This is a genomic window from Antiquaquibacter soli (assembly GCF_030580675.1).
Taxonomy (GTDB): domain Bacteria; phylum Actinomycetota; class Actinomycetes; order Actinomycetales; family Microbacteriaceae; genus Rhodoglobus; species Rhodoglobus soli.
Genome location: NZ_JAUQUB010000001.1, coordinates 842,344 through 1,068,419, shown reverse-complemented (window position 1 = coordinate 1,068,419; position 226,076 = coordinate 842,344). Strand labels below are relative to the sequence as shown.

Genomic DNA, 226,076 nt, shown 5'->3' with positions numbered 1-226,076 from the left:
CCGTTCAGTGCGGACGTGACCGGCGCGGGCGACGCCCGCGAGATCTGGGGTCGCGGCACGATCGACGACAAGGGCTCGCTCGTCGCGATCCTCGAGGCGGTCGAGTCGCAGGTCGAGTCCGGATTCGAACCCGCCCACGACGTGTACCTCGTCTTCGGTCACGACGAAGAGACCCACGGCAGCGGCGCCGCCGCCGCCGCCGCCGTGCTCGAGGAGCGGGGCATCCGGCCGTCGCTGGTGCTGGACGAGGGCGGCGCCGTCGCGGACGACGCGTTCCCCGGGGTGAGCGAGCCGCTCGCCGTGATCGGCGTCGCCGAGAAGGGACCGACGCTCGTGCGCCTCGTCGTCGACCAGAAGGGCGGCCACGCGTCCACTCCCCCGCGGCTGAGCGCGACGGCGCGACTCGCGCGGGCGATCGTGCGGCTCAACTCGACTCCGTTCCCGGCGGGCTTCAACCCGGCGGTGCTCGAGATGCTCCGCACCCTCGCACCGCACGCGACGGGCACGGTCGGTCGCGCGCTGCGATCGCTCGCCGTGACGAAACCGCTACTGCTGCGGGTGTTCTCGAGGTCGGATGAGACGCGCGCGATGACCCAGACCACCCAGGCCGTGACGCAGCTGTCCGCCGGCCACGCCGCCAACGCCCTGCCGGAGCGCGCCGAGGCGATGGTCAACATCCGCGTCGCCGTCGGATCGAGCGTCGCCGAGGCAGTGAAGCACGTGCGCAAGGCGATCCGGGATGACGCGGTCGCGATCGAGATGGTGCAGGCCACCGAGCCCTCGCCGATCTCCCCCACGAGCGGCCAGGCGTGGGACACGATCGCGGCGACCGTCGCGACGTCGCACCCCGAGGCGATCGTCACCCCGTATGTGCAGACCGGCGCGACAGACAGCCGGTCGTTCACCGGCATCTCGAGCGGCGTCTACCGCTTCACGCCCTTCGTGCTGAGCCGCGCCGAGAGGGACACCCTGCACGCCAAGAACGAGCGGATGCGCGTGGCGAGCTGGGAGCGCGGCATCGGCTTCTACCGGGATCTGCTCGCGCGGCTATAGCCTCCGGCGCGACATCGTCGAATCACACAGCCGCGAGACCTGCTGTCACGCCCACATCGACGCGGAGGAACCCAGTTCTCTCGTCTCCGTGCTCGTCAGGCGAATACGCTCAGCCCAGGGCGTTCCCCAGTAGTCACAGTGCCCTCCGGCTGGACCGTTGAAGTGCGGTCTGCTATCTGCACTATTGCTCGCTGCGGCTGCTGCGGGCCTCCCTGAGCGACTCCGCGGTGGCAGGAATCGTAGAGAGAGCCTTGACGCGCGGCCACTCGGCTCGAAAGAAGCGGGCTGCACCCTCGAATCCTGTCTGGTCGACCTGAAGTCCTGACACAGTGGCCCACTCGAACGCCCCGAACTCTTCGCCCGCCGCAACGGGCGGACCGACGAGCAACTCCCAGCCCTCGGGCCCGATCCTCATTGAGACCCGCATGCCGTCTGCACGATAGAACCTGGTCGCAGGGTCTTCCCCAGCTTCCGGGGCCGGCGAGAATCCCCGTCGTGCCAGCCATTGCATGAACGAGGCGACCGCGGTCGGAACGGGCCCGTTCGCCAGCCTTCGTAAACCTTCTTCGGACAGCGAGTGGTGGGATACTGTCGCCCGGCGCCGTTCGATCTCGGCACGAATCGGTCCATATGTGGGTATGCGTTTCCACCACCAGCGATCGTCGCGGGCATCCCACTCGAGGAAATGCAACGAATCGATCGGCTCGGAGACGTTCTCGAACAAGTCGTCCGCCACACGGACGACAGCTGGCGCAGCATTGCCCTCCCACACCTGCTCGATGGCGGCCTCTAGACGATCTCGCACGAACAGCGCAGCGACGAAGTCGTCCGCGCCCCACCGAGCAGGATCGTCCTCATGCATGTCACGTTCGCGCGCCAAACGACTGACGTGTGCTGCCCAGGATTGCACGCGGGCTCCGAACGTGTCGGACGCGTCTCTTCCCACCTGACTACCCCATTGGGCCGCGCTCACTTCTACCGTTGTTGACATCAAGCCTCCCCGTCAGGGCGATCCAATCCAGTATGTGGTGCTTCGCCATGGTTGGGCCTCATTGATGATGACGCGGACATTGCCATAGTCGAACCGAACTCCTTGACTGCCTTCCACTGTGTACCTAGTGCCGTTCTCCAATGCATTTAGTGCATCCTCGAAGCTTGGACGACCCTCTCCGCCATGTCGAGTCGCAAGCTGCGCTAGCTCGTCTACCGAGTAGCGACCTGCCTCGCCCCCGACCTGGTCGAATCCGTCGTCGCTGTCCTCGTGGTCGGGGCCACCCAGCGCGGGCGGGATTACTGGTGGTGAGCCGCCGTTGCTTCCCCCGCCGGTCTGGGTCTGGGGCTTCGGCGCGGGGGGTGCGGCGATTTGTCGGTCCTCGGTGAGCTTGTCGATCTCTCGCAGGACTCGCTCGATGATGGCGATCAGGGCGAGAATCGCAGCCGTTGCGAGACCGATTGCAACGAGGGTTCGGAGTGCTGAGAGCAGCACGGCCAGGGCCCCGCCGGCTATCAGAGGTATCGCACCGACGTTGGTTCCGCACGGCCCAGCCAGAGCGCATGGCGGCGCGTGTCGTGCAGTCCCGCGCTCGACATAGTCGTCCGGGGAAGTCGCATCCGGTTTCGGCGGTGGGCCGCCCTTCGCCCGCGGTCCTGACGGACCCGTCGAGGCACCCTGCCGTGTCTCGAGCTGTACGCGGGAGGTCGCATACCCGTAGTAGTCCTGCAACGTCGCCGGGTTGCCCTCGGCGTAGGCGTAGCGGTTGAGGGTGCCCGGGGCATCCAGAGTTCCCCGGTAGGGGTCCGCCTGCAACCACGACGCCGACCACGGATCGTAGGCGCGAGCGAAATACTCACTCAACCCCGTGATGCTGTCGCCCAGCTCGCCGGTGAAACCAGCAGCGGAGTTGTAGCCGAGGGTCTGGAAGGTGGGGATGCCCCAATCCGAGTACGACACCACCTGCGACACCCGCGACCCCGACGCCTGGCCGATCGTGGAACCCAAACGGTCCGTCAAACCCCACCGGTCACCACCGGAGAGCAGCCCCTCGGCGGTTTGGATGGCCACCTCACCGGTGACGTCACGCACCAGGTTCGAGACACCCGTGAGGGCGGCATCCTGTTGCACCACCTCCAGGCCATCCCACACCTGCGTGCTCGTCTGCCCCAGCACCAGCAGCGACCTTGTTGTGGAGGTCAGGGCGCGGCCGAGACCGTCGTAGCCGGTCGTGACCGTGCGGCCGGCCTCGGAGATCTTCGACAGCTTGTCGTCGTCGGTGTAGGAGTAGGTCGTGGACGCCAGCCCGGTCTGCTCCTTGGTGCGGTTACCGTTCGCGTCGTAGGAGTACGACGTCGATACCGTGGAGCTTCCCAGCAGACCCGGACGCTTCTTGGCTTCCGAGGTCAGCTGGCCCGCCGCGTTGTAGGCGGCGGTGACGGTCAACGGGGTGCCTGTGTCGGGCGCCTTCGTCGTGCCGCGTCGAGGTCGCACGATAAGGGCCGCCCCGAGCACGCCGACGGCTCGGTCGCGGCGACTCGGACGGAGTTGTCGGCGACTGCCGCGCTCGCGCCGCCATTACCGAGTATCCCCGCCGCGAGTGCGACCCCCGCCGCGACCGCGCGCCACCAGGTACCCATGCCCACCCTCTCGTGAGCACCATCGGTACCCTCGTTAGGGGGGAGACAGGTCTGTCTGTTTTATGACGACAGCGAGCGAATGAGGGTCAGCCCGAGTGCCTCCAGCGGTCGAGCTCGCCCGGGGTGTCGGTGATGATGCCGTCGACGCCGAGCTCGATCGCCTCCATCCAGGCGTCCGAATCGTTGACCGTGTAGACCATCACGCCCAGCTCTGCCGCGTGGATCCGGTCGACGAGCTCGGGGCGGGCGAGCACGAACGCCTTGCTCACGATGATCGCGATCGCGCCGCACTCCGCCGCAAGGTCGGCAGGCTCTCCGTTGACCTCGCGCGAGATGATCGCACGCTGCACACCGGGGGCGACGAGCTGGGCGGCTCGCAGCGTCATGATGTCGAAGCTCGCGAACACGACCTGGTCGGCGACGCCGTACTCGGTGACGAGTCGCTGGACGATCTCGACGTCGTGGGGCGTCCACGACCCCTTCAGCTCGACGATCGCGTGCGTCGGCGAGGGGGCGAGGATCGCGAGGAACTCCTCGAAGAGCGGCACCCGCGTGCCCCGGTAGTCCGCGTCGTACCAGGAGCCCGCGTCCAGCCTGCTGATCTGCTCCCACGTCGCCGCCCACACCGGACCGGTGCCGTCGGTGGTGCGGTCGAGCGTCCAGTCGTGCATGAGGATGGGGACGCCGTCGGCGGTGAGCTGCACGTCTGTCTCCACGAACTCGGCACCGCTGTCGATCACTCCGGCGAGCGCCGGGAGGGTGTTCTCCGGCCCCGCATCCGAGTCGCCGCGGTGCCCGGCGACGAAGCCCATCTCCCCGGGCGAGCGCAGGCTCGAGAAGGGATTGGCCGCCGCGGTGCCCACGGTATCGGGGCTCAGCACGATGGCGAGCACGAGCGCGAGAGCCGCCGCCGCTGCAAGCAGGGAGGTGCGCGCATCGGGCTGTCGCGCTGTCGCCATTGACACGCTCTCTTCGAGTCTCGGGTGGCCCGCACCGTCGCGGGTCCTGACACTCTAGCGCGCTTCGTTACCTCGTCGTTACCTTTTTGTAGCCTTTTCGTTACTCGGCGAGTGCGGCATCGATGGCCGCCCGGTGCGGGATCGACGGCACCGCGCCGTGCTCCTGCACGGACAGGGATGCCGCCGTCACCGCGAATCGCACCGCGTCGCCGGCCTCGGCTCCCTCGGCGAGGGCGGCAGCGAAGGCGCCGCAGAACGTGTCGCCCGCGCCCGTGGCGTCCACCGCCGTCACCCGCGGAGCCGGCACGCGCACGACGTCGCCCCCGCGGCGATGCAGCTCCGCGCCCTCGGCGCCCAGAGTGACGACGACGGTGGGAACGAGTTCCGTGAGTTCCGCGGCACCGGAGCTCGAGCGCAAGTGCGCCGCCTCGTGCTCGTTGACGACGAGCACGTCGAGATTCGCGAGCAGGGCATCCGGGAGCTCCGCGATCGGAGCGGCGTTCAGCAGGGCGGTCGTGCCGCCCGCGCGCGCGGCGGCCGCGGCCTCCGCCACGGTCTCCAGCGGGATCTCGAGCTGCATCACGAGCACGGAGGCGGCGGCGATGACGGATCGGTCGGCCTCGTCGAGCGGCGCCAGCCGGCCGTTCGCCCCCGCCTCCACGATGATCGTGTTCTCGCCCCGCGGATCGACCGCGATGAGCGCGGTTCCGGTGGGACCGTCGAGGGTGCGCAGGCGCGACGAGTCGATGCCGTCCTCCGCGAGGCCCTCCGCGGTGAGCCGGCCGAATCCGTCGTCGCCGATCGCGGCGATGAAGGCGGTGGATGCCCCGGCCCGCGCCGCCGCGACCGCCTGGTTCTGCCCCTTGCCGCCGCGGGCGTTCGCGAACCCCGTCGAGAGCACCGTCTCCCCCGGCTCGGGGATGCGGTCGACGCGGAACACCTGGTCGACGTTCGCACTGCCGACCACGACGACCGCGGCCATCAGATGAGCGACTTCGTGTGCCAGACCGTCTTCGTCTCGGTGAACGCGACGATGCGGTCGAGGGATGGCGACGGGATGCCGACGACCGGGGGCAGCACTCGCTTGAGAGTGTCTGCCGCCGAGATCTGCAGGTCGACCCAGTCGAGCGCCTCGGCACCCGCGAGGTCGAGGGCGTTGACGTCGGCGTGACCGGCGAGCCACGGCGCGATCTCCTTCGGCGAGCCGGTCAGCACGTTGACGACTCCCCCGGGCACATCGCTCGTCGCGAGCACCTCGCTGAGCGTGATGGCGCTGAGCGGCGCGGACTCGCTCGCGATGACGACGACGGTGTTGCCGCTCACGATCACCGGTGCGAGAACGCTCACGAGGCCCAGCAGGGAACCGCCCGACTGAGGGGCGACCACTGCGACGACTCCCGTCGGCTCCGGGGTCGAGAGATTGAAGTAGGGGCCGCTCACGGGGTTGCCGTTGCCCGCCGCCTGCACGTACTTGTCCGCCCAGCCGGCGTACCAGACCCACGCGTCGATCGCCGTGTCGACCTGCTTCGTCGCGGAGGGTCGGGATGCTCCCTCCGTCGCCACCACCTCGTCGATGAACTGGTCGCGCCGCCCCTCGAGGAGCTCGGCGATCCGGTACAGCACCTGGCCGCGGTTGTACGCGGTCGCCCCGGACCAGCCAGCGAACGCGCCGCGGGCCGCGACGACGGCGTCGCGGGCATCCTTGCGACTCGCGAGGGCGGCGTTCGCGAGGAACGCGCCCTTCGTCGAGACGACCTCGTAGGTACGGCCGCTCTCGCTGCGCGGGAACTTTCCGCCGATGTAGAGCTTGTACGTCTTCGGAACTGCGAGCCGGCTCACCAGGATCCTCCCTCGAGGTACGCGGCGAGGCCGTGGCGGCCCCCCTCGCGGCCGTAGCCCGACTCCTTGTAGCCGCCGAAGGGCGACGCGGGGTCGAAGCGGTTGAACGTGTTGGCCCAGATGACGCCGGCGCGCAACTGGTCGGCGACCGCGAGGATCTTGGAGCCCTTGTCGCTCCAGATCCCGGCGGAGAGCCCGTACGGGGTGTTGTTGGCCTTGGCGATCGCCTCGGCGGGAGTGCGGAAGGTCAGCACGCTCAGCACCGGCCCGAAGATCTCCTCGCGCGCGATGCGGCTCGACGTCGAGACGTTCGTGAAGATCGTCGGGGCGAACCAGAACCCCTTCGCGGGGATCTCGCACGGGGCGCTCCACCGCTCGGCGCCCTCGGCCTCCCCGATGTCGCTGAGCTCGCGGATGCGCTCGAGCTGCTCCTTCGAGTTGATCGCGCCGATGTCGGTGTTCTTGTCGAGCGGATCCCCCAGTCGCAGCGTCGACATTCGCGTCTTCAAGCGGTCGATGACCTCGTCGTGGATGCTCTCCTGCACGAGGAGCCGGGAGCCCGCGCAGCACACGTGCCCCTGGTTGAAGAAGATGCCGTTGACGATCCCCTCGACCGCCTGGTCGATCGGCGCGTCGTCGAAGACGATGTTGGCCGCCTTGCCGCCGAGCTCGAGCGTGACCTTCTTGCCCGTGCCGGCGACCGACTTGGCGATCGCGCGACCCACGGCCGTCGACCCCGTGAAGGCGACCTTGTTGACGTCCGGGTGGTTCACGAGTGCCTCACCGGTGTCCCCGGCCCCCGTGATGATGTTGACCACGCCCGCGGGCAGGTCCGCCTGCTGGAGGATCTCCGCGAAAAGCAGAGCGGTCAGCGGGGTCGTCTCGGCGGGCTTGAGCACGACCGTGTTGCCCGCCGCGAGCGCCGGGGCGATCTTCCACGCGAGCATGAGCAGCGGGAAGTTCCACGGGATGACCTGCGCCGCCACTCCGAGGGCCCGCGGATTCGGGCCGAGGCCGGCGTAGTCGAGCTTGTCGGCCCACCCCGCGTAGTAGAAGAACCACGCGGCGACGAGCGGGACATCGACATCCCGAGACTCCTTGATGGGCTTGCCGTTGTCGAGGCTCTCGGCGACCGCGAGCTCGCGAGCGCGCTCCTGGACGAGCCGGGCGATGCGGAAGAGGTACTTGCCGCGGTCGGCTCCCGAGAGCTTCGACCACGTGCGGTCGTAGGCCCGACGGGCGGCGGCAACGGCGGTGTCGACGTCCTTCGCGTTCGCATTCGCGATCTCCGCGATGCGCTCCTCCGTCGAGGGCGAGATCGTCAGGAACGGTGAGCCGTGGCCCTTGACGAACTGCCCGTCGATGAAGAGCCCGTAGCTCTTCTTCAGGTGCAGGATGCTCGTGGACTCGGGTGCCGGGGCGTAGTCGAGGAAGCTCATGGGTCAGTCAACCGTCACGTAGTCGGGGCCGGAGTACCGGCCGGTGGAGAGCTTCTGTCGCTGCAGGAGCACGTCGTTCAGGAGGCTCGAGGCGCCGAAGCGGAACAGGTGGGGCACGAGCCACTCCTCGCCCACGGTCTCGGCGACCGTGACGAGGTACTTGATCGCATCCTTGGAGGCACGGATGCCGCCCGCGGGCTTCACGCCGATCCTCTCGCCCGTGAGGCGGTGCCAATCGCGCACGACCTCGAGCATGAGCAGGGTCACGGGGAGCGTCGCCGCGGGCGAGACCTTGCCCGTCGAGGTCTTGATGAAGTCGCCCCCGGCGAGGATCGACAGCCACGACGCCTTGCGCACGTTGTCGTAGGTGTTCAGCTCGCCCGTCTCGAGGATGACCTTGAGGTGCGCGTAGCTGCCGTCGTCGCGACGGCAGGCCTCCTTGACGGCCACGATCTGGTCGAAGACCAGTCCGTAGTTGCCGGCGAGGAACGCGCCGCGGTCGATGACCATGTCGATCTCGTCGGCGCCCGCCGCGACGGCGTCCGCGGTGTCCGCGAGCTTGACGGCCAGGGATGCCCGACCGCTCGGGAACGCGGTCGCGACGGCCGCGACCGAGATGCCGCCCGCGTCCGGATCGCCGTGGGCGGAGCCGAGTGCCTCGACGGCCGACGGCACCATGTCGCCGTACACGCACACGGCCGCGACGCGGGGCGTGGAGGCGTCCTGCGGGTCGGGGGTGAGCGCCTTCGCGACGAGGGAGCGCACCTTGCCGGGGGTGTCGGCGCCCTCGAGAGTGGTGAGGTCGATGAGCCGGATGATCGTGTCGAGCGCCCACGCCTTGGAGGTCGTCTTGATCGAGCGAGTGCCGAGGGACGCGGCGCGCTGCTCGAGGCCGACGGCGTCGACGCCCGAGAGACCCTCCAGGTGCAGTCGGAGGGACTTCTCCGTCAGATCGGAGCCGATCAGTTCGATCGCCCTGTGCGCCGGGGCGAGTGCGGATGGTCCGCTGGAATTCATGGGAGCTCCTCTAACAGGGCCGAGGCGGTCGACTCATCGGTGATGAGGACCGTGCACAACCCGCTGGTCACGATGGCGCGGGCGACATCGTGCTTACTCTCGCCGGAGAGGACGAGGACGGTGTTCTTCGACGACCTGAGCTTGTCGAGGCTCAGTCCCATCGTCCGCTCGTCGAGTCCGGGGTCAACGATATTCCCGTTGGCGTCGATGTAGCGACCGACGACGTCCCCCACCGCGCCCTTGCGACGCAGTTCGGCCACGTCGGCCGAGGTGAGGTACCCGTTGTCGACGAGGATCGACGTGGCATCCGCCACTCCCGCGCTGAACAGGTACATCGAGGCCGCTTCGGCGAGCTCGATGACGCCGGCGACGGTGCGATCGGACTCGATCGCGCGCTTGGTCTCGAGCCGTTCGAGGATGGCGGGGCTCGGTAGCAGAACCGATTGACCGGCCGCCTTCTGCGCGATCGTGGTCGCTGTGTGCGCTGCCGTACCCGGTCGGCGACTCAGACTGACACCGCCGTTGATCTGCACGACGGTCACCGACGTCGCCCACCCCGTCGGCAGGCGCTCCGCGATCGCATCGAGGGTGCGACCCCAGCTCACGCCGAGCGTGCGCGGGACCGGGCGGACCGCCGTCAGGAAGTCCGCCGCCGCCTGGGCCACGCGTGCCGAGAGCTCAGGCTCATCGGTCGCGGGCACGACGACCGCGTCGTCGAGCCCGAAGCGCTCACGCAGCTGCCGCTCGACGCCGAGCCGGCGGGCGCGCGGATGCACGATCTCGATCGACACGATGCCCTGCTCCCGAGCCTGGCTGAGCAGCCGGCCCACCTTCCAGCGCGTAATACCGAGGAGGCCCCCGATCTCGTCCTGGGACTTGTTCTCCTCGTAGTAGAGCTCGGCGACCCGCACCGCGAGCAGCTCTGTCGTCTCGTTCACGTCACCTCCCTCGACCTCTCCACTGTAGACAGCGTTAGCGGGCTTAGCTGCATATGTAGCTCAAACTGCTCATATGCGCACTAGCGTGACCCTGCCGCCAGCAATCGCTTGTACGACTCGAAGAACCCGGTCGCATCGACGTCGTCGATGACCGTCGCGTTCGGCGCGTTGCGTTCGGGACGGTCGTCGAAAAGCGAATAGCCGCGCGTCAGCTCGCTGTGGTGCTCGATCGCGACGAACTTACGGCTCGACGCAGCGATCAGGGACGGCTCGACCAGCAGCATCGCCGTGAGCGAGTCGGGGTGAGTGCTGCCCTGGATCGCGACCCCCTCGTTGAACTCCAGGTTCGGGGTGTCCAAGATCGTGAAGTAGCGCGCCAGATCGGTGTCGATCGCCGCGATCTCCGCGAGCTGATCACGGTCCCAGAGTGCTCGCTTCAGCGTGAGCGTCCACGTCACCACGGTGACATCGAAGCCCGCGCGGAACACGATGTCCGCCGCCTCCGGGTCCACGAAGAAGTTGTACTCCGCCGCCGCCGACACGTTGCCGACCGAGTTGTCGCAGCCTCCCATGACCCAGAGCTGGCGTACCTTCGAGGCAAAATCACGGTCCAGCAGCACCGCCGTCGCAATGTTCGTCAAGGGCCCGATCGCCACGATGTCGATCTCGCCGGGGTTCTCGTTCACCAGTCGCACGAGCGCGGAGGCGGCGGGCTCATCGCTCGGCGCCTGCTCCGGCACGGGGAAATCGTGGTTGCCCTTGCCGTCGCCGTGCGCGCTCGCCGCATACCAGGGCCGAGCCATGGGCACCTCGGCGCCGAGGTGCACGGGCACCTCTCCGCCGCGACCCGCCGCCTCGATCGTGATGAGCGCGTTCTGCACCTGCTGCGCGAAGTCGACGTTGCCCGAGACGATCGTGACCGCCTCCAGGCTCGCCTCGGGGTGCAGGAGGCCGACGAGAAGCGCGAAGCTGTCGTCCGCCGCCGTATCGGTATCGATGATCATGCGTCTCATGGTTGGACTCCCGGTAGGCCGACGGTTTCCACGGTCTCGAGCGCGACCGACCTCGGCTCGTGCATCCGCAGGGCGAGGACGACGCCGACGACTGCGACGCACGCCGCGACGATGAAGACGACCTCATAGCTCGCACTGAGGGCGAGGACACCGGCCAGCAACGGGCCGGCGATGAAGAACGGCGCCAGCAGCGTCGACGTCGTGCCGAGGTAGATGCTCGTGCTCTTGGTGGGCGCGAGCTCGATCGACAGGTTCGGGTCGGCGATGATCGTCATGGCGTTCGCTCCCCCGAGCGCGATGAACGTCACGATGTAGACGGGCAGCGCTCCGCCGATCACCGCCCCGACCATTCCCCCGACGATGAGCACTCCGCCGATGATCACCACGACCTTGAAGCCGACGTAGTTCCCGATCGCCGCGAGGGCGAAACCCAGCAACGCTTGCGACAGGATGAAGACCGCGGCGAGGAGCGCGGCATCCGAAGGCCGGAGGACCCCCTGCGCGAGGCCGTCGACGACCACGAAGCCGATGCCCAGCGTCGAGAACGCGAGCACGCAGCGAGCCACGAGGAACCGCGCGTACGAGCGGTCGCCCCGGATCACCCCCGGGATCTCCGCCACCGTCGCGCGAAGACTCGTGCGGGGCTCGGGGTGCGGATACGGCTCCTCCTTCAGGCCCGCCACGAAGAAGATCGACAGGAACGACAGGCCGAAGCAGATCCAGAAGCAGAGCTGGATGCCCTGCGGGAACTCGCTCGTGCGGATGATGTTCTCCGCCACGAGCGCCGCAGTGAACCCCAGCACCCCGCCGAGGAGCTGCACGATCGCGTAGTACCACCCGCGATTGCGGGTGATCGCCTTCGCGAGGAAGTCGCCGTACACGGGCCCGATGAGACCCGTCGTAATCGCATACCCGCCGAAGGCGATGAAGAACACCACGAGGATCGTGGTCGAATCGAGCACCCCGATCAGTTGCGCGGTGATCGCGATGGCGAGGATGCCCACGCGCTCCGCGATGACGATCGCCAGCAGCAGGGGCTTGCGTCGCGATCTCCCGCGCAGCAGGTGCGCGCCCACGAGCTGGGGCAGGTACTTGCCCACCGCGTACACCGCCGCGACCATCCCGACGAGCACCGCTCCCCCGCCGAGCGACTGGACGAACGCGGGGATGATGGTCGTCTCGCTCAAGAGGGTGATCGCGAACGAGAAGGTCGCTCCGTCGAGGACGAGGAAGAGGAAGTTGCGCCGCTGGTGCGCGGACATGAGCCTCGCGTACTCCGGCGCCTCCGCCTGAAGCCGCGCGGCATCGGCCCCTACGGCCACTGTGCACCCGCCCGATCGCGGGCGATGAGCACGCGCAGCGCCTCAACCGAGGTCTCGAGCATCCGCTGACGGTCGCGCTCCATGTCGCCGCCCTCGGACCACATGTGCATGATCCCGCCGGCGCGCGCGCGATGGATCGAGCTGATCACGAAGATCGCCGCGGCCTCCATCTCCGAGCAGATCGCGCCGCCCGCGATCCACGCGTTCCAGCGGTCCTGCAGGTGCTCGGCCATCGGCATGCGTTCGGGCTCGACCTCGCCGTAGAACGAATCCTTCGACTGCGAGACGCCCACGCGGTACGACGCGCCCACGGTCCGGGCCGCCTCCACGAGCGCGTCGACCACGCCGGGGTCGGCGATCGCCGGGAACTCGATCGGCAGGTAGTGGCTCGAGGTGCCCTCGTCACGGATCGCCGCGCTCACGATCGCGAGCTGGCCCGACGGGGTCCCCGGCTGGATGGCGCCCGACGTGCCCACGCGGATGAAGGTGTCGGCGCCCAGCCTGAGGAGCTCCTCCACCGCGATCGCCGCGGACGGGCATCCGATCCCCGTGGAGACGACGCTGACCTTCTCACCGTCGAGCGTTCCCGTCCACGTCGTGTACTCGCGGTGCGACGCGACGTGCGCCGGCGAGTCGAAGAGCGCGGCGATCGGCTCGCAGCGGCCGGGGTCGCCCGGAAGCAGCACGTACCGGCCCACGTCTCCGGGGCGCAGCTGCAGGTGGTACTGGACGCCCCCCTCCACGGCGCTCACGCGCGACCCGCCGCACGGTCCTGGGCGATGAGCTCGCGAAGGCCGGCCACCGCCTGCGGCAGCAGGTTGTCGAGCGAACCGCGGGAGATCTCCTCGTCGGTCATGGGCGACTGGTCCCAGTGGCCCATGATCATCATGATTCCGCCCGCGCGCACGCCCAGGGTCGCCGCGACGATGTAGAGCGCGGCGGCCTCCATCTCGGAGCAGATCGCCCCGCCGGCCATCCACGCCGACCAGCGGTCCTGGAGGCGCTTGGCCACGGGCATCCGGCCCGGCTCGTGCTGGCCGTAGAAGGAGTCCTTCGACTGGGAGATTCCCACGTGCACGTTCGCGCCGAGGCTGCGCGCCCCGATCGCCAGCGCTCGCGTGACGTCGATGTCCGCCACCGCGGGGAACTCGATCGGCAGGTAGTGGCTCGACGTGCCCTCGTCGCGGATCGCGCCGCTGATCACGCCCAGGTCGCCCGGGGGGATGCTCGGCTGCATGCTCCCCGACGTGCCCACCCGGATGAACGTGTCCGCGCCGACCTTGACGAGCTCCTCCATGGCGATGGCGGCGGACGGGCATCCGATCCCCGTCGACGTCACGGAGACCTTCTCGCCGTCGAGGTACCCGGTCCACGTCTCGTACTCGCGGTTCTTCGCCACGAGCACGGGGTCGTCGAACAGTTGGGCGATGGGCTCGCAGCGGCCGGGGTCGCCGGGGAGGAAGACGTACTTGCCGACTTCGCCCTCGGCCACCTGGATGTGGTGCTGGCGGTCGGTGGGGAGGCTGGAGGACATGGGAGACGGATCGCTTTCTTGATGGGCCGGCGCAGCCGGACTACTTCTTGAGGGAGAGGAACACGGCGAAGAGCACGACGCCGAAGAAGAGGGTCGCGGAGATCACGAAGGTGACGACCACGAACAGGGGCGAGAACACGATGTCGGAGGAGATGTTCCACGTGCCCCGCCAGATCGAGTAGGCCGAGAGCCCGCCGAGGGCGAGGGCGCCGACGATCCCGATCACCCAGTCGCTCGGGCGGCCCCGGACCTGCCGGTAGCTCGTCTTGATGCCGTTGGAGCCGAACCCGCGCGACTCGAGCGAGATGGACAACTGCTGCACCCTCTCGATCGCGCCGACGAACACCGGCACGAAGCTCGGGAGCACGGCGGAGAAGCCCTTGCCCTTCATTCCCCGCGACTTCTGAGCGCTCATGATGATGCCCACCTCGCGCTGGAACACCGGGATGAGCTGGAGGGTCATCGCGAGCATGAAGTTCAGGGTGTACGGCACCTTGAGCTTCGACAACGACGTGAACAGGTCGCTCGGGTGCGTCGTCATCACCATGACGAGCGCGAGGAGCAGGGATGCCACGATCCGACCGAGCAGCACGAAGCCGTAGTAGATCCCGTCCCCGTAGAGGGTGAGCGGTCCGATCTCGCCGACGGGCGTCCACGGTCGCTCGACCGCCGGCGCGATGATCTGCAGCGCTAGCAGGGACGATCCGACCGGCACGAGGATGAGGGCGCCCTTGAGCAGCGGCTTCGTGATGCCGGCGATCGGAGCGAGCAGCAGGGCGAAGAGCGCCATCGAGTACAGGACGACGATGTTCTGCGTGGAGAACGCGAGCACCACGTATCCGACGACCCAGACGAGCTTGGCGATCGGGTTGATGCGGTGGATGATCGAGTTGCCCGGGATCATCGCCACGGGCAGCGCGGCTTGCATTGACATGGTTGAGGTCCTCTAGGGTCAGCCGACGGCGTCGGTGCGGGCGGCGGCCGGGCGACCGGTCCGCATCGCGATGTCGGCGGCCAGCTCGGCCGGGGTGAGTGCGACGGGTCCGCCGAGCGGTACGACCGTCTGGAGGGCGATCTCGGTCACCTGAGGTGCCTGAAGATTCGTGCGCGCCATGAGGGTCTTGTCGGCGAACACCTCACGGGGGCTCGCGTCGGCGATGATCTCCGTGCTCTTCATGACGATCACGCGCTCGACGACGTCCGCGAGCAGCGGCATGTCGTGCGAGACGCACACCACGGTGGTCCCCTGGTCGCGCAGCCGACGCATCAGTCCGTTGATCACGTGGGTGGTGTTGTGGTCCTGACCGGTCGACGGCTCGTCGAGGATCAGGATCGGCGGGCGCATGGCGACGATGGAGGCGATGCCCACGAGCTTGCGGATCGGGAAGCTCACGCGATACGGGTGCTCCTCGATGTAGTCCTGCAGCCCGAAGAACTCGACCGCCTCGGCCACGCGGACCGCGATCTCCTCCTCGCTCAGGCCGATGTTGCGCGGACCGAACTCGAGCTCCATCTGGACGGTACGGGCGAAGAGCTGGTGGTTGGGGTTCTGGAAGACGTAGCCCACATGAGGCGCCATCTCCTGGACCGACTTCTTCGCCGTGTCCACTCCGTCGACGATGACGGTGCCCGCGGTCGGCTTGAGCAGTCCGTTGAGCAGCTTCGTCAGGGTGGTCTTGCCGGAGCCGTTCTGGCCGATGATGCCGATGATCTCGCCGGGCTTCACCTGCAGGTCGACCCCGCCGAGGGCGGTCACGTTGCCGGTCGGGTAGACGTAGCGCGCTCCGCGGACGTCGATCGCGAGCGGGCTCAGGGCGGACGGGGTGGCGTCAGTCACGGGTGGCTCCCAGGAGGTCGTTGACGGCGGCGACGGCCGGCTCGGTCGTGATGGGCACCGGTCCGTCCCAGTCGCCGTATTCGGTGCGGAGGATCGTCGCGAGCTCGGCGGCCTCGGGGACCCGCAGCTTCAGTGCGGCGAGCTCCTCGACGCGGCTGAAGATCTCCTGCGGCGTGCCGTTCATGATGACGCGACCGCCGTCGAGGACGATCACGCGGTCCGCGTAGCGCGCCATGACCTCGACTTCGTGCTCGATGACGATGACGGTCATCCCCCGCTCGCTGTTGAGTCGGGCGGCCATGTCGAACACCTCTTGCTTGCCGATCGGGTCGAGGTTCGATGTGGGCTCGTCCATGATGAGGATCTGCGGCTTCATCGCGAGCACGGCTGCGATGGCCAGGCGCTGCTGCTGCCCGCCGGAGAGGCCGAGCGGCGAGCGCTCTTCGAAGCCGGCCAGTCCGACGAGCTCGAGGGTATCGGGGATGATCCGCTTCATCTCCTCGTAAGGCACGCCCGCGTTCTCGAGGCCCAGCGCGACCTCCTCCGCCACCGACATCTGGCTCATCTGGAACTCGGGGTTGTCGAAGACGACGCCGACGAGCTTGGACATCTCACGGACCGGGTACTCGGAGACGTCGAGGCCGCCGACCGTGACGGTGCCCTCCAGCTCGCCGCCGAGCATGGTAGGGATGACGCCGTTGACGCACAGGCCCAGGGTGGTCTTCCCGGCCCCGTTGAGACCGAGGATGGCGACGTACTCGCCGGGCTGGATCTCGAAGGAGATCTCGTGGAGGGCGGGCTCGTCGGTGCCCGCGTAGGTGTAGGTGACCGCGTCGAACGCGATGATGGGTTCAGGCATGAGGTCTCTTTCGGGGACCCGGGGCGCCGCCTGGCGCAGCGCCCCGGGAACTGGTGTCGATCAGGCGGAGGCGCCCGCGTTGATGGCGAGGAACACGACGATGATCAGCACGCCGACCACCACACCGGCGACGGCGAGCAGGATGCCCTTGAGGGGCGTCGCCTTGACGATGTCGATATCGGCGGTCAGCGACTTCGGTAGCGCCTCGATGATGGCGAGGGCGACGAAGCCGCCGATGATCTTGTCGGCGAGCGAGGTCAGGATGTTCGACGAGAACACCGACCCCACGAGGTTCTGCCCGACGGCGAGGAACGTGCCCGTCAGCGCGTCAGCGCCGTTGCCGGTCGCACCGCCGAACACGAGCACAATGATCGGCGCCGCGACGATGGTGCACGCGACCGCGACGATGACGTTGAGCAGGAAGAACCGCGGGATCGTGCGGCCGAGCTTCCACGAACGCACGCCGTAGCCCCAGATCAGCGCGCCCACGATGTTGACGAGCGCGAAGGGCAGGCTGACCGGGCCGCTGATGAGCGCTGAGCCGCCGTTCGTGAGAACGCCGACGAGCGCGCCCCACCACGGGCCGAGCACGATCGCCGAGATGGCGGTTCCGATCATGTCGAGGTAGACGGGCAGTCGCAGGGCGGAGGCGATGTAGCCGCCGACGATGTTCAGGGCCACGCACACGGGGATGAGCGTGACGATGAGCGTCGTCGGAATGTTGTTGCGGTTGAGTCGGCTGCCCTTCTTCGGAGCGGACGCGACGGGAGCTGTAGTCATGCGTAGTGCCTTTCGGATGGTGTTACTGGATGCCCGGCGACACTGCCGGGACGGGTGAGGACTGGGGCGCGTCCTGATCGGACGGCTGTCGGGCGGTGCTCTCGTGGAGCGGATCGGCGGCGGAGCTGCCCCGGTGCACGTACAGGTTCATGACGTCGCTGCGGATCGACACGATCGAGTACATGACGGGGATGCCGCCGTCGAGGTCGTGCACTTGGGAGAGCACGAGGATGGGGTGGCCCACCGGAACGCCGAGGCGCTCGGCGGTGGGCAGCTCGGCCGTGGCGGCCTGGATCATGGCCGTGCCGCTCGAGACTGGACGGCGGTGAACCTCTTCGAGGAGCTCGTACACCGACTGCTCGTAGGAGCCCGGGTCGGTCGGGAGGCTGGGGACCTCGAGGAGGTGGTCGATGCTGTCGGTCACGGCGACGCCGTCGGCGGTGCGCGTGCGGCGCACGACGATGCAGTGCGACCCTGCGGGCAGGCGCAGGGCCGCGAGCACGGCCGCGGGAGCAAGCTCCCGGTGAACGCTCAGCCCGGTCGTGCCGGGCTCGCGCCCGGACTCCCGGATGACGGTCGAGATCGACAGGTTGGTCTCGAGCGTCATGCTCACGCTCACCCGGCCGGTGCCCCGGACGAACGTGCCGCGACCCTGCTCCCTGCTGACGAGTCCCCGCGCCTGCAGGTCCGCGACCGCTCCCCGAATCGTCGTGCGGCTCACAGCGAACTCGGTCGCGAGCTCGGGCTCCGCCGGCAGGCGGCTGCCCTCGGCGTAGACGCCGTCGACGACGCGCCGCTCGAGCTCTTGAGCGACCGACTGAACTCTCAGCATTGAGCCTTCATTCGTGGAGGAGTACGGATCAGGGACAGGTTGGCGGGGGCGCGATCATCCGGTCAAGGCGTGAACGCATCTGTGAGGAATCGCATGAAGATGTGCGCATCCGCGCACTTCGCTACTCGTGCGTTGCGCCGATCGGTCGACCAGCCGCGGTCGTCGGCGAGCATCGCGCCGAGCGTGCGCTCCCCCGTTGTCTCCACGTGGACGGCGTAGTCGCCCACGTCGGAGACCACGTCGGGGTGCACGAGCACGGCCACGCACAAGGCGTCGTGCACGGGCGCGGTCAGCTTCTCGGCGTCCGGGGCGTCGGGGTAGAAGCCGATGCGGTGGCGCACGAGCATGCTCGTTCCGGTGGCCCCGGGCGAGCCGATGGCGTCGAGCGCGTCGCAATCGGCCAGGCTCAGCGGAGCGGCGTGCGTCGCATCCAGCGGGAGGATCAGGACATCACGGATGCCCGCGCTCAGTACCGCCTCCGCCGCCTCGGGGTCCACCCAGAAGTTGAACTCCGCGGCCGCCGTCACGTTGCCCCAGCCGATCGATCCGCCCATGATGACCAGTCGCGGGATGCGCTCGGCGAGGCGCGGCTCTGCCGCGAGCGCGAGAGCGACGTTCGTGAGCGGGCCGACCGCGACGAGCACGACGTCGGAATTGGCATCGTCGAGGTAGGTGTCGATGAGGAACTGGACAGCGTTGCCCTCCCGGACGGGAGTGCGCGACGGCGGGAAGTCGAGGTCGAGCTTCTGGAACTCCGGATTGTTGCCGTTGAGGATGTGGCGCGGAATCGGGAAGTCGGGGCGGACGATGGGCCGGGGAGCGCCCGCGTACACCGGCACATCGGCTCCGACATGGTCGAGGACGCGCAGCGAGTTCTCGGTGGTGTTGACGAGCGGCACGTTGCCGTTGACCGTCGTCACCGCCACGAGCTCGAGATCGGGGTGCAGAGCGGCGGCCATGATCGCGACGGCATCATCGGATCCGGTATCGCAGTCGATGATGAGGCGGGTGGTCATTCGGGAGCGGTCCTTCCGGGGTCAGTAGCTGGTGGTGTTCGAGTCGGCGGCGTCGGTGACGATCGCGATGCCCGCGCTCGAGCCGACGAGGGAGGCGCCGGCCTCGATGAGCGAGAGCACCTGAGCGAGGGACTTGATCGAGCCGGAGGCCTTGACGAGCGCGCGGCCGGCAGCGCGCTCCACGAGCCACGACACGCTCTCCGGCGACGCGGTCTCGATCGCGCCGCTGCTCGCGTTCTTGAGATAGGCAGCGCCCGCCTCGAGGGAGAGGTCCACCGCCGCCTCGCGCTCCTCAGGGGTCAGCAGCGGGAGCTCGAGCATCACCTTGATCGGCACACCGGCGGCCCTCACCACCCCCGCGATGTCCTCGCGGAACTCGGCGTGCATCCCGCTCTTGAGCCACCCGATCTGCACGCCGATATCGATCTGCTCGGCCCCGAGCCGGACGAGCTCCGCGGCCTCGGCGGCCTTGCCGGCTGACGTCATCGTCCCGACGATCGGGAAGTCGAGCGCGGAGGCCACGAGCACGCCGGTGCCCCGAAGCTCGCTCGACACGAGAGGCACCCAGGAGCCGGGCACCATGGCGGCGCTGAACCCCCACTCCACGCACTCGCGCGCGTGCCGGATCATCCGATCGCGCGTCGCGTCCGCCTCGATCAGGGTGTGCTGGATGTAGCGCGCGATGGACGTCGCAACGGGTGCGCTCACTCGGTCTCTCTCTCGGTCGTGCGGGGAATCGGTCCGAGGTCGGACCGACGGGGAAGGGCCGGGACGACCTCCGCCACGGACACCGCGTGCGCCCCGGCCTCGGCCGCCCAGCGCGCCGCATCGGCGAGGTCGGCTCCCTCGACGAGCGCGACGGCGAGCGCGGCGGTGAACGCGTCGCCCGCGCCCGTCGTGTCGACGATCGCTCGAGGCAGGACGGCGGGGACGCGCTGGAGGCGGCCCGTCTCGACGACGAGTGCACCGCGCGAGCCGAGGGTGAGGACGACGTCGCACTCGAACCGAGCGGCAAGACTCCGGGCGAGCTCCTCGTCGTCGGAGTCGTCGTCTGCGGAGAGGCCCAGCAGTACACGCGCCTCGGTCGAGTTGGGGGTGAGGACGTCGGCCACCCGCGGCGGGGCCGCGAAATCTCCCGCGGGGGCGGGATTGAGCACGGACCGGGTGCCTGAGGCGCGCGCTACCCCGAGGGCGGCGATCGCAACCCCGTGCGGGATCTCGAGCGAGACGACGAGCAGGTCTGCGGCGGCGATGGTGTCCCGGAACGAATCGACGTGCTCAGCCGTGAGCTCGTCAAGGGCGCCAGGCGCGATCGCGATCCGGTTCTCCCCGCCCGAATCGACGAGGATGAACCCCGTCATCGTCGCGGATGCGGCGGTGACGACCCCGCGGGCATCCACCGATTCCGCCGCCCACAGCGCGCGGGCGTCGGCGGCGGCGGCGTCCGGTCCGACCGCCGTGAGCAGGGCCGCAGTGTGCCCGAGGCGGCTGATCCCGATGGCCTGGTTGGAGCCCTTGCCGCCGGGGCCGGCGCTCAGGATGCCCCCGCTGACGGTCTCGCCCGCGCTCGGCGAACGATCGAGCCGCATGGTCAGGCCGACGCCGAACCCACCGATTACCGCGATCACCGTTGACCACCTGAAGTGCGAAACGAACAAGTGCTGCGACCATAACGAGTCGTAGGTCGTCACACCAATGTCTCTGCTCACATGCGCACTTCGGAGTTCCTCGGTGCACACCCGCGCATCCCGGTGTGTCGGTGTCGCCTCCTGCGGGGACGTGGCCGAGGTCCTCGCGCCCTAAGCTGGCGGGATGACGAGTGCGGCCTCTTCACCCCGAACCCCGCGCCCCGTGGCGCTCGTGGTCATCGACATCGTTGCGAGCATCCTGCTGCTGTTCTTCGCAGCATCCCTCGCTCTCGTGGTCATCACGACGGCGACCGCCTACCAGGGGCTCACCGCCGAGTGCGGCTCGGGGCCCTTCGAGGGCATCACGTGCAACGGCACGGTGCTCGGCATCGTGACCATCGGCATGATCGTGATCGCCGTACTCGCGACCTTCCTCGCCGTCGGCTTCGTCATCGTCAACCTGATCCGCCGTCGGTACACGTTCTACTGGCCGGTCGGCGCCATCGTCATCATGATCGTCGCGACCTGGATCGGGTCGTGGATCGCCGGGATGATCGCCCCGTGACCGCGTGGGTCCTCGCCGTCGACCTCGGCGGCACGAAGATCGAATCCGCCCTCGTCGACGCGGAGGGGCGACTGCTGCCCGGCTCGCGCTTCCGTGCACCGACCGGCGGGCGCTCGAGCTCGCAGCAGCTCGAGACGAGCGCGGTGTCCGTCATCCAGCAGGCGCTCGGCGCCCTGCCCGAGGGCGACGAGGTCATCGGCGTCGGCATCGGCTCCGCCGGCCCGATCACCGTCGCAGAGGGGCTCGTCTCGCCGCTCAACCTCCCGGCCTGGCGGGACTACCCGCTAAAGGCGCTCGCCGAACGACTCGTGCCCGGTGTGCCGGCCGTACTGCGGATGGACGGCGAGTGCATCACGCTCGCCGAGCACTGGATCGGCGCCGCGCCCGGCGAGGACAACCTCATGGGCATGGTCGTCTCGACCGGGATCGGCGGCGGCCTCATCCTCGGCGGCCGCGCGGTCGCCGGTCCGACGGGGAACGCGGGCCACATCGGCCACGTCGAGGTCGGCGGGTTCGACGACCCCTGCCTGTGCGGCGGCACCGGCTGCGTCGAGGCGATCGCCTCGGGACCGCACACGACCCGCTGGGCGCAGCGCCAGGGCTGGTCCGGCGAGTCGGGCGAGGACCTCGCAGCGTCGTACGCGGCCGGCGACCCGATCGCCATCGCCGCGGTTCGCCGCTCGGGCACTGCGATCGGCCAGGCCATCGCGTCGGCCACGGCGCTCGTCGACCTCGATGTCGTCGCGATCGGCGGTGGGTTCTCGCACGTCACCCCCGACCTCTTCGACATCGTCCGGGAGGCGATCGCGAAGAGAGCGCCCTTCCCGTTCGTCGCGAAGGTCCGCGTCGTCCCGTCCGGCCTCTCGGGCGAGGGACCGCTCGTCGGCGCGGCGGCGCTCATCCACCGCGCCGGGTACCGCTCCTAGCCGTCGCTCGCGCCCTCGAGGTCGTCTTCGACGAACCGCGGGCGAGCGAGGGTCACCGCGGACACGATCGACAGCAGCGTGGACCCGGCGAGCAGCAGCAGCGGCACCGTCCAGCCCCCGCCGCTCACGTCGTGCAGGAGCGCGACGACGAGGGGACCGAACGCCGCCGCGCTGTAGCCGATGCTCTGAACGAATCCGCTCAGGGCGACGGACGCCTCGGGCGAGCGAGTGCGCAGGTTGATGAGGGCCAGGCACAGCTGGAACATGAGCGGCCCGCTGCCCGCGAGCGCCACCCAGAGCCACGGGGCCGCCGCGGGAGCCAGCAGCAGCCCGGCGTATCCGCCGAGGAAGAACAGCAGTCCCGCGTAGATGATGACGGAGACGTTGCGCAACCGGGACGCGAGGATGGGAACGAGAAGAGACGCCGGCAGGCCCATGAGTCCGAACAGTCCGAGGAGCGCGCCCGCCTGAACCTCGTCGACGCCCGCGGTGTCACGAAGCAGCTCGGGCAGCCAGGCGAACATCGCGTAGACGTTGAACCCGGGGATCGCGAAGGCGAGGGTGATCGCCCACGCGACGCGGGAGCGCCAGATGCGCCCCTCGAAACGACCCCGAACCGCAAGGACGTCGCCCGACTCCCGGATGCGTCGCGCGTGGGCGACGGACTGGAGCCACACCACGATCCACGGCACGAGAGCGCCCGCCGCGATCACGCCCCACAGCGCGAGGGACGCACGCCAGCCCGCGGTACCGGCGACGGGGGCCGCGATGAGCGGCGGGATCGCGGTGCTCAGGGCCATGAGCGTCGCGTATGACGACGTGACGAGCCCGATGCGGTCGGGGAAGTACTTCTTGACGGCGGGCGGCAGCAGGATGTTGCCGAAGCCCATTCCCGCGAGGGCCAGAACGGTGCCCGCGAGGAGAACCGCGTAGTCGCCCGCGACGGCGCGCACGAGCGGGCCCGCGACCATCGCCGCGCACGCGACCGCGATCGACAGCTCGAGACCGATGCGGCGGGCCACCCAGGGCGCGACGATGCCGGACGCGGCGAACGCGATGGGCGGGAGCATCCCGAGAACACCGAGCCCGACCACGTCGAGCGGGATGTCGTCGTCGACGAAGGAGACGATGGGCGAGAACGCGACGACCGCGGTCCTGAGGTTGGCCGCGAGCAGCAGGATGCCCAGCAGCACCATCGAGCGCCCGGCCCACAGCGGCCGGGTCGCCAGAACTGCGGTCACTCGCCGGCCCGGGGCGGCAGGCCCAGGATGTCGCGGATCCGCAGCTCGTCCCGCCGCATCTGCGCGGCGAGCTCGTCCGCGCCGCCGAACTTGCGCATTCCGCGGATGAACTCGACGAACCGCACCTCGACGGTGCGGCCGTACAGGTCGAACGCCTGGTCGAACGCGTGCGCCTCGACCTGCTTCTCCGGGACTCCCTCGAAGGTCGGGTTGTTGCCGATGGACACCGCGGCGCCGTAGGGCACGCCGTCGACGACGAGCCACGACGCGTACACGCCGTCGGCGGGGATGAAGCCCTCGACGGTCGGCGACAGGTTCGCGGTCGGGTACCCGAGGGTACGGCCGCGCTGGGCGCCGTGCACGACCTCGGCGCGGATGGCCGGGAGCTCGCCGAGCAGTTCGGCGGCGGTGCGGACATCCCCCGCGGAGAGCAGCTCGCGGATCCACGTGGAGGACACCCGGCGGTCGCCGGAGGACGCGACGTCGTCGATCTCGATCACCTCGAAGCCGGACTCGGCAGCCATCGCGCGCAGGAGGGCGACGTCGCCCGCCCCGCGCGCGCCGAACCGGAAGTCCGCCCCCACGAGGACGGCGGTCGCGTGGAGCGCTCCGACGAGGATGCCCGAGACGAAGTCCTCCGGCGCCATGGAGCGGAACTCCTCGTCGAAGGTCACCATGAGCGTCGCTCCGACCCCGGCCTCCTCGAGGAGCTCGCGCTTCTGCTCGTTGCTCACGAGCGGGTCGGGGCAGGCCTCCGGGCGGACGACGCTGAGAGGGTTGCGGTCGAACGTGACGACGGTCGGGACGAGCCCGCGCTCGTCCGCGACGGCCACGAGCCGGTCGATGACCGCGCGATGACCGGCGTGCACCCCGTCGAACTTGCCGACGGTGACGGCGCTCGGACCGAAGTCGGCGGGGACGAGGGAGGCGTCGGTCCAGAACTCCATCACGCCGCCTCGACGTCGGCCCGAGTGCGGCGCAGCCAGAGGATGCCGAGCACGGGGAGAACGAGCGGGATGAAGAGGTAGCCGATGCCGAAGTACGACCACACCGCGGGGTGGGCGAACAGCGCAGGAACGAGGAGGCTCAGGAGCCCCACCACGAGCACTCCGGCGAGCTCGAGCACGATCGCGGCCCAGGCCACGAAGTACCAGGCGCGGCCCCGACCGAGGAGGGCGACGGTCGCGACGATGTAGACGACGCCGGCGAGGAGCGAGAGCGAGTAGGCGACGGGCGCCTCGTCGAACTTCGTCGCGATCTGGAAGAGGGAGCGCGCGGTGGCAGCGAGGGCGAGCACCGCGTACACGGCGATGAGCACGCGGCCTACTCCGACCGCCCGGGATGATTGCTGGGACATCGGCATCAACTCTACTGACGTGGGGGCGGGCATCCGTCGAGCCCCGCTAGACGCCCTGGACGAACCAGATCGCGTTCATCCGGTACAGCATGACGGCGATCGCGAGGCACGCCACCCCGATGACGACGGTGCTCCACCGTCCTCGATCGATGAGTCCCCAGAACACTGCCGCCGGCGGGAGCAGCGCGGCCGACACGAGATAGATCCAGAACTCGAGACCGCTCCCCGACGGTACGTTGCCCGCGGCCGGCGCGGCGATCGCGACGACGATCTGGGCGACCAGCAGAAGCTCGACGAGCGCGGCTGCGGCCACCACGAGGTCGTTGGGCGAGCGCCCCGCGAGCCCGAGGGCGAGACAGAGCAGCCCCGCGGCGATCGCGACGACGAGCTGGACGACGGTGAACCACTCGATCATGACGAGGCCTCCGGTGGGAAGTTGACGAGGACGCGGGCGACGCCTCCCGACAGGTCGACGAGCCCGAGGAGGCGGCCGTCGGGGCTGAGCGCGCCGACGGGCGCCCCGTCCGCGGCGTCGATCCGCACTCGCTTGCCGTGGGCGAGGTCGCGAGTCTGGTCGGCGTCGAGGACGACGACGGGGAACAATCGGGATGCTGCGGCCGCGGCATCCATCAGGGCGGCGGGCAGGTCGTCCTCCAGCCGCACGGCTCCCGCCACCTCGAACGGGCCGATCCGGGTGCGGCGCAGCGCGGTGAGGTGGCCGCCCACGCCGAGTGCCTCGCCGAGGTCGCGGGCGAGCGCGCGGATGTACGTGCCTGACGAGCACTCGACGACGGCGCGCACGTCGGTCGCGCGGGACCCGCGCTCGATTCCGAGGACCTCGAACCTCGAGACCGTGACCGACCGGGGCTCGAGCACGACATCCTCGCCCTCGCGCACCCGCGCATAGGCGCGCTTGCCGTCGACCTTGATCGCGCTCACCGAGCTCGGGCGCTGGAGCAGCTCTCCCGTGAGCGCGGCGACGCCCGCGCTGATGCGCTCGTCCGTGGCCTCGCCGAGCGCCGTCGCGGATGCCTCGGGCCCGAGCTGCCCCTCGGCGTCGTCGGTGCTCGACGCGGCGCCCAACCGGATGGTCGCCTCGTAGGTCTTGTCGGCGCCCACGATCCAGGTCAGCAGGCGGGTGGATGCCCCGACACCGAGGATGAGCAATCCCGTCGCCATCGGGTCGAGGGTTCCGGCGTGCCCGACCTTGCGCGTGCCGAGGGCACGGCGGGCCCGCGACACCACGTCGTGGCTCGTGATCCCGCCCGGCTTGTCGACGAGCAGGATGCCCGAGGGCGGCGTGTGGGCGGCGGCCTGCGCTCGATCCCGCCCGGCCTCCATGCCACCGATCCTACTCGGCGGCCCGCTCCCGCCGGTCAGTAGGATCAGTGGCATGCGGGTAGGCGTCATCGGTGCGGGAGCGGTCGGCGGCGTCATCGCCGCACTGCTCGACCGTGCCGGCCACGACGTCGAGGTCACCGCTCGGGGTGCGCACCTCGAGGCGATCGGCGAGTCGGGCCTCCGGCTCTCCGGCGGTTGGGGCGAGCACGTCGCCGTCGTCGAGGCGGGCGACGTGCTGACGCGCGCCCCCGAGCTCGCCGTGGTCGCCACGAAGGCGCAGGACGCGCCCGCCGCCATCCGCGAGAACATCCGGCTGTTGCGCGGAATCCCGGTGCTCGTCGTCCAGAACGGCCTCGACGGGGTGGCGGCTGCGGCGGCCGCATCGCCGCGCTCCGACATCGTCGGCGGCCTCGCGACCTTCGCGGCGAGCTATCTCTCCCCCGGCGAGGTGAGCGTCACGACGCCGGGGCCGACCTACGTGGGGGTGCTCGGCGACGACGACGTGCCCGCCCGGTACGTCGCACGCATCCTCGGCGAGGTGATGCCGATGGTCGTCCTCACCAACTTCGCCGGCGCCCAGTGGACCAAGCTCATCATCAACCAGGTCAACGCGCTGCCCGCGATCACCGGTCTCAGCGTCCAGGAGGTCGTGGCCCACCGCGGCTTGCGTCGACTGATGACGGCGAGCATCCGCGAGGCGGTGCGCGTGGGCCGCGCCTCGCGCGTGCGCTTCGAGAAGCTCCAGGGTCTCGGCCGCCGAGCGCTGTGGTGGTTCTCCATCGCGCCGCTGTGGGCGGGAGAGGTGCTGCCGCGGCTCATGGCACGACGCATGGGCCGAGTGCCGAATCCGGGATCGACGCTGCAGAGCATCCGGCGCGGGCAGGCGACCGAGATCGATCACCTCAATGGGGCCGTGGTCCGCGCCGCGGAGGCGCTCGGACGACCGGCACCCGTGAATGCGCTGCTCGTGCAGCTCGTGCACGAGGTCGAGGAGTCGGGGCGATTCTTCACCCCCGACGAGGTGGTCAGCAGGAGTCGGCGAACACCCTGACCGGGAGCTCCGGGTCGGAGTTGTCGACGATCGCCGTCGCGCGCGCCCGGGGGTTCGCCTCGGCGAGGTAGAGCTTCTGTCCACCGGGATAGCGCGGGCTCTGCCCCGCGGGGCCGTCGAGCTCGAGCAGCCGGGCCCACGCCGCGTCGGCGTCGGCCTCGAGCCAGATCGAGTAGTTCCAGAGGCCGCGCAACTCGGGCCGGTTGAGGAAGGCGCCGTCGACGACGAGGGTCGCGTCCTGCGGGCCCGTCTGCCACTGCATCTCGATCGGCACGTCGCGCTCCACGTCGAACGCCGCGGTGACGAAGCCCGCGCTGCCGCCCAGCCGGAACGGCTCGATGAGCACGCGACGGAACAGCTCGTAGTCGAAGGAGTCGTAGTAGTAGCCCTCGGCCGAGTCCACGCCGCGGGCGTAGCGCTCCGCGCGCGGTCGGTGGAAGCGGTCGACGGATGCCCGGAACACCGCGTGCCCGCCGCGACCCAGTCGCTCGGCCAGGGCATCCGCGAACGGGCGCTTGCCGGCCCCGTCGATGCCGTCCACGGCGAGGAGGGTGCGGCCCTTGCCGTAATTGGCGAGGAATTCGTCGGCGAGCGCGTCGAAGGCGGCGCGCCTCTCGGCAGTCCAGTGCGGCATAGCGCCCAGTTTAGGGTGGTGCGGTGAGCATCGCTGAGGCCGTCGGCGCCTGGTTCCTGCAGAACCGGCGCGACCTCCCGTGGCGCCGCGAGGGGTTCGGAGCGTGGGGCATCCTCGTGAGCGAGATCATGCTCCAGCAGACGCCCGTGGTGCGCGTCATCCCGCGACTGGAGCAGTGGCTCGAGCGCTGGCCGACCCCCGCCGACCTCGCCGCCTCTCCCCCCGGCGACGCCGTTCGCGCGTGGGAGCGGCTCGGCTACCCGCGCCGCGCGCTCAACCTCCACGCGGCCGCGACGGTGATCGCCGAGCGCCACGGCAACGTGGTGCCCTCCGACGTCGGCGACCTCCTGACCCTCCCCGGGATCGGCGACTACACGGCTCGCGCGGTCGCGTCGTTCGCCTACGGGATGCGGCACCCCGTCGTCGACACGAACGTGCGGCGAGTGCTCGCTCGCGCCGTGGCAGGGCGGGGTGAGGCCGGTCCGCCGTCGACCCGGCGCGATCTCGCGGCGATGGAAGCCGTGCTGCCGATCGACCCGGCCGCCGCCCAGCTGACGAACGCGGCCGTCATGGAGCTCGGGGCGGTGGTCTGCACGGCGCGCGCACCGCGCTGCGACGCGTGCCCGCTCGTGGACTCGTGCGCGTGGCGCGCCGCGGGGTACCCGCCGTACGAGGGACCGAAAGCGGCAGCGCAGAAGAGGTTCGAGGGCAGCGACCGCCAGGTGCGCGGCCTCATCATGGCGGAGCTGAGGGGCAGCGACATCCCCGTCACCGCTCTCGAGATCGAGCAGCTGTGGCCGGATGCCGCGCAGCGCGACCGCGCTCTCGCGGGACTGATCGCCGACGGCCTCGTCGTTGCGGGGGACGACGGATTCGAGCTGCCCTAGCGGGGCCTGCGCGACAGCACGACGTGAACGACCCCGGAGGGGGACGCGGTCGACTCGATGTCGAAGCGCTCCTCGAGGCCCTCGAGCCCGTCCCAGAGCCGCTCGCCCCGGCCGAGGACGATCGGGACGACAACGAGGTGCAGGTGGTCGACGAGGTCGGCCTCCAAGAACTCGCGCACGACCGTCGGTCCACCCCCGAGCCGCACATCGAGGCCGCCGGCGAGCTCGGTCGCGAGGGCGAGCGCGTCCGCCGGAGTCAGGGAGCGGAAGAAGAACGTCGTGTCCCCGAGCACGAGGTCGGGCCGCTCGTGATGGGTGAGCACGACGACGGGCGAGTGGAACGGGGGCTCCGGACCCCACCAGCCCTCCCACTCGTGATCCTGCCACGGGCCGCGCTGGGGCCCGAACTTGTTGCGCCCCATGATCTCCGCGCCGATCCCGTGGCCCCAGCGAGAGGCGAACTCGTCGTCGAGACCGGTCGTGCCCGTCCCGACCGCTTCGGACTCGTGCCCCGACATCGACACGAACGTGCGGGTCGGGAAGAACCACTCCATGAGTCGGCCGTCGGCGTGCCCGAACGGCGCCTCGAGCGATTGGCCCTCCCCCGTCGCGAATCCGTCGAGGGAGATGGCCAGGTTGTGCACTCGCAGTCTGCTCACGCTGGCATTCTGTCATCCGACTGGCGCACACTGGAGTCGTGCCCGAGCTGCCCGAAGTCCACGCCCTCGTCACCGACTTGCGCGCGCGGCTCATCGGTCGCACGGTGAAGCGGCTCGAGATCGTGGCGTTCTCGGCCCTCAAGACCTTCGACCCGCCGGTCTCCGCCCTCGAGGGGCAGGTCGTGCGCGGGGTCGACCGGCACGGCAAGTACCTCGACCTCGAGATCGGCGACCTCCACGTGCTCATCCACCTCGCTCGAGCCGGCTGGCTGCGCTGGCGGGAGTCGGCGCCGCAGTCCTCCGGCCGGCCGAACCGCGGCCCGCTCGCCGCGCGGCTCGTGCTCGCCGACGACGACTCGGCCGTATCGACGGGCAGCGGCTTCGACCTCACCGAGGCAGGGACGAAGAAGAGCCTCGCCATCCACGTGGTGCGCTCGCCGATGGACGTGGATCGCGTGCGGACGCTCGGCCCCGACCCCCTCTCACCACGGTTCACCGTGGAGGCGTTCCGCGCCATCCTGGCCGCCGCCGGCCGGTCGCAGATCAAGGGGGTACTGCGCAATCAGGCGCTCATCGCCGGCATCGGCAACGCCTACTCCGACGAGATCCTGCACGTGGCCAGGATGTCCCCGTTCAAGCCGGCCGACATGGCCGAGGAGGAGTCTGCCCGGCTCTACGACGCGATCCACGAGACCCTGCAGGCGGCGATCGACCGCGCCGACGGACTCGCCGCCTCGGAGCTCAAGGCGGAGAAGAAGACCAACCTGCGGGTCCACGGCCGCACGGGAGAGGCATGCCCCGTGTGCGGCGACACGATTCGACAGGTCACCTACTCCGATTCGTCGCTGCAGTACTGCCCGACGTGCCAGACGGGCGGCAAGCCGCTCGCAGACCGAGTGCTCTCGAGGCTCCTCAAGTGAGCGCGCTGGAGAGGATGCTCCAGCGCGCCGTGGAGCGACTCGAGTCCGGCGGCGTTCCGGACGAGGCGCTCGCCGTGCTCCGACCCGCGAAGCGCATCGGCCCGGTCGTTCGGGGGCCTCGCTTCACCGCGAAGGGCCGGGCCTGGCGGCTCGGCGCCCTTCTCGTCAGCCGCGACGGCGCCCTGTACTCCACCGGCACGGTGACCCGCGCGATCGTTCCGAAGGACTTCGCGGCGAACAAAAGCCCCGCCGAGGCGGCGCGCCGCGAGCTGCAGCGCGCCGCCGCCCGCGGTCCGTTCGCCCCCGGGGAGTCGGTGAACCACGGCTATCGTCCCGCACTCGGCGACAGCGTGGTCGACCGCGATGGCGTCCCGGTGCTACGACTCCCCGACGCGGACGTTCCGCTCGAGGCGTACCTCGACGACCGGATCCGCACCGCGCTCGAACCGCGCGGCGTGTAGCGCCGGGCGCTAGGCTCGCCGCCATGACGGATGCTCCCGCTCGCGGAACCCTGGTCCCCCGCACGATCGCCCTCGTCGGCCTCCCCGCGATGATCGTCCTCGCCGGGTTCGCCTTCGCCGGCTTCACGTACGAGTCGGGGGACCGGGTCTACCGGTTCTTCCTCGCCGAGGCGATCGTCGGCGCGGTGACGACTGCGGCGGCGATCTGGTGGGTGGCGCGGGCGCGACCGAAGGGCGGGGCCATCGCGGTGCTCGTGGTGAGCATCCTGATCAACCCGATCTGGTTCATGCTGCTGATCAGGATGCTCGGCTGAGCCGTGGCGTTGACGCTCAGTCCTCGTCCTCGTCGTCGATCACCCGCGGCTTGACGTACGGGTCCTCGTCACCGGCATAGGTCGCCGAGCGCGCGAGCGACTCCACCTCCGCGTCGCGCGCGGCCGCTTCGCTCAGGAGCGAGTCGATGATCCGCGCGTTCTCGGGAATGGCGTCGGCCACGAACTCGAGCGACGGGGTGAGCCGCGCGGTGAGGTTCTTGCCGACCTCGCTGCGCAGCATCCCCGTCGCCGACTTGAGGGCCGCTGCCGTGTCGGCGCGCTCCTCGTCGGAGCCGTACACCGTGTAGAAGACGGTCGCGTGCTGGAGGTCGCCGGTGACGCGGACATCGGTGATCGTGACGAACCCGAGGCGGGGATCTTTGATCCCGCGCTCGAGGGTCTTCGCCACGATGACCTTGATCCGGTCGGCCATCTTCGCCGCCCGTGCTGCGTCAGCCATGCGTCCTCCAGCCCGCGAGCCTCGCGTCAGACGCGGGGCTTCTCCTTCATCTCGATGGTCTCGATCTCGTCGCCGATCTGGATGTCGTTGAACTTGCCGAGGCCGATTCCGCACTCGAAGCCCTCGCGGACCTCGGTCACGTCGTCCTTGAAGCGGCGCAGCGAGTCGATCGCCAGGTTGTCGCCGACGACGACGCCATCGCGGATGACGCGCGCCTTCGCATTCCTCGTGATCGTGCCCGAGCGCACCAGCACACCGGCGATGTTGCCGACCTTCGACGAGCGGAAGATCTCCCGGATCTCCGCGAGGCCCGACTGGACCTCCTCGTACTCCGGCTTGAGCATGCCCTTGAGCGAGTTCTCGATGTCCTCGAGCGCCGAGTAGATGACCGAGTAGAACCGGATGTCGATCCCCTCGCGCGCGGCGCGCTCGCGGGCCTTGACGTCCGGGCGGACGTTGAAGCCGATGACGATCGCGTTGTCGATCGTCGCGAGGTCCACGTCGGACTCCGTGACCGCACCGACGCCGCGGTGCAGGATGCGCAGCTGGACGCTGTCGTCGACCTCGATCTTGAGCAGCGCCTCCTCGAGCGCCTCGACGGCACCGGAGACGTCACCCTTGATGATGAGGTTGAGCGAGTCGACCTTGCCCTCGGCGAGCGAGCGCGTGAAGTCCTCGAGCGAGATGCGCTTGCGGGCCTTGGCCAGCTGGGCGTTGCGCTCGACGGCCTCGCGCTTCTCCGCGATCTGGCGGGCCGTGCGGTCCTCCTCGGTCACGATGAACGTGTCGCCGGCGCGAGGCACGGTCGACAGACCCTGCACCTGCACGGGACGCGAGGGGTAGGCCTCCTCGACCGGGTCGCCGTTCTCGTCCATCATCGCGCGGACGCGGCCGTAGGCCGTTCCCGCGACGATCGCGTCGCCGACGCGCAGCGTTCCCGACTGGATGAGCACGGTCGCCACGGCGCCGCGCCCCTTGTCGAGCTTCGCCTCGATGGCGACGCCGCGCGCGTCCTTGTTGGGGTTCGAGCGCAGGTCGAGACCGGCGTCCGCGGTGAGGAGCACCGCGTCGAGCAGGTCGTCGATGCCGAGCTTGTTGAGGGCCGAGACATCCACGAACATCGTGTCGCCGCCGTACTCCTCGGCGACGAGGCCGAACTCGGTGAGCTGCTGGCGCACCTTGGCGGGGTTGGCCCCCTCCTTGTCGACCTTGTTGACTGCGACGACGATCGGCACACCGGCCGCCTGGGCGTGGTTGAGCGCCTCCACCGTCTGCGGCATGATGCCGTCGTCGGCCGCGACCACGAGGATGGCGAGGTCGGTGACCTGGGCGCCGCGGGCACGCATGGCGGTGAACGCCTCGTGACCCGGGGTGTCGATGAAGGTGATGGCACGCTCGATGCCCTCGTGCTCCGTCCAGACCTGGTAGGCACCGATGTGCTGGGTGATGCCGCCGGCCTCACCCGCGACGACGTTCGCCTGGCGGATCGCGTCGAGCAGCTTCGTCTTACCGTGGTCGACGTGACCCATGACGGTCACGACGGGGGGACGGATCTCGAGGTCCTCGTCGGTCTCGTCCTCGAGCTCCTGCTCGAGGTCGAGGTCGAAGCCCGCGAGGAGCTCCTTGTCCTCGTCCTCCGGGGAGACGACCTGGATGCGGTAGCCGAACTCCTCGCCGAGGATCGTGAACGTCGCCTCGTCGAGGGACTCGGTCGCCGTCGCCATCTCACCGAGGTGGAAGAGCGCGGTCACGAGGCTGCCGGGCTGGACGGTGATGTTGGTCAGCGTCTCGATCTTGTCGGCGAGGTCGGTGATCGACGCGCCTCGACGGAGCCGGATGACCGTGGTGCCGTCACCGCGGGGAACGGTCACGCCGCCGAGCGACGGAGCCTCCCGCATCTCGAACTCGGCGCGCTTCGTCCGCTTCGACTTGCGGGCCTTGGACTTGCCGCCGCCACGGCCGAACGCGCCAGCCGTGCCGCCGCCCGGACCGCGACCACGACCGCCGCCGCCTGCCGGGGGACGGTTCGGGCCGAAGTTGTTGCCCCCGGCGCCACCTGCTCCACCGGGGCGGAAGCCGCCGCCGGCGCCCGCGGGGCGCGGGCCGCCGGGACGCTGCTGGAAGTTGCCGCCCGGACCACCGGGGCGCTGCTGGAAGTTGCCGGGACGCGGGCTGCCGGGGCGAGGAGCCTGCGGGCGCGGACCGGGCTGGCCGGGACGCGCCATGCCCTGGTTCGACGAGAACGGGTTGTTGCCGGGGCGCGGACCGCCGGGGCGCGGCATGCCCTGGTTCGACGAGAACGGGTTGTTGCCGGGGCGCGGGATGCCGGGGCGCGGGATGGCGCTCGGGCGCGGCGCGTCGGAGGGCGCGGGGGTCGCGGCCGCGGCCGCCTCGGCCTGAGCCTGGCGCTCGGCGACCGTGAGGGGCGCTGCCGGCGCGGGGGCGGCGGGCGCATCCTCGACGACCTCGTCGGCGGGAGCCGGCTTGGGCGCGGCGGGCTTGGGCGCCTTCGGCGCGGCGGCCGGCTTCGCGGCGGCCGGGGCCGGCTTGATGCCGTCGGCCTCGAGGGAGGCCTTCACTCGCCGCGCGACGGGCGGGGCGATGCTGGAGGACGGTCCCTTGACGAACTCGCCCATCTCCTTGAGCTTCTCAAGGACGATCTTCGATTCGATGCCGAGCTCGGAAGCGATCTCGTGCACGCGTGGGTTAGCCACATTTCTCCTGTCTGAGCCTGCGCCCAGGACAGGGGCAGGCGATTAGTGGACGGGTCTCATTTCGAGCCGCTCATTAGTTGTCCATAGGTCAATCAGCCTGTTCTTCCGGATGGCCCGACGGGCAATCGACTGCTGCACTCACGAGCTCCGCGTCGAGAGCCGCCGCCGACCTCAGCGCGCGGGACCAGGCCCGGCGCTTCGAGGCGGCATCGACGCACTCCGCAGTGGGGTGCACCCACGCTCCCCTGCCGGCGAGGCTCCCGGACGGATCCGGGACCACTCGTCCCTCGCGCTCCACGACCCGCAGTAGAGCGGACCGGTCATCGCGAGAACGGCAGCCGAGGCACGTTCGTGCAGGAACCATCTTACCCCTTCGGCAGCTCCCGATCGGGCCTAGCCCTCGAGGATGCTGTCGGGCTGGATGTCGATGCGGGCGCCCGTGAGCTTCGCGGCGAGGCGCGCGTTCTGCCCCTCCTTGCCGATCGCGAGCGACAACTGGTAGTCGGGCACGAGAGCGCGGACGGCCTTCGTGGACTCGTCGATGACGAACGAGCTCGACACCTTGGCGGGCGAGAGGGCGTTCGCCACGAAGGTCGCGAGGTTGTCGGAGTAGTCGACGATGTCGATCTTCTCGTTGTTGAGCTCCGCGGTCACAGCCCGCACGCGCTGCCCGAGCTCGCCGATGCACGCCCCCTTGGCGTTGACCCCGGGCTCGGTGGCGCGGACCGCCATCTTCGTGCGGTGCCCGGCCTCTCGGGCCAGTGACGTGATCTCGACGATGCCGCTCGCGATCTCGGGAACCTCGAGGGCGAAGAGCTTGCGCACGAGAGCGGGATGGGTGCGGCTCACGGTCACCTGCGGTCCCTTGAGCCCCTTGCTGACGGACGTGACGTAGACGCGGATGCGCGAGCCGTGGGCGTACTCCTCGCCCGGCACCTGCTCCTCGGGCGGCAGGATCGCCTCGACGGTACCGAGGTCGACGTGGATCATGCGGGGGTTCGGCCCCTGCTGGATGATTCCGGCGACGATGTCGCCCTCCCGGCTCTTGAACTCCCCGAGCACCTGGTCGTCCGCGATGTCGCGCAAGCGCTGGTTGATGACCTGCTTCGCCGCGAACGCGGCGATCCGGCCGAAGTCGCTCGGGCTGTCCTCGGCCTCGCCGATGACCGCGCCCTCGTCGTCGAGCTCCGGCACCCACACGCTCACGTGCCCGGTCTTGCGGTCGAGAACGACGCGCGCACCGCTGGCCTCCGTCTCGCCGACGTGCTTGAGGTAGGCCGTGAGGATGGCCTGCTCGATGATCTGGACGAGTTCCTCGAAGGGGATCTCGCGCTCGCGCTCCATGAGGCGCAGCACGCTCAGGTCAATGTCCACCGAGGGCCTCCGCAGTATTCAGGTGTGGGCAGTACCCGCACAGTCTACCGGAGGGCCGGCTCGGGCATCCCTGCGTCTCGCGGTCGTCGCGCCCCTACGCTAGGCACATGCGCACCCGAATCGCCATCGCCGTCGCCGCCGTGCTCTTCCTGCTCGTCGGCGGAGGGGCCGTCGCGATCGCGCTCATCACGGAGTCCCCCTCCCTCCACGCCGGCGAGGGACGGTCGATCGTCGAGGAGGACGACGACTTCGGCACCGTCGAGGTGTACACGGTGCTCGACGACGGCTCGCTCGACCCCGAAGCCGACGGGCTCACCGCGGAGGTCTGGGAGACCTTCGTGCGCGTGGCGACGCTCGATTTCGCCGCGGAGGTGATGGCCGAGTACCGGGCCGGGGACGCGCCCGACAGCGACACGCTCGCCTACGTGTACCAGACCGACGACCCCGACTACTGGGTGCTCGCGGCGAACCTCGCGACGAGCTCGGACAGCCAGCAGCTCATCGCGACCCTGATCCACGAGTACGCCCACATCATCACCCTCGACACGACGCAGATCGGCGAGCAGACCTCGACGTGCGAGACCTTCCAGCTGAGCGAGGGATGCCCGGAGCCCGACTCGCTCCTCGTCGCGTTCGAGGAGCGCTTCTGGTCGCCCTACGGCGACGCCGCACCCGACGCGGACAACGACGACGCGGACGCCGCGTGGGATTTCTACCTCGAGCACGAGGAGGACTTCGTGAGCGACTACGCCGCCACGAACGTCGTCGAGGACATCGCGGAGTCGTTCATGACCTTCGTGCTCGAGGACGAGCCCGAGGGCGACAGCGTCGCCGCCCAGAAACTCGCGTTCTTCTGGAATGAGCCCGACCTGGTCGCGATCCGCGAGCGCATCCGCACCGAGTTCGGCGACGACCTCGGGCTCGCCGACTGACCTACTGCGCGAGCAGCGCCGCCCCCACCTCGTCGAGACCCACGCTCGACCGCTCGCCCGTCGCGCGGTTCCACAGCTCGACGCGGCCCTCGGCGGCATCCCGGCCCACGATGACGATGAGCGGCACCCCGAGCAGTTCGGCATCGCCGAACTTCACGCCCGGCGAGACCTTGGGCCGGTCGTCGAAGAGCACGTCGAAGCCGCTCTCCTCGAGCGAGTCGACGAGCGCCTCGGCCGTCGCGAAGACGACCTCCTCACGGCCCGCCGCGATCACGTGGACGTCGAAGGGCGCGACGTTCTTGGGCCAGATGAGCCCCTTGCCGTCGTTGTTCGTCTCGGCGATGACCGCCATGATGCGCGTGACGCCGATGCCATAGGAGCCCATCGTCACGGTCACGAGCTTCCCGTTCTCGTCGAGCACCTTGAGGCCGAGCGCCTCCGCGTACTTGCGGCCGAGCTGGAACACGTGACCGATCTCCATGCCGCGCGCGAGTTCGACGGGGCCGGAGCCATCCGGGGCCTCGTCGCCGGCACGGACGTCGGCGATCTCGACGACGCCGTCAGCGACGAAGTCGCGGCCCGCGACGAGGCCGTAGACGTGCTTCTCGTGCTGGTTGGCGCCCGTCACCCACGAGGTGCCGTCGACGACCCGCGGATCGAGGAAGTACCGGATGCCCGTCGCCGACGTCTCGCCGAGCACCGGCGCCTCGGCGAACCCGGGGCCGATGTAGCCCTTCACGAGACCGGGGTGCTTCGCGAAGTCGGCTTCGGTCGCCGCCTCCACCTCGGCGGGCGCGAAGGCGACCTCGGCGCGCTTCATGTCCACGTCGCGGTCGCCGGGGATCCCGACGATGACGAGCTCGCGCGACCCGTCGAGGTGGGTGAGGGCGAGCACGACGTTCTTGAGCGTGTCACCGGCCTCCCACGGCCGGTCCTCGCGCGGGAACTGGGCGTTCGACAGGTCCACGAGGGTCTGGATCGTCGGCGTGTTCGGGGAGTCGTGGACGATCGCCGTGGGAAGCCCGTCGATCGGCAGCGGCGCGGGCGGCAGCGTGCGGAAGGCCTCGACATTGGCCGCGTAGCCGCCGGCGCTGCGCACGAACGTGTCCTCGCCGATCGGCGTCGGGTGGAGGAACTCCTCGCTCTTGGACCCGCCCATCGCACCGGCGTCCGCCTTGACGATGGCGTACTCGAGTCCGAGGCGCTGGAAGATCCGCTCGTAGGCGTCTCGGTGGGCCTGGTACGAGGCATCCAGTCCCTCGTCGGTGTAGTCGAACGAGTAGCTGTCCTTCATCGAGAACTCGCGACCGCGCAGCAGCCCGGCGCGGGGCCGGGCCTCGTCGCGGTACTTGTCCTGGATCTGATAGATCGACAGCGGCAGGTCCTTGTAGCTCGAGTAGAGGTCCTTCACGAGGAGCGTGAAGACCTCCTCGTGGGTCGGGGCGAGCAGGTAGTCGGCATCCTTGCGGTCCTTGAGCCGGAACAGCGCGTCACCGTACTCGGTCCATCGGCCGGTGAGCTCGTAGGGCTCGCGCGGAAGAAGCGCCGGGAAGTGCACCTCCTGGGCGCCGAACGCCTCGAGCTCCTCGCGGATGATCCCCTCGATCTTGCGCCGGACCTTGAGTCCGAGAGGCAGCCACGCGAAGATGCCGGGGGCCTGGCGGCGGATGTAGCCGGCGCGCACGAGCAGCTTGTGGCTCGCGACCTCGGCGTCGACCGGGTCCTCGCGAAGGGTGCGGACGAAGAGCTGGGAGAGGCGTGTGGACACGGCCTCCATGCTACTTCTAGCCCACGGGGCCGTTTGACCCCACCGTGGAGCGAGCGAGGTCGATCGCGACACCGCCGGAGGTGACCCCGAGCGTCACCAGGCGCAGAGCGGCGACCGAGTACTGCCCGGTGCGGTACGGGCGGGTCGACGGCGCGGCGACACCGCTCCAGCCCGGCGGGGTGCCCGCGGGCGAGCTCGCCTGCGCCGGATCGGGCGAGTTCTGAGCGTTGACGACGAGGGAGACCAGCGCGCTCGGTCCGAACAGGGCGGACAGCGCGGTGGAGAGGAAGGAGGCGAGCGCGTTGGCGTCAGAGGTGAGCGCGGTCACGAGCGCCGAGAGCCCGGGTACCGGGGTCACCGCCGTTCTGATCAGGCCGCCCACGACCGGCCCGAACGTGCCGTTCAGAGAGAGGCTGGACACCGCTGACGTGAGCCCGGTCAACAGCGGATTCACGACGCCGCAGATGATGCCGCCGGTGATGCCGGCGCAGCTCGGCGGCGACAACTGGGTCGTCACCGAGATCGGTGCGGTCCCCGCGATGAGCTGGTCGAGCCGAACGTGGCTCGCAGAGACCGTGACGGTGCCGACCGGCACCGTGATCCCGAGAGCCGCGACTGCCACCGAGATCGGGAGGACCACCTTCAGATCGACATCGAGGATGCCCGCCGCCGTGTTCACCGTCGTACTCACTCCCGTGATCCACGACGTGAGCGCGCTGCTCACCGCCGTCGTGAGAGCCGACATCGCCGTCGAGTTCAGCAGGAGCTGCGTGTTCGGCGCGAGCCCGTTCAGTCCGACCGAGTTCTGGTAGGCGGGACCGAGCAGTCGGGCCAGATCCACGGTGACGGTTCCGGCACCGAGATCGATCGAGGCGATCCCCCCGGCGTCGCTGATCGGCGTGGCGAGGTTCGTTGCGAGCCCCGACAGGGAGATGTCGAGCGCGAGCGTCGTCGTCGGAGTGCCGACGACGAAGCCGGACAGAGTCGACGACAGCGCGCTGAGCGTCGCGGTGGAGATGGAGTTGATCAGCCCGCTCTGACCCGCGACCGCCGCGACCGACGACCGGATCGAGGCGGCACCCGAGTTCGTCGTCGTGACGATGCTCGACACCCGGGGCGACGTGAGGGTCGCACCGAGCCCGGCGACGAGGTACTGCCGCACGAGGGCGGAGTACACCGAGCCCGACCAGTCGGCGGCGCAGCCGTCGAGCGTGGCGTAGCTCGCGAGGGCCCCGATCGTGAGCCGGGCATCCGAGAGCCCGCTGATTCCGCCGCCGAGACCGCCGCCCACGAGCTGATTGAGCACGGAGCCCAGCTGGACGGTCGCGAAGCGCGGCACGGTGCCGCCCGCCGCCGGGGCGACGAGCGAGATCGCGCCGGAGTCGCTCACGCCTCCCGCGGACCCGGCGGAGTACCCCGTGGGACGGGCCTCGGCGAACTGCTGCAGCACTCCGGCCTGCGCCCCGGTGTCGAGGGCGAGGACTCCCCCGAGCTGAGTGTTGATGGAGCCGAGCGCCGACACCGACAGCGGGTTGGCCGACGACACCGCGGCACCCGAGCCGGGACTCGATGCGGTGGCGCCGTTCACCGACGCGATGGACGACAGCGTCGTCGAGAGGATGCTCCCGCTCAGCACCTGGCCGCTCGCGCTCGAGACGTGCCCCGTCGAGCACGACGCCGAGGCCAGCGAACCGCGATCGAACTCCCGGTCGTGCCACGACGCTGCCGATGGAGTGGCGAGGAGGGGCAGGACGAGGGCGCCCAGAGCCGCCATCGTCGCGCCGAACCACGCCCGATCCGCCCTCATCACCGTGCCTCCCGCCGGAGGACGCGATGACGAGCGAGGCTCAGGCCGACGAGCACCACGCCCGCACCGATCGCGAGCGGCGCCAGTCGGTTCGCGCCGGTGTTCGGCAGCCCCCCGGGCACCGTGACGGTCGCCGTATCTCCGGAGGCGGTGAACCCGAGCGCGATCGTGGCCTCGGCGCCCTGCAGCTCGACCGGCATCGTGTCCGGTATAGACAGCTCGGCGAGGAAGAACGGGCCGCCCCCTGGTTCGATCTCCCCGAGGTCGACCACGGAGCCGCTCTCGATGTCGGCGAAACGGCCCTCGACGACCGTTACCGCACCCGTCGGGCATTCATCGGCGATCCACTCGCTCCCGCACTCGCGCAGCGTCAACCGGAGGCCCTGGGGATCGTCAGCGAGAGAGCCCGAATGACGCACCTCCACGGAGAGCTCCCCCGGCCCTGACACCTCGAGCATCGCGGAGATCGGCCAGAGCACGGAGTCGCCGGGCTGCATCTGCTGCGACCACTCGGGCAGGTCGGATGCCTGGAGCGAGAGCATCCCCGGAGCACCGTCGTCGATGTGGGCGTCCGCCGCCGCGCCAGCGGAGACCCCGAGCGCTCCGAGCACGACGAGAAGGCCGCCTGCGGCGTACCCGGCGGCAGCAGCCGTCCTCCCCCGCCGCATCTGACTACTCCTGCTTCGGCCACCAGGTCCAGAGCACGAGCAGGCCGATCGCGATCGACGCCCCGACGATGACCCACGGCGAGCGCATCGCGAAGACGAGCTGACCGCCCCACGGCACGGCAAGCGCGGCGATGCCCACCCGGTCGACGACGTACGGCTCGGGATCCGGGCTGGAGTTGCCATCGCCCTGCATCGTGACGGTGCGAGCGGACGAACCCGTCGACACCGGCTCGAGGGCGATCACCCGGTGGGTCACGGGCGGAGCGGAATCCCGGTACACGGTGACGATGTCGCCGATGGCGATCTCCGAGGCGGGGGCGTCGCGGGCGACGACGAGCGAGCCCGCCGGGAGCCCCGGTGACATCGAGCCCGTCGTGAGCACGATGAGCCGGAAGCCGAGGAGGGGCAGCGCCGCGAGCACGAGGCACGCGAGCCCCACCACGCCGAGCACCACCACGAGGGCGGCCCGCGTGGTGGCGAGGGGTGAACCCCCGCCCCCGCTTCCCGAGCTGTCGTGGATCCGTTTCACGACAGTTCGGTGGCGGGGGCGGGAGACTGTGGCGGTCATCGCCGCTAGCTCGATTCGGCCTCGAAGTACCACTCGGGGGTCGTGGTGAGGCCCTGCAGGGTCGACGGCGACCCGGCGGGAAGGGTGACCGCGAAGCACACGATGCGCTCGGCGCTCGAATCCGCGGCGATCGAGAACGTCGGCGCGACATCGGCCGACAGGGCTGTATCGAAGGGCACGAGCCCGTCGTCTCCGGCGCCGAACTGGGCCGCTGAGCACTCCGCCGTCGAGGCGACGATGCCCGCGCCGTAGCGCAGGGCGCCGTACAGCGAGTTCGCGCCCGCGAGCGCCGATTCGTTGAGGGTGACGGTGCCGGCGAGCGAGTCATCCACCGTCCGGAGGCGGACGAAGCCGTACGCCGTGTCGCCGGGGGTCAGTCCGCTCGCGTCGACGAACGCGATGACGCCACCGGGCGAGTCAGGCTCGTCGACCCAGCCGGTCGAGCCCGTGGTCGTGTTCTGCTGGATGCGGAACACGCTCGTCGAGATGCCCGGGTCGGTTCCGACACCGCCCTGAACCCACTCCGTGTCGGTCCAGGCGGCGAGCGATGCGACGCCAGCGCCCGACAGGAGGACGATCCCGAAAGCCGCGATCGCGGCGACCTTCTGCGCCCGATATCCAGTTGTTCTCCTGCGGTTTCCAGCCATGCCCAACTCCCCACAAGTTGGTCACTGCGTCAACCCTGCTACTCGCGTGGCAGGCTACGGATCCAGGCCCAGCGACTACGACGTCTTCGTCGTTGCCATCATGATACTCATTCAATACTGATCTGTTCACCCTCTTTTCACGGGGCGCAAAATCAGCTAGTGACGACCTGCGGCGATCCCACTGCGCCGGCCGGCATCTCGGCGGCGAGCCGGTTGGCCTCCTCGATGAGGGTCGCCACGATGTCGGCCTCGGGCACGGTCTTGATGACCTCGCCCTTGACGAAGATCTGGCCCTTTCCGTTGCCGCTCGCCACGCCCAGGTCGGCTTCGCGCGCCTCCCCCGGGCCGTTGACGACACAGCCCATGACGGCGACGCGAAGGGGCACGGTCATGCCCTCGAGGCCCGCGGTCACGTCGTTCGCGAGGGTGTAGACATCCACCTGGGCACGACCGCAGCTCGGGCAGGAGACGATCTCGAGCTTGCGCTCGCGGAGGTTGAGCGACTGCAGGATCTGCAGGCCCACCTTCACCTCCTGCGCGGGAGGCGCCGAGAGCGAGACGCGGATCGTGTCGCCGATCCCCTCCGACAGCAGGATGCCGAAGGCGGTGGCCGACTTGATCGTGCCCTGGAACTCCGGGCCGGCCTCCGTGACGCCGAGGTGAAGCGGCCAATCGCCCTGCTCGGCGAGGAGTCGGTACGCCTTGACCATGACGATCGGGTCGTTGTGCTTGACCGAGATCTTGAAGTCGTGGAAGTCGTGCTCCTCGAAGAGGCTCGCCTCCCACACGGCGCTCTCGACGAGCGCCTCGGGCGTCGCCTTCCCGTACTTCTGCAGGAGGCTCGGCTCGAGCGATCCCGCGTTGACGCCGATGCGGATGCTCACGCCGGCCGCCTTGGCCGCCGCCGCGATCGCCCCCACCTGGTCGTCGAACTTCTTGATGTTGCCCGGGTTGACGCGCACGGCACCGACGCCGGCGTCGATCGCGGTGAATACGTAGCGCGGCTGGAAGTGGATGTCGGCGATCACCGGGATCTGGCTCTTCGCCGCGATGATCTTGAGCGCGTCGGCGTCGTCCTGGTGCGGCACCGCGACGCGCACGATGTCGCACCCGGTGGCCGTGAGCTCGGCGATCTGCTGGAGTGTCGCGTTGATGTTGGTCGTCTGCGTCGTCGTCATGGACTGGACGCTCACCGGGAAGTCGCTGCCGACGCCGACCTTGCCGACGTGGATCTGGCGGGTCTTGCGGCGGGGGCTCAAGGTTTCGGGGACCTTCGGCATACCGAGATTGACTGCTGGCACCCCACCAGCCTACGGCTTAGAGGATGGAGATCGGCTTGACGATGTCCGCGTAGATCAGCAGGAGCGTCATCGCGCCCAGCACCACCGAGACGGCGAGCGTGATCGGGATGAACCGCGCCGCATCCACCGGCCCGGGATCGGGCTTTCCGCGCAGCTTGGCGACACCGCGCCGGATGGCCTCCCAGACCGCCCCCGCGACGTGCCCGCCGTCGAGCGGCATGAGCGGGATGAGGTTGAAGACGAAGAGGGCGACGTTGAGCGACGCGAGGATCTGGATGAGGGATGCCGCGCGGTCCGCGACCGCGATCGAGTTGAGGCTCGTGATCTCCCCCGCGATCCGGCCGATGCCCACGACCCCGATCGGGCCGTTCGGGTCGCGCTCCTCGGGGCCGAAGGCGGCCTCCGCGACGTCGATGAGACGCTGAGGGAGGGTGATCACGATGCCGACCACGCGCGCGATATTGTCGCCGACGGCGGGCAGCACGGCAGTCACCGGTTGCCGCACGTTCTCGAGGGCTGCTCCGATCCCCAGGAAGCCGACCTCTTGCGTGATGGGGTCGCCGTTCTCGTCCTCGGCGATCGCCCCGTTCTCGTCGAGCGCGTAGCGCTCCGAAAGCAGCGGAGTCGCCGTCAGCGACACCTCGCTGCCGTTCCTGTCCACGACGATCGCGAGCTGCTCGCCCGGGGACTCCCGGATGATCTGCGTGGCCTGATCCCACGACTCGATCGCGGTGCCGTTCATGGAGACGATGCGGTCTCCGGGCTCGAGGCCCGCCTCGAGGCCGGGCGCGGCCGGGTCATCCGCTCCGCACTCCTGGTTCTCGCTCGTCGCGGGGATGACGCACTCGTTGACGCTGCCGATCGTCGTCGAGAGCTGGGGCAGGCCGAACCCGCAGAGCACGATCGCGTAGAACAGGATGCCGAGCAGAAGGTTCATCGTCGGACCACCGAGCATGATGACGATGCGCTTGAGCACCGGCAGTCGGTAGAACGCCCGGCTCTCGTCCACGTCGACGAGGGTCTCGGCGCTCGCCGAGCGGGCATCCTGCACGAGCGTGTCGAAGAGGCCCGTAGTGGCGGTGCGGGACCGGCCTCCGGGGCGGGTGGGAGGGAACATCCCGGCCATGGAGATGTAGCCGCCGAGCGGAAGCGCCTTGATGCCGTACTCGGTCTCGCCGCGTCGCCAGGAGAAGAGCGTCGGCCCGAAGCCGATCATGTACTGGCTGACCCGCACGCCGAACTTCTTCGCCGGCAGCAGGTGGCCGACCTCGTGCAGACCGATCGAGATCGCCAGGCCCACGAGGATGATCAGGATGCCCAGGATGTAGAGCAGAACGGTGTCCACGGCGGTCAGACTATCCGGCGCTCGCTGACAACAGGCTGTCCGCTGCCCGGCGGGCCCACCGCTCCGCCTCGAGCACCCCCTCGAGCGTCAGCTCGCCGCCGTCGTGCGAGTCGACGACTCGCTCGACGGTGTCGAGGATGCCGAGGTAGCCGACCCTGCCCTCGTGGAAGGCGAGCACGGCCTGCTCGTTCGCGGCGTTGAACACCGCGGGGTAGGTGCCGCCCGCCTCCCCCACTCGCTTGGCGAGGGCGACGGCGGGGAAGGCCGCCTCGTCGAGGGGCTCGAAGGTCCACTGACTCGCCGTGGACCAGTCGAGGGGCGCGCCGACTCCGGCGACGCGGTTCGGCCAGTCGAGGCCGAGCGAGATCGGCAGCCGCATGTCGGGCGGGCTCGCCTGGGCGATCGTCGACCCGTCGACGAACTCGACCATCGAGTGCACGATCGACTGGGGGTGCACCGTCACGTCGATGCGGTCGTAGGGGACGTCGAACAACAAGTGCGCCTCGATGACTTCGAGCCCCTTGTTGACGAGCGTGGAGGAGTTGGTCGTCACGACGAGGCCCATGTCCCACGTCGGGTGGGCGAGCGCCTCCCGAGGGGTGACCGAGGCGAGCGAGTCCCGCGACCTTCCGCGGAACGGGCCGCCGGACGCCGTGAGGACGAGCCGCCGGACCTCCTCGGGCGTCCCCGACCGCAGTGCCTGCGCGATCGCCGAGTGCTCGGAGTCGACCGGAACGATCTGACCAGGCGCGGCGGCGGCGGTCACGAGCTCCCCGCCGACGATGAGGCTCTCCTTGTTGGCGAGGGCGAGGGTCGCTCCCGACTCGAGCGCGGCGAGGGTGGGGCCGAGGCCGACCGACCCCGTGATCCCGTTGAGCACGACGTCCGCGCGAACGTCGCGGACGAGCGCGGCGGACTCCTCCGCACCGAACGCGGTGTGCTCGACCCGGAATGCGGCCGCCTGCTCGGCGACCGCCGCCCGGTTCGAGCCCGCCGCGAGCCCGACCACCCGGAAGCGGTCGGGGTTCGCGGCGATCACGTCCAGCGCCTGGACGCCGATCGACCCGGTGGACCCGAGGATGATGACGTCGCGCACGGAGGGCCTAGGCGATGCCGAGGATGTCGATCACGAACACGATCGTGTCGGTGCCGCCGATCTTGTCCCCGCTGCCCGCCGCGCCGTAGCCGTAGTCCGGCGGGATGATGACGATGACCTGCGAGCCGACGGTCTGGCCGACGAGCGCCTTCGTGAAGCCCTCGATCACTTGGGCGGTGTTGAACGTCGCGGGCTCGCCGCGGGCCCAGCTCTCGTCGAACACGACGCCCGTGTTCCAGTTCATGCCCACGTAGTGCACCGTGACGTCGTCGCCGTCGGCGACGACCGCGCCATCGCCCTTCTTGAGCACGGCGATCTGCAGGTCCGTCGGCGGCGCCGTCGGCGGGATCGTGATCGTCGGGCGGCCATCGGCGTCGAGCACTACCGTGGGGAAGCCCTCCGTGGGCGGCTGGTCCTCGCCGTCGGCGCGCGGCAGGGCCGGCTCGACCGGCGGGGCGATCGCGATGATGTCGGCGACGAAGACGATGTCCTCTCCGGCGGCGACCCCGAGCTGCTCGGAGCCCGCGTCGCCGAACGAGTCGATCGCCGGGATGACGCCGACGACTCGCGACCCGACCGTGGAGCACTCGAGCGTCTTGACGATGCCCGGCAGGAGCTGGGCCTCGTCGACGGGGAACTCGGTCGGGGTTCCCGCGTACTCCGTGGACGACAGCTCCACCCCTGTCTCACCGTTGAAGAGAGTGAACTCGATCTCGACGGTGTCGCCGTTCTCGACGGTTTCGCCGTCGCCCGGGATGAGCACGCTGCGCTGTGTGGAGTCCACGGACGTCGGGAAGGGCACATCCACGTCCGGCTTGGAGCCGAAGTCGCCCGAGGCCTTCACCCCGCTCGAGCTCGAGCCGGACGGCGCGGGCGTGCAGCCCGAGGCATCCGTCGTCGTCGCCGGCGAGCATGCGGCGAGGCTCACCACCAGTCCGGCGGAGAGGAAGAGGGGCAATGCTGCGCGCACGAGGAGCCTTTCGTCGGTGTCGCTGGGGGCGGGTGCGGAATGTCTCCCCCATCTTTCCCTACTCCGGCTGGGGGTAGCGTGAGCGTCAGCTCTCAATGACCTCGATCACGGGTTCGTGCGCGATGGGGAACGCCACCGATGCGGCGATGAAGCACAAGCGGCCCGCGGCCTCGTGGAGCGCGAGCGCGGCATCCGGGTCGCCCGCGGAGATCCGCACGACGGGACGCAGCGTCGCGCCGGTGATGTGCCCCGAGCCGTCGGGCGATGTCTCGAGCGTCGCGGTCGGAGCGTCGCGGTAGGACTCCACGACGACGCCCTCCCTCGTCGCGACATAGAGGTAGCTCAGCAGGTGGCACTGGGCGAGCGAGGCGAGAAGGAGGAGCTCCGGATTCCAGCGGTCCGCGTCCCCGTGGAAGGGGCGGTCCGCGGACGCCAGGATGCCCGGCACGCCCTCCGCCGTGATGACGGTATCGCGCCCGAACGCCCGAGCGCCCGCCGTGCCCGACCCGCGATTGCCGGTCCACTCCACGCCAATGCGGTACTCGTGGTCCGATCTCACGTCGCCGCCCTCTCGGTCGGGCCCGAAGGCGAATAAACTGGGCTTCATTATGACTGACACCCTCGAGACCACCGCAGCGTCCGTGCCCCAGGAACGACGGGTGGTCACGGCCATCCCGGGCCCGAAGTCCCAGGCCATCCACGAGCGTCGCCTCAAGGTCGTCCCGCCCGGTGTCACCGCCGCGCTGCCCGTGTACATCGAGCGAGCGCACGGCGCGATCCTCGTGGACGTCGACGGCAACCAGTTCATCGATCTCGGCGCCGGCATCGGGGTCACGACCATCGGCCACACGGACGACGCCGTCGTCGCCGCCGTGCAGGAGCAGGTCGCCGAGCTCACCCACACGCTCTTCACCATCACGCCCTACGAGGGCTACGTTCGCGTCGCCGAGCTCCTCGCGGAGCACACGCCCGGCGACTTCGAGAAGCGCTCCGTGCTCGTCAACTCGGGCGCCGAGGCGGTTGAGAACGGCGTCAAGATCGCACGCAAGTACACCGGTCGCAACGGCGTCGCGGTGCTCGACCACGCGTACCACGGCCGCACGAACCTCACAATGGCCATGAACTTCAAGGCCGCTCCCTACGCGACCGGCTACGGACCGCTCGCGGGCGACGTCTACCGCGCGCCGAGCTCCTACCCGTTCCACGACGGACTGTCGGGGGCGGAGGCCGCGAAGCGCACGATCTCCTACCTCGAGAAGACGGTCGGGGCCGCGGACCTCGCGTGCCTCGTCGTCGAGCCCATCCAGGGCGAGGGGGGCTTCATGGTGCCGGCGGACGGCTACCTGCCGGCGCTGCAGGAGTGGTGCACCGCTAACGGCGTCGTCATGATCGCCGACGAGATCCAGGCGGGGATGGCCCGAACCGGCGCCTACTTCGCGGCCGAGCACTTCGGCTGGGTGCCGGACCTCGTGCTGAGCGCGAAGGGCATCGCGGGCGGGCTGCCGCTCGCCGCGGTCACCGGTCGCGCCGAGATCATGGATGCCTCGCAGCCCGGCGGCCTCGGCGGCACCTTCGGCGGCAACCCGGTCTCGTGCGCCGCGGCGATCGCGGTCTTCGACCAGATCGAGTCGAACGGACTCCTCGCCGAGGGCAAGCGCATCGAGTCGGTCCTCACGGCGGGACTGACCGAGCTCCAGTCGAAGTACCCGGTGATCGGCGACGTGCGCGGCATCGGCGCGATGATCGCGATCGAGCTCGTCCAGCCGGGAACGCACGAGCCGAACGCGGCCGCGGTGACCTCGATCGCGGCGTTCGCCGCCCAGAAGGGCGTGCTGCTGCTGACGGCGGGCACCTACGGCAACGTGCTGCGCTTCCTGCCGAGCCTCGCGATCAGCGACGAGCTGCTCGCCGACGCCCTCGGCGTCATCGACGAGGCGTTCGCCGCTCTGTGACGCGAGGTCTTTCCGGGGAGCTGCGGCCCGCCGGGGCCGTGGAGCTCGCCGTCGTCGAGCGATCGGGACTGCGGGAGTCGAGCCACAGCGGCGCCGCCGTCGTTCTCGACCCCGGTGGCGAAGTGCTCGCCGAGCACGGCGACATCGACGCGCTGCTCTACCCCCGATCGACTCTCAAGCTCATGCAGGCGGTCGCCGTCCGGCGGGCGGGCGCTCGCCTCGAGGACGAGGAGCTCGTGCTGTCGGCGGCGAGCCACGTCGGCACCTCCGAGCACGTGCGCGTCGTGCGGAGCATCCTGGACCGAGCGGGCCTGACCGAGAGCGCCCTGCAGTGCCCCGCCGACTGGCCGTCGGATCCGGCCGCCCGCCGCGCGGCCGACAGGCCCGAGCGCGTCTTCATGGGCTGCTCGGGGAAGCACGCCGCGTTCCTTCTCGCGTGCTCGGTGAACGGCTGGAGCACGGAGGACTACCTCGACCCCGGGCATCCACTGCAACTGCTCATCCGGCGCACGGTCGAGGACTTCACCGGCGAGACGGTGCTGCACACCGGCGTCGACGGCTGCGGCGCGCCCGTTCACGCCGTGACGCTGCGCGGCCTCGCGCGAGGGATAGGCCGGGTCGTGCGCGGGGCCGACGACGACAGCGCGCGGCTCGCGGAGGCGATCCGCCGATTCCCGTGGGCGCTCGACAACCGCACGGTGCGCACGGTGATCGAGGAGCTGGGGATCGTGGCGAAGAGCGGTGCCGAGGGCGTGTTCGTCGCGGGCGAGGAGGACGGCACCGCCGTCGCGATCCGCGTTCTCGACGGCTCTCAGCGGCCGCTCGCCCCCGTCGCGCTGTCCCTCCTCGCGCAGTACGGCACCGTGCATCCGGCCGATGCCGAGCGCGTGCGACTCGCCGTCACCGAGCCCGTGCTCGGCGGTGGCGTACCGGTCGGAGAGCTGTTCCCGGTCGTCTAGCTGCTACGTCGTCTCGATCACAGCGACGTCGGAGCCGGTCGTGACCTCGGCGTCGACGGCGACCAGCTGGCTCACGAGCGTGCCCGCGACCGTGCTCGGCACATCGACGATCGCCTTGTCGGTCTCGACCCGCAGCAGCACCTGCTCGGCGGCGACGGGCTCGCCCTCCGCGACAAGCCACTCGACGACGTAGAACTCGTCGATCGTCTCGGACACGCGCGGCATGGTCACTCGCGACTCGCTCATCGTGCTGCTCCTTCTCCGGGGGTCCAGATGTTGTCGAACATGGTGGCGAGCGCCGGCTCCGGTAGCTCGCGAACGGTCTCGATCGTCTCGTCGAGGGCGGCGCCCACGCGCGACTCGAGGTCGGCGATCGCCGCTGCGTCGAGGATGCCCTCCGCCTCGAGGGCGCGTCGGGCGAGCAGCACCGGGTCCCGCTGCTGCCAGTGCTCGAGCTCGCCCGCGGGGCGGTACGGCGCCGTGTCGGCCCGCGAGTGACCCGCGAAGCGATAGGTCTTGGCCTCGATGAACGTCGGACCGCCGCCGGAGCGGGCGCGCTCGACGGCCTCGGCGACCGCGGTGCGGACCGCCGGGACATCCATGCCGTCGACGACCGCGGACGGCATCGCGTACGACGCGGCGCGGAGGTGGAGGTCCTCGATCGGCGTCGTGAGGTTGATGCGGCTGTACTCGCCGTAGACGTTGTTGTCGCACACGAAGACGACCGGCAGCTTCCAGATGGCGGCGAGGTTCATCGACTCGTGGAATGCGCCGATGTTGGTCGAGCCGTCGCCGAAGAGGGCGACCGAGACGTGGCGCTCCTGGCGGTACTGGAACGCGAGCCCGGCGCCCACCGAGACCGGGAGCCCCGCGCCGACGATCGCGAACGTCGGGAGGAGCCCGATGGCCATGTCGCACAGGTGCATGGACCCGCCGAGACCGCCGGTCGGCGCCTCCGCCTTGCCCATGATCTCGGAGAGCACGGCGCGCGGAGACATGCCGAGCGCGAGCGCGAGGGCGTGCCCGCGGTAGGTGCCGGTCACGAGGTCGGTGGGCTCGAGCTCGGTCGCGAGCCCGACGGCGAGCGCCTCCTGCCCGAGAGCGAGGTGGGTAGTGCCGTGGATCGCGCCGCTCGCGAAGAGCACGTTGAGGCGCTCCTCGAAGCCGCGGATCTCGACGATCCGCTCGAACCGCTGCACGGCGCCCGCGCGCAGATCGGCGCGGCGCTCGACGGAGGAGGCCGAGGTGGCGAGGGTGGCCTCAGTCATGGTGGATCCCTTCGGCGACCCACCAGGGGGCGGGTACGGAGTCGGTGGCGAGGTAGGAGGTGAGCTGGCGCGCGATCTCGGAGGGCTGCGGAAGGAACCGGGCCTCGAGCTCGCGGTTATAGGGCACTGGCGCGTTCGGCGCGGTGATGCGGAACGGTGCCGCGGCGAGGCTCGAGAAGAGCTCGCGAGTGACGGCGGCGACGATCTCGCTCCCCCACCCGCCGGACTCCGGCGCCTCCTCGACGACGACGAGACGCCCGGTGCGGGCGACCGACTCGAGCACCGTCTCGCGGTCCCAGGGGGCGAGCGTGAGCAGATCGATGACTTCGGCGTCGATGCCGGACTGCTCGACCGCCGCGAGGCTCGTCGTCACGGTCTGGCCCATCGCGACGATCGTGAGTGCGGAGCCGGGCCGGGCGATGAGCGCCTTGCCGAGACGCAGGATGCCCGACTCCCCCCGCTCGACGGGCCCGCGCACCGCATACAGGGCGCGCGGCTCGAGCACGATCGTGGGTCCGGGGTCGCGGACGGCGGCGCGCATGATGCCGTACGCGGTCTGCGGGGTGCTCACGGTCGCGACCGTGAGGCCCGGCGTCGACGTGACCCAGTTCTCGAGGGTCTGGCTGTGCTGCGAGCCGAAGCCGGAGCCGCTGCCGACGGACGCCCGCACGACGAGCGGCACGGACACCTGGCCCTTGCTGAGGTAGCGCATCTTCGCGGCGCCGGTCACGAGCTGGTCGAGGGCGACGCCCAGGAACTCCATGAACATGATCTCGACGACGGGCTTGAGCCCGGCGATCGCAGCGCCCACGCCGGCACCAGTGAAGGCCATCTCGGAGATGGGCGTGTCTCGCACGCGGTTCGGCCCGAACTCCTCGAGAAGTCCCTCGGAGGTCTTGAAGGGGCCTCCCGCGACGGCGACATCCTCGCCCATGATCATGACGCTCGGGTCGGAGCGCATCTCGTCCTGCAGGGCGGCGACGATCGCCTGCCTCAACCGCATCTGGGTCACGACGCTGGGTCCCTTCGTTCCTGGAATCGTTTCGAGAATAGGGCGGAGGCGCTCGCTCGTCAACGCCATTGACCGTCGGCGGCGCGTCGCCCTAGAGTTTCTGGAAACGATTCGGGAGCGCCGCTGCTTCCGCGGACAGGACAATCGCCGTGATCCACGTCGCCATCGCCGGAGACGGACAGCTCGGTCGAGGCGTCGCCGACGCGCTCTCCGTGCGGGCCGACGTGCGCCTGACCGGCCCGGTCGGATCCGACCGCCTCCCCGTCGCCCTCGATAGCGGCGCCGACGTCGTCATCGTCGCGACGACGACGCGGCTCGTGGACGTCGCCCCCGCTATCCGCGCCGCGGTCGGGGCCGGGTCGAACGTGCTCGTCTCGGCCGAGGAATGCGCCCACCCGTGGAGCGTCGACGCCGGCCTCGCCGACGAGCTCGACTCGCTCGCCCGCGAGCGCGGGGTGAGCATCCTCGGAGCCGGGCTCAACCCCGGCTTCGTCTTCGACGCGCTCGTTCTGACGCTCCTCGGAGCGGCGGGGGCGGTATCGCGGATCGAGGTGGAGCGCCGGGTCGAGCTCGGCGGTTTCGGCCCGGCAGTGGCCGGTCGACTCGGACTCGGCGTGACCGAGCGGCAGTTCCGCGAGCGCCTCGCCGACGGGCGAATCCTCGGCCACGCGGGCTTCCCGCAGTCGATCGCGGTGGTCGCGGCGGCGACGGGCAGGCTGGTGGACGACGTGGAGGCGAGGCTCGAGCCCGTCGTGGGCCCCGACGGGCTGACGACCGGCATCGACCAGCACTACATCGCCCGCGGTCCCGACGGCGCCGAGTGGTACTCCGCCCACTTCGTCGGGCGAGTGGACCTCGCGGCCCACGGCATCCCGAGCGGCGACCGCATCCGCCTCGAGCGCGTCGGCGACGGCGACCTCGACTGCTCCCTCTCCCCCGGGCTCGGCTCCCAGGCCGGCTCGCGGGCCCTCATCTCCAACTCGGTCGACCGCGTGGTGGCGGCTCGGCCGGGTTGGGTCACCGTGGCCGACCTGCCGCCGGCCTTCCCCGCACCCGCCCTCGTCCCGCAAGGAGCCCCATGAGCACGACCATCTCGTCGATCGACACCTTCGCCGTCCAGTACCCCGAGCCGAACGACTCGATGGGCCTGCGCTGCCTCGTCTTCGTGCGCATCCGGTCGAGCGACGGCGCCGAGGGCTGGGGCGAGGCGATCACCATGTTCCCCGCGGCCAGTCGCGCGACCGTCGAACTCATCGAGGGGATGCGGGAGCTGCTTGTCGGCCGGGACCCGCTCGCCAACGTCGCACTCTGGCGCGACCTCGTCGACGAGGGCTGGTGGTTCGGGCACCGCGGCGGCATCTACTCCTTCGCCCTCTCCGCTGTCGACATCGCGCTGTGGGACCTCAAGGGGAAGCTCCTCGGGGTGAGCCTCGTCGACCTTCTCGGAGGCGCGCGCCGCGACAGCATCCCCGCGATCGCATCGACGCACGCGTTCGACGCCGACCTCCAGTTCGAGGCCGAGCGGCACGGCCGCTTCGTGACCGAGCAGGGGTTCCGCGGCTTCAAGATCGGCATGGGCAAGCGCGGGGATGCCCGACTCGGCTACGACGTCGACCGCGACATCGACTTCGTGCGGCGGCTGCGCGAGCAGGCGGGCCCGGACGCGATGATCATGATGGACCGCGGCAAGAAGCTCACGTGGACGCTCGAGGAAGCCATCCGCCGCGTGCAGGGCTTCGAGGAGTTCGGCCTCACGTGGATCGAGGAGCCGTTCGAGCCCGACCACTCCGAGGAGCTCACGACACTGCGCCAGCACACGACGTGCCTCTTCGCCGGGGGCGAGCGGGAGTGGGACGTGCACGGCTACGAGGGGGTGCTCGCGGACGGCCTCGTCGACGTCGTCGGCTGCGACGTGGGCCGCGTCGGCGGCGTCACCGGAGCGCTGCAGGTGATCTCGCTCGTCGAGCGCGAGCGCCGCTGGTTCAACTCGCACGCGTGGTCGAGCGCCGTGAACACGGCGGTCTCGCTCGCCCTCTCGGCCTCCACCGACCGCACGCTGCTGCAGGAGCTCAAGCCCGAACCGAACCCCATGCAGGACGAGCTCGTGGCCACGCCCATCCGCCAGGCGGACGGCCTCGTCGCCGTGCCCACGTCGCCCGGGATCGGCGTCGAGCCGATTGTCGAGGTGCTCGAGCACTACCGACTGCCGTGACCGGGCCCGCTCTGGGCGCAGGGCTCGACGGGCGCTCGGTGCTCGTCACCGGCGCGGCCGGCGGCATCGGCCGCGCCGTGGCGGTGGCGATCGCGGCGAGCGGCGCGAGAGTCGTGGCATCCGACCATCCCGCCGCCGATCTCGCCGGCGTGCTCGCGGCGCTGCCGGGCGACGGCCACCGTGCCCTGCCCCTCGACCTCGCGGATCCGGCCGCGATCGGGACGGCGGTCGGCGCTGCGGCGGACGACGGATTCCTCGGGCTCGTCCACGCCGGCGCCCTGCTGCGGCGCGAGCCGGTCGCGGCGGTGACGCCCGAGAGCTGGGATGCCCAGCACGAGGTCAATCTGCGCGGCACGTTCTTCCTCGTCCGGTCGGTGGGCGAGGCGCTCGAGGCGAGGGGGCGTGGCGGACGGATCGTCACGTTCTCGTCGATCGCGTGGCAGTCCGGCCCCATCCTCGGCAGCGACGCGTACGTCGCCTCGAAGGCAGGCGTCGTCGCTCTGACGCGGGGTTTCGCCCGCTCGCTCGGCCCCGCCGGCGTCACCGTCAACTGCATCGCGCCGGGTCAGATCGACACGCCGATGCAGTCCCGCGGCAATACGGACGAGACGATGGCGGCGACGGCGGCGGCGTGCCCTCTCGGCCGGATGGGCTCGCCGGAGGAGGTGGCGGCGGTGGCCGTGTTCCTTGTCTCGGATCACGCCTCATTCGTCTCCGGTGCGACGGTGAACGTCAGCGGCGGCCTGCTCATGTACTGATCTCGGCAGAAAAACTAGAATCCTTTCCAGAACCCATTGCAGCTAATTGGTCCCAGACGCTAGGGTCGCACCATGACAGAAACGATGGGGTTCTCTGACATCCTCGGCCGCCGGGTTCGACTCGGCAGCTGGGAGGACCAGAAGGTCTCGACCTACCGCCGCATCATCGAGTGCAGCGAAGCAGGAGACTGGGACGGGGCGCGCGATCTCGCCGCCTACTTCGTCGACGAGGCGGCCGTGTGCTGGAAGCTCTACCGGCAGTGGCTCGCCGACCTGGAGGGCTTCCTCCGCGACGAAGGCACGAGCGAGACCGACCTCGATGCGATCCGGGCGCGGCTCGACGAGCTCACCGTGATGCCCGACGGGAGTGCGTTCGACACCCACGCCGAGTGGGAGCGGTTCAACGCCCTCATCGGAGAGGTGATCGCCGCCGTCGACGCCCGCGACGCGAGCTCCGTTCGCGAGCGGCTCGACGAGGCCAAGGAGGTCTGGCGCCGCACCCACGATCGCGACGTCGACAAGACCTACTGCTACATGAGCGAGACCGCGGCCCGGTACGGCGATGACGCCATCCCTCGGATGTACGAGCGAGTGCTGCTGCCGCTCTTCGCCTGGCGCTACGAAAAGTTCGACATCGACAAGCACCCGTGGGACGAGGGCCTCGAAACGCTGCTCTACGTCTCGTGCGAGGCGATGCGCGGCCACCTCGTCGGCCCGGAGCGCACCGGCGACTTCGAGCTCGCCGAGTACGCCGACCGCTTCGAGCTCGAGTTCGATCCGTGCGGATCGGGCGGTCGGACGCTGCGGGGCGACCCCATCGAGGGGACCCCGGCCCGCATGGAACCCCCCTACGAGTGGCGCGTGTCCGAGGAGGAGCGCGACTGGAACCACTACCAGAAGGGCGTCTGCCTCTACTGCTCGCACTGCATCATCCTCATGGAGCACATGCCCATGGACCGCTTCGGATACCCCGTTCGCGTCGTCGACCCGCCCGTGTATGGCGCGGTGGACGACAGCGGCGCTCCCCCGAAGTGCAAGTGGACGATGTACAAGGACCCGACCGCCGCCCCCGAGGAGGCGTACACGCGCAGCGGGCGCACCAAGCCGAGCGAGTTCGGCTCGCGCGCCCACGGAGCCGTGGACCTGCCCGACCCGACCGTCTTCCGCATGCCGGGATCCGGATGACGCCGCTCCCGTCGAGCGGCCTCGCCCTCGTCATGCGCCCCGACCGTGCGCGTCTCGACCCCGTCGAGCTCGAAGTCCGGGCCCCTGCGGCGGGTGAGGCACTCGTTCGCGTCGAGGCGTGCGGCGTGTGCGGCTCGGACGTCTTCCTCCAGGAGGGCGGCTTCGGCGACAAGCTCCCCGTCGTGCCGGGGCACGAGGCGGCCGGCCGTGTGATCGCCGTCGGCGACCCCGGCGACGAGAGCTGGGTGGGCCGCCAGGTGGCCCTGTACTACATCGACGGAGCACAGCAGCCGTGGACGGATCGCGGCCGGGAGAACCTCGGCCCCGGCATCCGGCGCATGGGCGTGGACGTCGACGGGGCGTTCGCCGAGTACGTGACTCGGCCGCTGAGCACGCTCGTGCCGGTGGAGCCGGAGCTCGACCCCGCCGTCGTCGCGGTCGCCACCGACGCTCTCGCCACGCCGTGGCACGCACTCACCCGCATCGCCCGCCTGCAGCCCGGCGAGACGCTCGCCGTGGTCGGGGTCGGCGGCATCGGCAGCAACGCCGTTCAGATCGGCCGGCACCTCGGTGCCCACGTCGTCGCCGTCGGCAGGAGCGCCGCGAAGCTCGAGCAGGCGCGCGACCTCGGCGCCGCGGTCACGATCGACTCGGCGTCGGGTGCGGGCGCCGTCGTCGACGCGGCGGGCGGGCCGATCGATGTCGTGCTGCAATGCGTCGGGGAGAACCCGGCCATGGACAGGCTCGCGATCGACATCGCCGGACCCGGCGGGCGAGTGGTCTTCGTCGGGGTATCGCAGGAGCCTTTCGCGGTCGCCGCCACCGAGCTCATCTGGCGCGAGCTGGCGCTGCTCGGCAGTCGCGGCTTCACCCGCGACGACATCGCCGAGGTGCTCGACCTCGTGCGGGCGGGGGCGCTGCGCACCGATCATCTGACCCGGTCGAGACGGCCGCTGCGCGAGGCTGACGCGGCGCTCGACGACCTGAGGGCCGGCCGGGTGCTGCGCACGGTGCTCGTCATCGGAGACGAGACGACCGAGAGAGAAGGGGAGAGCCATGGACTGGAGAAGTGATTCGGGACTCGCGGGACGCAGCGTCGTCGTGACGGGCGCGGCCGGCGGGATCGGGCGGTCCGTCGCCCGGGCGTTCGCCGAGGCGGGCTCCCACGTCGTGGCGGTCGACGTTCCCGGCTCGCCGGTCGCATCGGTCGTGGAGGGCCTTCCGGGCGGGCCGCACCGCGCCCTCGAGCTCGATCTGCTCGACCTCGACGCGCACGCCGGGGTCTTCGCGGCCGCGAACGAGCTCGCGCCGTTCCGGGCGCTCGCCCACCTCGCCGCCGTCCTACGCCGGAACTCGAGCATCGACGACGTGACGGAAGAGGACTGGGATGCCCAGCTCGACGTCAATCTCAAGGCGACGTTCTTCCTCGCCCGCGCCGCGAGCCGCGCGCTGCGCGACGCCGATACCCCGGGTGCCATCGTCACGTTCTCGTCGCAGGGCTGGTGGACGGGCGGGTTCGGCGGTTCGGTCGTCTACAACGCGAGCAAGGGCGGCGTCGCGACGCTCACCAAGGGCCTCGCGAGATCACTCGCGCCGCACGGCATCCGGGTCAACGCGGTCGCGCCGGGCGGCGTCGACACCGCGATGATGCGCGAGGGGATGTCCGAGGAGGCGATGGCCTCCTTCCTGTCGATGATCCCGCTCGGGCGGCTCGCCCGAACCGACGAGCTCGCGGGCGCGGTGCTCTTCCTTGCCTCCGACGCGTCGTCGTTCGTCACCGGGTCGATCATCAACGTGTCCGGCGGACAGCTCATGTACTAGGGCCCGGCCGAAGACGGCGGGCGGAACCACAAGAAAGGAAGGACCTGCGGTGGAGCTAGACGGATTCGACGGCCGCGTCGCGATCGTGACGGGTGGCGCGGGCGGGATCGGCCGGCGCACGGCGGAGACACTGCTCGGGCTCGGCGCGCGCGTCGCCGTGGTCGACGTGCGCGAGCCGGACGTTCCCGGGTGCCTCGGCGTGCAGATGGACGTCACCGACCCCGGCAGCGTTCGCGCGGGAGTCGAGCGTGTGCACACCGAGCTCGGGGTGCCGGCCGTCCTGGTTCAGGCCGCGGGCATCTTCCGCATCGAGCCGTTCGAGCAGACCTCGCTCGAGTCGTGGAACCTCAGCATCGGGGTCAATCTCACGGGAGCGTTCCTCGTCGCGCAAGCCGTGCTCCCCCTCATGCGGGAGGCCGGCTACGGCCGCGTGGTGACCCTGGGCTCGAGCGCGGGCATCACCGGCGGTACGAAGTCGGCCGCCGCGTACGGCGCCTCGAAGGCGGGCGTGATGGCGCTCGCCAAGGCGATCGCGACGGAGTACGCGCCGTTCGGGATCACTTCGAACGCTCTCGCGCCGAGTCTCATCGAGACGGACATGGTCGGCGGGATCGCCGACCTCGTCGGCCGCATCCCCGTGGGTCGACTCGGTCAGCCGCGCGATGTCGCGGACCTCATCGCCTTCCTCTGCTCGGAGCACTCGGGGTTCATCACCGGTGCCGTGGTGGACATCAACGGCGGGTTCCTCATCCACTGAGTCTTGACATCGTCGAGTTCAGCCGGTCAGAATAAAAACGTTTCCAGAAACGAAACTAGGAGTCGCAATGACGCAGGATTCGGGGGCACTCTCCCTGCCCGACCTCACGATCGAACGCATCGAGACGGTCGCCGTCCGAGTCCCGCTCGACCGGGTCTACAAGGGCAGCCACTACCGCATGACCCACCGGTCGACGATCATCACTCGCATCCACACCGCGAGCGGGATCATCGGTGAGGCCTACGCGGGAGACGAGGACGCCGGGCTCGCGGACATCAATGCGATCATCCTCAACGAGATCGCTCCCGTCCTCGTCGGTGAGGACGCCTTCGCGACGGAGCGCTGCTGGCAGCTCGCCCGCCCGGCGACGTGGGACATCCTGCGCGACCGCCGCCTCGGCCTCGTCGCCACCGCGTGCGTCGACGTCGCCATCTGGGACGCGGTGGGCAAGGCGCTGAACATGCCGCTGCACAAGCTGTGGGGCGGCTACCGCACCGAGGTTCCCGTCATCACGATCGGCGGCTACTACGCCGAGGACGCCGACATCGCCGCGGAAGTCAGCGGACTCGTCGAGGCGCAGTTCGCCGGCATGAAGTTCAAGATCGGCGGATTGAGCCCCGAGGAGGATGCGGCACGCTTCCGCGAAGCACGCGCCGCCGCCGGTCCCGACTTCAAGCTCGCAGTCGACGCGAACCAGGGCTGGACTCCCGCGCAGGCGATCCGGTTCGCCCAGCTCGTCGAGGACTGCGACATCATGTGGTTCGAGGAGCCGTGCGTCTGGCAGAACGACCGGCGCGCGATGCGCGACGTGCGGCTGCAGGGCGGTGTGCCGGTGTGCGCCGGCCAGAGCGAGTTCTCCGCCGCGGGCTGCCGCGACCTCATGGAGACCGGATCGATCGACTTCTGCAACTTCGACTCCTCGTGGTCCGGCGGGCCGACGGAGTGGCGCCGGGCGGCAGCGATCGCGAGCGTCTACGACGTGCGGATGGCCCACCACGAGGAGCCCCAGGTCGCCTCGCACCTCCTCGCGAGCATCCCCCACGGCACGTTCCTCGAGTACTTCCACCCGCAGCGCGACCCGATCTGGCACAACATCATCGCGAACAAGCCCGAACTCAAGAACGGGCACATCCAGCTGCCCACCGGTCCCGGCCTCGGGTGGGAGCTGGACCTCGACTACATCGAGCGCTACCGCACCGAGCTTCCCCTGGAGCCGGCCCCGGCCCACTGATCGACCGACAACGACGAAAGGACGCCCCGATGACGCGGCACCCCATCATCGACACCCATGTCCACTTCTGGGACATGGCCACCCCCGACCTCGGAATGAAGTGGGTGTGGCTCGAGAAGGAGTTCGTCCACCCGATCCTCGGCGACATCGACGCGATGAAGTCGGTCAAGTACACCATCGAGTCGGTGTTCGCCGAGTCGCGCTTCGCGGACGTGAGCGGATTCGTGCACGTCCAGGCGGCCCTGGGGTCCGCCGACCCCGTCGACGAGACCCGCTGGCTCACGCGCATGCGCGAATCCGCTCCCGTGCCCTTCACGATCGTCGCCCACGCCGACCTCGGCACCGAGCACGCGATCGCCCAGCTCGACGGACACGCCGAGTCCCCCTACTTCGTGGGAGTCCGGGACTTCGCCGCGGAGCCGATGCTCGCCGCCGGTGAGATCAACCCGGTGTACGAGGCATCCCTCCGCGTCCTCGCCGAGCGCGGCCTCGTCTACGACCTGGACTGCGAGTGGATGAACATGCCGGCCGGCACCGAGCTCGCCCGGCGCCATCCCGACCTCTCCGTAGTGCTCGAGCACATCGGCTTCCCGAGGTCGCGCGACGACGAGTACTTCGAGAACTGGAAGCGATCGCTCACGGAGCTCGCATCGGCCCCCAATGTCACGTGCAAGATCTCGGGGCTCGCGATGACCGATCCCCGGTTCACGCGCGATTCGCTGCGGCGCTGGGTGGACGCGTGCGTCGAGGCGTTCGGACCCGATCGCTGCGTGCTCGGCTCCAACTGGCCCGTCGACCGCCTCTACTCGAGCTACGACGTCATCATGGACCTGTACCGCGAGTACATCGCCGAGCTCTCCGACTCGGAGCAGTCGAAGATCCTGAGCGAGAACGCCGCCCGGCTCTATCGGCTGTGAGCGGCACCGTCCGCACCGTGCGCGGCGACATCCCGGCCGCAGCGCTCGGCACGACCCTCGTGCACGAGCACATCCGCATGGACTGCTCCCCGCTGCTCGCCGCGCACGGCTACTCCCCCTCCGAGGGCCTCGGCGAGTTCGATGCCGCGATCGCGGCGGAGTGCCGGTGGAATCCCGGCGCGCATCCCGACAACTACCGCTTCACGGAGGACGAGCCGGTCCTCGACGACCTCCTCGATTTCGCCGCTCTCGGCGGCGGGGCCGTCGTGGATGCCACTCCCCTCGACCTCGGTCGCGACCCGGGCGCCCTCGAGCGCATGTCGACCGACAGCGGCCTCCACGTGGTGATGGGAACCGGCTACTACCTGGAGGCGACCCACCGCTCCCACCTGCCGCCGGGCGACGAGGAGCGCGCCGCGTTCGAGGCGATCGTCGCCGACGCAGCGCGCTCCGGACCTCGGCCCGGGATGATCGGCGAGATCGGCACCTCCGATCCGCCGACCGCGAGCGAGCTCGCTGTCGTGCGCGGTGCCGCGCGCGCGGCGCTCGAGACGGGTCTGCCGCTGTCCATCCACCTGCACCCCTGGAGTGACACCGCCGAGCGGGTGATGGCGGTCGTGGCCGGTACCGGGCTCGCTCCGGAGCGCGTCCTGCTCAACCACATGACGACGGCACTCGCTCGGCCCGGCCAGGTCGAGCGGGCGCTCGCGACGGGCGCGCACATCTCGTTCGACCTGTGCGGCTTCGACCACTCGCTGCTCGGCGCGGGGCGCTGGCCGGCGAGCGATGACGAGGTCATGGCCGAGACGGTCCGGCTGCTGCACGGCCGGGCCGCCGACCGGGTGATGATCTCGCAGGACATCGGCGTGCGCACCCGGCTGCGCCGGTACGGGGGGTGGGGGTACGGCCACCTCCTCCGGCACCTCGTGCCGGTCCTGCGGTCGCACGGCGCGACCGACGACGACCTCGACCGCCTCCTCGTGCGCACCCCCGCGCGGTGGCTCTCGCTCGGCTGAGCGGGAGATCACCACATCACGAGGCCGCCGGTGAAGTTGAGCGCCTGACCGGTCATGTAGCCGGCCTCGTCGGAGAGCAGGAACCAGATCGCGCCCGCGCACTCCTCGGCGCTCGAGCCACGGCCGAGCGGAACCGACTTCGCACGTTCCGCGGAGAGCTGCTCGAGGGTCATGCCGCGCGACGCGGCGACCTCGGCGAGCACCTTGTCCTGCATGGGAGTGTCGACGATGCCCGGGCAGATCGCGTTGACCCGCACGTTGCTCGGGGCGAAGGCGTAGGCGAAGGACCGGGTGATCGAGAGCACGGCGGCCTTGGACGACGCGTAGGCCGCCGCCTCGACGGTCGAGGCGAGCTTCGCCGAGCTCGACGACAGATTGACGATCGCAGCCCCGGACGGCATCGTGCGACCGATGCGGGAGGTGAGATCCCAGACCGCGTCGACGTTGACGCGGTAGATGCGCTGAAGATCGTCGACCGTGAGGTCGAGGATGGGCTTGAGGATATTGATGCCTGCGGAGTTCACGAGCGCGCGGCATCCCTCTCCGGCGGCGACGACGGCGTCGCGGCCGTCCTCGGTCGACAGGTCGGCCGCGAGGATGGTCATGCCGTCGGCCTCGAGCGGCGCGAGCCCCGCGGGGTCCCGGTCGACGGCGATGACGTCGAGTCCCTCGCTCTGGAGCCGATAGGCGACGGCGCGGCCGATGCCGCTCGCCGCGCCCGTTACGACGGCTGTCCCGGTCATGTCACGCCTTCCGCTCGAACAGTTCGACGGGGTATCCGTCGGGGTCTCTCATGTAGATGCTGCGGGCCCCCTCGTTGGGGCCGCTCGTGATGTCGACAACTCCCGCGGAGCGGGCCGATCCCCCGACGGCTCGGAGGCGCTCGACGAGCTCGTCGATGCCCTCGACGTAGAGGCAGAGATGGCCGGCGCCGAAGTCGTTGGGGCGCGAGGCGGCCGAGAGGCGCTCGATTCCGCGGTACTCGAGCAGCTCGACGAAACCTCCGCCGGGTATCGTCAAGTACACCGCTCGGATGGACTCGAAGTCGAGCGCGAGCACGGTGCGCAGGTAGTCGGCGTCGAGCACGCGGTCGAGGTGCACGTCGAGGCCGAGACCGTCGCGATAGAAGCCCAGCGAGGCCTCCATGTCGCGGACGGTGACTCCCGCGTGGAAGAAGCCGGTGACAGCGGGCACTGCCCCTCCGTTTCGTCGTCGAAAGGTGGAATCGTTTCCGAGAGTAGTGTCGTGGCGGGGCGCCGTCAAGCGTTCAGCGCAGCACCGGGGCGAACGCGCGGCCCGTCGGAGTGTCGGATCGGGCGCGGTCGACGAACCGCCGGGCGATGAGGTCGTACCCGCGCTGGTCCGGGTGCAGTCCGTCCCACAGGAGCGCGGCGTCGTCGAGGCCGAAGAGCTCGAGCCCGTCGTCGTAGTAGAGCGCCGAGTCATCCCGCGCCTCGACGACCGAGCGGACGAGGTGCCGCACGACGCTCAGCGTGAGCGTGCCGTCGCCCGGCACGACCAGGCGGTCGGTGCCCCGGTACCGGCCGTCCGGTCCCTTTGCGGTCGGTCCGGGAGTCTCCTCGATGGCCGGGCAGGCGATCGGCGAGCACACGAGGATGGGGATTCCCGGATGCCCGTCGCGCACGATGTCGAGGAACCCGTGCAACGCCGGCACGAACGCCCGCGCCCGCATCGTGTCGCCGTTGACGACGTTGACACCGAGCTTGAGCGAGACCACGTCGGCCGGGATCGAGGCGAGGGTCCGCGCGACGAACGGGTCGAGCTGGGCGTTGCCCGCGATCGCGAGGTCGACGATGTCGAGCCCGAGCGATCGCGCGGCCTGCTGCGGCCACGGCCCGAGCGGTCCGTCGGCCTCGATGCCGTGGCTGACCGAGCTCCCGTGGTGCAGCCAGACCCGCCGGCCGGTGAGCCGCGGCGGGTCCAGCGGCGCATCGGAGCGGACCGCGTGGATGACGGCGCGAGCGTTGTGCGGAAGCCAGACGACGACGTCCCGCTCCCCCGCCGCCGCACCGAGGTCGAGGCGCACGGTGACGGCCGGGCCGGCGATGAACTCGGCGGTGCGATCGGAGAGCGTGCGCACGACCGGGCCCTCGTCGATGGCGACCCGGTCGACGACGACGCCGTCGACTTCGGCCACGATCGCGGCGGGGAAGAGTGATTGCGACTCCCCGGGCGGGAGGATGCGAGTCGCCTCGATGTCGAGCTCGACCACGCTGGCCGCCGACCGCGTCGAGAGGTGCACGCCGAGCGATTGCGCCGACCAGCGCTCGATCCACGGATCGAACTGCTGGCTCCGTGTCCACTCGGGCAGGCGCAGCGGGGCGACCGAGGCGACCCCGGATTCGAATCCGACCGCCCCGCGCACCAGATCGCGGACGCGGTCGAGCGGGGTCTCGAGCACTGCCTAGACCGAGACCGGTCGCGAGGTCTCGCGGACCTCGTACGCCGTCGGGAGGGTCACCGACCGGGGCTCCCCGCCCTTGATGAGCTCGAGGGCTAGCCCGGCGGCCTGACGACCCATCTCCTCGGCGTCGCGCGTGACGACGCTCAAGCGCGGGCGCATGACCCGCAACCACGGCAAGTCGTCGCACACGACGAGCGAGACGTCGTCGCCGGGGCGCAGGCCGAGCTCCGAGAAGGCCTCCAGGACCCCGATCGTCGTCTGCACGCCGCCGGCGACGATCGCCGTCGGCCGCTCCGCGGGAGGGAGGGCCAGGAGCCGCTCCGTCGTCTCTCGCGCAAAGGCCGCCGAGAAGGCACCGGGCGCCTGCAGCGCCTCGTCGATCGGGATGCCCGCCGCCTCGAACGCCTCCGTGTAGCCGCGAAGACGCTCGCGAGTCGGTCGAATCGCCGTCGACCCGGTGATCATGGCGATGCGGCGGTGCCCGAGCGCGATGAGGTCGGCCGTGGCATCCCGCACCCCCTGGGCGTGGTCGAGGAGCACGCTCCCGGCCTTGAGCTTTCGCGGGTCGCGGTCGATGAGCACGACGGGCCGCGTGAAGCCCGCTACCGCCTTGCTCGTGCGCGTCGAGGCCTCCGAGATCGAGGAGAGCAGGAGCGCGTCGACCTTGCGCTGCCGCAGCAGGGTGAGCCGATCGACCTCGCGGCCCGGGTCCCCGCTGCTGTTCGTCACGAGGAGCGTGTAGCCCGCGTCGTTGAGGGCCTCTTCGACGCCGTGGATGATGTCGCCGAAGAACGGGTTCGCGAAGTCGCGGACCACGAAGCCGATCGTCCGCGTGAACCCGCTGCGGAGGCTCTGAGCGCCGGGGTCCGGCGTGTAGCCGAGCTCCTCCGCGGCGGCGAACACCTTCGCCTTCATGGCGGGGCTGACATCGGGGTGGGAGCTCAGCGCCCGGGACACCGAGGAGACGGCGACCCCCGCGCGCGTCGCGACGTCGTGAATCGTGACGGCCCGTGGTTCTTCCATGTCGTTGCCTCCCCTGTCTGACGGTGCTCCTGAATCAGGATGGACTAATCGAGGTGCCACACCTCGGTGAATCGCAGCATCTGCCCGTGGTTGTCGGCCTGGTTGACGATGAGGTCGCGGAACCATTCCGACCACTTCGAGTTGTACTCGCTTTCGCCGACCTTCGCGAACGCGGTCGCTGCATCGGGGTGGGCTTCGACGTAGCCGATGACGAGAGTGCCTCTCCGGAAGAGGCTGTAGTTCTTGAGACCGGCTGACTGGATCACCTCCACGAGTTCCGGCCAGATCTCGTCATGGCGCTTCTTGTACTCGTCCTCGGCGCCCTCGAAGAGCTCGAAACTGAAACAGACCCGCTCCATTGCGTTCCTTTCGATCGGTCCGGTGCCGCCACCGGTGGTGACAAGTATGGTGCAATCGCGCAAGAATGGAATCATTTCCACCCGAGCTCCGCAAGGACGCGGCGCGCCCCGTCTCGCGAGGAATCGATTGGCTCCCCGCTATTGACAAAGCCGTCAAGACCGCGCATAGACTCTGGGTGTCTGGAAAGGGTTCCAGAATCAGTTCAGAGAGGAACGATTCATGCGTGCACAGCGAAAGGAGGGCCTCGGCTTTCTCGTTGCCGCCGCCCTCGCCACAGCACTCGTCTTGACCGGCTGTTCCCCCAGTTCGACCGACAACGGCAACGATGCCGGTGACGGAGCGAGCCTCAAGGTCGGCTACATCTCCCTCGGGGACTCCGTCCCCTTCGTGAAGCTCGTCTCCGACAGCATCAAGGCCGAGGCCGAGGCCGCCGGTGTCGAGCTCCTGTTCTGCGACTCCCAGCTCGACGCCGCCAAGGCGCTCGCGTGCGCGCAGAACTTCAAGACGCAGGGCGTCGACGGCATCATCAACTTCCAGGTTGACGAGACGGCGGCCGAGTCCATCTGCGCCGCCGGCCCCGACGTTCCGGTGGTCGCGATCGACATCCACCAGCGCCCGTGCGAGAAGGTCTTCGTCGGGGCTGACAACTACACCGCCGGGTTCATCGCGGGCGAGGCGCTCGGCACCTACTTCCAGGAGAACTTCGACTGCGAGTACGACGCCTTCGTGTCGATGGAGCAGCCGGCGGCGGGCCAGGTCAACCTCGACCGCACCGGCGGTGCGATCGAGGGCTTCGAGTCCGTCTGCGGCGCCCTGGATGACTCGAAGTACCGCAGCGTCGACGGCGGAGGCACTATCGACGGCGGCAACACGACCTTCGGCGACACCCTCACCGCCCTCACCGGCGCGCAGCGCGTCGCGGTCGTGAGCCTCAACGACGACATGCTCCTCGGTGCCTTCGCGGCGGCCCGGGCGCAGGGCCGCGAGGGAGCGGTCTACGGCGTGGCGCAGGGTGCCGACCCGAGCTCGTTCGATGACATCCAGAACAACCCGAACTGGATCGGCGACACGGCGTACTTCCCGGAGCGCTACGGCGAGCTGGCGATCCCGTCGATCATCAGCCTCATCAACGGCGAGACCGTCCCCGAGAACGTGTTCACCGAGCACGTCTTCATCGACGCGTCGAACTTCGCCGAGTTCTACTGATAGGAGCCCCGTGACGCAGCTCACTCTGAGCCTGCGAGACATCTCCAAGTCGTTCGGCGGCGTCGAGGTTCTCCACCAGGTGAACCTCGACGCCGTCGGCGGCGAAGTCCTCGCCCTCCTCGGCGAGAACGGCGCCGGCAAGTCGACACTGGTGAAGATCCTCGCGGGCGACTACACGCCCGACGGCGGCACCATCGTCGTCGACGGCGCCGAGAGCGCCGAGCTCAACCCCCGCAGTGCCCGCCGGCTGGGCATCCGGATGATCCACCAGGAGTTCCAGGATGCCGGCGCCCTCACCGTCGCGGAGAACATCAGTCTCGGCCGGTGGCCGGGTCGCGGCGGCGTCATCTCGTGGTCGCGGCTCCGCCGACGCGCCGAGGACGTGCTCGGCCAGATGGGCGTCGACATCGACCCCGGCGCGACCGTCGGCAGCCTTCGCGTCGGCGAGCGCCAGATCGTCGAGATCGCCCGCGCCCTCGCGGACGACGCCCAGCTCCTCATCCTCGACGAGCCCACCGCGGCACTCTCCCAGCAGGAGGTCGACCGACTCTTCGAGTGGGTGCGCCGACTGCGCGACCGCGGCGTGTGCATCGTCTACATCACCCACCGGCTCGACGAGGTGTTCGAGCTCGCCGACCGCGTGCAGGTGCTGCGCAACGGCGATGTCGCGCTCGTCTCCGCAACCTCGGACGTGACCCGGCGCGAGCTCGTCGAGGCCATGGTGGGTCGCGACATCGGCGAGGTCTCCCGACCCGCCGACCTCGGGGCACCGACCCTCGGCGAGCCCCTGATCAGCATCCGCGACCTGGAGGTCGACGACCAGGTCGCCGGCCTGTCGCTCGACGTGAGCCCCGGCGAAGTCGTCTGCCTCTACGGCAAGCTGGGCAGCGGCACGACCCAGGTCGCCGAGGCGTGCTTCGGCATCCGGCGCCCCACCCGCGGGCAGCTGCGCATCGGCGGTGTCGAGGGATTCCCGTCGAGCCCGGTCGACGCCATCCGCCGCGGTGTCGGGTACCTTCCCCCGGACCGCAAGCGCGAGGGCGCCTTCATGAACCGCACCGTGGTCGAGAACCTCGCGGCGGCGTCATGGTCGCGGCTCTCCTCCCTCGGGGTGATCCTCGCCCGGCGCGAGCGATCGGCCTACGACCGCTGGTCGGGCAAGCTCGGCATCAAGTCGGCCGACCCGACCGTGCAAGCGATCGCCAACCTCTCGGGCGGCAACCAGCAGAAGGTGCTCCTCGCCCGATGGCTCGAGCGCGGCTCGAACCCCCTCGTGCTCGTGGAGCCCACCCGCGGCGTCGACGTCGGCGCCCGCCAGGAGATCTACTCCGCCATTCGCGCGCTGTCGCGCGAAGGCCAGGCGGTGCTCGTCGTGACGAGCGACTACGAAGAGGCGGTGCAGCTAGCCGACCGGGTGGTCGTCATGCAGCGCGGCCGCCAGGCAGCAGAATTCGCCGGTGACGACGTCACCGCCCAGAACCTCACCATCGCAGCAGGAGGATGACGTGACCACTCAGCTCGACTCGACCGCCACCGAGCCGGTACGACCGGCCCGACGACGCCGTCGCCTGCCCGATACGGCCGCCCTCGCGGTGGTGCTCGTCGCCCTGGCGATCTTCTTCTCCACGCAGTCGCCGTTCTACCTGACGCCGAACAACCTGCTCAACATCCTCGTGAACGCCGCGGTGATCGGCATCATCGCCGCCCCCGGCACGCTCCTGCTCGTCGCCGGCCAGTTCGACCTCTCGGTGGGCTCCGGCGCAGCGTTCATCGGCGTCGTCATGGCCTGGAGCGCGACCCAGTGGGGCATTCCCACCGCCGTGCTGCTGGCCCTCGCGGCCGGCCTCGTCATCGGCATGGTCAACGGCTTCGCCGTGACCGTGCTGGGGATCAACGCCCTCATCACGACCCTCGCGACGCTCGCAATCCTCCGGGGGCTCGGACAGGTCATCGCGGGCGGCCAGACCCTGCTGCTCTCGGGCTTCGGCGACCTCGGCAATGCGCGCCCGTTCCTCGACATCCCGGTGCCGGTGCTCATCCTCGTCGCCGTCGTCGTCGTCATGGCGCTCGTGATGCGCTTCACGGTGTTCGGCCGGTCGATGTACGCCATCGGCGCCAACCCGGTCGCGGCCCGGCTCGCGGGCATCCGCACCCGGACGATGATCTTCGGCGGATTCCTCCTCTCCGGTCTCGCGGTCTCGGTGGGCGGGCTCATCCTCGTCTCCCAGCTCGGCGCGGCCTCGCCCAACGCGGCGATGGGCCTCGAGCTCTCCGTCGTGACCGCCGTCATCCTCGGCGGCGCGAGTCTCGCGGGCGGCCGGGGAACGATCCTCGGCACAGTGCTCGGCGTCCTCATCCTCGGCACGCTCAACAACGGTCTCACGCTCATGAACATCGACTCGTTCTGGCAGGACGTCGCCCGCGGCGTGCTCCTGCTCGCGGCGGTCGGGTTCGACCAGCTGCGACTGCGCTTCCTGTCCGACAAGTAACGCGAAACGAAAGACGGATCATGGCACCAATCAGGGTCGGAGTCATCGGTGCGGGCAGCTGGACAGTCGCCTCGCACCTGCCCAACCTCGCCCGGCACGACGACGTGGAGTTCGTCGGCGTCGCGCGCAAGGGACCGGAGCTGCTCGCGAAGATCGCCGACCAGTACGGCTTCGAGGTCGCATCCGAGGACTACCGCGACGTGCTCGACGCCGGAGTCGACGTCGCGATCGTCGCGAGCCCCTCGGGGTTCCACGCGGAGCACGCCCTCGCCGCGCTCGAGTCGGGAGCGCACGTGATGTGCGAGAAACCCGTCACGATCGACCCGGAGAGCGCGTGGATGCTCACCGAAAGGGCCGCGCAGCTGGGCAAGGAGTTCGTCGTGTCCTTCGGGTGGAACTACAAGCCGATGGTGCAGCGGGCGAAAGCGATCCTCGACGAGGCCGGCATCGGCTCGCTCGAGCACATGACCGTGCACATGTCGTCGGTGACACGCGAGCTCCTCTCGAACACCGGCGCCTACCCCGGCTCGGCCCCCGAGACCGTGCCGGAGCAGCGCACGTGGACCGATCCGCGCCTCTCGGGCGGCGGCTACGGCCAGGCCCAGCTCACGCACGCTCTCGGTCTCGCGTTCTGGCTCACCGGGGCCCGAGCGACATCCGGTTTCGCGACGATGGCCTCCCCCCTCGGCGCTCCCGTCGAGCTGCACGACGCGATCGTCTACAACTACGACGGCGGCGGCATCGGCGTGCTCTCGGGCGGCTCGGCGCACCTCGGCGCCAACGACAACAAGCACGCGCTCGAGGTCCGGGCGATCGGGTCTACCGGCCAGTTCCTGGTCGACGTCGAGCGCGAGGCGGTGTGGATCTTCCGGGAGGGCCAGGAGGAGATCCACCTCGATCTGACGGCGGGTGAGGGCGCCTACGACTGCATCGGCCCCATCGACACCGTGCTCGCCGCGGCTCGCGGCAGCGAGTACATCAATCAGTCGCCCGCCGAGCTCGGAGCCCGCGTCGTCGAGGCACTCGACATCGCCTACCGCAGCGCGGCCTCCGGTCAGGTCGAGCGCCGCGCGGGATAGCGGAATGACCCCCCGTACGCTGCGATCCCACCTCTACCTCCCGGCCGACAACGAGCGGTTCCTCGCCAAGGCGCCCGACTCCGGCGCGGACGCCGTGATCCTCGACCTCGAGGACGCGGTCGCCCCCGACCGCAAGGCGGCCGCTCTCGCGGGGGCGCTGCGGTACCTCGAGGATGCCGCCCCCGGGCCCGAGCGCTGGGTGCGCGTCAACGGCGGAGACCGGGGGCTCGCCGAGATCGAGGCCGTCGCGTCCGCACATCCCGACGGGGTGTGGCTGCCCAAGGCGGAGCCCGGGGAGTGGATCGGCACCGCGGTCGCGGCTCTCGGTGCTGCGGGCATCCGGCCGGGCATCCTCATCGAGTCCGCGGCGGGACTCGTCGGCCTGCCGAACCTACCTCCCCTGCCGGGCGACGCCCTCACGCAGCTCGGCGAGGTCGACATGGCCGCCGACCTGCGGATGCGCGACCGCTCGGAGGAGGCGATGGTGCCGTTCCGCGCGAGGATCGTGCTCGAGACCGCGATCCGTCGGCTCCCCCAGCCCGTCGCGCCCGTCGACGACCGCCTCGGGGACGCCGCCGCCTTCCGGGCCGGCAGCGTGCTCCTGCGAGACCGCGGGTTCGGCTCGCGCGCGTGCATCCACCCCTCGCAGGTCCCGATCGTGAACGAGGTGTTCGGTATCGACCCCGACGAGCTCGAGCGCGCCCGGCGGGTGCTCGAGCAGCACGCGGAGCGATCGGGCGACGGGCTCGGGGCGTACCGCGACGAGGACGGCCGGATGGCAGACCTCGCGACGATACGCTGGGCCCGCGATCTCGTCGGCCGGGCGGAAGGAGAGCAGGGATGACCGCTCCCCCGTTCGCCGAGGACCTCGTGCTCGGCCGCCCGCTCGCCGCAGCACCGGACGTCACGATCGACGCCGGCATCGCCGCGGTGTACGCGTCGATCACGGGGGACGGCTTGCGGCCCGCCCTCAGTGCGACCGCTGCTCGCGCCCTCACGGGCCGGGCCGAGCCGCTCGTCAACCCGGCACTCGTGCTCGCGGTGTCGATCGGCCAGTCGACGGTCGCGACCCGGCGCGTGATCGCGAACCTCCAGTACCGCGGCGTCGTGCTCGCCGAGCCCGTCCACCACGGTGACACGCTCCGAACGGTCGTCACGCCGCTCGCCGCCGACTGGACCCGGTCGGGTCGCGACCGCGCGAAAGTCCTCCTCGGGATGCACCTGACTCGCGGCGACGACGTCATCGCGGAGTACGAGCGGCTCGCGCTGCTCCCCGTCGCCGAGCCGGATCGGCTGGAGCCGACGGGTATCCCCGACGCGGAAGCCGATCGCCCCCTCGCGGGATTCGCTGACGCCGTCCCCCTGGGCTGGTCGAGCCCGCTCGGCACCGCGTCGATCGCCGCCGGCGACGAGTGGGAGGACCCCCTCTCCGACACCGTGTCCTCAGCGCGAGAGCTCGTGCGCCTCACCCACAACCTGGCGGCCGCCCACCGCGACGACCGAGCGGGACTCGACGGTCGGCGACTGGTGTACGGCGGTCACACGATCGGCCTGGCCCAGGCATCGCTGTCGCGCACGATCCCCGACCTGCTGTCCGTGCCGGGGTGGCGCTCGTGCGACCACCTCGCTCCCGTCTTCGAGGACGACCTGCTGAGCGTGCGCACGAGCATCCGCGATGTCCTGGAGGTGCGCGGTTTCCGGATCGTCGACGCGACAGTCGGCGTGACCGCGCATCGTCCGGGCCAGGAGCCCGTCGCCGTCCTGGACTGGCGGCCCGTGCTCGTCCTCTCGGGAGCCCCGTCGTGAGCAACCCCATCCGGCTCCTCGAGGGCATCCGCGTCGTCTCGCTCGAGCAGTACATCGGAGCTCCCTATTGCACCGGTCTGCTCGCGGATGCCGGTGCCGAGGTCATCAAGGTCGAGGCGCCCGGTGCGGGCGACCCCCGGCGGAGTTACGACCCCCTCCGCCGGGACGCCGAGGGCACTCTCAGCGGGGGGTTCGCGTCGTACAACCGCGGGAAGCGCTCGGTCGAGCTCGACCTCAAGACCGACGAGGGGCGGGCCGGTCTCGACCGGTTGCTCGAGACCGCGGACGTTCTCGTCTCGAACCTCCGCCCCGGATCGTTGCCGCGGTTCGGGCTCGGTCGCGACGAGGTGCGCGAGCGGTTCCCTCGACTCGTCGTGTGCGAGCTCTCCGGCTTCGGACAGACCGGCCCCTACGCGGCGTGGCCCGCGTTCGATTCCGTCATCCAGGCGATGAGCGGGCTCAGCAGCATGCTCGGAGAGAGCCCCGAGTCGCCCCCCGGGCTGGCTCCGATGGCGACGATGGACCTGCTCGGCGGCGTGTACGCCGCGTTGGGCATCCTCGCGGCTCTCGTCGGCCGCCAGCGCACCGGCGTCGGAGTCCACATCGACGCGTCCATGTACGACATCGGAGCGGCGTTCCTCGAGCGGCCACTCACGCTGCACGAATTCACCGGCGACGTGCCCACGCGCGGCCGCGACCGGTTCAGCCCGGTCGGGAGCTTCCGCGCCAGGGACGGCTGGGTCGCGCTCGTCATCCCCACCGACGAGATGTGGCGGCGCTGCTGCGAGGCGATCGGTCGGCCCGAGCTCGCGACGGATCCCCGACTCGACACGGTGCTCAAGCGCGCGGAGCGGATGCCCGACCTCGTGACCGACGTCCTCGAAGAGTGGGCCGCCGACCTCACCAAGGAGGAGGCCGCGCGCATTCTCCGGGACGGCGGCCAGCCCGCCGGCGTCGTGCAGTCGATCGCCGAGGTGCGGGCCGATCCGCACCTCGCGGCTCGAGGACTGTTCCAGCCCGTCGACGACCCTCGGGCGGTCAATCCTGACGGGACGACGCTCTCGCTGCCGCGGCTGCCGCTGCTCTTCGATGGCACCGCCCCCGTGCCCGGCCCCATTCCCGCGCTCGGCGCGGACACCGACGACCTGCTCGGAGAGGAGCGATCGTGACACAGCGGCGAGTGGGGGTCATCCACCCGTACTGGAGCTTCTGGGAGTCGGCAGTCGGCCCCGGCTTCCCCGATGATCGTGCTGCGCTCGGCGCTCGGGCGGTCTCCACGATCGAACGGTTCGTCGACGTCGCGTGGAGCGAGACGGTGCAGCCGGGCGACGACATCGCCGCCCTGTCGTCCCGCCTCGATCCCGAGGTCGACGCGATCGTGGTCGCCGGCACCATGGCCTCCGCGCCGGGCGCTGTCATCCAGCTACTCGACGCGTTCCCGGCAGCGGCCCTCGTGCTGTGGGCGGCCCACGAGGGGGCGGGTGTGCATCCCGACCTCTCCCACTCGGGAATCACCGAGCGCGGCGGGACCGTGGGCATCCCGATGATCGGGGCCCACCTGACGCGCACCGGTCGGCCGTTCGACGTCGTGGCGGGCGAGATCGCCGACGGCGGGTCGATCGGCCCGGCCGTCGTCGCCGCCGCGGCGGCCGGAGCCGTGCGGCGATCCCGGCTCGGAGTCGTCGGTACGCCGATCCCCGGCTACGAGTGGGCCCGCGTGCCGAACGCGACGCTCGAGGCGGTCGGGGTGACCGTCGTCGAGCGCACCGCCGAGGAGCTCGCCTCGCGCATCGGGCCTCCCGCCACCCGCGGCGCGCTCGCCGGGTTCGAGATCGAGGGCGACGTGACCGACCCCGACGTCGACCGCGCGCTCGCCTACTCCGCGGCGCTCGACTCGCTCGTCGCCGACGACCGCCTGGATGCCGGGACCCTCAATTGCCACGTGCCCGCGCTCCGGCTCGGCATCGGCTCGGCCCCCTGCCTCGCGCTCGGCCTCTGCACCTCTCGAGGGACGCCGTGGACCTGCACCGGAGACGTCGCGACAGCACTCGCCATGCTCATGGTCGCGAGCCTCGGCGCCCCGACGCTGTATCACGAGATCGAGGCTCTCGACGAGGTGAGCGGCGAGGCCATCCTCGCGAACTCGGGCGAGCATGACGACCGGTTCGGAACGGTCGACGGCGCGCGGCTCATCGTCAACCCGTGGTTCGACCGCGATCGCGCGACGGCCTCGGCCGAGTTCACCATCGCTCCAGGCCCGGCGAGCCTGGTCGGCATCGTCTCGAAACCGGATGGCTCGCTCGGCGCCGTCGTCGCGACCGGTCGGTTCACGGCGCGCACGTCGCACTCCTCAGGCACCGCGAACGCCGCCTTCGTCTTCGACTCCGGCCCCATCACGGAGGCGTGGCGTCGCTGGAGCCTCGCCGGAGTCGGCCACCACTCGTGCGCCACCGATCGCGACGTCTCCCGCGAGATCGAGGCGATGTGCCGCCACCTCGGGATGGGCTTCGAGCGGGTCTAGGTCAGTCGGCGGTGTAGCCGGCCTGCATGCCGTCGATGTACTCCTTGATCGTGGGCACGGCCACGAGCCGGTCCCGGAAGAACGTGTTGATGAGATTGACGACGCGCGCCTGGGCGGCCTCGACCGCGTCGGTGCGCTCCTGACCCGCCTCCTGGCCGTCGAGAGTGCGGCGCAATGTCAGAAGCGCGGCGACGATCTCCGTCTCCTCGTCGCCCTCGAGTGCGCGCGTCACCGAGAGGATGAGCTCGTCGGCCTGGGCCTGGACCGCGTCGATCGGGATGCCCGACCCCGGCTGCGTCGCATTCTGGAGGGTCACGATGAGCGACCACACCTGGTAGAGGATCGTCGCCGGCTCGTCGAAGAGCTCGCGCACGAAGGCCGCATCGACATGGCGGCCCGAGAGACGGAAGACGTTGTACATGCGCTTGGCGGCCTTGCCGTAGTTGAGGTGCTTGGTGAGGTACTTGCGCACCTCGCCCTCGAGCTTCTCGACGTACTCGTCGAGCGCGTCATCCGAGACGAACTTCGCGACCTTCGCGAAGACGGGCACGGAGTCGGCGTCGAGGTACACCTCCTGGAAGTACGCGTCGAGGTACCCGTCGAGCGGCACGATCTCGCCGTCCGGCCCCTCCCAGGTGACATCGATGACGTTGCTCGCGTTCGAGAGCTGCTTGCGCGCCGGGTCGGTGACGACCCAGTCGAGCTTGCACCAGCCCGGGTCTCGGGCGACCTCGTCCCAGAGCAGGATCGCCGTCGAGCCATCCGCCTTCTCCACCTCGAGCCGTCCCGCCTCGATGTCGGCGGCCGTCCACGTGATCGGGCTGCCGGCGTGGTTCGACCAGCCGTGCGCGGTGCAGTCGAACTCGTACGTGCCGAGCTTCGCCTCGAGGAACTGATAGGTGTCGCCGCTGAGAGTGGCGAGCACCTTCTCGCGCATCAGACGGGCGAGGATGCCGCACGCCTCGTCCCGCGTCGGGGCGATGATGTTGAGGCGCTGGAAGTAGTCGCAGTCGCCCGGGAAGCTCTGGATCTTCGACTGAGCGGCCGAGCCGGACAGGGCGAGCGCGCTCTCGGCGACCCCCTCGGGACCTGTCACCTCGACGATGGCGCCGATGCGCCGGAACCGCTCGAGGTCGCGCGGGCTGAAGTCGAGCATCGAGACCTTGTGACCGAACGTGCCGCTCTCGGCGTCGACGAGCACGACGTCGTCATCGGCCTGCGCGGCCGCGATCGCCGCGAGCCACTGCGTCGTGGCCTCCTCGTCGAGTTCGACCCCGAGCCGGCGGGCCGACTCGACAATGCGCTGGATGTCGTCCGTCGCCCCCGCGGGAGAAGCGTCGTTCATGGGCGGTCTGCCTCTCAGGTCTCGTCGCTGATCGCGGTCGTGTCGGCGAGGATCGCGCGGAACAGGGCGGCCTGATCGCGAGCGTCGCCGAGGGCGTTGTGGGACAGCCTAGACCCGCCGAGATAGCGCGGCGAGAGGTGCTTCATGCTCGTCTCCTGCCAGCTCGACCCCGTCTTGCCCATGAAATACGCCTTGATGTCGAGAGCGGAGTGGCCGAAGGGGTTGCGGCCGAGGAAGCGCTCGAAGTAGTCCGCGACGAACATCCAATCGAAGGAGGCGTTGAAGCCCACGAACACCGGTAGCTCGCCCGCGGGCGTGACCTCCGCGATCCACGCCGCGAACTCGCGCATGGCCGTCTCGGGGGCCTCCCCGTCCTCGGCGAGCTGCTCCATCGACAGCCCGGTGATCTCGAGCGCTCCCGGGGCGACGGCCTCGTGCTCGGGCATGAGCTCCACGTAGAAGCCGAGCTCGGGTCGGTCGATCGGGCACGCGCCGATCGAGAGCAGGGCGAAGCGGCTCGGCACCGGCCCCGCGGTCTCGACGTCGACGGAGATCAGGTACTCGCGGGGCATGGCACCACGCTAGCCGTACAGGCTGACGACGGCTTCGCGGAACGCCACCGTGTGTCGCTCGACGTCGGCCGCGGTCGTCGCCGGGCTCATGAGCGCCATGTTGTGGAAGGGGGTCATGAGCAGTCCCCGGTTGAGGGCGTGCAGGTGGAGGTACTGCTGCAGCTCGAAGTCGTCCGCGTCCGCCGCCTCGCGCCCCGTGCGCGGGGCGGTGGCCCGGAAGCTGTATTCGCTGCGCGCCCCGAGCTGGGTGACCTGCCACGGCACCTCGAACTCGTCGATCGCGGCCTGGACCCCGGCGGTCCACTCGGTGCTGCGGTCGATCATCCCCGTGAACGCGGCGGGGGTGAGCACCTCCGAGAGCGTCGCCCGGATTCCGGCGAGGGACAGAGCGTTGCCCGCGAGCGTGCCGCCCACTCCCCCGACGTCGATGTCCTCGAGATCGAGCGAGTCGCGCACACGGTCGGCGAACTCGCGCGTCATCCCGTACGCGCCGGCGGGGATGCCCCCGCCGATGCTCTTGCCGAGCACGACCGCATCCGGCTCGAGCCCGAGCTCGGCGATCATTCCGCCGGGTCCCGCGCTGAACGTGTGCGTCTCGTCGATGATGAGGATCGTGCCGTACCGGGAGCAGAGCTCCCGCACGGCCTCGTGGTAGCCCGGCTCCGGGAGCACGATTCCGATGTTGGTGAGGGCGGGCTCGATGAGCACGGCCGCGATCTCGCGGGTCGCGAGCGCGCGCTCGAGTGCGTCGACGTCGTTGAACTGAACGACCGAGGTCGTCTGGTCGAGCGGCACGGGGGCGCCGATGTTGCCGCGGCGCGCCACCACGTTGCCGTGCTCGTCGAGGGTCGCATAGGCCTCGTCGACCGTGCCGTGGTAGCTGTAGTCGTGCACGAGGATGCGCGGTCGGCGCGTCACCTGCCGGGCGTACCGGATGAGGCTGCGATTGGCATCCGTGGCGGAGAGCGAGAACTGCCACACGGGCACCCGGAAGCGCGAGCTCATGATCTCGGCGACGGCCGCGGCATCCTCGGTGGGCAGCATGAAGGTCGACCCGCGCGCGAGCTGGGCACTGATCGCGGCGACGGATGCTGCGGGAGCGTGTCCGCACATCGCCCCGGTGTCGCCGAGGCAGAGGTCGACGTGGTCGATGCCGTCGACGCACGTGAAGTGCGCCCCCGACGCCGACTCGACGTACACCGGCCACGGGCCGGGCCACTTCGCCATCCAGAGCATGGGCACGCCGTCGGGCATGTGGCGCTCGGCGCGCTCCCACTCGGCGTGCGACGCCGGTCGGGCTGCGCGGAATACGTCGAGTTCGGTCTCCCAGAGGGCGGCGAGCCGCCCGCGGTCCTCGTACATGGTGGTGCCTAACTGAGCTTGGCGAGCCTCTTGCGACGGGCCGCCTGGGTGGTCTGCGAGACGACGACGAGGATGATCGCGAGGAGGAACACGGCCGAGGCGATGACATTCGCCTCCGCGGGCACCCCGCGGGCGGCGGCCGTGTAGACGTACACCGGGAACGTCGTCACGGCGCCGTTGTTGAACCGCGTGATGATGAAGTCGTCGAAGCTCAGCGCGAACGAGAGCAGAGCGGCCGCGGTGATGCCCGGCAGCAGGAGCGGGAAGGTGATGCGCCAGAATACCTGGGCGCTCGAGCCGTAGAGATCGCGACCGGCCTCCTCGAGGGCCGGGTCCAGGCTCGCGACGCGGGCCTTGACCGTCACCACGACGAAGCTCAAGCAGAACAGGGTATGGGCGATGACGATCGTCACGAAGCCCTTGGGAACCCCGGCGGACAGGAACTGCGCCGCGAGCCCCGCACCGAGGACGATCTCGGGCGTCGCCATCGGCAGGAACAGCAGCAGGCTCACCGCCGAGCGGGCGCGGAACTTGTAGCGGGACAGCGCGAGCGCCATGAGCGTGCCGAGCGCGGTCGCTGCGACGGTCGCAGTGACGCCGACCAGGATGCTCGTGCCGAACGCCCCGCACACGCTCGCGTCCGCGCACACGTTGAGCCAGTTGTCCCACGTGAAGCCGACCCACACGATGTTCGACTTCACGGACGCGTTGAACGAGAACACGAACGTGTAGACGATCGGGACCAGGAGGAAGATGAGCGCGAGAGCGCTGTAGAGCGGCAGCAGCCATTTGCCGAGCGAGAACCGGGTCACAGCAGGTCCTCCGTTCCACTGCGCTTCACATAGATGCCGACGATGACGAGGATGAGGGCCATGAGGATGACCGACATCGCCGAAGCCGCCGGGTAGTTGAGCAGGTTGAGGAAGTTCGCCTCGATCGCGTTGCCGACCATCTGGGTCTGCGCCGAGCCGAGGAAGGTCGAGCTCGCGTTGATGAAGTCTCCGGATGCGGGAATGAACGTCAGCAGCGTGCCCGAGACGATGCCGGGCATCGACAGCGGCACCGTCACTTTCCAGAACGTCGTCGAGGGCTTCGCGTAGAGGTCCGCCCCCGCCTCCAGGTACCGGGTGTCGAGTCGCTCCAGGTTGGTGTAGATCGGGAGCGTCATGAAGGGGATGAAGTTGTACGTGAGACCGAAGATCACCGAGAACGCGGTGCCCGTGAGGTGTCCGTCGGGAGGCAGGATCGACAGCGCCTTGAGGGCGTGCACGAGGGGCGTGTCATCCGACATCAGCTGCTTCCAGGCGAGGGTGCGCAGCAGGAAGGAGATGAAGAACGGAGCGATCACGAGCGTCAGCATGAGGGCCTGCAGGAGAGGCCACTTCCGCGCGGTCACTCCGATGAAGTAGGCCAGCGGATAGCTGATGACGAGGGCGAAGAACGTCGCGACGAGCGCGTAGCCGAAGGCGCGCAGGAAGTGCGGCCAGTACTGCTCGATGACGGTCGCGTAGTTCTCGATCTTGAACGCCGTCTGGTACTGGCCCACGTCGCCGAACTCGACGGGGGCTTGCAGCGACGTCAGGATGAGCGAGACGAACGGGGTGAGGAAGAACAGCGCGAGGTAGGCGAGACCGGGCGCGAGGAGAACCCACGCGATCCAGCTCTTCTTGCGCGGAGCCTGCTCGACGGGGGCCGCGGACGACCCGAAGGCGGCGAATGCCATCGCTACGCCTCCTCGATCTCCGCGAGGAGCTCGTCCCGGGTCTGCACCGCGATCGTGCGCGTGTCCGTGTCGGACGCGAACTTCGGGCCGGGCTCGGGCTCGTCGAGCAGTCCGAAGCCGTGATCGACCGTCCAGGTCACCCACACCTCGGCACCCTCGTTGACGACCGGGCCGAAGACCATGTTCTGGGCGAACACCGACACGGGGCCGACGCCCGGGATGACGACCTGGTACTGGGTGCTCACGCCGCTGAACGAGACATCCGTGACGCGCCCCGGACCCAGGATGTTGAGCCCAGCGGCCTTCTTCGGGGCGGTCGTGTGGAGCAGGAGCTTCTCGGGGCGCACTCCGATCGTGACCTCGCCGGCGTGGCGCTGAGCGCGTTCCTTCGGCACCTCGAGCTTGACCCCCGCGACCTCGACGACGATCGTCGCTCCGCTCGACGAGGTCACCGTGCCGGTGAACAGGTTCGACTGGCCGAGGAAGTTCGCCACGAACGCCGTCTTCGGCAGCTCGTAGAGCTCCTCGGGGGCGCCCATCTGCTCGATCTCGCCCCTGTTCATGACCGCGACGGTGTCGGCCATCGTCATGGCCTCCTCCTGGTCGTGGGTGACGTGCAGGAACGTGAGGCCGACCTCGTTCTGGATGGTCTTGAGCTCGAGCTGCATCTGGCGGCGCAGCTTGAGGTCGAGTGCTCCGAGGGGCTCGTCGAGCAGAAGCAGAGCGGGCCGGTTCACGACCGCGCGGGCTAGGGCGACGCGCTGCTGCTGTCCGCCCGAGAGCTGCTGGGGCTTGCGCGAGGCGAGGTGGTCGAGCTCCACGAGCCGCAGCGCCTCGTGGGCCTTGCCCAGCGGGTCGCCGATGCGGCGGCGACGAAGTCCGAACGCGACGTTCTCGAGCACGGTCATGTGCGGGAAGAGGGCGTAGGACTGGAACACGGTGTTCACGGGACGCTTGAACGGCTTGACGTTCGTGACATCCTTGCCGCCGATCAGGATGCGACCGGCGGTCGGCTGCTCGAGTCCCGCGACGAGGCGCAACGTCGTCGTCTTCCCGCAGCCGGACGGGCCAAGGAGGGCGAAGAACGAGCCCGCCGGGATGGTGAGGTCGAGGTCCTCGATCGCCGTGAACCCGGGGAACCGCTTGGTGATCCCGACGAGCTCGAGATCGGCGCCGGCCTCGGCGAACGTGCCAGCGGCCATCAGGCCCCCAGCTCGACGCGCTGGAACTCCGCGTTGAAGGCCTGGTCGTCGGCCGAGCTGAGCGTCCGGAAGATGTGCGCGTTCGACAGCGTCTCCTCGTTCGGGAAGATCAGCTGGTTGTCGGCGAGCTCCGGGTAGACCTCGGCGGCGACCTCGGCGGCACCGACGACGGGGGTGATGTAGTTCACCCACGCCGCGACCTCCGCCGCGACCTCGGGCTCGTAGTAGTAGTTCATGAGGGTCTCGGCGTTCGTCTTGCGCGTCGAGCCCATCGGAACGACGAACGTGTCGCCCCACAGGGTGCCGCCGGAGTCGGGGAGCGCGAACTTGAAGCGCTCGTAGCCGACCTCTGCGTTGAGGACGGTGATGTCGCCCGACCAGCAGATACCGGCGACCGCGTCGCCGGCGATGAAGTCCTGCATGTACTCGTTGCCCTTGATGCCGAAGATCTGGCCGCTCGTGACGTGCTCCTCGAGAGTCGCGATCGCCTCCGAGTACTCGTCCATGCCCCAGTCCTCGGAGGAGATGTCGACGCCCTGGGCGAGCAGCAGGATGCCCATGGTGTCGCGCAGCTCGCTGAGCACGGTGACCTTGCCCTTGAGGTCGGCCTGCCAGAGGTCCTCGACCGACTCGAGTCCCTTCGGGAACGCCTCGGTGTCCCACGCGAGTCCGGCGAAGCCGTTCTGCCACGGGAGGGAGAGCTTGCGACCCGGGTCGAAGTCCGGGTTGAGGAGCGCCGGCGCGAGGTTGGCCTTGTTGGGGATGTTCGCCTCGTCGAGCTCCTGGACGTAGCCGAAGCGGATGAGTCGCGCGACCATCCACTCGGTGAGGCAGAAGGTGTCGTACCCGGGGTACTGGCCGAGGGCGAGCTGGTCCTTGATCGTGCCGTAGAACGTGTTGTTGTCGTCGACGTCGACGCGGTACTCGACGGCGATGCCCGACTGCTCCTCGAAGCGCTGGAGGGTCGGGTAGCCGCCCGCGTCGTCCTCGTCGAGGTACGCGGGCCAGTTGCCCCAGACGAGCGAGGGGTCGTTGGCGGAGTTGTCCTCGGCCGGGGTCGGCGCGGTCGAGCCTGCCGGGGCGCACGCGGCGAGCGCGAGGGCGCCCGCGCCGATCGCTCCGCCTTGGAGGAGATGCCGACGGCTGAGCTGCATCCGACGTGCCTGGAGCACGAGGTCGCGGATGATCGGGTCCTGGGGAAGTTGTCGAGACATGAGGGCAGCTCCTTCGGTTTCACGCGTTGTCGAAATCCTGGCACAGGAGCTCCGGCGGTCATACCCTTCACGGCCAAAAGGCACCGTTTGTAACAAGAATTTCACTGATTCAGTGCCTCGGCGGCGCAAATCGCTGCGGAATCCATGGTCTTGCGCGCGGTGCTCTCACGCGCGCCCTCGCCGCGGCAGAATCGCTCGACCGACCGATCCGTCGGGTCGCAGGCGCCAGCACGCACCGGGTTCCGCCGGAAGGGGTGGGGGCAGAGCTCGCGACCGGGTGAGGGCGCGCACGTCGGCGGGAGCGCAGCCCTCGAGAAGGATCTCGCTCGACGACCGGAGGGCACCGAGCGCGCCCCAGCGGGACTGCCACTCGTCGAGGTCGCCGACCACGGCGGTCCCCGCGAGGGGGCCGCCGTGCGCCGGAAGCCCGTCGACGCCGATCACGTGGAATCCTCCCGCGGCGAGTGAGGCGGCGACCGCGGCCGCTCGACCCGTCGCCACCGCGATCGGGCGCCCCGGGTCGAGTCGGTCCCACTCGACCGACCCGAGTACCGGGGCGGGCTCGGAGTGGACGACCTGGATGCGCTCCCCCCGGAACCGGCCGCGCCCGGGCGGACCCTCGAGGACGGCCGTCGACGTCTCGCCGCCGGCGAGCAGCCAGTCCTGCTTCGACGAGTGCCGCAGGAGCAGCCGCGACGGCACGAGCGCCGCCACGGACGCGAGCTCGCCGACGAGCCGCTGCGCAGCCACGACGACGGTGATTCCGTGCGCCGCCCCCTCCCGGAGGACGCGCGACAGCAGGTCCACCCACGCGAGGCGGTGCTCCCCCGAGAATCTCGGCACGAGGGCGTCGATGTCGTCGATCGCGAGGACCACGGGACCGCTCAGCCGCCCGGCGTCCATGTCGGCCACGAGTTGACAGACGGCGTCCCACGCTCCGGCCGGTTCGCTCGGCACCACCGCCTCCGCGACCGCGGAGAGCGCGGTGGACCGCCCGCTGCGGGGCGCCCCCAGGATGAGGAGGTGGCCGTCAGTGCGCGGATCGAAGGCGGCGGCAGCGCGCCGCTGCTCCTCCGGCAGGTCGAGGAGTCCGAGCGGGATGCCTGCAACCGGCCCGAGCTCGGAGGCGAGGACGCGCGCCGGGAGCGGGTCGCACCACGGCCGTCGAGGCGGCGGCGACCCCGCCCACCGGTCGACGACGGCGCGGGCATCCTCGACCGCGGCGATCGCGACCTGGACGGTGCGCGGCTCCCCGCCGGCCGTGATGATCGCCCGCCCCCGCGCCTCGGGCGCGAGCTCGGACGCGGCGGGCGACCCGACGACGGCCGTGCTGTCGGCCGCATTGTTCACCCGCAGGGAGATGCGCAGGTCCGCATTGGCGAGGACGCCGTCGCGAACCGCCGAGGCGGGGCGCTGCGTGCACAGTACGAGGTGGACGCCGAGGGACCGACCGCGCGCGGCGATATCGCCGAACAAGGCGTGCAGGTCGGGATGCTCGGCGAGCATCGCCGCGAACTCGTCGACGACGATGACGAGTCGGGGCAGCGCCGTGTCCTCGATCGAGCGGCCGCCGGCGAGCGCGATCTCGCGCTCGCGGTAGCGCAACTCCGCCCGCAGGCTCGCAAGCGCTCGCTCGGCCTGCGCCGCGTCGAGGTCCGTGATGATTCCGACGGTGTGCGGAAGGCCGGCGAGGGGCGCGAACGCCGATCCGCCCTTGAAGTCGACGAGCAGCACGCTCACGCGCTCGGGTGAATGGGCGGCCGCCATCGCGATCACCCAGGACACCAAGAGCTCGCTCTTGCCACTGCCCGTCGTGCCCCCGACGACCGCGTGCGGCCCGTCGGCCACGAGGTCGACGGCGACAGGACCCTCGGCGCCGACACCGATGACGCAGCGCAGCGACGGGAACGCGGTCGGCTCGGGCGGCCCGAGCAGACCCGAGAGAGCCACCGCGTCCGGCAGCGCGCTCTCGACGGGGGCGAGGCCCGCCGCGCGGGCGTCGAAGGCCGCGGCCCGCGCCCACTCCGCCGCATCCAGTCTCGACAGGAACGCGGGGACGACCTCGCGCCGGTGGGACCGGTGGGGGTGGGCGACGAGCCGCCCCGGCGACCCGCTCGAGACAGCCAGCACGACGCGGCACGAGGGAGGCAGCTGCGCCTCCGTCGCCGCCGCGGCGATCACCACCACCGGGACCGGGGAGCCCCGGCGCCCGAACTCCACGGTGAACCCCGTCGCCGTACCGCTCCGGAGCGAGTGCGGCAGCGCGTCGAGCCACGAGGACTCCTCCCCGGGCCGGGACACCCTGACCCACCATTCCTGGGGCGGCAGCGCTCGGGCGCACTGGACGATCAGTCCGCGCACCGCGCTCATCACCGACCGACGGGGACCGCACACCCCGATGCCGAGCAGAGCGTCGACGATGACCGGTCCCTCGAACGCCGCAGCCGACTCGACCAGCTCACGCAGTCGCGAGAGCACCGACTCGTCCCCCTCGCGCGGTACTGGATCGAGCTCGAGCGCGCTCGGCACGCGGCCGACGCCGACCGAGACGCCGAGAGGGCCGTCGGCGTACCGCCACCGGCCCCGATCGGTCGACGGGGCAGCGACGAGGAGGGCCCCGTGGGGCGCCGCCTCCTCGAGCGCCGCGCGTTCCTGGGCGTGCGCGGAGGAGATCTCCCGCGCGAGGCGCTCGCCGTCACGACGGAAGCGGTCGAGCTCGCGGGACCGCGAGCGGCGGCCCGACCACCTCTGATCGACGAGGGTCGCGACGGCTGTCACCGGTCCGAGTGCCGCGAACACGAGGGCGAATACCGACCCGGTGAGGGCCCAGATGGCGACGGAGACGACGACGGGGGCGATGACGGCGACGACGGGGAACCGCCACGGCGGCGGCGGGCTCGGCGGGACGGGGAGGGCGAGGCGATCGGCGGGCACGCAATCAGCCTGATCCGCCGCGCTGCGGCAGCCGGAGCATCCGGCCATCTCGGTGGAGTGCGCGCGGACGGCGCGAGGTGGGGAGGAGTCAGCTCACGACGAAGAACTGCTCGCCGATGTCGACGCGGGTTCCGCGGGCGATCCGGTAGCGCTTGCCCGGTTCGCAGCGTCTGCTCGGGCGATCCGGCTCGCGCACGATGGTGCCGTTCCCCGAGTAGCGATCGCTCACCCAGAAGGATCCGCCGTCCTGCCCGAACTCCAAGTGGGTCTTCGAGACGGACTTTCCGGGGTCGGAGATCGTGACGAGAGCGTCGAAGTACTCCCCCGGCTCGGGCATCGGGTTGCGACCGAGGAGACCCGCTCCGGTGACCGTCACGCTCTCGCCGGTCGAGAACTGCAGCACGAACCTGTCGGCGCGAGCGCCGGGCGCGACGAGTCGCGTGTCGTCGTCGAGGTCCGGATGCTCAGCCGCCGGGGCCGGCTCGGGCGACGGAACCTGCTCGACGCGGGGCGCCGACGGTGCGACCGGCTCGGGCGCCACGGGCCGCGGCGCGACCGCCGGCGCGCTCCCCCACGGGAACGGATCAAGCACCGCCGTGTCGCGGGGCCGCGAAGCGGGGCTGCGCACGAAGCCGCACTCGCCGCAGAAGATGTCGGACGCCGACAGCAGCGCGCCGCACTGCGCGCACCAGCCGGCGCCTCGACCCTGAGCCTCGGCTGCGTCGGCGTACGGGTCCGGCTCGGCGGGAGCGGGAGGAGGAGCAGGAGCGGCGGTCGGAGGAGGAGTGGAGGGCTCGAGGGGAGCGGGAGCATCGGCCGGGTCATCCAGTCGAGCCGCCGGGGCGGCGACCACGGCGGGGAGCGAGGAGTCCGAGTCGGCACCGAGGTCGTCCCACTCCGCCGTGACCGTGAGCGGCTCGCGCGCGGTCGGGATCGGGGCGACGAGCTCCTCGGCGGCAGTCTCGGATGCCGCCTCACGACCGGTCTGCTCCGCCCCCCGCGGCTCCGGTGGAGCGCTCGTCGAGACCGGCGGGGCCGGACGCGCGGAGACGGGCCGACCGCACTCGCCGCAGAACAGTGCACCGGCGGGCAGCTCCGTCGCGCAGTTCGAGCAGATCACGAGGTCCTTCTATCGCCGGAAGAGCTTGCTGACACTATAACCACCGAGCGAACGCAGCGAGATGCGGGCCTTCACACGCTGCCAGCGCGTGCGCCCGGCATCGAGAGACCCGCGCAGCTCGTCGACGGCGCGCCACACGCTGTCCGCGTCGCTCGGCGCCGGGTCGTCGGGCGAGAACATCGCGCGGTCGGCGACGGCGGCGAGCACGGCTGCCTGCACTCCCCCGGCGATCGATGCGACCTCGCTGCGCGTGGCCGTCGCGGATGGACTGAGGCCGTGGTCGACGACCGAGTCCTCGAACTCCTGCCATCCGCCGTGGATGCGCTCGAGTGCGGTCGGGGCCCGGCGGCGCAGCCTGCGCCGCCGCAGCTTCGCCGCGACGATCACGAGGAACGGCGCCAGCAGGATCGCGATCACCACGAGCGACCACCCGATGACGCGCAGCACGGCGAGGAGTACCTGGAGCACCGGGTTGAGGTCCGGCGGGAGTTCCTGCTCCGAATCAGGCGTCGACTGCCGGTCCAGGTTCTCGGATTCGACGACCGGCGGCGGCACGATGGTGGGGGGCCGGGCGACCTGCGAGTTCTCCTCCGGGAGCTCCTCCGGGATCTCGCGGAACGGCGGGTTGGGGTCGACCGCCACCCAGCCGTACTGGGCGGTGTTGACCTCGATCCACGCGACGACGTCCGAACCGGTGATCTCGGCGTCGTCGCTCTCGAACCCGACGACGACCCGCGACGGGAAGCCGAGCTCGCGGGCCATGAGCGCCGCCGCGACCGCGTACTGCTCGCCGTCGCCGATCATGCGCGGGCCGCTCACGAGCTCGGCGATACGGTCGGCGGCGTGGCCGGAGCGGCTCGGCGGCTCGTCCTCGCCGACTCCGTGGCTGATGTATCCCTCCGCCGCGAGTCCCTGCAGCATGGCGACGAGCCGCGCTCCCGCGCCCTCGACGCCCGTGACATAGCCGTCGAGGGTCGCCTGAAGCTCCTCCGGCACCGATTGCGCCGCGGGGACGTCGGCGGTACCGGGCGAGACGGACTCGAGCTGGGACTCGGCGGGCTCGACCGGTTCGATGGCCGAGATGCGGTAGGAGTCGCCCGGGTGGAGTCCGCCGAGTATCGCGGCCGTGCCTGTGGTGGCGTTGAAGTAGAACGCGTTGCGGCGGTCCGTCGCGGTCGCGCCGTCGAACTGGACCGATTCGAGGGCGCCGAGGGTCGGCATCCACACCCCCGCGTAGTCGCCGACCGACACGGCGAGCTCGACGGGGTCCCCGTCGACGCCCGACTGGTCCACGGTCGAGGGCACCCTCGTGAACGAGCCCGACTCGCTCGAGACCTCAGCCGATCCGACCGAGAAGACGACGCCGTCGTACGTGTCCATCGTCGCGAGCCGGATGCGCTCGCCCACCCCCGACTGCGACACGGTGAAGAGCACCGCATCGAGCGTGGGCTCCCGCCAGTAGCCTCGGAATCCGGCGAGCGGGCTCACATACGCGCGCGGATCGAACGGCTGCTCGACAGCGCTGCGCAGCACCGTGCGGTCCTGCACGGGGGGAACGGCGTTGGCCGCGACGACGGCCGCCCCCGCGGAGAGGGCGAGGATGAGCACGGCGCCGATCGCCGTGCGAAGGCCCGCCGCCGAGTCGCGACCAGGCCGCGGCTCCGCGGTCGGCGAGAGGAGGAGCCGGATGGCCGCCCGGCGGCGGCGCCAGCGGAACCAGACGAGCCAGAGCAGCACGGAGACGAGGAGCGCGATCGGAGTCACGATCGCGCGGACCGGCTCGTCCGGACCGAGCGCGAGCGCGACGAGGTAGAGCACGACCGGCGAGAGCACGGCGAGTTCGGGGATCCGGCTGCGCAGCGCGATCGACAGCCCGACGACGGTCAGGACGAGTACGAGCACGAGTGCCGGCACGAGCAAGGCCTCGTAGTCCCCGACGGGGAGCGAGATGGTGAGCAGCTGCTTCCAGCCCAGCGCGACTCCGGCGACGAGGTCCTGAAGCCCCTGCACCGTGGGCAGCACGCCCCACTGCGCTTCCGAGGGAACGGCGGCCGGCACCCCGACGATCCCGAAGACGACGGTCGTGGCGATCATGACCGCCCACGCGGGCCAGCGCCACGCCGCCCCCGCGATCGCGACGGCCGAGCCCGCCACGAGACCGACCGCGATCACGATGAGGATGCCCGTGCCCTCATAGATCGGCCAGAGCGCGAGGGACGCGATCGCCATCGTGACCCAGAGGAACGCCGTCGCGACGACCGTCGTCGCGACCGAGGGACGCGGGCTCACGAGCTCGCCGATCGCGCCAAGGCCTTCTGGAGGTCGTCGAGGTAGCCGATCGTGAGGACGCTGAGCCCCGCGACGCGGCGCAGACCCGGCGTGGTCTCCGGATCGCACACGACGGCGACGACCTCGACCCCCGCCGGGAACTTCGTCGACGCCGCCCGCAGCTCCTGAGGGGTCACGCCCGACCCGCACACGAGGAAGGCGACGGATGCCCCGGCCGCCTGCTCGCCCGTGACCCGGGCGACGTCGGTGATGGCGAGCGCCGACTCGGCGCGGTCCACCACGGCGAGGTCGTCGAGCAGTCGGGCGCGGGACAGGGTGGAGAGCACGCGCACGGCGAACAGCTTCCGCTTGGCGAACTGCGGCGTGGCCTCGCCGACGACGACGGTGAGGCTGCGGGCATCCTTGATGGCGCGGCTGCCGAGGGAGCCTGCGACGCTCACTGCGAGCTCGAACTCCGCGTCGTCGGCGTAGTCGCCCGCGGCGAGGCTCAGGGCGATCACGAGGTGGCTGCGCCGGGTCTCCTCGAACTGGCGCACCATGTAGGTGCCCGTGCGGGCGCTCGACTTCCAGTGGATGTACCGGCGGTCGTCGCCGGGCACGTACTCGCGCAACGCGTGGAACGAGACGTCGTTCGTCGAGAGATCCCTCGTCGGATTGCCCTCGAGGTCGCGGATGAGACCGGTGCTCATGCTCGGGATGCCGATCGTCACGGGGTGCACGACGAGCTCGAGAGCGCCGGGCCACGTGATCTCGCGCCGCACGAGACCGACGGGATCGGCTCGGACGGCCCGCACCGGCCCGACCGGCACGATGCCGCGCCTCGCGCTGGGGATGGCGAAGGACCGGGCATCCGTCGCCCCCGCGCCGAGCCCCGGCACCACGAGCTCGACGATGCCGGCGCCGACGGGGACCTCGACGGTCGCACCGAGCGAGCGGCGGCGCGCGGGGTTGACGGCGACGATCTCGCCCTCGGCCTCCTCCCCCACGACCACGCGGTTGTGCGGGAGGGCGAGCCGGATCTGCAGCGGCGAGCGCCCGACGAGGTAGACGACTGCGATCAGCAGGAGCGCGAGGAGGGCCCAGCCCGCGACGACGAGCTCGAGGATGCCCAGCCCGTAGCCGAATCCGAGGGAGACAGGCACCGCGATCACTGCCGTCCAGCCGAGCGGGGTGACAACGGCGGCGACGCGGCCGAACACTCGCGACAGCACCGCGCGGACCGCCGTGGCGAGCCGCACGAGAGCGATGATCGCATCCGCGAGGAACCCGGTGCGGTCGCCCACGATGCGGGTGCGGGCGTTGGTGAGCCCTCGTGAGCCGGTCGTGAACTGGGTGTCGAACCTCGCGCTGACGGTCGTTTGCGAGCGCGCCACCGGCCGCGTCGACCCGGTGGGTCGCGCGGGGGGCGGAGTGCTCGCAGTCGCCACCGCTACTGCACCGCTTGGCGCTCGCTCGGCGGCGGGGTCTCGATGAGGATCTGGCTCATGATGCTCGATGCGGTGACCCCGTCGAACTCGGCCTCCGGGTCGATGATGAGGCGGTGGGCGAGCACGGGCTCGGCGAGCGCCTTCACGTCGTCCGGGATGACGTAGTGGCGTCCGCTCGCCGCGGCGAGCGTCTTCGCGGTGCGGATGAGCGCGAGGGCGCCGCGCACGCTCGCCCCGAGCCGGACCTCGCCGGCCGTGCGGGTCGACTCGACGAGCCGGCTGACGTAGTCGTGGATGGTCGGGTCGACGTGCACGGTGCGGGCGAGCTGCGCCATCTCCACGACGACGTCCGCGGTCACGATCGGGGGCAGCACGTGCTCGTGCGACCGCACGGCGGAGCCCTCGAGAATGCGCAGGGTCGACGCGTGATCGGGATACCCGATCGACGCCTTCATTATGAAGCGGTCGAGCTGCGCCTCGGGCAGCCGGTACGTGCCCGCCTGCTCGATCGGGTTCTGGGTGGCGATGACCATGAACGGCTCGGCGACCTCGTGGCTCACGCCGTCGACGGTCACATGGTTCTCCTCCATGACCTCGAGAAGAGCCGACTGGGTCTTGGGGCTCGCTCGGTTGATCTCGTCGGCGAGCACGATGTTCGCGAAGACGGGACCTCGGTGGAACTCGAACTCGGCCTTGCCCTGGTCGTAGATGCTCACGCCCGTGATGTCGCCGGGCAGGAGGTCGGGAGTGAACTGGATGCGCGTGGTCGTGCCCGCGACGGACTGCGCCATCGCGCGCGCGAAGGACGTCTTGCCGGTGCCCGGGTAGTCCTCGAGCAGCAGGTGGCCCTCGCTCAGCAGCGCGGTGAACCCGAGCCGGATGACGAAGGTCTTGCCCAGGAGTACCTGGTCGACGTTCGCCACGAGGCGGTTGAAGATGTCGGAGAACCAGGTGGCCTGTTCCGCGGTCATGGTCATGGTGTTCCCCTAGTCGTAGTCGAATCCGTTGTAGCTGACGTCGTAGACCTGCCCGCCGTTCGCGATCACGCGGATCGTCAGGTAGGGGGTCTGCGAGGGCACCGCGTCGACGTGGCACGTCGGACTCGGTCCCGTGATAGTCGTGAAGCTCCCCGCGCCCGGCGCAGTGCCGCACGCGACCTGCACGTCCTGGTACTCCCCCGTCGGCCAGCCGCTGAAGGAGAAGGTACCGGAGTTGAAGGGGTCATCGGGATCGTCCTGCACGAAGAGGATTCCCGAGGCCCGAGGATCGACCGGCACGCCGAGCGTGAACGGCGCCGACGCGGTGTCCTGGCAGAGCTCCTGTCCCGAGTACGTGCGGCACGCGCGAACGGTGACCGAGATCGTCGTCCCGTACTGGAGCTGCTCGGCCGCGAGGAACCCGCCGAGCGACACCGGTCCCTGCTCGCTTCCGCCGTTGACGCGGTAGTAGAGGAAGAAGTCCGCCGTGAAGGGCGTGCCGCCCATGTCGGCGCTCGCGAGGGTGAAGTCGTACACCTCGCCGTTCGCGCTCGGCGGGTTGGCGCTCAGCGCTGTGATCACGCCGGGCTTGGTCTGGGCGAGCACGGAGGGGCTCGCCGTGCAGCCCTGCGAGTTCACCGCGAACACGACGAAGGAGTACTCGGCGTTCGCGGCGAGCCCGGAGAACGTCGCCGACGTCGCGGTGCCGGTGTTCTGGATGGTGGCTCCCCCGCCGGAGACCGTGCCATCCGGAGCGCACGTCGGCACGCTCCCGGTGTAGGCGGCGGCGGAGTAGGCGGTGATCGGCCGGCCGTTGTCGGAGAACGCCCCCGGCCAGGAGAGCGAGATCTGCGTATCGCTGAGCGCCGTCGCGAGGGGGGCCGAGGCCGCGATCGGCGGTCCAGCGGGGGTCGCCTGCCCACTGGAGGAGTTCCACGTCGCGAGCGGTCCGTAGGCCTCGTTCCGGGCGCTCACGCTGTAGTTCGTGGCCACCCCGTTCGCGAGGGAGCCGTCGACGATATCGGTGGAGCAGACCGCCGCCGAGCATCCGACGCTCGCACTCACGCCGCCCGCGGTCACGACGTACGACGACACCCCCGACCCGTTCGTCGGGGTGGGGACGCGATCCCACGAGATGCGCAGTCCGTGGTCGAGGGGCTGGGCGCTGAGCCCCGTCGGGGCGGCGGGGATGACATCCGACCAGATCTGCTCGCCGAAGGTCACCGGGTCCGATTCGCCGATCGCGTTGATGGCGACCACGGTCACCCGCACCGCGTTGCCGGAGCCGTTGCCGGGGGTCGGGATGGTGCACGTCGTGCCGGGGCACAGGGTCGACCCGGTGGTAGCGCCCGCGGCGGTCGTCGTCACTCGGTAGCCGGTGATGGGCGAGTTGTTGAACTGTCCGGCGTTCCAGCGCATCGTGAGCTGCTGATCGCCGAAGCCCGAGGGCGACAGGTTGGTGATCGGATCGGGCCGGTCCTGCACGGAGATGGTGATCGTCCCCCAGGCGAACCGCGCCGGATCATCCGTGGCGTCGGCGACCTGGTACTGGAAGCGGACGTCCCCGGGAGAGGCCGTCGTCGCGACGGTGACGGCGAGGCTCGAGTTGTCAGCACTCGGCTCGACAGAGATGCCGGGGGGCAGGCTCGCACCGTCGATGCCCCGGATGTCGACGACCCGCAATGGCTGGCCCGGGAACGGGTTGGTCGCGAGGTCGTTGGCGAGCACGTCGACGGTCGTACTGGCGCCGCGGCGTGCGACGGCGGTGTCCGCAGCGGGGCGGACGAGAGGGCGAGTGGATGACACGATCCGCAACTCGATCCGCCCCGCCTTGCCCTCCACGAGGTCGTCGCGCACCCCCAGGGTCATCGACGTCGTCGATCCCTTCACCGAGCTCTCGTCGGCGCGCAGGGTGAGCGTGCTGCCGTTGAGGGCGTACGTGAACCCCGTCGGGAGCGGAGTGAGGACCGAGTAGGCGAGTTCGTCGAGATCGTCCGGATAGGGGTAGTTCGTGAGTCGGAGGAGGTCGATGACCTTCTCCTGGCCCGGCTCGAAGTCGAGCACGGCGCCGCCGAATGCGGGCGGCTGGTTGTCGCGCGGGAGCACTGTGATCGGCAGCACGAGGGTCGCCGTGCGTCCCTCGGGGTCGCTCGCGGACACCCCGTCGGTCACCTCGAACGAGATCGACGCGGGCCCGAAGTACTTCTCCGCCGACGTGAACACGAGCGTCTCGGAGTCGAGAACGAGGTCGGCGCCATTGGCATGCGTCGCCTGCACGGTGCTCGAGTCGGTGAGCTGGACACGCTTGCCGCCGACGGCGATCACGTAGTCGTTGAGGTCGATGACGAGCTCGTCCTCGCTCGTCACGCGCAGCGCGGGCGCTCGGCGGTCGAGCTGCGGGAGCGCGTCGTCGAACCCGGGAACGCGGATGAACCCGTAGCTGAACACCGAGGAGTCCTCCGGGTGCGTCACCTTGAAGGGGATGATCTGGCTCCGGTCGGCGATCGTGACCTCGATGCGCTTGTTCGAGGTGACCCGGGCGGCGTCGCCGTACCCCGGATAGACGGACAGGCCGAGGGTGCGCGGGTCACCGTCGGCGAAGAACACGTTCGCGAGCACGTCGACGACGACCGTGTCACGATCGAGGATGTCGGAGAGCGTGAGCACGCTGTCCGAGGCGATCGGGTACGCGAGCGGGGCATCCTCGCTCACCGTCACCCGGATGAAGTTCTGGCTCGACCCGCCCGAGTCGTTCTCGATCGAGTAGATGACCCCGTAGTTGCCCGGCTCGCGCGGCGGCGTGACGCGCACGACGTCGCCCACGATCTCGGCTGTCGTCTCCGTGTCGTTCGGCTCGGCGGAGACGATCGTGAGGGGGCTGCCGTCCGGGTCGGAGTCGTTGGCGAGCACCTGCACCGAGACCGTCACCCCGGGACGCACCGTGACCTCGTCGACGATCGCGACCGGGTTGCGGGCTCCATCGAGCCGGGGGCTGATCCCCACTCGGATCGTTCCGGTGGCGCGGGCGCCGAGCGAGTCGATGACGGTGTAGCTGAACGTGTCCGTGCCGGCGGAGTAGTCGCCCGCCTGGTAGACGATGGTGTCGGCGGTGGTCTCGACGACCGCGCCCTTGTCGGGATTGCTCGACTGGCCGAGCAACTGCACCGAGTCCCCGTCGGGATCGATGCCGGTGAGCGGGATGCGGATGCGCACGGTCTCGCCCGCGAGTACCCGCGCGGTCACCGTGCTCGGCACCGGCGGATTGTTCGTGGCCGCGTCGGCCTCCCGCACGGCGATGCGGACGAGGGCAGTCGCCGCCTGACCGTCCGGCCCCGTCACCTGGTAGGCGGCGGTGAAGTTGCCCGTGCGATTCGGCGCGAGGTAGCGCAACTGCGCGCCTGAGGCGAACAGCAGGCCCGAGTCATCCGGGAGCTCCTGGGCGAGCGCGGGCTGCAGGGTCAGCGCGAGCCCGTCGGGATGCTCGTCGTTGCGCAGCACCGGGATGTCGATCGCCTCGCCCACGCGCACGGTCACGGAGTCGTCCTCGGCGATGGGCGGCTGGATGCGGGAGGGGGTGGGGATCTCGATGACGGTGATGACGCCCTCGGCCTCGGCCAGCCCGTTGCTGATGCGGTAGTTGAACGTCACGGGCCCGTTGTCGAGCGGGGCCTCGAGGCTCACGCGCACGAGGCGCTGCTCGAGCACCTCCGCGCGCACGCCCGAGCCCTCGGGGAGGTTCATGATTCCCGTGACGAGGAGCACCCCTCCGGCGGGATCGACGTCCGTGCCCGCGACGTCGATCCGCTCGTTGCGGAGCGTCTGCACGAAGACCGTCTTGGGCACCGTGATCGGTTTCGTGTTCGCGTCCGGCGGCGCAGAGACGTCGATGCGGACGACACCCGTCGCGGTCTGCGTCCCGTCCGTGACGACGTACTCGAGATAGTGGCTGCGCACCTCGTCGCTCACGAAGCGGAACGTGCCGGCCTCGTAGCTCGGCGTGACCGTGAAACCGGCGCGCGACGGAACGCTGTTGAGACGGACGCTGCCCGATCCCCCGCGCACGTGCTCGAGCGGCGAGACGGTGATCTCCTCGCCCGCGTAGGCCTGCAGGACGAAGGGATCCGGGATGATCGGCACGTCGCCGACCCCGCGCACCGTCACCGAGAGCGTCCCGGACGCCTGCGCCGTCCCGTCCGAGACGACGAGCGTGACGAGCTTGAGATCGCCGCCCTCCCCGGAGTCGGAGAACACGACCGTGCCGCCGGGCTTGTAGGTGACGGAGTCGGGGGCGGCGATCGTCGCGCTCGTCAGGTAGAACGCGTCACCGTCGGGGTCCACCCAGTCCCCGAGGACGTCGGTGGAGACGCGGCCGCCGGTCTGCACGGTGGCCGTCGTGGTGCGGACCTGCTCCGGTGGTCCGTTCTGGTCGGCGGTGCGGATGCTCACCGTCACCGTCGCGGACGCGGAGCCTCCTCGACCGTCCGTGATCGTGTAGCCGAAGCTCACTTGGCCGCTGGCCTGCGGCGACAGCGTGAGCTGGATCTGCTGGCGCTGCGTGATGAGATCGATCCGGCCGATCGACTCGTCGAGCGGGGTGAGGGAGTCGATCACGAGCACGTCCCCGTTGGGGTCGTAGTCGTTGAGGAGCACCGGCAGCACGGTCGATCGCCCCGGCCGGGCACCGAACGCGTCGTCGACGGCGACGGGGGGCTGCTGCACCTTCTCGACCTCGGTGGGGACGTCCTCCTCGGGCTGCTCGTCGGGGGCGTCCTCGTCGTCGGGCGCGATGAGGTCGTCCCAGTTGTCGATGAGCTCGCCCTCGCGCTGCACGGCCCAGGTCTCGCCGGAGCGCGAATCGTTGAGCACGGCCCGCGAGCCGTTGGAGACGAAGGCGAGGCTCGCGGTCGCCCCGACGGAGTCGAGCGCGAGGGTCGTGCCGTCGGACGGATCCCCCGCGCAGCGGCGCCACGACTGCCCCGAGGTCCACGCGGCGTACTCGCAGCCCTCGAGCACGAGAGGCGCCGCCGCCAGACCGGACGTGCCCGTCGCGAGTTCGACGGGCGAGCCGCCGTCCAGCGGGATGCCGAGGAGACCGCCGGAGTAGCCGAGGAGCACGCGCGAGCCGTCCGTGCTGGGCTGCTGGAGCCGGGCATCCGCCCCGGTTGCAATCGTGCCGCTCAGGTCGGTCGCGCCGCCTTCGGTATAGAGAACGCGCTCCACGGGGTCGAAGACGACCCAGCGCCCGCCCACCGAGGTGATCGACAGGCCGACGCCGTCGCCCGCGAAGGACACTGCGGAACTCGAGGGGGCGGACGCCGGGCTCCGGGTGTCGAGTCGGTAGAGCAGGCCGGCGGTCGGCGCGAAGGCCACGAGCAGTCCGGACGGGTCGACGCTCACCACAGCATCGCTTCCGAGGCTCAGGGTGGACGGCGACTGGGAATCGAACGACTCGAGCTCGGAGACCGGGATGACCCAGAGCTCCCCCGTGCCCGCCTCGAACACGACGACCGTGTCACCGGCGAGCCGCACCTCGGGCTGGTTGGGCGGCAGGGCCACGGACTCGAGGGACTCCGACTTCGCCGGATCGATGATCTCGATGCGCGCCTCGGTCCGGTCGACGAGGAGCACGGATGCGCCCTCCTGGAGCACCTCGAGGTCGTTCCCCGTCGTCGGCACGACCGAGTTGAGCTCGAGCACCTCGGTGTTGGCGCGGCCGATCGCCTGCTGGCCGTTGTTGGCGACCCACACCGATCCGTCGCCGAGGTCGAGTCGCTGAGCGGTGTAGCCCGTCGACGCGATCGCGACGCCGGCGATGAGCGCAGCGATGACCGTGCCGCTCGTCGCGCTCGCAACGAGGGATCGGTGGGCCGACAGCCACTGCCGGATCATCGCGTCGCCATCACTCGGGGACGTCCGCGCACTTCTCGGCGCTGCGCTCGCCTACCCGGCCCTCTCGGTTGACGGCGACCGAGATGCACACCCGGTCGCCGGGCTCCGCGTCGACCACGAAGCTCGCCTCGCGCTGCTGGACCGCGGGCGAGCCGTCGCTCGGCGACACCTGGTACGTGTCGCCCGCGCCGAGGCCGGGGTCGTTCCACGTGAATTCGACGGTGTCGTCCACCACTCGAGCAGCGATGTCGGAGACGGTGGGGATGTCGGTGGACCCCGCCCGGATGAGGACGAGCGTCGCGAGGGCCCCGAGGGCGACGACGAGCACCGCGGCCCCGACGACCGCCCACGCGAGCAGCCGCATCCCCCGCCCCGGACCGCGAGGCTGGGTCTGCGCGCTTCGCGACCCGACGGGGTCCTCCTTGACGATGGTGCCCACCGAGCTGTAGCCCTGATCTGCTCCGCGACGACGCCGACGCCGCTGCGAGACGGACCCGCGCGAGCTCGACCCCCCGCGGATCACCGTCCGGTCCTCGAGGTCGGCCACCGTGGCCGCCGCCCACTCGTCGACCGCGATCTCGACGGGGGTCTGAGGCACGCCGATCTCGCTCTCGACCGACTGGAGCTCGTGGACCAGCTCGAGGACGCTCGACTGGCGGCTCTCGGGGCGGCGGGACATCGACCGCTGGAGGATGCGCTCGAGGCTAGCCGGCACGTCGCTGCGGTCGATCGGCTGCGGCTTGGCCCGGTTGATCCGTGAGATGAGGTCGGTCGAGGTGTTGGACTGGCCGGGCACCTCGAACGGCGAGCGACCGGCGAGGAGCGAGTAGACGGTCGCCCCGAATGCCCACACCTCGGAGGCGATCGTGCCGGCGGTCTCGTCCATGAGGACCTCGGGAGCCGACCACGGGATCGACATTCCGACCGCCTCGCGGTCGCCGGTCTCGCTGAGCGTCGCGGCGATGCCGAAGTCCGACAGCACCGGGTGGCCGTAGGCCGTCAGCAGGATGTTGGACGGCTTGATGTCGCGGTGCAGCACTCCCGCGCGGTGGGCGGTCTCGATCGCGCTGCCGATCTTCACCGCGATGCGCAGCACCTCGGCGACCGGGATGCGCTCGCTGCGGTAGCGCTGGCTGAGGGCGGCGGAGCACAGCTCCATCACGAGGTAGGGTCGGCCGTCCGACGAGACGCTCGCCTGGTAGACCGTGAGGATCGAGGGATGGGCGCTGAGCTGCGCCATGAGGTTCGCCTCGGCCTGGAACATCTGCCGCACCTGGTCGTTGACGACCTCGCTGAGCATCACCTTGACGGCGACCTGGCGCCTCGGCATGTTCTGCTCGTAGAGGAAGACGTCCGCGAACCCGCCCGACCCGAGGATGTGGACGTGCGAGAACCCGGCCAGGGTCGGCGGCGGAGAAGGTAGCCTGCGCGCCACGAACACCCCCTCGGTCTCTCGACGTTTCCGATCATTGTAGGCGGGCAAACTGAGCGGGGCAGGGCGGCGTCCCCCCTCGCCGACCCCCAGTTGTGGGCGAGCGTTCAGCGGGCGTTCAGCGAGCGCCGCGCGGTTCCGTGTCCTCGATCTCCAGGGCGGCCGGAGCGTCGACGACATCGACGACGACGGTCGTGACATTGTCCCGACCACCCGCGGCGAGCGCGGCGTCGACGAGCGCGCCCGCGGTCTCCGCGCTCGACAACCCGGCAGCGAGGTGCAGGCGGAGGCGATCCTCGCCGACCTCCTTCGTGAGGCCGTCGGAGCAGATGAGCAACCGCACCCCCGCTCGCACCGGCACCATCCGGTAGTCGGCGATGGGGACAGCACCGAACCCGACGGCGCGGGTGATGATGTTGCTGTCCGGGTGGTGCTCGGCCTCCTCCTTGGTGAGGGCGCCGGCATCCACGAGCTCCTGCACGACCGAGTGGTCGGTGGTCACTTGAACGAGCTCGTTCCGCTCGAACGCGTACACGCGGCTGTCCCCGACGTTGAACACCGCGAAGTAGGGGTCGTCGTCGACGAGGACGAGCACGGCGCCCGTGACGGTCGTGCCGACGCCGAGCTCGCTGTCCCCGGCGATCTCGACGATGTCCTCGGTCGCGGCGGCGAGCCCGCGCTCGAGCTGCGTGATCGTGCCGAAATCGCCCGTGACCGACTCGGCGAGCCGCTCGACGACGGCGGCGCTCGCCAGGTCGCCGGCGGAGTGCCCGCCCATCCCGTCCGCGACCGCGAAGAGGGGCGGCGCGACCACGTAGCTGTCCTCGTTGCCCGCTCGCCGACGACCGCGGTCGGTGAGGGCCGCCCACGACAGCACGACGTCTCCGTCGCGCCCGGGGACCGGGATCCGATGCGTGAGGCCGTCTCGGCCGAGTTCGCTCACGGCTGCCTTCCAGATGAGTGCATGGGCAGGATCTGCAGGATGGTGTCGTCGCCGATGTCGACGAGCGTGCCGGGCGACACTACCATCGACTCCCCCTGGCGCAATGCGACCGGCGCGCGACCGGGAACCATCACGAGGGAGCCGTTCGTCGAGCGCAGGTCGGTGACGATGACAGACGCCCCGAGCTGACGCACCTCGAGGTGGGTCGCGGAGACCTCGCGCCCGGGCGAGGCGACGCGGACGAGCCGCGGCACGTCGCCTCTGACCACGCGCGGCGGCGTCGGGTTGCGCCCGACGAGCACGGGGGCGTCGAGCGCGATCGGGTCGGACTGCAGCCCGACCCGCAGCGAGTAGGTGCCTCGCGGCGGGGGCGCCGGGTCGACGGGATCCGCGGGCGCGCGGTCCTCGGCCGACACATCGTGGGGATGCGACGGCCGCGGTGTGATGACGGTGTCCTCGGTGTCGGGGAGCGCCGCGGTGGGGGCCGGCCGCGGGGGGACTCGAACCGTGTCGTCGAGGTCCGCACCCATAGTCTTAAGCATATGGACAACGACACCGCCGAGACCCGCCCCGCGTGGAAGCGAGACGTGGCGCTGTTCCTCTCCGGGCAGACCGTCTCGCTGTTCGGCTCGATGCTCGTGCAGTACGCCGTCATGTGGCACATCACCCTCGAGACGAAATCGGGGGTCGCACTCGCCCTCGCGGCCGTCTTCGGCTTCCTCCCGCAGGCCCTCGTCTCGATCTTCGGCGGGGTGTGGGCGGATCGCCTGAACCGCAAGGCCCTCATCATCGCAGCGGATGCCACGATCGCGGCGTCGACCCTCGCGCTCGCGCTGCTCATGCTCGCCGGCGCCAGCGACCTGTGGCTCATCTTCCTCACGCTCGCGATTCGCTCGACGGGTGCCGGCATCCAGATGCCCGCCGTGTCGGCGCTCATCCCGCAGATCACTCCGACCGAGCACCTCATGAGGGTCAACGGCATCAACGGATCGATCCAATCGGCGATGGCACTGCTGGCCCCCGCCGCGGCCGGCGCCCTCTACGCCACGGCCTCGCTCACGGCGATCTTCTTCATCGACGTCGTCACCGCGGTGGTCGGCATCGGCTTCCTCCTGCTCATCGCCGTTCCGACGGTGCGCAACGCGACGGCCGAGGGCGCGGGCTACTTCACCGACCTCGTCGAAGGCGTGCGCTACATCGCCCACCACGCGTTCGTACGGTGGCTCCTCGTCCTGTTCGGCGTCGTCTTCCTGCTCACCGTGGCGCCCTCATACCTGACACCGCTCATGGTGGCCCGCACCTTCGGCGACGAGGTCTGGAAGCTCACCGTGCTCGAGATCTCCTTCAGCGTGGGGATGGTGCTCGGCGGGCTCGTCATCGCCGTCTGGGGCGGCACGAGGAACAAGATCGTCATGATCGTGGCGTCGTCGGTGCTGTTCGGCGCGCTGTCGGTCGCCCTCGGCCTGTCGACGAACCTCTGGGTGTTCTTCGCCTTCATGTTCGTCGTCGGCCTCGCTGTGCCCTTCTTCTCGACGCCCTCGATGACGCTCCTGCAGGAGACCGTCGAGCCAGAGCGCCAGGGCCGCGTGTTCGGCTTCGTCGGGATCGTGATGGCCGTGGCGATGCCGATCGGCATGGTCGTGTTCGGCCCCCTCGCCGACCAGTTCACGGTCGAGAGCCTTCTCGTCGCGGCGGGCATCCTGATGTTCGTCGTCATCGCCGTCGCGACGCTCGTGCCTGCCGGGAGGCGGGCGATGCGCGCGGCTCACGCCGCGACGCACCCCGACGAGGCCGTGGCTACTGACCGATGAACGACATCACGTGCTTGATGCGCGTGTAGTCCTCGAAGCCGTAGCTCGACAGGTCCTTGCCGTAGCCCGAGTGCTTGAAGCCGCCGTGCGGCATCTCGGCGACGAGAGGGATGTGGGTGTTGATCCACACGCAGCCGAAGTCCAGGTGCTTGGCGAAGCGCATCGCGCGCGCGTGGTCCTTCGTCCAGACACTCGACGAGAGCCCGTAGCTGACACCGTTCGCCCACTCGAGGGCCTGCTTCTCGTCGGTGAACTTCTGGACGGTGATGACCGGGCCGAAGATCTCGTTCTGGATGGCGTCATCCGTCTGCTTGAGACCGGACACGACGGTCGCCTCGATGAAGTAGCCCTTGTCGCCCTGGCGCTTGCCGCCGAGCTCGATGGTCGCGTTCGAGGGGAGCGAGTCGATGATGCCGGAGACGCGCTCGAACTGATTCGCGTTGTTGACCGGACCGAAGAGGACGCCGTCCTCGTCGGGCGCGCCCGTCTTCGCGTTCTCCTTCGCCCACGCCGTGATCGCGGCGACGAACTCGTCGTGCACGCGCTCGTGGACGAGCACTCGGGTCGCCGCGGTGCAGTCCTGGCCCGCGTTGAAGTACCCGGCGATGCCGATGCCTTCGACTGCGGCCTCGATGTCGGCGTCGTCGAAGACGATGACAGGTGCCTTGCCGCCGAGCTCGAGGTGGACCCGCTTGAGGTCGCTCGAGGCCGCCTTCGCCACCTCCATGCCCGCACGGACAGAGCCGGTGATGGAGACCATCTGGGGGGTCTTGTGCTCGATCATCCGAGCACCCGTCGTGCGGTCTCCGGTGATGACGTTGAGAACGCCCGCGGGGAGGAACTCGGCCGCGATCTCGGCGAGCAGGAGCGTCGAGGAGGGCGTCGTGTCGCTCGGCTTGAGCACGGTCGTGTTGCCCGCGGCGATCGCCGGCGCGAACTTCCAGACGGCCATGTTGAGGGGATAGTTCCACGGTGTGACCTGCCCGATCACCCCGATCGGCTCGCGCCGGATGCTCGAGGTGTGGTCCTTCATGTACTCGCCCGTGGCCATGCCGCTCAGGTGACGGGCTTCGCCCGCGAAGAAGCGGATCTGGTCGACGGAGAGCATGATCTCGTCGTCGACGAGGGATGCCCGGGGCTTGCCGGTGTCCTTGGACTCGAGATCGGCGAACTCCTCGGCCCGAGCCTCCATCGCATCGGCGATGCGGAACAGCGCGAGCTGGCGCTCGGCCGGAGTGGTCTCGCCCCACTCCTCGAAGGCCGCGGCGGCGGCCGCGAACGCGTCATCCACGTCGGCCTGGCCGGAGACCGGAGACGTCGCGTACGTCTCCTCTGTGGCGGGATCGATGACCGCGAAACTGTCGTCGCCCTTCGCGTCGACGTACCGGCCATTGATGAAGTTCTTGATCTCCGAAGCGCTCATGGCACTAACTTAGCCGCCCGCCGCGGGGTCTTCCACCCTCCCGGCTGTCGATTTCGTCAGTCCAGGGTGCTCGGAAGTGCGGATTCGCTTGTGAGCGGTCTCATCGACTGACAGAATCGAGCTATGAGTCCCTCCGCTCGCCAGCCCGGAGCCAAGCCGGTGCAGCTCGACGACGTCTCGAAAGCCATCATCGAGCAGCTCCAAGGCGACGGGCGGCGATCGTACGCCGAGATCGGCAAGGCCGTGGGCTTGAGCGAGGCGGCCGTACGGCAGCGGGTGCAGAAGCTCACCGACTCGGGCGTGATGCAGGTCGTCGCGGTGACCGACCCCATGCAGCTCGGCTTCTACCGCCAGGCGATGATCGGCGTTCGTGTCGCCGGCGACACGACCGTCGTCGCGGAGCGTCTCGGCCGCATCCCCGCCGTCGACTACGTGGTGCTCACGGCGGGCAGCTTCGACATCCTCGCAGAGGTGGTCTGCGAGAACGACGACGACCTGATCGACTTGCTCAACAAGCAGATCAGGGCCATCGAGGGCGTGCAGTCGACGGAGACCTTCGTCTACCTGCGCCTTCACAAGCAGTTCTACAACTGGGGAACTCGCTAAACCAAGGAAGAGTGATAGACCGTGTCCGAATTCATCGAGGCAGACCTCCAGCAGAAGGCCAAGGACCATCTGTGGATGCACTTCGCCCGCCAATCTGTGATGGAGGATGGCCACGGCGTGCCCATCATCGTCAAGGGCGAGGGCCACCACATCTGGGACTCGACGGGCAAGAAGTACATCGACGGCCTGAGCGGCCTGTTCGTCGTCAACGCCGGCCACGGCCGCAAGCGCCTCGCCGAGGTCGCGGCCAAGCAGGCGGAGGAGCTCGCGTTCTTCCCCATCTGGTCGTACGCGCACCCGAACGCCATCGAGCTCGCCGACCGGCTCGCCGACTACGCCCCCGGCGACCTCAACCGCGTGTTCTTCTCCACCGGCGGCGGGGAGGCCGTCGAGACCGCCTTCAAGCTCGCGAAGTACTACTGGAAGCTGCAGGGCAAGCCCACGAAGCACAAGGTCATCTCCCGCGCGATCGCGTACCACGGCACTCCGCAGGGGGCGCTGGCGATCACCGGCATCCCGGCGATGAAGCAGATGTTCGAGCCCCTCACCCCGGGCGGCTTCCGCGTGCCGAACACCAACTATTACCGCGCCGAGGAGATGGGCTTCACCGGCACCGAGGAGGAGTTCGGCCTCTGGGCGGCGAACCGCATCGAGGAGATGATCCTGTTCGAAGGCCCCGACACCGTCGCGGCCGTCTTCCTCGAGCCCGTGCAGAACTCCGGCGGCTGCTTCCCGCCGCCTCCTGGCTACTTCCAGCGGGTGCGCGAGATCTGCGACCAGTACGACGTGCTCCTCGTCAGCGACGAGGTCATCTGCGCCTTCGGCCGAATCGGGAACATGTTCGCGTGCGACACGTACGGCTACGAGCCGGACATGATCACGTGCGCGAAGGGCATGACGAGCGGCTACTCCCCCATCGGCGCGACGATCGTCTCCGAGAAGGTCTACGAGCCGTTCAAGCACGGTCAGACGTCGTTCTACCACGGCTACACGTTCGGCGGTCACCCCGTGTCATCCGCTGTCGCGCTCGCCAACCTGGACATCTTCGAGGAGGAGGGGCTCAACGCGCGGGTCCGCGAGAACTCGCCGCTGTTCCGCCAGACGCTCGAGCGGCTGAACGACCTCCCGATCGTCGGCAACGTCCGCGGCGACGGCTACTTCTTCGGCATCGAGCTCGTGAAGGACAAGGCGACGAAGGAGACCTTCGACGACGACGAGTCCGAGCGGCTGCTGCGCGGCTTCCTCTCCAAGGCGCTCTACGACGCGGGGCTGTACTGCCGTGCCGATGACCGTGGCGACCCCGTCATCCAACTCGCTCCGCCGCTGACGATCGGCCAGAGCGAGTTCGACGAGATCGAGTCGATCCTCCGCGGAGTGCTCACCGAGGCATGGTCGCGGCTGTAGCGGACTATCGCGGGCTCTCGTTCTGGCACGACACCGTCGCTGACGACCTGAGCCCGCGAGCCGCCCTCCCCGGAGACCGCGATGCGGACGTCGCGATCGTCGGAGGTGGCCTCACGGGGCTGTGGACCGCCTGGTACCTCCTGGATCGCGACCCGGCGCTGCGCATCGTCGTACTCGAGAAGGACATCGCCGGCTTCGGCGCCTCCGGGCGCAACGGGGGCTGGTGCAGTGCGCTGTTCCCGCGATCGACCGCCTCGCTCGAGCGGGCCCACGGTCGGGATGCCGCGCTCGCCCTCCGACGGGCCATGATCGGCACCGTCGACGAGGTCGGCCGCGCCGCCGACGCCGCGGGCCTCGACATCCACTACCGCAAGGGCGGAACTGTCGCGTTCGCTCGATCCGAGGTGCAGCTGCGCTCGGCGCGCGCCGACGTCGCGGACGCCGAGCGGTACGGCGTCGACGAGCTCGAGCTGTGGGGCGCGGAGCGGGTCCGGGCGGCGGGAGCGCTCGGGGCGAGCTTCGACCCCGCGTGCGCTCGCATCCACCCCGCCCGGCTCGTCCGCGGGCTAGCGCGGGCGCTCGAGTCGCGCGGGGTGCTGATCTACGAGGGCACGGAGGTGCTGTCGTTCGAATCCGGCCGGGTGCGCACAGCCCTCGGGGAGGTGCGGGCTCCGATCGTGGTGTCGGCTCTCGAGGGCTACGGTGCCGCGCTCCCGCAGCTGCGCCGCCGCATCCTGCCGCTCTACTCGCTCATGATCGCGACCGAGCCGCTCCCGGCCGAGGTCTGGGACGAGATCGGCCTCGAGCACGGCCAGACCTTCACCGACTACCGCCACCTGCTGATCTACGGCCAACGCACGGCTGACGACCGGTTCGCGTTCGGCGGCCGGGGTGCCCGCTATCACTGGGGCAGCGCGATCCGGCCGGAGTACGACCGCGTCCCCGCGGTCTTCGACCACCTGCGCCGCACGCTCGGCGAGCTCTTCCCCGTGATCGGGGATGCCGCCGTGACGCACCGCTGGGGCGGGCCGCTGGGCGTGCCGCGTGATTGGCACGCGAGCGTGTCGTTCGACCCCCGCTCGGGGCTCGCGAGCGCGGGCGGATACGTCGGCGACGGCCTCAGCACCACCAACCTCGCCGGTCGCACGATCGCCGACCTCGTCACCGGCACGGACTCCGATCTCGTCCGGCTGCCTTGGGTGAACCACCGCTCTCCCGACTGGGAGCCGGAGCCGCTCCGATTCGTCGGATCGAACGCGGGCCTGCTCGCGATGAGCGCGGCGGACCTCGAGGAGCGAGTCACCGGCCGGGCGTCCCTCGCGGCGCGCGTGATGGGCCCGCTCGTGGGCCACTAGCACCGCGGCTGGGCTAGGTTCGACGTCGTGCGGATGCTGCGGAGGGCGGGGATGACCGCCCTCGCGATCATCGGAGTGCTCGTCGCGATCTGGGCCGTGTCGAACACGAACCGCATCATGGACCAGGTCGCCGTCTGGCAGTACTCGCCGTCGCCGACCATCGAGGGCTATGCGGAGGCCACGACCATGACCGAGGAGGGCCGGTTCCTGTTCTTCGCGAGCCGCCCCATGATCGCCGACGCCGCCGAGTTCGACGCCCAGTGCGGGATCGAGCAGTCCGTCGGGGCGATCGGCTGCTACCGCCCGGACTTCCGCACGATATTCCTGTACGACCTGGGCCCTGGATTCGAGAACGTCGAGCAGGTCACCGCTGCCCACGAGCTTCTGCACGCGGTGTGGGACCGCCTGAGCGACGCAGAGCAGAATGCCCTCGAGCCGCTCCTCGAGGCCGAGGCCGCGAAGCGGGCCGACGATCCCGAGTGGATCGCACTCATGGCGCAGTACGCCCAGATCGAGCCGGGCGAGCGGACGAACGAGCTGCATTCGTTCGTGGGCAGTGAGTTCTCGCAAATCTCCCCCGAGCTCGAGGCGCACTACGCACGCTACTTCGAGGACCGCGAGGCGCTCGTCGCGCTCTCATCGGGAGTCGTCGATCTCGGCGGAATGTAACGGGCTCGTAAATTTAGGTGACAAGTCCACTAAATCCGGAATGATCTCGAGCTCGATGCGCTTGCATGGAGTTATGACTACATCGACCAGCATCCACCCGGACTACATCGTCGGCACCTGGAAGCTCGACCCCACGCACTCCGAGGTCTCCTTCACCGTGAAGCACCTCATGATCAGCAAGGTGCGCGGCACCTTCGAGACTTTCGACGTGACGATCGTCACCGCCGAGGACCCGCACGACTCCACGATCGAGGCCTCGATCGACGTCTCCTCCGTCAACACCGGCGTCGAGGCGCGCGACCAGCACCTGCGCACGAGCGACTTCTTCCTCGTCGACGAGCACCCGACGATGACGTTCCGCTCCACGTCGTTCGACGGCGAGCCGGACGACTTCAGCGTCACCGGCGACCTCACCATGCGCGGGGTGACGAAGAGCGTCGTGCTGAAGGGCGAGTTCGGCGGCCTGATCGTCGACGGCTACGGCAACACGCGCGCCGGAGCGACGGCGACCACCAAGATCAACCGCCACGACTTCGGGGTGAGCTGGAACAACGCCCTTGAGGCCGGCGGCATGACGCTCGGCGACGACGTGACGATCACGCTCGACCTGCAGGTCGTGCTCCAGAAGTAGAACCACCGAACGGCGGGGTCGGGATGCCCGACCCCGCCGTCGCCCGTCTCACTCCTCGATCGCCGCCGCGAACTGCGCCGTGTAGAGCTCGAAGTAGGCGCCGCGCGCCGCGAGCAGCTCCTCGTGCGTGCCTTTCTCCACGATCCTCCCCGCCTCCATCACGAGGATGAGGTCGGCGTCACGAATGGTGGAGAGCCGGTGTGCGATCACGAAGCTCGTTCGATCGGCGCGCAGCGCGGTCATCGCCTGCTGCACGAGCACCTCGGTGCGCGTGTCCACCGAGCTCGTCGCCTCGTCGAGGATGAGCACGCTCGGCTTCGCGAGGAAGGCCCGCGCGATCGTGAGGAGCTGCTTCTCCCCCGCGCTCACGTTGGCGCCCTCGTCGTCGAGGAGGGTGTCGTACCCGTCGGGCAGGGAGTGCACGAAGCGGTCGACGTAGGTCGCCCGCGCAGCCTCGAGGATCTCCTCCTCCGAGGCATCCGGTCGGCCGTACGCGATGTTGTCGCGGATGGTGCCGGCGAACAGCCAGGTGTCCTGGAGCACCATTCCCATCCTCGAGCGCAAGTCGTCGCGAGTCATTCCCGCGACGTCGACGCCGTCGAGCGTGATGCGTCCGCTGTCGAGCTCGTAGAACCGCATCATGAGGTTCACGAGCGTCGTCTTGCCGGCGCCCGTCGGGCCCACGATGGCAACCGTCTGACCCGGCTCGGCCACGAGCGACAGCGAGTCGATGAGCGGCTTCTCCTCCTCGTAGCGGAACGAGACGTCCTCGAACGCGATGCGCCCCGTCACCGACTCCGGGCTGACGGCCGGGCTCGGGTCGGGAGACTGCTCCGGCGCATCCAAGAGCTCGAACACGCGCTCCGCGGAGGCGACGCCCGATTGCAGGAGGTTCGCCATCGATCCGAGCTGGCTGAGCGGCTGCGTGAACTGGCGGGAGTACTGGATGAACGCCTGAACGGCGCCGAGGGTCATCCCGCCGCCCGCGACGAGCAGCCCGCCGACGACCGCGATCGCCACATAGACGAGATTGCCGACGAACATCATGGCCGGCATGATGATGCCGCTCACGAACTGGGCGCCGAAGCTCGCCCGGAACAGCTCCTCGTTCTTCTCCGCGAATCGCTCCTCCACCTCCCGGTGCCGCCCGAACACCTTGACGAGGGCGTGCCCCGAGTAGGCCTCCTCGATCTGCGCGTTCAGTTGGCCGGTGTGGGTCCACTGCGCGATGAAGAGCTTCTGGGAGCGCTTGGCGATGAGCGTCGTGATGACGAGAGTGAGCGGGATCGTGATGAGTGCGATGACAGCCAGGAGGGGCGAGAGCCAGAACATCATGGCGAGCACGCCCACGACGGTCAGCAGCGAGGTCACGAGCTGGCTCAGCGTCTGCTGCATGCTCTGGCCGATGTTGTCGACGTCGTTCGTGACCCGGCTCAGCAGCTCACCGCGCGGCATGCGGTCGAAGTAGCTGAGCGGCAGCGCGTTGATCTTGTCCTCGACCTCGGCGCGCAGTCGGTAGACCGTCCGCTGCACGATGCCGTTGAGCACGAACCCCTGCAGCCAGCCGAAGACCGACGCGAGCACATAGAGAACGAGGACGACCCCGAGCACGAGCTGGAGCGCGTCGAAGTCGATCCCCGCGCCCGGCGTGAACTGCATGCCGCTCAGGAGGTCCGCTCGCGCGGTGTCGCCGGATGCCCGGAGCTGGTCGATCACTTGCTCACGGGTCAGCCCGGCCGGGAGCTGCTTCGAGATGACACCAGAGAAGATGATGTTCGTGGCATCCCCGAGCAGCCGCGGACCGATCACCGAGAACACGACGCTCAGGACCGACAGCACGAGGGTGCCGATCACGCCGGCCCGGTAGGGCCGCAGTCGGCCGAGCAGCCGCTTGGCGGAGGGCAGGAAGTTCATCGACTTGTCGCCGGGCATGCCCATGCCACCCATGGGGCCGCCGCCCATGGGCCCCCGACGGACCGGCGGGCGCGGAGCGCTCTGCGTCTGGCTCATGCTGCCTCCTCCGCTCGGAGCTGACTGGTGACGATCTCGGCGTACGTCTCGTTGGAAGCGAGGAGCTCGTCGTGCGTGCCCCGTCCCACGATCTCGCCGTCCTCGAGCACGAGGATCTGATCGGCATCGACGATCGTCGAGACGCGCTGAGCGACGATGATCATGGTCGTGGCGCGCTCCGCCTTGGCGAGCGCGGCGCGCAATCGGGAGTCGGTGGCCGTGTCCAGGGCAGAGAACGAGTCGTCGAAGACCAGGATCTCGCTTCGCTTGACGAGCGCGCGGGCGATGGCGAGCCGCTGCCGCTGGCCCCCGGAGACGTTCGTACCGCCCTGGGCGATCGGCGCGTCGAGCCCCTCGGGCATCGCCTCGACGAAGTCCTTGGCCTGGGCGATCTCGAGCGCCCGCCACAGCTCCTCGTCGGTCGCGTCGGGCTTGCCGTAGCGGAGGTTGCTCGCGACCGTGCCCGAGAAGAGGTAGGCGCGTTGCGGGACGAGGCCGATGCGGCCCCACAACGAATCGGGGTCGAGCTCGCGCACGTCGACCCCGTCGATGAGGACCCGGCCGGCAGTGGCGTCGAACAGCCGCGGAAGCAGGTTGACGAGCGTCGTCTTGCCCGCTCCCGTGCTGCCGATGATCGCGGTCGTCTGGCCGGGTCGGGCGGTGAAGGAGATGGCGCGTAGTACCGGCTGCTCGGCTCCGGGGTAGCTGAAGCTCACGGCATCCAGCTCGACGACGCCGAGCGACGACGCGGCCGCGACGGGCTCGGCGGGCGGGGCGACGGAGCTCGCCGTGCCGAGCACCTCTCCGATCCGGTCGGCCGACACGGCAGCGCGCGGGATCATCACCGCCATGAACGTAGCCATCATGACGGCCATCAGGATCTGGATGAGGTAGGTGAGGAACGCGGTGAGCGCGCCGATCTGCATCGACCCGTCCTCGATGCGGAAGGCGCCGAACCACAGCACCGCGACGCTCGTCACGTTCATGATGAGCATGACGACGGGGAACACGAGCGCGAACAGCCGGCCCGCTTCGAGGGCTGTCTTCGTGACATCCGCGTTCGCCCGCTCGAACCGCGCGGTCTCGAGCCCCTCCCGCACGAAGGCGCGAACGACCCGGATGCCCGTGAGCTGCTCCCGGAGCACCCGGTTAACCGTGTCGATGCGGGCCTGCATGAGCCGGAAGAGCGGCACCATGCGCAGGATGATCGCCCCGATCGCCACAAGCAGCACGGGCACCGCGACGACCATGAGCCACGAGAGCTCGAGGTCCTGCTGCAGGGCCATGATGATGCCGCCGATGGCCAGGATCGGCGCCGACACGAGCAGCGTCGACGTCATGAGCACGAGCATCTGCACCTGCTGGACGTCGTTCGTCGTCCGGGTGATGAGCGACGGGGCGCCGAAGCGCGAGACCTCCTGCTCGGAGAACTCCCCCACCCGCCGGAAGACGGCGGTGCGCAGGTCGCGGCCGACCGCCATCGCGGCCTTCGCGCCGAAGTAGACCGCCGTGATCGCGGCGGCGATCTGCACGAGGGTGATGCCCAGCATGAGCACTCCGACCTGCAGGATGTAGCCGGTGTCGCCCGTCGCGATGCCGTTGTCGATGATGTCGGCGTTGAGCGCCGGGAGGTAGAGCGAGGCGATCGACTGGGCCAGCTGGAAGACGATGACCGCAGCGATGAGCGGCCAGTGCGGCCGGATGAACCGGCCGATGAGAGGCAGGAGCACGTCAGTCCTTTCCGGGGGTGAGGCGCGGGGCGGCGCGGCGTGCGCCGTCGAGAACGAGTCGGACGAGGCTGTCGTCGTCGAAGCGGGTGCCGGGCATCGTCGTGCCGATCGCGACGACCCGCAGGTAGGCGCCGAAATCGTCGATGTCGAGGGCGAGCTCGTGCGCGTGCGGCCCGAACACCTCGCGCAGCCGCCACTGGAACAGGGTGCTCTGCGTCGGGGTGGGCGTACTCGGTCGTCGACCGGTGACCGCGGTCATCCGCATCACGTCGCGCACCCGCGAACGCATGGCGGCGAGGAAGCCGGCGACCTTCTCTTCGAGCGGGAGGGCGGGGTCGGGCAGCGGCCCTTCCGCCTCGAGGGCGCCCGACATGAACGCGTCGTACGCCGCATCGATGAGGGAATCCTTGTCGCCGAACGCGCGGAACACCGTCCCTTCCGCCACTCCTGCGGCCTCGGATATCTGCCGGGAGGTCACCCCGGTTCCGTGCTCCAGTAGCAGCGGTATCACCGCGGCGATGATCGACGCGCGGCGGTCCTCAACCGAGAGGGGGCGGGCGCGAGTGGCGTTAGTCACTCCGCGAGTATAACTGAGTGAGCACTCACTCCGTCACGTGAAGATTCGCGAAACCTCGTCGAGGTCTGTCGGCGTTGGTCGCCACGCGACCGACGCCGCCGCATTGGCACGCACCTGCTCCGGGCTCGTCGCTCCGGCGATCACGCTCGACAGAGCGGGCTGGGCGAGCATCCAGCCGAAGGTCGCGGCGAGCATCGAGATCCCTCGCGCCTCCGCGAAGGCTCGGAACGCCTCGATCTTCTCCCACGGGGCACCCTCGAGCACGTGGCGCTTCTGGCGCGCGATGCGCGAGTCGGCGGGATGCTCATCCCGCGAGAACTTTCCCGTGAGCAGTCCGTTCGCGAGCGGGAAGAAGGGCAGGAACCCGACGCCGAGCTCGGCCGCCGTCGGCAGCAGCTCGGCCTCGGCCGCGCGCTGCAGGAGGTTGTACTCGTTCTGGGTCGAGACGAAGCGCGCGAGCCCCTCGCGAGCGGCGACCTCCTCCGCTTCGCGCACCTGGGCGGCGTCGAACTGCGAGGATCCGGAGAACCGGATCTTGCCCTCGTCCGCGAGCTCGTCGAGCGCGCCGAGCGTCTCCTCGATCGGAGTGTGCGGGTCGGGGGTGTGCAGCTGGTAGAGGTCGACGTAATCGGTCTGCAAGCGCTCGAGCGAGGCGTCGATCGCGGCCCTGACGTAGCGGCGCGATCCGCGCGGCACGCCCGGCAGGAGCCCCGTGTCGAACTCCTGGTGGCCGAACTTCGTCGCGAGCACGACCCGATCGCGGCGACCGCGCAGCGCGACCCCCATGAGCGTTTCGCTGAGTCCGTGGCCGCCGTAGATGTCCGCCGTGTCGAGGAGTGTCACGCCCGCATCGATGGCGGCGTCGATCACCGCGGTCGTCCCCTCCTGCGATTCGGTGCGCGTCCCGGAGCGACCGAAGTTGTTGCAGCCGAGGCCGACGGCGGAGACCAGGATGTCGTCGGTTCCGAGCGGCCGGGCGTCGAGAGTCGTCATGGTCCTATCCTCCCCCGGTGGCGCATGGGGCGAGCAATCCCCCGTGTCCGAAAAGCGCCAGTGGAGCGTCGGATGCCGCGGCTACAGTCGGACCATGCAGACAGTCACTCCCCCCGTCGTCGGCCCCGCCTACCTTATCCGCACCGACTCGCCGCTCGGTCGGCTCGAGATCACCGCGGACGACGAGGCCATCACGACGCTCGCCATCGAGCGCGAGGGACGTCTCCCCTGGGAGCACCTCCCCGAGCGATCGTCGACCCTTCTCGAGTCCGCCCGCTCGCAGCTCGCGGAGTACTTCGCGGGGGAACGCCGGGACTTCGACCTCCCGGTGCGGCTCGGCGGCACGGAGTTCCAGCGCAGCGTCTGGGCCGAGCTCAGCGCCCTGCCGTTCGGCGGCGTGCTCTCCTACGGCGAGATCGGGCTCGCGACCGGCCGCCCGACGGCCGGGCGCGCCGTCGGCGGGGCGGTCGGGGCGAACCCCGTTCCGATCATCGTGCCGTGCCACCGCGTGCTCGGCGCCGACAAGCGCATCACCGGGTACAGCGCCGGCGCGGGCATCCCGACGAAGACCTGGCTGCTCGATCACGAGGGGATCGCGCACCGGTGACCATCCGAATCGGCGACGACGGACTCGCCCGCTGCGGTTGGGTGGGCGCGGACAGCGAGTACGTCCGCTACCACGACGAAGAGTGGGGCCGACCGCTCCACGGCGACCGCCCCCTCTTCGAGAAGATCGCGCTCGAAGGATTCCAGGCCGGGCTGTCGTGGATCACGATCCTGCGTCGACGACCTACCTTCCGCACGGCGTTCGCGGGCTTCGACCCCGAGCTCGTCGCCCGCTTCGACGAGGGAGACGTCGATCGCCTCATGCAGGACACCGGCATCATCCGCAACCGCGCGAAGATCGAGGCCACCATCAGCAACGCTCGCGCGGTTCTCGAGCTGACGGCGGACTCCCCCGGCGCTCTCGACGAGCTCGTCTGGAGCTTCGTGCCGGAGCAACCGCGACCGCGGCCGCGAAGCTTCGCCGATCTCCCGGCGGAGACCCCCGAGTCGAAGGCGTTGAGCAAGGCGCTCCGCGCGCGCGGCTTCCGCTTCGTCGGCCCCACGACGATGTACGCGCTCATGCAATCAGCGGGCCTCGTCGACGACCACCTCGAGGGGTGCTTCCGCGCGGGCTAACCCACGATCAGGTCGAGCTCCCCCGGCGCGCCCGGTTCGAGTCGGATGCCCGCCGTCTCCGCCCAGTCGAGCAGCGACGAGGCGTCGGGATGCTCGACCCCCGCGGCGACGATCGCGCGAGCGAACTCGCCCTTCGCCTTCTTGTTGAAGTGACTGAGGGCCACGCGGCGACCGCTCGCACTCTCGGTGACCACCCGGATGTAGTGGGCGCCGTCCGGGGCGGGCCCGAGAGCGGCGTACGCCTCGGACCGCAGGTCGAGCACGAGACCATCGTGGGCCGCGAGCTCCGCGCTCACCGCTGACCTCCAGTGCTTCTTCAGCGGCATCCCCGGCAGCCGCGAGTCGTGCGAGAGCCGATACGCAGGGATCAGGTCACCCGCCCCCACGACACCGAAGAGCGCCGAATGGACCGCGACATGATCGTGGGCGAACTCCCGCGCAGCAGCCGACAGCGAGTCCACGTCCAGCCCGTCGTAGAGGACTCCCGTGTACCGCTCGATCGCCGGCATCACCGGGGAGGAGCGCAGCAGGCGGTTCCGCTCGATCTCGAAGCGCTGGGTGGGGCCGAGCCCCAGGGCCTGGGATGCTCCGCTCACCGTCCTCGAGACGCGACTGAGCGCGGCCAGGGCGTCGCGTCGCAGCGGGGTGAGCGCGGGAAAGGACAGTGCGGCGAGATCGAGCGCCGAGCCATCCCGACCGCCGTCCCGCTTCGTCTCCGACGGGGGAAGGACGAGGAGCACTATCCGGCGAGGAAGGCGACCGCGCGCTCGACGTTGACGCCGAGGGGCTCCACCGAGTCGAGAGTGATCCGCGCCACGGCGGCGCTGTCGCCCGACCACTCGGAGTACTCCTCGAGGCTCTGCTCGACCGCGTTCCAGGTCAGCTGGATGTGCGGCATGCTGCGCCGCCAGCCCTCGATGCGGCTGCGGTGCAGCTCGGGGTCCGAGCAGATCACCTCGATGAACCGGATGGGCTCGCCGAGCCGGTTGGCGAGGTTGACCCACTGCTCCCGAGCCGGCGCAACCGCGTTGACGGCGTCGACCAGGACACCGGAGCCCGCGGTGATGACCCGCTCGGCGAGGGTCTCCGCGACCAGGTAGGCCGCGAGCCCGGTCGGCTGGTCTGTAGCGATCCCCGCCTGGAGGATGGCGGTCTCGATGGGGTCGACCGGTACCACGGGGAGGCCGAGACGACTGGCCACGACCTGGCCGATCGTGGACTTGCCCGTACCGGGGAGGCCCGCCATCGCGACGAGCATGGTCAGCCCTGAGCGGCGAGCTCGGCGTTGCGGGCGACTACCGTGACGGTGTCGTGCTCCACCGAGAGGAAGCCGTCATCGGCGCTCGCCGTGACGACCTGGCCGTCGACCGTCGTCACCCGGACGTCGCCGGTGCCGAGGATAGCGAGGATCGGCTCGTGCCCGGGCAGGATGCCGATCTCGCCCTCCGTCGTGCGGGCGATGATCTGCTTCGCCTTGCCCGACCACACCTCGTGGTCGGCCGAGACGACGCTCACCGAGAGCTCGGCCATGATCAGCCGTTCTCCTTCTGGAGCTGAGCCCAGCGCTCCTCGACGTCCGAGATCGCACCGACGTTGAAGAAGGCCTGCTCGGCGACGTGGTCGAACTCGCCCTTCACGATCGCGTCGAACGACTCGATCGTGTCCTTGAGCGGAACCGTCGAGCCCTCGACGCCGGTGAACTTCTTCGCCATGTAGGTGTTCTGCGAGAGGAACTGCTGGATGCGGCGCGCACGCGACACCGTGATCTTGTCCTCCTCGGAGAGCTCGTCGACACCGAGGATCGCGATGATCTCCTGGAGCTCCTTGTTCTTCTGGAGGATCGCCTTCACGCTCGTCGCGACGCGGTAGTGGTCCTCGCCCAGGTAGCGCGGGTCCATGATGCGGCTCGTCGAGGTGAGCGGGTCGACCGCGGGGTACAGACCCTTCGACGCGATCTCGCGGCTGAGCTCGGTCGTGGCGTCGAGGTGCGCGAAGGTCGTCGCCGGGGCCGGGTCGGTGTAGTCGTCGGCGGGCACGTAGATCGCCTGGAGCGACGTGATCGAGTGACCGCGGGTCGACGTGATGCGCTCCTGGAGGATGCCCATCTCGTCGGCGAGGTTCGGCTGGTAGCCCACCGCGGACGGCATGCGACCGAGCAGCGTCGAGACCTCGGAACCGGCCTGCGTGAAGCGGAAGATGTTGTCGATGAAGAGCAGCACGTCCTGCTTCTGCACGTCGCGGAAGTACTCCGCCATCGTCAGCGCGGACAGAGCCACGCGAAGTCGCGTTCCCGGGGGCTCGTCCATCTGGCCGAAGACGAGGGCCGTCTTGTCGAAGACGCCCGCCTCCTCCATCTCGCCGATGAGGTCGTTGCCCTCACGCGTGCGCTCGCCGACGCCGGCGAACACGGACACACCGCCGTGGTCCTGCGCCACGCGCTGGATCATCTCCTGAATGAGGACCGTCTTGCCGACGCCCGCGCCGCCGAAGAGGCCGATCTTTCCACCCTGCACGTAGGGGGTGAGCAGGTCGATGACCTTGATGCCGGTCTCGAAGAGCTCCGTCTTCGACTCGAGCTGGTCGAATGCCGGGGGCTTGCGGTGGATGGGCCAGCGCTCGGTGATCTCGATCTTCTCGCCGGGCTCGGCGTTGAGCACCTCGCCGATCACGTTGAAGACCTTGCCCTTGGTGACGTCGCCGACGGGCACGGAGATCGCCTCGCCGGTGTCACGCACCTCCTGGCCGCGCACGAGGCCGTCGGTGGGCTTGAGGGCGATCGCGCGGACGAGGTCGTCACCGAGGTGCTGCGCGACCTCGAGGGTGATCTCCTGCGAGTCGTTGCCGATGGTGATGGTCGTCTTGAGGGCGTTGTAGATGCCCGGGATCGAGTCGTGCGGGAACTCGATGTCGACGACGGGGCCGGTGACTCGCGCGATGCGGCCGACGCCGGTCGCAACGGGGGCCGCGGGGGCCTTCTTCGTAGCGGTAGCCATGGTTTCTCTTCCTCTGGGGTTACTTCGCCGAGCTGAGGGCGTCAGCGCCGCCCACGATCTCGGAAATCTGCTGGGTGATCTCGGACTGGCGAGCATTGTTCGCCAGCGTCGTGTACGTGCGGATGAGCTTGTCGGCGTTGTCGCTCGCCGCCTTCATCGCCTTCTGGGTCGCCGCGTGCTTCGCCGCCGCCGACTGGAGCATCGCGTTGAAGATGCGGCTCTCGATGTAGACCGGGAGCAGGGCATCCAGCACATCGCCCACCTCGGGCTCGAACTCGTAGAGCGGGAGCACCTCGCTCGGCTCCGGTGCCTCGACGCCCTCGACGACCTCGAGGGGAAGAAGGCGCACGACCTCCGGCTCCTGCACGAGCATGCTCACGAAGCGGTTGAAGACGATGTGGATCTCGTCGACGCCGCCCTCGCTCGCGGGCTGGAGGAACTTCGCGACGACCGCGTCCCCGATCTCCTTCGCCGTGGCGAACTCGGGGCTGTCGGTGCCGCCCGTCCAGATCTGCTCGGAGTCCCGGCGGCGGAACGCGAAGTACGCCGCGGCCTTGCGGCCGACGAGGTAGTACACGACCTCCTTGCCCTCGCCCGTGAGCCGGGCGGCGAGCTCGCCCGCCTCGCGGAGCACGTTCGCGTTGAACGCACCCGCGAGACCGCGGTCCGACGAGAAGATGACGATCGCGGCGCGCTCGATCTTCTCCGGCTCGGTGGTGAGGACGTGGTCGACGTTCGAGAAGGTAGCGACCGCCGAGACGGCCCGCGTCACGGCACGCGAGTAAGGACCGGAGGCCGCCACCCGCTGCTGCGCCTTCTGGATGCGCGACGCGGAGATGAGCTCCATGGCCCGAGTGATCTTCTTGGTCGTCTGGGCAGCTCTGATCTTCTGCCGGTAGACCCGAAGTTGCGCTCCCATGCCTGTGCTTCCCTAGTCCTTAGCGCTTCTGCTTGACGATCTGCGCCTGCTCGATGTCCTCGGCCTCGATCTCCTCGAAGACCTCGGAACCGACGGAGTTGAGCGGCTTGCCCTCGCCCGTCTGGAACTCGAGCTTGAACGCGTCGATCGCCGAGTCGAGGGCGGCCGTGGTGTCGTCGTCGAGCACGTTCGTGTCGCGCAGCGTGTCGAGCACCTTGGTGTTGCGGGCGAGGTAGTCGTGCAGCTCCGACTCGAAGCGCAGGATGTCCTCGACCGGCACCTCGTCGAGCTTGCCGTTCGTGCCGGCCCAGATCGAGACGACCTGCTTCTCGACGGGGAACGGCGAGTACTGCGGCTGGCGCAGGAGCTCGGTGAGGCGGGCACCGCGCGCGAGCTGACGGCGGGACGTGGCATCCAGGTCGCTCGCGAACATCGCGAACGCCTCGAGCGAACGGTACTGGGCGAGCTCGAGCTTGAGCGTTCCCGAGACCTTCTTGATCGACTTGACCTGCGCGTCGCCACCGACTCGGGAGACCGAGATACCGACGTCCACGGCGGGGCGCTGGTTGGCGTTGAAGAGGTCGGACTGGAGGAAGATCTGGCCGTCGGTGATCGAGATCACGTTGGTCGGGATGTACGCCGAGACGTCGTTCGCCTTCGTCTCGATGATCGGCAGACCGGTCATCGAGCCGGCGCCGAGCTCGTCGGAGAGCTTGGCGCAGCGCTCCAGCAGGCGGGAGTGCAGGTAGAAGACGTCGCCCGGGTAGGCCTCGCGTCCCGGTGGACGGCGCAGGAGAAGGGAGACGGCGCGGTAGGCCTCGGCCTGCTTCGACAGGTCGTCGAAGATGATGAGGACGTGCTTGCCGCCGTACATCCAGTGCTGGCCGATCGCCGAGCCGGTGTAGGGGGCGAGGTACTTGAAGCCCGCGGGGTCGGAGGCGGGAGCCGCGACGATCGTGGTGTACTCCATCGCGCCGGCGTCCTCGAGCGCGCCCTTGACGGCCGCGATCGTGGAGCCCTTCTGACCGATGGCGACGTAGATGCAGCGAACCTGCTTGTTCACGTCGCCCGAGTCCCAGTTGGCCTTCTGGTTGATGATCGTGTCGATCGCGATCGCGGTCTTGCCGGTCTGGCGGTCGCCGATGATGAGCTGGCGCTGGCCGCGGCCGATCGGGATCATCGCGTCGATCGCCTTGATGCCCGTCTGCATCGGCTCGTGGACGCTCTTGCGCTGCATGACGCCGGGGGCCTGGAGCTCGAGCGCGCGGCGCTCCTCCGCCACGATCTCGCCGAGGCCGTCGATCGGTGCGCCGAGCGGGTCGACCACGCGACCGAGGAACGCGTCGCCCACGGGCACGGAGAGCACGTCGCCCGTGCGGGTGACCTCCTGGCCCTCCTCGATGCCGGTGAACTCGCCGAGCACGATCGCACCGATCTCGTTCTCGTCGAGGTTCAGGGCGAGGCCGGCGGTGCCGTCCGCGAAGCGGAGGAGCTCGTTGGCCATGACGCCGGGGAGGCCCTCGACGTGGGCGATGCCGTCCGCGGCATCCACGACGGTGCCGACCTCGGCGGCCTTCGCCTTGCCGGGCTCGTAGGACGAGACGAAGTCCTTGAGCGCATCGCGGATCTCATCCGGGCTGATGCTGAGTTCTGCCATTGTGATTGTGCCTTCCGTGGAAAGTAAGCGGGCCGCTAGGACGCGAGCCGAATCCTGAGGTCTGTGAGGCGCGTCGAGACGCTGCCGTCGATGACGTCGTCACCGATCTGGACGCGGAGACCGCCGATGATCGACGGGTCCACGACCTGGTTGATGCGCAGGTCGCGGCCGTGCTGCTTCGCGAGGCCCGCGCGGAGCCGCTCGAGCTGCGCTGCCGAGAGGGGGACGGCCGAGACGACCGTCGCGACCGAGAGCCCCGCCTGGTCGGCGACGATCGACGCCGCCGAGCGGATGAGCTCGCCGATGCGGCGACCGCGCGGCTGCTGGACGAGGTGCTCCACGATCGCGAGGGTCTGCGGGCTGGCCTTCTTCAGCAGCGAGCGGACCAGGGCCGCCTTGGCTGCCGGGCTGCCGAGCTTGCTGCCGACGGCGAGCTCGAGCTCGGCATCGGATGAGACGGCTGCGCCGAACGAGAACAGCTCGTCCTCAATCGAGACGCCCTTGCCCGCAGACAGGGCCGCCGCCCGGATGCCGACCTCCTCGATGCCCGCGAGCAGGTCGTCCTGAGTCGACCAGCGCGAAGCGGCGATGTCCGTCAGGAGAGCCCTCGCCGGCGCACCGAGGCCGGAGAACAGGGCTTCGATGACCGCCTGCTTCGCCGCGGGGTCCGCGGACGGGTCGGCGAGGGCCGCGCGCAGCTGCGCGGACTCGCCGATGACGCGACCCGCCTGGAACAGCTGCGTCGCCATGGCGAGCGCGTCCTTCGCGGACACGCCCTCCAGTGCTCGCTTCGCCGAAGCGAGCGCCTCCCTCGTCGCGGAACCCATCTACTTGGCCTGGGCCTTCTCGTCGGACTCGAGGTCGGACAGGAACTGGTCGACGAGCGCCGACGCCTTCTTGTCGTCGCTCAGGCTCTGGCCGATGACGCCCGAAGCGAGGTCGATCGCGAGCGAGCCGACCTCGGCGCGCAGCGACGTGAGCGCCGCCTGGCGCTCCGCCTCGATCTGGGCCTGGGCGGCCGCGGTGATGCGGGCGGCCTCGACCGATGCCTGCTCCTTGAGCTCGGCGATGATCTTGCCGCCGTCCGCGCGCGCCTGCTCGCGGATCTTCGCGGCCTCCGCGCGCCCCTCGGCGAGCTGATCCTGGTACTGCGCGAGTGCGGCAGCGGCCTCGGCCTGCGCGACCTCGGCCTTCTTGATGCCGCCCTCGATCGCCTCGGCACGGGCATCCAGCGTCTTGCGGATCGCGGGAAGGAACTTCCACACGAAGAAGACGAGGATGATCGCGAAGCAGACCGCCGACCAGATGATGTCGTAGACGGCCGGGATCAGCGGATTCGGCGACGACGCCTCTTCCTCGGCAGCGGCCAGGAGTGCGCTCAGCATCCTGTACTCCTTAGGGGCTGTGGCTTACGGGAACGGGATGAACGCGACGGCGATCGCGATGAACGCGAGCGCCTCGGTGAAGGCGATGCCGAGGAACATGAGACCCGTCAGGCGGCCCTGCAGCTCGGGCTGGCGGGCGACCGACTCGACGGTCTTGCCGACGACGATACCCACGCCGATGGCAGGGCCGATGGTGGCGATGCCGAAGGCGATCGGCGCGATGTGGCCGGTGAGTTCAGCGAGGTTCACGAGTGTTTCCTTCCGTGGGGATGGCCGTGGCGGGTGCCAGGGCCGGGTTAGTGCTCTTCAGCCAGCGCGAGCTGGATGTAGACGGCGGTCAGGTAGGTGAAGACGTAGGCCTGCAGGACGGCGACGAGCAGCTCGAAGAGCGTGAACACGAAGCCGAAGGCGAGGGTGCCCGCCCCGAAGAGCGTGAACGGCAGGTCGGTCGAGAAGAAGAAGAACTGCGTCGCCGAGAAGCACAGCACGAGCAGCATGTGGCCGGCGACCATGTTCATCAGAAGACGGACGAACAGGGTGATCGGCCGCAGGAGGAACGTCGAGATGAACTCGATCGGAGTGACGATGAGGTACAGGGGCCACGGCACGCCCGAGGGGAACAGCGAGTTCTTGAAGAACGCCCCCGGGTGCTTCTTGATGCCGGCGTACATGAACACGACGTAGGCGACGAGCGCGAGCACGATCGGCAGTCCCGCCGTCGCGGATCCGGCGAGGTTGATGCCGGGGATGATTCCCGTGATGTTCATGCCGACGATGAAGAAGAACATCGTGATGAGGAGCGGCTCGAACCGCTTGCCGTCCTTCTCGCCGAGGGCGCCGACGACGATCTGGTCGCGGACGAAGCCGTAGCCGAACTCGAGGATCGACTGGCCGCGGCCGGGGATGAGCTTCATGCGGCGCGTGCCGAGCCAGAACAGCAGGAGCAGGAGCGCGACGACGAGGAAGCGGATGAGGATGACGCGGTTGATCTCGAACCACGTGCCCTCGAAGAAGATTACGGGCGGGAAGAAGTCATCCAGCGAGGGCCCGTGGAACTCTCCGCCGGATCCGTCATCAGTGGCGAACGGGGCGAGGAGAGTGAGAGCGTGGTGTAGCAGCGCTATCTCCGATAATCGGGGCGTGGGGGCACGCGGCGATGAAAAGGGGGATGTTCGTGGAAAACACTATCAAGAGAACGGGCCCTCACCCAATCGAATAGCCCGTTCATCTATTACTGCGGTGTCGTGCGCTCCGAGGCCGCCTCGTCGCCCGGCAGCGGGACATCCGCGTAGGGCACTCTCGATCCGACGAAGGCGATCACATCGACGGCGAGGCTGCCGATGACGGCGGCGAGGATCGAGAAGAAGAACACGAGTGGCTCGAGGAACGGCTGGCCGCGCAGCACGAGCAGGATCGCGATGAACAGCACGAACTTCAGCAGCCACGAGCCGAGAACGATCCCGAAGAACAAGGTGCTCGACGGCTCGTTCTTCGTCGCCTTCGCGGCGAGCACGATCGAGCCCGCCGTGAGCACCATGAAGAGGGCGGTGAGGCCGGCACCGATGAGTCCGCTCACGAGCCCCGGCACGCCCGCGACGAGGAAGCCGACGAGCGAGCCGACGACGGCGATCGCGACAGTGAGGATGACGCCGTAGACGAGCGCCCGGGCGAGGATGGTGGCGGATTTCACTGCGGGGCCTTTCGGGGAGTCGACTCGATCATCGCGGGGTCGGTCTCGCCCTCCGCATCGAGGGCGTCGAAGCGGACGACCTCGTCGTCCTCGTCGGGGGAGGTGAGCTGGGCGGCGGACTCGAGGGCCTTGCGTCGGCTGAGCGGTGCGAGCGTGATGATCGTGCAGATCGCGAGCCCCACGGCGATGAAGAGGGTCGGCAGGTACCACGGCAGGAACATGTAGCCGAGGCATCCGACCGAGACGACGAGGGTCCAGCCGTAGAACAGCAGCACCGCGTGCAGGTGCGAGTGCCCCATGTCGAGGAGGCGGTGGTGCAGGTGCTTGCGGTCGGCCGTGAAGGGCGACTTGCCGGCCCGGAGGCGGCGCACGACCGCCATGCCGAAGTCGAGCAGCGGAACGACGAGCACGGCGAACGGCAGCAGGATGGGGATGTACGCCGCGAGGAAGTAGGCGTTGAACACGTCCGGCTGCGAGATGAGCAGCGGGTCGACCTCGCCCGTGACGGAGATCGCCGACGACGCCATGAGGAGCCCGACGAGGAGCGCCCCCGCATCGCCCATGAAGAGCTTCGCGGGATGGAAGTTGAGCGGCAGGAAGCCGATGCACGCGCCGATGAGCACCGCGGTTGTGAGGGAGGCCAGGTTGAAGTACTCGGTCTGGGCCCGCGCCTGCAGGATGTACACGTAGACGAAGAACACCCCGTTGGCGATGAGGGCGACGCCCGCCACGAGGCCGTCGAGGCCGTCGATGAAGTTGATCGCGTTCATGACGAGCACGACCGCGAGGACCGTGATCGACAGCGAGATGTACGGCGAGAGGATCGTCTGCCCGCCGATCGGCAGGGTGGCCAGCTGGATGCCCTGCCACGCGAGGATGCCTGCCGCGATGATCTGGCCCGCGAGCTTCGTGAGCCAGTCGAGGTCCCACAGGTCGTCGGCGACCCCGATGAGAACGATGATGAGCGCGGCCGCAAGGAGGCCGAGCACCTTGCCGGGCTCCGCGAAGACGAGGCCGAGCTGCGGGATGAAGGATGCCGCGACGAACGCCACCACGATGCCGATGAACATCGCCACTCCCCCGAGACGGGGCGTGGGGCGCGTGTGCACGTCACGCTCGCGGATGGACGGGTAGAGCTTGTACTTCGTCGAGAGCCGCCAGATGAGGTAGGCGAGCCCGAACGTGACGAGCGCCGAGATTCCCGTGACGAGCAGGTAGAAGACTATGCGCACTTGTCGGCCCCCACGACGTCGCGGATCGCGTCGAGCGGGATCGCCCCCTCCCGCACGACCTTGAGGGTGCCGTTCGGCAGTGCGAGGCCCGTGGCGTCGACGATGGTCGACGCGACGGAGCCTCCCGGTCCCCCGTCGAGGTAGACGGCGACGGAGTCGCCGAGCATCCCCTCCGCCTCCGCCGCCGTCGTCGCGGCAGGGCGACCGGTGAGGTTGGCGCTCGACACTGCGAGCGGACCGGTCTCCGAGAGCAGCTCGAGCGCGAGCGGGTGCGCGGGCATCCGCAGGGCGACCATGCCGCGGGTCTCGCCGAGGTCCCACGTGAGCGTCGAGCGCGCGGTGAGGATGACCGTGAGCCCGCCCGGCCAGAACGCGGCGACGAGGGCTCGCACCTCGTCAGGAACGGACTCGGCGAGCGCGTCGAGGGTCGGGATGCCCGGGATGAGCACCGGCGGCGGCGCCTCTCGGGTACGGCCCTTGGCCGTGACGAGCTTCTCGACGGCGGCGGGGCTGAACGCGTCGGCGGCGACGCCGTACACCGTGTCGGTGGGGATGACGACGAGGTCGCCTCGGCCGATCGCAGTGCGGGCCAGACGCATGCCGGTGAGGAGCTCGGCCGGCACCGAGGCGTCGTAGATGGGGGGCATGGTGGCTCAATCGTACCCGGCGCGCCCGAGTGGAGGTCGCGAGGATGGCAGGATGGGAGGCCCGTGAACCTCTACTTCTTCGACCTCGACAAGACGCTCTACGCGTACGACTTCCGCCGACGGCTGCCCGCCCTGGCTACCATGCTCGGCACGAGCCAGTACCACCTCGCCCGATCGTGGTGGGCGGATGGATTCGAGGCGCGCGCCGAGGCCGGCGAGTGGAACTCGGCCGACCTCTACCTCGATCACTTCGCCGAGGTCACGGGAACCCGTCGGCTCGCGCTTGAGGAGTGGGCGGATGCCCGCCGCGCCGCGATGACCCGGATCGACGGCAGCGTCGCCGCCTTGCGCCGCGCCGCCGAGCTCGGCACGGTGTCGCTCCTGTCGAACAATCCCGCCGCGACGGCGGCGGCCCTGCCCCTCCTCATCCCCGACGTGCTCGAGATCCTCGACGGCAACGTCCTCGTGAGCTGCGACCTGGGCGCGCGCAAGCCGGGAGCGGAGGTGTACCGCCGGGCACTCGATCGCTTCGGGGCCGAGGCATCCGACGCCTTCCTGGCCGACGACTCCGCCGCCAACGTCGACGGCGCCCGCGGCGTGGGCATGGCCGGGCACCGGCTCGTCGCTGTCGACGGGCAGTTCCAGACGGATGCCCTGCTCGCCGCGATCGAGGGGTTCGCTGCGCGATGAGCCTGCTCTTCATCTTCGACATGGACGACGTGCTGTACGACTACGACTGGCGCGTGCGGATGGCGGGACTGACCGACATCACCGGCTACGACCTCGGCGAGCTGCGTCGGCGCTGGTGGAACGACGGTGGCGAGTGGGCGGCCGAAGCGGGCGCCTACGCGACCGCGGACGACTACCTGGCGGCTGTCTCGCGCGCGATGGGAATGGAGCTCGACGAGGCCGAGTGGGTGCGCATCCGCGCCGAGGCGATGACGGCCTTCCCGGGCTCACTCGCCGCGGTGCGCCGCGCCAAGGACTTCGGCCAGGTGACGCTGCTCACCAACAACGGCCCGCTCGTCTCCAAGCACTTGCGCACGATCGCCCCCGAGCTCGTGGAGCTGTTCGGCGACCACCTGTACACCTCGAGCGATTACGGGGCGCGCAAGCCCGACCCCGTCGTCTTCGAGCGGGTGCTCGAGGCATACGGGGTCGCGGCCGAGGACGCCTTCTTCGCCGACGACCTGCTCATCAACGTCGAGGGCGCGGCGAGCGTGGGCATCACCGCGCACCTGTTCCGCTCTCCGGATGCCCTGCTCGCGGCGATCGAGTCGTTCGCCGCGACGCGGCGAAGCTAGTAGACACCCGCCGCCGCGGCTCGCGCCTAGCGCAGCGCGACCGTCGCGCGGTCGCGCCCCGTGAGGTCGCGGTGGTGGGAGATCGATCGCCAGCCGTCCTGCTCGAGCAGTGCCGCGATCGGCGCGGCCTGCAGCTCGCCGTGCTCGAGCACGAGGGTGCCACCGGGGCGCAGGAGCCGCCGCGCGGTCTGGGAGACCTGGCGCACGACATCCAGCCCGTCCTCGCCGCCGTAGAGCGCGAGCTCGGGGTCGTGGAGGCGCACCTCGGGGTCGCGCGGGATCGCGCCGAGCGGGATGTACGGCGGGTTCGAGATCACGACATCCACTCCGCCGTCGAGCTCGGGCAGGGCGTCGACGAGGTCGATGAATACCGGCGTGGCGTTGGCAGCCCCCACGGACCGGAAGTTCTGGCGCGCCCACACGAACGCCCGCGGGGAGACCTCGACGCCGTAGACACGGGCGTGCGGGACCTCGGTGGCGAGGGCGAGGACGATGGCCCCCGACCCCATGCCGAGGTCGACCCCGACGGGCTCGGGCGAGGCCACCGCGCGCAGGGCGTCGATCGCGAACTGCGCGACAGCCTCCGTCTCGGGCCGCGGGACGAACACCCCCGGGCCGACCGCGAGCTCGAGCGAGCGGAAGTACGCCACCCCCGTGATGTGCTGGAGCGGCTCCCGGGCGGCGCGGCGCTCGACGAACTCCGCGAGTTCGTACGCCTCGTCCGGCCCTAGTGAGGCCTCCGTCGCAACGCGGGCCTGCACTCCCCCGCGGCTGATGCCGAGGATGTGCCCCGCGAGAAGCTCGGCGTCCACGCGCGCGTTCGGCACGCCCGCGGACTCGAGGATGCCCGTGGCGCGATCGAGGGCGGCAGCGAGGTTCATCGTCTCGGGTAACGACTTCCGTCGGTAAAAGCTAGGACTCGGAGCCCAGCTCGGCGAGCCGGGCCTCCTCGTCGGCCGTGATGCAGGACTGGATGACCGGGTCGAGAGCGCCGTTCATCACCGCGTCGAGGTTGTACGCCTTGTATCCGGTGCGATGGTCCGCGATGCGGTTCTCGGGGAAGTTGTACGTGCGGATGCGCTCCGAGCGGTCCATGGTCCGGATCTGCCCCTTGCGGAACTCGGCCGCCTCGGCGTCAGCCTCCTCCTGGTACTTCGCGAGGATTCGCGCGCGCAGCACGCGCATGGCGGCCTCGCGGTTCTGGAGCTGGCTCTTCTCGTTCTGCATCGCCACAACGATCCCGGTGGGCAGGTGGGTGATGCGCACCGCGGAGTCGGTCGTGTTGACCGACTGGCCGCCCGGGCCGCTCGAGCGATAGACGTCGATCTTGAGATCGTTGGGGTTGATCTCGACCTCTTCGGGCTCGTCCACCTCGGGGAACACGAGCACGCCGGCGGCCGACGTGTGGATGCGCCCCTGCGACTCCGTCGCGGGAACGCGCTGCACTCGGTGCACGCCGCCCTCGTACTTGAGGTGCGCCCAGACGCCCTCGGCGGGGTCGCTCGAGGTGCCCTTGAAGGCGACCTGGACGTCCTTGATGCCCCCGAGGTCGCTCGAGGTCTGCTCGATGATCTCCGTCTTCCAGCGCTTGGACTCCGCGTAGTGCAGGTACATGCGCAACAGGTCGCCCGCGAAGAGCGCCGACTCCGCGCCGCCCTCACCCATCTTGATCTCCATGATGACGTCGCGGGAGTCGTTGGGGTCGCGCGGGATGAGCAGACGCCGGAGCTTCTCCTGCGCGGCATCCAGGCTCTCCGTGAGCCCCGGAATCTCCTCGGCGAACGAGGCGTCCTCCGCGGCCATCTCGGTAGCGGCGGCGAGGTCGTCCGTCAGCTGGCGCCACTCGTGATAGGCCGCGACGATGCGCGACAGCTCCGCGTAGCGGCGGTTGACCTTGCGGGACCTGACCGGGTCTGAGTGGAGGTCGGGGTCAGCGAGCTGGCCCTGGAGCTCGTCATGTTCGGCCAGTAGCTGCTGCACTGACTCGAACACGGCTAGTCCTCCTTGTGCGAGCCCGGAGCCGGCATCGACTTCTGGATCTGCATGAGGAACTCGACGTTCGACTGCGTCTCCTTGAGCTTGCCGAGCACGATCTCCAGCGCCTGCTGCTGGTCGAGGCCCGCGAGCGCACGACGCAGCTTCCAGGTGACCTTGACCTCGTCGGCGCCCATGAGCATCTCCTCGCGGCGGGTGCCCGACGCGTTGACGTCGACCGCCGGGAAGATCCGCTTGTCAGCGAGCTGGCGCGAGAGGCGCAGCTCCATGTTGCCGGTGCCCTTGAACTCCTCGAAGATCACCTCGTCCATCTTCGAGCCGGTCTCGACGAGAGCGGTCGCGATGATGGTGAGCGAGCCGCCCTCCTCGATGTTGCGCGCCGCGCCGAAGAAGCGCTTCGGCGGGTAGAGGGCCGACGAGTCGACACCGCCGGACAGGATGCGACCGGATGCCGGCGCCGCGAGGTTGTAGGCGCGGCCGAGGCGGGTGATCGAGTCGAGGAGGACGACGACGTCGTGGCCGAGCTCGACGAGTCGCTTGGCGCGCTCGATCGCGAGCTCGGCGACCGTCGTGTGGTCCTCGGCGGGACGGTCGAACGTCGAGGCGATGACCTCGCCCTTGACCGTGCGCTGCATGTCGGTGACCTCTTCGGGGCGCTCGTCGACGAGCACGACCATGAGGTGGACCTCGGGGTTGTTCTTCGCGATCGCGTTTGCGATCGCCTGCAGCACGAGCGTCTTGCCCGCCTTCGGCGGCGAGACGATGAGGCCGCGCTGGCCCTTGCCGATCGGCGACACGAGGTCGATGATGCGGGTCGAGAGCTTCGTGGGCTCGGTCTCGAGGCGCAGTCGCTCCTGCGGGTAGAGCGGGGTGAGCTTGCCGAACTCGACGCGGTTCGCGGCCTCCTCGACGGGAAGCCCGTTGATCGAGTCGATCTTCACGATCGCGTTGTACTTCTGGCGGCCCTGGCCCTGCTCGCCCTCGCGCGGCTGGCGGATCGCGCCGACGACCGCGTCGCCCTTGCGGAGGTTGTACTTCTTGACCTGGCCGAGCGAGACGTAGACGTCGTTGTTGCCGGGGAGGTAGCCGGTGGTGCGCACGAAGGCGTAGTTGTCGAGAACATCGAGGATGCCCGCCACCGGGATGAGCACGTCGTCCTCGGTGATCTCGGGCTCGAAGTCGTCGCCGAGCGAGCCGCCACGGCCGCGCTTGCGGTCGCGGTAGCGGCTGCGGCCGGAACGCTCGCCCTCGCCGTCGACCTCGCCGGAGCGCTGCTGCTGCGGGCCGTTGCCGTTCTGGTTCTGGTTGCCGCCCTGGTTCTGGTTGCCCTGGCGGTTGCCGTTCTGGTTCTGCTGGTTGCCGTTGCCGCCGCCGTTGTTGTTGCGGTTGCGGTTGCGGTTGCGCGAGCGACCGGAGCCGCCCTCGTTCTCCGTCGGCTCGGACTCGTCGCCCTCCGACGCCGGGGCGTGGCCGGTCGGGCCCTCGGGCAGCTCGATGCCCAGGTCGGCCTCCGAGATGCTCGCGGCCGAGCGGCGCTGCTCGGGAGCGACCTCGGGGAGGTCGACGATCGGGGCGCCCGCGAGCACGGGAGCCGCGGCGATGGCCTCGGTGTCCGCGCTCGTCACCCGGCGCGAGCCGCGCTTGCGCACGGGCACGGCCGCGGGCTCGGCGGCGGCGGGCTCCGCGGCCTCGGCGGCGGGGGCCTCGGCCTCGGCGGCGGGGGCCTCGGCCGGAGCATCCTCGGCCACTGCGTCCGCGGGGGCCTCGGTCACCGGAGCCGACTCCTCGGCCGGCGCGGAATCGTCTGCGTTCTGGTTCTCGGTGATGGCGTCCACGAGTTCTCCTTTACGAAGTTTGGCTGCCCCGGCGATGCCCAGAGAGCTCGCGAGAGCCTGGAGCTCGGCGAGCTTGAGAGCGCTCAGGTCGGAGCGGGAACCCACGCCCGAGGCGTGGATGTTGACATCAGTCACTTGCTTGGGATCCTTCCCCCTGCCGGGCGGCTGTGCATCCCGGTGGAGAGCTGATCGCCTTCCCGGCCCCTGCGAGAGGGATGTCGCGCGGATGCGCGGAATCGCCCGGGGAGGCGAGGGTGATGGTGCTGTTCGAGGGAATTACGGCTGGGCCGCTGCTTCTACCTCGTGCGTGATCACTGTAGCACCTTTGAAATCGACGGCGAGCAGGAGCGCCTCCCACGGGTTGGACGATGCCTCCGCCACGAGCTCCGCCGCGACGAGGCGCTGCGACGGGTCGCTCGCGAGCACGAGGATCGACGGTCCGGCGCCCGAGACGACCGCCGCGAGCCCGTGCCGGCGCAGCACCTGGATGAGCTCGTACGTCTCCGGCATGGCGCTCGCGCGGTAGTCCTGATGCAGCTTGTCCTCGGTGGCCTCGAGGAGCAACTCGGGGCTCTGAAGGAGCGCCGCGATGAGCAGCGCCGACCGGGAGACGTTGAACACGGCATCCGCGTGGGGAACCGACTCCGGCTGGAGGCTGCGAGCGAGAGCCGTCGACATGGTCGCGGCGGGCACGCACACCACCGGGGAGACGCCGCGGTGCACGATGAGCTTCTTGGCACGCGGGCCGTCCGGGGTCGTCCACGCGATCGTCAGGCCGCCGAAGATGGCCGGGGCGACGTTGTCGGGGTGGCCCTCGAGCTCCGTCGCGAGCGTGAGCAGGGCATCCGAGTCGATGTCGACCACGCCCTCGAGGAGTCCCTTCGCCGCCATGATCCCGGACACGATCGCTGCGGCGGATGACCCGAGCCCGCGCCCGTGCGGGATCGAGTTCTTCGCCTTCAGGTGCAACCCCGGCAGCGGTACCCCGTAGTGCGCGAACGCGTGGGCGATCGAGCGCACCACCAGGTTGGACTCGTCGGTGGGCACCTCGCCGGCGCCCACGCCCTCGATGTCGACCCGCACACCCGCCTCGGTCGCCGTCACCTCGAGCTCGTCGTAGAGGGCGAGCGACAGGCCGAGCGTGTCGAAGCCGGGCCCGAGATTGGCCGAGGTCGCGGGGACCTTCACGCTCGCCGTGCGGCCGACGAGGGTCGTCATGCGCCGACCAGTCCCAGCACGCTCGCCACCTCCGCGGTGTCGACCGGAACGATCGTGGGCTGGACCTCGCCGCCGTCGGCGGTACGCAGTGCCCACTGCGGGTCCTTGAGGCCGTGGCCGGTCACTGTGAGCACGACCGTGGAGCCGCGCGGGATCTGCCCCGCCTCCGCGCGCTCGAGCAGCCCCGCGACGCTGATCGCGGAGGCGGGCTCCACGAAGATGCCGACCTCGGCCGAGAGGATGCGGTGCGCCTCGAGAATCTTCTCGTCGGAGATCGCGCCGAAGTAGCCGTCGCTGTTCTCGCGCGCCGCGATCGCGAGCTCCCAGCTCGCCGGGTTGCCGATGCGGATCGCCGAGGCGATCGTGTCGGGGTTCTTCACGACCGAGCCGGTGACGATCGGGGCGCTGCCCTCCGCCTGGAAGCCGAACATCCGGGGCATCCGCGTGGTCGCGCCCACCGCGAGCTCCTCGGTGTAGCCGCGGTGGTACGCCGTGTAGTTGCCGGCGTTGCCGACGGGGACGAAGTGGAAGTCGGGTGCGTCGCCGAGCACCTCGACGACCTCGAACGCGGCCGTCTTCTGACCCTCGATGCGGTCGTTGTTCACCGAGTTCACGAGGTGGACGGGGTAGTTCTCGGCGAGCTCGCGGGCGATCTCGAGACAGTCGTCGAAGTTGCCCTGCAGCTGGATGAGCTGGCCGTTGTGGGCGATCGCCTGGCTGAGCTTGCCCATCGCGATCTTGCCCTCCGGGACGAGCACCGCGGCGGTGATGCCCGCGTGCGCGGCGTAGGCCGCAGCGGAGGCCGAGGTATTGCCGGTGGACGCGCAGATGATCGCCTTCGCCCCGTGCTCGACCGCCTTGGAGACCGCCATCGTCATGCCGCGATCCTTGAACGAGCCGGTGGGGTTCATCCCCTCGAACTTCACCCAGACGTTGGCGCCAGTGCGGCGGTTCAGCGCGGCAGCGGGGATGAGCGGGGTGCCGCCCTCACCGAGGGTGATGATGGGCGTCGCATCCGAGATGTCGAGACGGTCGGCGTATTCGCGGAGCACTCCGCGCCACTGGTGGGCCACTTACTATCCTTCAACTCGCAGGACGGACACGACGCTCGCCACGACGGGGCTCGCCGTGAGGGAGGCCACGGTTGCGGCGAGCGACGACTCGATCGCCTCGTGCGTGACAATGACAAGGGTAGCGGTGGGTCGCTCGGCCCCCTGACCGCCCGCGACGGACTGCGAGACGGCCTCGACCGAGACCGAGTGGTCGCTGAACAGCTGCGCGATCGTCGCGAGCACGCCCGGCTCGTCGTTGACCTCGAGGGTCACCTGGTACCGGGTGATCGCGCTCGCGATCGGGAACACGGGCAGGTTCGCGTGCGTCGACTCAGCGACCCCCGGCCCCCCGGCGACGTGCCGACGAGCGGCGGAGACGAGGTCGCCGAGCACCGCGGAGGCGGTCTCCACTCCCCCGGCGCCCGCCCCGTAGAACATGAGGCTGCCGGCCGCCTCCGCCTCGACGAACACGGCGTTGTTCGCGCCGTGCACCGCCGCGAGCGGGTGGTCGAGCGGCACGAGCGCAGGATGGACCCGCGCCGAGACGCCTTCGACGCCGTCGGCCGTGATGCGCTCGCAGATGGCCAGGAGCTTGACGACGTAGCCGGCCTTGCGCGCAGCGCGCACCTGCTCTCCGGTGACGCCCGTGATGCCCTCGCAGTAGACCTCGTCGAGCGAGACGGTCGTGTGGAAGGCGAGGCTCGCGAGGATCGCGGCCTTGTTCGCGGCGTCGAAGCCGCCGATGTCGGCGGTCGGGTCGGCCTCGGCGTAGCCGAGCCTCGTGGCCTCAGCGAGCGCCTCGCGGAGCTCGTCCCCTCGGGTGTCCATGCGGTCGAGGATGTAGTTCGTGGTGCCGTTGACGATGCCGAGGATGCGCTTGACCCGGTCGCCGGCGAGGCTGTCGCGCAGCGGGCGGATGATCGGGATGGCTCCGCCGACGGCGGCCTCGTAATACAGCTGCGCCCCCACCTGCTCGGCCGCCTCGAAGAGCTCCGGACCGTGGTTGGCGAGCACCGCCTTGTTGGCGGTGATCACGTCAGCGCCCGAGTTGAGCGCCTGCAGGATGTAGGTGCGGGCCGGCTCGATGCCGCCGATGAGCTCGACGACGATGTCCGCGCCGAGGATGAGCGACTCGGCGTCGGTCGTGATGAGGTGGGCGGGGATGTCGGTGTCGCGCGGAGCATCCGGGTTCCGCACGGCGACGCCGACGAGCTCGAGGCCGGCGCCGGCGCGAGCGGCGAGCTCCTCGCCGTGCTGCAGCAGCAAGGCGGCCACCTGCGAGCCGACGGACCCGCCGCCGAGGACGGCGACGCGGAGATTGCGGTATTCGATCACTGGGCGACTCCCATGTCTCTGCTCAGCAAGTCGGACTCGGTCTCGCCCCGCACGATCACGCGGGCGACGCCATCGCGAACCGCGACGACCGGCGGGCGTCCGAGGTAGTTGTAGTTGCTCGCCATCGCCCAGCCGTACGCGCCGGTCGCCGGGATGGCGAGAAGGTCTCCGGCCTCGACGTCGGCGGGCAGGTAGTCGGCGTGCACGAGGATGTCGCCGGACTCGCAGTGCTTGCCCGCCACGCGGACGAGGGCGGCCGGGGCATCCGACACCCGGCTCGCGATGCGGGCGGAGTAGTTCGCACCGTAGAGGGACGGGCGGATGTTGTCGCTCATGCCGCCATCGACGGAGACGTACTTGCGGATGTGACCGTCGACCTCGACGTCCTTGATGGTGCCGACCGTGTAGAGCGTCGTCGTCGACGGACCGATGACCGAGCGGCCGGGTTCGATCGCGACAACGGGAACGGGGATGCCGAGCTCCGCCGCCCCACCCGCGACGATGTCCGCGAAGCGGCGAGCGATCTCATCGATGTCGAGCGGGTCGTCGACGGAGGTGTAGGCGATGCCGAAGCCGCCGCCAAGGTTGAGTTCCGGCACGTCGCCCCCTTCGAGCAGCTCGGCGTGGAGCGCGAAGAGGCGCCGCGCTGCCTCAGCGAAGCCGTCCGACTCGAAGATCTGCGAGCCGATGTGGGAGTGCAGCCCGAGGAAGCCCAGCGACTCGTGGGCGCGGATGCGGGCGACCGCTGCGGGGGCGTCGGCGAGCGGGATGCCGAACTTCTGGTCCTCGCGAGCGGTCGCGAGGTACTCGTGGGTCGACGCGTGCACGCCCGAGTTGATGCGGAGCCGGACCGGCTGCACCCGGCCGTGGCGCTCGGCGGCAGCGGCGACGCGCTCGATCTCGACCACGCTGTCGATGACGATCGCGCCGACTCCGACGGACACCGCCCGATCGAGCTCGGCGAGCGACTTGTTGTTGCCGTGGAGTCCCAGGCGGGCTGGGTCGACTCCCGCGGCAAGGGCGACCGCCATCTCGCCGCCGCTCGCGACGTCGATGTTGAGACCCTCCTGGGTCACCCAGCGCGCGACCTCGGTGGAGAGGAACGCCTTGCCGGCGTAGTACACCTTCGCGGCGCTGCCGACGCGAGCGAACTCGCGGTCGAAGGACTCGCGGATGCGGCGGGCGCGGGCGCGGGCATCCGCCTCGTCGACGACGTAGACGGGGGTGCCGAACTCGGCGGCGACGGCGGTCGCAGAGACGCCCGCGATCTCCAGTTCGCCGGAGGCCGTACGGTGGGCGTTCAGCGACCAGACGGCGGCGGGCAGCGCGTTGGCGTCCTCGGGCACGGCAAGCCACGACGGAGCGAGCGGATTGGTGGACACGGTTACCTCACGAGGGCGAACGGTCGAGTGAGGCGAGCGAACCCGGATTGGTCCCTGAAGCCGGAACCCATAGTACCGGGAGCGGCGGGCGCGCTCTCTCGTGTTACCCCGCCCTTAAGGGCACGTGCCGTTCGTCGTCAGGTCGGGGCTGGAGAGCGCGACTCCCCCGCCCGTGAGCGTCACGACGAGGTTCGTGCCGGAGACCACCACGTCGGTGACCTGGAGCGCCTTCGGCAGCGACGAGGCGACGCAGAACTCCTGGGAGTTGAGGAGCGAGCTCGCGAGCGACCCGACGATGGGGTTGTTGCGCAAGTCGTCCACGGAGATGGCCTGGTCGTCGAGGGTGATCGTCTCGGGTTCGAAGACGACGCCCGAGCCCGAGGCGGAGGGCACGAGGTCGACCGTGACCGGGAGGGTCAGGAACAGGAGGTTGAGGTTCGTGCCGACGGTGATGACTCCGCGGCCGAGCTCGATCGACTCGAGCTCGATGCCGCTGAGGTAGCTCGAGAGCTTCTGCACGTTCTCCTCGCTCACCGTCGCGACGATGTCGAGCGACTCGACGGGCTTCGAGTCGTCGAGCGGCACGCCGGTCGCCGTGAGCACGGCCCCCGCAGTGACCTCGCCGACCGTGAGCTCGTCGATGGAGACCGTGACGACATCGACACTGCCGCGCGCGGCCTGGAGCAGCAGCGAGCCCGGTCCGAGGTCGACATCGACCGGGGTGTCCGGGTCGAGATCGAGGACCTGAAGGATGCGTTCGCGCACGTACTGCTCCGCGAACTGCCGGGCGAGCGCATCGCCGACGAAGAAGCCCACGACGAGAAGCACCACGAGCACGCCGCCAGCGATCGCCCAGCCGATCCAGCGGCGCTTCTTGCGCGGCGGAGCGGGGGTCTCGATAACAAGCGTCGGCTGGGCCTCGCTCGGCTGGGTCTCGGTCGGCTGGGTCTCGGTCGGCCGGGCCTCGGTCGGCTGCTCGGCGGGCGTCGCGGCATCCCGCGGCTGGATGGGCTCGGCCACGTTACATCCTCTCCGGGGCGGTCACGCCCACGAGACCGAGGCCGGTGCGGATGACCTGCCCGACGGCATCGTTGAGCCACAGCCGCGTGCGGTGCACGTCGCTGACAGGCTCGTCCCCGAGCGGCGTCACGCGACGCGCGTCGTACCAGCGGTGGTAGGCACCTGCGAGCTCCTCGGTGTAGCGGGCCACCCGGTGGGGGGCGCGCTCCTCGGCGGCGTGGCGCACGACGCGCGGGAACTCGGCGAGGATGCCCAGCAGCACGCTCTCCGTCTCGTGGTCGAGCAGGCTCGCGTCGAAACCGGAGCGGTCGACGCCGAACTCGGCCGCATTGCGCGCGACCGAGCGAGTGCGGGCGTGGGCGTACTGGACGTAGAAGACCGGGTTGTCATTGGTCGACTTGCTCCACAGGTCGAGGTCGATGTCGACCTGGGAGTCGATGGACGAACGCACGAGGGCGTAGCGCCCGGCATCCACGCCCACCGACTCGACGAGGTCCTCGAGGGTGACGACCGTGCCGGCACGCTTCGACATCCGCAGCGGCTCGCCGTCGCGGAGGAGGTTCACGAGCTGCCCGATGAGGATCTCCAGGTTGACGTATGGTTCGTCGCCGAACGCCGCCGTCATCGCCATGAGCCGCTTCACATAGCCGTGGTGGTCGGCCCCCAACATGATGAGGTTGCGTTCGAAGCCGCGCTCGCGCTTGTTCAAGTAGTACGCCAGGTCGCCGGAGATGTAGCCGGCCTCGCCGTCGGACTTGATGACGACGCGGTCCTTGTCGTCGCCGAAGTCGGTCGAGCGGAACCAGGTGGCGCCGTCCTTCTCGTAGATCGTGCCGAGGTCCCGCAGTCGCTGGATGGCGCGGTCCACCGCCCCCGACTCGTGCAGGTCGTTCTCGTGGAAGTAGACGTCGAAGTCGACCCCGAAGTCGTGCAGGCTCGCCTTGATGTCGCCGAACATGAGCTCGACGCCCACCGCGCGGAACACCTCCTGCTGCTCATCGCGGGGGATGTGGAACAGGTCGCCGGGATAGGCGGCGATCACGCGCGACGCGATGTCGGAGATGTACTCGCCGCCGTAGCCGTCCTCGGGGGTCGGCTCGCCGAGCCAGCTCGCGAGGAGGCTGCGCGCGAAGCGGTCGATCTGCGCTCCGTGGTCGTTGAAGTAGTACTCGCGGGTGACCAGACCGCCCTCGAACTCGAAGATGCGCGCGAGGCTGTCCCCGACGGCTGCCCACCGCACGCCGCCGATGTGGATCGGGCCGGTCGGGTTCGCGGAGACGAACTCGAGGTTGATGCGGATGCCCGCATACAGGTCGCCTCGCCCGTAGTCGGCCCCCTCCTCGACGATGCGCTTCGCGAGCGCACCGGCGGCGGCGGCATCGAGGGTGATGTTGATGAAGCCGGGGCCAGCGACATCCACGGCGGACACGCCGTCGACCTCGCGCAGCCCGGCCGCGATCTCCTCTGCGAACTCGCGGGGGTTGGCGCCGAGCGGCTTCGCGAGCTTCATCGCGATGTTGCTGGCCCAGTCGCCGTGCTCGCGGTTGCGCGGGCGCTCGAGCGGAACGTCGTCGAGAGTGAGCTCCGGCGTCGCCCCACGTCGGCCGGCCGCGTCGACGACGATGGCGAGCAGAACGGCGGACAGGTCAGCGGGATTCACAACAGCCAAGCGTAGCGGGGCTGATCGACCAGGGAGGTTGCCGAGAGTCGGCGTGCATTCCCGGGGAAACGGCGCGCTGGGGTGAGGATGGTCATCATGCGACTGAGCCGACACAGCGTCCTCCTGCCCGTCACCGCCCTCGCCGCTGCCGTCCTGCTGGCGGCTTGCGTGCCCAGCGACGAGGCAACCCCGACGAGCGCGCCGACGCCGTCCCAGTCCACCACCCCAACTCCGACCGGTTCGGCCACCCCCGCCCCGCAGCCGACGGCCGAGATCATCCCGTTCAGCGCGGCGTGCGACCAGCTCGTCAGCCCCCAGGCGCTCTACGACATCAACCCCAACCTGGCCCTCCTCGGAGCGTTCGATCCGGATGCCGGCACCCCCGCCGCGGACGTCGTCGCGGCTGGCGGAACCGCGTGCCGGTGGGTGAACTCGACGAGCGGATCGACGATCGACGTCGCCGTCGCGGAGCTCCCCGCGGAGGTGTCCACAGCGCTCAAGAACTCGCTCGTGGGCGACAGCAACTCGGTGCCGACCTACGGGGTGGAGGGGTACTTCAGCGTCGTCGGGGGCGTCGGCGAGGCTGACGCCTTCCCGGACCCCTATTGGGTGAGCGTGGTGTCGTCGGACTTCGTCGAGCCCGGCGACGCCGGACCCTTCGCCATCACGGTCATCGACGCGCTCGGCTAGCCCAGGCGGATCGGCTCGATACCGTCGTCGAACGGCAGCTCGTCGACGATGGCCAGGACCTCGAGGCGCTGCAGCCGCAAGTCCGATCCGTGGTTGGTGAGGAACGCGGTGTCGGCGGCGTCGCGACCGGTGGAGATGCGCAGCAGGCTCTGACGGGGTGCGAGGCGCGTCGCATCCACGACCCACCACTCCCCGTCGACGAAAGCCTCCGCGACCGCGTGGAAATCCATCGGGTCGAGACCCGGCGCGTAGACGGCGACCATTCGGGCGGGCACGTCGAGCGCCCGCAGGAGCGCGATCACGAGGTGTGCGTAGTCGCGGCACACACCCCGACGGGCGAGGAGCGTCTGCTCCGCTCCGTCGGTGGGCAGGCTCGCGCCCGGCACGTAGCTCAGCCGATCGGCGACCCACTGAGTGACGGCGGCGACGAGCTCGTGACCGCTGAGGCCGGAGAACTCGGCCCGGGCCGTCGGCGTGAGGCTGTCCGACTCGCAGTACCGGCTCGGACGAAGGTAGGTCACGAGATCGAGGTCGAGCACGGGGGCGGGCTCGGAGCGACCCTCCACATCCGCCGAGTACTCGATGGTCATTCGGCCCGCGTCGCTCGTGAACCGATGCAGTCGAGTGCCGTGCATGTCGACGAGCTCCTCGGGGGCCACCGCGATACCGTCCCGGACGATCGACAGCGACTCGGCGACCCGGTTCGCCGACTCCGCGACGGCCGCCTCCAGCACGAGGTTGGTGGTGCCCGCGAGGTCGAGCTCGAGTCGGGCGGAGACGGTTCGCTTCATGGGTCGATCCTGTCATGCGCCGCGGATGCCTCGGTCGCTGGTACTGTGGAACCGCACTCCTGGCCCCCATAGCTCAGGGGATAGAGCGTCTGCCTCCGGAGCAGAAGGCCGCAGGTTCAAATCCTGCTGGGGGCACCGCAGTTTCATTTCTCTCAGCCGCCTCGCGAGCGTGGGACTCCGTCCACCCCTCGTTGCGTGGTTTGTCGACGTGGGGCGAATGTCAGTGGTGCATGTTTGCCTTGAGTCATGAGTTCCTCGGTTGATCTGCTGGATCCGGCGTTGCCGGAGTCGCGGGTGGAGTTCGGGGTGGCTCGGGCGGAGTTTGCGGGGATGCAGGCGGCGCGGGCGGCGGCGGAGCAGTGGTCGGCGTGTGCGGATGTGTTGCGGGAGGCTCGCGCGTACCCGGAGGTGTATGCGGGGCCGGGTCCGGTGGATGGGGCGCGGGTGGAGTTCGCGGTGCGGGCTGCGGTCGCGGATCTGGCGGTGCGGTTGGGGTTGACGGAGCATGCGGTGCGGGATCAGGCCCACATTGCGGAGGTGCTGATTCGTCGGATGCCGGTGTTGTGGGCGTGGTTTCGGGAGGGCGAGATCTCGGCCGCTCACATCCGGGTTGTTGCGGATGTGATCACGGATCTGCCCGACCAGGTGCTGTCGCGCCTGGAGGGGGAGGTGCTGCAGCGTCGGGGGTTGCCGGCGCCGCGGTTGCGCTCCCAGCTGCGACTGCTGGTCGCGCGGCTGCACCCGCGCCCGCTGGCTGAGCGTCATCAGGTCGCGGCGCTGAGGCGGGCGGTGTGGATCGAACCCGAACCGGACGGGATGGCGCTACTGATCACCCGGATGCCCGAGGCCGATGCCACTCGTGCTCTGACACACCTGAACCACCTCGCCCGACAGGCCGCAACCCACCCCGACGAGACCCGCACCCTCGACCAGATCCGCGCGGACCTCCTGCGGGACCTCGTCGCAGGCGACCTCACGGCCGGCACCGGTGTCGGCGTCACCGTCGGCGTCCTCATCCCGGTCGAGACCCTCCTCGGCGTCGCCGAGCGTCCCGCGACCCTGGACGGGGTCATCCCGATCGACGCGGACACCGCCCGCCGCCTCGCCGGAACCTCCAGCAGGTGGCGGCGCATCCTCACCGACCCGATCACCGGCACGATCCTCGACTACGACCGCCGCACCTACCGACCCCCGACCGACCTGGACCGCCTCATCCGCACCACCCACCCCACCTGCGACTTCCCCGGCTGCGGACGCGCCTCCCGGACCTGCGACCTCGACCACACCACCGCCTGGCACCACGGCGGAACCACGAGCGCAGCAAACCTCCGCCCCCTCTGCCGAAGCCACCACCGCCTCAAACACCACACCCGCTGGACCACCACCGGCCACCACTGGACCAGCCCCACCGGACACACCACACCCACCGCAAACACCTCCAACCCGCCACCCATCTAGGGTTACCCGCTGGTGTGCGCGTGTGCGCGTGTGCGCGTGTGCGCGATGTCGTGCGTCCGGGCATCCCGGAGACCGGCGGCATCGCCGCGGTGGAGTACCTCGGTCGCGATCTAGCGGCGGCGCTCCGCAAGCTTCGCCCGCACGAACGGGAAGACCAGGATGACCCCGCTCACGATGGCCGTGATTCCGCCCACTTGGCGCACCACGACGAGCTCAAGCACACCGAACCCGCGGATGAACGCATACAGCGCGACGAGCACGAGGACCACTGCCAGCACGCGGGCCTGGCCTGCAGTCACTCCCGACCACAGGTAGACGGCGAGCACGAGGGCGATCGACCCCACGAACACCCCATCGGCGATCGCGGGGGTGGTAGCTCCGAAGACGAGGAAGAGGCCGACGGCGATCGCCGCCACCGAGACCGCGATCTTGGCGACGGTCGAACCGGTGCGCGGCGCGGTCCGCTCAGCCACGATCGGCTTTCGCTATCGCGCGACCGACTGTGAAGAGCAGAACGAAGTCGAGGATGCCGACCACGATGAGCGTGATGCCGAAGAAGACCGCGTAGGCGACCGCGACGCCTTCGGCGAGGAAGATCACGAGGACCCCCGCGGCCGCGATGAGCAGGCCGATCACGGTGGAGAGAACGCTCCCCCGTCCGCGCGCGGTCTCCAGGAGGGTCGCCACGCCCTCGAAGACCCACGAGATGCCCACGAGAATCACCAGGAACACCGCGGTCTCGAACGGATTGCGGATCACCACCACGCCGAGCACGAGCACGAGCGCGCCGAGGATGATATTGGCCGCCTTGCCTCCCCCGTTGAGCTCGGTGTCGGCGATGCCCTGCACGATGCGTACGCCACCGAGGACGGCGAAGTAGATGCCGAGGAGCGTGGCGAGCACAGCCACGGTCGACTGCGGCCAGACCAGCACGAGGATGCCGACGACGAGTGCGACTGCGGCCCGGATCGCCCACACGACGCGCGACTGGCGGAACAGCGAGGTGAGCGACACCGATCTCGAGCTCTGTGACATGGTGTCACAGTAGCGGCGCTGTTAGCCTGGCGCCATGGATGACCCGGCGGCGCCGATCCTCGCGCGGATCCGCGAGTCCGTCATCGGCGACGACCAGCTCATGCACGGCCCATTCGGGAGTCGCCGCGTGACCTACGCGGACTACACGGCGAGCGGCCGGGCCCTCGGATTCATCGAGGACTTCATCCGCGACGAGGTGCTTCCCCGCTACGCGAACACCCACTCCGAATCGAGTGGGACGGGCCTGCAGACGACTCGGTTGCGCGAGGACGCGCGCGCGATCATCCATCGAGCCGTGCACGGCACCGACGACACCGTCGTCATCTTCGCGGGCAGTGGCTCAACCGGTGCGATCGACAAGATCGTCGGCATCCTGGGCCTCCGGCTGCCCGCCGACCTCGACCGTCGCCACGGCTTGAGCGCGAGCATCCCGCCCGAGGAGCGACCGGTCGTGCTCATCGGCCCGTTCGAGCACCACAGCAACGAGCTGCCGTGGCGAGAGTCGATCGCCGAGGTCGTCACGATCCCCGAGGACGCCGACGGGCACGTGGACGAGGACGCGCTCCGCGCTCGGCTCGAGGAGTTCCGGGAGCGCCCCCTGATCATCGGCTCGTTCAGCGCCGCGAGCAATGTCACGGGCATCCTCACAGATACGGAGCGCATCACGGCGCTCCTCCACGAGTACGGCGCCCTGGCGTTCTGGGACTACGCTGCCGCGGGACCGTACGTGACCATCGACGCCTCGAAGGCGGACGCGGTCTTCCTCTCCCCCCACAAGTTCATCGGCGGGCCGGGGACCCCGGGGGTGCTCGTCGTCAACCGGGCGCTCCTGACCAACTCGGTGCCCGACGTCGTCGGCGGCGGGACGGTCTCCTACGTGAACCCGCTCGAGCACCGCTTCATCACCCACGCCGCGCACCGCGAGGAGGCCGGCACGCCCGCGATCATCGAATCCATCCGCGCGGGCCTCGTGTTCGCGCTCAAGGACGAGGTCGGCGTCGACACGATCCACTCCCTGGAGTCGCGGTTCCTCGCGCAGGCCCGGGCCGAGTGGGACGCGCACCCGAGCATCCAGGTGCTCGGCAGCGCGACCGCCGACCGGCTCTCGATCATGTCCTTCGTCATCAAGCGCCCTGGCGGGCTCTACCTGCACCACAACGTCGTCGTCGCCATCCTCAACGACCTCTTCGGAATCCAGGCCCGGGGCGGATGCTCGTGCGCGGGCCCCTACGGCCACCGCTTGCTCGGCATCGACATCGAGCGGTCGCACGAGTTCGAACGCGAGATCTCGGGCGGCTGCGAGGGGATCAAACCCGGCTGGGTGCGGGTGAGCTTCAACTACTTCATCAGCGACGAGGTCTTCCGCTACATCGTCGACGCCGTCTCCCTCGTCGCCGACCTCGGTCACCGGCTCGTGCCCCAGTACCGGTTCGATCCCGACACGGGGCTGTGGCGGCACCGCGACGGCGCGGTCGAGCCGCCGTTGCGGCTCGCGCACGTGCGGTACGACGCCGAGGGCAGACTCACTTACCCGAGACACGACGACACGGCTCCGGAGTCGGCTCTCGCGGGCTACCTCGCGGAGGCCCGCGACCTGCTCGGCTCGCTTCCCGAGCCGGACGGGCGGGATCGGCTCGGCGACGAGCGGCTCAGCGCCGACTTCGAGGCGCTGCGCTGGTTCGAGCTGCCCGCGGAGTCGCTCGCGCGCTGAGCGGTTCCGTACCGGACCCGATCAGTCGCGGCCTGAATCGAGGATGACCCCGCGCAGCTCGGTGCCCACGCGCATCTCCACCTGGCGGCTCGGGTGGATGCCGTCGGCGCTCACTCCTCGCACATACCCGCCGTCCGCTTCGCGGACGAACATCCACGGGTCGAACCACGTCCAGCCGTGGCGCGCGGCGAGCGCCGCGAGAGCATCGTTGAGCTTCTCCGTGCCCTCCTGGCGGAAGTCGTTCGGGGCGACCGCCGAGAGCACCACACGGTCGATGCCGGTCTCCCGGACGATCTCGGTGATGCGGTCGGCCGTGGCCGCGAGGGAGGCATCCGTCGCCCCGCCGAGGATGTCGTTGGTGCCCGCCATCACGACGAGGACGTCGGCGTCGGGCACATCGTCGACACCGGCGAGCATGTCGACCGTGGTCGCCCCGGCGACCGCCCACCCGCCCTTGAGCAGCACGCGGGCGGACCGTGCCGTACCCACCCACGAGCTGAGTCCGGGCTCGAGCGACGTCCACGCGGTGATCGAGTCGCCGACGACGGCGAACGTGATCGGCGAGGGATCCGGATGGCGGCTGGCCCGTCCCGGCGCGTCCTCTGCAGCGCTCGACGCGCTCGCGCACCCGGCGAGCAGAATCGGCACGAGGACCAGTCCGAGTGCGCGCGAAAGACGTCGAGTCGTGGTCGGGCGCGGCACAGACCGAGGATACCCGACCGCTACGCTGTCCCCCGTGCCGAACACCGTTGTCATCGCGCCCGACTCCTTCAAGGGCTCCCTCTCCGCGCGGCTGGTCGCCGACGCGATCGCGGAGGGATGGGCATCCGTCCGACCCGACGACGAGCTCGTGCTCATGCCGCAGGCGGACGGCGGCGAGGGAACCCTGGACGCGGTCGAGGCGGCGGTGCCGGGTGCGCGGCGGCGCAGCGCCGGACTCGTGACCGGCCCCGATGGGCGGCCTGTTCCCGGGGAGTGGCTCGAGCTGCCCGACGGCACGGCCGTCACGGAGCTCGCCCAGAGCAGCGGGCTGCCGCTCATGGCCTCTCCCGCGCCCCTGACGGCGACGACCCGCGGACTCGGCGAGGTGATCCGAGCCGCCCTCGACGCGGGCGCGAGGTCCGTCGTGATCGGACTGGGCGGGTCAGCGTCGACGGATGGCGGTGCCGGTGCCCTGAGCGCCCTGGGGCTGCTCCTGCTCGACGAGCAGGGCGAGCCCGTGCCGGACGGCGGAGCAGGGCTCCTCGAGGTGCTCCGGATCGATCGGGACGAGCTCGTCGCCCCGCCGGCCGGCGGTGTCGTCCTGCTCACTGATGTCACGGCTCCCCTGCTGGGCCCTTCCGGCGCGGCCGCGGTCTTCGGGCCGCAAAAGGGCGCATCCCCTGAACAGGTCGCCGAGCTCGATCGCGCTCTCGGCCACTTCTCCCGATTCCTCGGCGGCGACCCTCTCGCTCCCGGCTCCGGCGCGGCGGGCGGCGCCGGCTACGGATTCGCCGCGGCGTGGAAGGCGCGGATCGAACCGGGCGCCGACTACCTCATGACGCTCTCGGGTCTGCCCTCGGCGATCGGCGAGGCCGACCTCGTGCTGACGGGCGAGGGGCGCTTCGACGACCAGTCGCTCGGCGGCAAGCTCGTCGGCCAGCTCATCGGGCTCGCCGGGGCCGAGCGGGTGGGCGTCATCGCCGGACAGGTGACGGCGAGCGGCGGGGTGTGGTCGGCGTCGCTCACCGAGCTCGCGGGGTCGGCCGAGGCATCCCTCGCGGACACGGCGGCGTGGTTGCGCGAGGCGGGCCGTCGCGCCGCGGAGGAGCTCGGCTAGTCCGACTGCACGGAGTGCGACTGCAGGAACTCGTAGAGCTCCCGGTCGTCGACGCCGGGAAAGGTGCCCGACGGCAGCGGCGACAGGATGTGGGCGTGCAGCTTGGCGCTCGACCACGCCCGGCCGGCCCACCGGCCCGAGAGGTCGGGTGACGGGCGGCGGCAGCAGTTCTCGTCGGGGCACGTCGACCGGGTGCGGTTCTGGGTCTCCCGGCCGCGGAACCACTTGGAGTGCGCGAACGGGACGCCGATGGTGATCGAGAACTCCTCCGCGGACGTCGTTCCGGTCTGGGTGGAATCGAAGAAGGTGCCCTCGGGGGTGTCGGTGTACTGGTAGAACTCGGTCGTCCGGTTGGTGCGGGTGAACGCGGTGCGCGCGCTCCAGTGCCGGCACACGAACTGCCCCTCGGTCGAACCGGTCACGTCGACGGGGAGCCGGAGCCCGTCATTCTCGTAGGCCTTCGCGACGGCACCGTCGTCGCTCACCCGGAGGAAGTGGACCTCGAGGTCGAGGTGGGCTGTCGCGAGGTTCGTGAAGCGCAGGGCCGCCGCCTCGTGAGTGACGCCGAACGCGTCGCGGAAGTCCTCGACGGCGATGTTGCGGTCGGCCTTCGCCTGCTGCAGGAACTCCACCGACTGGCGCCTTGGCATGAGCACGGCCGCAGCGAAGTAGTTGATCTCGAGGCGCTGCCGGAGGAAGTCGGCGTAGGTGGCGGGATGCTCGTGCCCGAGGACTCGGTGGCCGAGCGCCTGCAGCGCCATGCCGCGCAACCCGTGCCCGCCCGGGATGGACGCGGGCGGCAGGTACACCCGGCCGTTCTCGAGGTCGATCACGGACCGGGCCGAGTGCGGCAAGTCGCCGACGTGGACGAGCTCGAACCCGAGCTTCTCGGCGATGAGGCTCACCTCGCGGTGGGTGAGAGCGCCTGCGGTGTGGCCGATGTCCGACAGGATCTTCTCGGCGATGTCATCGATCTCGGGCAAGTAGTTGTCGAGCGTGCGCATGTGAAGTCGGAGCTCGGTGTTCGCGCGTCGCGCCTCCTCCGGGGTCGCGATCGCCTCTCGCGCCCGCCGGGCGAGCTCGTGGTGCATCCCGACGATGGCCTCGAGCGTCTCGTCGGTGAGTGCTTTCGAGGCACGGATGCTCGGCAGACCGAGCGAGGCGTAGAGGCTCGACCGCTGGGCGCGCTCCAGTTCGATCTCGAGAGCCGCCCGTTTCGTCGGCGGAGCCGTATCGAGCAGGTCGGCGAGCTGGACCCCCGTGGCCTCGGCGATGGAGGTGAGGAGGGTGAGCCGCGGCTCGCGACGTCCGTTCTCCATGAGCGAGAGCTGGCTCCCCGCGATACCGACCCGTTCTCCGAGCTGGTCGAGGGTGAGCCCAGCGCGAGTGCGGAAGTGCCGGATGCGCTGACCGAGGGTCGCAAGATCGTTCACGTCGCCACCATATCGAAAGTTCCCGGAATCTTTCCAGTCGATTTCTCGACAGAAGTCCGTTCGTGCCTACCAGAGTGGAAACACACCACATTCTTGCCAGCGGAAAGGACACCCATGAGCATCGCCGCAGTGACGCGCTCGTTCTCCCCCGCCCCTGACGGCACCGACGCCGCCGTCGCGCAGTGGGTGGACGACATCGCAGCCCTGACCCTCCCCGACCGCGTCGTCTGGTGCGACGGATCCAAGGCTGAGTGGGATGCCCTCGCCAAGGCCATGGTCGAGGCGGGCACCCTCATCAAGCTCAACGCCGAGCACCGCCCCTACAGCTTCCTCGCGCGCAGCGACCCGAGCGACGTGGCTCGCATCGAGGAGCGCACCTTCATCTGCTCGGTCGATCCCTCCGACGCCGGGCCGACCAACAACTGGGCCGACCCCGTCGAGATGCGCTCGACGCTCGAGGGGCTGTTCGACGGAAGCATGCGCGGGCGCACCCTCTACGTCGTGCCGTTCTCGATGGGACCGATCGGGTCCCCGCTCTCACGCCTCGGCGTGCAGGTCACGGACTCCCCGTACGTCGTCGCGAGCATGGGAATCATGACGCGCATGGGGTCGGAGGCGCTGCAGCAGATCGGCCCGTCGACGCCGTGGGTGCGCGCCATCCACTCCGTCGGCGCCCCGCTCGCACTCGGGCAGGCCGATGTTCCGTGGCCCTGCAACGACACCAAGTACATCTCGCACTTCCCCGAGTCGCGCGAGATCTGGTCGTTCGGCTCGGCCTACGGCGGCAACGCGATCCTCGCGAAGAAGGCCTTCGCCCTCCGTATCGCGTCGGTCATGGCCCGCGACGAGGGCTGGCTGGCCGAGCACATGCTCCTCATCAAGGTCACCAACCCGCGCGGTCGCGTCTTCCACGTCGCGGCGGCGTTCCCGAGCGCGTGCGGCAAGACCAACCTCGCGATGCTCTCCCCGAGCATCCCGGGCTGGACCGTCGAGACGGTCGGCGACGACATCGCCTGGCTCGGCCGCGGCGCCGACGGGCGGCTGCGCGCCATCAACCCCGAGGCGGGCTTCTTCGGAGTCGCGCCGGGCACCGGCTACTCGACGAACCAGACCGCGATGGACACCCTGTGGGGCAACACCATCTTCACGAACGTCGCCCTCCGCGAGGACGGCGACGTCTGGTGGGAGGGCATGAGCGACACACCGCCGGCCCGCCTCATCGACTGGGAGGGCAAGGAGTGGACGCCAGCATCCGGTCGCCCCGCCGCCCACCCGAACTCACGGTTCACTGTGGCCGCCCGTCAGTGCCCGAGCATCTCGGACGACTGGGAGGATCCGCAGGGCGTCGTCATCGACGCGATCATCTTCGGCGGTCGCCGCGCGACCAACGTGCCGCTAGTGGTGGAGGCACGGGATTGGGAGCACGGCGTTTACCTGGGCGCCACGATCTCGTCCGAGCGGACGGCGGCCGCCGAAGGCACTCTCGGAGAACTGCGCCGCGACCCGTTCGCCATGGCGCCGTTCTGCGGTTACAACATGGCCGACCACTGGGCCCACTGGCTCGCCGTGGGCCAGGAGCTGCGCCGGTCCGGGTCGGTGCCGCGAATCTTCCAGGTCAACTGGTTCCGCAAGGGCGCCGACGGCCGCTTCCTGTGGCCGGGTTTCGCGGAGAACTCCCGCGTACTCGAGTGGATTCTCGAGCGGGTCGACGGCCAGGTCGCCGCGACGGAGAGCCCGCTCGGGCTGGTCCCGGCCCCCGGCGACCTCAACACCGAGGGCCTCGATGTCAGCGAAGCCGACCTTGCTGAGTTGTTCGCCGTCGACGCCGACAGCTGGCGCGCGGAAGCGGATGACACGGCGGCGTTCTTCGACTCGTTCGAGGGGCGCGTGCCGGAGGCCGTCTCCCGGCAGCTCGAGGTGCTCCGCGCCAAGCTGGGGTAGAAGCCAGACGCGGGCCATCCCAACCTTTCCGCCCTGTCGGTCGTCTCAGTAGGTGTGAGCACGATTACGGTTGAGTCGCTGAGCCGACCGACAAGGAGAGCACTCGTGGAGAGCGCCCCCAGTCCCGCCCCGCGGTGGGAGGACATCGTGACGCGACTCGTCGCGGAGCGCGGCGAGGCGCTCACGCGCTACGCGTACCTCATCTCGGGAAGCCGCGACGACGCCGCCGACCTCGTGCAGGACGCCCTCGTCAAGACGTTCGGCCGACTGCGCAACGGTCACTCGATCGCGAGCGCGGAGGCGTACGTGCGCCGCGCCATCCTGAACACCCACCTCGATTCGGGGCGGCGCTCGTCCCGCTGGCGCAAGATCGCGCACCTCACGGCCGCACCCGAGGTGGACGAGCCCCGCGACGCGGAGACCCACGCCCGACTGGACCTCATGGCCGAGCTCCAGCGACTGACCCCGCGCGAGCGCGCGTGCATCGTGCTGCGCTACTACGAGGACCTCAAGGTCGACGACATCGCCGAGACGCTCGAGATCAGCGCGGGAGCCGTCAAGCGCTACCTGAGCGACGCGCTCGGCAAGCTCGCCATCGAGCTCGAGGATGACGAGACGGGAGGGCCCCGTGGCCACTGAGGACGACCTGCGACGGATGCTCGGGGCCGTCCCGGCCCCCCGCCCGATCGACACCGAGGCGGTCATCCGCGCCTCCCGACGCCGTCGACTGCCGGCGCAGCTCGGAGCGGGGGCGGTGGGGGTGCTCGCGATAGCGGGGATCGGCGTGCTCGCGGTGCCCACCATCGTGAGCGCTCCGCAGTCGACCACGATGTCGGACTCGGCGCCCGCGATGGAGGGCGGTTCGGCCGCCGACTCCGAGCTGCAGCAGTCGCTCAAGCGCGACCCCTACGCCTACCTCACGTGCGGCGCCCCGGTGCCCGACGCGACCGGCAGCATGTACGGGCTGGAGGCGAGAGTCGAGGGCTCCGTCCTCACCGTCACGAACGCCTCGGGAGACCGGGTGACCGGCACCTTCGGCGTCCCGTCGGTCACGGTCGTGCAGGGCGGCGTCACGGTGTCGCACAGCGGACGCGCGGTCATCCTCATCGCGAACGTGCTCGATCTCGCCCCCGGGGAGTCGCTCCAGCAGCCGATCACGGTGCCGACGACGGCGTGCGAGCCGGGCCTCGAGGAGCCGGGTACGACGCCGCTGCCAGCCGGTGACTACGACGTGCTCGTCTCCCTCGACTTCGTGCCCGACGTGCTTGACCCCGACCTGCCGGCTCTCACCGATCTCGTCGTCTCACCCCCGGTTCCCCTCCGGATCGACTGACCCGCCGCCTAGACTTCTGGGGCGTCCACGTCTTGGAGGAGTTCCCATGAGGTCACGACTGAGCGCCGCCGCGGCCCTTCTCGCCGGCAGCATTTTCGCCCTGTCCGCTCCGCTCGCCGCGAGCGCCGAGGACCCCGTCGACCTGAACGGCGCCTACGTGCTCGACACCGTCGGGGCCGTGTCGGGCGACGAGTCGCGGGTGATGGATGCCCTGGACTCGCTGTACGAGCGGGCGGGCATCCAGCTGTTCGTCGTGTACGTCGACTCGTTCACCGGCGCGACCGACGCCGTCGACTGGGCGGATACGACCGCGATCGACAACGGGCTGGGCGCGAACGACCTCCTCCTTGCTGTCGCCGTCGAGGACCGGCAGTACGCGCTCTCGGTCGACTCGGCGTTCCCCTTGAGCGACGCCCAGCTCGATGACGCCGAGAGCGCGATCGAGTCGGAGCTGCGCGACGATGCGTGGGCGGATGCGGCGATCGCGGGCGCCCAGTCGCTCGAGGCGTCGGCCACGGGGGTCGTGGGACCGGGCCCCGACACCGACCCGCAGCCCACGGATCCGGCGACGTCCACCCGCGAGTTCCCCTGGCTGCCGGTGCTCGGTGGCGCCGTGGTGATCGGCGGCGGGGTGTTCATCTACTCGCGCATCCGCCGCCGGAACAGCGCCGGAGAGACGACGGCCGCCCCCGACCGGATGACCCAGAAGGAGCTCGACACCCGGGCGGGGAGCCTCCTGGTGCAGCTCGACGACTCGCTCAAGACGAGCGAGCAGGAGCTCGGGTTCGCCGTCGCCCAGTTCGGAGACGATGCCACGAAGGACTTCACCGCCGTTCTCGCCGGCGCGAAGGCCAAGGTCGCGGAGGCCTTCGCGCTCAAGCAGAAGCTCGACGACGCGCAGCCCGAGACGGACGCAGAGAAGCGGGAGCTGACGACCCGCATCATCCAGCTGTGCGAGGCGGCGGACGCGGAGCTCGACAGCCAGGCAGACGCGTTCGACGATCTGCGCGAGCTCGAGAAGAACGCTCCGCAGGCGCTGGAGGCGACGGTCGCGGCCGGTGCTGCCACGCGGGCACGGGTCGACGCGGTGCGATCGTCCATCGCCGCGCTCTCGTCGACCTACGCCGCCGCCGTCGTCGGCCCGGTGGCGCACAATGTGGACCAGGCCTCGAAGCTGCTCGAGTTCGCCGACTCCGCTGTCGCGGCTGCGCGGAAGGCGATTTCCTCCGGTGCGGCGAGCGAGGCCGCCGTCGCGGTGCGGTCGGCTCAATCCTCGGTCGGGCAGGCGAATCAGCTGTTCGACGCGGTCGACGCACTGTCACGCGAGCTCGGCGATGCCACCGCGAAGCTCGACGCCGTCATCGCCGACACCACGCAGGACATCGCCGACGCGCGCGCGCTGCCGCAGGATGCCTCGAGCGCGACGCTGGGGCCGGCGATCGCCGACGCCGAGCGCGCCCTCGCCGCCGCCATGGATGCCCGCTCGGACCCCGCCGCCGCAATCGTGAAGCTCTCGGAGGCGAACTCCGCCCTCGAGACGGTGTTCACGGCCACTCGCGACGCCCAGCACCGGGTCGCCCAGGCGCGGACGAAGCTCGACGCCGCGATCAGCTCGGCGCGAGCCCAGATCCAGAGTGCGGCCGAGTTCATCTCGACCCGCCGCGGCGGCGTGGGCGAGCCCGCCCGAACCCGCGTGGCCGAGGCGGACCGACGGCTTCAGCAGGCGATCGCCCTCGCGGCGTCCGACCCGGTCGCCGCGCTCACCGAGGCGGAGCAGGCGGGTCGGCTCGGGGCGACCGCGTTCGACCTCGCCCAGAACGACGTCTCGCGCTACTCGCGGCAGCAGCAGTACGGCGGCCCCGCCTGGAGCGATGGCTCCGACGGCGCGGATCTGGGCGGCCTGCTCGGCGGATTCCTCGACGGCGTGTTCAGCGGGGGCGGCGGCGGCTGGTCATCCGGCGGCGGCTCTCGCAGCGGGAGCAGCTGGTCGAGCTCGCGGTCGGGCGGAAGCAGCCGCAGCTCGCGCAGCAGTCGCTCCGGCTCGTTCGGGGGCAGCTCGCGCAGCTCCAGCCGCGGCAGTGGTGGCCGCCGCAGCCGCGGCGGTAGGTTCTAAACACGGGCTCATCCCACCGGTCCCCTCACGAAAGGCACGCTCGATGGCGAAGCAATCCATCCTCGGACGCATCACCCAGCTCCTGAAGGCGAACATCAACGCCCTCCTGGACCAGGCCGAGGACCCCCAGGTACTCCTCGACCAGCTCGTGCGCGACTACACGAACTCCATCGCCGAGGCCGAGAGCGCGGTCGCCCAGACGATCGGGAACCTGCGGCTCATGGAGCAGGACCACGCCGAGGATGTCACGGCCGCCCAGGACTGGGGCCGCAAGGCCCTCGCCGCGAGCTCAAAGGCCGACGAACTGCGGTCCGCCGGCAACACCGTGGACGCCGACAAGTTCGACAACCTGGCGAAGGTGGCGCTCGGCAAGCAGGTGTCCTCCGAGAACGAGGCGAAAGCCGTCGAGCCGACGATCGCATCGCAGACGGCGGTCGTCGAGCAGCTCAAGAAGGGCCTCGAGGGCATGCGCGCGAAGCTCAACGAGCTGACCTCCAAGCGCGACGAGCTCGTCGCTCGCGCGAAGACTGCGGAGGCGCAGAAGCAGGTGCACGAGGCGATCGGCTCGATCGACATCCTCGACCCCACGAGCGAGATCAGCCGCTTCGAGGAGAAGATCCGGCGCGAGGAGGCCAAGGTACTGGGCCAGCAGGAGCTCGCCGCCTCGACCCTCGATGCCCAGTTCGAGAGCCTCGAGGACCTCGACAAGCAGACCGAGATCGAGGCCCGGCTCGCCGCGCTCAAGGCGGGCGGATCCCCGCAGGCGATCGAGCAGTAGTCCGCGACGCATTAACGACGGCCCCGGGGAATCCTCCGGGGCCGTCGTCGTGTTGAGGACACCATGACAACCATCGGATTCATCGGGGCAGGCAACATCGGGTCGAGTGTCGCGCGGGCGGCCATCCAGCACGGCTACGACGTCGTGCTGAGCAACTCGCGCGGCCCGGAGACGCTCGAGGCCCTCGTCGCCGACCTCGGACCGCACGCCCGGGCCGCCACGCCCGCGGAAGCGGCGGAAGCGGGAGACCTCGTCGTGGTCACCATCCCGCTCGGCCGCTACCGCGAGGTGCCCGTCGAACCCCTCGCCGGCAAGACCGTCCTCGACACGAACAACTACTACCCGCAGCGCGACGGTCACATTGCCGAACTCGACGAGAAGACGGCGACGTCGAGCAGGCTCCTGCAGCACCACCTGCCGACCAGCCACGTGGTGAAGGCCTTCAACCACATCGGGGCGGCGGAGATCCTGTCAACGGGCTCCCCCGCGGGCACACCGAACCGCCGTGCCCTCGCACTCGCGGGTGACGACGCGGACTCCGTCGCTCGGGTGACGGCGCTCTACGACGAGCTCGGCTTCGACGCCGTGCCGCTGAGCCTGGACGAGAGCTGGCGCGTCGAGACGAACAAGCCCGCCTACGGCATCCGTCAGAACCGCGACGAACTCGTCGCCAACCTCGCCCGGGCGACGCGCTAGGGTTCAGCTATGGCGGTCACGTTCGTCGTCGCGCCCGAGTGGCAGGGTTCCGGGTCGCCTCGCGCCATGCGGCTCGTCGACGGCGCCGAAGCGATCCGCGGCGATCTGCCGTCGGCGGCGACCCGGGTCGTCGACATCCCTCTCGAAGCGGGCGACGCGCAAGGCACGGGGGTCCACCGGCTCAGCTCGATCGCCGTCGTGCGCGATCGCGTGGCCGAGACCCTCGCGGGTGTGACCGGCCCGGCGATCACCATCGGCGGCGACTGCGGCGTCGAGCTCGGAGCGATCGAGCACGCGTCTGCACCGGGCGTCGCTGTGGTGTGGTTCGACGCGCACCCGGACCTCAACAGCCCCGAGTCGAGCCCCTCGGGCGCATTCGGCGGGATGGTCCTGCGCACCCTGCTCGGCGACGGACCGTCCGCGCTCGTCCCGGCCGTTCCGCTCGACCCGACGCGGGTAGTCATCGCGGGGGCGCGCGCCATCGACGACGGCGAGGAGGAGTACCTCGCGGCAACGGGCATCCCGATGCTCTCCCCCGACGACGTCTCGGCCGAGTCGATCGTCGCCGCCGTGGAGGCGACCGGGGCGACCGCCGTCTACATCCACGTCGATCTCGACGTGCTCGATCCGGCGGAGATCGAGGGTCTCGCCGCTCCGCTTCCCTTCGGCCTCGGCGCCGCGCAGCTCGTCGAGGCGGTTCGAGCCCTTCGCGAGAGGTTCGAGTTCGCCGGGGCGGGCATCACCGCCTTCGCACCCGCGAGCATGGCGGCAGCCGTGGACGACATGCCGACCATCCTCAGGCTCATCGGGGCCCTCGCCCGCTGATCGGCCTCCCCCGCGTCCCCGGGCCGTCGTAGTCTGGGGGCATGACGACGACCGGCGAGGGGGCCCGCATCACCGTCGAGCGCGACGGCGCGGTGCTGCTCATGGGCTGGAATCGACCCGACAAGCGCAACGCCGCCGACTTCTCGCTTCTCCAGGCGCTCTGCGCGGCGTACGGCGAACTCGAGCGCGACCCCGGGCTGCGCGTCGGATTCGTCTTCGCGCACGGCGATCACTTCACCGGCGGGCTCGACCTCGCCGACGTCTCGCCGCGCATCGGCCCGGACGGGCTCTCGATCGTGCCGGAGGGCGGGCTGGATCCGTGGCGCGTGTCGGGCCCCGGAACGAGCAAGCCCATCGTCGTCGCGGTGCAGGGCACGTGCCTCACGCTCGGGATCGAGCTCATGCTCGCCTCCGACATCGTCGTCGCCGCCGAGTCGACGACCTTCGGCCAGATCGAGGTCGCCCGCGGCATCCTTCCGTTCGGGGGCGCGACGGTGCGGCTGCCGCGCGCGATCGGGTGGGGCAACGCCATGCGCTGGATGCTCACTGCCGACACCTTCGACGCCGCTGAGGCGCTGCGGCTCGGCCTCGTGCAAGAGGTCGTGCCGCACGGCGAGCAGTTCGCGCGCGGGCTGGAGCTCGCGCACCGCGTGGCCGCCCAGGCGCCCCTCGCCGTCCAGGCCACCCTCGCGAGCGCTCGAGCCGCGGTCGACGACCCGATCGCGGCCGCCGCGGCTCTCCAACCGGAGCTCGTGCGCCTCGCCGCGACCGAGGATGTGCGCATCGGAATGCAGGCGTTCCTCTCCCGCCAGCCGGCAGAGTTCATCGGAAAGTAGAGCAATGAAGACCAAGGGGCTGACGCGCGAGGAGCTGCACTCGATGTGCACGGAGCAGCTCGCGCAACGGGTGAAGCTGGGCGATGTGCTGAGCACGCCGCGAGTGGTCGATCACACGGCGACCTTCCGCAAGCGCGCGGACGTGGCGGCGGCCGCCGCCCAGCTGCGCGACAGCGGCTACACCGTCCGGGTGTCGCGGCGCGGGTTCGGCACCTACCTCCTGGAGGCGACCACTACGACGGATGTGGAATGGGAGACGGTGGATGAGTTCGTGGAGCAGGTCTACCAAGTGGTCGCGGCGCACCGCGGCGTCTACGACGGGTGGGGCGGCAGCGTCGTGCTGAGGAGCGAGAAGTGAGCGACGAGTACGACGTCGTCATCCTCGGCGCCGGTGCCGTCGCGGAGAACGTCGCGGACCGCGCCGTTCAGGGCGGCTTGACCGCCGTCCTCATCGAGAGCGAGCTCGTCGGCGGCGAGTGCTCGTACTGGGCCTGTATGCCGTCGAAGGCGCTCATCCGTAGCGGGGCGGCACTGCGGGCAGCCGAAAGGGTCCCGGGAGCAGCCGAAGCCGTGTCGGGCGGTGTCGACGTCGCGGCCGTGCTCGCGCGACGCACGCGAATCGTCCACGACTGGGATGACTCGGGCCAGGTCGAGTGGGTCCACGGCGCCGGCATCGACCTCGTCCGCGGTCACGCCCGGCTCTCGGGCGTCAAGAGCGTGACCGTCACGACGTCGGACGGCTCGGAGCGCTCGCTCACAGCCCGGCACGCTGTCGTGATCTCGACGGGATCCGACCCGCTGCTGCCGGACATCCCGGGCCTCCTGGAGGCGGCTCCGTGGACTCCCCGGGAGGCGACGAGCGCCCGAGTTCCACCGAAGCGACTCGCGATCATCGGCGGCGGCGTCGTCGCGGTGGAGATGGCGACCGCCTACTCGAGCTTCGGCACCGAGGTCACCGTCTTCGCCCGTAGCGGGCTGCTGCCCGGGCAGGAGGACTTCGCCCGCGAAGCCGTCACGGCGGCGCTGCGCGACTCCGGCGTCGACATCCGGCGCGCGGCTCCCACTCGAGTCGAACGGTCCGGCGGCGAGGTCACGGTGCACTCCGACGGCGAGGCCGTCGTCGCCGACGAGCTGCTCGTGGCGACTGGCCGCGTGCCCCGCACGAGCGATATCGGCGCGGAGACCGTCGGCCTCACCCCGGGCGGGTGGATCGACGTGGATGACACCATGCTCGTGCGCGGCTTCGACTGGCTGTACGCCACCGGTGACGTCAACCACCGCGCCCTCCTGACCCACCAGGGCAAGTACCAGGCGCGCGCGGCGGGCGACGTGATCGCTGCGCGCGCGAAGGGTCGGACCGTGGATGACTCCCCGTGGGGTGCCCACGTCGCGACGGCAGACCACCGCGCGGTACCCCAGGTGACGTTCAGCGAGCCGACCGTGGCATCCGTCGGCCTGACCTCGGACGAGGCGCGGAAGGCGGGCTTCGACATCCGCGTGGTGGACTACGACCTCGGCTGGGTCGCCGGCGCGAGCCTCCAGGCCGACGACTACGAGGGACACGCGCGGATGGTCGTCGACGAGGAGCGCAAAGTCGTACTCGGCGTGACCTTCGTCGGGCAGGATGTCGCGGAGATGCTGCAGGCGGCGACGATCGCGGTCGTCGGCGAGGTGCCGCTGGACCGGCTCTGGCACGCCGTTCCCGCATACCCGACGATGAACGAGGTCTGGCTGCGCCTCCTCGAGGCCTACGGCCGACCGTAGTCCTCGCCAGCCGGTAGTCTGCACCCATGACCGAGATCCGACGGGGGCGCGGGTCGTTCCTGGATCGGCTCACGCGCGTGCGCTGGTTGCGCGCCGTTCTCCTGCACCCGATCGTTGCGCGGCCGGGCTACTGGTTCGCCACCGCGTGCGGTTTCGTGTGGGGCGGCGTGCTGAGCCGCTTCCGCATCCGCCGCGAGGGCGGGGTGTGGGTCGCACCGGGGATGCCCTCCTGGGCGTTCGGGCGGGGCGGCACGACGATCGGTGCCGTCTACCTGACCTCGACCAACGTGCGCCCCTCGGTTCTCGAGCACGAGGCCGTGCATCGCGCGCAATGGAAGCGCTACGGGTTGGCCTTCATCCCCCTGTACGTGCTGGCCGGGCAGGATGCCCGCCGCAACCGCTTCGAGATCGAGGCAGGACTGAAGAAAGGCGGGTACGAGTGACCCCGGTCGCCGTCATCACGGGAGCCAGCTCGGGCATCGGCGCCAACGCCGCCGCGCGAATCGCGGACGCGGGCTTCGAGGTCGCGGTCGTCGGCCGCAACCCGGAGCGCACGAAGGCGGTCGCCTCGAGCGTGGGCGGCACGGCGTTCCTCGCGGACTACGACAGCCTCGACGAGGTGCGGGGGCTCGCGGCATCCCTGGCCGACACGTACGAGCGCATCGACGTGCTCGCCAATAACGCGGGCGGGCTGCTGCACCACCGCGGGCTCTCGAAGGACGGCTTCGAGCGCACCATCCAGCACAACCACCTCGCGCCGTTCCTGCTCACGAACCTGTTGCTGCCGCGGTTGACGGGTGGCCGCGTGATCGGCACCGCGAGCATCGCCAATACGTTCGGCTCGTTCCGACTCGACGACCTGCAGTGGCAGAAGCGCCCCTGGCTCGGCGGGTGGCGGGCGTACGGCACGAGCAAGATCGCGACGATCCTGTTCGCCGAAGAGCTCGCGCGGCGCGCGCCCGTCGAGTCGTACTCGTTCCACCCGGGCTATGTCGCCACGAGCTTCGGCGCGGAATCGGCGCTCGTCAAGCTCGGCAACCGGGTGACGAACGGCCGGATCGCGATCACGGCGGAGGAGGGCGCGACGCCCCTCGTGACGCTCGCGACCGTCGACACGGTCGGTGCGGCGAACGGCACCTACTTCGACGGGCTGAAGCCGAACGGGCGCGTCAACCGGGTCATCCGCAGGCCGGGGGTCGCGGCAGCGCTGTGGGAGGAGTCGGCGCGGCTCGTGGGCCTCAGTTCGAGCTGAGCAGTCGCGCGGGCCCGTCGGCGGCGATCCACGCGTACACGGTGGACTCACCGAACGCCGAGACGGGCAGCATCTCGCTCAACCACGCGTCGACGCTGCGGCGCAGGCTCTGGCCGCGGTCGCGCACGAGCCACGTCACGGTGACACGACCCGGCGCGACGATCGGCTGGATGTCCGCCGCCGACGCCACCTCGACGAACACCTGGCCGCGCGTCTTCGGCTCGAGGCCGGCGACGATCTCTCGGATGGACTCGAGTGCCGACTCATCGCCCGCGAGGAGGATGCGGTCCGCGGTCTGCGGGTGCCAGCGGGCGGCGAGAGCGGTCGTCATGATGACTCCAGTATAGGCATGCCTTACCTAAGCCATTGCTACCAGTTCGCTGGGTGCCGCCGCTGCCACCTCAGGCGACGCTCGAGCTGCGCGCCGATCGACAGCAGCACGTCCTCTCCCCCGGGGCGGCCGATCAGCTGAACGCCCATCGGGAGCCCGTCCTCCGTGTGGTGCACCGGCAGCACGATCGCGGGCAGCCCGGCGACGTTGACGAAGCTCGTCCACGGCGTGTACTCCACCTGCTGGTCGAAGTTGCGCTCCCCGTCCTCCGCGTCGTACCAGCCGACGGGGCGCGGCGCGAGCGCGAGGGCGGGCGTGAGCACGGCGTCGAAGGGGGCGAAGCGCCGGATGACGCGGCGCTCGTAGCCCGACAGCCAGCTGAGGGCTGCCGTCAGCGTGCGCACCGGAAGGGCGCGCCCGCGTTCGACGAGCCACCTCGTGAGCGGCTCCAGGAGGTGCAGGCGGTCACCGTCGACCGGGATGCCCGCCGCCGACGCCTGCCAGATCACCCGGAAGTGCTCGCCGTAGGGTTCGGTTTCGAGCGAGGTCTCCTCGAGACCGTGGCCGATTGCGGCGAGCTCCCGCACGGCGGCGTCGAGCGCCGCTCGCGCCTCGGGAGCGATCACGATGTCGTGCGAGTCCTCCCACGGCGAGCTCGTCATCACGCCGAGCTGGAACCGGCCCTCCCCGCGCACCGCGGCGTTGAGGTAGGCACCGCCGTCCCACGTGGGCGGGCCCACCGACCAGGGCGAGGGGCCCGCGATCGCGTCGAGGACGAGGGCGGCGTCCGCGACCGTGCGGGCGACGGCGCCGAACGAGACGAGCCCCGCGAGACTCAGGAAACCCGATCCCGACGGTACGCGACCGCGCGACGGCTTCAGGCCCACGAGCCCGGTCGCGGCGGCGGGGATGCGGATGCTCCCGCCCCCGTCCGACGCGGGTGCGACGGGCAGCAGCCCCGCGGCGACCGCGGCCGCCGCTCCCCCGCTGCTGCCCCCGGCACCGAGCGACAGGTCGTACGGAGTGCGCGTCGGGGCGGCGACGAGGGACTCGGTGTAGGAGGCCAGACCGAACTCGGGCGTGCTCGTCTTCCCGAGGCTCACCGCGCCTGCGGCGTCGAGGGTGTCGGCGATCTCGTCGGAGGCCTCCGGCACGAAGTGCTCGAAGGCGCGGGAACCGAAGGTGGTGCGCACTCCGGCGCGCGACCACAGGTCCTTCTCGGCGAGCGGGAGGCCCCAGAGCGCGGCAGCCCGCGGCACGGCGTGCTCGAGAGCGTCGGCGCGCTGGAGCGCGGTATCCCGCGTCACCGTCGTGAAGGCGCCGAGCGCCGGGTCGATCCGTTCGATGCGCTCGAGGTAGTGCTCGGCGAGCGCGCGCGGGCCGAGCTCGCCTCGCCGCAACTGGCCGAGCTGGTCGAGGGCAGTGAGGTCGTGGAGCTCGAACACCCTTCGAGCCTAGGACTTGACATCCGCGACTCGACCTGATTGGTTAGTTACCTGACTAACTAACCCAATAACGGGAGCAGGGAAGGAGGTTTCCATGGACGACTCACGCCCGATCTTCGTCCAGATCGCCGAGCAGATCGAGAACGACATCATCTCGGGTCAGCTCGCCGAGGAGACCCAGGTGCCCTCGACCAACGAGTTCGCGGCCTTCTACCGGATCAACCCGGCGACGGCGCTCAAAGGGGTCTCCCTGCTCGTGGACGACGGCATCCTCTACAAGAAACGAGGAATCGGAATGTTCGTCGCCGAAGGCGCCCGCGAGCGCCTCGTCACCCAGCGCCGAGACGAGTTCCAGGCGGACTACATCCGTCCGCTCGTCGCGGAAGCAGCAAAGCTCGGCATCGGGTCCGCCCAGCTCGCCGAGATGATCAGGAAGGAAGAGAACCAGTGAGCAGCGTCATCGAGGTGCAGAGCCTCACCAAGCGCTACGGCGACCTCGCCGCCGTCGACGACGTGACCTTCAGCGTCGGGGAGAACAAGATCTACGGACTGCTCGGCCGCAACGGCGCCGGGAAGACGACCCTCATGAGCCTGCTGACCGGCCAGGAGTTCGCGACGGATGGCCGGATCTCGGTCTTCGGCGAATCCCCGGTCGAGAACGCCGATGTGCTCCAGCGCATCTCGTTCATCAAGGAGAGCCAGCGCTACCCCGAGGACTTCCAGGCGAGGCACGTCTTCCGTAGCGCGCCCTGGTTCTTCGCGAACTGGGACCCGGACTACGCGGAGCGCCTCGTCGACGACTTCCGGCTCCCGTTGCGCACCCGCATCAAGAAGCTCTCGCGAGGCCAGCTGTCGGCGATCGGCGTCATCGTCGGCCTCGCCGCCCGCGCGCCGCTCACCTTCTTCGACGAGCCGTACCTCGGGCTCGACGCGGTCGCGCGCCAGACCTTCTACGACCGCCTCCTCGAGGACTACGCGGAGCACCCGCGCACGGTCATCCTCTCCACCCACCTGATCGACGAGGTCGCCAACCTGCTCGAGCACGTTCTCGTGATCGACCGCGGCCGCATCATCATCGACCAGGATGCGGACGCTCTGCGCGGCACCGCGACCGCCGTCGTCGGCACGAGCAAGGCCGTCGACGCGTTCGTCGGCTCGCGCGAGGTGCTCCAGCGGGACGGCATCGGCGGACTCGCCTCCGTCACCGTGGCCGGCCTCACGGACCAGGACAAGGCGGCCGCCGTGGCGGCCGGCCTCGAGCTCAGCCCGGTGTCGCTGCAGCAGCTCATCATCCGCAGGACCAGCATGACCGAGAAGGAGGAGGTCGGCGCATGACCGCCGTACTCGACACGACCGCCCGACCGACGGGCGCCGCCCACCGCATCTGGTCGGTGGTCCGGCTGAACACCGCCAACCCGTGGACCACGATCACGCTGCCCTGGATGATCCTCGGCTTCATCTTCGTGATCAACTGGCTGATCTGGTGGATCATCAACACGGCCGCCGGCCCCGAGGGCATGGTGGAGGCCGTCGACGGCCTCCAGTGGAGCGGCGCGTCGATGTTCATCTTCGTCTACATGATGGTCGTGGCCATCCAGTCCGTGAATCTCACGTTCGCGCTCGCGCTCGGCTACGGGGCGACCCGCCGCGACTTCTGGCTCGGGTCTGCGCTGACGTTCGCGCTCCTTGCGGTGATGTACACCGTGGGGCTCACGATTCTGTCGGTGATCGAGGAGGCGACCGGCGGGTGGGGCCTCGGCGGCAGGATGTTCACCGCGATCTACTTCGGGGACAGCGGCTGGACCGGGCGCGCCTTCGCCTACCTGACGCTGCTCGCGCTGGGGTTCTTCTTCGGAGCGGCGATCGGAGCGGTCTACGTGCGCTGGAAGTCACTGGGCGTGACGGTGTTCTTCGCCGTGCTGAGCCTGCTGATCGTCGCCCTCGTCGCCTACCTCACCTTCACCCAGAGCTGGCCCGCAGTCGGCGAGGCGCTCGTCTCGCTCGGACTCCTCGGGGTGTACGCGTGGAGCTACGTCATCACGGTGCTCTGCGCGGTCGTGGGGTTCTTCATCCTGCGCCGGGCGACGCCGCGAAGCTGAGCTCGGGATGCTCGGAAGGGCTTCGACTCACTCCGAGTCGGAGCCCTTCTCCAGTTCCTGGAACGCGGTGATCTGCAGGCCCCCCGGGGCCTCGAGCCGCGCATTGAGGGAGCGCCAGGGAGTCTCGGTCGGGGCGGCGACGAGGTCGGCGCCACCCGCCACGAGCCGATCGGTCGTCACCGCGGCATCCTCGACCTCGAAGGCGACGCGGATGCTCAGCGGATAGCTGCGCGCGACCGGCCGCCCCACCTCGACGTCGTCGATGAGGCGGATCTGCGCGGGGTTGGAGAGTTCCAGGGTTGCCGAGGGCACGGTGAGGATGGCGACCCGCGCGCCGCCCTCCCCCTCGTAGGACTCCGCCTCGGGGAGCCCGAGGACGTCGCGGTAGAACTCGAGGGCGCGCTCGAAATCCTCGGTCTCGACGACGAGGCGCAACTGGGATACGGGATTGCTCATGCGGTCAGCCTAGGAACGCGGGGCGGGATGCGCCGCCCTCCTCCCGCCAAACTTCTGGTACATTTGTACAAGAAATTGGAGGCCACCCATGGGATACCTGTTCCTCGCCCTCGCGATCGCCGGCGAGGTCATCGCCACCACATTCCTCAAGCTCACGTCGGGCGAGAAGGCCGTCTGGTGGGCGTACCCGATCGTCGTCACCGGCTACGTCTTCGCGTTCGTCATGCTCTCGCAGACACTCTCGCGCGGAGTGCCACTGGGCATCGCCTACGCCATCTGGGCCGGAGTGGGGGTCGTCCTCGTCGCCGTCATCTCGTGGCTGGCCTTTGGCGAGATGCTCACGTGGCAGCAACTGCTCGGAATGGCACTCGTGGTCGGCGGAGTCGTGCTGCTCGAGCTCGGCGGGCGGCACGAGTGACCCTGACGCCGAAGGGCGAGGCGCGGCGGGAGGCGCTGCTCGACGCGGTGCTGCGGGTGCTCGAGCGGGACGGGGCATCCGGGGTCACACACCGCTCCGTCGCGGCCGAGGCCGGCGTACCCGTCGCGAGCGCGACGTACTACTTCGCGACGCTCGACGACCTCTTCGTGAGCGCGCTGCGACGAGCGACGCAGCAGCAAGTGGCGCTCTTCGCCGACCTCGGGGAGCACGACCTGCGGGGCTTCGCGGAGGTCATGCACGACTGGGCGTTCACCCACCGGGGTGCGGCGATCGCGCAGTACGAGCTCATGTTCCTCGCGATGCGGCGGGACGCGCTACGGGCCGACGCCGAGGCGTGGTACGGCGCCCTCGAGCACGCGATCGACCCCGAGCGGCTGCATCCGGTGCGCACGCGCGTCACGGCTCACGCGATCGACGGGCTGCTGCTGCGCATGCTGTGGCTCGGTGAGCCGTCGACCGTCGGAGAGATCGAGGCGGCCGTGCGGGAGATCACTTCAGCGATTTCTGCATGAAGACGGTGCCGAGCCAACGGTCGAACTTGAAACCGACGCGCCCCATGTGCCCTGTCTGCTTGAACCCGAAGTCGCGGTGCAGGGCGATAGATGCCTCGGCCCCTTGGTCCGCGATGACGGCAACCATCTCCTTGAGCCCCGCCGCCTTGGAGCGCGAGATGAGCTCCCCGAGGAGCGCCTTGCCGAGACCCTTGCCGGTGGCGGTCGGCCCGAGGTAGATGAAGTTCTCCACCGAGTGCCGGAAGGCCGCCTTGTCCTTCCAGGGGAAGACGTAGGCGAACCCGAGGATCTGGCCCGACGGGCTCTCCGCCACCACGAAGGGATGGCGCTTCTCCTGCGTCTTGGCGAACTTCCGGCGCAATTGGCCGAGGCTCATGACCGAGTCGTCGAACGTGACGCTCGAGTTGCGCACGTAGTGGTTGTAGATCTCCAGAACGTGCGGGAGGTCCTTCTCCGTGGCCTGCCGGAGCGAGTACTCGAAGGGGGCTTCCTCGACCGGCGCCGGCCGCAAGTGGGGAGGGAGCTGCCGACGGGGGGCGTACTCCTCCTCCAGCATCCGATCCTCCTCCGGGTCAGCCTAGGTTACGTCGCGCCGCCAGGTGGTCGCCAGTCCCGCGACCGTGACGATCGCGCCGTACCCGAGCAGCACGAGTCCGCCCTGCCACCACTCCAGGGACTGCACGGCGGTCGTGCCGGTGCCCGACGACGTGAAGATGCTCGAGCCGACGAGTGCGTCGCTCGCGGCGCCCGGCAGGAACTTGCCGACCTCGGCCGTCCAGTCCCAGATCGAGGCACCGAAGCGCAGGATCGGCTCGACGAACTGGGTGAACGCGAGCACGACGACGATCGACCCGACCTGGTTCGGGATGAGGGTGCCGAGCCCCACGCCGATGAGCGCCCACAGGGCCATCGCGAGCACAGCGCGAGCGAGCAGCAGCCAGGTGTCGGGATCGTCGAGTCCCGTCGCGTTGCCGGTGAGCGCGAGCAGCGGAGCGCCGAGACCTACGGATGCCGCGAGCCCCGCGATCCCGAAGACGGCCCCCGCGAGAGCGAGCACGAGCCCCTTGGCGGCGAGTACCACACCGCGCCGCGGCTGCGCGAGGAACGTCGGAGTGAGCGTCTGGTAGCGGAACTCGCTCGTCACGGCGAGAGCGCCGAGGATGAGCGGGAACACGTAGCCCACCGCCGTCGCCGTGCTGTAGACGATCGGCGGGAGAGTCTCGACGGGCAGCTGCGGCGCTCCCGGGCTCGACGCGAGCTGGTCGCCGAGTGCGCCGAACAGCCCAGCGAGGAGGGCGGCGGTGAAGCCGACGTAGGCGACGAGGATGATGAGGAGGATCCACCACAGCCGCACGGAGAGCAGCTTGCGGGCCTCGGACGCGATCGCGCGCATCAGGCTGCCTCTCCGCCGACGAGCTCGAGGAAGACGTCTTCGAGGCCTGCCCGCTCCTCCGTCAAGAGCGTGAGCGCGATGCCCGCGTCGAGGGCGAGTCGCCCGACCTCCTCGGTCGTGATGCCGGTGGCGATCACCCCGGCGTCGGTTGTCGTGACGGCGGCACCGGTGAGGGCGATGGCGGAGGCGAGCCGGGCGCGCTCGGCCGAGTCGGCACGGACTGTCGCACTCGCCTCGAGCCCGTCCAGGTCGCCCTCGTAGACGGCTCGGCCGCGCGAGATGATCACGACGCGGTCGACGCTCTGCTGCACCTCGGAGAGCACGTGGGAGGACACCAGGACCGTGCGCCCCTCGGCGGCGCGATCGCGCAGGAATCCCCGCATCCAGCGGATGCCCTCGGGGTCGAGGCCGTTGGTGGGCTCATCGAGCACGAGCACGGCCGGGTCGCCGAGGAGCGCCGACGCGAGGCCCAGGCGCTGGCGCATCCCGAGCGAGTAGCCGCCGACGCGGCGGTCCGCGTACGGGAGAAGCCCCACGACCCCCAGCACGAACTCGACGCGCGAGGAGGGCAGCCCGGCGGCCGCGGCATACACGCGGAGGTGGTTGCGCGCCGACCGACCGGGGTGGAAGCTCGACGCCTCGAGCGCCGTGCCCACCGTGCGCAAGGGGTCGGGCAGCTGCGCGTACGCGACACCTCCGAACGTCGCGCTGCCGCTCGTCGGCCTCACGAGCCCGAGCAGCATGCGCAGCGTCGTCGTCTTGCCCGCCCCGTTCGGCCCCAGGAAGCCCGTGACCTGACCCGGCTGCACCGAGAACGTCAGGTCGTCGACGGCGCGCACCGCGCCGAAGGTCTTCGTGATGCCGCGGAATTCGATCGTCGTTCCCCCGCTGACCATGACTCCACCCTACTGAGGCAGCCGCCAATCGACAGGGGGCGAACCCTGCTGCGCGAGGAGCTCGTTCGCGCGGCTGAACGGCTTCGAGCCGAAGAACCCGCTCGACGCCGACAGCGGGCTGGGGTGCGCGGATCGGATGATCGGCGTATCGCCGAGGAGCGGCGCGAGGGTCGCGGCATCCCGCCCCCACAGGATCGCGACAAGGGGGCCGCCCCGATCGACGAGGGCGCGAATCGCCGTCTCGGTGACCTCTTCCCAGCCCTTGCCCCGGTGGGAGCCCGAGGCGCCCGCCTGCACGGTGAGCACCCTGTTGAGCAGCATGACGCCGTGGTCGGCCCACGCAGTGAGGTCCCCGTGCGCGACGGGCGGGATACCCAGGTCGTCACGCAGCTCCTTGTAGATGTTCTGGAGGCTCCGCGGGAGGGGGCGAACCGAGCGCTCGACCGCGAAGGACAGGCCGATGGGATGCCCGGGCGTCGGGTACGGGTCCTGCCCGACGATGAGCACCCGCACGTCCGAGAGCGGATAGCTGAAGGCGCGCAGCACGTTCTCGCCCGCGGGGAGGTAGCGCCGCCCCGCCGCTGTCTCGGCGCGAAGGAAGTCCCCCATCGCCGCGATCCGCGGCGCGACCGGCTCGAGCGCGGCCGCCCAGTCGGGCGCCACGAGGTCCGCGAGCGGGCGGGGGCTCACGCGCCGAGCGTCCCCACGACGACGCCCTCATCGCCGGGCGTGATGCGCCAGACGCTGCCCGAGCCGACGACGCGCAGAGCGCCCTCGCCGACGATGAGCACCGTGAACTCGTCGATCGCGACTCCCCCGTCGACGAGGCCGGCCTCGGTCGCCGCGATGAGCCGACCGAGGGTGCCCCACTGGGCCGCGTGCACGTCGATCGCGAGGTCGACGAGGCCGAGCCCCTCGGCGACCGTCACGTCGTCGAGGTCCTCCGCGGTCTCCTCGGGGCATACCGCGACGTCGCCGACGAGCCAGCCGCCCACGATCGCGGCGTCGGCAGCGATCATCGCGCCCGCGGAGAAGCCGAGGTAGGGCAAGCCGTCGGCGACGAGCAGCCGGATCTCGTCGGTGATGCCGGAGACGGCGAGGAGGTACGAGGGCGTGTGCCCGCCACCGATCAGGAGCGCATCGATGCCGCCGAGAACGCGCGACTCGAAGCGCTCCCCCTCCTCGATGAGCTCGACCACCGGGTCGCTCGGCGCGACGCGGGCCAATTGGGCCCGGTAGGCGTCGGCGACCTCCTCATCTGCGCCGACGAGGAGCACGGCGATGCGGGGAACCGTCCGGTCGGACGCGGATGCCCGTGCCGCCGCCTCCTCGAGGAACGCCTCGTACACCTCACCCGCGTAGTCGTCGCTGCGCCCGCCGCCGACGAGATGGATGCTCACGCCGACGCCCCCTCGACGGAGCGCTCCACGGGCGGCAAGGCCGACCACGGGAATGTGATCCACAGCGGCGTCCGCTTCCAGGTGTAGGTGGGCTCGTGCACGGTGCCGGGCTTGGTGTACAGCACGACGGTGCGCACCTCCGCCCCCGTCGCCTCGAGGAGCTGCACGACCATCGCGAGCGTTCGACCGGAGTCCGACACGTCGTCGGTGAGCAGTACGCGCTTGCCGCGCAACGACACCTCGTCGAGGAGCGGCGGCAACAGGACGGGGTCGGGCAGCCGCTGGCCGATACCGGTGTAGAACTCGACGTTGAGCGCGCCGCAACTCTTGACGCCGAGCGCGTAGGAGATGCTGCCGGCGAGCAGGAGGCCACCGCGCGCGATCGCGACGACGACGTCGGGCGTCCACCCGTCGTCCGTGATCACCTGCGCGAGCTCTCGGGACGCATCCCCGAACTCGCCCCAGCCCAGTACCTCGCGCTCGTCGCTCATGCCCTCAACGCTAGCCGCCCCGCGTTGCGGGCGTGTTGCGGCCGCGACCCGCTAGCATCGCGATCATGTCAGTGCTGCGTGGGAAGGCCGCCGGCGTCACGTTCGGCCTCGTGGGTTACCTGTTCCTCGTCGAGCTCGTGAGCGGCATCCTCCAGGGGTACTACGTGCCGATCATCCCGGATCTCGTCGAGCACCTCGGCATCCGCGACGCCGACTTCAACTGGTTCGAGGCGGCCCAGCTGCTGCTGTCGGCGATCGTCGTGCCGGTGCTCGCCAAGCTCGGTGACATGTACGGTCACAAGCGCATCCTCCTGGTCTCGACGGTGCTCACCGCGCTCGCCACCTGGGGACTCGCCTTCACTACCGATTTCACCTGGTTCCTCGTCGCGTTCGCGCTGCAAGGGTTCTACGTCGTGTGGCTGCCGCTCGAGGTCGCTCTCATCTTCGACCGCGGCCGGGTCACCGGCACGGGGGCATCGCAGACCCGTCGGGCCGCGGGCTACCTCGTCGTCGCCCTCGAGGCGGGGGCGATCATCGGCGCCCTCAGCGCGGGCAAGATCTTCACCGCCCTCGGCGATGTGCAGACCACGCTCTACTTCCCCGCGATCGCGGTGACCCTCGTGTTCTTCGCGATCCTGTTCGGCGTGCCGGAGTCGACGCCGCTGCCCGGACGCAGCCTCGATATCTGGGGCTTCGTCGTGCTCACGCTCGGCCTTCTGCTCATCACGTCGGGGCTCACGTTCCTGCGCATCAACGGGCCCGGCACGTGGTGGGTGTACGTGTTCATGATCGTCGGCGTGCTCGTCTTCATCCCCTGGGGCCGCTACGAGCTCAAGCAGAAGGACCCCGCGATCGATCTTCGCGTACTGCGGCAGCCGACGATGTGGCCCGTGCAGCTCACGGCGGGGCTCGTGGGCATCAGCCTGCTCGGGGCCCAAGCGCCCCTCGCCACCTTCGCGGGCACCGACCCTGAGGAGCACGGCTTCGGATTGGGCCTCGACGCCGACGTGCTCTCCTACCTCATCGGCGCCTACCTCATCTCGATGATCGTGGGCGCGCTGCTGTTCCCCCGGCTGTCGAAGTGGTCGAGCCCGCGAGTCGCCCTCATCGTCGCGACGTTCTTCGTCGCGACCGGCTACCTTCTCTTCCTCGTGAACAACGCGACCGTGATCGGCGTCTTCGTGAACATGGCGATCGCCGGCATCGGCTCGGGCGCTCTCGTCGGCGCCCTCCCGTCGGCGGCGGCCGCCGCCGCACCGCGCGGTCAGACCGGCGTGGCCACCGGCCTCACCAACACGACCAAGACGATCGGCGGATCTTTCGCCTCCGCCGTGTTCGCGATCGTGCTCGCGGCCGGCACCGTCGCGGTGGCGGGGCACACGGCATCCAGCTTCCTCGGATACATGACCGTGTTCGCGATCTGCGGTGTCGGCGCGCTCGTCGCGGCGGTGCTGCTGTTCCTCGTGCCGAAGCTCGCGTTCGCCGACGTCGAGGAGGGGCTCCTCGAGGAGGCTACCGAGGCCGCAGCTCGCCCCGAATGACCTTGTGCGGCGCGGCCTGCGCGACCGGCTTGATCGTCACGAGGTCGAGGTTGACGAACGGGGGCAGCTCGAGGGCGTGGACGATCGCCTCGGCGATGTCGTCCGCGTAGAGGGGGTCGGGCACGTTGTCGTAGACGGCGTCGGCCTTGGCCTGATCGCCGCCGAAGCGCACAAGCGAGAACTCCTCGGTCTTCACCATTCCGGGCGCCACCTCGATGACCCGGATCGGCTCCCCCGCGAGCTCGAGGCGCAGCACCGCCGTCATCGCGTGCTGGGCGAACTTCGCCGCGTTGTACCCGCCGCCGCCCTCGTAGGGCACGTGGCCGGCGATCGAGGTGATCATGAGGATGCTCGCGCTCCCGCCCGGCTCGACCCCTGCCCGCAGCAGCGGGAGGAGCGCGGAGGTGACCCGCTTGGTCCCGACGACGTTGACGTCGTACATCCGAATCCAGTCGTCCACGTCGCTGTCCTCGACGGAGGCGAGACCGAACGCGCCGCCCGCGTTGTTGACGAGGGCGTGAACGGGGCCGCTGGCCTCGAGGTGGGCGCGCAGGGCATCCACGTCGCTCTGCTTCGTGATGTCGGCCACGAACACCTCGGCGCCGGTCTCGGCGGCGAGAGCCTCCAGTCGGTCCGCGCGCCGCGCGACCCCGGTCACCTGCCAGCCGTGCTCGCGGAGGAGGCGGACCGTCGCCTCGCCGATCCCCGAACTCGCTCCCGTGACAACTGCGCGACGATCACCCATCCGTCAAAACTAGCGCGGCTAGGGTGGACTCGATGACCGACGCAGCGCCCGCCACCGGCTCCGTGAGCACCGTCCCCGCGAAGAAGCGCGTGCCGTTCTGGGACAACGCCCGTTTCCTCTGCATCGTCCTCGTCGTCACGGGCCACGCGATCCAGCGCCTCACCTACGACTCCGACAACGCGCTCGTGCTCTACCTGTTCATCTACGCGTTCCACATGCCGGCGTTTGCGATGATCAGCGGGTACTTCTCGAAGGCGAGCCCGCCGACCACCCGCACCATGAAGAAGGTGCTCACCGACATCCTTCTGCCGTACTTCATCATGGAGACGATCTGGACGGTCGTGCAGTTCCTCGTCGAGGGCAAGCAGGAGTTCAACCCGTCGAAGCCGAGCTGGACGCTGTGGTTCCTGCTCGCCCTCGGCATCTTCCGTCTCGTGCTGCCGTACCTGGCGCTCATCCGCTGGCCCCTGCTCTGGGCCGTGCTGTTCTCCGTCGGAGTGGGGTACCTGTCGAACGTGGACTCGACGTTCTCGCTGTCGCGGGCGATCGGCATCCTCCCCTTCTTCCTCCTCGGCTGGCAGATCCGCCAGTGGAGGCTCGTCGACCGCTGGCAGCTCGCGAACCGTGTCGCGTGGTGGGTTCGCGGCGGCGCCGTCGTCGTGCTCGGCGCGTGGCTTCTCGCGGTCATCCTCAACATCGACTTCTTCCGGCTCGTCGACCTGCGGTTCTGGTTCTTCTACGACGACTCGTACACCGCGCTCGGCGAGGACCAGTGGTGGGCGGGCTTCGTGCGGCTCGCGCTCATCGTGCTCGCCGTGCTGCTGAGCGCCGCGTTCTTCGTGCTGGTTCCCCGGTCGGCGACGTGGATGACCGGGTTCGGTCAGGCCACCATGTACGTGTACCTCCTGCACAGCTTCGTTCTCTACCCGATCCGGGAGACGGGCATCCTCGGCGGCGAGCACGCGTCGGCGATGTGGCTCGTCGGGCTCGTCTTCGCGAGCATCGCCATCTCGATCGCGCTCGCGAGCCCGCTCGTCCGGCGCGTGTTCCGGCCGCTCGTGGAGCCCAAGCCGCGGTGGCTGTTCCGGGTGCTGGATGACGCGCCCGCGGGCCCCTCGAAGCGCGACCCGACCGGCTCGCGCCGCCGCTAGAAGCTGTTCACCCGCTTCGGGAGAGCGAAGACGAGGGCGAAGGCCGCGATCGCGAACGCGGCGCTCACGGCGAGCGCCGGCGTCGCGGCCTGACCGAACGCTCCGGCGAGGTCGGCCGGCCCGCTAATGGCCCCGATGTTGCCGAAGAACACGCTGCCGATGACGGCGATGCCGACGGCGGAGCCGATGCGCTGCATGGTGCCGATGACGCCGCTCGCCGCCCCGGCCTCCGCCCGGTCGACGGTCGCGACGATGAATCGCGCGTTCGGGGCGATGAACAGCCCAGCGCCGAAGCCGGCGACGAGGAGCGCCGGCAGCAGCTCCCAGTTGGTGAGATCCGCGGTGGGGGTGAGCAGCAGGATGAGGAAGAGGGCGACGAGACCGATCGAGAGCAGACCGTTGCCGATCACGAGCACGGCGCGACCGAGCCGCTGGGCGAGGCGATCGCTCTGGCTCGCCCCGATGATGTTTCCGATCGCGAACGGCACCGAGACGAGGCCCGACTCGAGGGCGGTGTGGCCGAGGCCCGCCTGCCAGAGGATGGAGATGGTGAAGAAGATGCTCGTGAACGCCGCGAAGAACACGAGAGCGAGGATCGTCCCGCCCGTGAAGGCCGGGTGCGAGAACAGGTGCGGCGGCACGAGCGGCTCGACACCGCGGGCGGCGAGGCGGCGCTCCCAGAAGGCGAAGGCGACGAGCAGGAGCACGCCCCCGGCGAGCGACAGGAAGGTCCACAGCGGCCAGCCCTCGTCCTGACCCTGGATGAGCGGCACGAGCAGTGCGACGAGCGCGCCGCTCACGAGCGCCAGGCCGACGACATCCGTCGACAGCTTCTTGCCCTCCGATCCCGACGGCAGCAGCACGATCGCGGCGACGAGCGCGAGGATGCCGATCGGCACGTTGACGGCGAAGATCCAGCGCCAGCCGTTCTCCTCGCCGATCGCCTCGATGAGCAGTCCGCCGACGATGGGGCCGAGCGCCGAGGAGATGCCGATCACCGCGCCCATGATCCCGAACGCCTTGCCGCGCTTCTGGGGCGGGAACATGAGCTGGATGAACGCCTGCACGGGCGGGAAGAAGATTCCGCCCCCGAGCCCCTGCACGACGCGCGCGATGATGAGGTGCGTGCTGTCCGGCGCGAGACCGCACCACACGCTCGCCCCCGTGAACACCGCGAGGCCCGTGAAGAACACCCACTTGTGCCCGAACCGGTCTCCGATCCGGCCCGCGGGGATGAGCACGAGCCCGAAGGCGAGAGCGTAGCCGGAGATGATCCACGAGAGCGTGGCCTCCGAGGCATCCAGGCTCGTCCGGATCGTGGGCAGCGCGACGTTGACGATCGTCGTGTCGAGCAAGGCCATGAACATTCCGGCGAGGAGCACGACGAGGGCAAGCCACGCGCGACGGGGCGTCACCGTGATCGGGGACGCAGGAGCGGAGGCGGGAGCGGTCATGAGTGGGGTCCTTTCCGGGACGACTCGTCTGCGAGGATCGCCGGGAGCGCCTCGAGGAGTTCTTCGTGGAATGCGATCTCGCCGCGCAGTCGATGCAGGTCGTGCCGCACGACGTGCTGCTCGGTGAGGGTGAGGTACTGGGCGATCCGCTCGATCCTGATCTCGTCGGCGGCGAGCATCCCGCGCAGTTCGGCGAGCCGCCCCTCCAGGGTCTCCCGCAGGTCGTCGAGGTTCTCGGCGCCGAGTCTGGCCATGGCCAGGTCGAACGGGTCGGGCCGGTAGTCGATGGTCTCGAGCGCCGCCGATCGGATGCTGCGGAGCGATTCCCGTCCCGCGGGGGTGATCTCGAACACCTGCCGCTCGGGGTAGTTGCCCTCGCGCTCTACCCGCACGGGTGCGATCAGACCCTCGGCAGCGAGGCGCTTGATGGCCCCGTAGACCGCTCCGGGCGTGACATCCGCCCACTCGTCGATGTGCTCCTCGTCGGCCACGAGCCGCAGGGCGTGGCCGTGCAGCGGGCCGCGCTCCTCGAACGCGCTCAGGATGAAGAGTCGGATGGACGACACGCGACTACTCTTGCACGACTAGTCGCTGGAGAGCAAATGGTTACGCCGTGTTTCCGACGCCGTTGCCCGGGGGATGCCGCCTGCCTAGGCTCACTACGCACGGGCGGCACTGCCCGCCCCCATGAGTCAAGGAGCAGTAATGTCCGACTGGAAGTTCGAGACCAAGCAGGTTCACTCCGGCGCCCAGGCCGACCCCACCACGAACGCCCGCGCGACGCCGATCTACAAGACGACCTCGTACGTGTTCAACGACACCACGCACGCGCAGAACCTCTTCGCGCTCGCCGAGTTCGGCAACATCTACACGCGCCTCATGAACCCGACCACCGACGTCGTCGAGCAGCGCGTCGCCGCGCTCGAGGGCGGCACCGCGGCCCTCGCGGTCGCCTCCGGCTCGTCCGCTATCACCTACGCGGTGCTCAACATTGCGAACTCCGGCGACCACATCGTCTCGTCGTCGTCGATCTACGGCGGTACCTACAACCTGTTCAAGTACACCCTCGCCAAGCTCGGCATCGAGGTCACGTTCGTCGAGAACCAGGACGACGAGGCGGAATGGGCAGCGGCGGTGCGTCCGAACACGAAGCTCTTCTTCGCCGAGACGATCGGCAACCCGAAGATCAACGTGCTCGACATCGCGAAGGTCGCCGGCGTCGCGCACGAGAACGACGTCCCGCTCATCGTGGACAACACGATCGCCACGCCGTACCTGATCCGCCCCTTCGAGCACGGCGCCGACATCGTCGTGCACTCGGCGACGAAGTTCCTCGGCGGCCACGGCACCGTCATCGCCGGCGTCATCGTCGACGGCGGGAAGTTCGCGTGGTCGCAGCACGTCGACAAGTTCCCCGGCCTCACCGAGCCCGATCCGAGCTACCACGGCGCGAGCTACACGGGCGTTCTCGGCGACGGCATCGCGTACGTCATCAAGATCCGCGTGCAGCTGCTTCGCGACACGGGAGCGGCGCTCTCCCCCGACAGCGCCTTCGCGCTCATCCAGGGCATCGAGACGCTCAGCCTGCGCATCGAGCGCCACACCCAGAACGCCCAGGACATCGCCGAGTGGCTCGAGAACCACCCCGACGTCGCCTCGGTCAACTACTCCGGCCTGCCCTCGAGCCCGTGGTACGCGGCAGCGAACACCTACGCCCCCAAGGGCGTCGGCGCGGTCCTCTCGTTCGAGCTCAAGGGCGGCGTCGACGCGGGCCGCGCGCTCGTCGAGAACGTCGAGCTCTTCAGCCACCTCGCCAACATCGGCGACGTGCGCAGCCTCATCATCCACCCCGCATCCACGACCCACTCGCAGCTGACGCCGGAGCAGCAGCTCACGACCGGTGTGACGCCGGGCCTCGTGCGCCTGTCCGTCGGCATCGAGAACGTCGAGGACCTCAAGGCAGACCTCGAGGCCGGCTTCGCGGCCGCCCGCAAGGTCGCCGCCGCCAACGCCTCCGCGTAACCTCCTCCTCAGCAGGGCGTCCGTGTAACAAACACGGACGCCCTCGGCGTTTCCGGGATACTGGAGACGACATGGACTGGCAGACCCCCGAGGACACCGTTCCCTCCGCTTTCATCAGCGAGGCCAACGCGCGCTCCCTCATCGGCAAGCCCCCCGTCACCGGGGCGTGGCGCGAGGGCGACCCCGAAGGCATCCGCCAGTTCCTGTCCATCGGCGCACTGCCCCTCGAGCGCGGCGGCGAGCTGCCGGTCGTGCGCGTCGCGTTCGAGACGTTCGGCACCCTCAATCCCTCGGGCACGAACGCAGTGCTCATCGTGCACGCCCTGACGGGCGACAGCCATCTCATCGGAGACCCGGGGCCCGGGCATCCCACCGGCGGCTGGTGGGGCGGGATCGTCGGCCCCGGCAAGGCCGTCGACACCGAGAAGTGGTTCGTCGTCGCACCGAACATGCTCGGCGGCTGCCAAGGCACGACCGGCCCCGCGTCCTACGCCCCGGACGGCCGCGAGTGGGGATCGCGCTTCCCGTTCATCACCATCCGCGACCAGGTCGCAACCCAGCTCGCCCTCACCGAGGCCCTGGGGATCCGGAAGTGGGCGGCCGTCATCGGCGGCTCGATGGGCGGCATGCAGTCCCTGGAGTGGGCGATATCGAACCCGGACCGCCTCGAGCGCGTCGCCGTGCTCGCTGCCCCGGCCATTTCCAACGCCGACCAGATCGCACTCAACTCGGTGCAGCTCGAGGCGATCCGCATGGACCCGCTGTTCGCCGGCGGCGACTACTACGACGCCGAGGAGGGCCCGCACCAGGGCCTCGCGCTGGCCCGTCGGATGGCCCTGCTCAACTACCGCTCCCCCACCGAGCTCAACGACCGGTTCGAGCGCAGCTGGCAGAGCGGCATCAGCCCGCTCGGCGGCGGCGGCCGGTATGCGGTCGAGAGCTACCTCGACTACCACGGCAACAAGTTCACGCGGCGCTTCGACGCCAACAGCTACATCGCGCTCGTGCAGGCGATGAGCTCGCACGACGTGGGCCGCGGTCGCGGCGGGACGGTGGATGCCCTGCGCCGCGCCACCGCGACGGCTCTCGTGCTCGGCATCGACAGCGACCGGCTCTTCCCCGTGGCCGACCAGCGGCGCATCGCCGCCCACCTTCCGGCCAACCTCGACGGCACCGAGCCCGTCGTCATCAGCTCCCCGTTCGGCCACGACGGCTTCCTCATCGAGGACGCCCTCGTCGGGGACCATCTGCGTCGGCTCCTCGAGTCCTGACGTCAGCGCAGCCCTATCATCGAGGAATGGCTCGGGCGATCGGCGTTCTCCTCGCGCTCGCGGTCGTGCTCACGGGATGCTCGGCGCCGTCGACCGCGCTGCCGGCGGGCATCACCGTCTCCGTGTTCCAGACCCGCTTCGACGGAGCGCTGCACCAGCTCCAGATCCGGGTCGCGAACGGCACCGCCGACGCCCTCGAGGTGACCGGGGCGACGTTCGAGTCGAGCCGGTTCGCGGAGCCCGCGTCGTTCGACCGGGCGCAGACCGTGCCCGCCGGGAGTGCCCGCGACCTCCCGGTGCTGCTCGGCGACCCCGAGTGCGGCGACGAGCCGATCCGGGACGCCGTCGAGCTCTCGTTCTCGCGCGCCGACGGTTCCCCCGCGACCGCCGTCGTCGTGCTGGAGGAGACCGACATCGTGACGGCGATCAACGAGAAGGACTGCCTGGATGCGGCCGTGGCATCCCATGCGACCATCACGCCCCCCGCTGCGGCCTCGTGGACACCGGGCGCCGGCGCTCCCGCACAGCTCGACTTCACCGTCACACCCACAGCCGCCCCGGGCACCCTGACGGTCCGCTCGGCGCGCGACACTCCCCTGCTGTCGCTCGTGGATGACTCGGGCTCGCACGTCACCGAGCTGCGGCTCGACGCAGTCATCGACGCCGACTCCGGCGCCGTGCTGCTGAGGCTGCTCGTCGAGCCCTCGCGCTGCGATCCCCACGCCATCGCGGAGGACAAGCAGGGCACGCTCTTCCCGTTCGACGTCGACACGTCGGACGGCCGGGCGGGTCGCATCGTCGTGCCCGTCTCCGATGACGTGCGCTCGAGCCTGTACGACTTCTTCGCCGACTACTGCGGTCTGCCCTACTGAGCTCGGCTTAACGAGGGCGGGGCCGCAACGCGATAGCTGCGGCCCCTGGCAACCCCCCGGTCGGACCGGCACGTGCTGTGAGCCGGCCCCGGCGTCGAATTCGGGTTGGGACGCCGGCCGTCGTCCGGGGCTAGGTCCCCGGTCGACTCGATTTGTGTGGTCTGCGATCGTGATCGCGTACCCCTCTTGTACTAGTGACTGTACCGTGCCGATCCGGGGTACGACGCTCGGTGCGCCACCCCCAATAGTGGGGCACGGTGTGCGAGCATGAGGGCACATGGACCTCATCGCGAAAGAACGCGACCGTCTGTTGCAGCGCACCGCACGCGTGTACGGCCTCTGCTTCACGGTCGTGTCCCTGGTGTGCCTGACCATCCCAGGCGGCATCGACATGCTCACCTGGGTGCTGTGCTTCCCCTTCTACGCGCTCATCGGCTTCAGCCAGTACCGGGTGGGGGTGAGCAGGTCGCGCCGGTGGGTGCTGCTCGCGATGGGCGCCGGCATCGGCATCCTGCTGCTCATCTCCCTCGTGAGCACCGTCGGACCGGGCCCGTCCGCGATCTCGGCCGCGACCTCGCTCGGTGCCGGCTCCCTCGCCTCATTCGCCGTCGTACTGACGACCGAGCCGGTGCGGCGAGTGATGCTCGGCCTCTCGTTCGTTGCGGTCACGGCGCTGACGACCGTGCTGCTGGCGCCGTTCCAACCGCCTCTGCGCGTACTGCCGCTGCTCGTGCTCGGGTGGCTCCTCGCGACCGTCATCGGGTTCTGGATCAGCGCCGGGGTGCCGCAGGCCGCTCGCCGCATCGCGAGCATCGGCCGGGCCCACCGGGCCGAGCGGCAGGCGAGCGAGACCGAGGCCCAGCGTCGCCAGGGCGCCCGGCTGCTGCACGACACCGTGCTCGCCACACTCACGCTTCTCGCCCACTCGGGGGTCGGGGTGGCCCCCGAGGCGATGCGCCAGCAGGCGGCCGACGATGCCCGACTTCTGCGGCAGCTCCGGCTCGGCGCCACACCCACGCCGCAGTCCTCGGGCGTCTACAACCTCGAATCGAACGAAGAGACGGTGCTCGGCACCACCCTCGAGTCGGTGAAGCAGCGCTTCGGCCGCATGGGGCTCGAGGTGAGCTGGCACGGAACCGGGCAGGTGCTGCTGCCGACGCACGTGCTCGACGCGTTCCTGCTCGCTCTCGCCGAGTGCCTCGAGAACGTGCGGCGGCACTCGGGCGTCACCGAGGCGCACGTCACCATCACCGACGACGAGACGACCGTGCGCGCCATGGTCACCGACTCGGGAGTGGGCTTCGCCCTCGACGACGTCGACTCCGCGCGACTCGGTTTCAAGGAGTCCGTCGTCGCGCGGCTCAAGGAGGTCGGCGGCAAGGCGCGCCTGTTCTCCGCCCCCGGCTCGGGAACGACCGTGGTCCTGGAGGTGCCGAAGTGAGCTCAGCGATCCCCGAGGAGAACACCCTCGGCGTCATCATCGGCGGCAAGTCGCGGCGGCGGGAGGCGGATGCGACGCGCCGCGTCATCCGTGCGGCCACGCCGCGCCGCTCGAGCCTCGGCACGGGGTTCATCGGCATCGGGGCGGCCGTCGTCGTCGCGCTGCGCGCCGTGTACGGGTTCGTGTGGTTCCTCGGACTCTGGGACGTGTACCCCAACCCGTACCCCGCTCTCGCGGCGTGGCTCGTGCTCATCGTCACTCTCGTGGCGACCTTCGTCACCGCCCGGGTGAGCGGCGACCTGCTGCCCGACTGGGCGTTCGTGCTCTTCCTCCTCGGCCTTGGCGCGAGCGTCGCACTCGACCTGTACGCGGTCTGGCCGCTCCACAACGTCGGCTTCTACACGACCGCCGCGGTGACGGCCGGTATGGGACTGCTCATCGTCGTCACGCTGCGGCGCACGGTCGACGTCCTCGTCTCGGTGGGCGTGCTCGGCGCCGCGCTCGCCACGGCGATGATCGTGAACACGGCCTGGAGCGCCGACACGGCGAGCGGCCAGATCACAACCCTCGCGTTCGCCGTGCTGCCCGCCGTCATCGGCGTGTTCGTCGTCTCCGGGTTCCGACGGCTCGTCCAGATCGAGCTCGACCGAGTGCTCGTGCAGTCCACGGTGTCGGCCCCGCGGTTCGCCGTCGGGATGCTCGCCTCCGAGGAGCTCGCCCGGCTCGACCTCGCCGCCGAGGAGCTGCTCGACAGCGTGGCGACCGGCAAGGTGAAGCTCCCCCTCGACCCGAAGACCGCGAGCACGGCCGCCTCCCTCGCCACGGAGCTTCGCCTGCACCTCATCGAGGGGCGCCGCGAGACGTGGCTGTACCACGCGATCACCGAGTCCGACCTGCTCGGCAAGGCGGTCACCCTCACCGACAAGGGGTCCCTCGCGGGGCTGCTCGACCCCCAGCAGCGCGACGGGCTCCTGTCCACCGCGTGGCTGCTCGTGAGCGACAGTACGAAGGCGAGCGCCGCCCGGACCGTGGCCCTCGTGATCGGGCCGGCAACGGCATCCGTCGACACCCCCCAGGGGCGCAAGATCTCCGTGCCGATCGTCATCACGACGACGGGCGCGCCGCGCAACCGCGTCGACCCGGCGACATGGGAAGCTATCGGTCGAGTCGGCAAGTACGTCGACTCGACCGAGAACCAGAGCCTCCGAGTGGAGATCCAGGCCCTCGTCGACAACCCCGCGGACCAATGACCGAACACCCAGCGAAGGAACGACCGTGACATCCTCAGACCGCATCCGGCTCGCGCTCGTCGACGACCACAAGATGCTCCTCGGGGCACTCACCGAGTGGATCCGCAGCGCCGCGTCCGACATCGACATGGTCGTCGCGGTACCGACGTGGCCCGAGCTCACCGTGCACCCTGAGTTCCCCGTCGACGTCGTGCTGCTCGACCTCGACCTCAAGGACAACATCCCGATCTCGCTCAAGATCAACACGCTCAAGACGATGGGCGTGAAGGTCGTGCTGATGAGCACCTACTCCGAGCCGAACGTCGTCCGCGAGGCGCTCGCGGCGGGCGCTCTCGGCTACCTCGTCAAGAGCGAGGACGCGGGGATGATCGTCGAAGCGATCCGCGCGGCGGCGGAGGGCGAGCCGTTCGTCTCGGCCGAGCTCGACCTCGCCCTCAACGCCGGCGAGGTCGGCGGCTCCCCCAAGCTCAGCGCGCAGGAGCGCCGGGTGATGGCGCTCTACGGCGGCGGCGAGCCGGTGAAGGCCGTCGCGTTCCAGCTGAGCATCTCGGAGGAGACCGCGAAGAGCTACCTCAAGCGGATCCGCGAGAAGTACCGCGTCGCGGGCTTCGACGTGGGAACGAAGGTGGCGCTACGCAAGCGGGCGATCGAGGACGGCATCCTCGTCGAGGGCGACACCCCGCGCTCCTTCTGAGCGGTTGCCCGCGCGGCGCTCGAGGGCGACGCTGACGACCGCGAGCAGAACCCCCGGGATCACGAGCAGCAGGCCCACCCACGTCGGGGACAGGTAGCCGAGCCCCGCGGCGATCGTGATGCCGCCGAGGTACGCGCCGAGACTGTTGCCGATGTTGAGCGACGAGTGGTTGATGGCCGCCGCGAGCGACTGACCATCGCCCGCGACATCCATGAGCCGCGTCTGGATCGCCGGGGACAGGGCGGATGCCGCGGCCGCCACGAGGAACACGAAGACGAACAGTCCGGCCGTCCACTGCGCCGTGAGCGCTAGTCCCAGCAGGGCGATGAAGAACGCGCCGAAGCACAGGAAGAGGGTGCGGATGACGCTGTGGTCCGCCGCGCGGCCACCCACGAAGTTGCCGACCGTCATGCCGATTCCCGCGACGACGAGCACCCACGGTACGACGGCCGGGTCGAGACCCGTGACGTTCGTCACGAGCGGGGCGACGTAGGTGTAGACCGCGAAGAAGCCGCCGAAGCCGATCGAGCCGATGAGCAGCGCGAGCCACACCTGGCCGCGGGAGAAGATCCCCAGCTCACGACGGACCGTCGCCGCCGGGTCGCCCGGCTGGAACGGGACCACGAGCGCGATGGCCGCGAAGGCGGCCGCGAACACCGCCGCCACCGCGAGGTAGGCGATCCGCCAGCCGGCCTCCTGGCCGAGCCACGTAATGGTCGGCACGCCGATGACGTTCGCGATGGTGAGGCCGGAGAGCACGAGCGCCACCCCCTGGCCGCGCTTGCCGGGGCCCATGAGCGACGCCGCGACCAGAGCGGCGATTCCGAAGTAGGCGCCGTGCGGGAGCGCTGCCACGAAACGCGCGACGAGAACCGTCTCGAAGGTCGGCAGGAGCGCGGAGGCGAGGGTGCCGAGCGTGAACAGGGCGACGCACGCGAGCAGGAGCTGCTTGCGGGGGAACTTGGCGGCGACCGCCGCGATCGTCGGGGCGCCGATGACGACTCCCGCGGCGTAGGCCGACACGAGCCATCCCGCCTGCGCGTTCGCGCGCTCGTGCGAGACGGACCAGATGTCCGGCAGCAGGTCAGCGGCGAGGTTGGGCAGCAAACCCATGGCCACGAACTCGGTGAGGCCGATCCCGAATCCGCCGAGGGCGAGCGCCAGGAGAGCGAGTCGGATGCGAGTGGGTGTGAGGGTCATGAGAAGGGGCCGATCGAGCGCGCGTACAGGAGGTGCCGCTCGCCGTCGAGCCGAGCAACCAGTCTAGGGCCGACCCCGCCGAAGCCATCCGCGCCGTGGCGCAATCGATCACGCTCGATCAGTCGAGCTGCGCCTCCCGCTCGAGCGCTTGCTCGAGCCGCTCCACCTTGCCGGTGATCTCGCCGATACGACCGGGCCGGATGTCCGCCTTGAGCACGAGGGAGACGCGCGTACCGAAGCGCCCGACGGCCTCGGTGGCGCGCTTGACGACGTCGAAGACCTCGTCCCACTCCCCCTCGATGGTCGTGAACATGGCGTCGGTGCGGTTGGGGAGCCCGGATGCCCGCACCACCGCGACGGCGGCCGCCACGGCGTCGTGCACCGAGTCGTCGTCGCGACCGCCGCTCGGCGCGACCGAGAACGCTACGAGCATGACTACCCCTTCGCTGCCTGCGGCTGAGCGCTGCCGTCGGTGAGCCGGATCGGCCACACCGTCTGCAGCCCATCCTCCCCCACCGGGTGCTCCTCCGCCCAGTGCGGCGACGCGACGATTGCCCGGATCGCCCACGCCAGGAGCGCGAAGTAGAGCAGGTTGCGGGCCGAGAGCACGACGAGGAGGAGCAGGTCGAGCGAGAGCAGCCAGTTGTACAGGTACGGGTAGACGACCTGGGTGAGGGCGGCGATCACGAGCACGAGGATCGCCGGCACGCGGAAGGACCGACCCCAGCCCGCGGCGCTCGTGACGATGCCGAGCACGATGGGCACCGCGAACCACGAGACGAACTGCGGCGAGCCGACCTTGTTGAATGCGATGAGCGCCGTCACGAGCCCGAGCGAGAGCGGCGGCAGCAGGTCGCCGACAGCCGCCCCTCGACGCACGGCGACAACGGCGAGCGCGGAGATCGCGAAGACCGCCACCGCGAGCAGCGGCGTCATGAGGCCCGCTGCGAAGCCGGACCCCGGGCCCTCGACCTGGTAGGTGAGGATGCCCGTGTCGTAGTACACGAAGGCGCCGGGCACCCCCGCCTTCGCAAGCCAGAGCCACACGGTGCTCACAGGGGCCTCGACCTGCAGGCCGCGACCGGTCTGCTCCGTGATGAAGCTCAGCACGCTCGACGTCGCCCCGAGCAGGAGCGCACCGATGAGCACGACCGCGGTGACGGCCGCCGCGCCCGCAACGATCCGAAGTCGGTCCCGCACCGCGATGAGGGCCGCGAGCACGAGGGCGGCGGGCCACACCTTGATCCACGTCGCGACGGCGAGGAGCGCAGAGGCGAGCACGGGCCGCGAGGCCAGCAGCAGCACGCCGACGAGGGCGATCGGCACCGTGACCGAGTCGATCCGGGCGAGCGCGATGGGGCCGAGCAGCAGGAGGAAGGCGATCCACCACCAGCCCGCGGCGATGCGCTCGGGGCGGCGCCCCCACCCGGTCACGAACCCGAACGCGACCGCGTTCAGCACCATCACGAGCGACAGCCACGTCGCGCCGTACTGGTCGGGGCCGAACACGGTGGCGAGCAGCATCGGTACGAGCGCGAGGATCGGGTACACCCACGCCGTGTCGATGCCGACCCAGAGCCCGCCGCCCAAAGCCTCCTCGATCCAGAACCGGTACACGAGGGTGACGTCGCCGAGCGGCAGGCCCGGTGCGTAGAGCGCGAGCAGGCCGAGCACGAGGTGGGCGGCGACGAACGCGACCCAGAGGGTGAGGGGGCTCGCGGCGATGAGCCGGAGGACGGAGGACGGTCGCGAGAGGGCGGTCGGGGCATCCGTCATGGCTGACAAGCGTAACCGGTAACAATTCGTCGCCGTCTCGCGCGCCCACCGCCGCCTTTGGGATGATGGGAGCACACAGCACCCTCGGAGGAGACCCGTATGTCCACGATCACCCGCGGCCTGGCCGCGATCGGCGCCGCCGCCCTCGTCGTCGGCCTCGCCGCCTGCACCCCCGCCGCCGACTCCGGTTCGACGCCCGCGAGCGACTACGTCACCGAGGGCAAGCTCACCATCGGCACCGGCGAGCCGGCCTACTACCCGTGGGTCCTGGACGACGCGCCCGAGTCGGGCGAGGGCTTCGAGGCCGCGGTGGCCTACGCCGTCGCCGAGGAGCTCGGGTTCGCGGCCGAGGACGTGGTCTGGGTCCGCACGACCTTCGACGAGGCCATTGCTCCCGGCCCCAAGGACTTCGACTTCAACCTGCAGCAGTTCTCGATCACCGAGGAGCGCAAGGCGAATGTCGACTTCTCGTCGCCCTACTACGAGACCACTCAGGCCATCATCACCGTCGACGGCTCCGCTGCCGCCGGTGCCACGTCGATTGATGACCTCAAGGGCCTCCTGATCGGCGCCGCGACCGGCACCACGAGCTTTGCCACCATCGAGTCGGTCATCGCCCCGACCGCCGGAGCGCAGGCGTTCAGCACGAACGACGACGCGAAGCTCGCCCTCGAGAGCGGCCAGGTCGACGCGATCGTCGTCGACCTGCCGACCGCGTTCTACCTCACCGGGGTCGAGCTCACGGGCGGCCTCATCATCGGCCAGTTCCCGCTCGAGGACGGCACGGGCGACCAGTTCGGCCTCGTCCTGCCCAAGGACAGCCCGCTCACCGGCGCCGTCACCGACGCCGTCGACGCGCTGCGCGACAACGGCACTCTCGCGGACATCGAGGCCGAGTGGCTCTCGAACGCGGTCGCGGTGCCCGTCCTCCAGTAGCGTTCTGGAGTGACTTCGACCGACGAGACGGCCCGGCAGCCCAGCTCCATCGAGCTCGGCCGCCGGGCCTTCCGTCGTCGCCAGACCATCCGCTCGGTCGCGATCAGTGCCGCCTCCACGGTCGTGCTCGCCGTGGTGCTGTGGGCCACCATCATCAACACCCCGGGCTGGGCGAGGGTCCAGCAGACCTTCTTCGACCCCGAGGTGTTCTGGGCGGCGCTCCCCCGGGTGTGGGACGGCTTCCTCCTGAACCTGCGCGTGCTCGGCTTCGCCGTCGCCGGTGTCCTCGTGCTGAGTGTCATCCTGGCGATCGTGCGCACCTTGCGCGGGCCGATCTTCTTCCCGCTGCGGTTCCTCGCCTCGGCGTACACCGACCTGTTCCGCGGCCTGCCGCTCATCATCGTGCTGTACCTGGTCGGGTACGGGGTTCCCGGGCTCCAGGGGCCGGGGGAAGCACGCATCCCCGCGGTCGTCCTGGGCACCGTCGCCCTCATCCTTACCTACTCGGCATACGTGTCCGAGGTGTTCCGCGCGGGTATCGAGGCGGTGCATCCCTCGCAGCGGCTGGCCGCCCGCTCGCTGGGTCTCAGCCACGGCAAGACGCTGAGACTCATCGTCCTGCCGCAGGCGGTACGCAAGGTGACTCCCGCGCTCATGAACGACTTCATCGCCCTCACCAAGGACGTGGGCCTGATCTCGGTGCTCGGAGCGGTGGATGCGGTCCGCGCGGCCCAGATCGAGACGGCGAAGTTCTTCAACTTCACGCCCTACGTCGTGGCGGGCCTGCTCTTCGTGATCCTGTCGATCCCGATCATCCGCCTCACCGACTGGTACACCGCGCGGCTGCGCGACCGGGAGCAGATCGGCGGGATCGTATGAGCGAGGTCGTGCTCCAGCTCCAAGGCATCCACAAGTCGTTCGGCGACCGGGAGGTGCTGCGCGGCATCGACCTGACCGTGCGCACCCACGAAGTCGTCGCGCTCATCGGGGCGAGTGGTTCGGGCAAGTCGACGCTCCTGCGCACGATCAACCTCCTCGAGCGCATCGACGACGGGCAGATCCTCCTGCGGGGGCAGGACATCAGCGACCCCCGTGTCCCGGCGGACGCCGTGCGCGCACGCATCGGCGTCGTCTTCCAGCACTACAACCTGTTCCCGCACCTGAGCGTGCTCGACAACGTCACTCTCGCCGCGCGGCACGTGTTCCGTGAGTCGAGGCAGGATGCCGAGGCCCGAGGTATCGACCTGCTCGGGCGCATCGGCCTCGCCGAGCACGCCCGGTCCTTCCCCGATCGGCTCTCCGGCGGCCAGCAGCAGCGCGCGGCGATCGTCCGCGCGATCGCGACCAACCCCGAGCTCCTGCTCCTCGACGAGATCACGAGCGCCCTCGACCCCGAGCTCGTCGGCGAAGTCCTCGACCTCGTGCGAGAGCTCAAGGCGGAGGGGACGACGATCGTCATGGCGACTCACGAGATGGCGTTCGCCCGCGACGTCGCCGACCATGTCGTCTTCCTGGATCAGGGTCTCATCGCCGAGCAGGGGCCTCCCGAGCAGCTCTTCGGCGCCCCGCGCGAGCCGCGCACCCGCGAGTTCTTGAGCCGCTTCCTCAGCTGATCAGCTCGGCGATGACCGCCGGGATGCTCGCGCACAGGTCGAGGATCGTGAGCGGACCGCCGGCGCTCGCCCGCTCCGCCGCGAGGCCGTGAACGAGGGCTGCTGTGGCGGCGAGGGCCGGCAGGTCGGGGTCTGCCGCGTGGGTCGCCACGAGCGCCCCGAGGATGCCGCCGAGCGCGTCCCCCGCCCCCGCCGTCGCGAGCCAGGCGGGCGCCGCGGAGACCCGGAGGAGGACGCCTGGTCCCGCGACGTAGGTCGAGTGGCCTTTGAGGAGCACCGTGGCATCCAGCTCGACGGATGCCCGGCTCGCCCACCCGGCCGGGTCCGAGGCGATCTCGCTCGCGTCCGCCCCGAGCACGCGGGCCAACTCCCGGTAGTGCGGCGTGAGCACCACCGGGCCGCGCGCCCGGGCACGGAGGTCGAGCGCTCCCCCGTCGAGGACGACGGGGAGGCCCTGGTCGAGGGCTCGCTCCATGAGGGTCGTGTCCCGATCGACCGGGTCCATGCCCGAACCGAGAAGCCATGCCTGCACCCGACCGTCGGACGCGACGGCCTCCGGTCGGCGGTGCAGCACGAGATCGGTGGCGCGCCTCGGGCCGAGGTAACGGACCATCCCGACTCCCGTGCGCAACGCCGCCTCCACCCCGAGCACGGCCGCGCCCGGGTACTGGTCGGAGCCCGTCACGATGCCGAGTACGCCGCGGGAGTACTTGTCGTCGTCCGGGCCGGGCACCGCGATCCATCGGGCGGCATCGGCGGGCGTCCACGGCGTCGGGTCGGTCATGCACTCACGATAGTTTGGAGGGGTGAGCATCAGCATCCCCGGTCGTGTCGTCGTCTTCGATTACGGGGAGGTGATCTCTCGCAGCCCCAGCGAGGCGGACCGCGACGTCGTGCTCGCGCTCGCCGGCGTCGAGGCCGAGCCGTTCTGGGAGAGCTACTGGCGCCACCGCAACGCGCTCGACCAGGGCACGATCTCCCCGAGCTCATACTGGAAGCAGATCGCGGAGGAGACCGGCACGACCTGGAGCGCCTCGCGCATCTACGAGCTCTGGGTGGCCGACTTCCGCAGCTGGTGGAGTGTCGAGCCGGGAACGCTCGAACTCATCGCGCGGCTCTCCGAGGGCGGCACTCGACTGGCCATCCTGTCCAACGCCGGATTCGACTTCGCGAGCGGGTTCCGGTTCTCGCCCCTCGGACAGTACTTCGAGCGGGTCTTCGTGAGCGCCGAGATGGACGCCATCAAGCCCGACCCGGCCATCTACCGCGAGGTCGCGGACGAGCTCGGCATCTCCCTCGCCGACATGGTCTTCATCGACAACAAGTCGATCAACACCGAGGCGGCGGCCGCCCTCGGCGTCACCGTGCACCACTTCACCGGAGTGGAGGGACTCGCGGCCTTCCTCGAGGGGCTCGCTGCGTGAGCGCACTGTTCACCCCCCTGAGCATTCGCGGCACGACGTTCCGCAATCGGCTGTGGGTTGCGCCGCTGTGCCAGTACTCCGTCGACAAGCAGGACGGCGTGCCGATCGACTGGCACCTCGTGCACCTCGGCGGCTTCGCCCTCGGGGGTGCCGGCCTCGTCATGACGGAGGCGACCGCGGTCAACCCGGTCGGCCGCATCTCACCCCAGGACACCGGCATCTGGAACGACGAGCAGCAGGAGTCGTGGGCACGGATCGTGCGGTTCATCCGGTCCCAGGGCGCCGTGGCGGGCATCCAGCTCGCGCACGCCGGCCGCAAGGGCTCGACGTGGCTGCACTGGGACCCGCGCGAAGGGACCGTGCCTGTGGAGGACGGCGGCTGGGAGCCGGTCGCGCCCTCGGCGATCGCGTTCGGCGACTACGCGACCCCGCGATCGCTCGAGACCTCCGAGCTCGCCGGGATCGTCGAGGACTTCGCAGCTGCGGCGCGGCGGTCGCTCGACGCGGGCTTCGAGCTGCTCGAGATCCACGCCGCGCACGGCTACCTCCTGCACGAGTTCCTGTCGCCGCTGTCCAACGTGCGTGACGACCAGTACGGCGGCTCGCTCGAGAACCGGGCGCGGCTGCTGCTCGAGATCGTGCGCGCGGTTCGCGCCGAGGCGGGCGACGAGGTCCCGATCCTCGTCCGCTTCTCGGCCACCGACTGGGCCGAGGACGGCTGGGACGCAGAGCAGACCGGTGTCGTCGCGGGCTGGGCCGCCGAGGCGGGAGCCGACCTGTTCGACATCTCGACGGGCGGGCTCGTCTCCGGCACCCGCATCCCGCTCTCCCCTGGCTACCAGGTGCCGTTCGCGGAGCACGTGAAGGACGCCTCGAGCGCGCCGGTGAGCGCGGTGGGCCTCATCACGACCGCCCAGCAGGCCGAGGAGATCGTCGCCTCAGGGCGCGCGGACGCCGTGATGATGGGCCGTGAGATGATGCGCGACCCGCACTTCGCGTGGCGGGCCGCGCACGAGCTCGGGGTGCAGCTGGACTACTACCCGCCGCAGTATTGGCGTGCTAAGTTCCGCTAGCTACTGCCGCCGCGTCGTCGCGTCCTGGACCTCGCCGACGAGCTCCTCGATGATGTCCTCGAGGAAGAGCACGCCCTTCGTCGCGCCGTTCTCGTCGAAGGCCCGGGCGACGTGCACCCCGGATCGGCGCATCGTCGCGAGCGCGTCCTCGAGGTCGGTGCCGCGGAAGATCGAGATGAGCTGTCGGATGCGCTTCGGAGGAACGGGCTCATGGAACTCGTCCTCGTCGAGGTCGATGACATCCTTCAGGTGAAGGTACCCGGTCGGCTCGCCCTCCTCGTCGACGAGGATGTAGCGCGAGAACCCTCGCTGGGCGACCGCCTTCTCGACGTCGGCGGGGGTGGCGTCCTCCGGCAGCGTCACGAGCGAGGCCATCCCGACCGCGACATCCCGCACCTTCTTCGAGGTGAACTCGAACGCGGCGGAGAGCGTGCCACCGGCATCCGTCAGCGTCCCCTCGCTCGTCGAGTGGCGCACGATCGTCGCGACCTCGTCGAGCGTGAACACGCTGTTCGCCTCGCTCTTCGGCTCGACGCGCACGAGGCGCAGGATCCCGTTGGCGGCGCCGTTCAGCGCCGAGATGATCGGGTTGAAGACCCGCGCGATGAACACGAGCGGCGGAGCGAGGATGAGCACGGCGCGGTCCGGGAGCGAGAACGACAGGTTCTTCGGCACCATCTCGCCGAAGACGACGTGCAGGAACGACACCAGCAGCAGGGCGATGACGAACGCGATCGTGCCGATGACCTCCTCGGGCCATCCGGTGAGCGCCAGCGGGTACTCGAGCAGGTGGTGGATGGCCGGTTCGGAGACGTTGAGGATGAGCAGAGAGCAGACGGTGATGCCGAGCTGGCAGGCCGCGAGCATGAGTGTCGCGTGCTCCATGGCCCAGAGCGCGGTCTTGGCGGCGCGGGAGCCGGCCTCGGCACGCGGCTCGATCTGGGAGCGCCGCGCGGAGATGACAGCGAACTCGGCGCCGACGAAGAACGCGTTGATGGCGAGCAGTACGAACAGCCAGGCGATCCCCCACCAGTCCATTACTTCTCACCTCCCTCGGTCGCCTCGACCGGCCGCGGCGTGAACCTGACCCGGTCGATGCGGCGGCCGTCGAGGCGCTCGATGCGGAACGTGCCGGCCTCGATCTCGACGGTGTCGCCGACCACCGGCAGTCGGCCGAGCTCGCTCATGAGCCAGCCCGCGACGGTCTCATAGGGCCCCTCCTCGGGCACGGCGACGTCTGTGCGCTCGCGCAACTCGTCGGGACGCAGGAGCCCCGGGAAGGTGAACCAGTCGCGCGACCTCACGACGTCGGCCTTCGTGCGGTCGTGCTCGTCCGACACCTCGCCGACGATCTCCTCCACGAGATCTTCGAGAGTGGCCACTCCGGCGGTTCCGCCGTACTCGTCGACGACGACCGCCATCTGGTAGCCGCGGCCGCGCAGCTCGGCGAGGAGGCCGTCGAGCTTCATCGTCTCGGGCACGCGGAGGGCATCCGACTGCAATGCCGACGCGGGCACCTCGGGGCGCTTCTCGCGGGGGACGGCCACCGCCTGCTTGACGTGGACGATGCCGACGACGTCGTCGACGGAGTCGTCGATGACGGGGAAGCGCGAGAGGCCGGTGCGCCGGGCAAGATCGATGACGTCCTGCGCGGAGTCGGTGCGGTCGACGCTCGCGACCCGCGGGCGCGGGGTCATGACATCCTGCGCCGTCAGGTCGGCGAACGCGAGGGTGCGGGCGAGCAGCGTCGCAGTGTCGCGGTCGAGGCTGCCCTCGCTCGCCGAGCGCCGCACGAGAGAGGCGAGCTCCTCCGCCGACCGGGCCCCGGAGAGCTCCTCCTTCGGCTCGATCCCGATGGAGCGCAGGACCGCGTTGGCGGTGTTGTTGAGGAGTGCCACCGCCGGTCGGAAGACAGTCGTGAAGGCGACCTGGAACGGGATGACCACTTTCGCGGTCGCCCTCGGGATCGCGAGGGCCAGGTTCTTCGGCACGAGTTCGCCGATGATCATCGACAGCAGCGTCGCGAGGGCGATGGCGACGATCGTCGCGACGGCGCGCGACCCGCCCTCCCCCAGGCCGAGTGCCGCGAGGGGCACCGCGAACCACGTCGAGAGCGCTGGCTCGAGCGTGTATCCGGTGAGGAGCGTCGTCAGGGTGATGCCGAGCTGCGCGCTCGAGAGGTGTGTCGAGGTGTGCTTGAGCGCCCCGATCGTCATGCCGAGGCCTCGCTCGCCCCGATCCCGACGCACCTCGAGATCAGACCGATCGAGGTTGACGAGTGCGAACTCGGAGGCGACGAAGAAGCCGGTGCCGATGGTCAGCACGATTCCGATGGCCAGCATGATCCACTCAGACATGGGTGGCACCGCCGGCCGGGGTACTAGAAGGAGGGTCGTCCATAAGTCCGTCGAGTCTATCCAGGTCTGGGCTGTGAGGGCACCTACCAGCTGACGGGGAGCGCCTTGCCCTCCTCGTAGCCTGCTGCGGACTGGATGCCCACGAGCGCCCGCTCGCGGAACTCGGCGAGGTCCCGGGCACCGGCGTAGGTGAACGAGCTGCGCACGCCGGAGGTGATCATGTCGAGCAGATCCTCGAGGGAGGGGCGCAGCGGGTCGAGGTAGATCTTCGAGCTCGAGATGCCCTCCGCGAAGAGCGTCTTGCGCGCGAGCTCGTAGGCGTCGAGCCGGTCGAACCGCTCCTTCACGGCCTTCGTGGACGCCATGCCCCAGCTCTCCTTGTAGGCACGGCCGGCTTCGTCGCGCGCGAGCGTGCCCGGAGCCTCGATCGTCCCGGCGAACCACGAGCCGATCATGACGGATGCCGCACCCGCCGCCAGAGCGAGGGCGACGTCGCGCGGGTACCGCACGCCGCCGTCCGCCCACACGTGGGCGCCGAGCTCCCGCGCGGCTTCCGCCGTCTCGAGCACCGCCGAGAACTGGGGTCGGCCCACGGCGGTCATCATGCGGGTGGTGCACATGGCACCGGGGCCGACGCCGACCTTGAGGATCGAGGCACCGGCATCCACGAGGTCGCGGACCGCCTCCGCGGTGACGATGTTTCCGGCCACGATCGGCACGGAGAGACCGAGCGCCTTGACGGCACGGATGGCGCGGATCATCCCCTCCTGGTGGCCGTGGGCCGTGTCGATGACGAGCACATCGACCCCGGCCTCGACGAGGGCCCTCGCCTTGCCCGCGACGTCGCCGTTGATGCCGACGGCCGCGGCCACCTGCAGCCGACCGTCGGGGTCGAGGGCGGGCGCGTAGATCGTGGAGCGGAGCGCGCCCTTGCGGCTCAGGGTGCCGACGACCCGTCCGTCGTGCAGCACGGGCGCGAACTCGAGGCCCGCGGCGACCATGAGATCGAAAGCGGCGCGCGGCCCGGTGAGCTCGTCGACGTCGATGCCGGGGCCCTGGTTGGTGAGGAGGTCGGCGAGCGGCGCATCCGGGAGGGCCGCTGCGAGTCGCTCGGCCGCGACCGCGCCGAGGTAGGCGCCGTGCTCGTCGTGCACGACGAGGCCGTGGCCGGGGAGAGCCGGCAATTGGGCGAGAGCCGTGGCGACGGTGTCCGACGGTCGCAGGTCGACCGCGGCATCCCAGGCGACCGGCTGCGCCTTCACCCAGCGGATCGCTGCCGCGAGGTCCTGAGGGTGCATATCCTGCGGCAGCACGCCCAGCCCACCGCGACGGGCGAGGGCGGCAGCGAGCCGGGGACCGGTCACCGAGTTCATGTTCGCGGAGACGATCGGGATGCTCGCCGCCGTGCCGTCCCCCGGCGCGAGAGACACGTCGAGTCGGCTCGAGACGCCCGATCGGGACGGCACGAGGAACACATCGGAGTAGGTGAGGTCGTGCGTCGGAGCGGTCTCGTAAAAGCGCATGGAATTAACGCTACTCCCGGCCCTTCGAGCCAGCGCGCGCCCAGGAAAAGCGATTACTCTTGACGCTGGTGTGTCGTCACCCGGATGCATGCCTGCAGTTGTTGACGAGAAGAACCGGAAGTGGGCGGTCGGCTGTGTCAAGCCAAGTGACCGGAATCGCTCCGGAGGGTGATTCCTCCGGCGAATTCGGAGCCAATGAGTGGCTCGTAGATGAGATGTACGAGCGCTACCTCCAAGACAAGAATTCGGTGGACCAGTCGTGGTGGCCCATTCTCGAGAGCTACCACCCGGCAGTCGACCCCACGCCGACCGGGGCGATCCCCGTCGTGACCGGAGCAGCGCAGCTCGGTGGCGAGGCGCAGATCCCCGACGAGGTCATCGAGGGCGCGGCGTCCAGCCCCGAGCCGGCCCCGGCCCCGACGACGGGGGCGCAGCCGGTTGCGAGGACGACCTCCGCCCCGGCACGCCCGCAGCCGATCCCCGCGGATGCTCCGGCGACGTCGCCGATCCCCCAGGCCGAGACCGAGTCCCAGGCCGAGCCCGAGAACACCGTGGCCGCCCTCAAGGGCCCGGCGAAGAGCCTCGCTGCGAACATGGATGCGAGCCTGTCGGTCCCGACCGCGACGAGCGTGCGCACCATTCCGGCGAAGCTGATGATCGACAACCGCATCGTCATCAACAACCACCTCAAGCGCGCCCGCGGCGGCAAGGTGTCCTTCACCCACCTCATCGCGTGGGCGATCGTGCAGACGCTCAAGGAGTTCCCGAGCCAGAACGTCTACTACGACGAGATCGACGGCAAGCCGTCCATCGTGACGCCCGCGCACATCAACCTCGGCATCGCGATCGACATCCCCAAGGCGGACGGCTCCCGCGCGCTCGTCGTGCCGGGCATCAAGCGCGCCGACACGATGGGTTTCGGCGAGTTCCTCGCCGCCTACGAGGACGTCGTCGCCCGCGGTCGCACCGGCAAGCTCACCGCGGCGGACTTCGCGGGCAACACGATCTCGCTCACCAACCCGGGTGGCATCGGCACCGAGCACTCCGTGCCGCGGCTGATGAAGGGCGCGGGCTGCATCGTCGGCGCCGGTGCGCTCGAGTACCCCGCCGAGTTCCAGGGCGCGAGCCCCAAGACCCTCGCCGAGCTGGCGATCGGAAAGACGATCACCCTGACGAGCACCTACGACCACCGGGTCATCCAGGGCGCGGGGTCGGGCGAGTTCCTTAAGAAGATCCACGAGCTGCTCATCGGCGAGCGCGGGTTCTACGAGGGCATCTTCGCTGCGCTCCGCATCCCGTACGACCCCATCCACTGGGCGGCGGACATCAACGTCGACCTCGCGGACAACGTCGACAAGACCGCTCGCGTTCAGGAGCTCATCAATGCGTTCCGGGTGCGCGGCCACCTCATGGCCGACACCGACCCGCTCGAGTACCGGCAGCGCTCCCACCCCGACCTCGACATCTCGAGCCACGGCCTGACGTTCTGGGACCTCGACCGGGAGTTCGTCACCGGCGGCTTCGGCGGCAAGCGCACGATGCTGCTGCGCGAGATCCTCGGGGTGCTGCGCGACTCGTACTGCCGCACGATCGGCATCGAGTACATGCACATCCAGGACCCGGCCCAGCGCGCGTGGTTCCAGGAGCACGTCGAGCAGAAGTACACGAAGCCCGGCCACGACATGCAGATGCGCATCCTCGGCAAGCTCAACGAGGCCGAGGCGTTCGAGACGTTCCTGCAGACCAAGTACGTCGGACAGAAGCGATTCAGCCTCGAGGGCGGCGAGTCGCTCGTCGCGCTCCTCGACGCCGTGCTCCAGAAGGCCGCCGAGGCGAACCTCGACGAAGCGGCGATCGGCATGGCCCACCGCGGCCGTCTCAACGTCCTCACCAATATCGCCGGGAAGACCTATGGCCAGATCTTCCGCGAATTCGAGGGCACCCAGGACCCGAAGACGGTGCAGGGCTCGGGAGACGTGAAGTACCACCTCGGTACCGAGGGCACGTTCCGCGCCGCGGGCGGGGAGAGCATCCCCGTCTATCTCGCCGCGAACCCGTCGCACCTGGAGGCGGTCGACGGCGTGCTCGAGGGCATCGTGCGCGCCAAGCAGGACCGCCACCCGATTGGCTCCTACTCCGTGCTTCCGATCATGGTGCACGGGGACGCCGCGATGGCCGGCCAGGGCATCGTCGTCGAGATCCTGCAGATGTCGCAGCTGCGCGCGTACCGCACAGGCGGCACCGTGCACGTCAACATCAACAACCAGGTCGGGTTCACGACCCCGCCCACCGAGGCGCGCACCTCGACGTACTCCACCGATGTCGCCAAGACGATCCAGGCACCCATCTTCCACGTCAACGGCGACGACCCCGAGGCCGTCGTCCGCGTTGCTGAGCTCGCGTTCGCGTACCGCCAGGAGTTCCACCGCGACGTCGTCATCGACCTGATCTGCTACCGCCGCCGGGGCCACAACGAGGGCGACGACCCGTCGATGACGCAGCCGCTCATGTACAACCTCATCGAGGCCAAGCGCTCGGTGCGCACGCTGTACACCGAGGCCCTCGTCGGCCGCGGCGACATCACGCAGGAGGAGTACGAGGCCGCGCACCGCGACTTCCAGGACAGCCTCGAGCGCGCCTTCGCCGAGACGCACGCCGCCCAGACCGGCTCGATGCCGGTCATCCCCGAGGGTGCGCAGTCGGTCGCCGATCTCGAGAAGCCCGAGTCGCAGCAGGATGACGCGATCGGAGAGCCCGCGTCCACCGCGGTCGCCGAGTCCGTCGTCCAGCTCATCGGAGACGCCCACGACAACGTTCCCGCCGGGTTCACGGTGCACCCGAAGCTCCAGGCGCTGCTCAAGAAGCGCGTGGAGATGAGCCGCCAGGGCGGCATCGACTGGGGCTTCGGGGAGCTGCTCGCGCTCGGGTCCGTCCTGCTCGAGGGCACGCCCGTACGCTTCGCCGGTCAGGATGCCCGCCGCGGCACGTTCGTGCAGCGGCACGCCGTCTTCCACGACCGCGAGAACGGCCAGGAGTGGCTGCCGCTCGCGAACCTCGCCGAGAACCAGGCACGCTTCTGGATCTACGACTCGCTGCTCAGCGAGTACGCCGCGATGGGGTTCGAATACGGCTACTCGGTCGAGCGCGCCGATGCCCTGGTCCTCTGGGAGGCGCAGTTCGGAGACTTCGCCAACGGCGCCCAGACGGTGATCGACGAGTTCATCTCGAGCGCGGAGCAGAAGTGGGGCCAGCGCTCGAGCGTGGTCCTGCTCCTCCCCCACGGCTACGAGGGACAGGGGCCGGACCACTCGTCCGCCCGTATCGAGCGCTACCTCCAGCTCTGCGCGGAGAACAACATGACCGTCGCGCGGCCGTCGACGCCGGCGTCGTACTTCCACCTCCTGCGCCGCCAGGCGTACGCCCGCCCGCGCAAGCCCCTCGTGGTGTTCACCCCGAAGGCGATGCTCCGCCTCCGCGGGGCGACGAGCGAGGTCGCGGACTTCACCTCCGGCCGGTTCGAGCCCGTCATCGACGATTCGCGGGTCGCGGACAAGTCCGCGGTGAAGCGCGTGCTGCTCACGTCGGGCAAGATCTACTACGACCTCGTCGCGGAGCTCGACAAGCGCGAGCTGAACGACGTCGCGGTGGTCCGGATGGAGCAGTTCTACCCGGTGCCCGTGGCCGAGCTCAACGCAGCCCTCGCGCAGTACCCGAACGCCGACCTCGTGTGGACGCAGGACGAGCCCGAGAACCAGGGCGCGTGGCCGTTCATGTGCCTCGAGGTCGTGCGGCACCTCCAGGGGCGCACGATCAAGGTCGCCTCGCGCCCGGCATCCGCCTCGCCGGCGACGGGATCGTCGAAGCGCAGCGCCCAAGAGCAGGTCGAGCTCATCGAACGCGCGCTGACCTTCTAGCCGCAGACAGCGAAACGGCCCTCTCCGCCTCTCGGCGGGAGGGCCGTTTTCATGGCCGGGAGCCGCTACGAGGTCCGCGGGGCCACGATGCCGGCGCCACCGGTCGGCACGATCTCCTTGCCGAGCGGGGCGAGGGAAACGGGGATGAGCTTGAAGTCGGCGATCGCGAGTGGAATGCCGATGATGGTGATCGCGAGTGCCACCCCGGACAGGATGTGCCCGATCGCGAGCCACAGGCCGGCGACGAGGAACCAGATCACGTTGCCGATGAAGGAGAACACCCCGGCCGTCGGTTTCTGCACGACCTGCCGGCCGAACGGCCACAGGACGTAGTTCGCGATGCGGAACGACGCGATTCCCCACGGGATCGTGACGATCAGGATGCAGCAGATGACTCCGGCGAGCACGTAGCCGAGAAACAGCCAGAAGCCCGACAGCACGAGCCAGATGATGTTGAGGAGGGTCTTCACGAACTCGATTATGCGTGCTCGAGCTTGGCGAGGATCGCCGCGCGGAGCTCCTCTGGCGCCTTCTCCTGGCACGCCTTCTGCATCTTCTGCGTGAGCGTGAGGCCCACGAGATGCTCGCCCGAGCAGTCCTCGCAGTTGTCGAGGTGCTCGGTGATGTCACGGAAGTCCTGATCGCTCAGCTCGCGGTGCAGGTACTCCTCGAGCTCGGCCTTGGCCTTGTCACAACCGCAATCGGTCATTTCGTGCTCCTGGTGGTGGTGGGCGCGGCGGCGATGCCGCGGTCGCGGGCGTAGTCGGCGAGCAGCTCCCGCAGCATCCGCCGACCGCGGTGGAGTCGGCTCATGACGGTGCCGACAGGGGTCTTCATGATGTCCGCGATCTCTTGGTAGGAGAAGCCTTCGACGTCGGCGAAGTAGACGGCGAGGCGGAAGTCCTCGGGGATCGACTGCAGGGCATCCTTCACGGCGCTGTCCGGGAGGTGGTCTATCGCCTCGGCCTCGGCCGAGCGGGTCGAAGTCGACTGGGTCACCGACTCCGCTCCGCCGAGCTGCCAGTCCTCGAGGTCGTCGATGGTGCCCTGGTACGGGTCGCGCTGCTTCTTGCGGTAGTTGTTGATGAAGGTGTTGGTCTGGATGCGGTACAGCCACGCCTTGAGGTTGGTGCCCTGCTGGAACTGGCCGAACGCCTGGAACGCCTTCACGAACGTCTCCTGGACGAGATCGGCGGCATCCGCGGGGTTCCGGGTCATGCGCATGGCCGCCGCGTACAGCTGGTCCATGTACGGCAGCGCCTGCTCCTCGAAGAGAGCGCGGAGGTCGTCACCCTGCTCGGGTGTGTCGCTAGTCATCAGCGCCCAGTCTAGGTCGCCGAGGTCGGCAAGCCGTGGTTCGTCGAGCACTGCGACCATGACCCCTTCTTCCGCTCCGGACGGCGCCGCCCGATCGATGCGGCCCGATATCCTGTAACCGATGCAGGTCTTCAGGTATTCCGGCCCCGAGTTCAGCCCCTACGGCGACGACGAACTCGTCGTCGCCGACGAGCCGGGACCGTGGGTCGCGCCCGTGGCCGGAGGCGCGCTGGATGCCCGCCTCCAGCTCCCCGGATCGAAGAGCCTCACCAACCGGGAGCTCGTGCTCTCCGCCCTCGCCGATGCACCGACGCTCCTGCGCTGGCCCCTCCACTCGCGCGATAGCGCCCTCATGATCGAGGCGCTCCGCACGCTCGGCACGACCGTCGAGGAGGTCGAGGGCGACGGCCAGTTCGGCCCGGACCTGCTCGTCACGCCGGGCGAGCTCCTCGGCGGCGGTTCAATCGACTGCGGTCTCGCCGGCACGGTGATGCGCTTCCTGCCGCCGGTCGCCGCCCTCGCTCTCGGCCCCGTGGTGTTCGACGGTGACGAGAGCGCCCGCAGGCGACCGATGCGGACGATGATCGAGGCGCTGCGCGGCCTCGGAGTCGAGGTCAACGACGACGGCCGAGGGGCGCTGCCCTTCAGCCTGTACGGCACGGGTGCCGTCGAGGGGGGCGCGCTCTCGATCGATGCCTCCGCCTCCAGCCAGTTCGTGTCGGGCCTGCTGCTCTCGGCCCCGCGGTTCACGCGCGGCCTCGAGCTGCGCCACACGGGCGAGCACCTGCCGAGCATGCCGCACATCGAGATGACGATCGCGTGCCTCGCCGCGCGCGGCGTCGCGGTCGGCACGCCCGAGGTCGGCGTGTGGACGGTCGAGCCCCAGCCCATCGCCGGCGGCGAGGTGCTCATCGAGCCGGACCTCTCCAACGCGGCACCGTTCCTCGCTGCAGCTCTCGTCGCGGGCGGCACCGTGACGATCGAGGGCTGGCCGGATGCGACGACCCAGGTCGGCGCTCACCTCGAGTCGATCCTGCCCCTGTTCGGCGCGCGGGTCACCCGTGCCGGCGGCGCCCTCACCGTGGACGGCGGCGCGGGCCTCCTCGGCGGCGGCAGCATCCCGGGAGTCGACCTCGACCTGTCGGCGGGCGGCGAACTCGCCCCCGCGATCGTGGGTCTCGCCGCCCTCGCCTCGACTCCGAGCCGCATCACGGGCATCGGCCACCTTCGGGGCCACGAGACCGATCGGCTCGCCGCCCTCGCGGCCGAGATCACCGGCCTCGGCGGGAACGTCACCGAGCTCGAGGACGGTCTCGCCATCGATCCGGCCCCGCTGACCGGGGGGCTGTGGCACACGTACGAGGACCACCGGATGGCGACGACCGGGGCGATCATCGGCCTCGCCGTGCCCGGAGTGCTCATCGAGGACATCGACACGACGTCCAAGACCCTCCCCCAGTTCGCCGAATTGTGGTCGGGCCGACTCATCCATGTCGGCGGCGCGGCCGCCGCCCCCGAGCTGCTGTAGCCGGATGAGCTGGCTCACCGACGACGACGACGAGGCCTACTCGGAGTACGACGAGTCGTCGGCCCGGGTCCGCCCCAATCCGAAGGGCAGCAAGCCCCGCACGAAGCACCGGCCCGATCACGCCGACGCCGTGCCCGGTCACGTGTTCACCGTCGATCGAGGTCGCTACGGCGTGTGGGTCGGCGAGGGCACCGCCGACGAGCGTCAGGTGACGGCGACGAAGGCGCGCGATCTCGGACGCTCGCCCGAGGGCCGCATCTCCGTCGTGCCTGGCGACTGGGTCGACCTCGTGGGAGACACGAGCGGCGACGAGGGCTCGCTCGCGCGGATCGTGCGGATCCACCCCCGCTCGAGCCTCCTGCGCCGCAGCGCCGACGACACCGACGCCGTCGAGCGCATCATCGTCGCCAACGCCGACCAGATGCTCATCGTGGTCGCCGCCGCCAACCCGGAACCCCGACCGCGGCTCGTGGACCGCTACCTCGTCGCAGCGTACGACGCGGGCATCCACCCGATCCTGTGCGTCACCAAGACCGACCTGGCCGACCCGTCCGACTTCCTCGCGAACTTCGCCGGGCTCGACCTCACCATCGTGACCAGCCGGTCGGATGCCGTGCCCCTCGACGAGCTCCGGGCGCTCCTCGACGGCCACACGACCGTCGCCGTCGGGCACTCCGGGGTGGGCAAGTCCACACTCGTCAATGCGCTCGTGCCCGAGGCCAACCGCGCCACCGGTCGGGTCAACGACGTGACGGGGCGCGGTCGGCACACGTCGTCCTCGACGGTCTCGTACCGCCTCGGCTCGGGCTGGATCGTCGATACCCCCGGTGTGCGGTCGTTCGGTCTCGGGCACGTCGATCCCGCGAACATCCTCGGCGCGTTCGGCGACCTGGCGCAAATCGCGAAGAACTGCCCGCGAGGATGCACCCACCTGCCCGACTCGCCCGACTGCGCGATCATCGAGGCCGTCGACGAGGGCGTGCTCGGCGAGTCGGGGCGACTCCGGCTCGATTCGTTCCAGCGGCTCATCAGTACGCTGGGTTCGTGACCGAGTACTCCCGCTCCGACGATCTCGCCCTCGCTCTCGCCCTCGCGGGCGATGCCGACCTCATCTCCCTCGACCGGTTCCACGCCGTGGACCTCGTCGTCACCACGAAGCCCGACAGGACTCCCGTGACCGACGCGGATCAGGCGGTCGAGCGCAGCATCCGGGCCGGTATCGAGGCGGCGCGCCCGCACGACTCGATTCTGGGCGAGGAGTACGGAACCCAGGGCGCGGGGTCGCGCCAGTGGATCATCGATCCGATCGACGGCACGGCGAACTTCTTGCGCGGGGTCCCGATCTGGGGCACCCTCATCGCGCTCGCGATCGACGGCGTGCCGGTCGTCGGCGTCGTGAGCTCCCCCGCACTGGGCAAGCGCTGGTACGCGGCGGCGGGGCACGGCGCGTGGGGCATGAGCGAGGGCGGTGAGCCGCGTCGGCTCGCGGTATCCGGAGTGGCGGAGCTGGCCGATGCATCCCTCAGCTACAACAGCCTCCAGGGCTGGGACGGCGAGGGTCGGCTCGACGATGTCGTCAGGCTCTCCCGGGCCGTGTGGCGGTCACGGGCGATCGGCGACATGTGGTCGTACATGCTGCTCGCCGAGGGGTCGCTCGACATCGTCGGCGAATTCGACCTGAAGCCGTACGACATGGCCGCGCTCATTCCCATCGTCGAGGAGGCCGGCGGCCGCTTCAGCTCGGTCGAAGGGCAGCCCGGACCGTGGTCGGGGTCCGCCCTCGCGACGAACGGGCTCCTGCACGACGCCGTGCTCGAGGCACTGCGAGGCTAAACCTTAATCGATTCGATGCAGCGTGTACCCCAAACGCGGGGCACAGTTTTCGCTAGGCTCAATCGAATCCTGCACCGCAATGCAGAAACACACAGAAAGAGTGAAGCGATGACCATCACCAGTGACAAGGTCTGGACCCGCACCCTCGCCGCGCTGACCGTGGGGGCCGCAGCTGTCGTGCTCTCCGGCTGCAGCCTGCTGGGCAACGTCACCAACACCCCGATCGACGTCGACCCCTCGGACGGGACCGACACCGACGTGTTCACCATCAAGGTCGGCGACTGCCTCAACGACGGCACCGCCACCGGCGAGGTCAGCACCGTTCCGACGATCGACTGCGCCGAGCCGCACGACAGCGAGGCCTACGCCTCGATCATGATCCCGGACGGCGACTACCCTGGCGAGGACGCGGTCCTCGACCAGGCCAACACGGACTGCGAGGCGGAGTTCGCCGGCTACGTGGGCATCGCCTACGAGGAGTCGACGCTCGGCTACGCGTACTACTACCCGACCGAGGAGAGCTGGGCGAGCGGCGACCGAGAGATCCTCTGCCTCGTCTACGACCCCGCGGGTCAGGTCGAGGGATCGCTCGCCGGCACGGCGCGCTAGATCCGGCACGTAGCCGAGGGGCGCTCCCGAGAGGGGGCGCCCCTCGGTGCTTAAGCGCTGAGCTCGCCCTCGCCCGCCGCGCCTCGAATCGCGGCGGGGGTCGCGTCGAACACCGACTGGAGCGCTCGGCGCAGTTGCTTCTCGGAGGAGAACCCCGCGCGCTGGGCGATCTCGACGAGCGGGAGCGCCTCGGGCAGCCGGAGCATCTCGGCCGCACGACGGGCTCGCGTGGCACGGATGTGCTCGCTGATGCCGCCGAGTTCGGTCGCGGTCAGGTCGTAGAGGGTGCGGCGGGATACCCCGAGCGTCTCGGCGATGGTGTCGGAGCTCAGCCGGGGATCGCTCGAGAACCGCTCGACCATGCGTGCGATCTGCGATCGGCGGGCCGAGGCGACTACTGCCGGCGAGGGCGCGATGCCGGTCATCACCTGGATGAGCTGGCCGAGGGTCCTGGCCCACGCCGGCTCGATCGAGAAGGCGAAGTAGTTCGGCACGACGAGCGACCGACCGAGCTCCTGGATCATCGCGAACACCGGTTGGGTCGCCGCGGGGGACCCAGCGAGCTCGCCCAGTCGGATGACCCGGTCGATGGCTTCCTCGGTGGCCGGGATCAGCCCGTGATACATCTGGATGAGGAGCGACGTGGAGCCGCCAGGGTCGTCGCGCGGGAACTCGGCCCCGTCGTCGTAGAGGCGCAACCGCCGCACGATAAGCGGATTGCGCCTCTGAGCCGAGCCGGGGTCGAGATCGCTACCGATCTCGACGAAGGCGCTCACAAGTCTCCCCCGGCGCGTCAGACTCGCTCGAGCCGACAAGTCGGTATTGGCATCACGGATCACGATTGCACTACCACCCCTAGTACCGGTGCTCCCGACCGGTGAGGCGGGTAGTCCCCGGGCCAAGGTCGCACCTCTGCAATGGGACCATGATCCGCACAGTTGCGCAGCGATGTCAACCCGGTGACGCATCCCTCCTCCCGACCTACATTTGACGTACCCCGTTCGGGGGTGCAACGACTCCAGGGGGTGTCATGGCGACTTCGGCACAGCTCGCAGCACAGCAGTTCTCGCGGAACGAGCCCGCGATCGAGTTGATCGACGACGACACCTACGCCGTTCACCGCGCGACCGTGCGGCTCGGGTACATCCACCGCGTCGGCAACGTCTTCGTCGCGCTCGAGGGGGCCCACCTCGCGCACGCCGTCGAGGTCGGGCAGTCCCTGTCGTGGGACGAGGCGCTCGCGATGCTCGAGCGAGCGCACCGGGCTCACGCGGCCTGAGGGCTCCGGGGATCAGCCGGCAGCGAGCATCCAGCCTCCGTCGTCCCCGTGCACGAGCGCGCGCCCGGCTCCGTTGACGAGGTCCTTGACGCGTCCGAGGATGCGATCGGCGAAGTCGCGGGGAACGCGGATGCCGCGCACCGCCGTCGCACGGATCAGCTCGCCCACCGACATCCGTGCGCCGGGGCGCTCGGCGAGAGCGTGGAGCATCTCGTACTCCAGCGGCGTCAGCGGCAGGAACTGGTCGCCACGCCACGCCACCCCAGCCTCGTCGTCGAGCACCAGATCGGCTACCGTCCGGCTCGTCGGGGCCAGTCCGAGCCGACGGATGATCGGGTGCAAGCGGTCGATGACCTCCTCCAGCCCGAACGGCTTGGTGACGAAGTCATCGCCGCCGGATGCGAAGGCGGCGAGACGGTCCTCGTGGGATGACCGCCCCGTGAGGAACACCACCGGAGTCGTCATCCCGCGCTCGCGCAGGAACGCGACGACCTCGGTGCCGGGCACGTCAGGCAGTCCGACGTCGATGAGGATGATGTCGGGTTCGAAGCGGGCCACTTCCCTGATAGCGCTCGCGCCGTCCGCGGCGGACCTCGCGTGCCAGCCCTCCAGCTCGACCGCGACCGACAGCAGATGTGTGATGGGCTCCTCTTCGTCGACGATGAGGATGCGGGGAGGCCTGAGCTCTGTCATGGCTCCAGCCTCGCCGAGCAGCGCCGCTGCGGCATCACTCGCAGGGATGAATGAGGGGTACTCCCGAGGGAGTACTCACAACGCGATAGCGGCCCGGGCCTCACGGCCGGTGGTGGAGATGGGGGGAATTGAACCCCCGTCCATCGCTGTAATCCTGCGCCTTCTACGGGCGTAGCTTGTGAAAGCGTTCTACTCGGCCCCGACCTTTGCCACAAGCACCTAAGTCGACAGGCCCAGTCTCAGTGAAAGTCCCGCGCGGCCCTGAGGCTCAACCGTGCAGCAATCCCTCTGGATGACGCCAGGCACCGGGTAGAGGGCATTCCCGGGCTGACGGTCTCTTTTAGTGGGTAAGGATGAACTTACGCCGCGAGGGCGAAGTCGGCCTTAGCCGAGACAGTGCTCTTAGAATCGGCACTTATTGTTTTGCACGGATCGTTTACGAGATAACCGTGCGTCCTCGACCCGCTTCTCGCAGTTTTGCAGGCAATGTCGAAACCGATCATCCCCTCGAAACGGGCCGCTATCGCGCTGTGGAATTATCAATCGCTGCCCTGAGGCAGCCTTCTATTGTACGCCCTTTCTCCCAGGGTCGCTATGCGAGGATTCTTGCACCCACCCCGGAGCAGAGGAGCCGCATGGCCGAGACCGTCATCACCGTGCAGGGCGAGTACAGCGCCTGGTACCCCGCCGAGCGGGCGACCGTGGGGGCGGGCATCCACGCGTGGGGGCCCGATCGCGAGACCGTCTTCGGGGACGCGGTCGCCGCGAGCGACGCAGTTCGCGGGCTCATCGAGCCCCTCATCGACAAGAACGCCGGCCCGGTGACGTGGTGGTCGTCGGACAGCGTCCGCGTCTGGTCGGAGCGGCCCTGGAACAACGAAGGCAAGCAGCTCGACCCCGTCTTCCATGCGGCGGTCGACTTCTCCGTGAAGTTCAAGGACTTCGAGGCCCTCGCGCGGTGGGTCGAGCAGGTCGCCGCCATCGAGCATGCGAGCGTCGGTTCGATCGAGTGGGGCCTCACGGATGCGACGCGCACGTCCGCCACGGTCGAGGTGCGCTCGCGCGCGGTCAAGGATGCCGTCGCCAAGGCGAGCGTCTTCGCACAGAGCATCGGCCTCGGCACGGTCACCGCGATCGCCCTCGCGGACCCCGGGATGCTCGGCGACCCGTCCGGCGGAGGCGGGGCCGCCCCGGCGCCGATGTACCGCGCCGCGATGAAGAGCTCCTTCGATGCGGCGGGCGGGGCGCCCCAACTCGCGCTCAAGCCCGAGGAGATCGCCGTGGCATCCGTCGTCGACGCCCGCTTCGTCGCGAGCTAGCTCGGCAGCTCCCACAGCTCCAGGGGGAGCCCCTCCGGGTCGTGGATGCGCACAAAGCGCCCGTACTCGGTGTCCCACTCCGGCCGCTGCTCGACGGCGATACCGGCGCGCTCGAGGCGGTCGACGAGTTCATCGAGCTCGGTGACACGCAGGTTCAGCATGAACGGTTGCTCGGCGTCGAAGTAGTCGCTGTTCGCGGGGAACGGCGCGAACACGGTCATCCCTGCGTCCTGCTCCCACATGCCGTCCTGACCCGCGTGGATGCCGAGGTGCTCGCGGTACCACGCCGCGCGCGCCTCGGGGTCGCGACTGCGGAAGAAGAGCCCGCCGATTCCGGAGATCGTCACGGCGGAAGCCTAGTGCGCTCGCGATCCGGGAGGAGCGGCTACTCGCCCAGGTTGTTGCGCGAGCGCATCGCCCGCTCGGCCTCGCGGTTGTCCTGCCGCTCGCGAAGGGCCTGGCGCTTGTCGTACTCCTTCTTGCCCTTCGCGACCGCGATTTCGACCTTCGCGTTGCCGTCGCTGAAGTAGATCGAGAGCGGCACGAGGGTGTAGCCGCCGTCCTTGATCTTGTTCGCGATCTTCAGGATCTGCGCCTTGTGGAGGAGCATCTTGCGCTTGCGGCGCGGCGGGTGGTTCGTCCATGAGCCCTGGTTGAACTCGGGGATGTGCACGGCGTCGAGCCACGCCTCTCCCCCGTCGATGAAGCCGTACCCGTCGACGAGGCTCGCGCGGCCCTCGCGCAGCGACTTGACCTCGGTGCCGGTCAACACGAGGCCCGCCTCATACGTGTCCTCAATGAGGTAGTCGTGGCGAGCCTTGCGGTTGCTGGCGACGACCTTCTGGCCGCGGTCCCTGGGCATGGTCGGATCTTCCTGTCGTTGGTGAGCCGACCAGTGTATCAGCGGGCGAGCTAGACCTTCAGGTATCGGCTGATCGCGACACCCGCCGAGGCCGCGGCGAGCGCGGCGCCGACTACCACGAGGATCGGCACGACCACGACGGCGTCACTCAACCCCACGAGCGTCGTCGTCGCCTGCAGGGTCGACTGCAGGTAGCCCTGCACGAAGAACTGGACGATCGCGACGATCGCCGCCCCCGCGAGGAGCGATCCGATGAGTGCTGCGAACACCCCCTCGAGGATGAAGGGGGTTTGGATGAACCGGTTCGAGGCACCGACGAGTCGCATGATCCCGAGCTCCCGCCGCCGAGAGAACGCGCTGAGGCGGATCGTCGTCGCGATGAGCAGGACCGCCGCGATGAGCATGAGCGCCGCGACCCCGATGGCCGTGTAGCTCGCCGCGTTGAGCACGGAGAAGATCTGGTCGAGGTAGCCGCGCTGATCCTCCACGTTCTGCACTCCGGCGGCACCGGACAGGCTCTCGATGAGGATGTCGGCGTCGGCGGGGTTGATGAGGTTGACGCGGAAGCTCTCGTTGAGAGTCTCCGGCGTCACGAACGCCGCGATGGGGCTGTCGGCGAACTGGTCCTGGAAGTTGGCGTAAGCCTGCTCGTGGGTCTCGAACTCGTAGCGCTCGATGTAGGGCGCGAGCGCGGCGGACTGCAACTGGGCCTCGACCGCGTCGATCTGCGCCTGGGTGGCTGCGGTCTGCGTGCAGTTGCCGGTGGTGTCGACGGCCGTGCACATGTACACGGCGACCTGGGCCCGGTCGTACCAGTAGCCCTTCATCTGCCCGATCTGCATCTGCAGCAGGATCGCGGCGCCGACGAAGGTGAGCGAGATGAAGGTCACGAGCACGACCGAGACGACCATGCTCACGTTGCGGCGCAGTCCGTTCGCGACCTCGCCGAGGATCAGTCCGAGCCTCACGGGGCGACCTCCGTGGAGAGGGGGAACGCCGAGGTCGACGGGGCGGGGGTCGGGGCATCCGGTCGGGCGAAGCCCTGCACGGTCGGCACGGCCTGGGTCTGATAGCCGCCCTGGCGCTCGTCGCGCACGATCTGGCCGCTGATGAGCTCGATGACGCGGCGCTTCATCTGGTCGACGATCCCCGCGTCGTGGGTCGCCATGACGACGGTCGTCCCTCCGAGGTTGATCCGCTCGAGGAGGGTCATGATGCCTGCTGAGGTCGCCGGGTCGAGGTTTCCCGTCGGCTCGTCGGCGAGAAGGATCGCCGGCTTGTTGACGACGGCGCGAGCGATCGCGACGCGCTGCTGCTCACCGCCGGAGAGCTCGTGCGGGAAGCGGTTCGACTTGCCGGCGAGACCGACCATCTTGAGCGCATCCGGAACCGCCTCCTGGATGAACCCGCGGCTCTTGCCGATCACCTGCAGGGTGAAGGCGACATTGTCGAACACCGTCTTGTTGGGAAGGAGCCGGAAATCCTGGAAGACGACGCCGAGGTTGCGGCGGAAGTACGGGACCTTGCGGCTCGGGAGGGCGTTGAGGTGCTGGCCGAGGACGTGGATCTGGCCCTTCGTCGGCGTCTCCTCCTTGAGGATGAGCCGGAGAAAGCTCGACTTGCCGGAGCCCGAAGCGCCGACGAGGAAGACGAACTCCCCCTTGAGGATCTCGAGGCTCACGCCATTGAGCGCGGGCCGAGAGGTGCCTGCGTATGCCTTGGTGACGGAATCAAAGCGAATCATGACGGGGTCAGCCTAAGTAGACGTGTCAGTATCCCCCGCAGCGACACCCGCGCGCGCCGGATTCCCAGGATTCGCGCTACCCGGGGATCGGGAGGGGGTCGCCCGGTCCCGGCGGCTCCTCCATGAGTGTGATCGCCTCTGCTTTCGTAATGTGCGAAGGGAAGTTGTACTTCGCGAACTTGCCCTTCGGGTCGTACTGGCTCTCGGGCATGGCGATCGAGGTGTGCGGCAGGAGGTCGAGGAGGAGCTCGCGGGCGCGGTCGTCGAGAACGATCGAATGGCCATCGTGGAGTTGGATGCGGAAGGCCAGTCGCGGGGCATCGAGTTGCAGATCGAGGGCCGAGTAGTTGTCGACGTCGATAAGAAGTCGAGCGGCGTAGACGTCGGATGCCTCGACCTTGCGTCGCCCCCGACGCAGTCGACGGGATTCCGGGGCGATCTCCACTCCGCCGGTGCGATTGGAGGCCTTGATGAGTCCAGCCACAAGCGCGACTACGGGCAGGAGGAGCAGTCCGACGGGCGGATCGAACAACAGTGCGCTGAGCCCCGCCCAGCTGTCGACCTGAATGGCTCGTCGCGACCCGGGCAGCAGGTGCCAGCGCTCGTCGCCCGCGTCATCCATGCGCCCATTGTGGCGCAGGAGGTGACTAGTCCTCGACCACGCGCTTGCGCCACTTGATGCCGGCGGCGATGAAGCCGTCGAGGTCGCCGTCGAAGACGGCCGTGGGGTTGTTCACCTCGTACTCGGTGCGGAGGTCCTTGACCATCTGGTACGGCGCGAGCACGTACGAGCGCATCTGGTCGCCCCAGCTCGCGGTGATGTTCCCCGCGAGCTCCTTCTTGGTGGCGGCCTCCTGCTCGCGCTGCAGGATGAGCAGTCGCGACTGGAGCACGCGAAGCGCGGCGGCGCGGTTCTGGATCTGGCTCTTCTCGTTCTGCATCGACACGACGATGCCGGTCGGGAGGTGGGTGATGCGCACCGCGGAGTCGGTCGTGTTGACCGACTGACCGCCGGGACCCGAGGAGCGGAAGACATCGACGCGGATGTCGTTCTCGGGGATGTCGACCGTCGTCGCCTCCTCGAGGAGCGGGATGACCTCCACCGCCGCGAAGCTCGTCTGCCTCTTTCCCGCCGCCCCGAACGGGCTCATGCGCACGAGGCGGTGCGTACCGGCCTCCACGCTGAGCGTGCCGAATGCGTACGGCGCGTCGACCTCGAAGGTCGCGGACTTGATGCCCGCCTCCTCCGCGTACGACGTGTCCATGACGGTGACGGGGTACTTGTGCTTCTCCGCCCAGCGGAGGTACATGCGCAGCAGCATGTCGGCGAAGTCGGCGGCATCCACCCCGCCCGCGCCGGCGCGGATCGTGATCACCGCGGGCCGCTGGTCGTACTCGCCGTCGAGGAGGGTCTGCACCTCGAGATCGCCGAGGGTCGCCGTGATGGCGGCGAGCTCGGCGCGCGCGTCGGCGGCGGCACCCGCATCCTGCTCCTCGTTCGCGAGCTGGACCATGATCTCGAGGTCGTCGAGGCGGTTCTCGATGCTCGTGATGCGGGCGAGCTCGGACTGGCGGTGGCTGAGCGCGCTCGTGACCTTCTGCGCGGCATCCGGGTCGTCCCACAGGTCGGGGGCGCCCGCCTTCTCGCTCAGCTCGGCGATCTCCTTCTGGAGGCCCTCGATGCCGATGACGCTGCGGATGTCGGCGAAGGTGGAGCGGAGGGCCGCAATGTCGTCAGTGAAATCGAGCTCGTCCATGTCGGCGTCCAGCCTACCGGCGCGTGCTGGGCGGACGCTCCGCCGGGAGCCGCGGCGTAGCATCGAGAGCGATGTCGTCCCCGCAGCAGCCGTTCCGTTGGAAGTCGATACTGCTGCCAGCGCTGCTGCCGACCCTGCTGTTCTCGATCGGCGAGGGTGCGATCATCCCCATCATCCCGATCGCCGCGAACAACCTCGGGGCGAGTCTCGCGATCGCCGGCCTCGTCGCCGCGGTGCTCACCGTCGGCGAGCTCGTCGGCAACATTCCCAGCGGGTGGCTCATCGCGCGCATCGGAGAACGGCCCGCGATGATCGGGGCGACGGCCCTCTCCGTCGTCGGCCTCGTGATCTGCCTCATCGCCCCCAACCCGCTCGCGCTCGGCTTCGGCATCCTGTTGGTGGGGCTCGCGACCGCCGTCTTCGCGCTCGCGCGGCACGCCTTCATGACGACGTTCGTGCCGATCGAGTATCGCGCCCGAGCCCTGTCGACACTCGGCGGGGTGTTCCGTCTCGGCTTCTTCATCGGGCCGTTCATCACGGCCGGGATGATCGAGCTCACCGGCTCGGCGAGCTCCGCGTTCTGGGTTCACCTCGTCGCGTGCGCAGGTGCGGCGCTCATCCTGATCTTCCTGCCCGACCCGACGGAGACCTTCGGCGCCGTGCGCACCGCCCGGTTGGCGGGCAAACGGATGACGGAGGGAGAGGCACTCGTCGAGCGAGAGTCGAACGGCCTGTTCCGCACGATCGCCGCCAACCGCGCCGTGCTCTCGCGGCTCGGCGTCGGCGCGGCGATCGTCGGGGCGATGCGTGCGAGCCGCAACGTCATCCTCCCCCTGTGGGCGGTGAGCATCGGGGTCGGCGACTCGACGACCGCAGTCATCATCGGCATCGCGGGCGCCGTCGACTTCGCCCTGTTCTACACCGGCGGCGCGATCATGGACCGGTTCGGCCGGCTGTGGACCGCCCTGCCCTCCCTCATCGGTCTCGGCATCGGGCACCTGCTGCTCGCGTTCACGCACGACGTGCCGTCGAAGCTCGCGTGGTTCATCGTCGCGGCGATGGTGCTCGCGGTGTCGAACGGCATCGGCTCGGGCATCCTCATGACTCTCGGAGCGGATCTCGCCGACAAGCGCAATCCGGCCCCGTTCCTCGGGGCGTGGCGGTTCACCGGCGGGCTCGGCGGGGCGAGCGCGCCCCTCGTGCTCGCCGGGCTGACAGCGGTCGCGAGCATCTCCGTCGCCGCCGGGGCCGTGGGGGTGCTGGGCTTCGTCGGGGCGGCCGTGGTCGCCCGCTATGTGCCGAGGTTCCTGCCCGGTCGGTAGCGCGGCTAGCATTCGAGGATGGTCCCGCTCGCCAATCTCGTCGCCTTCGCGCTCGTCGCGATCCCGATCATCCTGCTGCCGGGGCCGAGCGTGCTGTTCATCATCGGGCGGTCGCTGTCCCTCGGCCGAGTGGGCGGACTTGTGAGCGTCGTCGGCAACGCGATCGGCGGACTCGTCGTCGTCGCGGCGGTAGCCTTCGGCGTCGGCTACGTGATCGCCCAGTCGGTCGTGCTGTTCACGATCGTGAAGATCGCCGGCGCCGCCTACCTCGTCTACTTAGGCATTCAGGCGATCCGACACCGCCGAGCCGGCATGGATGCCCGTGCCGCCGCTCCCGCCCACGCGAAGCCCGGGCGACTCCTCGTGCAGGGGGTGATCGTCGGCGTGAGCAACCCGAAGACGATCGTCTTCTTCATCGCCGTGCTCCCGCAGTTCGTGGACTACCACTCCGGAGCGATCCCGCTGCAGCTGCTGGTCCTCGGCACCCTGTTCGTGCTCATCGCCCTTGCGACCGACAGCGTCTGGGCGCTTGCCGCCGGAATTGCCCGCGACTGGTTCGCCCGGTCGCCCCGGCGCATCTCGGTGCTCGGCGCGACCGGCGGTGCCGCCATGATCGGGCTCGGGGTCGGATCGCTGTTCGTCGGGCACGGCAAAGACTGACATGGGTCTCACTAGCACCGAGACTTCAGCCGAAGACTGACCGCGCGCTCGTCTCCACGTCGATACGGATGCCGCTCGGCACCAGGACGCTGAGCACGGGCGGCGACCACTGCGCGGAGAGCCGCACTGTTGCGCTGCGTCCGTCGAGGGACTCGGCGCGCTCGAGCCGGAGTCCGTCGAACTCGTCGGCGGGCATCCCCGCGAGGTAGGACTCCACGGCGTCGCGCACGGCGGCGTCGTCGAGATCGAGGTGCACGGCTCCGGACGGGGAGAGCACGTCGTCGAGCTGAAAGGCCTCTGCTCCGACAAGAGCGGCTCCGTCCGCGAGCGTGAGAAGTCGCTTGCGCTCGAGGTAGAGCGACGTCGCCGCAACGACGAGAAGGATGAGTGCCAGCGCGAAGGCTGTGCAGAACGCGATGAGCGGGAGGATCGACCCCTCGTCGTCGGAGGGCCGGCGCCGAGTCATCCCTCGTCCCGGAAGCGCGAGACCTGCTGGGTCGCCGCCGCCTCCAGCGTCACCGAGAGAGGGATGTCCGCCGTGATCGCCGGGGGCATGAGGGGAAGCGGAACCGCGACCGATACCTCGACCGTGACGAGGCCGCGCCGCTGGAGGCAGTCGTCCGGTGAAGGTCGGCACGAGATCGTGACGGTTGTCTCGGCAGACTCGACGCCGTGGTCGGCGAGCGCGAACTGCACGGCCCGCTCGGCCGCGGCACGGGCATCCGCGACGCTCGTCGCCTGGACGAAGACCCGAGCGGCCTGTCGCGCCGCCCCTTCGGCGGCGAGAGCGCCGGCCTGGATGCTCGACATCGCGATCACGAGGTAGACGAGCGGCACCAGGAGGACGAGTCCTGCCGTGACGAACTCGACCGCGGCGGAGCCGGAGTCATCCGTCCAGCGACTCGATCGCCGCATGGCCCTCCACCTCCAGCATCGCCTCGGGGCCGAGAAGCCCGATCACCGGCAGCGGCGCTCGCACTGTCACCACCACGGCGGGACGCCCGAGGTAGACCGTCGTGCCCGCCGTGACGTCGGCCGCGTAGAGGCCGCCGATCGCCGACTCGATGAGCTCGGCCGCGCGCTCCGCACCCTCCGCCGGCGTGCGCTCCGCGAGCGAGCCGAACCTCGCCCCCTCGGCGGCGGCGTCCACGATCGTGTTGCGCACATGGAGTGCCAGGGCGAGCTGCAGGAGTCCGAGAGCGAGCACCACGAGGAGGGTGCCGACCATGACGAACTCGGCGACCGCCGAGCCCGAGTCATCCCGCCAGCGCACGTCAGAAGCCGGTGACCCGCTCGATGGCCTGCTGGAAGACCGAGCTCAGCGCGGGGCCGGCGAGCGCCCAGATGATGATGACGAGGCCGGCGGTCATCAGGGTGATGAGCACCCAGCCGGGCACGTCGCCCCGGTCGTCGCGGAGTCGGGCGGTCAGTCTGGCGATGAGTGAGGCGGCGAGGCGATGCATGGTCGAAGGGTGCCAGCCCTCGCGTGACGATGCGCCGAACCATCCACAAGGCCGTCCGCTCTGCGTGGCGGCGGCCCGCTCCCAGCCGCGCCGCCTATCGTGAAGCGATGAGCACCACCGCTGAGGGCAAGACCCGCTTCGAGCGTCGCAAGGAAGCGACGCGGGGCAGGATCGTGCACGCGGCGAACACGCTCTTCCTCGCCGACGGGTACGTCGAGACCTCCATGGAGGACATCGCGCGCGCCGCGGACGTGGCGATCCGCACGATCTATCTCCACTTCGACTCGAAGGCCGCGATCCTGCTCGCCTACTTCGACGAGTGGCTCGACGACTTCGTGGACGCGCTCATCGCACGCCCCGCAGCGGAGCCGATCGACGAGTCCGTCGCGCGGGCCCTGGACTTCCTCGTCCAGAACGGGTGGGACGGCACGCCCTTCGGCGAGATGCCCGGCCCGCACCCGACCGTGGAGTTCATCGGCACGGGCTCCCCCGAGATCGCCGGCCGCATCATGCACGGCTGGGGTCGCGCCCAGGATGCTCTGACCGCCCACTACGCCGCGTCGGGTGAGTATCCTGCGGGGTCGTTCGTGCCGCGGGCGCGCGCGGCGGCCGTGTTCGCGAGCTGGGTTGCGACGCTCCTCGTCTTCCGTGACGGGTTCGGAGGAGCACCGCTGGATGCCCAGGCCACCGGCAACTCGGTGGGTGAGGCGATCATCCGCGAGATGAACAGCGGGCGACTGTAGCCGCTCCGCCGCTCAGCCGCGCCGCTCCGCGCTACGACGCGAGGTGCGCGGTGACCTCGATCTCGATCTTCATGGCGTCGCTCGAGAGCCCGGCCTGGATCATCGTCGCCGCCGGGCGAACGTCGCCGAAAACCTCCTGCAGCGCCGGCCAGGTGGCCTCGAAGTCGTCGGCGTTGGGCAGGATGTAGTGCACCCGCACAACATCGGCGAAGGATGCCCCCGCCTCAGCAAGCGCGGCGCCGATGTTGCGCAGCGCCTGGGCCGCCTGCTCGGTCACGTCGTCGGAGATCGTCATCGTCGAGTAGTCGTAGCCGGTCGTACCGGAGACGAACACCCAGTCGCCGGAGACGACGGCGCGCGAGTAGCCGATCTGCGCCTCGAAGGTGGAGCCTGAGCTGATGAGGCGACGGGTCATGCGGGTGTCCTTTCGTGCGGGTGAGCGGCAGACCAGACTATCGGCGAGACGAGCAGGTCGCCGTCGTAGAGTGAGGCAATGACCGACCTCACCGCCCCTACCGGTCGGGAGCCCGCACTCGTCGCCCTCCCCCGCCCCGACGGCTCCGCGCCGCGCGCGCTCGTGCTCGGGGCGACCGGCTACGTGGGCGGGCGACTCGTGCCGCGGCTGCTGTCCGCCGGGTACCGCGTGCGCATCCTCGCCCGCGATGCGGAGCGGGCGCGCCAGTTCCCGTGGGGCGCGGACGTCGACATCGTCGAGGGCGACGCGCAGGATGCCTCGGCCGTCGGCACCGCGACCGACGACGTCGACGTGCTCTACTACCTCGTCCACTCGATGGGCGGCGGTCGCGACTTCGACGCGGTCGACCAGCGCGCAGCGAGGACGGTGGGCACGGCGGCTCGGCGCTCGGGCGTCTCGCGCATCGTGTACCTGGGCGGGTTGCATCCCGACGACGCCCGCCTGTCGCCGCACCTGCAGTCGCGCGTCGAGGTCGGGCGGATCCTGCTCGAGTCGGGGGTGCCGACGATCGTGCTGCAGGCCGGCGTGATCATCGGTTCGGGGTCGGCGTCGTTCGAGATGATCCGCCACCTGACCGACGTGCTGCCGTACATGCCCGCCCCGAAATGGGTGCGCAACTTCATCCAGCCGATCGCCGTGCGCGACGTGCTCTACTACCTGCTCGGGGCGGCGCGCGTTACCGAGCGCGTGAGCCGCGCCGTCGACATCGGCGGACCCGACGTGCTGCGCTACGGCCAGATGATGAACGGCTACGCGGTCGAGGCGGGGCTCAAGCAGCGGCCGATCGCATCGCTGCCGGTGCTCACCCCGCGCCTCGCCTCGCACTGGGTGAACCTCGTGACGCCGATCCCCCGCGCGATCGCCCGACCGCTCGTGGAGTCGCTGCAGAACGAGTGCGTCATGAAGAACCACGACATCGACGAGCTCGTGCCGCCGCCCGAGGGCGGGCTCACCCGCTACCGGGCGGCCGTGCGGCTGGCGCTGCGCTCCGAGACCGACAAGCGCATCGAGACGAGCTGGGCGGATGACCCGGTCGGCGGCGCCCCCAGCGACCCGCTGCCCGCCGACCCGGACTGGGCCGGGCGCACCGTCTTCACGGACACCCGCGAGCTCGTCTCCTCGGCGTCGCCCGAGCAGCTCTGGGCGGTCATCGAAGGAATCGGCGGCGAGCGCGGCTGGTACTCGTGGCCGCTCGCGTGGTGGGCGCGCGGCGTGCTCGACAAGCTCGTCGGCGGAGTCGGCCTCACCCGCGGACGCCGCAACCCCGACCGCCTGCTCGTCGGCGACGCCGTGGACTTCTGGCGCGTCGAGCGCATCGACCGGGGCGGCCACTCGGAGCCGTCGCTGCTGCGGTTGCGCGCCGAGATGAAGGTGCCGGGCCTCGCGTGGCTCGAGCTCAGTGCCATCCCGGATGCCGCGGGCTCACGCTACAAGCAGCGCGCCGTGTTCTTCCCCCAAGGTCTCGCCGGCCGCCTGTACTGGCTCGCCGTGCTGCCCCTGCACGGGATCATCTTCGCGGGGATGGCGCGGGAGATCTCGGCGGCGGCGGAGCGTGGAGGCGCGGGTTAGGTGGTGGGCCAAGTGGGGTTCGTGATCGAGGACAGCTCGCACTCGGAACTGATTGGCAGTTTCTCCGAGCGACACGAAGCCGAGGCCGAACTCCGGCGCCTCTCGAGTGTGCCGTGGGACGTTGAGCCCAATCGCGCTCCATGCACTAGCTGGGAGACCTGTGGACGCGAGTACGAGATCGTCGAATGGGATACGTCGACGTCCCCATGGCGCCAGATCTCGCGGACGCCCCTGCTGAGTGTGTCAGCCGCCGGAGTGGTGTGGTTGTCGGATCCCGGCCTGACAGGCTAGGCGAGTCCTTCTTAGAACCCCACCTGCAGCACCACGATGCCCGGAAATACCGCGAACAGGATCGTGACCGGCAGGATGAGGAACACCAGCGGGAACATCATCGCGACCTCCTTGCGGCCAGCGACCTCGAGGAGTTCGCGCTTCGCGTCGTCGCGGGCATCCTGAGCCTGGGCGCGCAGCACCTCGGCGAGCGGGCTGCCACGTTCCAGGGCACCGGTGATCTGCTCGATGCAGCGAGTGAGGGGCGGAAGTTCGAGGTCGCGGGCCAGGGCGGCGAGCGTCTCGGCGAGCGGCAGTCCGGTGCCGACAGCCGTGACGACGTCGGCGAACTCGCGGCTGAGTTCGCCCGAGCCGGTGCGAGCGACTCGGCGCAGGGCATCCATGATCCCCTCCCCGGCAGACAGGCTGAGCGTGAGGAATTCGAGGATGACCGGCAGCTCGCTCGAGAGGCGAGCGAGCCGCGCTTTCGCGGTGCGCTGAAGGAGGGCATCCCGCAGCAGGATTCCGCCCACGCCGCAGCCGGCGACGAGCACCACCTGCACGGCCGGGCCGACGTGGGCGGCAACAATCGCGACCCCGACGCCGACGACCGCGCCCAGGATGCCCGACAGCACCTGCTGGCTCCGGAACGCCTCCACACTCAGCCGTGACCCCGCTTGTCGCAACCGGCGGGCCACCTGCTCCGGGCCGCCGAGGAGCGAGCCCAGCAGTCGGAACAGCGGATCGGCGACCGGCCGCAAGAGCAGGGAGAGCACCGGGAGCGGGCCGGGAGGCGGAGGCGCGAGGAACTCGCGGGCTCCCGCCGAGACATCCTGCAGATAGGGAGCGACGCGGCGGGCGAGCCGGGGGCGGTTGAGGCGCGGGAGCATGCTCGCGAGCATCCACAAGCCGAGGCCCAGACCGGTACCGGCGACCACCGCCCACGCGGTCACGCGAACCACCGCCGTTCTTCGGGCAGCCGACCCAGGCCGATCATGAGCCGGTAGGCGACGAGCGACACCACGAGGCCGCCGGCGACGAGCACCGCCCCCGCGGGCGAGTTGTAGGCGACCGCGGCCTCCGGTCGCGTCGCGAGCAGCACGAGCACGATCCACGGCGCCGCGACGCCGAGCCGCGCCGCGTTGACTACCCAGGACTGGCGCGCCTCGACCTCCGAGCGGATCGCCGCCTCCTGCCGGAGGTGGGCGCCGAGAGCGCGCAGCACCGTGGTCAGCTCGGAACCGCCGACCTCCCGCGCCATGCGCAGGGTCTCGAGGATGCGGTCGGCGACGGGGTCGGCGAGCCTGTCCTTGAGCGAGTCGATGCAGAGCCCGAAACTTCCCGTCGCGCGGTACTGCTGCTCGAACGCAGCGAAAGCTGCTCGGGTCTGCTCCGGGCCGACCGTGGCGAGCGTCACCAGGCTGTCCGGCAGTGCGAGGCCAGAACGCACCGCCGATACGAGCTGGTCGACGACATCGGGCCAGATGACTCGGGTCGAACGACGGCGCGACCGTGCCCGAGCACCGATGAGCACCGCGGGCAGGGACCCTGCTACCCCGGCGAGACCGAGCGAGAGCGGCAGCACCCCGAGGAGCGCCTGGCCGAGCCCACCCGCAACGACTGCGAGGGCAGCACTCACCGCGAGCACGACGGCGGGACTGACCGCGGGGAGACCCGCCTGGACGAGGCGGTCGTGCATCCTTCCGCTGCGGCGCGGGGTCGAACCGGGGACCCGCGGCCAGAAGAACGGCGCGACCACCAACAGGGTGCCCGCCCCGAGAGCCAGGCCCAGGGCGAGGCTCATCGCGCCGCCAGCACGGTCGCGGGCTCGAGCCCTGCCGCGCGGAACTTCGACAGTCGAGTCGGGTAGCCGCCCGTGTGCTGGAGCAGCCCGTCGCGGAGCGCGAAGATCGGACTGGCCTCGATGACGCCGCCCGCCACGACGCCGCTCGGCGCGAGGATCTCGACCACGCGGCGTTGACCGCCGCGCGCCAACTCGCAGTGCACCACCACGTCGATGCACCCGGCGACAGTCGGAACGACGAACGAGGAGTCGATGTTGCGCCCGGCCAGGAGCGGCAGAGTCGAGAGCTTGACGAGAGCGTCCCGCGCACTGTTGGCATGGATGCTCGACAACCCCGGTAGCCCCGAGTTGAGGGCGATGAGCAGATCGAGTGACTCCGCCTCGCGCACCTCGCCCACCACGAGGCGATCGGGTCGCATGCGCAGCGACTCCTTGATGAGTCGGCGGAGCGTGATCTCGCCCGTCCCCTCGAGACTGGGCTGTCGGCATTGGAGAGCGACCCAGTCCCGACCGGCGACCGCGAGCTCGAAGGTCTCCTCGACGGTGACGACCCGCTCCGTCGGGCGGGCGCTCGCGAGGAGGGCGCTGATCATTGTCGTCTTGCCGCTCTGCGTCGCTCCCGAGACGAGGATGTTCTGACCGGACAGCATGCACATGCGCAGGAACTCCGCCGCCTGCTGGGTGAGCGACCCCAAGGCGACGAGGCGCTGCAGGTCGCGGATGCGGCGGTTGAACTTGCGGATGTTCACGGCCCAGTGGCGGCGCGTGACATCCGGGATCGCGACGTGGAGGCGAGAGCCGTCGGGCAGCGACGCGTCGACGAAGGGGCTGCTCAGGTCGACGCGGCGACCCGAGCTCTGCAGCATCCGTTCGACCAGGTCGCGGACCTCGCCGTCGGTGAGCCGGATGCTGGTGAGCTCGGGCACCCCGCCGCGCGCAGCGAACACAGCATCGGGTGCGTTGATCCAGAGCTCCTCGATCTCCGGGTCGTCGAGGAGGGGCTGCAGCGCACCGAAGCCCGTGAGCGCGGCGACGATCTCGCGCTCGGTACGGGCTTCGTCCTCGAGGAGCGGTTGGGAGCCGCCGAGCGCGAGCTCGCTGTAGCGGCGGACCTCGTCACGCACGTACCCCGTGGCTCGGTCATGGTCGAGTCCGATGCCCTCGCGGCGCACGCGTTCGCGGACGCGCTCGGTGATGATCGTGTGGGCGTGCGACATGCGCACAGTGTGGCGGCGGCCGGGTCATCCGGGCCGCCCGTTGTCCACAAGCCGGGGCTAGCGGCCGCCCTGCCGCAGCTCGATCTGGCCCGCTCCGCCACCGAGGCTCGTGCTCGCCGCGCCGCCGAAGCCGCCGCTCGGGATGATGTACCCGATCATGATGCCGACGACGAGGGCGACGATCCCGACCACCCAGACGAGCCAGCGACGGTCGAAGTGGTCGACGATGTCGGATCGCAGGTCGCTGAGGGTGCTCATGCGTCGAGCATACGGACGCCTATGCTGGATGCGCCAGCGGGAGTGGTGAAATCGGCAGACACGCAGGATTTAGGTTCCTGTGCCTTCGGGCGTGTGGGTTCAAGTCCCACCTTCCGCACCTAGCGCCGGGCTGCCTTGCCTGCCGAGGTGTGAGAAGTCGGGTGATTCGAGCGACTCGACGGCCCGGGTTATCTCACCTCGATGTGGCCCGCACGCGCATGTCGAGGGCGCGGCCCAGACCGCCGCCAGATAGGAGGATCGGAGCTTGCCGTGAAACGATGTCACCATGTCTCTTCATCTCGTCGTGAAGACGGCCGTCCGAGATACGCTCGGTCCCGTCCTCCGAAGTGACGGATACAAGGGCTCCTCTCCCACCTGGCGCAAGACGAACGCTGCGGGCGACGTCGCCATCGTCAACTTCCAGAACTCCTCGTGGAACACCTCGGAGAAGATCGCTTGCGTCATCAATATCGCGATGGCACCTGAGCCGTGGCTGCGGTGGTGGCGTGAGCGGCAGGGCGATCGCATGATGAAGACGGTCGGCGAATCACTGGGGTTGTACCGTGACCGCTTGCATCCTTCAGGATCACCACCGATCGCCGATGTCTGGTGGCGTTTCGAGGATGAAGCCTCCGCTGTTGATGCCGTCGCCGACATGGCGGTGCAATGGGAGGCCTCGGGTCGCGACGTCCTCGATGCGCTGCTCGACCGGGACGTGCTATTCCGGCACCTCGACGACGGGGACCTTGGGCACATCAAGAGGCGATCCGGGAGCTACGGGATATTCTTCGCGCGCGCTCGGGCCCTGCTACCGATGGACCAAGGCCCCAGCGAAGCACTTGAGCGGAGCCTCGAGCAGGCCCGCGAGGATCTCCTCCAGAAGCATGAGGCTTACGCCGATCACTTCGAAAGTTGGGTTAGGCAGCAGGCTTCGGCGGCGGCTATCTTTTCCCGCGGTTAGCATCGAGGGATGCCGAAGCGCCCCGCCCTCCGCGAGGAGCTGCTGCTCGCGCTCAACGGCACCCCCGACGGCACCGCGCCGTGGTTGCTCGCCATCGCGGACGGCGACGACGCGGGATACTTCGCCCCTGATGGACCCGCGTGGACAGTGCACTCGGGAATGGGGACGCTCGTGGCGGGCATCCGCGCGCTCCTCATGCAAGCCCTGCACCCGGGGGCGATGGCGGGCGTGCACGACTGGTCGCGGTACCAGGAGGACCCGCTCGGCCGACTCATCGGTACGGTGCGCTGGGTCGTCGTGACGACCTACGGGTCGACCGAGCACGCCCGTCGCGAGACGGCGAGGGTGTCGCGCTTCCACGAGCGCGTCCGCGGCGAATACACGACCAACGACGGCGAGAGGCGCAGCTACTCCGCCGACGACGCCGACCTCGTCGAGTGGGTGCACCTCGCGTTCACGGACGCCTTCCTCGGCTGCCACCTCGAGTGGGGCGGTCCTATCCCGGGCGGGGCCGACGGCTACGTCGCCGACTGGGCTACCGCGGGCGAACTCATGGGCGTCGCCGACCCGCCGCGCTCAGAAGCCGAGCTGCGCCGCCGCCTCGCGGCGTTCCTCCCCCACCTGCGCCGTGACGATCGCGTCGACAGCGTCGTGCGGTTCCTGCGCCGTCCCGGACTGTCACCGCGCATCGATCGCGTCTACGGGCTGCTCTTCGCAAGTGCCGTCGCGTCGCTGCCGCCCGAGTTCCGGCGGCTGCTCGGTCTGCGGCGGTCGGTGCTGCCGGTCAAGCTCCTCACTCGCGCCGCCCTCGTCGTCGCCGAGCGGGCACTCTCCGGTGGACCGCGCGCGCAGGACTACGCGCGCGAGCGGATTGCCCGGGTGCGCGGCTGAACGCAGCAGCTCAGTCCGCGACCCACGAGCCCCGAGGGGCGCCGAGCAGGGCATCCAGCGGCATGATCGCCGCGCCGAGCGCTACGGTGTCCCCACCGAACCGGCATGCGACGAGGTCGAACTGCGAACCCGGCCGCTCGAGCGCGACCTCGCGGGTCGCGGCCTCGACCCGGTCGGCGAGCGACTCCATGAGCCGCAGGCCCACCCAGCCGCCGATGACGACGCGCTCCGGGTTCGTGAGGTTCACGAGGCTGCCGAGGGCGGCGCCGAGCGTCGAGACCAGGTCGTCGACGACGACGGATGCCGCGGCATCCCCCGCGCTGTCCGCCGCGAGCAGCTGACCGATCGCCCCCCACCCGCTGCCGTCGAAGACTCCGCCGGCCTCCGCCCACGCCGCGAGGATCGCGTCGGCGCCGACGTAGGCTTCGACGCACCCGCGCCCGCCGCAGCGGCACTCGCGGCCGTCGCGGACGATGCGGGTGTGCCCCCACTCCCCCGCCGAGCTCGTCAGGCCGTGGGCGAGCTCGCCGTCGCTCACGATTCCGAGGCCGACACCGCGACCGAGCAGCACGACGAGCGCCTCGCCCACGCCGCGCGCGGAGCCGTCCCACAGCTCCGCCATGGCCTGGGTCTTCGCGCCGTTCTCGGCGAAGACCGGGATGTCGTGGGAGATCAGGTCGGCGACAGCTACCGGTGGCCAGCCCAGGCTCTGGGCGTAGAGCACCTGGCGGCCGTCGGGCTCGTTCTCGACGATGCCCGGCAGGCCGAGACCGATGCCGACGAGTCGCGGCCACGCCTCGGGGTTGCGCTCGCGGAGGGCGTCGAGGGCCTCGTCGAGATCCTGCGAGATCGCCTCGATCCGTTCCTCCTCGCGGCCGCCACGGAACTCGCGGTCGACGCGCGTCATCGACAGGTCGAAGAGCTCGACAGCGACACCGCGCTCCCCGACGTCCGCGCCGAGGAAGTAGGCACCGAACGGGTTCGGGGCGAGCAGCGTCACGGGACGACCGCCGCTCGACGCGACCGAGCCCGCCTCCACGACCAGACCCTCCTCCATGAGTTCGGACACGAGGTTCGTCACCGAGGCCACGGAGAGTCCGCACTCGCGGGCGAGCTCCGCCCGGGACGTCTGCCCGGAGAGGATGATGCTCCGCAGGGCCTGCGAACGGTTGCGCTGGCGCACGTCGGAGACCGTCGCCGGGCTCGAGCCCGCCGCGCTCCTCGACACGCGCCCGTTCATCGCCTGAAACCTACCAAGTCGTCCGCGGGTCGGGAGTCAGCCGCGCGAGATCGGTGGGGGCGGTGGCTGTCACCCGGATGCCTCGGGCGGAGGGCTCGACCGTTACCGGCGCCTCGGCGCCCCGAGCATCCATCGCCCGCATCGGCACGGGGCGGTCGAGCTCGAACTCGAGCCAATCCCCCCGGTCGAGCCGCACGACGAGCTCCTCCTCCGGTCGGTAGGGTCGGCCGTCGGACTGCTGGAACGGGTTGAGCGGGTTGTCGCCCTCGCGAGCGAACCGGATGCCCGCCGCATCCGTCTCCCGGATGCCCGCGAGCGGCTCGCCGCCCGCGACCGAGTACGACTCGCCCGCCCCCCGGAAGCCGAAGCCCCACGCCGGTATCGAGGCGGGCGCGTCCCCGAGGAGCGCGGACACGATCTCCGGCTGCCACCGGCAGTTCTCGATGCGCATCGCGTCGAGGAGTCGAGCGAAGACCTCGCGGGCCTCCTCGCGGGAGATCGCCTCGGGGTCGGCAATGGAGGCAACGACCCGCTCCCAGCCCACCGGCGGCACGATCGACGCGGGAGACGTGCGCGTGGCGATCTTCTTCCACGGCCAGAAGTTCCAGCCGATGCCGTGGGACTCGTAGAGCCGGAAGGCCGTATAGATCCACTCGACGGTGTTCTCGCCGCCCTCGCCCATGTAGATCGGCAATCCCAAGCGCTCGCGCGCCTCCAGGAACGCCGCGAGGCTCGCGGTGTCGGGCGACGACCAGTACTTGTGGAACTGCAGGAGCGAGTTCTCGTCCCACACCTCCGTGAAGAGGTCCCAGTTGGTCGCCCAGTGCGCCCCCTCGTAGACGATGAGGTGGTCGGGGTCGATCGCCCGGATGTCGGCGGTGAGCTCGCGGTAGAGCGTCGCGAGCTCACCCGCGTGGCTGTGCTGCCACTCGTTCGGGAGCGGCTCGTTGAGCAGGTCGTAGCCGAGCACCACGGTCTCGTCGCGGTACCGGGTCGCGAGATCGCGCCACAGCCGGCGCGTGAGGTCGCGGTAGCGGGGCTCGAGGAAGAGCTCGGGCAGCTGGTTCGGCGAGTCGTCGATGTTCGTGCCGGTCTGCCCGCCCGGCGCCCCGTGCAGGTCGAGCAGCACCCAGAGCCGGTGCTCGCGGCACCACTCGATGAGCCGGTCGATGAGGTCGTAGCCGGCCTCGATCGGCGATCCGTCGTCCGCCTGGATGACCCGAGAGTTGATCGGCAGGCGCACGTGATCGAATCCGCTCGCGGCGATGAGCGCGATGTCGGCCTCGGCGACGAAGTGGGTACGGAAGCCGTGCCAGAAGGCCGCGGCATCCCGCTCCCCCAGCAGCCGACGGGTGAGCGCCTCGATCTCGCGCGGCGACTCGGCACCCGGGCCGAAGCCCCACATGTACCCCTCGGGCAGCAGCCAGTTGCCGAGCCCGACGCCGCGCAGCAGCAGCTCGCGGCCGGAGCCGTCGACGAGCCGGGCGCCCTGGGCGCGCACGAAGCCATCGAAGGATGCCGGGCGCGACTCGAAGGCGACGGTCGGGACAGGGTTCACGAACTCACTCATTTCAGACCGGAGAGGGCGAAGCCCTGGATGACGTAACGCTGGAAGACCACGAACACGACGAGGATCGGCACGACCATGACGGAGGCCGCGGCCATCTGCAGCGACGGGTTCACGGCGAGCTGCTGGTTGAGCAGCGCAAGCCCCACGGAGAGCGTGTAGAGCTTCTGATCGCTCGCGATGATGAGCGGCCAGAGGAAGCTGTTCCACCCGCCGATAAAGGTGAGCACCACCTGCACGGCGAGGATCGGCCCAGACATCGGGAGGACGATGCGGAAGAAGATGCGGAACTCCCCCGCGCCGTCGATGCGGGCCGCCTCGAGCATCTCGGTGGGGATCGTCGACATGAACTGCCGGAACAGGAAGATGCTGAAGCCGGTCACCAGGGTCGGCAAGGCGATGCCGAGGAGGGTGTTGGTGAGCTTCATGCCGTTGAGGATGAGGTAGGTCGGGATCATCGTGACCTGCACCGGGATCATCATCGTCGCGAGCACGAGGAAGAACATCCAGCGCCGACCGCGGAAGTCGAATTTTGCAAACGCGTACCCCGCCATCGCCATGAGCAGCAGGCCGACGAATCCGAACAGCACCACGATGACGGTGTTGCCGAGGTAGCGCGCGAAGTCGAGCTCGGTGAAGAGCCGCACGTACCACTCGAACGTGGGCTCCTGCGGCAGGATGCTCGGCGGGAAGTCGATCGACTCGCGCTGCGGTTTGACCGAGGTCAGGAGCATCCAGAAGAACGGGAACGCCGTGATGAGGGCGCCCACCCCGAGGGCGGCACCGATCGTCGCGGTCAGTGCCCGCGAGCGGGCCCGGGCGGTGCTAGTACTCATCGTCGGCCCTCCTCAGTCGAAGCTGCACGATCGTGATGATCGCGATGATCGCGAAGAGCACGATCGACCCCGCACTCGCGTAGCCGAACTGGTTGAGCCGGAAGCCTTCCTTGTAGAGGAAGATCGACGCCGACGTGGTAGCCCCGAGCGGCCCGCCGTCGGTGAGCACGAACGGTTCGTCGAAGAACTGCAGCCACGAGATGGTCGTCGTCACGCTCACGAAGAAGATCGCGAAGCGCAGCAGCGGGATCGTGATCGACCAGGTCTGGCGCAGCCCGCCCGCCCCGTCGAGCGACGCTGCCTCGAGGTACTCCTTCGGCACCCCCTGGAGGGCGGCGAGGAAGATGATGATGTTGAGGCCCGTTCCACGCCAGATCGCGACGAGCGCGACCGAGAACTTCGACAGCCACGGGTCCGAGAGCCACTGCACCGGCTCGACGCCGACGAGCGACAGCAGGTAGTTGAAGAGGCCGAACTGGGTGTTGTACAGGTAACCCCACACGAGCGCGACCGCGACGATCGCCGTGATGGCGGGGATGAAGTAGAAGCTGCGCAGGGCTCGGAAGAAGCGTCCCTGGCCGCGGTTGAGCAGCAGCGCGACGACGAGCGAGACGACCACGATCGAAGGCACGCCGATCACGGCGAAGAAGCCGGTGTTGCCGAGCGCCTGCCAGAAGTCCTTGTCGGCGAAGAGCGTCGCGTAGTTGTCGAGGCCGACGAAGTCGACGTTGCTCCAGCTGGCGAACGCCGAGATGTTCATGTTGGTCGTACTGATGACGGCCGCGACGCCGATCGGCAGGATGCCGAACGCGAGCAGCAGGATCATCGCGGGCGACACGAACAGGTAGGGCACGAGCCGGTTGCGCATCGGAGCCTTCCTGGTCGAGTGCGGGGACGATGGATGCGGGTGCCGGGCCGCACGACGTGCGCAGCGGCCCGGCACTCGGCCTAGTTGATGCTCAGGCCCTCGGTCGCCGAGAACAGCGCGTCGAGCGCGGACTGGCGGTCGGCTCCCTGGAGCACGATCGAGTTGAGCGCGTTGAGCAGCTCCGTGCCGACAGCGCCGTCCCAATTGGACACGAGCGGCAGCACCTTGGCCGTCGCGAGCTGCTGGGTGTAGACCTGCACGTTCGGGTCGGAGTTGAGCTCGGAGTCCTCGAGCGCGGCGTTGACCGTCGGCAGCTCACCGGTGAGCTCGAACCACTTCAGCTGGGTCTCCGGCTGGGCGAGGTACTCGAGCAGCTCGAGGGACGTCTCGACCTGGTCGGAGTTGTGCCACACGCCGAGGTTCGATCCCGCGAAGAGCGCGATCGATCCGCCGTCGCCAGCGGGGAACGGGCTCGCCTGCCACTTTCCGTCGAGCTCGGGCGCGGCATCCGCGATCCCCTTGCCCAGGTACGGACCGCTCACGAGCATGGGCGCGATTCCCGAGATGAAGCCCTGGGTCTGGTCGAAGTCGCTGTTGGTGGGGACGCTGCCGTCCGAGTAGAGGCCGGTGTAGATGTCGACCGCCTTCTCGAACTCGGGGGTGTCGAAGTCGACGTTGCCGTCGGCGTCGATGACCTCGCCGCCCTCGCTCCACGTCATCTGGATGGGCAGCGGCGCGTCCCACTGCGGGATGTAGTAGCCGTAGTTTCCGTTGCCGCGAGCGGCGAGCACCTTGGCGTACTCGCGCACCTCGTCCCACGTCGACGGCGGGGCGTCGAAGCCCGCCTCGGCGAGGATGTCGGTGCGGGTGAAGAGCACGCGGGTGTCGGAGACCCACGGGACGCTGACGATCTCGCCGCCGACCGCGGTGGAGAGGCCGGCGACGCCCTCGGGGTAGTTCTCCGGGGCGAGTCCCGGGTAGTCGGCGAGAAGGTCGTCGAGAGCGAGGAGGGCGCCCGCGTCGGCGAAGGTGCGCAGCTTGGAGAGGCCGATCTGCAGGATGTCCGGGCCGGATCCCGAGGCAACCGCGGTCGTGAGCTTCTCGTCAATGGCGTCCCACGGGACCGCGACGACGTCGACGTCGATTCCGCTGTCGGCGACGAGCGTCTCGAAGTTGGTGCCGGAGTCGCCCATGATCCAGACGGTGAGCGGTCCGTCGGCCTCCTCGGCCGCGGGAGCCTGGCACGCCGTGGTGCCGAGCGCGATGGCGGCGGCGCCGAGGAGGGCGGCAGCGGTGCGGACTGTTCTCTTCATTGAGATTCCTTGTCTCTCATTCTCCAGTGAATGCGGGGGGTGCAGCGACCGTGATCGGCCGTCGGTACTTATTTCAGGACTTAGTATAACTACTGCGGAAAGGCTGTCAATGCGACGGTGAACACTCGGGGGTTACCCCCAGCCTCCCCCGTCGCCGCAGCCGGTAGCCTGTCAGGAAGCAAATGCCGCCGATTGACCGAACGGCAACCGACGACTGGAGTTCATCCCGTGGTTCTTCCCACCGCCCTCATCCCCTTCCTCGACCCCGAGGGCATCATCCAGGGCGCCGGCCCCTGGGCGCTCCTCGTCGTGTGCTTCATCGTCTTCGCCGAGACGGGACTGCTCGTCGGATTCCTCCTCCCCGGCGATACCCTCCTCATCATCACGGGTCTGCTCACCTTCTACCCCGGCATCGGATTCGACATCTGGTGGGTGTGCCTCTTCATCTCGCTCGCCGCCTTCCTCGGCGGCGAAGTCGGATACCTCATCGGCCACAAGGCCGGTCCTCGCATCTTCGAGCGGAAGGAAACCGGCCTGTTCTCGATCGAGAACGTCAAGCGCACCAACGCCTTCTTCGCGCGGTTCGGCGGACTCGCCGTCATCCTCGCCCGCTTCGTCCCCATCGTGCGCACCTTCGCCC

Annotated in this window: 228 protein-coding genes, 2 tRNA genes and 1 other RNA gene (2 of these 231 only partly in view); 89 read left to right on the top strand and 142 right to left on the bottom strand. The window is 69.9% G+C overall.

The genetic code is table 11. The features are described 5' to 3' along the window. Positions 1-1,053 carry the 3' portion of a M20/M25/M40 family metallo-hydrolase gene (locus Q5716_RS05235; protein ID WP_305002037.1) on the top strand. It extends 276 nt beyond the left edge of the window, so the window shows 1,053 of its 1,329 coding nt (coding positions 277-1,329); its start codon lies off the left edge, out of view; its stop codon occupies positions 1,051-1,053. Positions 1,054-1,234: 181 nt separating this feature from the next. On the opposite strand, the gene Q5716_RS05230 is transcribed toward Q5716_RS05235, so the two are convergent. From Q5716_RS05230 to Q5716_RS05135, 20 genes are all read right to left on the bottom strand, one after another. Further along, on the bottom strand, positions 1,235-2,044 hold the full coding sequence (locus Q5716_RS05230; protein WP_305002036.1) for a hypothetical protein: 810 nt from the start codon (positions 2,042-2,044) through the stop codon (positions 1,235-1,237). A 12-nt stretch (positions 2,045-2,056) separates the two neighbouring features. Further along, positions 2,057-3,490: an RHS repeat-associated core domain-containing protein gene (locus Q5716_RS05225; protein ID WP_305002035.1), complete on the bottom strand. Its 1,434-nt coding sequence runs from the start codon at positions 3,488-3,490 to the stop codon at positions 2,057-2,059. Between the two features lie 280 nt (positions 3,491-3,770). Beyond that, the gene (locus tag Q5716_RS05220; protein WP_305002034.1) at positions 3,771-4,643 is read right to left on the bottom strand and encodes a glycerophosphodiester phosphodiesterase; all 873 of its coding nucleotides are present in this window, start codon (positions 4,641-4,643) and stop codon (positions 3,771-3,773) included. Between the two features lie 100 nt (positions 4,644-4,743). Further along, entirely contained in the window at positions 4,744-5,625 is an 882-nt protein-coding gene (locus tag Q5716_RS05215; RefSeq protein ID WP_305002033.1) for a ribokinase, read from the bottom strand. Further along, on the bottom strand, positions 5,625-6,482 hold the full coding sequence (locus tag Q5716_RS05210) for an aldehyde dehydrogenase family protein (RefSeq protein ID WP_305002032.1): 858 nt from the start codon (positions 6,480-6,482) through the stop codon (positions 5,625-5,627). Before Q5716_RS05210 ends, Q5716_RS05215 begins: the two co-directional genes overlap by 1 nt. Next, positions 6,479-7,921 (bottom strand): aldehyde dehydrogenase family protein, encoded by a 1,443-nt coding sequence (locus Q5716_RS05205; protein WP_305002031.1) that lies wholly within the window; start codon positions 7,919-7,921, stop codon positions 6,479-6,481. The genes Q5716_RS05210 and Q5716_RS05205 overlap by 4 nt, the downstream gene beginning before the upstream one ends. Positions 7,922-7,924: 3 nt before the next feature. Continuing rightward, entirely contained in the window at positions 7,925-8,938 is a 1,014-nt protein-coding gene (gene deoC / locus Q5716_RS05200) for a deoxyribose-phosphate aldolase (RefSeq protein WP_305002030.1), read from the bottom strand. Then, complete coding sequence (locus Q5716_RS05195; protein ID WP_305002029.1) at positions 8,935-9,876, bottom strand: sugar-binding transcriptional regulator; 942 nt, start codon at positions 9,874-9,876, stop codon at positions 8,935-8,937. The genes deoC (Q5716_RS05200) and Q5716_RS05195 overlap by 4 nt, the downstream gene beginning before the upstream one ends. A gap of 80 nt (positions 9,877-9,956) precedes the next feature. After that, positions 9,957-10,889: a nucleoside hydrolase gene (locus Q5716_RS05190; protein ID WP_305002028.1), complete on the bottom strand. Its 933-nt coding sequence runs from the start codon at positions 10,887-10,889 to the stop codon at positions 9,957-9,959. Then, positions 10,886-12,211: an MFS transporter gene (locus tag Q5716_RS05185; protein WP_305002027.1), complete on the bottom strand. Its 1,326-nt coding sequence runs from the start codon at positions 12,209-12,211 to the stop codon at positions 10,886-10,888. Before Q5716_RS05185 ends, Q5716_RS05190 begins: the two co-directional genes overlap by 4 nt. Further along, on the bottom strand, positions 12,202-12,963 hold the full coding sequence (locus Q5716_RS05180) for a nucleoside phosphorylase (protein ID WP_305002026.1): 762 nt from the start codon (positions 12,961-12,963) through the stop codon (positions 12,202-12,204). The genes Q5716_RS05185 and Q5716_RS05180 overlap by 10 nt, the downstream gene beginning before the upstream one ends. After that, positions 12,960-13,745, bottom strand: coding sequence for a nucleoside phosphorylase (locus Q5716_RS05175; protein WP_305002025.1), 786 nt, complete (start codon positions 13,743-13,745; stop codon positions 12,960-12,962). Before Q5716_RS05175 ends, Q5716_RS05180 begins: the two co-directional genes overlap by 4 nt. A gap of 40 nt (positions 13,746-13,785) precedes the next feature. Next, positions 13,786-14,679 carry an energy-coupling factor transporter transmembrane component T family protein gene (locus tag Q5716_RS05170; protein WP_305002024.1) on the bottom strand — a complete coding sequence of 298 codons (894 nt, stop codon included), beginning with the start codon at positions 14,677-14,679 and terminating at the stop codon, positions 13,786-13,788. 18 nt (positions 14,680-14,697) lie between these two features. After that, entirely contained in the window at positions 14,698-15,582 is an 885-nt protein-coding gene (locus Q5716_RS05165; protein ID WP_305002023.1) for an energy-coupling factor ABC transporter ATP-binding protein, read from the bottom strand. After that, complete coding sequence (locus Q5716_RS05160; RefSeq protein ID WP_305002022.1) at positions 15,575-16,441, bottom strand: energy-coupling factor ABC transporter ATP-binding protein; 867 nt, start codon at positions 16,439-16,441, stop codon at positions 15,575-15,577. Before Q5716_RS05160 ends, Q5716_RS05165 begins: the two co-directional genes overlap by 8 nt. A 60-nt stretch (positions 16,442-16,501) precedes the next feature. Further along, positions 16,502-17,221 carry an ECF transporter S component gene (locus Q5716_RS05155; protein ID WP_305002021.1) on the bottom strand — a complete coding sequence of 240 codons (720 nt, stop codon included), beginning with the start codon at positions 17,219-17,221 and terminating at the stop codon, positions 16,502-16,504. Between the two features lie 22 nt (positions 17,222-17,243). Next, positions 17,244-18,053 (bottom strand): GntR family transcriptional regulator, encoded by an 810-nt coding sequence (locus tag Q5716_RS05150; RefSeq protein WP_305002020.1) that lies wholly within the window; start codon positions 18,051-18,053, stop codon positions 17,244-17,246. A gap of 62 nt (positions 18,054-18,115) precedes the next feature. Next, positions 18,116-19,069, bottom strand: a complete 954-nt coding sequence (locus Q5716_RS05145; protein ID WP_305002019.1) for a nucleoside hydrolase — start codon at positions 19,067-19,069, stop codon at positions 18,116-18,118. A gap of 21 nt (positions 19,070-19,090) precedes the next feature. After that, positions 19,091-19,777, bottom strand: a complete 687-nt coding sequence (deoC, locus tag Q5716_RS05140) for a deoxyribose-phosphate aldolase (protein ID WP_305002018.1) — start codon at positions 19,775-19,777, stop codon at positions 19,091-19,093. Then, positions 19,774-20,697: a ribokinase gene (locus tag Q5716_RS05135; RefSeq protein WP_305002017.1), complete on the bottom strand. Its 924-nt coding sequence runs from the start codon at positions 20,695-20,697 to the stop codon at positions 19,774-19,776. The genes deoC (Q5716_RS05140) and Q5716_RS05135 overlap by 4 nt, the downstream gene beginning before the upstream one ends. Before the next feature lie 184 nt (positions 20,698-20,881). On the opposite strand from Q5716_RS05135, the gene Q5716_RS05130 reads away from it, so the two are divergent. Both Q5716_RS05130 and Q5716_RS05125 read left to right on the top strand, forming a co-directional pair. Beyond that, positions 20,882-21,262 (top strand): hypothetical protein, encoded by a 381-nt coding sequence (locus tag Q5716_RS05130; RefSeq protein ID WP_305002016.1) that lies wholly within the window; start codon positions 20,882-20,884, stop codon positions 21,260-21,262. Further along, complete coding sequence (locus Q5716_RS05125; RefSeq protein ID WP_305002014.1) at positions 21,259-22,188, top strand: ROK family protein; 930 nt, start codon at positions 21,259-21,261, stop codon at positions 22,186-22,188. Before Q5716_RS05130 ends, Q5716_RS05125 begins: the two co-directional genes overlap by 4 nt. Here Q5716_RS05125 and Q5716_RS05120 read toward each other — a convergent pair. Genes Q5716_RS05120 through truB form a run of 5 tightly spaced genes read right to left on the bottom strand, consistent with a single transcriptional unit; the run spans position 22,185 to position 26,127 of the window. Then, a complete protein-coding gene (locus tag Q5716_RS05120; RefSeq protein ID WP_305002013.1) occupies positions 22,185-23,429 on the bottom strand; it encodes an MFS transporter in 1,245 nt (414 codons plus the stop codon). The two genes, Q5716_RS05125 and Q5716_RS05120, sit on opposite strands and share 4 nt — an antisense overlap. Beyond that, positions 23,426-24,376 carry a bifunctional riboflavin kinase/FAD synthetase gene (locus Q5716_RS05115; RefSeq protein WP_305002012.1) on the bottom strand — a complete coding sequence of 317 codons (951 nt, stop codon included), beginning with the start codon at positions 24,374-24,376 and terminating at the stop codon, positions 23,426-23,428. The genes Q5716_RS05120 and Q5716_RS05115 overlap by 4 nt, the downstream gene beginning before the upstream one ends. Next, on the bottom strand, positions 24,376-24,786 hold the full coding sequence (locus Q5716_RS05110; RefSeq protein WP_305002011.1) for a hypothetical protein: 411 nt from the start codon (positions 24,784-24,786) through the stop codon (positions 24,376-24,378). The genes Q5716_RS05115 and Q5716_RS05110 overlap by 1 nt, the downstream gene beginning before the upstream one ends. Positions 24,787-24,832: 46 nt before the next feature. Next, a complete protein-coding gene (locus tag Q5716_RS05105) occupies positions 24,833-25,201 on the bottom strand; it encodes a hypothetical protein (protein WP_305002010.1) in 369 nt (122 codons plus the stop codon). Next, complete coding sequence (gene truB / locus Q5716_RS05100) at positions 25,198-26,127, bottom strand: tRNA pseudouridine(55) synthase TruB (protein WP_305002009.1); 930 nt, start codon at positions 26,125-26,127, stop codon at positions 25,198-25,200. The genes Q5716_RS05105 and truB overlap by 4 nt, the downstream gene beginning before the upstream one ends. A 52-nt stretch (positions 26,128-26,179) precedes the next feature. Here truB and Q5716_RS05095 point away from each other — a divergent pair, with 52 nt between their 5' ends. Continuing rightward, positions 26,180-27,178: a ketopantoate reductase family protein gene (locus Q5716_RS05095; RefSeq protein ID WP_305002008.1), complete on the top strand. Its 999-nt coding sequence runs from the start codon at positions 26,180-26,182 to the stop codon at positions 27,176-27,178. Here the strand turns inward: Q5716_RS05095 and Q5716_RS05090 are convergent. Further along, a complete protein-coding gene (locus Q5716_RS05090) occupies positions 27,153-27,812 on the bottom strand; it encodes a nucleoside/nucleotide kinase family protein (protein WP_305002007.1) in 660 nt (219 codons plus the stop codon). The genes Q5716_RS05095 and Q5716_RS05090 overlap by 26 nt on opposite strands. Before the next feature lie 23 nt (positions 27,813-27,835). Here Q5716_RS05090 and Q5716_RS05085 point away from each other — a divergent pair, with 23 nt between their 5' ends. Beyond that, a complete protein-coding gene (locus Q5716_RS05085; RefSeq protein WP_305002006.1) occupies positions 27,836-28,699 on the top strand; it encodes an HhH-GPD family protein in 864 nt (287 codons plus the stop codon). Here Q5716_RS05085 and Q5716_RS05080 read toward each other — a convergent pair. Beyond that, entirely contained in the window at positions 28,696-29,358 is a 663-nt protein-coding gene (locus Q5716_RS05080; RefSeq protein ID WP_305002005.1) for a dihydrofolate reductase family protein, read from the bottom strand. The two genes, Q5716_RS05085 and Q5716_RS05080, sit on opposite strands and share 4 nt — an antisense overlap. 38 nt (positions 29,359-29,396) lie before the next feature. Here Q5716_RS05080 and Q5716_RS05075 point away from each other — a divergent pair, with 38 nt between their 5' ends. Genes Q5716_RS05075 through Q5716_RS05065 form a run of 3 tightly spaced genes read left to right on the top strand, consistent with a single transcriptional unit; the run spans position 29,397 to position 31,053 of the window. Next, positions 29,397-30,278, top strand: coding sequence for an Fpg/Nei family DNA glycosylase (locus Q5716_RS05075; RefSeq protein WP_305002004.1), 882 nt, complete (start codon positions 29,397-29,399; stop codon positions 30,276-30,278). Then, on the top strand, positions 30,275-30,739 hold the full coding sequence (locus tag Q5716_RS05070) for a hypothetical protein (RefSeq protein WP_305002003.1): 465 nt from the start codon (positions 30,275-30,277) through the stop codon (positions 30,737-30,739). Before Q5716_RS05075 ends, Q5716_RS05070 begins: the two co-directional genes overlap by 4 nt. 23 nt (positions 30,740-30,762) lie before the next feature. After that, positions 30,763-31,053, top strand: a complete 291-nt coding sequence (locus Q5716_RS05065; protein WP_305002002.1) for a hypothetical protein — start codon at positions 30,763-30,765, stop codon at positions 31,051-31,053. A gap of 16 nt (positions 31,054-31,069) precedes the next feature. Here Q5716_RS05065 and rbfA read toward each other — a convergent pair whose 3' ends face one another. The 4 genes from rbfA to nusA form a co-directional block, all read right to left on the bottom strand. Further along, entirely contained in the window at positions 31,070-31,513 is a 444-nt protein-coding gene (gene rbfA, locus Q5716_RS05060; RefSeq protein ID WP_305002001.1) for a 30S ribosome-binding factor RbfA, read from the bottom strand. Positions 31,514-31,539: 26 nt separating this feature from the next. Next, complete coding sequence (gene infB / locus Q5716_RS05055; RefSeq protein WP_305002000.1) at positions 31,540-34,227, bottom strand: translation initiation factor IF-2; 2,688 nt, start codon at positions 34,225-34,227, stop codon at positions 31,540-31,542. Between the two features lie 88 nt (positions 34,228-34,315). After that, entirely contained in the window at positions 34,316-34,591 is a 276-nt protein-coding gene (locus tag Q5716_RS05050; RefSeq protein ID WP_305001999.1) for a YlxR family protein, read from the bottom strand. A gap of 29 nt (positions 34,592-34,620) precedes the next feature. Continuing rightward, positions 34,621-35,601 carry a transcription termination factor NusA gene (gene nusA / locus Q5716_RS05045; RefSeq protein ID WP_305001998.1) on the bottom strand — a complete coding sequence of 327 codons (981 nt, stop codon included), beginning with the start codon at positions 35,599-35,601 and terminating at the stop codon, positions 34,621-34,623. 107 nt (positions 35,602-35,708) lie between these two features. Between nusA and Q5716_RS05040 the strand changes: the two genes are divergently transcribed. Next, positions 35,709-36,533, top strand: a complete 825-nt coding sequence (locus tag Q5716_RS05040; protein WP_305001997.1) for an NADH:ubiquinone oxidoreductase subunit 4 (chain M) — start codon at positions 35,709-35,711, stop codon at positions 36,531-36,533. A 1-nt stretch (position 36,534) separates the two neighbouring features. Here Q5716_RS05040 and Q5716_RS05035 read toward each other — a convergent pair whose 3' ends face one another. The 10 genes from Q5716_RS05035 to Q5716_RS04990 all read right to left on the bottom strand — a co-directional run bounded on the left by Q5716_RS05035 (position 36,535) and on the right by Q5716_RS04990 (position 47,262). Continuing rightward, positions 36,535-38,301 (bottom strand): proline--tRNA ligase, encoded by a 1,767-nt coding sequence (locus tag Q5716_RS05035; RefSeq protein ID WP_305001996.1) that lies wholly within the window; start codon positions 38,299-38,301, stop codon positions 36,535-36,537. A 16-nt stretch (positions 38,302-38,317) separates the two neighbouring features. Beyond that, on the bottom strand, positions 38,318-40,108 hold the full coding sequence (locus tag Q5716_RS05030; RefSeq protein WP_305001995.1) for a choice-of-anchor G family protein: 1,791 nt from the start codon (positions 40,106-40,108) through the stop codon (positions 38,318-38,320). Further along, on the bottom strand, positions 40,108-40,776 hold the full coding sequence (locus Q5716_RS05025; RefSeq protein WP_305001994.1) for a hypothetical protein: 669 nt from the start codon (positions 40,774-40,776) through the stop codon (positions 40,108-40,110). Before Q5716_RS05025 ends, Q5716_RS05030 begins: the two co-directional genes overlap by 1 nt. Before the next feature lie 4 nt (positions 40,777-40,780). Next, positions 40,781-41,305, bottom strand: a complete 525-nt coding sequence (locus Q5716_RS05020) for a signal peptidase I (RefSeq protein WP_305001993.1) — start codon at positions 41,303-41,305, stop codon at positions 40,781-40,783. 44 nt (positions 41,306-41,349) lie between these two features. Beyond that, on the bottom strand, positions 41,350-41,991 hold the full coding sequence (locus tag Q5716_RS05015; protein WP_305001992.1) for a hypothetical protein: 642 nt from the start codon (positions 41,989-41,991) through the stop codon (positions 41,350-41,352). Between the two features lie 152 nt (positions 41,992-42,143). Further along, positions 42,144-43,292 (bottom strand): flavodoxin-dependent (E)-4-hydroxy-3-methylbut-2-enyl-diphosphate synthase, encoded by a 1,149-nt coding sequence (gene ispG, locus Q5716_RS05010; RefSeq protein WP_305001991.1) that lies wholly within the window; start codon positions 43,290-43,292, stop codon positions 42,144-42,146. A gap of 16 nt (positions 43,293-43,308) precedes the next feature. Further along, a complete protein-coding gene (locus Q5716_RS05005; protein ID WP_305001990.1) occupies positions 43,309-44,637 on the bottom strand; it encodes a M50 family metallopeptidase in 1,329 nt (442 codons plus the stop codon). Between the two features lie 10 nt (positions 44,638-44,647). After that, complete coding sequence (locus tag Q5716_RS05000) at positions 44,648-45,733, bottom strand: 1-deoxy-D-xylulose-5-phosphate reductoisomerase (RefSeq protein WP_305001989.1); 1,086 nt, start codon at positions 45,731-45,733, stop codon at positions 44,648-44,650. Between the two features lie 7 nt (positions 45,734-45,740). Then, the gene (locus Q5716_RS04995) at positions 45,741-46,703 is read right to left on the bottom strand and encodes an FKBP-type peptidyl-prolyl cis-trans isomerase (RefSeq protein ID WP_305001988.1); all 963 of its coding nucleotides are present in this window, start codon (positions 46,701-46,703) and stop codon (positions 45,741-45,743) included. An 85-nt stretch (positions 46,704-46,788) separates the two neighbouring features. Further along, positions 46,789-47,262, bottom strand: a complete 474-nt coding sequence (locus Q5716_RS04990; protein ID WP_305001987.1) for an OsmC family protein — start codon at positions 47,260-47,262, stop codon at positions 46,789-46,791. A gap of 49 nt (positions 47,263-47,311) precedes the next feature. On the opposite strand from Q5716_RS04990, the gene gabT reads away from it, so the two are divergent. Beyond that, positions 47,312-48,655 carry a 4-aminobutyrate--2-oxoglutarate transaminase gene (gabT, locus tag Q5716_RS04985; RefSeq protein WP_305001986.1) on the top strand — a complete coding sequence of 448 codons (1,344 nt, stop codon included), beginning with the start codon at positions 47,312-47,314 and terminating at the stop codon, positions 48,653-48,655. Beyond that, entirely contained in the window at positions 48,652-49,614 is a 963-nt protein-coding gene (locus Q5716_RS04980; RefSeq protein ID WP_305001985.1) for an asparaginase, read from the top strand. Before gabT ends, Q5716_RS04980 begins: the two co-directional genes overlap by 4 nt. A 3-nt stretch (positions 49,615-49,617) precedes the next feature. Here Q5716_RS04980 and Q5716_RS04975 read toward each other — a convergent pair whose 3' ends face one another. From Q5716_RS04975 to Q5716_RS04965, 3 genes are read right to left on the bottom strand one after another with little or no spacing between them, the layout of a single operon-like run. Beyond that, on the bottom strand, positions 49,618-49,860 hold the full coding sequence (locus Q5716_RS04975; RefSeq protein ID WP_305001984.1) for a lipoyl domain-containing protein: 243 nt from the start codon (positions 49,858-49,860) through the stop codon (positions 49,618-49,620). Then, on the bottom strand, positions 49,857-50,882 hold the full coding sequence (locus tag Q5716_RS04970; protein WP_305001983.1) for a thiamine pyrophosphate-dependent dehydrogenase E1 component subunit alpha: 1,026 nt from the start codon (positions 50,880-50,882) through the stop codon (positions 49,857-49,859). Before Q5716_RS04970 ends, Q5716_RS04975 begins: the two co-directional genes overlap by 4 nt. After that, positions 50,875-51,885 carry an alpha-ketoacid dehydrogenase subunit beta gene (locus Q5716_RS04965; RefSeq protein WP_305002964.1) on the bottom strand — a complete coding sequence of 337 codons (1,011 nt, stop codon included), beginning with the start codon at positions 51,883-51,885 and terminating at the stop codon, positions 50,875-50,877. The genes Q5716_RS04970 and Q5716_RS04965 overlap by 8 nt, the downstream gene beginning before the upstream one ends. Positions 51,886-52,043: 158 nt before the next feature. On the opposite strand from Q5716_RS04965, the gene Q5716_RS04960 reads away from it, so the two are divergent. From Q5716_RS04960 to Q5716_RS04915, 10 genes are all read left to right on the top strand, one after another. Continuing rightward, positions 52,044-52,976, top strand: a complete 933-nt coding sequence (locus tag Q5716_RS04960) for a hypothetical protein (RefSeq protein WP_305001982.1) — start codon at positions 52,044-52,046, stop codon at positions 52,974-52,976. After that, complete coding sequence (locus Q5716_RS04955; protein WP_305001981.1) at positions 52,973-54,106, top strand: mandelate racemase/muconate lactonizing enzyme family protein; 1,134 nt, start codon at positions 52,973-52,975, stop codon at positions 54,104-54,106. Before Q5716_RS04960 ends, Q5716_RS04955 begins: the two co-directional genes overlap by 4 nt. After that, complete coding sequence (locus Q5716_RS04950; RefSeq protein ID WP_305001980.1) at positions 54,103-54,864, top strand: SDR family NAD(P)-dependent oxidoreductase; 762 nt, start codon at positions 54,103-54,105, stop codon at positions 54,862-54,864. The genes Q5716_RS04955 and Q5716_RS04950 overlap by 4 nt, the downstream gene beginning before the upstream one ends. A 72-nt stretch (positions 54,865-54,936) precedes the next feature. Then, on the top strand, positions 54,937-56,049 hold the full coding sequence (locus Q5716_RS04945; protein WP_305001979.1) for a hypothetical protein: 1,113 nt from the start codon (positions 54,937-54,939) through the stop codon (positions 56,047-56,049). Beyond that, positions 56,046-57,122 carry an alcohol dehydrogenase catalytic domain-containing protein gene (locus Q5716_RS04940; RefSeq protein ID WP_305001978.1) on the top strand — a complete coding sequence of 359 codons (1,077 nt, stop codon included), beginning with the start codon at positions 56,046-56,048 and terminating at the stop codon, positions 57,120-57,122. The genes Q5716_RS04945 and Q5716_RS04940 overlap by 4 nt, the downstream gene beginning before the upstream one ends. Then, entirely contained in the window at positions 57,106-57,870 is a 765-nt protein-coding gene (locus tag Q5716_RS04935) for an SDR family NAD(P)-dependent oxidoreductase (RefSeq protein WP_305001977.1), read from the top strand. The genes Q5716_RS04940 and Q5716_RS04935 overlap by 17 nt, the downstream gene beginning before the upstream one ends. 49 nt (positions 57,871-57,919) lie before the next feature. After that, positions 57,920-58,627 carry an SDR family NAD(P)-dependent oxidoreductase gene (locus tag Q5716_RS04930; protein ID WP_305001976.1) on the top strand — a complete coding sequence of 236 codons (708 nt, stop codon included), beginning with the start codon at positions 57,920-57,922 and terminating at the stop codon, positions 58,625-58,627. Between the two features lie 67 nt (positions 58,628-58,694). Next, positions 58,695-59,858, top strand: coding sequence for a mandelate racemase/muconate lactonizing enzyme family protein (locus tag Q5716_RS04925; RefSeq protein WP_305001975.1), 1,164 nt, complete (start codon positions 58,695-58,697; stop codon positions 59,856-59,858). A gap of 29 nt (positions 59,859-59,887) precedes the next feature. After that, positions 59,888-60,775, top strand: a complete 888-nt coding sequence (locus Q5716_RS04920; RefSeq protein WP_305001974.1) for an amidohydrolase family protein — start codon at positions 59,888-59,890, stop codon at positions 60,773-60,775. Next, on the top strand, positions 60,772-61,791 hold the full coding sequence (locus Q5716_RS04915; protein WP_305001973.1) for a phosphotriesterase family protein: 1,020 nt from the start codon (positions 60,772-60,774) through the stop codon (positions 61,789-61,791). Before Q5716_RS04920 ends, Q5716_RS04915 begins: the two co-directional genes overlap by 4 nt. Positions 61,792-61,799: 8 nt before the next feature. Here the strand turns inward: Q5716_RS04915 and Q5716_RS04910 are convergent, their stop codons facing one another. The 5 genes from Q5716_RS04910 to Q5716_RS04890 form a co-directional block, all read right to left on the bottom strand. Next, positions 61,800-62,534, bottom strand: a complete 735-nt coding sequence (locus tag Q5716_RS04910) for an SDR family NAD(P)-dependent oxidoreductase (protein ID WP_305001972.1) — start codon at positions 62,532-62,534, stop codon at positions 61,800-61,802. 1 nt (position 62,535) lies between these two features. Continuing rightward, a complete protein-coding gene (locus Q5716_RS04905) occupies positions 62,536-62,985 on the bottom strand; it encodes a VOC family protein (RefSeq protein ID WP_305001971.1) in 450 nt (149 codons plus the stop codon). A gap of 73 nt (positions 62,986-63,058) precedes the next feature. Then, a complete protein-coding gene (locus Q5716_RS04900; RefSeq protein ID WP_305001970.1) occupies positions 63,059-64,213 on the bottom strand; it encodes a GDSL-type esterase/lipase family protein in 1,155 nt (384 codons plus the stop codon). Positions 64,214-64,216: 3 nt separating this feature from the next. Continuing rightward, positions 64,217-65,239, bottom strand: a complete 1,023-nt coding sequence (locus tag Q5716_RS04895; protein WP_305001969.1) for a LacI family DNA-binding transcriptional regulator — start codon at positions 65,237-65,239, stop codon at positions 64,217-64,219. A gap of 44 nt (positions 65,240-65,283) precedes the next feature. Next, positions 65,284-65,598 carry an L-rhamnose mutarotase gene (locus tag Q5716_RS04890; protein ID WP_305001968.1) on the bottom strand — a complete coding sequence of 105 codons (315 nt, stop codon included), beginning with the start codon at positions 65,596-65,598 and terminating at the stop codon, positions 65,284-65,286. 220 nt (positions 65,599-65,818) lie between these two features. Here Q5716_RS04890 and Q5716_RS04885 point away from each other — a divergent pair, with 220 nt between their 5' ends. From Q5716_RS04885 to Q5716_RS04850, 8 genes are read left to right on the top strand one after another with little or no spacing between them, the layout of a single operon-like run. Then, positions 65,819-66,805, top strand: a complete 987-nt coding sequence (locus Q5716_RS04885) for a sugar ABC transporter substrate-binding protein (RefSeq protein ID WP_305001967.1) — start codon at positions 65,819-65,821, stop codon at positions 66,803-66,805. Between the two features lie 10 nt (positions 66,806-66,815). Further along, positions 66,816-68,309 carry a sugar ABC transporter ATP-binding protein gene (locus tag Q5716_RS04880; protein ID WP_305001966.1) on the top strand — a complete coding sequence of 498 codons (1,494 nt, stop codon included), beginning with the start codon at positions 66,816-66,818 and terminating at the stop codon, positions 68,307-68,309. Between the two features lies 1 nt (position 68,310). Then, positions 68,311-69,294, top strand: coding sequence for an ABC transporter permease (locus tag Q5716_RS04875; protein WP_305001965.1), 984 nt, complete (start codon positions 68,311-68,313; stop codon positions 69,292-69,294). Between the two features lie 20 nt (positions 69,295-69,314). Further along, positions 69,315-70,373 carry a Gfo/Idh/MocA family protein gene (locus Q5716_RS04870; RefSeq protein WP_305001964.1) on the top strand — a complete coding sequence of 353 codons (1,059 nt, stop codon included), beginning with the start codon at positions 69,315-69,317 and terminating at the stop codon, positions 70,371-70,373. A 4-nt stretch (positions 70,374-70,377) separates the two neighbouring features. Then, the gene (locus tag Q5716_RS04865) at positions 70,378-71,217 is read left to right on the top strand and encodes an HpcH/HpaI aldolase/citrate lyase family protein (RefSeq protein WP_305001963.1); all 840 of its coding nucleotides are present in this window, start codon (positions 70,378-70,380) and stop codon (positions 71,215-71,217) included. Next, the gene (locus Q5716_RS04860; protein WP_305001962.1) at positions 71,214-72,179 is read left to right on the top strand and encodes a hotdog family protein; all 966 of its coding nucleotides are present in this window, start codon (positions 71,214-71,216) and stop codon (positions 72,177-72,179) included. The genes Q5716_RS04865 and Q5716_RS04860 overlap by 4 nt, the downstream gene beginning before the upstream one ends. Further along, on the top strand, positions 72,176-73,348 hold the full coding sequence (locus tag Q5716_RS04855) for a CaiB/BaiF CoA transferase family protein (protein WP_305001961.1): 1,173 nt from the start codon (positions 72,176-72,178) through the stop codon (positions 73,346-73,348). Before Q5716_RS04860 ends, Q5716_RS04855 begins: the two co-directional genes overlap by 4 nt. Then, the gene (locus Q5716_RS04850) at positions 73,345-74,700 is read left to right on the top strand and encodes a hypothetical protein (RefSeq protein ID WP_305001960.1); all 1,356 of its coding nucleotides are present in this window, start codon (positions 73,345-73,347) and stop codon (positions 74,698-74,700) included. The genes Q5716_RS04855 and Q5716_RS04850 overlap by 4 nt, the downstream gene beginning before the upstream one ends. A gap of 1 nt (position 74,701) precedes the next feature. Here Q5716_RS04850 and Q5716_RS04845 read toward each other — a convergent pair whose 3' ends face one another. The 16 genes from Q5716_RS04845 to Q5716_RS04770 all read right to left on the bottom strand — a co-directional run bounded on the left by Q5716_RS04845 (position 74,702) and on the right by Q5716_RS04770 (position 99,659). After that, on the bottom strand, positions 74,702-76,045 hold the full coding sequence (locus tag Q5716_RS04845) for a hypothetical protein (protein ID WP_305001959.1): 1,344 nt from the start codon (positions 76,043-76,045) through the stop codon (positions 74,702-74,704). Positions 76,046-76,059: 14 nt separating this feature from the next. Beyond that, complete coding sequence (locus tag Q5716_RS04840) at positions 76,060-76,617, bottom strand: 3'-5' exonuclease (protein ID WP_305001958.1); 558 nt, start codon at positions 76,615-76,617, stop codon at positions 76,060-76,062. A gap of 9 nt (positions 76,618-76,626) precedes the next feature. Beyond that, the gene (locus Q5716_RS04835; protein ID WP_305001957.1) at positions 76,627-77,979 is read right to left on the bottom strand and encodes a transaminase; all 1,353 of its coding nucleotides are present in this window, start codon (positions 77,977-77,979) and stop codon (positions 76,627-76,629) included. A gap of 8 nt (positions 77,980-77,987) precedes the next feature. Then, positions 77,988-78,791: an ABC transporter permease gene (locus tag Q5716_RS04830; RefSeq protein ID WP_305001956.1), complete on the bottom strand. Its 804-nt coding sequence runs from the start codon at positions 78,789-78,791 to the stop codon at positions 77,988-77,990. Then, positions 78,788-79,702, bottom strand: a complete 915-nt coding sequence (locus tag Q5716_RS04825) for an ABC transporter permease (protein ID WP_305001955.1) — start codon at positions 79,700-79,702, stop codon at positions 78,788-78,790. The genes Q5716_RS04830 and Q5716_RS04825 overlap by 4 nt, the downstream gene beginning before the upstream one ends. 2 nt (positions 79,703-79,704) lie before the next feature. After that, positions 79,705-80,904, bottom strand: a complete 1,200-nt coding sequence (locus tag Q5716_RS04820; protein ID WP_305001954.1) for an ABC transporter ATP-binding protein — start codon at positions 80,902-80,904, stop codon at positions 79,705-79,707. Next, positions 80,904-82,118 carry an ABC transporter substrate-binding protein gene (locus Q5716_RS04815; RefSeq protein WP_305001953.1) on the bottom strand — a complete coding sequence of 405 codons (1,215 nt, stop codon included), beginning with the start codon at positions 82,116-82,118 and terminating at the stop codon, positions 80,904-80,906. The genes Q5716_RS04820 and Q5716_RS04815 overlap by 1 nt, the downstream gene beginning before the upstream one ends. A 165-nt stretch (positions 82,119-82,283) precedes the next feature. Further along, positions 82,284-85,052 carry an FtsK/SpoIIIE domain-containing protein gene (locus tag Q5716_RS04810; RefSeq protein WP_305001952.1) on the bottom strand — a complete coding sequence of 923 codons (2,769 nt, stop codon included), beginning with the start codon at positions 85,050-85,052 and terminating at the stop codon, positions 82,284-82,286. A gap of 88 nt (positions 85,053-85,140) precedes the next feature. After that, positions 85,141-86,172, bottom strand: coding sequence for a zinc-ribbon domain-containing protein (locus Q5716_RS04805; protein ID WP_305001951.1), 1,032 nt, complete (start codon positions 86,170-86,172; stop codon positions 85,141-85,143). Between the two features lie 9 nt (positions 86,173-86,181). After that, positions 86,182-88,461, bottom strand: coding sequence for a transglutaminase family protein (locus Q5716_RS04800; protein ID WP_305001950.1), 2,280 nt, complete (start codon positions 88,459-88,461; stop codon positions 86,182-86,184). Further along, positions 88,458-89,834 carry a DUF58 domain-containing protein gene (locus Q5716_RS04795; RefSeq protein WP_305001949.1) on the bottom strand — a complete coding sequence of 459 codons (1,377 nt, stop codon included), beginning with the start codon at positions 89,832-89,834 and terminating at the stop codon, positions 88,458-88,460. Before Q5716_RS04795 ends, Q5716_RS04800 begins: the two co-directional genes overlap by 4 nt. Before the next feature lie 56 nt (positions 89,835-89,890). Continuing rightward, positions 89,891-90,865, bottom strand: a complete 975-nt coding sequence (locus tag Q5716_RS04790) for an AAA family ATPase (protein WP_305001948.1) — start codon at positions 90,863-90,865, stop codon at positions 89,891-89,893. Between the two features lie 9 nt (positions 90,866-90,874). Then, positions 90,875-96,754 (bottom strand): Ig-like domain-containing protein, encoded by a 5,880-nt coding sequence (locus Q5716_RS04785; protein ID WP_305001947.1) that lies wholly within the window; start codon positions 96,752-96,754, stop codon positions 90,875-90,877. 10 nt (positions 96,755-96,764) lie between these two features. After that, on the bottom strand, positions 96,765-98,189 hold the full coding sequence (locus Q5716_RS04780; RefSeq protein WP_305001946.1) for a serine/threonine-protein kinase: 1,425 nt from the start codon (positions 98,187-98,189) through the stop codon (positions 96,765-96,767). Between the two features lie 115 nt (positions 98,190-98,304). Then, positions 98,305-99,129, bottom strand: a complete 825-nt coding sequence (locus tag Q5716_RS04775; protein WP_305001945.1) for a PP2C family protein-serine/threonine phosphatase — start codon at positions 99,127-99,129, stop codon at positions 98,305-98,307. Beyond that, positions 99,126-99,659, bottom strand: a complete 534-nt coding sequence (locus Q5716_RS04770; RefSeq protein WP_305001944.1) for an FHA domain-containing protein — start codon at positions 99,657-99,659, stop codon at positions 99,126-99,128. The genes Q5716_RS04775 and Q5716_RS04770 overlap by 4 nt, the downstream gene beginning before the upstream one ends. Before the next feature lie 12 nt (positions 99,660-99,671). Between Q5716_RS04770 and Q5716_RS04765 the strand changes: the two genes are divergently transcribed. After that, on the top strand, positions 99,672-100,940 hold the full coding sequence (locus Q5716_RS04765; protein WP_305001943.1) for an MFS transporter: 1,269 nt from the start codon (positions 99,672-99,674) through the stop codon (positions 100,938-100,940). Here Q5716_RS04765 and Q5716_RS04760 read toward each other — a convergent pair. Next, entirely contained in the window at positions 100,927-102,363 is a 1,437-nt protein-coding gene (locus Q5716_RS04760; RefSeq protein ID WP_305001942.1) for a gamma-aminobutyraldehyde dehydrogenase, read from the bottom strand. The genes Q5716_RS04765 and Q5716_RS04760 overlap by 14 nt on opposite strands. 123 nt (positions 102,364-102,486) lie before the next feature. Between Q5716_RS04760 and Q5716_RS04755 the strand changes: the two genes are divergently transcribed. The 5 genes from Q5716_RS04755 (at position 102,487) to Q5716_RS04735 (ending at position 107,028) form a co-directional block, all read left to right on the top strand. Further along, on the top strand, positions 102,487-102,969 hold the full coding sequence (locus Q5716_RS04755) for an Lrp/AsnC family transcriptional regulator (RefSeq protein ID WP_305001941.1): 483 nt from the start codon (positions 102,487-102,489) through the stop codon (positions 102,967-102,969). Positions 102,970-103,044: 75 nt separating this feature from the next. Beyond that, positions 103,045-104,373: an aspartate aminotransferase family protein gene (locus tag Q5716_RS04750; protein WP_305002963.1), complete on the top strand. Its 1,329-nt coding sequence runs from the start codon at positions 103,045-103,047 to the stop codon at positions 104,371-104,373. After that, entirely contained in the window at positions 104,358-105,728 is a 1,371-nt protein-coding gene (locus Q5716_RS04745; RefSeq protein WP_305001940.1) for an NAD(P)/FAD-dependent oxidoreductase, read from the top strand. Before Q5716_RS04750 ends, Q5716_RS04745 begins: the two co-directional genes overlap by 16 nt. 51 nt (positions 105,729-105,779) lie before the next feature. Then, positions 105,780-106,397: a hypothetical protein gene (locus tag Q5716_RS04740; RefSeq protein ID WP_305001939.1), complete on the top strand. Its 618-nt coding sequence runs from the start codon at positions 105,780-105,782 to the stop codon at positions 106,395-106,397. A 73-nt stretch (positions 106,398-106,470) separates the two neighbouring features. After that, the gene (locus tag Q5716_RS04735; RefSeq protein ID WP_305001938.1) at positions 106,471-107,028 is read left to right on the top strand and encodes a YceI family protein; all 558 of its coding nucleotides are present in this window, start codon (positions 106,471-106,473) and stop codon (positions 107,026-107,028) included. Between the two features lie 48 nt (positions 107,029-107,076). Here Q5716_RS04735 and Q5716_RS04730 read toward each other — a convergent pair whose 3' ends face one another. The 4 genes from Q5716_RS04730 to Q5716_RS04715 are packed head-to-tail and all read right to left on the bottom strand — an operon-like array spanning position 107,077 to position 112,338. Further along, positions 107,077-109,038: an ABC transporter ATP-binding protein gene (locus Q5716_RS04730; RefSeq protein WP_305001937.1), complete on the bottom strand. Its 1,962-nt coding sequence runs from the start codon at positions 109,036-109,038 to the stop codon at positions 107,077-107,079. Beyond that, entirely contained in the window at positions 109,035-110,768 is a 1,734-nt protein-coding gene (locus tag Q5716_RS04725) for an ABC transporter ATP-binding protein (protein WP_305001936.1), read from the bottom strand. The genes Q5716_RS04730 and Q5716_RS04725 overlap by 4 nt, the downstream gene beginning before the upstream one ends. Position 110,769: 1 nt before the next feature. Next, entirely contained in the window at positions 110,770-111,345 is a 576-nt protein-coding gene (locus Q5716_RS04720; protein WP_305001935.1) for a TetR/AcrR family transcriptional regulator, read from the bottom strand. A 33-nt stretch (positions 111,346-111,378) separates the two neighbouring features. Then, on the bottom strand, positions 111,379-112,338 hold the full coding sequence (locus tag Q5716_RS04715; protein WP_305001934.1) for an aldo/keto reductase: 960 nt from the start codon (positions 112,336-112,338) through the stop codon (positions 111,379-111,381). A 94-nt stretch (positions 112,339-112,432) separates the two neighbouring features. Between Q5716_RS04715 and Q5716_RS04710 the strand changes: the two genes are divergently transcribed. Both Q5716_RS04710 and Q5716_RS04705 read left to right on the top strand, forming a co-directional pair. Then, a complete protein-coding gene (locus tag Q5716_RS04710; protein WP_305001933.1) occupies positions 112,433-112,945 on the top strand; it encodes a methylated-DNA--[protein]-cysteine S-methyltransferase in 513 nt (170 codons plus the stop codon). Further along, positions 112,942-113,520: a DNA-3-methyladenine glycosylase I gene (locus Q5716_RS04705; RefSeq protein WP_305001932.1), complete on the top strand. Its 579-nt coding sequence runs from the start codon at positions 112,942-112,944 to the stop codon at positions 113,518-113,520. The genes Q5716_RS04710 and Q5716_RS04705 overlap by 4 nt, the downstream gene beginning before the upstream one ends. Here Q5716_RS04705 and Q5716_RS04700 read toward each other — a convergent pair. The 13 genes from Q5716_RS04700 to Q5716_RS04640 all read right to left on the bottom strand — a co-directional run bounded on the left by Q5716_RS04700 (position 113,517) and on the right by Q5716_RS04640 (position 124,043). Continuing rightward, positions 113,517-114,260, bottom strand: a complete 744-nt coding sequence (locus tag Q5716_RS04700; protein WP_305001931.1) for a YaaA family protein — start codon at positions 114,258-114,260, stop codon at positions 113,517-113,519. The two genes, Q5716_RS04705 and Q5716_RS04700, sit on opposite strands and share 4 nt — an antisense overlap. Beyond that, entirely contained in the window at positions 114,260-114,778 is a 519-nt protein-coding gene (locus tag Q5716_RS04695; RefSeq protein WP_305001930.1) for a P-loop nucleotide/nucleoside kinase family protein, read from the bottom strand. The genes Q5716_RS04700 and Q5716_RS04695 overlap by 1 nt, the downstream gene beginning before the upstream one ends. Before the next feature lie 2 nt (positions 114,779-114,780). Beyond that, positions 114,781-115,050, bottom strand: coding sequence for a F0F1 ATP synthase subunit epsilon (locus tag Q5716_RS04690; RefSeq protein ID WP_305001929.1), 270 nt, complete (start codon positions 115,048-115,050; stop codon positions 114,781-114,783). Between the two features lie 2 nt (positions 115,051-115,052). After that, positions 115,053-116,513: a F0F1 ATP synthase subunit beta gene (atpD, locus tag Q5716_RS04685; RefSeq protein ID WP_305001928.1), complete on the bottom strand. Its 1,461-nt coding sequence runs from the start codon at positions 116,511-116,513 to the stop codon at positions 115,053-115,055. Between the two features lie 19 nt (positions 116,514-116,532). Further along, positions 116,533-117,432: a F0F1 ATP synthase subunit gamma gene (locus tag Q5716_RS04680; RefSeq protein WP_305001927.1), complete on the bottom strand. Its 900-nt coding sequence runs from the start codon at positions 117,430-117,432 to the stop codon at positions 116,533-116,535. Positions 117,433-117,451: 19 nt separating this feature from the next. Continuing rightward, positions 117,452-119,089 (bottom strand): F0F1 ATP synthase subunit alpha, encoded by a 1,638-nt coding sequence (gene atpA / locus Q5716_RS04675; RefSeq protein ID WP_305001926.1) that lies wholly within the window; start codon positions 119,087-119,089, stop codon positions 117,452-117,454. A gap of 35 nt (positions 119,090-119,124) precedes the next feature. After that, positions 119,125-119,916, bottom strand: coding sequence for a F0F1 ATP synthase subunit delta (locus Q5716_RS04670; RefSeq protein ID WP_305001925.1), 792 nt, complete (start codon positions 119,914-119,916; stop codon positions 119,125-119,127). Beyond that, on the bottom strand, positions 119,917-120,474 hold the full coding sequence (locus Q5716_RS04665) for a F0F1 ATP synthase subunit B (protein WP_305001924.1): 558 nt from the start codon (positions 120,472-120,474) through the stop codon (positions 119,917-119,919). Positions 120,475-120,498: 24 nt separating this feature from the next. Further along, positions 120,499-120,723 (bottom strand): ATP synthase F0 subunit C, encoded by a 225-nt coding sequence (gene atpE, locus Q5716_RS04660; RefSeq protein ID WP_179496337.1) that lies wholly within the window; start codon positions 120,721-120,723, stop codon positions 120,499-120,501. Between the two features lie 47 nt (positions 120,724-120,770). After that, entirely contained in the window at positions 120,771-121,490 is a 720-nt protein-coding gene (gene atpB, locus Q5716_RS04655; protein WP_491047338.1) for a F0F1 ATP synthase subunit A, read from the bottom strand. Between the two features lie 215 nt (positions 121,491-121,705). Further along, positions 121,706-122,164 carry a Cg1360 family ATP-synthase-associated protein gene (locus Q5716_RS04650; RefSeq protein ID WP_305001923.1) on the bottom strand — a complete coding sequence of 153 codons (459 nt, stop codon included), beginning with the start codon at positions 122,162-122,164 and terminating at the stop codon, positions 121,706-121,708. Beyond that, entirely contained in the window at positions 122,161-123,390 is a 1,230-nt protein-coding gene (locus Q5716_RS04645; RefSeq protein ID WP_434056604.1) for an MraY family glycosyltransferase, read from the bottom strand. The genes Q5716_RS04650 and Q5716_RS04645 overlap by 4 nt, the downstream gene beginning before the upstream one ends. Continuing rightward, entirely contained in the window at positions 123,387-124,043 is a 657-nt protein-coding gene (locus Q5716_RS04640) for an L-threonylcarbamoyladenylate synthase (protein WP_305001921.1), read from the bottom strand. Before Q5716_RS04640 ends, Q5716_RS04645 begins: the two co-directional genes overlap by 4 nt. 63 nt (positions 124,044-124,106) lie before the next feature. Between Q5716_RS04640 and Q5716_RS04635 the strand changes: the two genes are divergently transcribed. Further along, positions 124,107-124,733, top strand: coding sequence for an HAD-IA family hydrolase (locus tag Q5716_RS04635; RefSeq protein WP_305001920.1), 627 nt, complete (start codon positions 124,107-124,109; stop codon positions 124,731-124,733). Continuing rightward, entirely contained in the window at positions 124,730-125,347 is a 618-nt protein-coding gene (locus tag Q5716_RS04630; protein WP_305001919.1) for an HAD family hydrolase, read from the top strand. The genes Q5716_RS04635 and Q5716_RS04630 overlap by 4 nt, the downstream gene beginning before the upstream one ends. A 26-nt stretch (positions 125,348-125,373) precedes the next feature. Here the strand turns inward: Q5716_RS04630 and prmC are convergent, their stop codons facing one another. From prmC to argS, 9 genes are all read right to left on the bottom strand, one after another. Next, on the bottom strand, positions 125,374-126,228 hold the full coding sequence (gene prmC, locus Q5716_RS04625; protein WP_305001918.1) for a peptide chain release factor N(5)-glutamine methyltransferase: 855 nt from the start codon (positions 126,226-126,228) through the stop codon (positions 125,374-125,376). A gap of 31 nt (positions 126,229-126,259) precedes the next feature. Beyond that, on the bottom strand, positions 126,260-127,339 hold the full coding sequence (gene prfA, locus Q5716_RS04620) for a peptide chain release factor 1 (RefSeq protein WP_305001917.1): 1,080 nt from the start codon (positions 127,337-127,339) through the stop codon (positions 126,260-126,262). A 2-nt stretch (positions 127,340-127,341) separates the two neighbouring features. Beyond that, positions 127,342-129,312 (bottom strand): transcription termination factor Rho, encoded by a 1,971-nt coding sequence (gene rho / locus Q5716_RS04615; protein WP_305001916.1) that lies wholly within the window; start codon positions 129,310-129,312, stop codon positions 127,342-127,344. Positions 129,313-129,453: 141 nt separating this feature from the next. After that, the gene (gene thrB, locus Q5716_RS04610; protein WP_305001915.1) at positions 129,454-130,395 is read right to left on the bottom strand and encodes a homoserine kinase; all 942 of its coding nucleotides are present in this window, start codon (positions 130,393-130,395) and stop codon (positions 129,454-129,456) included. Continuing rightward, entirely contained in the window at positions 130,392-131,468 is a 1,077-nt protein-coding gene (thrC, locus tag Q5716_RS04605) for a threonine synthase (RefSeq protein WP_305001914.1), read from the bottom strand. The genes thrB and thrC overlap by 4 nt, the downstream gene beginning before the upstream one ends. Before the next feature lie 3 nt (positions 131,469-131,471). Beyond that, the gene (locus tag Q5716_RS04600) at positions 131,472-132,782 is read right to left on the bottom strand and encodes a homoserine dehydrogenase (RefSeq protein ID WP_305001913.1); all 1,311 of its coding nucleotides are present in this window, start codon (positions 132,780-132,782) and stop codon (positions 131,472-131,474) included. Next, the gene (gene lysA, locus Q5716_RS04595) at positions 132,779-134,164 is read right to left on the bottom strand and encodes a diaminopimelate decarboxylase (RefSeq protein ID WP_305001912.1); all 1,386 of its coding nucleotides are present in this window, start codon (positions 134,162-134,164) and stop codon (positions 132,779-132,781) included. Before lysA ends, Q5716_RS04600 begins: the two co-directional genes overlap by 4 nt. Before the next feature lie 114 nt (positions 134,165-134,278). Beyond that, complete coding sequence (locus tag Q5716_RS04590) at positions 134,279-135,184, bottom strand: LmeA family phospholipid-binding protein (RefSeq protein WP_305001911.1); 906 nt, start codon at positions 135,182-135,184, stop codon at positions 134,279-134,281. 1 nt (position 135,185) lies between these two features. Next, positions 135,186-136,844 (bottom strand): arginine--tRNA ligase, encoded by a 1,659-nt coding sequence (gene argS, locus Q5716_RS04585; RefSeq protein ID WP_305001910.1) that lies wholly within the window; start codon positions 136,842-136,844, stop codon positions 135,186-135,188. 96 nt (positions 136,845-136,940) lie between these two features. Here argS and Q5716_RS04580 point away from each other — a divergent pair, with 96 nt between their 5' ends. Then, the gene (locus Q5716_RS04580; RefSeq protein WP_305001909.1) at positions 136,941-137,534 is read left to right on the top strand and encodes an arginyl-tRNA synthetase; all 594 of its coding nucleotides are present in this window, start codon (positions 136,941-136,943) and stop codon (positions 137,532-137,534) included. Here the strand turns inward: Q5716_RS04580 and Q5716_RS04575 are convergent. Next, positions 137,531-138,325 carry a transglutaminase-like domain-containing protein gene (locus tag Q5716_RS04575; RefSeq protein ID WP_305001908.1) on the bottom strand — a complete coding sequence of 265 codons (795 nt, stop codon included), beginning with the start codon at positions 138,323-138,325 and terminating at the stop codon, positions 137,531-137,533. The genes Q5716_RS04580 and Q5716_RS04575 overlap by 4 nt on opposite strands. Positions 138,326-138,387: 62 nt before the next feature. On the opposite strand from Q5716_RS04575, the gene Q5716_RS04570 reads away from it, so the two are divergent. Beyond that, positions 138,388-138,460: transfer RNA gene (locus Q5716_RS04570), tRNA-Arg, on the top strand. A gap of 111 nt (positions 138,461-138,571) precedes the next feature. Further along, on the top strand, positions 138,572-139,783 hold the full coding sequence (locus Q5716_RS04565) for an HNH endonuclease signature motif containing protein (protein WP_305001907.1): 1,212 nt from the start codon (positions 138,572-138,574) through the stop codon (positions 139,781-139,783). Positions 139,784-139,893: 110 nt separating this feature from the next. On the opposite strand, the gene Q5716_RS04560 is transcribed toward Q5716_RS04565, so the two are convergent. After that, entirely contained in the window at positions 139,894-140,256 is a 363-nt protein-coding gene (locus Q5716_RS04560; protein WP_305001906.1) for a hypothetical protein, read from the bottom strand. After that, a complete protein-coding gene (locus tag Q5716_RS04555; RefSeq protein ID WP_305001905.1) occupies positions 140,249-140,818 on the bottom strand; it encodes an HdeD family acid-resistance protein in 570 nt (189 codons plus the stop codon). The genes Q5716_RS04560 and Q5716_RS04555 overlap by 8 nt, the downstream gene beginning before the upstream one ends. Positions 140,819-140,852: 34 nt before the next feature. Here Q5716_RS04555 and Q5716_RS04550 point away from each other — a divergent pair, with 34 nt between their 5' ends. Further along, positions 140,853-142,529: an aminotransferase class V-fold PLP-dependent enzyme gene (locus Q5716_RS04550; protein WP_305001904.1), complete on the top strand. Its 1,677-nt coding sequence runs from the start codon at positions 140,853-140,855 to the stop codon at positions 142,527-142,529. Positions 142,530-142,550: 21 nt separating this feature from the next. Here Q5716_RS04550 and Q5716_RS04545 read toward each other — a convergent pair whose 3' ends face one another. Next, positions 142,551-143,177, bottom strand: coding sequence for an SGNH/GDSL hydrolase family protein (locus tag Q5716_RS04545; protein ID WP_305001903.1), 627 nt, complete (start codon positions 143,175-143,177; stop codon positions 142,551-142,553). Positions 143,178-143,265: 88 nt separating this feature from the next. Between Q5716_RS04545 and Q5716_RS04540 the strand changes: the two genes are divergently transcribed. Then, positions 143,266-144,348: a glycerate kinase gene (locus Q5716_RS04540; protein WP_305001902.1), complete on the top strand. Its 1,083-nt coding sequence runs from the start codon at positions 143,266-143,268 to the stop codon at positions 144,346-144,348. On the opposite strand, the gene Q5716_RS04535 is transcribed toward Q5716_RS04540, so the two are convergent. Next, the gene (locus Q5716_RS04535; protein ID WP_305001901.1) at positions 144,345-145,781 is read right to left on the bottom strand and encodes a helix-turn-helix transcriptional regulator; all 1,437 of its coding nucleotides are present in this window, start codon (positions 145,779-145,781) and stop codon (positions 144,345-144,347) included. The two genes, Q5716_RS04540 and Q5716_RS04535, sit on opposite strands and share 4 nt — an antisense overlap. 114 nt (positions 145,782-145,895) lie before the next feature. On the opposite strand from Q5716_RS04535, the gene Q5716_RS04530 reads away from it, so the two are divergent. The 12 genes from Q5716_RS04530 to Q5716_RS04475 all read left to right on the top strand — a co-directional run bounded on the left by Q5716_RS04530 (position 145,896) and on the right by Q5716_RS04475 (position 157,319). Continuing rightward, the gene (locus Q5716_RS04530) at positions 145,896-147,722 is read left to right on the top strand and encodes a phosphoenolpyruvate carboxykinase (GTP) (RefSeq protein ID WP_305001900.1); all 1,827 of its coding nucleotides are present in this window, start codon (positions 145,896-145,898) and stop codon (positions 147,720-147,722) included. Between the two features lie 105 nt (positions 147,723-147,827). After that, positions 147,828-148,361, top strand: a complete 534-nt coding sequence (locus Q5716_RS04525) for a SigE family RNA polymerase sigma factor (protein WP_305001899.1) — start codon at positions 147,828-147,830, stop codon at positions 148,359-148,361. Next, the gene (locus tag Q5716_RS04520) at positions 148,351-149,055 is read left to right on the top strand and encodes a hypothetical protein (RefSeq protein WP_305001898.1); all 705 of its coding nucleotides are present in this window, start codon (positions 148,351-148,353) and stop codon (positions 149,053-149,055) included. The genes Q5716_RS04525 and Q5716_RS04520 overlap by 11 nt, the downstream gene beginning before the upstream one ends. 46 nt (positions 149,056-149,101) lie before the next feature. Continuing rightward, positions 149,102-151,168 (top strand): TPM domain-containing protein, encoded by a 2,067-nt coding sequence (locus Q5716_RS04515; RefSeq protein ID WP_305001897.1) that lies wholly within the window; start codon positions 149,102-149,104, stop codon positions 151,166-151,168. Positions 151,169-151,211: 43 nt separating this feature from the next. Continuing rightward, entirely contained in the window at positions 151,212-151,946 is a 735-nt protein-coding gene (locus tag Q5716_RS04510; protein WP_305001896.1) for a PspA/IM30 family protein, read from the top strand. A 63-nt stretch (positions 151,947-152,009) separates the two neighbouring features. Beyond that, the gene (locus tag Q5716_RS04505) at positions 152,010-152,642 is read left to right on the top strand and encodes an NADPH-dependent F420 reductase (RefSeq protein ID WP_305001895.1); all 633 of its coding nucleotides are present in this window, start codon (positions 152,010-152,012) and stop codon (positions 152,640-152,642) included. A 9-nt stretch (positions 152,643-152,651) separates the two neighbouring features. Further along, on the top strand, positions 152,652-153,467 hold the full coding sequence (locus Q5716_RS04500; RefSeq protein WP_305001894.1) for an arginase family protein: 816 nt from the start codon (positions 152,652-152,654) through the stop codon (positions 153,465-153,467). Positions 153,468-153,508: 41 nt separating this feature from the next. Beyond that, complete coding sequence (locus Q5716_RS04495; RefSeq protein ID WP_305001893.1) at positions 153,509-154,303, top strand: crotonase/enoyl-CoA hydratase family protein; 795 nt, start codon at positions 153,509-153,511, stop codon at positions 154,301-154,303. 4 nt (positions 154,304-154,307) lie between these two features. Continuing rightward, positions 154,308-154,661 carry a ribonuclease E inhibitor RraB gene (locus Q5716_RS04490; RefSeq protein WP_305001892.1) on the top strand — a complete coding sequence of 118 codons (354 nt, stop codon included), beginning with the start codon at positions 154,308-154,310 and terminating at the stop codon, positions 154,659-154,661. Next, a complete protein-coding gene (locus Q5716_RS04485; RefSeq protein ID WP_305001891.1) occupies positions 154,658-156,067 on the top strand; it encodes a dihydrolipoyl dehydrogenase family protein in 1,410 nt (469 codons plus the stop codon). Before Q5716_RS04490 ends, Q5716_RS04485 begins: the two co-directional genes overlap by 4 nt. A 26-nt stretch (positions 156,068-156,093) precedes the next feature. After that, a complete protein-coding gene (locus Q5716_RS04480; protein WP_305001890.1) occupies positions 156,094-156,510 on the top strand; it encodes a hypothetical protein in 417 nt (138 codons plus the stop codon). Then, positions 156,507-157,319 carry an SDR family NAD(P)-dependent oxidoreductase gene (locus Q5716_RS04475; protein ID WP_305001889.1) on the top strand — a complete coding sequence of 271 codons (813 nt, stop codon included), beginning with the start codon at positions 156,507-156,509 and terminating at the stop codon, positions 157,317-157,319. Before Q5716_RS04480 ends, Q5716_RS04475 begins: the two co-directional genes overlap by 4 nt. On the opposite strand, the gene Q5716_RS04470 is transcribed toward Q5716_RS04475, so the two are convergent. After that, positions 157,306-157,650, bottom strand: a complete 345-nt coding sequence (locus Q5716_RS04470) for a siderophore-interacting protein (RefSeq protein WP_305001888.1) — start codon at positions 157,648-157,650, stop codon at positions 157,306-157,308. The genes Q5716_RS04475 and Q5716_RS04470 overlap by 14 nt on opposite strands. Positions 157,651-157,688: 38 nt before the next feature. Continuing rightward, positions 157,689-159,095: an amidase gene (locus tag Q5716_RS04465; RefSeq protein ID WP_305001887.1), complete on the bottom strand. Its 1,407-nt coding sequence runs from the start codon at positions 159,093-159,095 to the stop codon at positions 157,689-157,691. Positions 159,096-159,189: 94 nt separating this feature from the next. Here Q5716_RS04465 and Q5716_RS04460 point away from each other — a divergent pair, with 94 nt between their 5' ends. From Q5716_RS04460 to Q5716_RS04450, 3 genes are read left to right on the top strand one after another with little or no spacing between them, the layout of a single operon-like run. Next, on the top strand, positions 159,190-159,546 hold the full coding sequence (locus Q5716_RS04460) for a GntR family transcriptional regulator (protein ID WP_305001886.1): 357 nt from the start codon (positions 159,190-159,192) through the stop codon (positions 159,544-159,546). Then, positions 159,543-160,430 carry an ABC transporter ATP-binding protein gene (locus Q5716_RS04455; protein WP_305001885.1) on the top strand — a complete coding sequence of 296 codons (888 nt, stop codon included), beginning with the start codon at positions 159,543-159,545 and terminating at the stop codon, positions 160,428-160,430. The genes Q5716_RS04460 and Q5716_RS04455 overlap by 4 nt, the downstream gene beginning before the upstream one ends. Beyond that, a complete protein-coding gene (locus Q5716_RS04450) occupies positions 160,427-161,194 on the top strand; it encodes an ABC transporter permease (RefSeq protein ID WP_305001884.1) in 768 nt (255 codons plus the stop codon). Before Q5716_RS04455 ends, Q5716_RS04450 begins: the two co-directional genes overlap by 4 nt. Before the next feature lie 27 nt (positions 161,195-161,221). Here Q5716_RS04450 and Q5716_RS04445 read toward each other — a convergent pair whose 3' ends face one another. After that, positions 161,222-161,650: a VOC family protein gene (locus tag Q5716_RS04445; protein WP_305001883.1), complete on the bottom strand. Its 429-nt coding sequence runs from the start codon at positions 161,648-161,650 to the stop codon at positions 161,222-161,224. Positions 161,651-161,738: 88 nt separating this feature from the next. Between Q5716_RS04445 and Q5716_RS04440 the strand changes: the two genes are divergently transcribed. After that, positions 161,739-162,068 (top strand): DMT family transporter, encoded by a 330-nt coding sequence (locus Q5716_RS04440; protein ID WP_305001882.1) that lies wholly within the window; start codon positions 161,739-161,741, stop codon positions 162,066-162,068. Further along, positions 162,065-162,601 carry a TetR/AcrR family transcriptional regulator gene (locus tag Q5716_RS04435; RefSeq protein WP_305001881.1) on the top strand — a complete coding sequence of 179 codons (537 nt, stop codon included), beginning with the start codon at positions 162,065-162,067 and terminating at the stop codon, positions 162,599-162,601. The genes Q5716_RS04440 and Q5716_RS04435 overlap by 4 nt, the downstream gene beginning before the upstream one ends. Here Q5716_RS04435 and Q5716_RS04430 read toward each other — a convergent pair. From Q5716_RS04430 to Q5716_RS04405, 6 genes are read right to left on the bottom strand one after another with little or no spacing between them, the layout of a single operon-like run. Further along, complete coding sequence (locus Q5716_RS04430; RefSeq protein WP_305001880.1) at positions 162,579-163,157, bottom strand: GNAT family N-acetyltransferase; 579 nt, start codon at positions 163,155-163,157, stop codon at positions 162,579-162,581. The two genes, Q5716_RS04435 and Q5716_RS04430, sit on opposite strands and share 23 nt — an antisense overlap. Positions 163,158-163,178: 21 nt before the next feature. Continuing rightward, positions 163,179-163,994 (bottom strand): ABC transporter permease, encoded by an 816-nt coding sequence (locus Q5716_RS04425; protein WP_305001879.1) that lies wholly within the window; start codon positions 163,992-163,994, stop codon positions 163,179-163,181. After that, positions 163,994-164,890: an ABC transporter ATP-binding protein gene (locus Q5716_RS04420; protein ID WP_305001878.1), complete on the bottom strand. Its 897-nt coding sequence runs from the start codon at positions 164,888-164,890 to the stop codon at positions 163,994-163,996. The genes Q5716_RS04425 and Q5716_RS04420 overlap by 1 nt, the downstream gene beginning before the upstream one ends. 9 nt (positions 164,891-164,899) lie before the next feature. After that, positions 164,900-165,580, bottom strand: coding sequence for a uracil-DNA glycosylase (locus tag Q5716_RS04415; RefSeq protein ID WP_305001877.1), 681 nt, complete (start codon positions 165,578-165,580; stop codon positions 164,900-164,902). Then, a complete protein-coding gene (locus tag Q5716_RS04410; RefSeq protein WP_305001876.1) occupies positions 165,577-166,290 on the bottom strand; it encodes a Type 1 glutamine amidotransferase-like domain-containing protein in 714 nt (237 codons plus the stop codon). Before Q5716_RS04410 ends, Q5716_RS04415 begins: the two co-directional genes overlap by 4 nt. Next, a complete protein-coding gene (locus Q5716_RS04405) occupies positions 166,287-166,781 on the bottom strand; it encodes a phosphoribosyltransferase (protein ID WP_305001875.1) in 495 nt (164 codons plus the stop codon). Before Q5716_RS04405 ends, Q5716_RS04410 begins: the two co-directional genes overlap by 4 nt. A gap of 65 nt (positions 166,782-166,846) precedes the next feature. On the opposite strand from Q5716_RS04405, the gene Q5716_RS04400 reads away from it, so the two are divergent. Beyond that, positions 166,847-168,322: an MFS transporter gene (locus tag Q5716_RS04400; protein ID WP_305001874.1), complete on the top strand. Its 1,476-nt coding sequence runs from the start codon at positions 166,847-166,849 to the stop codon at positions 168,320-168,322. On the opposite strand, the gene Q5716_RS04395 is transcribed toward Q5716_RS04400, so the two are convergent. Then, on the bottom strand, positions 168,294-169,067 hold the full coding sequence (locus Q5716_RS04395) for an SDR family oxidoreductase (protein WP_305001873.1): 774 nt from the start codon (positions 169,065-169,067) through the stop codon (positions 168,294-168,296). The two genes, Q5716_RS04400 and Q5716_RS04395, sit on opposite strands and share 29 nt — an antisense overlap. 32 nt (positions 169,068-169,099) lie before the next feature. Between Q5716_RS04395 and Q5716_RS04390 the strand changes: the two genes are divergently transcribed. Beyond that, a complete protein-coding gene (locus Q5716_RS04390; protein ID WP_305001872.1) occupies positions 169,100-170,218 on the top strand; it encodes an acyltransferase family protein in 1,119 nt (372 codons plus the stop codon). Here Q5716_RS04390 and Q5716_RS04385 read toward each other — a convergent pair. Further along, entirely contained in the window at positions 170,215-171,672 is a 1,458-nt protein-coding gene (locus Q5716_RS04385; protein ID WP_305001871.1) for a DHA2 family efflux MFS transporter permease subunit, read from the bottom strand. The two genes, Q5716_RS04390 and Q5716_RS04385, sit on opposite strands and share 4 nt — an antisense overlap. Next, positions 171,669-172,238: a PadR family transcriptional regulator gene (locus Q5716_RS04380; protein ID WP_305001870.1), complete on the bottom strand. Its 570-nt coding sequence runs from the start codon at positions 172,236-172,238 to the stop codon at positions 171,669-171,671. Before Q5716_RS04380 ends, Q5716_RS04385 begins: the two co-directional genes overlap by 4 nt. A gap of 139 nt (positions 172,239-172,377) precedes the next feature. Here Q5716_RS04380 and Q5716_RS04375 point away from each other — a divergent pair, with 139 nt between their 5' ends. The 6 genes from Q5716_RS04375 (at position 172,378) to Q5716_RS04350 (ending at position 179,222) form a co-directional block, all read left to right on the top strand. After that, entirely contained in the window at positions 172,378-173,694 is a 1,317-nt protein-coding gene (locus Q5716_RS04375) for a bifunctional o-acetylhomoserine/o-acetylserine sulfhydrylase (protein WP_305001869.1), read from the top strand. Positions 173,695-173,765: 71 nt separating this feature from the next. Then, positions 173,766-174,965: a homoserine O-acetyltransferase MetX gene (gene metX / locus Q5716_RS04370; RefSeq protein WP_305001868.1), complete on the top strand. Its 1,200-nt coding sequence runs from the start codon at positions 173,766-173,768 to the stop codon at positions 174,963-174,965. Between the two features lie 26 nt (positions 174,966-174,991). Then, complete coding sequence (locus Q5716_RS04365) at positions 174,992-175,837, top strand: putative periplasmic lipoprotein (protein ID WP_305001867.1); 846 nt, start codon at positions 174,992-174,994, stop codon at positions 175,835-175,837. Positions 175,838-176,114: 277 nt separating this feature from the next. Then, positions 176,115-177,278: a sensor histidine kinase gene (locus tag Q5716_RS04360; protein ID WP_305001866.1), complete on the top strand. Its 1,164-nt coding sequence runs from the start codon at positions 176,115-176,117 to the stop codon at positions 177,276-177,278. Next, positions 177,275-178,528, top strand: coding sequence for a hypothetical protein (locus tag Q5716_RS04355; protein WP_305001865.1), 1,254 nt, complete (start codon positions 177,275-177,277; stop codon positions 178,526-178,528). Before Q5716_RS04360 ends, Q5716_RS04355 begins: the two co-directional genes overlap by 4 nt. 25 nt (positions 178,529-178,553) lie before the next feature. Next, entirely contained in the window at positions 178,554-179,222 is a 669-nt protein-coding gene (locus Q5716_RS04350) for a response regulator transcription factor (RefSeq protein ID WP_305001864.1), read from the top strand. On the opposite strand, the gene Q5716_RS04345 is transcribed toward Q5716_RS04350, so the two are convergent. From Q5716_RS04345 to Q5716_RS04335, 3 genes are all read right to left on the bottom strand, one after another. After that, complete coding sequence (locus Q5716_RS04345; protein WP_305001863.1) at positions 179,160-180,422, bottom strand: MFS transporter; 1,263 nt, start codon at positions 180,420-180,422, stop codon at positions 179,160-179,162. The genes Q5716_RS04350 and Q5716_RS04345 overlap by 63 nt on opposite strands. A 118-nt stretch (positions 180,423-180,540) precedes the next feature. Next, positions 180,541-180,855, bottom strand: coding sequence for a thiamine-binding protein (locus tag Q5716_RS04340; RefSeq protein ID WP_305001862.1), 315 nt, complete (start codon positions 180,853-180,855; stop codon positions 180,541-180,543). Positions 180,856-180,857: 2 nt separating this feature from the next. Continuing rightward, the gene (locus Q5716_RS04335; RefSeq protein WP_305001861.1) at positions 180,858-182,198 is read right to left on the bottom strand and encodes a glycosyltransferase 87 family protein; all 1,341 of its coding nucleotides are present in this window, start codon (positions 182,196-182,198) and stop codon (positions 180,858-180,860) included. 99 nt (positions 182,199-182,297) lie between these two features. Here Q5716_RS04335 and Q5716_RS04330 point away from each other — a divergent pair, with 99 nt between their 5' ends. From Q5716_RS04330 to Q5716_RS04320, 3 genes are read left to right on the top strand one after another with little or no spacing between them, the layout of a single operon-like run. Beyond that, entirely contained in the window at positions 182,298-183,134 is an 837-nt protein-coding gene (locus tag Q5716_RS04330; protein WP_305001860.1) for an ABC transporter substrate-binding protein, read from the top strand. A 9-nt stretch (positions 183,135-183,143) separates the two neighbouring features. After that, the gene (locus Q5716_RS04325; protein ID WP_305001859.1) at positions 183,144-184,013 is read left to right on the top strand and encodes an amino acid ABC transporter permease; all 870 of its coding nucleotides are present in this window, start codon (positions 183,144-183,146) and stop codon (positions 184,011-184,013) included. Continuing rightward, positions 184,010-184,747 carry an amino acid ABC transporter ATP-binding protein gene (locus Q5716_RS04320; RefSeq protein ID WP_305001858.1) on the top strand — a complete coding sequence of 246 codons (738 nt, stop codon included), beginning with the start codon at positions 184,010-184,012 and terminating at the stop codon, positions 184,745-184,747. Before Q5716_RS04325 ends, Q5716_RS04320 begins: the two co-directional genes overlap by 4 nt. Here Q5716_RS04320 and Q5716_RS04315 read toward each other — a convergent pair. Continuing rightward, complete coding sequence (locus Q5716_RS04315) at positions 184,740-185,531, bottom strand: ADP-dependent NAD(P)H-hydrate dehydratase (protein ID WP_305001857.1); 792 nt, start codon at positions 185,529-185,531, stop codon at positions 184,740-184,742. The genes Q5716_RS04320 and Q5716_RS04315 overlap by 8 nt on opposite strands. Before the next feature lie 22 nt (positions 185,532-185,553). On the opposite strand from Q5716_RS04315, the gene Q5716_RS04310 reads away from it, so the two are divergent. Both Q5716_RS04310 and Q5716_RS04305 read left to right on the top strand, forming a co-directional pair. After that, positions 185,554-186,171, top strand: coding sequence for an HAD family hydrolase (locus Q5716_RS04310; RefSeq protein ID WP_305001856.1), 618 nt, complete (start codon positions 185,554-185,556; stop codon positions 186,169-186,171). Further along, a complete protein-coding gene (locus tag Q5716_RS04305; RefSeq protein ID WP_305001855.1) occupies positions 186,168-187,244 on the top strand; it encodes an NADH:flavin oxidoreductase/NADH oxidase in 1,077 nt (358 codons plus the stop codon). The genes Q5716_RS04310 and Q5716_RS04305 overlap by 4 nt, the downstream gene beginning before the upstream one ends. Here the strand turns inward: Q5716_RS04305 and Q5716_RS04300 are convergent, their stop codons facing one another. The 3 genes from Q5716_RS04300 to guaB1 form a co-directional block, all read right to left on the bottom strand. Next, a complete protein-coding gene (locus tag Q5716_RS04300) occupies positions 187,245-188,282 on the bottom strand; it encodes a hemolysin family protein (RefSeq protein WP_305001854.1) in 1,038 nt (345 codons plus the stop codon). Next, positions 188,282-189,601 carry a hemolysin family protein gene (locus Q5716_RS04295; protein WP_305001853.1) on the bottom strand — a complete coding sequence of 440 codons (1,320 nt, stop codon included), beginning with the start codon at positions 189,599-189,601 and terminating at the stop codon, positions 188,282-188,284. Before Q5716_RS04295 ends, Q5716_RS04300 begins: the two co-directional genes overlap by 1 nt. An 83-nt stretch (positions 189,602-189,684) precedes the next feature. After that, positions 189,685-191,124, bottom strand: a complete 1,440-nt coding sequence (gene guaB1 / locus Q5716_RS04290; RefSeq protein ID WP_305001852.1) for a GMP reductase — start codon at positions 191,122-191,124, stop codon at positions 189,685-189,687. A 134-nt stretch (positions 191,125-191,258) separates the two neighbouring features. Here guaB1 and Q5716_RS04285 point away from each other — a divergent pair, with 134 nt between their 5' ends. After that, complete coding sequence (locus tag Q5716_RS04285; RefSeq protein WP_305001851.1) at positions 191,259-195,038, top strand: multifunctional oxoglutarate decarboxylase/oxoglutarate dehydrogenase thiamine pyrophosphate-binding subunit/dihydrolipoyllysine-residue succinyltransferase subunit; 3,780 nt, start codon at positions 191,259-191,261, stop codon at positions 195,036-195,038. Between the two features lie 65 nt (positions 195,039-195,103). Here Q5716_RS04285 and Q5716_RS04280 read toward each other — a convergent pair whose 3' ends face one another. Genes Q5716_RS04280 through Q5716_RS04270 form a run of 3 tightly spaced genes read right to left on the bottom strand, consistent with a single transcriptional unit; the run spans position 195,104 to position 196,355 of the window. Continuing rightward, positions 195,104-195,508, bottom strand: a complete 405-nt coding sequence (locus tag Q5716_RS04280; RefSeq protein ID WP_305001850.1) for a YccF domain-containing protein — start codon at positions 195,506-195,508, stop codon at positions 195,104-195,106. 8 nt (positions 195,509-195,516) lie between these two features. Continuing rightward, entirely contained in the window at positions 195,517-195,747 is a 231-nt protein-coding gene (locus tag Q5716_RS04275; protein ID WP_305001849.1) for a zf-HC2 domain-containing protein, read from the bottom strand. Further along, positions 195,744-196,355 carry a sigma-70 family RNA polymerase sigma factor gene (locus Q5716_RS04270; RefSeq protein WP_305001847.1) on the bottom strand — a complete coding sequence of 204 codons (612 nt, stop codon included), beginning with the start codon at positions 196,353-196,355 and terminating at the stop codon, positions 195,744-195,746. The genes Q5716_RS04275 and Q5716_RS04270 overlap by 4 nt, the downstream gene beginning before the upstream one ends. Before the next feature lie 121 nt (positions 196,356-196,476). Between Q5716_RS04270 and aroA the strand changes: the two genes are divergently transcribed. From aroA to Q5716_RS04250, 4 genes are all read left to right on the top strand, one after another. Further along, complete coding sequence (gene aroA / locus Q5716_RS04265; RefSeq protein WP_305001846.1) at positions 196,477-197,883, top strand: 3-phosphoshikimate 1-carboxyvinyltransferase; 1,407 nt, start codon at positions 196,477-196,479, stop codon at positions 197,881-197,883. A 4-nt stretch (positions 197,884-197,887) separates the two neighbouring features. Further along, entirely contained in the window at positions 197,888-198,931 is a 1,044-nt protein-coding gene (gene rsgA / locus Q5716_RS04260; protein ID WP_305001845.1) for a ribosome small subunit-dependent GTPase A, read from the top strand. Further along, positions 198,928-199,716, top strand: a complete 789-nt coding sequence (locus Q5716_RS04255; protein WP_305001844.1) for an inositol monophosphatase family protein — start codon at positions 198,928-198,930, stop codon at positions 199,714-199,716. The genes rsgA and Q5716_RS04255 overlap by 4 nt, the downstream gene beginning before the upstream one ends. 108 nt (positions 199,717-199,824) lie before the next feature. Further along, positions 199,825-200,325, top strand: a complete 501-nt coding sequence (locus tag Q5716_RS04250; protein ID WP_305001843.1) for a septum formation family protein — start codon at positions 199,825-199,827, stop codon at positions 200,323-200,325. Between the two features lie 50 nt (positions 200,326-200,375). Here the strand turns inward: Q5716_RS04250 and Q5716_RS04245 are convergent, their stop codons facing one another. After that, complete coding sequence (locus Q5716_RS04245; RefSeq protein WP_305001842.1) at positions 200,376-201,101, bottom strand: helix-turn-helix transcriptional regulator; 726 nt, start codon at positions 201,099-201,101, stop codon at positions 200,376-200,378. A 254-nt stretch (positions 201,102-201,355) separates the two neighbouring features. On the opposite strand from Q5716_RS04245, the gene Q5716_RS04240 reads away from it, so the two are divergent. Then, positions 201,356-201,604 carry a hypothetical protein gene (locus Q5716_RS04240; protein ID WP_305001841.1) on the top strand — a complete coding sequence of 83 codons (249 nt, stop codon included), beginning with the start codon at positions 201,356-201,358 and terminating at the stop codon, positions 201,602-201,604. A gap of 12 nt (positions 201,605-201,616) precedes the next feature. Here Q5716_RS04240 and Q5716_RS04235 read toward each other — a convergent pair whose 3' ends face one another. Both Q5716_RS04235 and ssrA read right to left on the bottom strand, forming a co-directional pair. Beyond that, positions 201,617-202,297 carry a response regulator transcription factor gene (locus Q5716_RS04235; protein ID WP_305001840.1) on the bottom strand — a complete coding sequence of 227 codons (681 nt, stop codon included), beginning with the start codon at positions 202,295-202,297 and terminating at the stop codon, positions 201,617-201,619. A 110-nt stretch (positions 202,298-202,407) separates the two neighbouring features. Beyond that, positions 202,408-202,804: a transfer-messenger RNA gene (ssrA, locus tag Q5716_RS04230) on the bottom strand. Between the two features lie 128 nt (positions 202,805-202,932). Here ssrA and Q5716_RS04225 point away from each other — a divergent pair. After that, positions 202,933-203,616: an SIMPL domain-containing protein gene (locus tag Q5716_RS04225; protein WP_305001839.1), complete on the top strand. Its 684-nt coding sequence runs from the start codon at positions 202,933-202,935 to the stop codon at positions 203,614-203,616. Here Q5716_RS04225 and Q5716_RS04220 read toward each other — a convergent pair. The 6 genes from Q5716_RS04220 to prfB all read right to left on the bottom strand — a co-directional run bounded on the left by Q5716_RS04220 (position 203,613) and on the right by prfB (position 207,979). Then, positions 203,613-203,963 (bottom strand): VOC family protein, encoded by a 351-nt coding sequence (locus Q5716_RS04220; protein WP_305001838.1) that lies wholly within the window; start codon positions 203,961-203,963, stop codon positions 203,613-203,615. The two genes, Q5716_RS04225 and Q5716_RS04220, sit on opposite strands and share 4 nt — an antisense overlap. Positions 203,964-204,001: 38 nt before the next feature. Beyond that, complete coding sequence (gene smpB / locus Q5716_RS04215; RefSeq protein WP_305001837.1) at positions 204,002-204,478, bottom strand: SsrA-binding protein SmpB; 477 nt, start codon at positions 204,476-204,478, stop codon at positions 204,002-204,004. A gap of 50 nt (positions 204,479-204,528) precedes the next feature. Then, on the bottom strand, positions 204,529-205,446 hold the full coding sequence (ftsX, locus tag Q5716_RS04210; RefSeq protein ID WP_305001836.1) for a permease-like cell division protein FtsX: 918 nt from the start codon (positions 205,444-205,446) through the stop codon (positions 204,529-204,531). Next, positions 205,443-206,222 carry a cell division ATP-binding protein FtsE gene (gene ftsE, locus Q5716_RS04205; RefSeq protein WP_305001835.1) on the bottom strand — a complete coding sequence of 260 codons (780 nt, stop codon included), beginning with the start codon at positions 206,220-206,222 and terminating at the stop codon, positions 205,443-205,445. The genes ftsX and ftsE overlap by 4 nt, the downstream gene beginning before the upstream one ends. 76 nt (positions 206,223-206,298) lie before the next feature. After that, positions 206,299-206,844 (bottom strand): hypothetical protein, encoded by a 546-nt coding sequence (locus tag Q5716_RS04200; protein WP_305001834.1) that lies wholly within the window; start codon positions 206,842-206,844, stop codon positions 206,299-206,301. A gap of 25 nt (positions 206,845-206,869) precedes the next feature. Continuing rightward, complete coding sequence (prfB, locus tag Q5716_RS04195) at positions 206,870-207,979, bottom strand: peptide chain release factor 2 (RefSeq protein ID WP_305001833.1); 1,110 nt, start codon at positions 207,977-207,979, stop codon at positions 206,870-206,872. Between the two features lie 71 nt (positions 207,980-208,050). On the opposite strand from prfB, the gene Q5716_RS04190 reads away from it, so the two are divergent. After that, positions 208,051-209,301, top strand: a complete 1,251-nt coding sequence (locus Q5716_RS04190; protein WP_305001832.1) for an MFS transporter — start codon at positions 208,051-208,053, stop codon at positions 209,299-209,301. An 18-nt stretch (positions 209,302-209,319) separates the two neighbouring features. Beyond that, a complete protein-coding gene (locus Q5716_RS04185; RefSeq protein WP_305001831.1) occupies positions 209,320-209,961 on the top strand; it encodes a LysE family translocator in 642 nt (213 codons plus the stop codon). 25 nt (positions 209,962-209,986) lie between these two features. Here Q5716_RS04185 and Q5716_RS04180 read toward each other — a convergent pair whose 3' ends face one another. From Q5716_RS04180 to Q5716_RS04165, 4 genes are read right to left on the bottom strand one after another with little or no spacing between them, the layout of a single operon-like run. Further along, positions 209,987-210,427: a pilus assembly protein TadG-related protein gene (locus Q5716_RS04180; protein WP_305001830.1), complete on the bottom strand. Its 441-nt coding sequence runs from the start codon at positions 210,425-210,427 to the stop codon at positions 209,987-209,989. Next, the gene (locus Q5716_RS04175; protein WP_305001829.1) at positions 210,424-210,876 is read right to left on the bottom strand and encodes a hypothetical protein; all 453 of its coding nucleotides are present in this window, start codon (positions 210,874-210,876) and stop codon (positions 210,424-210,426) included. The genes Q5716_RS04180 and Q5716_RS04175 overlap by 4 nt, the downstream gene beginning before the upstream one ends. Beyond that, positions 210,848-211,234, bottom strand: a complete 387-nt coding sequence (locus tag Q5716_RS04170) for a TadE/TadG family type IV pilus assembly protein (RefSeq protein ID WP_305001828.1) — start codon at positions 211,232-211,234, stop codon at positions 210,848-210,850. Before Q5716_RS04170 ends, Q5716_RS04175 begins: the two co-directional genes overlap by 29 nt. A gap of 1 nt (position 211,235) precedes the next feature. After that, positions 211,236-211,424, bottom strand: a complete 189-nt coding sequence (locus Q5716_RS04165) for a hypothetical protein (RefSeq protein WP_305001827.1) — start codon at positions 211,422-211,424, stop codon at positions 211,236-211,238. 107 nt (positions 211,425-211,531) lie between these two features. Here Q5716_RS04165 and Q5716_RS04160 point away from each other — a divergent pair, with 107 nt between their 5' ends. After that, positions 211,532-212,167 carry a TetR/AcrR family transcriptional regulator gene (locus Q5716_RS04160; RefSeq protein ID WP_305001826.1) on the top strand — a complete coding sequence of 212 codons (636 nt, stop codon included), beginning with the start codon at positions 211,532-211,534 and terminating at the stop codon, positions 212,165-212,167. A 31-nt stretch (positions 212,168-212,198) separates the two neighbouring features. Here Q5716_RS04160 and Q5716_RS04155 read toward each other — a convergent pair whose 3' ends face one another. Continuing rightward, entirely contained in the window at positions 212,199-212,582 is a 384-nt protein-coding gene (locus Q5716_RS04155) for a RidA family protein (protein WP_305001825.1), read from the bottom strand. A gap of 78 nt (positions 212,583-212,660) precedes the next feature. Between Q5716_RS04155 and Q5716_RS04150 the strand changes: the two genes are divergently transcribed. Next, positions 212,661-214,211: an SDR family oxidoreductase gene (locus tag Q5716_RS04150; protein WP_305001824.1), complete on the top strand. Its 1,551-nt coding sequence runs from the start codon at positions 212,661-212,663 to the stop codon at positions 214,209-214,211. A gap of 302 nt (positions 214,212-214,513) precedes the next feature. Here Q5716_RS04150 and Q5716_RS04145 read toward each other — a convergent pair whose 3' ends face one another. Genes Q5716_RS04145 through Q5716_RS04130 form a run of 4 tightly spaced genes read right to left on the bottom strand, consistent with a single transcriptional unit; the run spans position 214,514 to position 217,760 of the window. Beyond that, complete coding sequence (locus Q5716_RS04145; RefSeq protein ID WP_305001823.1) at positions 214,514-215,443, bottom strand: type II secretion system F family protein; 930 nt, start codon at positions 215,441-215,443, stop codon at positions 214,514-214,516. Next, positions 215,431-216,285, bottom strand: a complete 855-nt coding sequence (locus tag Q5716_RS04140) for a type II secretion system F family protein (protein WP_305001822.1) — start codon at positions 216,283-216,285, stop codon at positions 215,431-215,433. The genes Q5716_RS04145 and Q5716_RS04140 overlap by 13 nt, the downstream gene beginning before the upstream one ends. Beyond that, positions 216,282-217,502 (bottom strand): TadA family conjugal transfer-associated ATPase, encoded by a 1,221-nt coding sequence (locus tag Q5716_RS04135; RefSeq protein ID WP_305001821.1) that lies wholly within the window; start codon positions 217,500-217,502, stop codon positions 216,282-216,284. Before Q5716_RS04135 ends, Q5716_RS04140 begins: the two co-directional genes overlap by 4 nt. A 57-nt stretch (positions 217,503-217,559) precedes the next feature. Continuing rightward, positions 217,560-217,760: a hypothetical protein gene (locus Q5716_RS04130; protein WP_305001820.1), complete on the bottom strand. Its 201-nt coding sequence runs from the start codon at positions 217,758-217,760 to the stop codon at positions 217,560-217,562. Positions 217,761-217,796: 36 nt separating this feature from the next. Here Q5716_RS04130 and Q5716_RS04125 point away from each other — a divergent pair. The 3 genes from Q5716_RS04125 to Q5716_RS04115 all read left to right on the top strand — a co-directional run bounded on the left by Q5716_RS04125 (position 217,797) and on the right by Q5716_RS04115 (position 219,612). Next, positions 217,797-217,878 (top strand) — tRNA-Leu (locus Q5716_RS04125). Positions 217,879-218,046: 168 nt separating this feature from the next. Further along, positions 218,047-218,721: a DUF4304 domain-containing protein gene (locus tag Q5716_RS04120; RefSeq protein ID WP_305001819.1), complete on the top strand. Its 675-nt coding sequence runs from the start codon at positions 218,047-218,049 to the stop codon at positions 218,719-218,721. Between the two features lie 9 nt (positions 218,722-218,730). Then, a complete protein-coding gene (locus Q5716_RS04115) occupies positions 218,731-219,612 on the top strand; it encodes an oxygenase MpaB family protein (RefSeq protein WP_305001818.1) in 882 nt (293 codons plus the stop codon). 10 nt (positions 219,613-219,622) lie between these two features. Here the strand turns inward: Q5716_RS04115 and Q5716_RS04110 are convergent, their stop codons facing one another. The 5 genes from Q5716_RS04110 to Q5716_RS04090 all read right to left on the bottom strand — a co-directional run bounded on the left by Q5716_RS04110 (position 219,623) and on the right by Q5716_RS04090 (position 225,436). Beyond that, positions 219,623-220,852, bottom strand: a complete 1,230-nt coding sequence (locus Q5716_RS04110; protein ID WP_305001817.1) for an ROK family transcriptional regulator — start codon at positions 220,850-220,852, stop codon at positions 219,623-219,625. 10 nt (positions 220,853-220,862) lie between these two features. Next, positions 220,863-222,410, bottom strand: a complete 1,548-nt coding sequence (locus Q5716_RS04105; protein WP_305001816.1) for a glycoside hydrolase family 5 protein — start codon at positions 222,408-222,410, stop codon at positions 220,863-220,865. A gap of 8 nt (positions 222,411-222,418) precedes the next feature. Next, positions 222,419-223,255: a carbohydrate ABC transporter permease gene (locus Q5716_RS04100; protein WP_305001815.1), complete on the bottom strand. Its 837-nt coding sequence runs from the start codon at positions 223,253-223,255 to the stop codon at positions 222,419-222,421. Beyond that, a complete protein-coding gene (locus tag Q5716_RS04095) occupies positions 223,245-224,123 on the bottom strand; it encodes a carbohydrate ABC transporter permease (RefSeq protein WP_305001814.1) in 879 nt (292 codons plus the stop codon). Before Q5716_RS04095 ends, Q5716_RS04100 begins: the two co-directional genes overlap by 11 nt. An 80-nt stretch (positions 224,124-224,203) precedes the next feature. After that, complete coding sequence (locus Q5716_RS04090) at positions 224,204-225,436, bottom strand: extracellular solute-binding protein (RefSeq protein ID WP_305001813.1); 1,233 nt, start codon at positions 225,434-225,436, stop codon at positions 224,204-224,206. A 228-nt stretch (positions 225,437-225,664) separates the two neighbouring features. Between Q5716_RS04090 and Q5716_RS04085 the strand changes: the two genes are divergently transcribed. Beyond that, on the top strand, positions 225,665-226,076 hold the 5' portion of the coding sequence (locus Q5716_RS04085) for a DedA family protein (protein WP_305001812.1). 320 nt of this gene lie beyond the right edge of the window; only the first 412 of its 732 coding nucleotides appear in the window; its start codon is at positions 225,665-225,667; its stop codon lies off the right edge, out of view.

Bases quoted from the DNA above. Each gene is read 5' to 3' on its own strand.
- thrB (WP_305001915.1), bottom strand. From the start codon at position 130,395: ATGACGACCCTCGTCGGCCGCACGGCGAGCGTGAAGGTCCCCGCGACC.
- Q5716_RS04975 (WP_305001984.1), bottom strand. From the start codon at position 49,860: ATGAGCGAGTCGCGAGTGACCATGCCGCGCGTGTCCGAGACGATCGAC.
- Q5716_RS04460 (WP_305001886.1), top strand. From the start codon at position 159,190: ATGGACGACTCACGCCCGATCTTCGTCCAGATCGCCGAGCAGATCGAG.
- Q5716_RS04825 (WP_305001955.1), bottom strand. From the start codon at position 79,702: ATGGCATTCGCCGCCTTCGGGTCGTCCGCGGCCCCCGTCGAGCAGGCT.
- Q5716_RS04140 (WP_305001822.1), bottom strand. From the start codon at position 216,285: ATGAGCCTCGCCCTGGGCCTGGCTCTCGGGGCGGGCACCCTGTTGGTG.
- Q5716_RS04385 (WP_305001871.1), bottom strand. From the start codon at position 171,672: ATGACCGCTCCCGCCTCCGCTCCTGCGTCCCCGATCACGGTGACGCCC.
- Q5716_RS04890 (WP_305001968.1), bottom strand. From the start codon at position 65,598: ATGGAGCGGGTCTGTTTCAGTTTCGAGCTCTTCGAGGGCGCCGAGGAC.
- Q5716_RS04565 (WP_305001907.1), top strand. From the start codon at position 138,572: ATGAGTTCCTCGGTTGATCTGCTGGATCCGGCGTTGCCGGAGTCGCGG.
- aroA (WP_305001846.1), top strand. From the start codon at position 196,477: ATGCAGGTCTTCAGGTATTCCGGCCCCGAGTTCAGCCCCTACGGCGAC.
- Q5716_RS04315 (WP_305001857.1), bottom strand. From the start codon at position 185,531: ATGACCGACCCGACGCCGTGGACGCCCGCCGATGCCGCCCGATGGATC.
- Q5716_RS04490 (WP_305001892.1), top strand. From the start codon at position 154,308: ATGAAGACCAAGGGGCTGACGCGCGAGGAGCTGCACTCGATGTGCACG.
- Q5716_RS04300 (WP_305001854.1), bottom strand. From the start codon at position 188,282: ATGGACTGGTGGGGGATCGCCTGGCTGTTCGTACTGCTCGCCATCAAC.
- Q5716_RS04500 (WP_305001894.1), top strand. From the start codon at position 152,652: ATGGCGGTCACGTTCGTCGTCGCGCCCGAGTGGCAGGGTTCCGGGTCG.
- Q5716_RS04770 (WP_305001944.1), bottom strand. From the start codon at position 99,659: ATGGGTGCGGACCTCGACGACACGGTTCGAGTCCCCCCGCGGCCGGCC.
- Q5716_RS04955 (WP_305001981.1), top strand. From the start codon at position 52,973: ATGAGCACGACCATCTCGTCGATCGACACCTTCGCCGTCCAGTACCCC.
- Q5716_RS04575 (WP_305001908.1), bottom strand. From the start codon at position 138,325: ATGAAGCGAACCGTCTCCGCCCGACTCGAGCTCGACCTCGCGGGCACC.
- Q5716_RS04420 (WP_305001878.1), bottom strand. From the start codon at position 164,890: ATGGTCAGCGGGGGAACGACGATCGAATTCCGCGGCATCACGAAGACC.
- Q5716_RS05040 (WP_305001997.1), top strand. From the start codon at position 35,709: ATGCGCACCCGAATCGCCATCGCCGTCGCCGCCGTGCTCTTCCTGCTC.
- Q5716_RS04555 (WP_305001905.1), bottom strand. From the start codon at position 140,818: ATGTCACAGAGCTCGAGATCGGTGTCGCTCACCTCGCTGTTCCGCCAG.
- Q5716_RS04835 (WP_305001957.1), bottom strand. From the start codon at position 77,979: ATGTACGAGGACCGCGGGCGGCTCGCCGCCCTCTGGGAGACCGAACTC.
- Q5716_RS05105 (WP_305002010.1), bottom strand. From the start codon at position 25,201: ATGATCGAGTGGTTCACCGTCGTCCAGCTCGTCGTCGCGATCGCCGCG.
- Q5716_RS04710 (WP_305001933.1), top strand. From the start codon at position 112,433: ATGCAGACAGTCACTCCCCCCGTCGTCGGCCCCGCCTACCTTATCCGC.
- Q5716_RS04395 (WP_305001873.1), bottom strand. From the start codon at position 169,067: ATGGGTGATCGTCGCGCAGTTGTCACGGGAGCGAGTTCGGGGATCGGC.
- Q5716_RS05110 (WP_305002011.1), bottom strand. From the start codon at position 24,786: ATGTCCCAGCAATCATCCCGGGCGGTCGGAGTAGGCCGCGTGCTCATC.
- Q5716_RS04940 (WP_305001978.1), top strand. From the start codon at position 56,046: ATGACGCCGCTCCCGTCGAGCGGCCTCGCCCTCGTCATGCGCCCCGAC.
- Q5716_RS04730 (WP_305001937.1), bottom strand. From the start codon at position 109,038: ATGAGCCAGACGCAGAGCGCTCCGCGCCCGCCGGTCCGTCGGGGGCCC.
- Q5716_RS04760 (WP_305001942.1), bottom strand. From the start codon at position 102,363: ATGAGCGCTTCGGAGATCAAGAACTTCATCAATGGCCGGTACGTCGAC.
- Q5716_RS04480 (WP_305001890.1), top strand. From the start codon at position 156,094: ATGACCGAGATCCGACGGGGGCGCGGGTCGTTCCTGGATCGGCTCACG.
- Q5716_RS05090 (WP_305002007.1), bottom strand. From the start codon at position 27,812: ATGCCGCACTGGACTGCCGAGAGGCGCGCCGCCTTCGACGCGCTCGCC.
- Q5716_RS04405 (WP_305001875.1), bottom strand. From the start codon at position 166,781: ATGAGCGACGAGCGCGAGGTACTGGGCTGGGGCGAGTTCGGGGATGCG.
- Q5716_RS05065 (WP_305002002.1), top strand. From the start codon at position 30,763: ATGACGGATGCTCCCGCTCGCGGAACCCTGGTCCCCCGCACGATCGCC.
- Q5716_RS04965 (WP_305002964.1), bottom strand. From the start codon at position 51,885: ATGCGGTTGAGGCAGGCGATCGTCGCCGCCCTGCAGGACGAGATGCGC.
- Q5716_RS04180 (WP_305001830.1), bottom strand. From the start codon at position 210,427: ATGACTCGGCGCCGGCCCTCCGACGACGAGGGGTCGATCCTCCCGCTC.
- Q5716_RS05205 (WP_305002031.1), bottom strand. From the start codon at position 7,921: ATGAGCTTCCTCGACTACGCCCCGGCACCCGAGTCCACGAGCATCCTG.
- Q5716_RS04185 (WP_305001831.1), top strand. From the start codon at position 209,320: ATGGTCCCGCTCGCCAATCTCGTCGCCTTCGCGCTCGTCGCGATCCCG.
- Q5716_RS05130 (WP_305002016.1), top strand. From the start codon at position 20,882: ATGACGAGTGCGGCCTCTTCACCCCGAACCCCGCGCCCCGTGGCGCTC.
- Q5716_RS04945 (WP_305001979.1), top strand. From the start codon at position 54,937: ATGACAGAAACGATGGGGTTCTCTGACATCCTCGGCCGCCGGGTTCGA.
- Q5716_RS04425 (WP_305001879.1), bottom strand. From the start codon at position 163,994: ATGCGCGCGATCGCGTCCGAGGCCCGCAAGCTGCTCTCCGTGCGGCTG.
- Q5716_RS04375 (WP_305001869.1), top strand. From the start codon at position 172,378: ATGTCCGACTGGAAGTTCGAGACCAAGCAGGTTCACTCCGGCGCCCAG.
- Q5716_RS05230 (WP_305002036.1), bottom strand. From the start codon at position 2,044: ATGTCAACAACGGTAGAAGTGAGCGCGGCCCAATGGGGTAGTCAGGTG.
- Q5716_RS04120 (WP_305001819.1), top strand. From the start codon at position 218,047: ATGTCTCTTCATCTCGTCGTGAAGACGGCCGTCCGAGATACGCTCGGT.
- Q5716_RS05115 (WP_305002012.1), bottom strand. From the start codon at position 24,376: ATGGAGTTCTGGACCGACGCCTCCCTCGTCCCCGCCGACTTCGGTCCG.
- Q5716_RS04135 (WP_305001821.1), bottom strand. From the start codon at position 217,502: ATGTCGCACGCCCACACGATCATCACCGAGCGCGTCCGCGAACGCGTG.
- ftsE (WP_305001835.1), bottom strand. From the start codon at position 206,222: ATGATTCGCTTTGATTCCGTCACCAAGGCATACGCAGGCACCTCTCGG.
- Q5716_RS05015 (WP_305001992.1), bottom strand. From the start codon at position 41,991: ATGGCTGGAAACCGCAGGAGAACAACTGGATATCGGGCGCAGAAGGTC.
- Q5716_RS04885 (WP_305001967.1), top strand. From the start codon at position 65,819: ATGCGTGCACAGCGAAAGGAGGGCCTCGGCTTTCTCGTTGCCGCCGCC.
- Q5716_RS04695 (WP_305001930.1), bottom strand. From the start codon at position 114,778: ATGCTCGTCGCGATGGCGGGCCTCCCCGGTACGGGCAAGTCCACGATC.
- Q5716_RS04785 (WP_305001947.1), bottom strand. From the start codon at position 96,754: ATGATCCGGCAGTGGCTGTCGGCCCACCGATCCCTCGTTGCGAGCGCG.
- Q5716_RS04640 (WP_305001921.1), bottom strand. From the start codon at position 124,043: ATGCCCCCCATCTACGACGCCTCGGTGCCGGCCGAGCTCCTCACCGGC.
- Q5716_RS04150 (WP_305001824.1), top strand. From the start codon at position 212,661: ATGACCGACCTCACCGCCCCTACCGGTCGGGAGCCCGCACTCGTCGCC.
- deoC (WP_305002030.1), bottom strand. From the start codon at position 8,938: ATGAATTCCAGCGGACCATCCGCACTCGCCCCGGCGCACAGGGCGATC.
- Q5716_RS04765 (WP_305001943.1), top strand. From the start codon at position 99,672: ATGGACAACGACACCGCCGAGACCCGCCCCGCGTGGAAGCGAGACGTG.
- Q5716_RS04275 (WP_305001849.1), bottom strand. From the start codon at position 195,747: ATGACCGATTGCGGTTGTGACAAGGCCAAGGCCGAGCTCGAGGAGTAC.
- Q5716_RS04670 (WP_305001925.1), bottom strand. From the start codon at position 119,916: ATGGGTTCCGCGACGAGGGAGGCGCTCGCTTCGGCGAAGCGAGCACTG.
- Q5716_RS04445 (WP_305001883.1), bottom strand. From the start codon at position 161,650: ATGAGCAATCCCGTATCCCAGTTGCGCCTCGTCGTCGAGACCGAGGAT.
- Q5716_RS04110 (WP_305001817.1), bottom strand. From the start codon at position 220,852: ATGAACGGGCGCGTGTCGAGGAGCGCGGCGGGCTCGAGCCCGGCGACG.
- rbfA (WP_305002001.1), bottom strand. From the start codon at position 31,513: ATGGCTGACGCAGCACGGGCGGCGAAGATGGCCGACCGGATCAAGGTC.
- Q5716_RS04865 (WP_305001963.1), top strand. From the start codon at position 70,378: ATGACCCCCCGTACGCTGCGATCCCACCTCTACCTCCCGGCCGACAAC.
- Q5716_RS04100 (WP_305001815.1), bottom strand. From the start codon at position 223,255: ATGAGTACTAGCACCGCCCGGGCCCGCTCGCGGGCACTGACCGCGACG.
- Q5716_RS04845 (WP_305001959.1), bottom strand. From the start codon at position 76,045: ATGAACGACGCTTCTCCCGCGGGGGCGACGGACGACATCCAGCGCATT.
- atpD (WP_305001928.1), bottom strand. From the start codon at position 116,513: ATGGCTACCGCTACGAAGAAGGCCCCCGCGGCCCCCGTTGCGACCGGC.
- Q5716_RS04925 (WP_305001975.1), top strand. From the start codon at position 58,695: ATGACGCAGGATTCGGGGGCACTCTCCCTGCCCGACCTCACGATCGAA.
- Q5716_RS04840 (WP_305001958.1), bottom strand. From the start codon at position 76,617: ATGCCCCGCGAGTACCTGATCTCCGTCGACGTCGAGACCGCGGGGCCG.
- Q5716_RS04400 (WP_305001874.1), top strand. From the start codon at position 166,847: ATGTCAGTGCTGCGTGGGAAGGCCGCCGGCGTCACGTTCGGCCTCGTG.
- Q5716_RS04690 (WP_305001929.1), bottom strand. From the start codon at position 115,050: ATGGCCGAGCTCTCGGTGAGCGTCGTCTCGGCCGACCACGAGGTGTGG.
- Q5716_RS04295 (WP_305001853.1), bottom strand. From the start codon at position 189,601: ATGTCTGAGTGGATCATGCTGGCCATCGGAATCGTGCTGACCATCGGC.
- gabT (WP_305001986.1), top strand. From the start codon at position 47,312: ATGACTGACACCCTCGAGACCACCGCAGCGTCCGTGCCCCAGGAACGA.
- Q5716_RS05170 (WP_305002024.1), bottom strand. From the start codon at position 14,679: ATGTCAATGCAAGCCGCGCTGCCCGTGGCGATGATCCCGGGCAACTCG.
- Q5716_RS04530 (WP_305001900.1), top strand. From the start codon at position 145,896: ATGAGCATCGCCGCAGTGACGCGCTCGTTCTCCCCCGCCCCTGACGGC.
- truB (WP_305002009.1), bottom strand. From the start codon at position 26,127: ATGGAGGCCGGGCGGGATCGAGCGCAGGCCGCCGCCCACACGCCGCCC.
- Q5716_RS04935 (WP_305001977.1), top strand. From the start codon at position 57,106: ATGGACTGGAGAAGTGATTCGGGACTCGCGGGACGCAGCGTCGTCGTG.
- Q5716_RS04815 (WP_305001953.1), bottom strand. From the start codon at position 82,118: ATGTCTCGACAACTTCCCCAGGACCCGATCATCCGCGACCTCGTGCTC.
- Q5716_RS04440 (WP_305001882.1), top strand. From the start codon at position 161,739: ATGGGATACCTGTTCCTCGCCCTCGCGATCGCCGGCGAGGTCATCGCC.
- Q5716_RS05050 (WP_305001999.1), bottom strand. From the start codon at position 34,591: ATGGTTCCTGCACGAACGTGCCTCGGCTGCCGTTCTCGCGATGACCGG.
- Q5716_RS05215 (WP_305002033.1), bottom strand. From the start codon at position 5,625: ATGGCCGCGGTCGTCGTGGTCGGCAGTGCGAACGTCGACCAGGTGTTC.
- Q5716_RS05220 (WP_305002034.1), bottom strand. From the start codon at position 4,643: ATGGCGACAGCGCGACAGCCCGATGCGCGCACCTCCCTGCTTGCAGCG.
- Q5716_RS04095 (WP_305001814.1), bottom strand. From the start codon at position 224,123: ATGCGCAACCGGCTCGTGCCCTACCTGTTCGTGTCGCCCGCGATGATC.
- Q5716_RS05150 (WP_305002020.1), bottom strand. From the start codon at position 18,053: ATGCTGAGAGTTCAGTCGGTCGCTCAAGAGCTCGAGCGGCGCGTCGTC.
- Q5716_RS04450 (WP_305001884.1), top strand. From the start codon at position 160,427: ATGACCGCCGTACTCGACACGACCGCCCGACCGACGGGCGCCGCCCAC.
- Q5716_RS04270 (WP_305001847.1), bottom strand. From the start codon at position 196,355: ATGACTAGCGACACACCCGAGCAGGGTGACGACCTCCGCGCTCTCTTC.
- Q5716_RS04505 (WP_305001895.1), top strand. From the start codon at position 152,010: ATGACAACCATCGGATTCATCGGGGCAGGCAACATCGGGTCGAGTGTC.
- prmC (WP_305001918.1), bottom strand. From the start codon at position 126,228: ATGAACCTCGCTGCCGCCCTCGATCGCGCCACGGGCATCCTCGAGTCC.
- Q5716_RS04115 (WP_305001818.1), top strand. From the start codon at position 218,731: ATGCCGAAGCGCCCCGCCCTCCGCGAGGAGCTGCTGCTCGCGCTCAAC.
- Q5716_RS04895 (WP_305001969.1), bottom strand. From the start codon at position 65,239: ATGGAAGAACCACGGGCCGTCACGATTCACGACGTCGCGACGCGCGCG.
- Q5716_RS04155 (WP_305001825.1), bottom strand. From the start codon at position 212,582: ATGACCCGTCGCCTCATCAGCTCAGGCTCCACCTTCGAGGCGCAGATC.
- Q5716_RS04680 (WP_305001927.1), bottom strand. From the start codon at position 117,432: ATGGGAGCGCAACTTCGGGTCTACCGGCAGAAGATCAGAGCTGCCCAG.
- metX (WP_305001868.1), top strand. From the start codon at position 173,766: ATGGACTGGCAGACCCCCGAGGACACCGTTCCCTCCGCTTTCATCAGC.
- Q5716_RS04790 (WP_305001948.1), bottom strand. From the start codon at position 90,865: ATGACCATGACCGCGGAACAGGCCACCTGGTTCTCCGACATCTTCAAC.
- Q5716_RS04365 (WP_305001867.1), top strand. From the start codon at position 174,992: ATGGCTCGGGCGATCGGCGTTCTCCTCGCGCTCGCGGTCGTGCTCACG.
- Q5716_RS04580 (WP_305001909.1), top strand. From the start codon at position 136,941: ATGCGACTGAGCCGACACAGCGTCCTCCTGCCCGTCACCGCCCTCGCC.
- Q5716_RS04165 (WP_305001827.1), bottom strand. From the start codon at position 211,424: ATGCATCGCCTCGCCGCCTCACTCATCGCCAGACTGACCGCCCGACTC.
- Q5716_RS04665 (WP_305001924.1), bottom strand. From the start codon at position 120,474: ATGCTGAGCGCACTCCTGGCCGCTGCCGAGGAAGAGGCGTCGTCGCCG.
- Q5716_RS04240 (WP_305001841.1), top strand. From the start codon at position 201,356: ATGGCGACTTCGGCACAGCTCGCAGCACAGCAGTTCTCGCGGAACGAG.
- Q5716_RS04860 (WP_305001962.1), top strand. From the start codon at position 71,214: ATGACCGCTCCCCCGTTCGCCGAGGACCTCGTGCTCGGCCGCCCGCTC.
- Q5716_RS04320 (WP_305001858.1), top strand. From the start codon at position 184,010: ATGAGCGAGGTCGTGCTCCAGCTCCAAGGCATCCACAAGTCGTTCGGC.
- guaB1 (WP_305001852.1), bottom strand. From the start codon at position 191,124: ATGCGCTTTTACGAGACCGCTCCGACGCACGACCTCACCTACTCCGAT.
- Q5716_RS04735 (WP_305001938.1), top strand. From the start codon at position 106,471: ATGACTACATCGACCAGCATCCACCCGGACTACATCGTCGGCACCTGG.
- atpA (WP_305001926.1), bottom strand. From the start codon at position 119,089: ATGGCAGAACTCAGCATCAGCCCGGATGAGATCCGCGATGCGCTCAAG.
- Q5716_RS04920 (WP_305001974.1), top strand. From the start codon at position 59,888: ATGACGCGGCACCCCATCATCGACACCCATGTCCACTTCTGGGACATG.
- Q5716_RS05145 (WP_305002019.1), bottom strand. From the start codon at position 19,069: ATGACCACCCGCCTCATCATCGACTGCGATACCGGATCCGATGATGCC.
- Q5716_RS04335 (WP_305001861.1), bottom strand. From the start codon at position 182,198: ATGACGGATGCCCCGACCGCCCTCTCGCGACCGTCCTCCGTCCTCCGG.
- Q5716_RS04750 (WP_305002963.1), top strand. From the start codon at position 103,045: ATGCACTTCGCCCGCCAATCTGTGATGGAGGATGGCCACGGCGTGCCC.
- Q5716_RS05155 (WP_305002021.1), bottom strand. From the start codon at position 17,221: ATGACTACAGCTCCCGTCGCGTCCGCTCCGAAGAAGGGCAGCCGACTC.
- Q5716_RS04190 (WP_305001832.1), top strand. From the start codon at position 208,051: ATGTCGTCCCCGCAGCAGCCGTTCCGTTGGAAGTCGATACTGCTGCCA.
- Q5716_RS04225 (WP_305001839.1), top strand. From the start codon at position 202,933: ATGGCCGAGACCGTCATCACCGTGCAGGGCGAGTACAGCGCCTGGTAC.
- smpB (WP_305001837.1), bottom strand. From the start codon at position 204,478: ATGCCCAGGGACCGCGGCCAGAAGGTCGTCGCCAGCAACCGCAAGGCT.
- Q5716_RS05030 (WP_305001995.1), bottom strand. From the start codon at position 40,108: ATGAGGGCGGATCGGGCGTGGTTCGGCGCGACGATGGCGGCTCTGGGC.
- Q5716_RS04970 (WP_305001983.1), bottom strand. From the start codon at position 50,882: ATGACTGAGGCCACCCTCGCCACCTCGGCCTCCTCCGTCGAGCGCCGC.
- Q5716_RS05160 (WP_305002022.1), bottom strand. From the start codon at position 16,441: ATGCCTGAACCCATCATCGCGTTCGACGCGGTCACCTACACCTACGCG.
- Q5716_RS04090 (WP_305001813.1), bottom strand. From the start codon at position 225,436: ATGAAGAGAACAGTCCGCACCGCTGCCGCCCTCCTCGGCGCCGCCGCC.
- Q5716_RS04550 (WP_305001904.1), top strand. From the start codon at position 140,853: ATGGATGACCCGGCGGCGCCGATCCTCGCGCGGATCCGCGAGTCCGTC.
- Q5716_RS05025 (WP_305001994.1), bottom strand. From the start codon at position 40,776: ATGCGGCGGGGGAGGACGGCTGCTGCCGCCGGGTACGCCGCAGGCGGC.
- Q5716_RS04470 (WP_305001888.1), bottom strand. From the start codon at position 157,650: ATGACGACCGCTCTCGCCGCCCGCTGGCACCCGCAGACCGCGGACCGC.
- Q5716_RS04345 (WP_305001863.1), bottom strand. From the start codon at position 180,422: ATGACCCTCACACCCACTCGCATCCGACTCGCTCTCCTGGCGCTCGCC.
- Q5716_RS04740 (WP_305001939.1), top strand. From the start codon at position 105,780: ATGACCGCCCTCGCGATCATCGGAGTGCTCGTCGCGATCTGGGCCGTG.
- Q5716_RS04235 (WP_305001840.1), bottom strand. From the start codon at position 202,297: ATGACAGAGCTCAGGCCTCCCCGCATCCTCATCGTCGACGAAGAGGAG.
- Q5716_RS04340 (WP_305001862.1), bottom strand. From the start codon at position 180,855: ATGCTCGTAGCGTTCTCGGTCGCGCCGAGCGGCGGTCGCGACGACGAC.
- Q5716_RS04820 (WP_305001954.1), bottom strand. From the start codon at position 80,904: ATGGCCGCTGGCACGTTCGCCGAGGCCGGCGCCGATCTCGAGCTCGTC.
- Q5716_RS04250 (WP_305001843.1), top strand. From the start codon at position 199,825: ATGACCATCACCAGTGACAAGGTCTGGACCCGCACCCTCGCCGCGCTG.
- Q5716_RS04870 (WP_305001964.1), top strand. From the start codon at position 69,315: ATGGCACCAATCAGGGTCGGAGTCATCGGTGCGGGCAGCTGGACAGTC.
- Q5716_RS04360 (WP_305001866.1), top strand. From the start codon at position 176,115: ATGGACCTCATCGCGAAAGAACGCGACCGTCTGTTGCAGCGCACCGCA.
- Q5716_RS04510 (WP_305001896.1), top strand. From the start codon at position 151,212: ATGGCGAAGCAATCCATCCTCGGACGCATCACCCAGCTCCTGAAGGCG.
- Q5716_RS04515 (WP_305001897.1), top strand. From the start codon at position 149,102: ATGAGGTCACGACTGAGCGCCGCCGCGGCCCTTCTCGCCGGCAGCATT.
- Q5716_RS05175 (WP_305002025.1), bottom strand. From the start codon at position 13,745: ATGTCCTCCAGCCTCCCCACCGACCGCCAGCACCACATCCAGGTGGCC.
- Q5716_RS04630 (WP_305001919.1), top strand. From the start codon at position 124,730: ATGAGCCTGCTCTTCATCTTCGACATGGACGACGTGCTGTACGACTAC.
- Q5716_RS04330 (WP_305001860.1), top strand. From the start codon at position 182,298: ATGTCCACGATCACCCGCGGCCTGGCCGCGATCGGCGCCGCCGCCCTC.
- rsgA (WP_305001845.1), top strand. From the start codon at position 197,888: ATGAGCTGGCTCACCGACGACGACGACGAGGCCTACTCGGAGTACGAC.
- Q5716_RS04715 (WP_305001934.1), bottom strand. From the start codon at position 112,338: ATGACGACTCTCGACGCCCGGCCGCTCGGAACCGACGACATCCTGGTC.
- Q5716_RS04495 (WP_305001893.1), top strand. From the start codon at position 153,509: ATGACGACGACCGGCGAGGGGGCCCGCATCACCGTCGAGCGCGACGGC.
- Q5716_RS04390 (WP_305001872.1), top strand. From the start codon at position 169,100: ATGACCGACGCAGCGCCCGCCACCGGCTCCGTGAGCACCGTCCCCGCG.
- Q5716_RS04745 (WP_305001940.1), top strand. From the start codon at position 104,358: ATGGTCGCGGCTGTAGCGGACTATCGCGGGCTCTCGTTCTGGCACGAC.
- Q5716_RS05095 (WP_305002008.1), top strand. From the start codon at position 26,180: ATGCGGGTAGGCGTCATCGGTGCGGGAGCGGTCGGCGGCGTCATCGCC.
- prfB (WP_305001833.1), bottom strand. From the start codon at position 207,979: ATGGACGAGCTCGATTTCACTGACGACATTGCGGCCCTCCGCTCCACC.
- Q5716_RS04130 (WP_305001820.1), bottom strand. From the start codon at position 217,760: ATGAGCACCCTCAGCGACCTGCGATCCGACATCGTCGACCACTTCGAC.
- Q5716_RS04200 (WP_305001834.1), bottom strand. From the start codon at position 206,844: ATGGATGACGCGGGCGACGAGCGCTGGCACCTGCTGCCCGGGTCGCGA.
- Q5716_RS04755 (WP_305001941.1), top strand. From the start codon at position 102,487: ATGAGTCCCTCCGCTCGCCAGCCCGGAGCCAAGCCGGTGCAGCTCGAC.
- Q5716_RS04175 (WP_305001829.1), bottom strand. From the start codon at position 210,876: ATGCGGCGATCGAGTCGCTGGACGGATGACTCCGGCTCCGCCGCGGTC.
- Q5716_RS04910 (WP_305001972.1), bottom strand. From the start codon at position 62,534: ATGACCGGGACAGCCGTCGTAACGGGCGCGGCGAGCGGCATCGGCCGC.
- Q5716_RS04160 (WP_305001826.1), top strand. From the start codon at position 211,532: ATGAGCACCACCGCTGAGGGCAAGACCCGCTTCGAGCGTCGCAAGGAA.
- Q5716_RS04430 (WP_305001880.1), bottom strand. From the start codon at position 163,157: ATGCTGGAGGAGGAGTACGCCCCCCGTCGGCAGCTCCCTCCCCACTTG.
- Q5716_RS05190 (WP_305002028.1), bottom strand. From the start codon at position 10,889: ATGAGACGCATGATCATCGATACCGATACGGCGGCGGACGACAGCTTC.